Here is a 230686-nt window from a genome sequence, read left to right as displayed (position 1 = left end):
TCGGGCGCGAGCAATATCTCCTGATGCACCAGCACGATACCGTGGTTTTCCGCATCCACCGGACCGGAGAAACTCACCGGAGCGCCGTCCATCCTGATCTCGCCACGCGTCGGCTGATGATTGCCGGCAAGGATCTTCATCAAAGTGGATTTGCCGGCCCCGTTCTCGCCGATGATCGCGTGAACCTCGCCGGCGCGAACGGTCAGCGAAATATCCTTCAGGACCTCGATGATCCCGAACGTCTTCGACAGGCCGCTCGCTTCAAGCAGCGGCGGATTGATGGATGAATCAGCGGGTGCGGGGGATATAGTCATCCACCCGACCTCAAATTCACGAGCGTCGTGAAACGGCCGCCATGCGACACGCCCCCAACGCCTGCCTCCTCGCAAGCGATGTGGTGCACCTGAAATCCTCCCTGTATTTCAGGCTATCCAAAGATATGAGGTACGTAAAGCAGAATTGAACGTCAACTCTGCGTCATGATGCCGAACGTCTGAAGGTCCCGACCTTGGCCATCACCTCGCCGGGGATCTGATAATCCTTCGCGACATCGGGACCATTGCTCAAACCGCACAATTCCCGTTGGACAAAAAGCCCCCAGACGGCTTCGGCGGCGTCCTGCACCAGATCAAGGCGCTTTGCCTCAACCTTGCCGGCAGAATCAGCATCCCATTTACGAAGCTTTTCAAGGCTGGCTTCTACCTGCCGTCCGTTTCGTCCAAGTGCGCTCGCACGCTCCTCGGCAATCTCGTATTCCAGGGCGCTCAATCCGCTCTGAAGCGATGGCGAACCGAAGAATTGCGGTGCACGAACTGACATGAAGATCTCCTTATGTTTGCCGGGAGGTTCTAGCCGACCAATTGGCTCCCCGATAATGCGCCATGTCAAAATGCTGTCCGAGCCAGACTTCAACTCTACGTTATAAAAAGTTGAACGCGAAAGTTGCGCGCCATCCTTGCTCAAGCTGCCTTGATGAAATCGATAAAGGCCCTGAGCGGCGCCGGCACCAACCGGCGACCGGGATAATAGAGAAACGGCCCCGAAAATTCCGGCCACCAGTCCTCAAGCACCGGCTCCAGCGCCCCGCTGTCGATATGCGGGCGCAGCCAATCCTCGAACAGAGTTACGATACCCGCCCCCGCCTTGGCGCAATCGACAGCAAGATCGACGCCGCCGCCCGTCTGCACGATCAGCACGGCAGGCGGATCGATCAGTACCGTCTCGCCGTCCCGCTCGAATTCCCAATCCGGCATTGAACCGCTGGCGAAACGGTTGCGGATACAGGAATGCTGCATCAGATCGCGCGGATGCGCGGGCCGACCGCGCCGGTCGAGATAATCCTTCGAGGCAACCGCGGCAAAACGTTGCGTACGCGGTCCTATCGGCACCGCGATCATGTCCTGCGCCAGTCGCTCGTCGTAACGGATACCGGCATCGCAGCCGGCGGCAATCACGTCGACAAAACTATCCTCGATCATCAGTTCCAGCCGAATGTCCGGATAGGCCGCCAGAAACCGTGGCACGATCGACGGCAACACCAACCGCGCCGCACTGACCGGCACGTTCAGCTTCAGCACACCCGCAGGCCGCTCGCGAAACCCGTTGACGACATCGAGCGCCGCTTCCATTTCCGCCAGCGCCGGCGCCAGCCGATCGATGAGCCCCTGCCCCGCCTCGGTCGTCGCCACGCTGCGCGTCGTCCGATTGAGCAGGCGCACGCCGAGCTGGGTTTCCAGCCGCCGCACCGCATCGCTCAATCCCGATGCGCTGCCGCCGCTGATGCGTGCGCCCTCGCGAAATCCACCGGCCCGTGCCACGGTGAGGAATGCCTGCAGATCGCTGATTTCCACGCCCATGAAGCTTTCTTTCTATTGTCCGTTTCAGCGTACAGACTATCCGAATTGTGCAGACTTATAAAGGGAACGTCCTCGCGCTATTTCCATTTCACCGAAGATCGCAAACAACCGGCGATCAGCAAAAGGAGCATACCCATGTCCGATCAGAGCACATTCGACCTTGCAAAATCCGGCACGTTCAAGATGGGCAGCCATACGGTCAAGCGCATCGGTTATGGTGCCATGCAGCTTGCCGGCCCGGGCGTCTTCGGACCGCCGAAGGATCGCGCAGCTGCCGTCGCCGTCCTGCGCGCTGCGATCGAGGCCGGTGTCGACCATATCGACACCAGCGATTTCTACGGCCCGCATGTAACCAACCAGATCATCCGCGAAGCCCTGCATCCCTATCCGGACAATCTCACCATCGTCACCAAGGTTTCGGCAAAACGCGGCCCGAATGCCGAATGGCTGCCGGCCATGTCGAAGGAAGAGCTGACCGCCGCCGTCCACGACAATCTCCGCAATCTCGGCCTCGACGTGATCGACATCGTCAACTTCCGCTCGATGCACGGCATCCACGGCCCGGCGGAAGGATCGATCGAGGAACAGGTGACGGTTCTGGCCGATCTCCAGCGTCAAGGCCTCATCCGCCATATCGGCGTGTCGAACGTAACCCCCACCCAGATCGCCGAGGCGCGCAAGATCACCGAGATCGTCTGCGTCCAGAACCAGTACAATCTCGCCCATCGCGAAGACGACGCGTTTATCGATCAGCTGGCCAAGGAAGGCACCGCCTACGTACCCTTCTTCCCGCTGGGCGGTTTCTCACCGCTACAGTCCTCGACGCTCTCGGATGTTGCAGCACGCCTGAACGCCACCCCGATGCAGGTTGCCCTTGCCTGGCTGCTGCAGCGTTCCCCGAACATTCTCCTGATCCCCGGCACGTCCTCAATTGGCCACCTGAAGGAAAACCTCGCCGCGGGTGAGCTGAAACTGCCGGAAGACGCCCTGAGCGAACTGGATGGCATTGCCGGCAAGAAAGCTGCCTGATTAGGCGGAGGTAATCAAAACCTCCCTCATTCCTGTGCTCGTCACAGGAATCCAGCCACGGCGCGTCTACGCCGTGATTGAAGCATTTTAAGAGTCTCTCACACCCAAGGACTTGGGTGCGCTGGATCCCTGTGAAAATCCTCGGGTTTAAACCCGAGGAACAGGGATGAGGCAAGTCAGTGCAATCCGCCTCGAAGCGTAATCGCTTCGAGGCAATTTGGCCTGATCACATCAAACATACCGATTGACGACGTTTTCCAGATATTCCTGACGACCCGACTTCGGTTCCGGATTGATGTTCTCGCGCTCCACCTTGGCGGCGATCTCTTCGAGCTTCAATTCGCCGCGCAGCATCTTCTGCGCATCCGCACTGTCCCACTTGGCATAACGATCGCTGAGCGGCTTCGACAGCGCGCCGTCTTCTACCATTTTGGCAGCAGCCTTCAGGCCGCGGGCGCAGCAATCCATGCCGCCGATATGGCCGATCAACAGGTCGGCCGGATCAATCGACTGGCGACGCAGCTTGCTATCGAAGTTCGTACCGCCGGTGGTAAACCCGCCTGCGAGCAGAACCTGATAATAGGCCAGCGCCATTTCCGGAACGTTGTTGGGGAACTGGTCGGTATCCCAGCCGGACTGGTAGTCGTTGCGGTTCATGTCGATCGAACCGAAGATGCCGTGAGCGGCAGCGAGCGCCAGCTCATGTTCGAACGTATGGCCGGCAAGGATCGCGTGGCCCTGCTCGATATTCATCTTCACTTCGTTTTCCAGGCCGTACTTCTTCAGGAAGCCGTAAACGGTCGCGACGTCATAGTCATACTGGTGCTTGGTCGGCTCCTGCGGCTTCGGCTCGACCAGGATCTGGCCCTTGAAGCCGATCTTGTATTTGTATTCCACCACCATATGCAGCATCCGCGCCATCTGGTCGAATTCGCGCTTCAGGTCGGTATTGAGCAGCGTCTCGTAACCTTCGCGACCACCCCATAGAACATAGTTCTCGCCGCCGAGCTTCATCGTCGCGTCCATGCAGGTCTTGATGGTCGCAGCCGAATAGGCAAACACATCCGGATCCGGATTGGTCGAGGCACCGGCCATGAAGCGGCGGTTGGAAAACAGGTTCGCCGTGCCCCAGAGCAGTTTAACGCCGGTCTCTTCCTGCTTCTTGGCGAAGTAATCGACAATCTCGTTGAGGTTCTTGGTGTTCTCGGCAAACGTCTTGCCCTCGGGGCGAACGTCGGCATCGTGGAAGCAGTAATAGGGAGCACCGAGCAGCGAGAACATTTCGAACGCGACATCGGCCTTCAGCTTGGCCTTGCCCATCTCGTCGCCATACCACGGACGGTCGAATGTGCGTCCACCGAAGGGATCGCCGCCCTCCCAGGCAAACGAGTGCCAGTAGGCTACGGCAAAGCGCAGATGATCTTCCATCCGCTTACCCGCAACAATCTCATCGGGATTGTAGAAGCGATAGGCCAGCGGATTGGTGCTGTCCGGTCCCTCGTACTTGATCTTCGAAATATCGCCGAAAAATCCTGTGCTCATATGTGTTTCCTCCTTGGAAAGCTTCTCTAAACTTAAATTGAGGTACGTACCTCATTGTGAGCCAAAAAATGCTTATATTCCGGCTCGGTTTTTGAGGAGGGGTCTACCCCCTCCCCGATAAAATCAGCCGGCAATCGCCCGGATTGCCGGATAGGCGGCGCGGTAACGCGAATAGGCAGCCTCATAGGCATTAGACAGCGCAGAAACCGGATCGATCGTCGCCTCCGTCTTCGGTGCAGAGCAGACAGAAACCGGATCGGCCCCCGTCGCCGCAATCAGACCGAGGCGGGCTGCACCGAAGGCCGCACCGAAATCTCCGTCAGCCGGAATATCGACCGGAACACCAAGCGAGGTCGCGATCGAGGACAGCCAGTAACGCGAGCGCGAACCGCCGCCGATCGCCGTCACACGGGAAATCGAGGTTCCCGCGGATTTCAGCGCCTCGAGATTGTCGCGGATCGCAAAGGTCACGCCTTCCAGCACCGCCTGGGTCAAGACCACACGGCTCGACTCGTGTTCGAGGCCGATAAACGCGCCGCGGATAACCGCATCATTATGCGGCGTGCGCTCACCCGAAAGATAGGGCAGGAAGGTGACACCGGTCGGCGCCTTCAGCGTATCGCCGAGTTCGCCGGACAGTTCTGCCGCCGATTTCCCCATCACCTTCGCATGCCAGTTGATCGCATCTGCAGCCGAAAGGATGACGCCCATCTGGTGCCAGGTATTCGGCAAAGCGTGGCAGAAGGCATGAACGGCGCTTTCCGGCTTCGGCAGATAGGAACCGTTGGCAGCAAACAGCACGCCGGACGTGCCGAGCGAGACGAAAGCCTGCCCTTCCTTCACCGTACCCATGCCGCAGGCCGAAGCGGCATTGTCGCCTGCCCCGCCCGCCACGACCACATCGCCGGAAATACCCCATTTGGATTTCAGCTCGCCGCGCAGCTTGCCTGCCTGATCGGTCCCTTCGACCAGAGACGGCATCTGCGCCTCCGAAAGATCGGTCGCCGCAAGCAGTTCGGACGACCATTTGCGCGCGCCGGTATCGAGCCAGGAGGTACCGGCAGAATCGGACATTTCAGAAATATACTCGCCTGTCAGCCAGAGACGCAGATAGTCCTTCGGCAACAGCACCTTGGCGATCTTGGCAAAAATCTCCGGCTCGTTTTTCTTCACCCAGGCCAGCTTCGGCGCGGTAAAGCCGGGAAACACGATATTGCCGGTGATCGCCCGAAAACGCGGATCGGCATCGAGTTCCGCCGCCTCGTGGAAGGAGCGTGTGTCGTTCCACAAAATGCACGGCCGCAGAACATTGTCCTCTGCATCCAGCAATGTCGCGCCGTGCATCTGGCCGGAAAGACCGATGCCCTTCACCGCCGAAAGCTCCGCCGGATGCGCAGCCTTGAGGCCTGCAATCGCCTCTTCGCAGGCGCGAACCCAATGCGCTGGATCCTGCTCGGACCAGCCGGAATGCGGGCGCGAAACGTCGAGCGCACCGCTCGCCGAGCCGATGATCTTCTGGTCGCCATCGATCAGCATCGCTTTGACGCCGGAAGTGCCGAGATCGAGACCGAGATACATGTACTGTCCTTTCATCCTGCCCTCAGGGCATGTTGTCCTTCAGGAATATGTCGATACGAATACGCTCCTGTGCGGCAATCACCGACAGGCCCTCCACCTTGCCCTTCAGCACGCGGATGGCGCTGCGTACCTCGTGGCCGGCATCCTGATTGAGCACGGCATCGATGAGGTCTTCGGCAAGTGCCGCACGCGTCGTTCCGGTCAGTTCGTGAGCGACCACCACAGGCCGCGCCTCGCGGGCGACCTCACGCAGCGCATGCACCATGCCGCGATTGCCGGCACCCAGACTGTAAAGACCGATAATATCGGGATAACGCCTCAACGCTGCCGAAACGACCTCAGCCGTAAGAGCCGGGTTATCCCGCGCTTCCATCACCGGCAGCACGTCCAGCCGTGCAAAACTCTCGCCCATGACCGCCAGAAATCCTTCCAGCCGTTCACGATGGTCGCGCACCAGCATCGATCCGGCGATGACGGCAATCCTGCCGTTGCGCCCGCCGGTAAACCGGCCGAGAAGATTGGCCGCCGTGCGTCCCGCCGCATGATTGTCGATACCGGCGAAATGATCCCGTTCCGATCCGGGAAGATCGGAGACGAGCGTGACAACGGCAATGCCGGCATCCTTCAGCCCCGCCACCGCGGCATGCACCTCGGCGCCCTCAACGGCAACAAATGCAACGCCATCAGGCCTGTCGGGAATGATACGATTGAGCGCGTCTGCCAATGCTGCGGCATCGAAGGGCGGCACTTCCACGATACGGATCTGCGTGCGCTCCGCGCCGGACCGCGAAATTGCGGCATGCACCTCGTCGCGGATCCCGATCATGAACGAATTGTCGTAATTCGGCAGCACGAAGACGAAGGAATAGGTTCGCCCCTTGGCGAGATTGGCCGCGGCCACATCGCGCACATAACCGAGACTGGAGATTGCCTTCTCGACCCGTTCACGTGTGATATGCCGAACGCCCGGCCTGCCGTTGAGAACGCGATCGACCGTCGCAAGGCTGACGCCTGCGCTGCGCGCGATATCATGGACGGTGGGCTTCATGAATTCCTCCGTGAAGCGTCCTATCTCAGTTTTTGAGGTACGTAAATCAGAAAATCACCGCGATCGGAAAACGCGTTTGAAAAGGGGCCGTCGCCCTGCGGTAACGGCCCCTTTTCGGCGGTGGTTTCCTGAAAATTTCGCTGAACGCTCAGTGGCCGCCGCCGCTTCGCCCTGTGATCTGCGGCGAAGGTTTTTCGATCATCGCGACGCCCAGCACCATCAGCCCGAACAGCACGGTCAGGATCAGGAAGACGTCGCTGAACGACATGACGACGGCCTGCTGCGTGACGAGATTGACCATCTGCCGGATCGCGCCGGTGGCACCATCCAGTCCGGCTGCGTTGAGATTGGAAGTCATGCTGTTCAACTGGTCGACGGCGGTCGGATTGCCCCAGTCCAGATGCTCGCGCAGCCGCTCGTAATGCACGTCCTGACGGTTGGAGAGCACGGTGCTGATGATCGCCAGCCCCACCGCACCGCCGAGGTTACGCGTCAGGTTGAACAGGCCCGATGCCCCGCGGATACGGGCGGGCGGCAGCGTGCCGAGCGCGATATTGTTGATCGGCACCATGCACATCATCAGGCCGAAACCGCGCAGGATCTGCGGAATGAACAGCTCGTAGAAGTCCCAATCCACGGTGATACCGGTCATTATGTACGTACCCGCACCGAAGCTGACGAAACCCAGCACCATCATCGCTCTCAGGTCCATGATCGTCGACAGCTTGCCGGCGATCGGCGCGGTGAAGAACATCGCCAGGCCCGAGACGAACATCGTCTCGCCGATCATCAGGCTGTCATAGTCACGCACACGGCTCAGATAGACCGGGTAGATATAGGTAAGCCCGTAAAGCCCGATCCCCATCACGAAGGAGAAAATCGAGCCCAGCGCAAAGTTTCGATTGGCGAAAGCCGTCAGGTCCACCACCGGGAACTCGACCGTGAAAGCCCGATAGAAGAAAACCATGGCGCCGACAGCCGAAGCGATCGCGCCGATGACGATCAGGTGGTCGTTAAACCAGTCGTTGGAATTCCCTTCTTCCAGCACATATTCCAGCGCTCCGAGGAAGACGCCCATGGAAAAGAGACCCCACCAGTCGAACTTCTTGAGAAGCGAAAGCTCCGGCTTGTCGAAGTCGATGAAGTTCCACGCAACGATCGTGACTATGATGCCGGGAACGATATTGACGAGAAACAGCCAGTGCCAGGAGAAGGCGTGGGAAAGATAGCCGCCGACAGTCGGGCCGATGGTTGGCGCAAGTGTAGCGATAAGCCCGATGATCGGCGAGACGATGGCGCGCTTCGACGGCGGGAAGATGGTGAAGGCCGCAGCGAATACCGAGGGGATCATGCCCCCGCCGATAAAGCCCTGAATGGCGCGATAAACGATCATCTGATCGATATTCGTCGCCGTGGCGCAGAGCGCGCTTGCAACCGTAAAACCGGCAGCGGAAGCGGCGAAGAGATAGCGTGTCGAGATGATCCGCGCGAGCGTACCCGAAAGCGGGATCATGATGACCTCCGCAATAAGATAGGATGTCTGCACCCAGCCGATCTCGTCCGAACCGGCGGACAAGCCCGCCTGGATTTCAGACAACGAAGCCGAAACGATCTGGATATCGAGGATCGACATGAACATGCCGAGCACCATGGCGAAGAAAGCAATCAGCTTTCTCCGATCCATTGGCTCGTCTGCCGGCATGGAAGCGGCCGGCACTGATCCTGCAGTTGTTGTTGCGCTCCCAGCCATGGGACCACCTCCGCCCTTCGCTCAGGGCCTGTTTGACGAGGAGCCGGACAATCGGCTGTTAGTTCTTCGGCGCAGTGCGCGTATCGACATCGACCACGACACTTAAGCCAGCCCGAAGGCGACCCGTGTCGAGAGCATCCTGCGGCAGTGCGATACGAACCGGAACGCGCTGGATGATCTTGGTGAAGTTACCCGTCGCGTTTTCCGGCGGCAGCAGCGAGAAGACCGAACCGGAAGCCGGCGAGATCGAACCCACCGTGCCGGTGATCGGGTCGTCGCCATAGGCATCGACATGCACCTTCACCTTGGAGCCCGGCTCCAGATGCTGGATCTGGGTCTCCTTGAAGTTGGCATCGATATAGAGCTGGCGGGTCGGAACCAGCGCCATCAGCCGCTGGCCCGGCGAAACAAGATCGCCTTCCTGAACCGAGCGGTTACCGACAACGCCGTCATAAGGAGCCTTGAGCACCGTGAACGAGAGATCGCGGGCCGCCTTGTCACGCTGCAGTTCCAGCGTTCGGATAGAGCTTTCAGCTTCGTTGCGCTGCGCTTCGAGGATGGTGATATTGGCCTGGGCCGACTTGATCGCCGCCTCGCCACCGACAAGATTGGCATGAGCCTGATCAAGAGCCACATTGGCGCTATCGAGATCGGCAGCCGTGCCGACCGACTTGGTGGCAAGTTCCTGTTGGCGCTTCTGGGTTATCTCTGCGCCGCGAACGGCGGCTTCGAGCGCAACCTTCGAAGCCTGTGCCTGTGCAAGACTGGCTTCCGCACCTTCGACCTGCGCATCGATACGCGAGAGTGACAGCTTTTCGGTCTCGATCGCCGCGTTGGCCTGATCGAGCGCATTCTGATAGTCACCATTGTCAAGCGTGGCCAATACGTCGCCTGCCTTCACCTGTTGGTTGGCAACCACATTCACCTTGGCAACGAAAGCCGTGACCTTCGGAGAAATCGTGGCGATGTCGCCTTCGATATAGGCGTCATCGGTCGACACCATGAAACGGCCGGTGGTCCACCATTCATAGCCATACCAAGCACCACCGGCGAGAAGCGCAAGCACGACAACCGGAAGCACGAAACCGCGCTTCTTTTTCTTCGGTGCATCTGCCGTCTGGGCAGGAGCCTGCGACTGTGCCGGCGCAGCCGGACTAGCCTCAGCCGCAGCAGGGCTTGCATCGCCCTGCTCCTGCGTCTTGCTCACGTCGATGTCATCGCTTTTTACTGTGCGCAGAGCGCCGGCATTTTTAGAAGCCGTCATGGGTATAACCGTCGTTGAAGGAGGTTGAAACCAATCGAACCGATCAGTTCGGAGCGTTGACATAGAGCCTTCTTTGCCACATATCAAGTCCAGATCGAACCAACCGGTTCGAAAAAAGTTGGAAATGGAAAAAATGACGCCGAAAGGGTTAAAAAAGGTCTTGCTTAAGGAAACCGTGAAGGTATCCGGCCGCTTTGCAGCGGGCGAGGACCCCGTAAAGCGCGAGCAGATCCTCGACGGTGCCAAGCGTGTTTTCATGCGCATGGGTTTTGATGCAGCAAGCATGAATGACATTACCCGGGAGGCAGGCGTCTCAAAAGGGACGATCTATGTCTATTTTGCCAATAAGGAAGACCTGTTCGTCGCCATGGTCGAGATGGAACGCGAGGCCTTTCTCGGCTCCATGAGGACTGTGTTGGCCAAAAGCGAAAATATCGAAAAGGGCCTTTACGAATTCGGCGTCACCTTTCTCGAACACATGACCGACGAAAAGGTAGTCACCGCGATGCGCACGGTGCTCGGGGTTCGTGAACGCATGCCCGATCTCTGTTCCCGTTTTTTCCGCGGCCCACAGAATCTGAGAACGGTCCTGCACGATTATCTGGGTCAGGGCGTCGCCGCCGGCACGCTGGAGATCGACGATCTCGATCTCGCCGCCGGCCAGTTCCTTGATCTTGTCAGCGGCAGCTTCTTCAAATTCCGCCTTTTCGGTACGATGCCAAAGCCACCGTCGCGACAGGAGATTGAACGTGTTATACGCGGCGCCATCCGCGTTTTCATGGCAGCTTATGCATCGGATAACAAATCCGTGATCGCCAAGGTCGTCTGAACTAGGCAAATTGTCGCTTGATAGGCGCAACCTCCTCTTGTTTTTAGGCTGAAAGCCCCCAAATGCGGCGGGCATTTACCGCCTTTGATTGAAAACAGGAGACATGGATGGACATAGCAGCGCTCTTAGCAGACCCGGGGGCCTGGGTAGCGCTCGTAACACTCGTGGTCATGGAAGTCGTGCTCGGCATCGACAACTTGATCTTCATTTCCATCCTGACCAACAAGCTGCCGCCTGAGCATCGCGAAAAGGCACGCAAGATCGGTATCGGTCTGGCCCTTATCATGCGCCTCGGCCTGCTCGGCACGATCGCCTGGATCGTCCAGCTGACCAACCCGATTTTCGAGGTGTTCGGACAGCCCTTCTCCTGGAAGGACCTGATCCTCATCGCAGGTGGTCTCTTCCTCGTCTACAAGGCGACCAAGGAAATCCATCACTCGGTCGATACGATCGATCACAAGGAAGATCTGGTCGGCGCCGGCGCAGAAGTTGTGAAAATGAGCTTCAGCACCGCGATAGTGCAGATCCTCATCCTCGACCTCGTCTTCTCGATCGACAGCATCATCACTGCAGTCGGCATGACGCCGCACCTGCCGATCATGATCGTCGCCGTCGTCGCAGCCGTCACCGTCATGCTGCTTGCAGCCACCCCGCTCGCCAACTTCATCGAGCGCAACCCGACCATCGTCATGCTCGCACTCGGCTTCCTGCTGATGATCGGTGCGACACTGATCGCAGAAGGTTTCGGCGTCCATGTGCCGAAGGGCTACATCTACGCCGCCATGGCTTTCTCGGCTCTGGTCGAGATGCTCAACATGTGGTCCAGAAACGCCAAGGCCAAAAACAAGGCCAAAGGCGGCGGCACCAAACTGCATTGATCCAAGGAAAAGGGCGCCTAAGGCGCCCTTTTTTATTCCCGCTATTTTGCCAGTTCGTGATCGAGAGCCTCGACCAACCGGCTGTCATCGGCAGTCACATCCGGCGCAAAACGCCCAACCACCTTGCCGTCGCGGCCGATCAGGAATTTCTCGAAATTCCAGACGATCTCCGCGTCATCGGCAACCTCCATGCCATGACCTCTCAGCCGTTCCTTCATCGGGCCGTCGCCGGTCGTCGCGACGCCTGAGCCGGTGAGCGCCTTGTAGAGCGGATGCTTGTCCTCGCCCTTCACCGAAATCTTCGAAAAGATAGGGAATTTCACGTCATAGGTCAGCTGGCAGAATTCGACGATCTCGGCATCCGTGCCGGGTTCCTGACCCTTGAAATTGTTGGCCGGGAAGGCCGTGATGACAAACCCCTTGTCCTTCTTGTCCTCATAGAGCTTTTCCAGACCTTCATACTGCTTGGTCAGCCCGCATTTGGAAGCCACGTTCACGACCAGCATGACCTGCCCCTTGTAGCTGGCAAGCGTTGTCTCGCTCCCGTCAGTACGCTTGACGGGAATGGAAAGAATGTCGGTCATGGAAAACTCCTCAAGGCAATGCAGATGCCCGCCAGCTTAATACGCGCATCCGGCTTGTCCATCACTCATGCCACTTCGTCGATCAGCACCTGGATAAATCCGCGTGAACAGCGCTCGATACGGCCAGTAACCCCATAGACCTGGTTGAGAACATCGGGCGTCAGCGCCTGTTGCGGTTCACCGTCGGATACGACGCGGCCGCCGGACAGAAGAACAAGCCGCTCAGACCAGCGGCAGGCGAGACCAAGATCGTGCAGGACTGCGATAGAGATGATCCCCTGTTCCTCGGTAATCTCGCGGATTGTGCGCATGACGCGGATCTGATGGGCAACATCGAGCGCAGAGGTCGGCTCATCGAGCAGCAGCACGCGCGGCTTGCGCACCAGCGCCTGCGCAAGACTGGCAAGCTGCCGCTGGCCGCCGGAGAGCGAGTCCAGCTGCGCCATGGCAAGATTGCTGATGCCGAGCCGATCAAGAACGGCAAGCGAACGTTTGACCGCATCCTGATCGCGCGACGAAGCACGAAGTGCCCCGATTGTTGCCTCCAGCACCGTCAGCGCCACCCGCTGCGGCAGGGATTGCGGCATATAGGTGATCGCCCTTGCGCGCTGAGCCGGCGATTGCCGCGTGATGTCGACACCATCCAGCTGTAGCACGCCGCCCGCCTTGTGAAGGCCCGCCAGCGAACGCAGCAGCGTCGACTTGCCGGCGCCGTTCTGGCCAAGAAACGCGGTGATCGTCCCGGCCGGCATCGCGGAAATATCGACATCCGTCAGGACCGGCTTTTTGCCGTAACCGGCAGAGAGTTTTTCGACCGAAAGCATCAGGCCTTCCCCTTCGTGCTGAAAATCAGGGCAAGGAAGAACGGCACGCCAATCAGCGAGGTGACGATACCGACCGGGATCAGCACGCCCGGCACGATGATCTTGCTGGCGGCCGATGCGAGCGCCATGACCAGCGCGCCGCACAGCATGCTTGCCGGCAGGAAAAAACGATGATCCTCGCCGACCAGAAGCCGGGCGAGATGCGGGCCGACAAGCCCGATGAACCCGATCGTGCCGACGAAGGAGACAGAGGTGGCCGCCAGAATGCTGACACGCAGCAGCGAGAAGAAGCGCAGCCGCGTCACGTCGATGCCGAAGGAACGCGCCCGATCCTCACCGAGCCTCAACGCCGTCAGCTTCCAGCAGGCAGCCATCGAGAAAGGCACGACGCAGGCCATGACCAGCGCCATGATTTGCAGCTTCGTCCAGGTCGAGCGGGTGAGGCTCCCCATGCTCCAGAAGACGAGCTGCTGCAGCGCCTCGGCGGAAGCAACAAACTGCATAATGGCAACCAGCGCATTGAAGATGAAAACGAGCGCAATGCCGAACAGCACGAGCGTCTCGACACCCGCACCGCGCAGGCCGGAAAGCGCCTGCAGCAACAGGACCGAACCGAAGGCGAAGATGAAGGCATTGGCGGGAATGAACCACTCCGGCGGCAAGCCGGGAATACCGAGCTGCAGCACGATGGCAAGCGCCGCGCCGAAGGATGCGGCAGACGACACGCCGAGCGTGAACGGGCTTGCCAGCGGGTTGTCGAGAATGGTCTGCATCTCGGCCCCGGCAAGCGACAGGGAAGCACCGACAAGCAGAGCCATTAGCGAATAGGGTAGCCGCACATCGACGACGATTGCCCGCACGCCCCGGCTGACACTCTCCGGCTGGAAGATCGCGGCCAGCACATCACTCGGCGACAGACCGGAAGACCCGACACAGACATCGATCACTGCAGCGGCGCAAAGTGCCACGGCAAGAACGATCAGCATCATCACTTTCACGCGGATCTTGCCATGATAGGCACGCTCCGCCTCCGCCAGCAGGACTGGCGGATTGTGTTCGGCAATACTCACACGATGCTCCGATGCTTGAGAGCAATTCCAGCGGTACGAAGCACCGGTCTTTCGGTAGGAATTGCGTGGAAACAGATAGATGGAGCAGCCTCGCGTTCCGAGGAAGGCGAAGCTGCTCCAGAAAATTACTGCGTTACCGGTGCCGAGGCGCCGAGCACGACAGGTGCATCGGGAATCTTGGTGAAGGTCTTGATCAGCGTCGCATATGTTGCGGCGGGATCTAGATCCTTGAAGGCTTCCGGATACATGAAACTCGCCATGTATTCGAGGCCGACGATGTTATAGGGATGGTTGTAGAACTGGTGATAGAGACCGTAGACGCGGCCATCCTGCACCGCCTTCATCGCGGCAAAGCCGTCGCGCTGCTCCAGCTTGCCGAGTGCTGCGGAAACCTGCTGCGGCGTGACGTTGTAGCCGAACGGAGCCGCCGAATTCTCCGGGTTCGTCCACTGCGAACCGGACATGATGTAGACATCCGGCGGGTTGGAGCCGAGCAGCGCCTCGAGCGACACGGTACCCGTCTGGCCCGGCAGCAGCTTCGAGCCGATATTGTTGCCCTTCAGCGAGGTCACCAGCTTGCCGAAGCCGGTATCACCATGGGTAAAGCAGCACCCGTCGCCCTTGTTGCCGGCCTTCGCTTCGACGAAGACGTTCGGAAACACGGTCTGTTTGGCGATGACGTCGTTCAGGTGGTCGAGGTGCTGCTTGTAGAAGGACACGTATTCGCCGGCTTCCTTCTCGCGATCCATGACCTTGCCGAGCACTTCGACGCTTTCCGTCGTGTGGCCGACCGGCTCTTCCATCACGTCCAGATAGACGACCGGGATATCGAGCGCCTTCAGCTTGTCCTCGATACCGCCTTCCTTGAAGGATTTTTGCGCCCGCGTCTGAGCGACGACAACATCAGGCTTGGCCGCAATGACCGCTTCCAGATCAGTTTCACCGTCCTCGGAAAGGCTCATCACCGGCGGCGCCTTGCCGAAAGCCTGGTCCATCAGCTTGGCAGTGCCCGGATCCGACTTGACGAAATTGGAGCTCCAGCCGACGACACGCGCATAGGGGTTATCACGATCGAGCAATGCAACGGTCAGCATGTCGCGACCATCCTGCAGAATGATCCGCTCGGGCTTCTTGGCGATCGTCACGGTGCGGCCAGCGACATCGGTGATCGTTGCCGGATAGTCGGTGGCAAACGCGGTGGATGCACCAAGCGCAAGGGCAAAGGCGGAAAATACGATCGGTCTCATGGGTGTCCTCTGTGTGTCCGTTGCATCAGATCTCCTCCCGGTCGCGGACCTACGCCTATTTCCTGAGCAAAACAATCAACTTTTACTTGAAAAATGGACAGATCCTGACGACCACACCCAATTCGCAGTAGAATTGTACAAATCGGCGATATCTCGCATCCGCGTTTGAAACGATAAGGCCTCTCGGGCATTATTGCCTCACTCGAAACCACCCACCTCGCCGTACGCATACCCCCCGGAGCCGCATGACAACCCAGCAGATCCTCGCCTTCGCCGTCATCGCCGCGATGATGGCAGTGTTCATCTGGGATCGGTTTCGCTATGATGTGGTCGCCTGTTGCGCGCTGGTTCTGGCCGTGGCGCTCGGTGTTGTGCCGACCGACCAGGCATTTTCCGGCTTTTCCGACGACATCGTCATTATCGTCGGCTCGGCACTGGTCGTCTCGGCGGGCGTTGCCCGATCCGGTATCGTCGATCTGGCTATCAAGAAGTTCTTCCCGAATCTCGACACGCTGCACACCCAGCTTGCGCTGTTGATGATCGTCGTGGCGGTTCTCTCCGCCTTCATCAAGAATATCGGTGCGCTGGCCATCATGATGCCGGTCGCCTTCCAGTTCGCCAAGAAATCCGGTGCCTCGCCGTCGAAATACCTGATGCCGATGGCTTTTTCGGCGCTGCTCGGCGGGCTGATGACGCAAATCGGCACCTCGCCCAATATCGTCGTCTCACGCATCCGCGAAGAGCTGACCGGCCAGTCCTTCACCATGTTCGACTTCACCCCGATGGGTGTCATCCTCTGTCTCGTCGGCATCACCTTCCTGCTCTTTTTCCACTGGCTGGTGCCTAGCCGCACGAAGGAAAACCACTCGATCGAGGAAGCCGTCGAGATCAAGAACTACACCTCGGAAGTGATGGTGACGGCGCAATCCACCGTGCTCGAAAAACGGCTGGGCGAACTGCTGAAACTTGGCGATGGCGAAGTGATTGCCAATGCCGTGCTGCGCGGCACCGCCCGCATGGCGCCATTCCCGGACCTGAGCCTACGGGAAAACGACATCGTGATGCTCGAAGGCCCATCCAAGGCGCTGGACCGCATTGTCTCGAACGCCAAGCTGCAATTGTCCGGCAAGCCGCTGACCGGCGAACAGGCGCAGGGCGACATCATATCGGTCGAGGCGATCATCAGCCAGGAATCGCCGCTGAAGGGTCTCTCCGCCAAGGAACTGGCACTCTCCTACACACGCGGCGTCAACCTTCTGGCAATCAGCCGCCACGGCGAACGCTTGAAGGAGCGTCTCGGCAGCCTGACGCTTGCGGCCGGCGACGTGATCGTGCTGCAGGGCTCGCGAAAGACCATGCCCACCATCATGCAGGATTTCTCCCTCCTGCCCCTAGCCCAGCGGGAAGTGCTGCTCGGCACCCGGCGCCGCGCCTTCATTCCGCTCATCATCCTTGCGCTCGCTATGGCGGCTACTGCCGTCGGCCTCGCCCCGGTTCCGGTCGCCTTCTTCGCCGCAGCCCTCGGCATGGTCGTCTTCCGCTGCATACCGCTGACCGATTTCTACAAGTCCGTCGACGGGCCGATCCTCGTCATGCTGGCAGCGCTCATTCCCGTCTCCGACAGCCTGCGCACGACAGGCGGCAGTGACCTCATCGCCGGCTGGCTTGGCGAGGTCGCGGCCACCTTGCCTGCCTGGGGCGCCCTTGGCCTCATCCTCATAACCGCCATGGCCGTCACTCCCTTCCTCAACAATGCGGCAACGGTGCTGGTCATGGGGCCGATCGCGGCAAGCTTTGCCACCAGTCTCGGCTTCAAGCCCGAGGCCTTCCTGATGGCGGTTGCGATCGGCGCAGGCTGCGATTTCCTCACCCCCGTCGGCCACCAGTGCAACACGCTGGTTTTTGGTCCGGGCGGTTACAAATTCTCCGATTACCCCCGCCTCGGCCTGCCCCTGTCCTTCCTCATCATCCTCGTCAGTATTCCGGCCCTGCTCTATGTTTGGCCGGTCGCCTAGCCCCGAGGGGCGTCACATTCCCAAAAACCTTGACGCTTCGGCCTGAATATGGCCTAAGCCTGCCCCAATCCCTATTCCCGGAACAGGCTTGGCGCATCCAGTTGCGCCTCGAATTAGAGCAGCACAATGATCAACCCGACCCCACGCGTCCGCATCGCTCCCTCGCCCACCGGCGAGCCGCATGTCGGCACCGCCTATATCGCCCTTTTCAACTACCTCTTCGCCCAGAAGAATGGCGGCGAGTTCATCCTGCGCATCGAGGATACCGATGCCACCCGCTCGACGCTCGAATTCGAGGAGCGGGTTCTGGATGCGCTGAAATGGACGGGCCTGAAATGGTCGGAAGGCCCGGATGTCGGCGGTCCTTATGGTCCCTACCGCCAGTCCGAGCGCAAGGACATGTACCAGCCTTTCGCACAGGACCTGCTCGACAAGGGCCATGCCTTCCGCTGCTTCTGCACGCCCGAGAGACTTGATGAGATGCGCGAAGGCCAGCGCGCCGCCGGCAAGCCACCGAAATACGACGGTCTCTGCCTGCATCTGACGGCGGAAGAAGTCACTTCGAAAATGGCAACCGGCGAAAGCTCCGTCGTGCGCATGAAAATCCCGACCGAGGGCTCCTGCGACTTTACCGACGGCGTTTACGGCGACGTCTCGATCCCGTGGGATTCTGTTGACATGCAGGTGCTCATCAAGGGCGACGGCATGCCGACCTATCACATGGCAAACGTCATCGACGACCACCTGATGAAGATCACCCACGTGGCCCGCGGCGAGGAGTGGCTGGCATCGGTGCCGAAGCACATCCTGCTTTACCGTTATTTCGGCTGGGAAGCTCCCGTCTGGATGCACCTGTCGCTGATGCGCAATGCCGACAAGTCCAAGCTCTCCAAGCGCAAGAACCCGACCTCGATCAGCTACTACTCGGCGCTCGGCTACCTGCCGGAAGCCCTGATGAACTTCCTTGGCCTCTTCTTCGTGCAGATCGCCGAAGGCGAAGAACTGCTGACCATGGAAGAACTGGCCGGAAAATTTGATCCGGAAGCCTTGTCCAAGGCGGGCGCCATCTTCGACCTGCAAAAGCTCGAATGGCTGAACGGCCGCTGGCTGCGCGAAAAGCTGACGCCGGAGGAATTCGTCGCCCGCACGCTCGAATGGGCAATGGAAAACGATCGCCTGAAGCAGGGCCTGCTCCACTCGCAGAGCCGCATCACCAAGCTCGGCGACCTGCCGAACCTTGCAGGCTTCCTGCTCGCCGCCGATGTCAGCCTGACGCCGGCATCCTTCGCCGGCCTGAAGACCTCGCCGGAAGATACACTGCTGATCATCAACACGGTCCAGGCCGACATCGAAAAGATGGTCGAGTGGAACGTGGAAGCGATCGACGCGGAACTGCGCGCCGTTGCCGACAAGCTGGAGAAGAAACTCCGCGTCGTCACCCCGCCGCTCTTCATCGCCATGTCCGGCTCGTCCCGCTCGCTGCCGCTGTTCGATAGCATGGCCATTCTCGGCCGCTCCGTCGTTCGCCAGCGCCTGAAGATCGCAGCAACGGTCGTCGCCTCAATGGTCGGCGACGGGAAATAAATTAGGAAATAGTGCCGGCCCCTCATCCGCCTGCCGGCACCTTCTCCCCGTAAGGACGGGGAGAAGGACGCAAGAGGCAAACTCTGCAGCCACCCTCAAACGTCGAGCGTGGCACGTCCCCTCGCCCCGCCTGCGGGGAGAGGGTTAGGGTGAGGGGCAGTCACACGGCACAAGGCCACAAGCCGTCACAGGAACTAGAATATGACCGACACGACAAAGACCGAAACCGCCCTCTCCTCCGACGTCACCGAAGTGCGCGCACAAAAGCTTGCCAAGCTGCGCGAGACCATCGGCGATGTCTATCCGGCACATTTCCATCGCACCATGACCAATGCGGAACTGGCTGCGAAATACGAGGCGCTGGAGCCGGACACGGAAACTCAGGACGTCGTCACGGTCGCCGGCCGCGTCTATTCCTCGCGCAATTCCGGCATGTTCATGGATATCCATGACGCTTCTGGCAAGATCCAGATCTTCTCCCACAAGGACGTCACGCCGGAAGAAGCGCGCAACATGCTGCCGCTGATCGATCTCGGCGACATCATCGGCGTCACCGGCACCGTACGCCGCACCAAGCGCGGCGAGCTGTCGATCAACGCACAGCAGATCACCATGCTGACCAAGTCGCTTCTCCCCATGCCGGAAAAGTGGAACGGCATCGCCGATATCGAAATCCGTTATCGCAAGCGCCACCTCGACATCATGAGCAACGAAGAATCGAAGCTGCGCTTCCAGCAGCGCTCGAAGATCGTTTCCGGCATCCGCCGCTTCATGGAAAACGACGGCTTCTTGGAAGTCGAAACTCCGATGCTGCAGACGGTTTATGGCGGCGCCACTGCCGATCCGTTCAAGACCTTCCACAACACGCTGAAGATGGACATGTACCTGCGCATCGCGCCGGAACTTTTCCTGAAGCGCACGCTGGTGTCCGGCCTTTCCGACAAGGTGTTCGAGATCAACCGCAACTTCCGCAACGAAGGCGTCTCTACCCGGCACAATCCCGAATTCACCATGATGGAATGCTACTGGGCCTATGCCGATTACGAGGACGTCATGGACCTCGTCGAGCGCCTGTTCGAAACGCTCGCCGTTTCGATTCACGGCACCCCGGACGTCACCTTCGGCGACAAGCAGATCTCCTTCAAGGGCCCGTTCAAGCGCGTGCCGATGCCCGACGCGGTCAAGGAAGCGACCGGGATCGACTTCCTGTCGATCAAGACCGACGAGGAGGCCCGCGCCGCAGCAAAGGCCGCTGGTTTCGAGGTCGAGAAGGACTGGACCTGGGGCGAATGCCTTGCCTTCATCTTTGAAGAAAAGGTCGAGGGCACGCTGATCCAGCCGAGCCACGTCACCCACTTCCCGAAGGACATCTCGCCGTTTGCCAAGGAAGTTCCGGGCGAGCCGCGCCTCGTCGAACGCTTCGAGACCTATTGCAACGCCTGGGAAGTAGGCAATGCCTTCTCCGAACTGAACGACCCGGAAGAGCAGCGCAAGCGCATGGTCGAGCAGCTCGAACAGGCGCATGCCCGCGGCGAGAAGGACAAGCAGCTGGACGACGAGTTCCTCGACGCGATCGACCAGGGCATGCCCCCGGCCGGTGGCCTCGGCATCGGCGTCGACCGCCTCGTCATGCTTCTGACCAACGCCCCGTCGATCCGCGACGTCATCCTCTTCCCGGCCCGCAAGGCCAAGGCGGACTGAGGAACGAAACTCTGCCTCCTTCCGCTCTATGGGAGGGAGGCAGTCCTGATTAGACAGCTAATCAAACAAAGGCATCAGTCCTCACATCTGACTGCAGCGCAAGTGTCGGTAAAGGTGAAAGTCAGATCAACTCGGCTGGCTGATTTCACCTCCAGAACGAGATGGCCTTTACGGCCGGTCGAGCGCATCAGCGTATCAAACGCTACACTCTTGCTGTCGCAGACTATGTTCGAGATGACATAAGCTTCCCGATCAACATAGTCGATTGCCTCCACAGCCACGCAGCCATCACGAACAAAGATGTGATACTCAGAGCGGCCGTCATCACTATCCCACTCTGCTCTCCATCGCCCAAGCAAAGCCATGGGCAGGTTCAGATATGTCACGTTGGTCATTATCGCTCTTCTTTCAGAAGCGCATCTAACGCCTCGGGCAAAAGCTTGCGCGGTTGGCGCTCCACATCACGATCATATCGACGATCGTCAGGCTCCTGCCCCTTTTGCGCAGGCCCAGCGGCTTGGCGCAGATAGAGCTTTAGTTCAGCTGCTTGGCGGCTGCGCTTGTCCCGTTTTGCCATATGTCCCTCACCACAGCTGCGGCCTTAACGATCAGGCGCCAGCCGTTTGAAGGTACAGGGGGGGCCATCAATCCGCTGGCGGTGCAGCATTCGCCGCAGGCGCCGCCTGTTGCGCCCTGAATTTTTCCAGCCATGCGGCACCGGCCGTATCGGCTGCGCTTGCACCGGAAGCCGCAGACTGCGGTCCTCCCGCATGAGCTTCTGCTTGCGCCGCCTCATTAGTAGCCTTCGGCTGGCCTTTACTGTCAGCTGCAGTCCCGGAATGAACCTCGTCAGCCGCATCCGACTTCGACCAACCCTTGCCACCCTCGGCCGTTGTTCTCGGTTCCCGCGCAGGTTCTGAGGCCTGCTTGGCCTCATCCACTGCATCAGCCTTGGCTTCCTTCTGCGCCGGAGCGGCCGGCTCATCGACAGAACTGCCAAGGATCATGCTCTTTGCCTGATCGAAAAAGCTCTTTTCTTCGGCAGGCTTGTCAGTGGAGGCAGTGTCTGTCTTTGCAGCCTGCGCGCCATGGTTTTCACCGGAAGGCGCGGCTGCGGCAGGAACGGCCTTTTCCTCGCCCTGACCTGCCTCATGACCGGCAGCAGCTTCTTCCTTCGCACCGAAAACCATGCCGGTGATCGAACTGAAGAAACCACCGCCTTCAGCCGCGGCAACCTCTTCGCCCTTGGCTTCGGCCTCGGCACTGGCACCTTCCGTCGCCGGCGCGGCACCGTGGCCGGAAGGTTTCTCGCTGCCACCGGCAGGCGCTCCGTGTCCGGACGCCTTTGGTTCTGCCTTGGCTGCTTCACTGCCCTCTGGCAAAGACGGATCGATGCAGTCTGCCTTGTCGGTCAGATGCGCTTCCAGATGTTCGATATCTTCCAGCGGAAGATCGACCCGCATGCCATAGAAATGGCCGTTGGCGCTGGGCGCACCGTCGAGATAATAGCCGGAATAGTTTTCAGCCTGCCCGCCCGCCGGGATCTTGGTGGGGTTTGGAATGTAGACGACCTGCGCGGCAATCGCGCGACCGCGCATGTCGGCCGTGTCCTTGGGCCCGGCGCTGTCGATCATCGCGACCTGGACGAGGCCGGCCTTTTCCTTTTCCTGCACCGCCCGCGCCACGCGCAAGGCCGTCTTCAGCCGAGCGATGCCGTCGCCGGCCTGGTCGCTGGTCACGTATTTTCGAACCCAGATGCTGCCGTCCCGGCGCATCTTCTGCGTCTGCAGCGTCGTGCAGGCGAGACCGTTTATGTCTTTATAGGAAGGGCCGAGGATTTTATCGGTTCCGATCAGCACCGCCGCCGAACCACTTGCACCACACAGAACAATTGCGCCGCCCAGCAGGAAGACAAACTTCTTCGACAGCCGGATCTTCATTCGCCAACACCCGGCATAGTCAACTCCAGTTACGCAATACAAGTCATGGAACAATGAGGGCATATTCGCCCAATCTTATTGAAGAAACTTTAAGTGGATTTGTCAGGCCGCCGTTCCAAATCGGGATTCCGATCTTATTGCGAATGATTTGCAAGAGCATTGACAGGTGGATTTTTGTCGCTAGTTTAAATTGCGAATGATTTGCAACAGCAATAACGGATCACGAATGTCGTTTTTGAGAATTGCATGCCTCGGCACCGGCCTCCTCGCCGGCCTGCTCTCCCTGCCCTTTTCCGCTTCGGCTGAGGAAAAGCCCAAGGTCGTCACCACTTTCACCATTATCGCCGACATGGCGAAGAACGTCGCGGGCGATGCGGCCGAAGTCGAAAGCATCACCAAACCCGGCGCCGAGATCCACAATTACCAGCCGACACCGCGCGACCTCCTGCGTGCCCGTGACGCGGATCTCGTCCTGCGCAACGGCCTGAACCTCGAACTCTGGTTCGAGCGCTTCCTGAAAAATCTCGGAGATGTGAAGAGCGTCACCGTCTCCGATGGCGTTACCCCCATGTCGATTGCCGGCGGCGCCTATCAGGGCAAGCCCAACCCGCATTCCTGGATGTCACCGGAAAACGCCGTCATCTATGTCGAGAACATCCGCAAGGGCCTGACCGAGATCGACCCGGCCAATGCCGAAACCTATGCCGCAAATGCCAAGGCCTATTCCGACAAGATCCGCGCACAGGCCCAGCCGATCCGCGACGAGCTGGCAAAACTGCCGGAAAATCACCGTTGGCTCGTCACCAGCGAAGGCGCCTTCTCCTATCTGGCCCGCGATTTCGGCCTCAAGGAGCTGTATCTCTGGCCGGTCAATGCCGACAGCCAGGGCACACCGCAACAGGTTCGCGCCGTCATCGATGCCATGCGCGAGCATGACGTGAAGGTCATTTTCTCCGAAAGCACCGTCTCCGACAAGCCGGCAAAACAGGTCGCCTCCGAAACCGGCGCGACCTATGGCGGAGTTCTCTATGTAGACTCGCTCAGCGAAACAGACGGCCCGGTTCCCACCTATCTCGATCTCTTGCGCATCACCTCGGAAACCATTGCAAAAGGTCTCGCGCAATGAGGATGGGCAAGACCAAGCCAGTAGCTACCGGCATCAGGCTCGACAATGTCAGCGTCGCTTATCGCAACGGCCATACGGCGCTGAAACATGCCAGTTTCGAAGTGCCCAAGGGCACGATCACGGCACTTGTCGGCGTCAATGGCGCTGGCAAGTCTACGCTTTTCAAGGCCATCATGGGCTTCGTCAGGCTGACCGAAGGCTCGGTTGAAATCCTTGGAATGCCCGCCCGAGACGCGCTGAAAAAGAACCTCGTCGCCTATGTGCCGCAGTCCGAAGAAGTCGACTGGAATTTCCCGGTTCTGGTCGAGGACGTAGTGATGATGGGCCGCTACGGCCACATGAATTTCCTCCGCATCCCGTCGCGCCGCGACCACGACATGGTCACCGAGGCGCTCAAGCGGGTGAACATGCTGGAATACCGAAAACGCCAGATCGGCGAGCTTTCCGGCGGCCAGCGCAAGCGGGTTTTTCTTGCCCGCGCGCTGGCGCAGGAAGGTCAGGTCATCCTGCTCGACGAGCCCTTCACCGGCGTCGACGTGACGACCGAGGAGCAGATCGTCGCACTCCTCAAGGCCCTGCGCGACGAGGGCCGGGTCATGCTGGTCTCCACCCACAATCTCGGCAGCGTGCCGGATTTCTGCGACCGCACCGTCTTCGTCAAGGGCACCGTCATCGCCTATGGCAAGACGGCAGATACGTTCAACGAGGCCAATCTGGAAAAGGCATTCGGAGGCGTGCTGCGCCATTTCATCCTCGGCGGTGCCGACCTGCATGACGACGCCGATCCGCGCCGCGTCAAGGTCATTACCGATGACGAACGCCCCTTCGTCACCTATGGCAACGGCACAGAAAAAACCAAGGTGAAAAAGAAGAAGAAGGACAGCGTCGATGCTCCAGACGCTTCTTGAACCTTTCACCTATGGTTACATGCTGAACGCCATCTGGGTCTCGGCCCTGGTCGGCGGCGTTTGCGGTTTTCTCTCCGCCTACCTGATGCTGAAAGGCTGGTCGCTGATCGGCGATGCTCTCTCCCACTCGATCGTCCCCGGCGTCGCCGGCGCCTATATGCTCGGCCTGCCCTTTTCGATCGGCGCCTTCATGTCCGGCGGCCTCGCAGCGCTTGCCATGCTGTTCCTCAACCAGCGAACACGGCTGAAGGAAGACGCCATTATCGGCCTGATCTTCACCTCCTTTTTCGGGCTTGGCCTGTTCATGGTGTCGCTGTCGCCGACCTCGGTCGATATCCAGACCATCGTCATGGGCAATGTGCTCGCCATCAGCCCCGGCGATACACTGCAGCTCGTCATCATCGGCACCGTTAGCCTCATCGTTCTGACTTTGAAGTGGAAAGACCTTATGGTCGCCTTCTTCGATGAAAACCACGCCCGCACGATCGGCCTCAAGCCCGACGCGTTGAAGGTGATGTTCTTCGCCCTTCTCGCCGCCTCCACCGTCGCCGCGATGCAGACCGTCGGCGCCTTCCTCGTCATCGCCATGGTCGTCACGCCGGGCGCCACCGCCTATCTGCTCACCGACCGGTTCCAGCGCGTCATCCTGCTCGCACTCGGTATCGGCGCTGCCACCAGCTTCCTCGGTGCTTATCTCTCCTACTTCCTCGATGGCGCAACCGGCGGCATCATCGTCGTGCTGCAGACGGCCATCTTCCTTATCGCTTTCGTTTTTGCACCCAAGCACGGCATGCTCGCCGCCCGCCGCCGGGTGAAGGCCTCGTTGGAGGAAGCGATATGAGCGACACGATCGACCTCCTGCTTTTCCCCTTCCAGATCGACTTCATGCGCACCGCCTTTGCGGTGACGCTGATGATCGCTCTGCCGATGGCGATCCTCTCCTGCTTCCTCATCCTCAAGGGCTGGTCGCTGATGGGCGACGCCGTCTCCCATGCCGTGCTGCCGGGCGTCGTCATCGCCTACATGCTGGCAATCCCCTTCTCGATCGGCGCCTTCATCGCCGGCATGGTCTGCGCACTGGCAACCGGTTTCCTGAAAGAAAACAGCCGCATCAAGGAAGACACCGTCCTCGGCATTGTCTTTTCAGGCATGTTCGGCCTCGGTCTCGTGCTTTACGTCAATGTCCAGGCCGATGTGCATCTCGATCACATCCTGTTCGGCGACATGCTCGGCATCCTGCCGCAGGATCTGATCGAGACGACGCTGATTGCCATCGCCGCCACCATCTTCCTCGTCATCTTCCGCAAGGACCTGCTGGTCCACGCCTTCGACGAGCAGCATGCCAAGGCAATCGGCCTGCCCACCCGCCTGCTGCATTACGGCCTGCTTGCCGTCCTGTCGCTGACAGTCGTCGGGGCATTGAAGGCAATCGGCATCATCCTATCGGTGGCCCTCCTGATCGCTCCTGGCGCCATCGCCTTCCTGCTGACCCGCCGTTTCACCGCCATGCTGTTGACGGCGGTCGCGGTCGCACTCGGCTGCTCCCTCGGCGGCATCTATCTGAGCTTTTTCCTCGATAGCGCCCCCGCCCCCACCATCGTGCTTTTGATGACGATAACCTTCATCGCCACCTTCATTCGCACCATGCTCGCCTCCCGCGCCGCGGCCTGATCAGGTCGCGGGCATATACCCGCTTGCGCGACGCAAGATCCGGGTATATACACGCATCAAGATGTCGAACGATACATGCCACTGCATCCTGTTGCGCAAGGCGACCCGCAAGGTCTCATCCTATTATGACGAGGCACTGGCACCGCTTGGCGTCAATATCGGCCAGTTCAGCCTGCTCAGAAACATCCGGCGTATGGAGCCGGTGTCGCTGACCGATCTGGCGCACAAGGTCGAACTGGATCGCTCGACAGTGGGTCGCAATGCCAAGGTGCTGGAACGGATGGAGCTGATCGCCATCGGCCATGGCGAGGATCAGCGCGAAGCCGTGCTGACCATCGCACCGAAAGGCCGCGAAATACTGGAAAAGGGCGCCCCCCTCTGGGATGGCGTGCAGGACGACATAGAGGCCCGCCTCGGACACGAAAAAGCCCGGCAGTTGCAGGACCTGCTCGCAGAACTCTGATTTTTTGGCCAATATACGGGCATCTACCCGCAAATATGGAAGATTACTCCCAATAGGCCGCGGCACCCCGGCAGCAAAAGAAGGAAACCACGAATGATTTCGACAGGCGTTGCCGGCTGGATGGCGGCGAGAAAACTCCACTACGGATGGGTCGTTGCAGCAACCACCTTCCTGACCATGCTGGCAACCGCTGGTGCCATGGGTTCGGCCGGCGTGATGATCCAGCCGCTGCACCAGGAATTCGGCTGGGATATCGCGGATATCTCCACCGCCATGGCCGTTCGTCTCGTGCTTTTCGGCCTGCTCGGGCCTTTCGCCGCCGCCTTCATGAACCATTTCGGCGTCCGACAGGTCGTCTCGACGGCGCTCGGCATGATCATCTTCGGCATCGTCACATCCTTCTTCATGACCGAGGTCTGGCAATTGCTGCTACTCTGGGGCGTTGTCATCGGTGTCGGCACCGGCATGACGGCTCTGGTGCTTGGCGCAACCGTCGCCGCCCGCTGGTTTTCCAAGCGCCGCGGCCTTGTCATCGGCCTGATGACGGCAAGCAACGCCACCGGCCAGCTTGTCTTCCTGCCCGTGCTTGCAGCCCTTACCGAAGCCTATGGCTGGCGCACGGCGCTGACATTGACCGTCGCAGTGCTTGCCACGACTTTCGTTCTCGTCCTGCTTTTGATGCGTGACCACCCGTCCGATGTCGGCCTGCCAGCCTATGGCGAAACCACCGTCAACAAGGCTCCGAAGCAGGACCACAAGCTTCTCGCCACGCTCCTATCCCCGCTCATCACCCTGAAAAGCGTTTCCGGCAATCCGGTCTTCTGGGTTCTGTTCGGCACCTTCTTCGTCTGCGGCCTCTCCACCAACGGCCTCATCCAGACGCACTGGATCTCGATCTGCGGTGATTTCGGCATGGCGGCGGTCACCGCAGCCGGCACGCTTGCCGTCATCGGGATTTTCGATTTCATCGGCACGATCTTCGCCGGCTGGCTTTCCGACCGTTACGACAACCGCATCCTGCTTTTCTGGTTTTATGGATTGCGCGGCCTTTCGCTGATCTACCTGTCTTTTTCCGGCTTCAGCACGCTCGAACTCTCCGTCTTCGCGATCTTCTACGGTCTCGACTGGGTGGCAACCGTACCGCCGACGGTCAAGCTCGCGGCGGAAAGCTTCGGTCGCGAGAAGGCCGGCCTCGTCTTCGGCTGGATCTTCACCGGCCACCAGCTGGGAGCCGCAACCGCGGCCTTTGGTGCCGGCTGGTTCAAGAGCGACTACGACACCTACATGCCAGCCCTGCAGATTGCAGGCGTGATGTGCATGCTTGCGGCAGTCTCGGTCATGCTGCTCAGGAAGCCGGCAAGCCCTGCCCCGCTATCCCAGCCGGCCTGACCGCTCAGATACCGGGCCGGCAATCCATGCCGGCCCCACCCCGCCGAAGCGCTGTCGCTTCGACACGGCTGTCATTGGCATTCTTGAATGCCTCCAGCGTCAGGCTGACATAGAAGGCGACGATCATCGTCAGCAGCAACACCATCGCCGAAGCGCTGAGAAGGCCCGAATAGGCATGGAAGGCATCCGTCATCCGTATCTCCAATCCTGTGTTGGTGGATCGAATCTACCGATCAACATTACCCGCTGATTTCTGTTTCATTTCAAAATATGTCGGCCTTGTCGGATGACGTATCAGGCCGCCCGTTTCGCGCGAGCCTGACCAGCCTCACCCTCCGGTTCGCGGATGCGATTACGCCGGTTGAGCTTGAAGTGATTGACCAGCTCAACCAGCTGGGCGGCACCCGCCGCCAGCGACCGGCTGATCGTCGTCGTCCTCTCCACCATGACCGCATTCTGCTGCGTCATCCGGTCGAGCTGCGAGACCGTGCTGTTGATTTCCGAGAGGCCGGTCGCCTGCTCCTGCGCAGCTGTCGCCAGCGACTGCACATTGCTGTCGATCGATGCGACGAAGGTTTCGATCTCCTGCAGCGCCGAGCCGGTCTCGTCCACCAGCCGCACGCCTTCCGTCACTTCACGGCCCGACTTGTCGATCAGCGTCTTGATCTCCTTGGCAGCCGTCGCCGAGCGCTGGGCAAGTTCGCGCACTTCCTGCGCAACCACGGCAAAGCCCTTGCCTGCCTCACCGGCGCGTGCCGCCTCGACGCCGGCATTGAGAGCCAGAAGGTTGGTCTGGAAAGCGATCTCGTCGATAACACCGATGATCTTGGTGATCTCTCCCGACGCATCCTCGATCCGCTTCATCGCCGTGATGGTTTCCTGCACCACGCTGGACGAGGCGGTTGCCGCCTCAAGGGCGTTCTTCACCAGCTTGCGCGTCTCGACGGTGTTGGCAGACGAGGCGCGGACGGTCGAAGTGACCTGCTCCAGCGCAGCAGAAGCCTCTTCCAGCGATGCCGCCTGCTCCTTGGTGCGCGCAGACATCTGATCAGCCGCCTCATGCATTTCCTGGCTGGAGCCGTTCAGCATGCCGGTCTGTCTGAGCACGCCCATCAGGGTTTCCTGGAACGCGCCGATCGAGGCATTGAAATCACGCCGCAGCGGCTCGAATTCCGGACTGAAGGGAACATCGATCGTCTGACGGATATTGCAATCTGCGAGGCGCCCGAGACCGGCCCCCAGCCCTTTCACCACGGTCATACGTTCAGAAACATCCGCAGCAAACTTCACGACCTTGAACACGCGGCCGCTGTCATCGATGATCGGATTGTAGGATGCCTGGATATAGATCTGTTCGCCCTGCTTCGTGATCCGGGTAAACTGTCCGGTGGAGAATTTTCCCGCCGAAAGCTCTTGCCAGAACCGTTTGTATTCCGCCGACTGAGCATGATCCGGCTCGCAGAATATCGAATGATGCCGCCCGACGATCTCGCCCAGCTGATAGCCGAGCGCATTGAGAAAATTCTCGTTCGCCGTAATGATCTCGCCCTCCGGCGTGAATTCGATCACCGCCTGCGCTCTAGACAGCGCTTCCAGCTTGCCGCGGTTTTCCAGCGCATCCTTGCGCGATGCCGTGATATCAGTGGCGATCTTCACCACCTTGTAGGGCTTGTTGCCCTTGAAAAGCGGATTGTAGGAAGCCTCGATCCAGACCTCGCGACCACCCTTGCCGAAACGCTTGTATTTGCCCTGATCGAACTTGCCCTTCGCCAGCCCCGCCCAGAAATCCGCATAGTCCTTCGACGCGGCGTCCGTCGGATCGACAAAGATGCGGTGGTGCTTGCCAACGATCTCGGACAGCGAATAGCCGACCGTCCGGCAGAAATTCTCGTTGGCGGTCAGGATGATGCCGTTGAGGTCGAACTCGATGATCGCCTGCGAGCGATTGAGCGCCTCGACAAGGGCTGCGTTGGACTGCATGTGGCCGAAAGGTAAACCGACCATGGATATCTCCGCTTGGCTATTTTTGCCGGAAGGCTATCCACCTTTAATAAAGTTTAAGTTAATTAAGCACTTGATCGAATTCAACTTTACGGTGTCGACGCACAGCCTGCCTCCCGCAGATGGAAGCCTGCCTGAACATGAAAAAGGCCCGCCTTGCGGCGAGCCTCCCAATGCTTGGCGGTGGTTCTTGTGATCAGGCAGCAGCGAGCGTAAGCTCTTTCTTGACCATCTGGCGCAGAATTCCGAGGTCCTTGGCGAACAGGCGGATGCCGTCCGAAAGCTTTTCGGTCGCCATCTGGTCTTCGTTCAGCATCCAGCGGAAAGTCTTCTCGTCCATCTTGATCGGCGCAACGGCTTCGAACTTCTCCGGCGAGAGCTTGCGTTCCAGCGTGCCCTCGGCCTTGTCCAGCTCGTCAAGCAGGTTCGGCGCGATCGTCAGGCGGTCACAACCGGCCAGCGCTTCGATCTCGCCCACGTTGCGGAACGACGCACCCATGACGATCGTGGAGATGCCGTTGGCCTTGTAGTAATTGTAGATCGAGCGAACCGAAACGACACCCGGATCGGTTTCCGCCGTGTAATCCTGGCCGGTCGACTTCTTGTACCAGTCGAGAATACGACCGACGAAGGGCGAGATAAGGAATGCCTTGGCATCTGCGCAGGCAACGGCCTGGGCATGGCTGAACAGCAATGTCAGATTGCAATCGATACCTTCGGCCTGCAGCACTTCGGCAGCCTTGATACCTTCCCAAGTGGAAGCGAGCTTGATCAGGATGCGTTCGCGCTCGATGCCACGTGCCTTGTAGGCAGCAATGATGTCATGCGCCTTCTTGATCGAGGCTTCGGTATCGAAGGAAAGGTCGGCGTCGACTTCGGTCGAGACGCGGCCCGGGACCAGACCGGCAAGCGCGGAACCGACATCGATCGCCAGGCGGTCGGCCACGGCAGCCGCAATCGCCTCATCATTGCCGCCCTGCTTCTTGCCCCAGGCAACGGCTTCCTTGAACTTTTCGGCAAATGCATCCGAGCCGATCGCCTTCAGTACGATCGACGGGTTGGTGGTGCAATCGACCGGCTTGAGACGGGCAACGGCCTCGATGTCGCCGGTGTCGGCGACGACGGTGGTCATGGAACGAAGTTGCTCTAGTTTTGACGTCATCCGAATTGTCCTCACTGATGGCTGTCGGCGCTGGAGGCACCGATTTTGCTCCTCTGGCATGTTATTTAGATAACATCCGCGGAAGGTAAAGAAGTCAAGACATTTGTCCTTCTCAATTGACATATGTTCCAATGAAGACGATATCATGACCAGACGCGCAGGAATTGCATATTCCGCATTTCGGGAGGATTGAGCGCCTTGGCCAGATTAAGACGCGAGAGCCATACGACCTATTCCGACGCGACCTCCCAGAGGCTTCGCGCCGCATGGCTTTACTACAATCAGGGCCTGACCCAGAAGGATGTCGCGGAAAAACTCGGCGTCAGCCGCTCGACCGTGATCCGCATGCTCGATGAAGCCATGAAGCGCTCCGAAGTGCAGATCTGGATCTCTGAAGGCGTCGAAAGCTGCGTCGAACTCGCAATCCGGCTGGAAAAGGCCTACGGGCTGGATGAGGCGGTCGTCGTCCCGACCCCGCGTGATAGCAGTGCCGATGCGCTTGCAGGCGCCGTCGGCCTGGCGCTCGGGCAGTTCTTGTCAGATGTCATTCAGGACGACATGACCATCGGCGTCGGCTGGGGCCGCACCATGACCGCTTCCCTCTCCAGCTTCCGCCCCGCGCGCCATAACAACGTCAAGGTCGTCTCTCTGCTCGGCGGCATCGTCGCCGTTCACCAGACGAACCCGATCGATTTCACCTGGCGGTTTGCCGGACAGTTGGGCGCCGAATGCTACATGTTCCTCGCCCCTCTTCTCGTCGATACGGTCGCCACCAAGCGTGCCCTGATCGATAAATGCGGCCTCGACACCATCTACAACCTTGCCGAGAATCTCGATCTCGCCGTCGTCAGCTGTGGCGATATCGGCCCGCATTCTACCTCGCTCTCGGAAGGCTTCATTTCGAAGAAGGAGTTGGACCGCCTGATCGCGTCAGGCTGTGTCTGCGATACCATGTTCAACTTCCTGAACGAGGAAGGTCATTCCGTCGATCAGGCGCTGAACGAACGGGTCATGTCGGTCGATCTCGATACACTGAAAAAAGCGAGACATATCGTGCTCTCGTCAGGCGGTTCTCACCGCGCGGTCGCCATCCGCGCCACCATCCGCCGTATTGGCTGCAACACGCTGATCACCGACGAAACGGCGGCAAAGGAGCTGCTGCGACTGGCTGAAGAGGATACAGCCATGCCTGAAGCCGACTAGCCGGCACGATCCCGCAAAAACAGCTTTTCATGGGACGCGCCGGAAACAGGTCTGCCAACCGTTTGACAGACACTCGGAAAAAATGGCAGCAAATTGGAGGAGGAGATTTCTGCCATGGCAAAACGGTCTGACACCCAGGGACGGCTGGATGATGCGGCGAGGGCTGGCTGGCTCTATTACGTCGCCGGTCGCACCCAGGACGAAATAGCGGCCGCCATGGGCATTTCCCGGCAATCGGCGCAGCGTCTCGTCTCGCTCGCGGTTGCCGAACGCCTGATCAAGGTCAGGCTCGACCATCCGATCGCCGCCTGCCTGGAACTGGCCGAAAAGCTCAAGGAAAAATACGGCCTGCGTCACGCTGAAGTCGTGCCGAGCGATCCATCCGGATCGTCATCGACAATCGGCATTGCAGAGGCCGCCGCCGCGGAGATAGAGCGCTGGCTCAGACGGCCGGAGCCGATCGTGCTTGCGGTCGGCACAGGCCGCACGCTGAAGGCCGCGGTCGATCAACTCCCGCCGATGGAATGCCCGCAACACCGCATTGTGTCGCTCACCGGCAATATCGGACCTGACGGTTCCGCCGCCTTCTACAACGTCATCTTCTCGATGGCGGATGCCATCAAGGCGCGCCATTTTCCCATGCCGCTTCCCGTCCTCTGTTCCTCGGCGGAAGAGCGCGAAACTTTGCACGATCAGGCGCTTGTCCGCTCGACGCTGGCGCTTGGCTCTGAGGCCGCGGCCACCTTCGTCGGCATTGGCGAACTGGGCGTCGACGGCCCCCTCTGTGTTGATGGGTTCCTCGGCCGCGAAGAAATGCAAAGCCTTGTCGAAAGCGGTGCCGCGGGCGAAATCTGCGGCTGGGTCTACGACCAGCAGGGGCGGCTTCTGGATAACGCGGTCAACGAACGCGTCGCCAGCGTCCCTATCCCGTCCCGCTACACAAGCTCGGTCATTGGGATCGCCAAGGGACAACGCAAGATCAAGGCCATAGCAGCAGCGCTTCGCGGCAAACTGATCAACGGCATCATCACTGACGAGGCCTCGGCTGAGCAGTTGCTCCGCCTGTGAGCAAAAATTTTTACATTCAAATTCAAGTGCTTAAAACGGTTTAATCGCAGTGCAGCGACGAATCCGTGTTGACTTCCATCAAGTCCTGATAAGTAATTGCCCACGAGCAAAGCGAATGCTCGCAATCATCTTCTCGGGAGGAAGATATGACATTGAAGACTTTTTTGCTGGGCGCCTGCTCGGCCATGGCTTTTGTTGCCACCGCCGCATCGGCTGAAACCCTCACAATCGCAACCGTCAACAACGGCGACATGGTCCGCATGCAGGGTCTGACCTCGGAGTTCACCAAGGCGAACCCGGACATCCAGGTAAACTGGGTCACGCTTGAGGAAAACGTTCTTCGCGAACGCGTCACCACCGACATCGCCGCAAACGGCGGTCAGTACGACATCGTCACCATCGGCAACTACGAAGTTCCGATCTGGGCCAAGCAGAAATGGCTCCTGCCGCTCGACGGCCTCGGCGACAAGTATGACATGGACGACCTTCTGCCGGCGATCCGTGGCGGTCTGTCCGTCGACAGCAAGCTTTACGCGGCTCCGTTCTACGGCGAATCCGCCATGATCATGTACCGCAAGGACCTGTTCGAAAAGGCCGGCCTGAAAATGCCGGAAAGCCCGACCTGGGAATTCATCGCCGATGCGGCGAAGAAGATCACCGATCGTGGCAACGACGTCTCGGGCATGTGCCTTCGCGGCAAGGCCGGCTGGGGCGAAAACATGGCCTTCGTGTCTGCGCTCAACAACTCCTTCGGCGGCCGCTGGTTCGACGAGAACTGGAAACCCCAGTTCGATCAGCCGGAATGGAAAGCCTCGCTGCAGTTCTATGCCGACCTGATGAAGGAAGCCGGCCCGGCCGGTGCTTCTTCGAACGGTTTCAACGAAAACCTGACGCTGTTCCAGCAGGGCAAGTGCGGCATGTGGATCGACGCGACCGTCGCTGCATCCTTCGTATCGAACCCGAAGGACTCGAAGGTTGCCGACAAGGTCGGTTACGCGATCTTCCCGTCCAAGGAAGGCGTGAAGAACCACGGCAACTGGCTGTGGTCTTGGAACCTTGCCGTTCCGGCATCCTCGCAGAAGGCTGAAGCCGCGCAGAAGTTCATCTCCTGGGCAACGAGCAAGGAATACACGGCACTCGTCGCTTCCAAGGAAGGCTGGGCAAACGTTCCTCCGGGCACGCGCACGTCGCTCTATAAGAACGCCGACTACCAGAAGGAAGCAGCCTTCGCCGCTCCGACGCTTGCTGCCATGGACGCTGCCGACATCACCAAGCCGACCGTCAAGCCAGTGCCTTACACCGGTGGCCAGTTCGTCGCGATCCCTGAATTCCAGGCTCTCGGCACCACTGTCGGCCAGCTCTTCTCGGCTGTCATCGCCGGCCAGTCCACGGTCGACGACGCGCTTGCCGCCGCCCAGGCAACGGCAACCCGCGACATGACCCGCGCCGGCTACATCAAGTAAGGGATTTCCTCCCAAGGATAAGGGTTGTCCGGCTCCTTTGCCGGGCAGCCCGCCTCAGATGGAGACCAGAACGACCGGAAGCCGCGCCTCTCGTCGTATCCACAAGCTACCCTATAAAAACAAGATCATGCTTCCGCGCTGACGTTCCATGAGGACGCCACGACGGCAATGAGAGCCAAAGCTCCGGGGAGGTTTTTTAAGATGGCAACGCAGAACACCAGGACGTTGGCACGCCTTATGATGGCGCCCTCCGTCGTCGTTCTTCTGATCTGGATGGCCGTACCGCTCGCAATGACGCTGTACTACTCGTTCCAGAACTACAACCTGCTGACACCGACGAATGTCTCGTTCGCAGGCTTCTTCAATTACCAGTATTTCTACACCGATCCGGCCTTCTTCCAGTCGATCTGGAATACGTTGCTGCTGGTTCTCGGCGTGCTGGCGATCACCGTCATCGGTGGTACCGCGATAGCACTTCTGATCGACCAGCCGATCTTCGGCCAGGGCATCGTCCGCATCCTGGTGATCTCTCCCTTCTTCGTCATGCCGCCGGTAGCTGCATTGATCTGGAAGAACATGATCATGCATCCGGGTTATGGCGTGTTTGCCGATATCGCCAAATTCTTCGGCGTGCAGCCGATCGACTGGTTCGCCCAGTTTCCACTCTTCTCGGTCATCATCATCGTCGCCTGGCAGTGGTTGCCGTTTGCCACCCTGATCCTGCTCACCGCGCTCCAGTCGCTCGACAGCGAGCAGCGTGAAGCGGCCGAAATGGACGGTGCCAACTTCTTCAACCGCTTCATCTACCTGACGATCCCGCATCTTTCGCGTGCCGTCACGGTCGTCATCCTGATCCAGACGATCTTCCTGCTCGGCATCTATGCGGAAATCCTCGTCACCACCAATGGCGGACCGGGTTACGCATCGACCAACCTCACCTTCCTCATCTACCGCACGGCCCGTCTCGGTTATGACGTCGGCGGCGGTGCTGCAGGCGGTATCATCGCAGTCGTTCTCGCCAACATCGTTGCCATCTTCCTGATGCGCGCCGTCGGCAAGAACCTGGACAAGTAGGAGAGAAGATCATGGCTCGTTCAGTTTCCACCGGAGCTAAGATCGGCTGGAGCGTTGCCGCCTGGGTTGTGGCGCTCCTCATCTTCTTTCCAATCCTCTACGCCGTCATCACCAGCCTCAAGACGGAGCAGGAGGCCATCGCCGGTTTCTCGCTCATCCCGTCCGGCACGTTCGAGAACTACATCACCGTTCAGACGCAGCGCGATTACTTCAAGCCGTTCATGAACTCGGTCATCCTCTCGGTCGGCTCCACCATCCTGGCGTTGATCATCGCCATCCCCTCCGCCTGGGCCATGGCATTTGCCCCGACCAAGCGGACCAAGGACATCCTGATGTGGATGCTCTCGACCAAGATGATGCCCTCGGTCGCGGTTCTTCTGCCGATCTTCATCATCTTCCGCACCTTCGGCCTGCTCGACAGCCGCGTTGGCCTGACCATCATGCTGACGCTGATCAACCTGCCGATCGTCATCTGGATGCTCTACACCTATTTCCGCGAAATTCCGGGCGAGATCCTGGAAGCCGCGCGTATGGATGGTGCCAGCCTCTGGAAAGAGATCGTCTACGTCCTGACGCCGATGGCCGTACCAGGCATTGCCTCGACACTGCTCTTGAACATCATCCTTGCCTGGAACGAAGCCTTCTGGACCATCCAGCTGACGACCACCAACGCGGCGCCGCTGACGGCCTTCATCGCTTCTTTCTCGTCACCGCAAGGCCTGTTCTGGGCAAAGCTCTCGGCAGCATCGACCATGGCGATTGCGCCGATCCTCATCCTCGGCTGGTTCAGCCAGAAGCAACTCGTCCGCGGCCTCACGTTTGGCGCGGTTAAGTAAGGAATTCCGATCATGGGCAGCATTACTCTCAAGAACGTCCAGAAGCATTTCGGCGAAGCCAAGGTCATTCCTTCCGTCGATCTGGAAATCAAGGAAGGCGAATTCGTCGTCTTCGTCGGCCCCTCGGGCAGCGGCAAGTCCACGCTCCTGCGCCTGATCGCCGGCCTCGAAGACCTGACCGGCGGCACGATCACCATTGACGGCAAGGATGTGACGGAAGCCGCACCTGCTGCCCGCGGTCTCGCCATGGTCTTCCAGTCATATGCGCTCTATCCTCATATGAGCGTGCGCAAGAACATCGCCTTCCCGCTCAAGATGGCGAAGATGGAACAGTCAGCGATCGACAAGAAAGTCGAGGCTGCCGCCAAGGTGCTCAACCTCACCGACTATCTGGAACGCCGCCCCTCGCAGCTTTCCGGCGGCCAGCGCCAGCGCGTCGCAATCGGCCGCGCCATCGTCCGCGAACCGTCTGCCTTCCTCTTCGACGAACCGCTCTCCAACCTCGATGCGGCCCTGCGCGGCACGATGCGCCTCGAAATCAGCGATCTTCACAACCAGCTGAAGACGACGATGATCTACGTCACCCACGACCAGATCGAAGCCATGACCATGGCCGACAAGATTGTCGTGCTCAATCGCGGCAATATCGAGCAGGTCGGTTCCCCGATGGAACTGTATCTGACCCCGCGCAACCTGTTCGTGGCGGGCTTCATCGGCTCGCCGCGGATGAACCTGATCACCGGCGATTATGCCAGATCCAAGGGCGCAACCACCACCGGCATCCGTCCCGAACATCTGACGCTGTCGAAGGAGAGCGGCACCTGGAAGGGCCGTGTCACCGTTGCCGAACATCTGGGCGCCGACACCTTCCTGCATCTCGATGTCGAGGGCATCGGCCAGATGACCGCACGCGCCAGCGGCGAGTTCGGCGCGCATCACGGCGACACCGTCTACCTGACGCCGGATGAAACCAAACTGCACCGTTTCGACGACAAGGGCCTGGCAATTCGGGCCTGATTGATCCTACCGGCCTGACAGACAGGCCAACCGGAGTATGAGAAAATGACTGTGAAGCTTTCGTTGGCAAGCCTCAAGGATGCCGCTGCGACCGCTGGCGTGCCCAATTACGATCCGAAAAGCCTGACGCCGGGCATCATCCATTTTGGCGTCGGCAATTTCCACCGCGCCCATCAGGCCGTCTATCTCGACGACCTGTTCAACACCGGCAAGGGCCATGATTGGGCGCTGATCGGCGCCGGTGTACTGCCCTCCGACGCCGCCATGCGCGACAAGCTGAAGGCTCAGGATTACCTGACCACAGTCGTCGAGCAGGACAACAACAAGACCGGCGCTCGCGTCACCGCCCCGATGATCGACATCATCGCGCCGGACCAGAAGGATGTGCTGATCGAGAAGCTTGCCGATCCGGCGATCCGCATCGTCTCGATGACGATCACCGAGGGCGGCTATTTCATCGACGCCGCCGGCCACTTCAACCCGGCCCATCCGGCCATGGTCGAGGACGGCAAGAACCCGGCAGCGCCCAAGACAGTCTTCGGCCTCATCCTCGCCGGCCTGAAACTGCGCCGCGAGCGTGGCGTACAGCCCTTCACCATCATGTCCTGCGACAACATTCCGGGTAACGGCCACGTCACCGAAAACACCGTGATCGGCCTCGCAAAAATGTCCGACCCGGCCTTTGCCGAGTGGATCCATGAAAACGTCGCCTTCCCGAATTCGATGGTCGACCGCATCACGCCGGCAACCGGCCAGCGCGAAATCGACATCCTGAAGAACGATTTCAACATCGACGACAACTGGCCGGTCTTCTGCGAAGAATTCAAGCAGTGGGTGATGGAAGACAATTTCCCGGCCGGCCGCCCAGCGCTGGAAGAAGTCGGCGTCCAGTTCGTCCCCGACGTCGCTCCTTACGAGCTGATGAAGATCCGCATCCTGAACGGCGGCCACGCGACGATCGCCTATCCGGGAGAGCTGCTCGACATCCATTTCGTCCACGAGTCGATGGAACACCCGCTGATCCGCGCCTTCCTCGCCAAGCTGGAAAAGGAAGAGATCATTCCGATCGTGCCGCCGGTGCCGGATACCAATCTCGATGAGTATTTCGACCTGATCGAGCGCCGCTTCCTCAATCCGAAGATCGGCGACACCATTCCGCGCCTGGCGCAGGACGGCTCCAACCGTCAGCCGAAATTCATCCTGCCCTCGACCCGCGATCGCCTCGCCCAGGGCAAGGATATCGTCGGCCTTTCGCTGGTCTCGGCGCTCTGGTGCCGTTACTTCGCCGGCACGTCCGACAGCGGCCGCAAGATCGTCTTCAATGATGCCAGCGCCGAAAAGCTGCAGGCAGCAGCCATCAAGGCCAAGGACGATCCGGCTGCCTTCCTCGTCTTCGACGAAATCTTCGGCGAGGTTTCTGGCAACGAACTGTTCCGCAAGCGTTTCGCCCATGCCCTGAAGACGCTATGGAGCGAAGGAACTGCAAAGACCCTGCAGCTCTATCTCGACGACAAGCTGGTTCAGGAGTGAGGTGAAACGTGGCGGATAAGGCAAGCTTCAACAACGGCCCATTGGTGATCTTCGATTGCGACGGCGTGCTCGTCGACAGCGAACCGCTTTCGGTCCGGGTTCTGGTCGAAGCCTTGAACCGCCATGGCATCGACATGGCCGAGGAGGAAGCCTATCAGCGCTTCCTCGGCCGCAGCCTTGCCACCATGCGGCAGGTGATGGACGAGGAATACGATTTCCACACCGGCCCCGAATTTCTCGAAACCCTGCGTCTCGATCTCTACGACCTCTTCAAGACCGACCTCAAACCGATCGAAGGCATTGCCGAGACGCTCGATGCGCTTGCGCTTCTCAACCTTCCCCGCTGTGTCGCCTCCTCCAGCCAGCCGGAACGCATACGCCTATCGCTCGGCATCACCGGTATTCTCGACAGGCTGGAGCCGCATATCTTCAGCGCTTCCATGGTCAAGAACGGCAAGCCTGCACCCGACCTTTTCCTCTACGCTGCAGAGCAAATGGGCATCGCGCCGCAAAACTGCATCGTCATCGAGGACAGCCCCGCCGGCATCGAGGCGGCCCAGCGTGCCGGCATGTCGGTTTTCGCCTTTACCGGCGGATCGCATGCCTGCGTTCCGGGATATCGTGAACGGATCGACACACTTTCGCCGGATCTCATATTTGACGACATGCCGGATTTGCTCCACCTTGTAAAAAACCACATGGAGGGTCGCGGAGCGACATCGTCCCAGCGGGCAATTTGACACCGTGAGGAAGATTTTGCCGCGAGCGGTACAGGGACAGGAAACAGATCTGGATGCGTGACCATCTCGTTGCGGTCGATATCGGCACGACCAGCGCGCGTGCCGGCGTTTTCGACAGCGGTGGCCGAATGCTTGCCAAGGCCAAACATCCGATCCGGATGTTCCGCCCCAAGGAAGGCCAGGCCGAACATTCCTCCGAAGATATCTGGGCCGCCACCTGCCATGCCGTGAAAGCAGCGATGACCGAGGCCGGCATCAAGTCTTCAAGTATCGCCGCGATCGGCTTCGACGCTACCTGTTCGCTCGTCATGCGCGACCGGAACGGCAACCCGCTCTCCGTCTCCACCTCCGGTCTCCCTGAACAGGATACGATCGTCTGGCACGACCATCGCGCCATCCGCGAAGCCGACGAACTCTCCGCTTCCGGCCACCATGTTCTGGATTTCTCCGGTGGCTCGCTGTCACCCGAAATGGAAATGCCGAAACTGAAATGGCTGAAGGAGAACCGGCCGGAAAGCTGGGAAAAATCCGGTTTCGTCTTCGATCTGGCCGACTTCCTCACCTGGAAGGCGACCGGATCGACTGAGCGCTCCCGCTGCACGGTCACCGCCAAATGGAACTATCTGGCGCATGAGACGCCCGGCTGGAAAGCCGACTATCTGAAGCTTGCCGGCCTCGAAGATCTGAAAGAAAAAGCCGGCCTGCCGGAAGGCACCGCCGAGGTCGGCACAAGCCTTGGCAGGTTGTCGAAACAAGCCGCGGCCGAGCTTGGCCTCGATATCGAAGTCGAAGTATCCCCCGGCCTTATCGACGCCTATGCCGGTGCTTTCGGCGCATTGGCCGGAGCCGCCAGCGACGCAAACCTCGAAACCAGCGTCGCACTCATCGGCGGAACCTCCAGCTGCATCGTCGCCTTCTCGCGCGATCCGAAACCGGGTCGCAGCCTCTGGGGGCCTTATTACGAGGCTGTACTTCCCGAACACTGGCTGGTCGAAGGCGGCCAGTCTGCGGCCGGCGCGCTTCTCGATCATATCGTCCAGATGCATGCCGCCGGCGGCGAACCGACCACCGACCTGCATGGCCGCATCATCGCCCGCATTGCCGAGCTGCGCGCAGAGACGGAAGGCGATATCGCCCCCAACCTGCATATCCTGCCGGATTTCCACGGCAACCGCTCGCCGCTCGCCGATCCGCATGTGCGCGGCGTCATCACTGGCCTTACCCTCGACACCTCCTTCGATGGACTGTGCCGCCGCTACTGGCGCAGCTGTGTGGCGATCGCGCTCGGCATCCGCCATATCCTCGATACCATGGTCGGCTTCGGTTATCGGTTTGAAACTCTGCATGTCACCGGCGGCCATGTGAACAACCCGCTGCTCGTCGAGCTTTACGCCGATGTCACCGGCTGCCGGGTGGTGGTACCGCAGACGAATGATGCAGTCCTGCTCGGCACCGCGATGACCGCCGCCGTCGCCGGCGGCCTGCACTCATCCCTTTTTGCCGCAGGCTCGGCGATGCAGGCAGGCGGCACCGAATATCTCCCCGATCCGGCTCGCAAGGCAGCTTATGACCGCGATTACCGGCGCTTCCTCACCATGGTCCGCCATCGTGAGGAGTTGCGGGAAATGGCCTGAGCCGTCACATGGCTGAAGCAGGCCCGGTTACCTCCGCGTCTTGTCCTGCGACACATCTCCCGCGCCCGGCAGGGGATCGAAAAACAGGTAAAGCCCGCTGATCAGCCCGTCGCGTGCGATGATGAAGTCGGTCCCCGCATAGGCCGGTGGCTGGCCGGGCGCACCGGAAACCCAGCGCACTCTGCCCGCAGTTTCATGAAGCACCTCGGCGGAGCCAAGCTCGCGATACTGGAAATCCGGATGCGACGCCCGGATCACGCCCGCAATTCGGGCGATCTCTGCAGGGCCACGAAAAACTCCGTGCGGTTCGTGAAATTCTGCATCCGACGCAAAAATCTCAGCCGCAACCGCTTGGCGGCGCGCATCGTCCGCCTCACCGAAAACCTCCTGCAGATTGCGCTTCAGCAATGTCGCAATGTCGTAAGTCATCGTCAGTCTCCTTGAGAAAGCCACGCGTCCCTCAAGGACGCGCGGATGAGCTTCAACGTAGAAATCCGATCGTATTAGATCTGGACCTGACCACCATCGACGAAGAGTTCGACGCCATTGACGAAGCTTGCATCATCGGAAGCGAGGAACAACACTGCCTTGGCGATCTCTTCCGGTTGACCGACGCGACCTGCAGGGATGAGGCCGGCAAGATAATCCTTAGTACCCTGCGCCTGATCACCGCCACCGAACAGCTCGTTCAGGCCGGCCGTATCCGTGACCCCGGGGCTGACCGCATTGACGCGAATATGCCGGTCCTTCAGGTCGAGGATCCAGTTACGGGCAAAGCTGCGGATCGCAGCCTTGGTGGCGGAATAGACGCTGAAGGCCGGCGTGCCGGAAATGCTGGTGGTTGATGACGTCAGTACGATCGAGCCGCCATCACGCATCAGCGGCAGCGCCTTCTGCACGGTGAACAGCACACCCTTCACATTGCTGTCGAAAGTCGACTGGTAATGTTCCTCCGTGATCGAGCCGAGTGCCGCGAATTCACCACCACCGGCATTGGCGAAAACGACATCGATATGCCCGTGCTTCTGCTGCACGGCATCATAAAGCCGGTCGATATCGACAAGCTTGCCCATGTCGCCCCGCACGCCGGTCACCCGGCCACCGATCGCCTTCACCGCAGCATCGAGTGCTTCCTGTCGGCGGCCGGTAATGAACACCGAAGCACCCTCGCCGGCAAACGCCTTGGCAGTGGCAAGCCCGATACCGCTTGTGCCGCCGGTAACGATGACGACCTTGTTTTCAAATCTTGCAGCCATTGTCTTTCTCCTTTGATCTTGCGGTTTGTTTTCCGCTGGATGAAAGATGCATTCGGAACGCTGCGATCGAAAGTCGGCAAAATCGACACTCATCGTTCCATATGGAGAACGATGATGCGGCTTGATCTGAATGACCTTGTCTATTTCGCCGAAGTGGTAACCCATGGCGGCTTCGCTCCCGCCGGGCGCGCGCTGCGCGAACCGAAATCCAAGCTCAGCCGCCGCGTGGCAGGACTGGAGACACGGCTTGGCGTGCGCCTGATCGAACGATCGAGCCGCCGTTTTAGGGTAACCGATGTCGGGCAGGTATTTTATCAACGCTGCAAGGCGATGCTCGCCGAGGCGGAGCTTGCACAGGCGCTGGTGGCGGAAGCAAAATCGGAACCGGAAGGCCTCGTCCGCTTCAGTTGCCCGACCGGCCTGGTCGAACCGATATCAGGCCTGGTCAACACATTCCTCGACCGTCACCCGAAGGTCCAGCTGCAGCTCGTGGCTGTCGACCGGCCGGTCGATCTCATCGAGGAACGGATCGATATCGCACTGCGTGTCCGCACCACGATCGACAGCGACGCCTCGCTCACCATGCGCTCGCTCGGCAAATCGATCCGGATCCTCGTTGCAAGCCCGCAACTCGCCAGCCGGATCGCCGATATCGAACAGCTCGCCTCATTGCCGACACTGGCAACGAGCGACGACGCAAGCGAACTGGAATGGCATTTGGAAACCGAGGACGGCAGAAAGCACATTTTCCGCCACCCCCCGCGCATGGGCTGCGCCGATTTTTCAGCCGTTCGCGCCGCGGCGATTGCGGGCCTCGGCGTCGCCATCCTGCCTGATCACACCTGCCGCCAGGCGCTGGAAGATGGAACGCTTGTCCGCGTCCTGCCCGCCTGGCGCGGCATTACCGGCATCGTGCATCTGGTCTTCACCACGCGTCGCGGCCTGCCGCCGGCGGTTCGGAAATTCATCGATCACCTGGCTGCGAATTTTCCGAAAGATGCACTGGATGACCCGCGATTTCGCAACCGCCTGCCCGCTGCGTGACATCGCGTATGGCCATCAAAGCAGAGGCGACCGATGGGCCGCCTCATTCATGTTTACGGATGAAACTGCCGCCGCTCAGGCAGCGCGGCTATAGCTTCCGCGCTCGCTCGAAGTGGCCACTCCACCAAGACGGAACTGCGAAAGCAGGGTCTTCAGAGCCGTCGCTTCGGCTGCAAGGCCATGGCTGGCGGCCGTCTGTTCCTCGACCATCGCCGCGTTCTGCTGCGTGCCCTGGTCCATCGTGTTGACGGCGGTGTTGATCTCGTTCAGGCCCGTCGACTGCTCGCGGGTTGCCGTTACGATCGCCTGGATGTGACCGTTGATCTCCTGCACTTCAGCGACGATTGCCTCCAGCCTGGTGCCTGTCTCGCCAACCCGCATCACGCCCTGCTGAACCAGATTGCCGGATGCGTTGATCAGTTCCTTGATCTCCTTGGCGGCCTGGGCGGAACGCTGCGCCAGTTCGCGCACTTCCTGCGCGACGACGGCAAAGCCCTTGCCCGCTTCACCGGCACGCGCTGCCTCGACACCAGCATTCAGTGCAAGCAGGTTGGTCTGGAAGGCGATCTCGTCGATGACGCCGATGATCTTGGAGATCTCCGAAGACGACCGTTCGATGTCTTCCATGGTGCGCACCGCTTCACGCACGATGCCGCCGGAATTCTCGGCATTCGAGCGGGTGCGGTTGACGAGGCGGCCGACTTCCTCGGCGCGATGGGCACTGTCGCGCACCGTCGTGGTGATCTCTTCAAGCGCCGCAGCGGTCTCCTCGACAGAGGCGGCCTGCTGCTCCGTACGTCGGGCCAGATCGTCGGCCGCATGGCGGATCTCGGAAGCGCCGGCATCGATATTGCGAGCATTGTCGCCCACCTTCGTCAGCGCGCTGTTCAGCTTGCCGATCGAGGTGTTGAAGTCTTCGCGCAATCGGTCGAGTTCGGCCACGAAAGGCGAATTGATGCGGTATTGCAGGTCGCCATCGGAAAGATGCGACAGGCCCTTCGCCAGTTCGTCCACGGCAAAGCGCACATCTGCCGCATTGCGGGCGGCAACCCGCTCGCGTTCGCCGCGCTCGCGCTCAGAAAGCGTACGCGTCTCCTGTGCATCCCCCTCGAGGCGCAGGCGCTCGATCGCATTCGTGCGGAACACGGCAACGGCTGCGGCCATGGAGCCGATCTGGTCGCGGCGGTCCTGGCCGGGAATGGTCGTGTCGAGATTGCCGCTCGCAAGCTTTTCCATGGCAGCCGTCATCGCGGTCACCGGCGAGATAACGATCCGGCTAAGCAAGGTCGCCAAGAAAACCATCATGGCGACAACGGCAAGCAGCGTCGCAATCGCGGCAGCGAGGCGGAATTCGCGCGTCGCCGCATAGGCATTGTCCTTGTCGACAACGAAACCGAGGCTCCAGTCGGCACCCGGAAGACCACTGACCGGCACAAAGCTGACCAGCTTGCCCTTGTCGCCGATTGCGGTTTCCGCAACCTGCGAACCGATGTTCGGCGTATCTGTCGGGAAGAGGTCGGCAAGCGTCTTGTTGACGAAGGCCGCGTCGGGATGGATCAGGATCTTGCCTGCCTTGTTGACGAGGAAGGCATGGCCCCCAGGACCAGCATCGACCGACTTGATCGCCGATACCAGCGTGTCTAGCGAAAAATCGCTGGCGGCAACGCCGACAAACTTGCCATCCTTGTTCACCGGAACGGCGGCCGTGATCATCAGCTTTTTGTCGGATGCGGAAACATAGGGTTCGGTCAGCACCGCTGCCTTTGCGGCAACCGCCTGCTTGTACCAGCCGCGCTGGCGCGGGTCATAACCGGCCGGCAAGGGCAGGTTCGGCCACTGCGTCATTTCGCCATCGGCTTCACCGCCGAAATAGGTGGAGACGAACTGGTCGGCAAGGACCTCGTTCTGCAGGATGGCAGAGCGCGAGGCGACGTCCGTGCTCTTCTCCATGGCCTTGGCGACGGAGTCAGTCAACATGAAGCGGCCGTTGAGCCAGTTGGCAATGCTCTGCGATGCCTGTTTGCCGGTGGATTCTATATTGTGTGAAACGGACTGGGCAACGCCATCGCGTTGTAGGCTATCGATATAGATCGAAAAGGCGCCGAAGGCAGCCGCGACAAGCAGCGACGCGGCAAGCAGGATGCGCGTCATGAGGTTTGATCTTTTGGTCAAACGGGGTGTTCCTCTGATGAACGCCGGTGGACCCGGCTGATCGTTGGCATGGTTCTAATTGGGGGAGACATGCCGCGAGGCGAAGGCGGGACGCATCATGCGACCGTGACGCGGCCGAAACCGCAAGCATCGGCACGAATAAAACAGAAATCTAAACTTTGATTAAAAATGGATAACCCATAAAGCGCTCGCGAAGATTGCAACGAAAGAGCATACATCGCAAAATTGCTTAAAACTGCGAATGCCCGCAAGAATAGACGGCACAAACTCCGCATTTAATCATACTTTTACTTGGGTAAGCGATCTATCCCCACATGTTTTGAGACAACCATGACGTCATGCCGCGGGACTGCTTGTCGCGCCGCGCATCGCCACCTACATCTGACCGGCCAACCGCCGGAGACCATTCATGATCCTCGACGCCGCTCGCCTTGCGCTCGTCAACCTTTTCGCCTCGGAAACCCGCTCCGCCTTCTGGAAGATGCTGGGGCTCACCCTGCTCATCCTCGTCGGCCTGTGGTTCGCGCTCAGGGAGACTTTCGCCTATTACATCTGGCCGTGGTTTGCCGCCTTTCTGCCGACAATGCCGGAATGGACCGGCTGGCTGACGCTGATTGCAGCGATTGCCGCCAGCATCGGCCTAGCGCTCGGATTGGCGCTTCTGATCGCCCCGATCACCGCGCTGATCGCCGGCCTGTTTCTCGATGATGTCGCAGCCGTCGTTGAAAAACGCGATTACCCGAATGATCCACCCGGCAAGGAACTGCCGCTCGGTCAGGCGATTGCCGGTTCGATAAAGTTCCTGGGCGTCGCCATCGTCTTCAACTTTATCGCGCTTCTTCTCCTCTTTATTCCGGGCGTCAACCTGATCGCCTTCTTCATGGCCAACGGCTACCTGCTTGGCCGCGAATTCTTTGAATTTGCCGCCATGCGTTTTCGCTCACCGGAAGAGGCCCGCGCATTCCGCGCAAAACACGCTTCCACGGTTCTGCTTGCCGGCATGCTGATCGCCGGTTTCTTGGCGATCCCGTTCTTCAACCTCCTGACCCCGCTTTTTGCCGCGGGGCTGATGGTGCACCTTCACAAGGCGCTGTCCAAACGCGATCCGGGCTTCAAGGCTTAGCCGGAAGCGCCGACGCCTCATATTGGGCGGCAAACTCCGCGCTCGGCGGGATCGGCTTGATGATATCGATCAGCACCCCATTCGGATCGGCGGTAATGAAATGCCGCTGGCCGAAATCCTCGTCGCGGAGATCCAGCCTTATCGGCAGCCCCGCCGCCTTCAGCCGTTCATAGACAGCATCGACATCTTCGACTTCGAAATTCAGCAACAGGCCTGACACTTGGCCGCGCGCACCTTCCGGGATCGTGTCATGGCTGCCGTCGAGAATGGCGAGCGTCACATGCTCGCTCTCCTTCGATTGCAGGTGAACATACCAGTCTGCGGTAAACAGCGCTTCGAAGCCGAAATGCCGGGTATAGAACGCCGCCGTCCCTGTGACGTCCTTGGTCATGATGACGGGATAATAGCTGACTGCTTTCATCTCTTTTCCTCCGTTGAAATCCCAGATACATTCAGGCTGTATGTTTTTTATAAATACATTCTGTATGTATGTAAATGGAGGATAGTCGCATGCCGCGCAGCAACCGCGAACGCACCGATGCCACCCGCACCGCCCTTCTGGATGCCGCAAGGACCTTGTTCGTCGAAAAGGGCTATGCCGAAACGGCAACCCCGGACATCGTCGCCGCAGCTGAGGTCACGCGCGGCGCGCTCTACCATCACTTTGCAGACAAAAAGGCGCTATTCTGGGCCGTTATCGAACGCGAAGCCAAGGATGTAGCAGCCGATATTGACGCCCGCTCGGCGGATGCCTCGTCGGCACGCGAGGCGCTGTTGCAGGGTGCATCCGCCTATTTCGATGCGATGGCAGTGCCGGGCCGCACAAAGCTGCTCTTGAAAGAAGCCCCGGCGCAGCATGCGATCGATAGCGGTGAAGGAGAAGACCCGGCCGAAGAGGGCCTGAAGATCGGCCTGTCACACCTGCTTTCTGGATCAGAAAACCTCAAGCTCCTCGATCCGTTGACATCGCTGATCTCGTCGGCCTTCGAAAAGGCCGCGATCGCAATCAACTGTGGTGCAAACCGCACTGATTACGAAGCCGCAATCGCGGCCCTGCTGGATGGACTTACAGTGCAGCCCCGCCGATGACCTGAGGCGGCAGCTCCACCAGCGGCGCCGGTATGTCGAACGTCTTTTCCGGCGAGCGACAGAGGTCAGCGATAACGCAATGCTCGCATTCCGGCTTGCGCGCCTTGCAGGTATAGCGCCCATGCAGGATCAGCCAGTGATGAGCATGGAAGAGATATTCTTCCGGAATGACCTTGAGGAACTGCTCCTCCACCTCATCCGGTGTCTTTCCCGGTGCCATCAGGCAGCGATTACCGATACGGAAGACATGCGTATCGACCGCAAGTGTCGGAATGCCGAAGGCCATCGACATCACCACATTCGCGGTCTTGCGCCCCACACCCGGCAGTCGCACCAGCTCCTCGCGCGTCTTTGGCACTTGGCTGCCGAATTCGTCGATCAGCATGCGACAGAGCGCGATCACATTCTTCGCCTTGTTGCGATAAAGCCCGATCGTCTTGATATGGGAAATCACTCCCTCTTCGCCGAGCGCCAGCATCTTTTCCGGCGTATCGGCTATTCTGAACAGAGCTCTCGTCGCCTTGTTGACCCCGGCATCGGTCGCCTGCGCCGATAGCGCCACCGCAACTACAAGCGTGAACGGATTCACATGCTCGAGCTCGCCCTTTGGCTCCGGCCGCTGGATCGAGAAGCGGCGAAAGATCTCCACCATCTCGTCCTTCGAATAGGCGGATTTGAAGCGTTTCGTCTTCGTCGCACCCGTCTTTGCAGGCGTCCGATTTGACTTTTGCAAGGAAGCGGTGCTGGATCGGGATTTGGAAATGGCCATCAGCCTGTATAGTCACGCCCCATGACGGAAAGCAACGCGCACATAGTGGAGGAGCGGCCTGTCTTTGCCGCCGAACTCACACCCTACCGGTCGCTGGGGCGAACGGGATTCAAGCTGGTGCTTGCGCTCTCCGGCGCCGTCTGCGCCTTTTACGGCATCTTCTTCACCGTAACCGGCGCCTGGCCCATCGGCCTGTTTCTCGGAGCGGATTTCCTGCTTCTCTATTTCGCGCTGAAGATGAGCTACCGTTCAGGCCGCCAGCGCGAGGAAGTCAGCGTATCGCAAACCCATATCCTGATCCGCAAATTCTCTCCGACGGGCAGGATGATCGAGCATCGTTTCAATCCCTTCTGGGCGCGTTTCCGCATCAACCGGCACGAGGAATTCGGCATCACCTCCATGTTCGTCAGCGGCGAGGGTCGGGCGACGGATGTCGGTTCCTTTCTCAATCCGGACGACCGGGAGAGCTTTGCCAACGCCTTCCGCAATGCGCTCGCAACCGTAACCCGCCGCCTGTGAGAAAAGCTGCAAGAAACGGGTGGTATCGATGAAGCGGAGAAGGCAAATATGAGCGAAAGGAGACAGACCATGAATGCTCTCGCTCAGTTTTCAACACCCGCGATTGACGTGACGCCGGAAGGCTCTGATTACGAGACCGTGCGCCGGGTGATCGAGATGATTACCCTTGATTATCGCGACCAGCCCTCGCTGGAGACCATCGCTGCCGAGATCGGCCAGTCGCCAACGCAGTTGCAGAAACTGTTCACCCGCTGGGCCGGCCTGTCTCCAAAGGCCTTTCTGCAGGCGGTTACGATCGACCATGCCAAGCGCCTGCTCGGCACCGAAGGCTTGCCGCTTCTGGAAACTTCCTATGAGGTTGGCCTTTCCGGTCCCGGCCGCCTGCATGATCTCTTCGTTACCCATGAGGCGATGTCACCCGGCGAATGGAAGGCAAAGGGCGGTGGCCTGATGATCCGCTACGGCTTCCACCCCTCGCCCTTCGGTCTGGCGCTCGTCATGGCCACCGATCGCGGCCTGTCCGGCCTTGCCTTTGCCGATGAAGGCCGCGAACGGGAGGCGCTGGACGACATGACCCGCCGTTGGCCAAACGCAACCTATGTAGAGGACAAGGCCGCAACCGAACCCTATGTCGGCCGCGTTTTCGACCGCTCGAAATGGCTCTGCGACCGGCCCTTGCGGGTCGTGCTGATCGGCACCGACTTCCAGATGCGCGTCTGGCAGAGTCTGCTGAAGATCCCATACGGCAAGGCCGTCACCTATTCGGATGTCGCCAACGATATCGGCCAGCCGTCCGCAAGCAGGGCGGTAGGAGCAGCCGTCGGCGCCAACCCGATCTCTTTTGTCGTTCCCTGCCATCGCGCTGTCGCAAAGAATGGCGCCCTGACCGGCTATCATTGGGGCCTCACCCGCAAGCGCGCCATGCTCGGCTGGGAAACGGGCGGAGCGTAACGCCCTGATTCTGACCGGCTATCAGAAACCTCATCTGCCAATCTACCCGAAGAAGTTACGGGGTTTTTTGCAGGGTTTTCCGACATTGGCTCGGAACGCTACAGGATTTCCAATCGAACCTTGGAGATCCAGCCGGGTGCAAGAACGTAAATTTCCGCGATCGAGGGCCTTCCTCGGCGCAAAAATCCTGTTCAACGATCATCGTTCGGCTTTTGACGGCATCGTCAAGGAAATGTCGGAAGGCGGCGCGATGATCCGGACCGAAAGCGCCATGTCCGTCCCTGAAAACTTCACGCTCCAGCTTTCCGATGGACGCCAGTTCGAATGTGACGTCCGCTGGCGCCGCATCAACGCAATCGGCGTCGAGTTCCGCACCGCCTGACATCGAAGTCCCGTCTTCAGGTGACAGTCAGCTTAAAGGCAGATGCCACCGGACAACGACAGATGAAATCTGTCCTGTTCAGCAAGGTGGATCGGCGAATGGCAGTTACATTCAAGCGGAAGTGGCTTCGCAACGGAGCGGCAGCCATTGGTATCGCAGCGCTCAGCATCGGCGCCTATCTGGGCTTCCTTCAGCTTTCCGGCAACTTCCACACCGTCATCGCCGGTGAACTCTACCGGTCAGCCCAACCGACAGCCGGCCAGATCGAGGAATATGCGCGCAATTACGGTATTCGCACCATCGTTAACCTGCGCGGCCCCTCCAAAAACGCCGCATGGTATACCGATGAAGTGGCGACAACGCAGCGGCTTGGAATAAAGCATATCGACTTCCGCATGGTCTCCTCCAGAGAGCTCACAGCAGAACAGGCGGACCAGCTCGTCGCCTTGCTGAAAGATGCGCCGAAACCGATCCTGATCCACTGCCAGGCAGGTGCCGACCGCACAGGCCTCGTATCCGTCATCTACAGCCATCAGATAGCCGGCGTCCCCACCGAGAAGGCGGAACAGCAACTGTCGCTTTATTTCGGCCATGTCGGCCTGCCGCTCGTCTCAAAAGCCTATGCCATGGACAGGACATGGGAAATGCTGGAGCGCCACTACGGCCTTTCCCGGGAACCGTTCACGGCCCCCATCTGAAAAGACATCCTTCCTTTTATGCCACCTGCACGATATGCCCCTCGGAGACCTCACGGTATTGCCGCACCGGCGGCACATAATCCACCGAGCGCACGGGGCTCTTGATCTCGTCGGTCGCCATGTTGCGCTTGATCGACCGGCGTGCAGGGTCCGGCACGGGAACCGCCGACATCAGCTTTTTCGTATAAGGATGCTGCGGGTTTTCGAACACAGCAGCCCGCGGCCCTATCTCGACGATCTCGCCGAGATACATCACCGCCACCCGGTGGCTCACTCGCTCAACCACAGCCATGTCGTGGGAAATGAACAGATAGGCGAGCTTCAGGCTCTGCTGCAGGTCGAGCAGCAGATTGCACACCTGCGCTTTGATCGAGACGTCGAGCGCCGATACTGCCTCGTCCGCGACAATCACTTTCGGATCGAGCATCAGCGCACGCGCAATCGCGATACGCTGCCGCTGGCCGCCGGAAAACTCGTGCGGAAAACGCTTCATCATGTCAGCTGACAATCCGACCTTTTCAAGCAGTGCCGCCGCCTTGTCACGCGCCTGGGCCTTCGTGCCGAGGGCATGCTCGACAAACGGCTCCATCACCGCAGACCCGATGCTCATACGCGGATTGAGCGATGCGAACGGATCCTGAAAGATCATCTGAACCGACCGGCGCATGCGGCGAAGCGAAGGCTGATCGAGCTTCATCACTTCATAGCCATCAAGCACGACATTGCCGCTTGTCGGGTTGATCAACCGCGTTACCGAACGACCGGTCGTCGACTTTCCGCAACCGGATTCTCCGACAAGCGACAGCGTCTCGCCCTCCTGCAGGCTGAAAGACACGTTTTCCACTGCATGCACGGCACCGGTTTTGCGACCGAGCAGACCTGAATGGATGTCGAAACGCGTTGTCAGGTCACGAACTTCGAGGATCGGCGTCTTTCCCTTCGCCACCGTGTCGGTGACGTCGGCAAGCTTCTGCTGTTCACCGGTCTTGACGTCGATGATCGGAAACCGCAGCGGCAGTTTGCGCTCGCCCATCGACCCCAGCCGTGGCACTGCAGAGAGCAGCGCCCGCGTATACGGATGCTTGCCGCGATGAAAGATATCGGCGGTCGCACCCGTCTCCACCTGGTCGCCACGGAACATCACGATCGTCCGGTCGGCCACTTCCGCCACCACGCCCATGTCATGGGTGATGAACAGAACCGACATGCCCTCCTCGTCCTGCAACTGCTTGATCAGGTCGAGGATCTGCCCCTGGATCGTTACGTCGAGCGCCGTCGTCGGCTCGTCGGCGATCAGCAGCTTTGGCCTCGACGCCAGCGCCATGGCGATCATTACGCGCTGGCGCATGCCGCCGGAAAACTGATGCGGATATTCGTCGAACCTGCCTTTTGCGTTCGGGATACGGACTTTCTCGAGAAGTCGCAAAACTTCCGCCTTGGCCTCAGCCTTGGAAATATCCGTGTGAACCGTCAGTGCCTCGGCGATCTGCTTTCCGATCGGAAAGATCGGATTGAGCGATGTCATCGGCTCCTGGAAGATCATCGAGATATCGTTGCCGCGCACCCGCCGCATCTGCTCTTCCGGCAGGGATACCAGTTCCTTGCCCTGCAGGAACACCTGTCCCTCGATCCTGCTCGTCTTCTTCGGCAACAGCCGCATGATCGACAGCGACGTCACCGATTTGCCCGACCCGCTTTCGCCGACGATCGCCACCGTTTCCCGCGGCGCGACATCGAACGAGATGTTGCGCACTACGGTCTTCCACTCGTCGCCGACTCGAAACGAGGTCGAGAGGTTTTTCACCGAAAGGACGGGAGCGACGGAGCCGCCCCCATGTTCCATGTCATTTCCGGAAAGCAGCATCGGGTTCCCCTTTTTATCTCGATGAACTTGCCCGGATCAGGCCGCGAGCGCGGTTTCCGCCAACGTCACCCAATAGCTGACGCCATAGGGGATCGCCTCGTCATTGAAGTCATAGGCTGCATTATGCAGGCTCGCCGTATCGCCATTGCCGATGAAGATGAATGCACCGGGACGCTGTTCCAGCATGTAGGAAAAATCCTCCGCGCCCATATGCGGATTGACCTCGCCGTTGACCGCTTTCGGACCGGCTACCTTGCCGGCGATACCGATCGCAAATTCGGTTTCCGCTTCGTGGTTGAAAGTGACCGGATACCCGCGGCGATAGACAACATCGGCAGTAGCGCCATGTACGGTCGCAGTCATTTCCGCCACAGTCGTTAGGCGCTTCTGGGCAAAATCGCGTGTCTCCGGCAACAGTGTTCGCACAGTGCCAACAAGCTTTACCGTATCGGGAATGACATTGTTTGCTTCCCCGCCATGGATCGCCGCAACAGTGACAACCAGCGACTTCAACGGGTCGGTTTCGCGCGAAACGATCGACTGCAGCGCAATCACGATATGCGATGCGGCAAGCACCGGATCGATAGAGTTATGCGGCTGTGCGGCATGGCTGCCACGGCCGTTCACGGTGATCTCGAACACGTCGGCAGCCGCCATGATGCCGCCCTTGCGGATGGCGAAATTACCCACGGCAAGCCGCGGCTCGTTATGCATGCCGTAGACTTCGTTGATGCCGAACTTGTCGATGAAACCGTCTTCAATCATCGCCAGCGCTCCAGCACCGCCCTCTTCGGCCGGCTGGAAGATCACCGCAACAGATCCCTTGAAGTTGCGCGTCTCGGCCAGATACTGGGCAGCCCCAAGAAGCATGGCCGTGTGGCCGTCATGGCCGCATGAATGTGCCTTGCCCGGCGTCTTCGATGCCCACGGCTTGCCAGAGGTCTCAAAGATCGGCAGCGCATCCATGTCGGCGCGGAACCCGATCACCGGTCCATCACCGTGTTTACCCTTGATGATGCCGACGACACCGGTCTTGCCGATGCCGGTTTCGACCACGTCGCAACCGAAGGAGTTAAGCTTCTCCGCAACAAAGCGTGATGTCTCGTGAACATCGTAAAGCAGCTCCGGATTCTGGTGCAGATGGCGACGCCATTCGGCGACCTGTTCCTGCATCTCGGCTACGCGATTGATCACTGGCATTCCGGCACCTCGTTGATTTTTCTCAAGTTCCCATGCGGGTTGAAGCGGATATTGCGACGCTTATGCAAGCTTTTGCAAGCTTCAATTTTCGCTCTTGAACGAAAAATAGGCTTGTGCTTTGATGGCTCAAAATTTGGTCAAACACGCCAGACGTGAAGGAATGGACGTGTCATAAATAGACTGAACACAGAACTTGCGGGCAGCATCATTGGCACCCGTCGGGAAGGTTGACAGGCTAAAAAGCCGCAACCAGGGAGCCCCGACCGGAACCGCCCGCCACCAATCACCAAAACTCGTAAAGAGAACCACAAAGGGGAACAGCAGCATGCATAGATTGAAACTTCTGTTGGCCGGCACGGTTGCCGCCATGGCGCTTTCAAGCGCCACGGCACATGCCGAGCGCGGCACGGATGGTGACCTGAAGATCCTGTTCTGGCAGGCCGTCTCCACCATGAACCCGTTCTTGTCCGGCGGCACGAAAGAAGTCTTCGCGTCTTCGATGGTCATCGAGCCTCTGGCCCGTACCGACGAAAACGGAAAGCTGGTCGCTTATCTGGCAACCGAAATCCCGACCCTGGAAAACGGCGGCCTGGCGAAGGATCTGCTGAGCCTGACCTGGAAGCTGAAGCCTGACGTCAAATGGTCGGACGGCTCTCCCTTCACCGCCGAAGACGTGATCTTCACCTGGAAATACTGCACGGCGCCGGACGGCGGCTGCGCCCAGAAGGCACAGTATGAAGGCGTCAAGGACGTCGAAGCCATAGACCCGCACACCGTCAAGGTCACCTTCACCGAGCCGAAACCTTATCCCTATTCCGCCTTTGTCGGCTCTCAGTCGCCGATCATCCAGGCCAAGCAATTCGCCGATTGCGTCGGCGCCAAGGCTCCCGGCTGCACCGCTGCCAATTTCGGCCCGATCGGTACCGGCGCCTTCGTCGTCGCAGACTTCAAGCCCAACGACGTGATCACCTTCAAGGCCAATCCGAATTACCGGGATCCGGCCAAGCCCGCTTTCGCTTCAGTCACCCTCAAGGGTGGCGGTGATGCGGCCTCCGCCGCGCGCGCCGTGCTGGAAACTGGCGAATACGACTACGCATGGAACACCATGGTCGAGCCGGAAGTGCTGCAGACGATGTTGGCCGCAGGTAAAGGCCGGCTTGAATCGGCCTTCGGCACCAATGTCGAACGCATCAATCTCAACTGGACGAACCCTGACCCGGCTCTCGGCGACAAGCGCTCCACCACGGAAGCAGGTCCGCATCCGGCCTTGAAGGACCCGGCAGTGCGCCGCGCCCTCTCGCTCGCCATCGACCGCGATATCATCGTCGAGGCCGGTTACGGCGCTGCCGGCAAGGCCACCTGCAATATCGTTCCGGCACCGGAAGCTGTCGCTTCGACCAAGAATGACAGCTGGTGCCTCAAGCAGGACCTCGAAGCCGCCAACAAGCTGCTCGATGATGCAGGCTGGGTAAAGGGTTCGGACGGCATCCGCGCCAAGGAAGGCGTCAAGCTCAACTTCCTCTACTCCACCTCGACCAACTCGGTCCGCCAGGCAACCCAGGAACTGGTCAAGTCCATGTGGGCCGAAATCGGTGTCGGTGCGGAACTGCGCAACGCCTCCGCATCGGTCTTCTTCGGCGGTGATCCGGCGAGCCCCGACACGTTCCAGAAGTTCTACGCCGACGTCGAAATGTACACGAACAACTTCGACGGCACCGACCCGGAAAAATATCTGGCGGAATGGCTGTGCAACCAGATGCCCGGCCCGTCCAACGGCTGGCAGGGCCAGAACATTCCGCGTTATTGCAACCCGGAATATGACAAGATGGTCGGCACTCTCTCCAAGACCGCAGACCCGGCAAAGCGCGCCGAGCTTGCCAAGCAGCTGAACGACATGCTGACGGAAGAAGGCGCTCATATCCCGCTCGTTCACCGCGGCGATCTCTCCGCTTTCGCCGTTTCGCTGGATGGCGTCAGGATGAACTCCTGGGACAGCCAGCTCTGGAACGTCGCTGACTGGTATCGCAAGAAGTAATTGCAAGGCCGGGTGAGCTGAAATCCGCCCGGACTTGTCCTTCTGCGAGAAGATCAAAGCCCGCCCTGCCCTCCGGCAGGGCAGGTTTGCCAGCATAGATAATTCTGCGCCCCATAGCCCATGCAGTCGGTCGCCCGCAGCCATGGCCTAAGGATGTGCAGCCGGAGAAAATTCCAGATGTTCACATTCACATTGCGACGATTGTTCTTCGCAATACCGACCTTGCTGGTGATCAGCTTCGTCATTTTCGCGCTTCTTGATCTGGCCCCGAACGATCCGACCGGCGACCTGCCGCTGACGATCCCGCCGGAAGTGCGCGAGCAGATCCGCGCCTCGCTGGGTCTCGATCAACCCTTCTTCTTCCGTTATCTGGCCTGGCTGCATCAGTTTTTCATCAACGAGCCGCTCAACATAATTGAAAGCCTCACCGGCTGGCAGTTTGGCGATGGCGAACGCATGCGGGTGCTTTCCTGGGCAACACGCAGCCCGGTCGTCGATCTCATCGTCCAGCGCCTGCCTCAGACGCTCTGGGTCGTTGGCCTCGCTTATGTCTTCGGCATCCTGATCGCCATTCCGATCGGTGTCATTTCGGCCTACAAGCAGTATTCGATCTTCGACCAGGTCGGCACCTTCATCTCGATGGTCGGTTATTCGGTCCCGACCTTCTTCACCGGCGTGCTGCTGGTGGTCATTTTCTCTTCCTATCTGCAGTGGTTTCCTTCGGTCTACGATACCAACCTGCGGGTCACGGACTTTTCCAGCTTCGTTGCGCAGGTAAAGCAGATGGTTCTGCCGGTCGCCGTTCTGTCGCTCTATAACGCCTCGCAGATCGCCCGTTTCGTTCGCGCCTCGATGCTCGACAACCTGCATCAGGATTATGTCCGCACCGCCCGCGCCAAGGGCGTGAAGGAAAAGGCCGTGCTGCTCGTCCACGTACTGCGCAACAGCCTCATTCCGGTCGTCACCGTCATCGCCCTCGGCGTGCCGACCATCTTTTCCGGCGCCATCATTACCGAACAGATTTTTCGCGTGAATGGGCTTGGCCAGTTGCTGATAACCGCCGTTCAGGGCGCGGATATCCCGCTCGTGCAGACGCTCACCTTCATTTTCGCGGTGCTGATCGTCCTCTTCAACCTGATTGCCGACGTGCTTTACGGCATTCTTGACCCGAGGATCCGTTATGACTGACGCAACCGTGACCTCGTCTACACCGGTGACAGCCTCCACTCCGGCCCGCTCGGCATTTGCCGACATGTGGAAACAGTTTCGTGCCCACAAGGGCGGCGTTGCCGGTCTCGTCGTCTTCACCTTCATCGTGCTCGCCGTCTATGTCGGCCCCTACATCCACCGCGTCGCGCCGAACCAGATCAATATCCGCGACAAGAACCAGTGGCCGTCGCTGGCGCATCCCTTCGGCACCGACAATCTCGGCAAGGACATGCTGGCGCAGGTTCTGGCCGGCGGGCGCATCTCGCTTGCAGTCGGCATCACCGCCATGCTGCTGGCGCTTTTCCTCGGCACGCTGGTCGGTGTCCTGTCAGGATATTTCCGCCGCCTCGACGGCCCGCTGATGCGCCTGACGGACCTTTTCCTGGCGCTGCCGCTGCTGCCGCTTCTGCTGGTCATCCTGCTTCTGTTTCGCGATACGCTGCGTTCAGCCTTCGGTCCCGAGACCGGCATCTTCATCCTGATCGTGGTCGTTATCGGCATTACCAGCTGGATGCATACCGCCCGTATCGTCCGTGGCGATGTTCTGGCGGTCAAAAGCCAGGAATTCGTTCTGGCAGCAAAATCGAGCGGCATGCGTGAATACCGCATCGTGCTGAGGCACATTCTCCCGAACGTGCTCTCCTCGATCATGGTCTCGGCAACCCTCGGCATCGCCTCGGCCATCATCACGGAATCGTCGCTCTCCTTCCTTGGTCTCGGCTTCCCATCGGACTTTCCGACCTGGGGCCGGCTGCTGTTCGATGGCGCCAACTTTCTGCAGCTAACGCCCTCGCGCGTGCTCTGGCCGGGCCTTGCCATCTCCCTGACGGTTCTGAGCGTCAACTACATGGGCGACGCGATCCGCGACGCGCTGGATCCCCGCGCCGTCAAGCGTTGAGAAAGTCGATGCCTCAAACAGCAAACGGCGGCGCAAGCCGCCGTTTGCTGTTATGAAGATGCAGAATTTTTCGTGAAAAAGTTGGAACCTTCTTTTTCGTCGTCCGTTATTCGAGTGTCCGAAGGCGACCCCCCGTCCCCCGCCCTACAAAAGCTTTCGGACAAACTCTTCAATCCCCCTCGAAGAGACGAGCCGGCTCGGTTTCCCAAGGAAACCGAGCCGGATCTGTTTGGGCGACATGCCTTCGCCTACAGCATGTCTCCCGAAAGTGGTCACCGGTTTTGGGAGACATGCTTAAAAACAGAGAGCTAAAGCGCGGCAAGCGAATCTGAAAGATCGCGGCGCGCTTCAGGGCGATGCTCCCGTTTGATTACTCCCGGAAGATTTCTTGAAATTGGCCCGGCGTCACTCGCCGCCGTGATCAAGCGGAAAACGCAGCTTGTAGCTGATGCCCTGACTGGAGATCACATATTGAGCCTTGCCGTTGACGGAAGCTGGCACGACACGCTCCAGGACCGTGCTGCCGAAATGAGCCTTCAGCCCTTCCTCCGTGGCATCCCGATCGTTGGAGCCGCTCAACATCTCTTCCCAGTTGAGCTCAAGGTAATCATGTCCGTCGGCATTCACCCGCGTGGAAGTGATGTCGATCGGCTTTCCGTTGCGCAACATCGAACCGTGGCTCACGGCATTGACGACCAGCTCATGCAGCGCCAGCCCCAGATGCAGCGAGGCATTGGGCGAAAGCAGCACATTGTCGCCAGAGATTTTCACCATATGCCGGTTATCCGGCATATATTTCTCCGTCTGTTGCCGCACCAGATCGAACAGATAGGCGCCACGCCAGCTGGAATCGGTGATCAGGTCCTGGCTTTGCGAAAGCGAATAAAGCCGGCCCCGGAACTTATGGAGGAAGAGATCGAGCGAGCCGGAGTAACGCGCTGTTTGCAGCGCGATACTCTGGATGATCGCGAGCAGGTTCTTCGAGCGATGGCTCACCTCGCGCAACAACGCGCGCAACAGCCTCTCGCGATGCCGTTCTTCCGAACGATCGATGATCGTCGTCACGAGATGCAGCCCACCGGATTGGAACTCTACTGCCTGAACGCGAAATTCAAAGATCTGGTCGGAACCGACAGTAACCTCGATATGCCCTTTTTTGCCGCTTTCCGCCATGCCTTGTTTTAGGATGAGCAGCTTTGCCGCAACTTCATCACCGAAGAGCGCGGCATCAGAAGGGCTCAGAATATCTTCAGGAGCCCATACCTCGGGTAAATTGGCGAAGTAGAGATAGTCCAGCGCCTTGTTCTGAATAATGATACTCGCGCCAAGGTCGATGAGCGCGGGCATGAAAAATTCCCGCAGCTTGTCATCACTCTGACCAGCGTGCTGCCATGTCAGCGGATGCGCCAATCTTGCCACTCCATCTACCGCTTCATCCTGTGACGCCCCAATGGCAGCGCCAGATGCTCGTGTTTCTCTCTTAGGACCGCCCGGCTGCCACGGCAATCGAACATGTCCAAATGCTTCGCGTGATGAAGACGGACAGGTGCCTTTACTTCGTACGCGCTGGTCCGGTGCCTAAAGCACCGGAACCTGCAATGTCAGACCATCATTAAGAATAGGCACAGGACAACTAAAACAAGGGGTGCCATGCCGCGTGAGCCGACTTGCCACAACACTATCCTGATAATTTTGTTCCTGAAGCATAAAGATCAAAAGATCGAGCCGCTCACGCAGCCGCCTTCACCGCCTCGTTGAAGAACAGCGCCTGACTGATCAATGCTTTCACCATATCCGGATTGAACGGTTTGGTAACGAGGAAGGCAGGCTCAGGCCTTTCGCCGGTCAGCAGCCGTTCTGGGAAGGCCGTGATGAAAATGACCGGCACGCTGGACGTCTTCAGAATCTCGTTGACCGCGTCGATGCCAGAACTGCCATCGGCCAGCTGGATATCGGCAAGCACCATCTTCGGCTGCGACGACTGGAATAGCGACACCGCCTCTTTGTGGGTGCGGGCAATTCCTGTCACGCGGTGGCCGAGATCCTGGACCATCTGTTCGATGTCGAGCGCGATCAGCGGCTCGTCCTCGATGATCATGATATCGGTCGCCACCTGTCGCGAGATTTCGCGGGACGCTTCGTCGAGCAGCTTGTTGACTTCAGCTACACTGACATCCAGCACCTCTGCAGCTTCCTCAGGCGTAAAGCCTTCGACGGAAATCAGCAGGAAAGCATGACGTGCCTGGGAAGGAATGTTCGATAGATTGACAGCCGCACGCTGCTCCCACGCGAACGGGGATTCGATCGGCCTGATCTCTATGGATGTGGAACCAAAAATCGCGACGAATAGTTTATAAAGCGAAACGCGATCCTTTGAGCTTTCCGGAAAGATGGAAACATCGGCGATCAGCGCTTCAAGAACGGCGGCCACATAAGCGTCTCCTGACGTCTGCGATCCGGTTACCGCTCGGGCATACCGACGCAGGTAAGGAAGGTGTGACGCAACGCGCGTGGTGAGTGACATGCAAATTCTCCCCTGGACCCTGTTGGGCAATTGACTTGAGTTTAACGTGGCGATGCAAAATAAGTTCCGCAAGACGGAACTTTTTTTAAACTCGGGCATTTTCCACCCGACAATTTGATAGCAGGCGCCCGCGTTATGAGTGACGAGATCAGAAAAAATCATGATATGACCACAGCCGAAACCTCACAAATCAAGCCAGGAACCATAGCTCCGAATGCTTCCATCTCGCGGAAGTTGAAGGAGTTTTATGATGCCGTGCAGGAAGAAGGCATTCCGGATCGCTTTCTCGATCTCCTCGAACGGTTGGAAGCTGCTGAAAACGCTCAAAAAACAAACGCCAAGGCGGTGGATGCAAAATGAGCGCACAGGCTGAATCCACCAAGGCAGATGCGGATGACCGCGTCTTCAAGCGAGACCTGCTCGCGTCGCTACCCAACCTGCGTGCCTTTGCCGTGTCCCTGACCGGTCGCCACGACAAGGCGGACGACCTCGTTCAGGATACGATCATGAAGGCCTGGGCGAACCAGAAAAGCTTCACGGCAGGCACCAACATGCGTGCATGGCTGTTCACCATTCTTCGCAATGAATTCTACAGCCAGATGCGCAAGCGTGGCCGCGAAGTGCAGGACAGTGACGGCCTGTTTTCCGAACGTTTTTCCGTTCACCCCGAACAATATGGCCGTCTCGACCTGCAGGACTTCCGCCAGGCGCTCGACAAGCTTCCGGAAGACCAGCGCGAAGCAATCGTGCTCGTTGGCGCTGCCGGTTTTGCCTATGAGGAAGCCGCCGAAATCTGCGGCTGCGCCGTCGGCACGATCAAGAGCCGCGTCTCGCGCGCCCGCACCCGCCTGCAGGAACTGCTCGGCGTCTCCGGCGAAAGCGACTATGGCCCGGATGCGGGTGATGCCGCAATCACGGCAAGAGCGTTTGGTAGTTGATTGCACAGCCCATCACCATCGAGAAAGGCCGCCTCCGGGCGGCTTTTTATTTGACTGACTTCTCTTTTAGAGATCAACGCGCGGCCTCTCATATGCGGCCTGCCCCTCACCCTAACCCTCTCCCCGCATGCCGGGAGAGGGGACGTGCCCTGCTGGACCTTAGAGAAGAGAGGAACGGAAACGTTGCGGCTTGCGTCCTTCTCCCCCGCCCGCGGGGAGAAGGTGCCGGCAGGCGGATGAGGGGCAGGCGGCAGACTCGAAGCTTTTCCAAAAGCTGGATCACTGAACCATCACCAACAAACAAAAAAGCCGCCCGAAATTTCCGAGCGGCCTTTCATCTCACAAACCCTGCAAAAACCTTACTCCGCCGGCGGTGGTCCCTGCCTCGATCCGCCACCCTTCGTCGCAAGGAAACCAAGGCCCCCGGCAACGGCAAGCAACATCAACGGTTTCGACTTCATCAGAAACGGCAACGCCGAAACAGCCGCGGTCATTGCAAGAGCCCGCTGGCTGTTGGCAGCCGCCTCACGCCTCTTGCGCCGCTCCTCGGCAGCGTTGAGCATCATCACGATGGCAATGATGAACAGTGCCATGACGATCATGCCGCCAGCAATGACCAGCATCGCAATAGGAAGCCCCCATCGTTCACCGAGATGAATGGCGAGTGCAGCCACGAGCAAACCGTAGGCGGTCCACAAAAACGCAGCCGCGATCCCGTAAAGGATCGCGTTGCGCCTGATCTTTCGTTTCATCGCTGCCACATCCATTGCGATGAAGGATGCGACCAGCGGCCCCAGTGCTGTCAGCATCGAGGATCAGCGGCGCGAGAGGAGCGCAAACAGGAAACCGACGCCGGCCGCAATTGCAACCGACTGAAGCGGATTGGCACGGATTTGGCCTTCGAGATCACGCTCCCAGGTCAACGCCTGATTCTTTGCGGCCTCGGCGATCTGGTAGGATGCATCACTCGCGTCGGCTGCGGCACGCTTCGCCTTGCTCTTCATCTCAGAAGCCTTTTCGTTGCCGACAGCTGCAACAGTCTTGGCCAGCGCCGCGATATCTTCACGCAGCTGCTCCAGCTGCAGTTCGATATCCTTGGTCGAAGCTGCAGAACCGGTGCGCGGAAATTCGGTCGTCGTCGTCGAGGTCGATGCTGGCATGACGGTCTCCTGTTTGATCACGTTAGTTTTGGCTGCGGGCAATGCTTTGGCTTTGCGCGAGGCACGATTTGCTGTCGCCTTTTCGGGAGCATTAGCCGCACGCTTCGGCTCGGCCTTGGACGAAGTCACGGTGGCGGATGCCTCAGCCGGCTGGGCGGATAGCTTTCTACGCGATCTCGTCGCCTTTGGCTTTTCTGCAGCGTCGTTCAATCGATAACTCCCCTACCCATGGTTCAAGGCAAGACAAAACCTGCATGCCAATGACTGCACGCGAACAACGTCAGAGGTGTGGGTTTGTTCCAATCATGAACGGCAAAAACTGAGAAAGTCTCAGCCCGCGTTGGTTTTCGGATCGAGCATGTCGCGTAGCCCGTCTCCGAGCATGTTCAGGCCTAGAACGGCAACCGCGATTGCCATGCCCGGCAGGATGGCAAGCCACGGCGCCTGGCCGAAAAACGTCTGGCTGTCTGCGAGCATCCGCCCCCAGGTCGGCGCCGGCGGCGGCATGCCGAGCCCCAAAAACGAGAGCCCGGCCTCTGTCAAAATTGCCAGACCGAGCTGGATCGTCACCTGTACGATGATCTGGTTGGAAATATTCGGCAGGATATGCACGAGCGTGATCTTCGCCTTCGATCGGCCGATCCCGACCGCCGCTGTCACATAATCCCGCGCCCAAATCTGCTTCGCCCCGGCGAGTGTGAGCCGCGCAAAGACCGGCACCATGAACACCGCAATCGCAATGATCGCCGTAAACCGGCCCGATCCGAGAAAGGCGCCGAGCATCATCGCCGACAGAATGGGCGGTACCGCAAAGATGATGTCGCAGCCGCGCATCACGATCAGCTCCAGCCACCCGCGCTGCATGGCCACGATGACGCCCACGGCCGAACCGACCATCGCACCGATCGCAACGGCCAGGAACGAGGTCGAGAGCGAATTCCACGCCCCTACCATCAGCATCGAGGCGACATCGCGGCCGAACTGATCCGTACCGAGCAACCCACCCGGCCCGAGCGGTGGCTTCAACCGCTGCACGATATTCATCTTCGACGGCAAGGACGGCGTCCAGACGAGCGAAAGAAGCGCCACGCCGACAAGCGCCAGCGTCACGACAAGCCCGATCAGCAGCACGGGACGACGAAAGATCCCGGCCATCACGTCGCCACCCGCAGTCTCGGGTCGATCACCAGATATGCGAGATCGACGAGGAAATTCATCACGATCACGAGCGCGGAAAAGAATAGCACTACGTCCTGCATCACGATGATATCGCGCTGCGACAAAGCCTGCAGTGCCAGCCGCCCCAGGCCCGGCAGGTTAAAAACGTTTTCCACCAGCACCGCGCCTGCGATCAGGAAAGTGAACTGCAACCCGATCATGGTCACGACCGGGATCAGTGCATTCGGCAGCGCATGCCGCCAGACAGCCGCCTTGTCGCTCAAACCCTTGGCTCGGGCGGTACGAACGAAATCCTCGCCCATCACGTCCAGCACCGCGCTGCGCGCCACCCGCGTCAGCACACCTGCCTGCGGCAGCGCCAGCGCAATGGCCGGCATCAGCAATGCGGCAAGTCCCACCCCAAGCCCCGCATCCCAGCCCGGAAACCCGCCGGCCGGCATCCAGCCAAGCTTGGTCGAAAACGCAATGATCAGCAGCAACCCTACCCAGAAGGCCGGCACCGCGATGGAAATATAGGAAAAGGCGCCAGCAAGATAATCGAACAATCCATTATGCCGCCGCGCCGCCGCCACGCCGAGCGGCACCGCAATCGCAACCGACATCACCACTGCCATCAAGGCTAAGGGCAGCGTCACCGCCAGCCGCTCGACGATCAGCCCTGCAACGGGAACGCCATAAGTATAAGACTGCCCGAGATCACCCTGCAGCACGCCGATAAGCCAGGCGAGATAGCGAACGACAAGCGGCTCATCCAGCCCCATCTGGGTCCTGAGCGCCGCCAAAGTCTCCGGCGTCGCCGAAGTCCCAAGCATGATCGCCGCAGGGTCACCCGGCAAAAGGTTCATGACGGTGAAGATCAGCAGGGACACGACGAGCAGCGTGACGATCAGGCTGACGATACGGCGGATAAGGATGGAGATCATGGCTTACAGCAAGCTCCCGCATAGCCCATCGCGGCCCTCTGCCTAAACCAGAAAAGGCATGAGAGAGAAACGAGGCAGGCGCAACGACCTCCAACTGATCTCCCCCCTTGTGGGGGAGATGTCACGAAAGTGACAGAGGGGGGTGAAACGTCGCTGCCCGCCATGGGATAATCAGAGATGGATGAGTTTGCCGCAACAGCCCCCCTCTGCCCTACCGGGCATCCCTCCCACAAGGGGGGAGATCGGAATGCCGCCCCGTTATGCCAGACCAAACCCCTCACTCTTCCCAATGCACCTCGGTCAGCACATTCGACGGGATCGGTTCATTCTCCCAAAGCCCCTTCAGCTTCTTGTTCCAGATCCCGAGCTTGGGCATCACGAACAGAAACAGCGCCGGCACATCATTGGCGAGAATGGTCTGCGCTTCGCCATAAAGCTTGTCCTGCTCCGAGGCATCGGTGCTTGCCTCGACCTTGGCGAGGATGGCGTTGAATTCCGGGTTCTTGTAATTGAAGTAATACGGGTCGCGCGCGTAGATATCGATATCCATCGGTTCCGCATGGGCAACAATGGTCATGTCGTAATCGGCGGCCTTCAGCACATCCGCCACCCATTTCGCCGGAAACTCGGTGGTTTCGATATTCATCGTCACGCCGATTTCGGCAAACAGCGCCTGAAGGATCTGCGACGAGCGCTGCGCATAGGCCATCTGCGGCGCCTTCATGGTGAAGGAGAAACCGTTCGGGTAACCCGCTTCCGCCAGAAGCGCCTTGGCCTTTTCGACATCATAAGGATAGACGCCGGTAAGATCCTTGTAGCCACGGTCATTCGGCGTGTAATGGCTGCCGATCGGCGTGCCGAGGCCCGACCATGCACCCTCCACAACCATCGCCCGGTCGACCGCCATCATCAGCGCCTGACGGACCTTTTTGTCGGAAAACGGCTTGCGGGAATTGTTCATGCCCGCCACGACCTTGAGCTCGGTGTTACCGATCACCGTCGCCAGCTTGTCGCTGCCCTCGAAGGAGGAAACCAGTTCCGGCGCACCGAATTCAGGAAAAGCATCGACATCGCCTGCCGTCAACGCGGCCGACTGCGCCTGCGGGTCGTTGATGAAACGGAAGGAAGCCGTCTCCAGCTTCACCGAAACATCCTTGTTCCAGTAACCGGCATTCTTCTTCAGATCGACTTTCGTACCCTTGGCCCAGCTGCTGAAAACAAAAGGCCCGGTTCCGACCGGATTGGTCTTGTTATCAGCAGCAGTCGATGGCTCCACCATCACGGCCGCCGGCCAGCCGAACCAGTAGAGCAGGCTGCCGGTCGGCTGCTTGAGTTTCAGCACCAGCGTCGAGGCATCCGGCGTCTCGATCGTGTCGATCGAGGTGAAATAACGCTTCTGCGGATTGACGCTATCAGCGCCGCGGGCGCGGTCGAGCGTGAACTTGGCGACAGAACTGTCAAAGGCCACGCCATTGTGGAATTTCACGCCCTGCCGAAGCTTGAACGTATAGGTCTTTCCATCTGGCGAAACGTCCCAGCTCTCGGCAAGCTGCGGCTGCACCTTGCCCGCCTTGTCGATCGTCGTCAGGCCTTCAAAAATGTTCTGCCATGTCACCTGCCCGATCATCACCTGCGCGCCGATCGTCGGATCGAGACCACCCGGCTCAACCGTCATGCCGATCGTCGCAGCAGTCTTGGGCGCGGCCTGCGCATAGGGTGCCGCCAAGACAATGCCAGCGCCAAGCGCCAGCCCCATCACGCCACGCCGAGAGACCTGAGACCAGGAGAAGATCGTCTGCATCGTATAAGCTCCCCGTTATTCGCTGCCTGCAGCTTTGTTAAATGCAGTCTAAGGGCATTTCGCAACTGCACACAATGCTCATTCGCGACCTTCCAAGCACTTCCGACTTTGCTGAAACACGGGGTCAGACGCGGCGAAATCCTTCGCTGGCGGTCATGAGCTGCCGTGTATAGTCAGCAGAGAACGCACGGCTTTCCAGCGCATCGGCAGTAACCGTTTCAACAACCTTGCCCGACTTCATCACCGCCAGCCTTTCGCACATATGGCTGATGACACCGAGATCGTGGCTGACCATCACGAAGGTCAGCCCGCGATCTTTTCGCGCCTGTTCCAGCAGATTGAGGATTTCCGCCTGGATCGAAGCGTCGAGCGCAGAGGTCGGCTCATCAAGCAGCAGAACCTTCGGCTCCAGGATCAGCGCCCGGGCGATTGCCACGCGCTGCCGCTGTCCGCCGGAAAGCTGGTGCGAATACCGAAACCGGAAACCCGACCCCAACCCCACCTCGTCCAGCGCCCGCATGATCCGCTGGTCGACATTGTCGAACCCGTGGATCGCCAGCGGCTCCAGGAGCAGCCGGTCCACCGTCTGGCGCGGATGCAGCGATCCGTAGGGATCCTGAAATACCATCTGCACAGTGCGATAAAAATCCTTCGACCGGCTGCGGCCCGAATAGGACTGTCCGTTGATCGAAAGCGTCCCGGCGCTGAACGTATTCAAGCCCGCCACCGCGCGCAGCAGCGTCGATTTTCCAGAGCCGCTTTCGCCGACGATGCCGAAACTCTCGCCTTCAGCCACATCGACCGACACACGGTCGAGCGCGACAAACTCGTCGAACGTGACGACCATGTCTTTGACGGAAAGAACATTCGTCGTCATAGCGCCCACTCCTTCTTGCGGTCGAGCACCGGTAGCGGATGCCGGTCGGAGCCGATTGTCGGCAGGCAATTGAGCAGGCCTTGCGTATAGGGATGCTGAGCCTTGGAAAGATCCGCCGACGGCAGTTCCTCCACCACGCGCCCCGCATACATCACAAGCACCCGGTCGCAGAAGGACGAGACGAGCCGCAAGTCGTGCGACACGAAGATCAGCCCCATGCCGCGCTCGGCCACCAGCTTGTCGAGAATGCCGAGCACTTCGAGCTGCACGGTCACGTCAAGCGCCGAGGTCGGCTCGTCAGCGATCAGCAGTTCCGGCCCGCAGATCAGCATCATCGCGATCATAACCCGCTGCCCCATGCCACCGGAAACCTCGTGCGGATAAAGCGAAAACACCCGCTCCGGATCACGGATTTGCACCGCTTCCAGCATCGCAAGCGTGCGCGCCTTCGCCTCCGCAGTCGAGATCTTTTCATGCGTCTTCAGCGTCTCGATGATCTGCCTTCCGATGGTCGAGACGGGGTTCAGCGAATATTTCGGATCTTGCAGCACCATGCCGATCCGTTTCCCCCGGATCTCCCGCCGCTCGCGGTCGGAAATGCTCAGAAGATCACGTCCGGCAAAGTTCAGCGTCTTCGCGGTAATCTTGGCATGTTTCGGCGTCAGTCCCATGATCGCCCGGCCCGTCTGCGACTTGCCGGAACCGCTTTCGCCGACAATCCCAAGCCTTTCGCGCCCGAGCGTGAAGGACACGCCGCGCACCGCCTGCACTTCACCCGTCCGCGTTGGAAAACTCACCCGCAGGTCTTCGACCGTCAGCAAGGGTGCCTCACTCATTGGCCCGCCTCCTTCGGATCGAGCGCATCGCGCAATCCATCGCCGAGCAGGTTGAAACCGAGCGAGACAATCAGGATCGCCGCACCCGGCATTGCCGCGACCCACCACTGGTCGAGAATGAAGCGGCGGCCCGACGCGATCATCGCACCCCATTCCGGCAACGGCGGCTGCGCGCCGAGGCCGAGAAAGCCGAGGCCGGCGGCGGTGAGGATGATTCCCGCCATATCGAGCGTCACACGCACGATCAGGGAGGAAAGGCAAAGCGGCATGACGTGGCGAAGGACGATGCGGAACGGCGAAGCCCCCATCAGCTTCACGGCGGAAATAAATTCCGAATTGCGAAACGTCATCGTCTCGGCGCGGGCGATACGCGCATAAGGCGGCCATGAGGTGACGGCGATGGCAAGAACCGCATTCTCAATCCCTGGGCCGAGAGCCGCCACCAGCGCCAATGCCAGAACCAGCTTCGGAAAGGCGAGAAAGATGTCGGTAATCCGCATCAGCACTGCATCCACCCAGCCACCCGCATAACCGGAAACCGTGCCGATGATAAGACCGACGGGAGCTGCGATGATCGCCACCAGCACCACGACGAACAGCGTCAGCCGCGACCCGTGGATCAGGCGCGAAAGAATATCACGCCCCTGGTCATCGGTGCCGAGCAGGTAACCCGCAGAACCCGGCGGCAGAAGCCGCGAATTGCGCAGGTCGCCCTGCACCGGGTTATGCGGCGCCAGCACATCGGCGAAGATCGCAACGAGGATCAGGAGAAGAATGATGCCGAGGCCGGCCAGCGCCAGCCGGTTGGCGGAAAACCGCCGCCAGATCACATAGGCGCGCCCAAGCCTTGCCTGATGCCGCGATGTAGGTTGTTCGGACAGGAGCCATTCGCGGCTATAGGGCTTTTCACTTGCTTGAAGAACACTCATCGGCTTCTCGTCCTCGGATCAAGCGTCCGGTAGAGAAGGTCGGACAATATGTTGATGGCAATGAACACCGCGCCGATGACGATCGTGCCGCCGAGCACGGCATTCATGTCGGCATTCTGCAGCGAGTTGGTGATGTAGAGGCCAAGCCCCGGCCAGGAGAAGATCGTCTCCGTCAGCACCGATCCTTCCAGCAGCCCCGCATAGGAAAGCGCGATCACCGTCACCAGCGGCACGGCGGCATTGCGCAGCGCATGGAACCAGATGATCCGCGTCTCCGACAGGCCTTTCGCGCGGGCAGCCACGATATATTCCTGTTGCAACTCGTTGAGCATGAAGCTCCGCGTCATCCGGCTGATGTAGGCAAGCGAGAAATAGCCGAGCAGCCCGCCCGGCAGGATGATGTGGCGGAACAGATCCCATGCCACATCCCACTGCCCCTGCCAGATCGCGTCAAACAGGAAAAAGCCCGTCTGCGGCGTGAACGTATATTCGTAAACGATGTCGATACGCCCCGGATAGGCCACCCATCCGAGTTTGGCGTAAAACAGTACCAGCGCCAGCAGGCCAAGCCAGAAGATCGGCACCGAATAACCGATCAGCCCGATCACCCGCACGATCTGGTCGGCGATCGATCCGCGCTTGACGGCGGCGAGCACACCGAGCGGCACGCCGATCAGCGCTCCGATGATCGTGCCGATCGTCGCAAGCTCGATCGTTGCGGGAAACACCCGCGCGATATCCGCCATCACGGGATTGGTGGTCAGTACCGACGTGCCGAAATCACCCGTCAGCGCCTGTTTTATGTAGATCCAGAACTGCTGGTAGAGCGGCAGATTGAGGCCAAGCTCTTCCCGAACCCGCTCCACCACGTGCGCCGGCGCACGATCGCCGACGATCGCCAGCGCCGGATCGATCGGCACCACGCGGCCAATGAAGAAGGTGACGGCCAGAAGGCCGAGAAAAGTGGTGACGACCGTGACCACGAAACGGACCACCGCCATGCCAAAGGAGGAAGCACGGCGCCGGTTGCGCCGTGTCACTGCCGTCGTATCGGTAAGCGTCAAGGAGTTCTCCTTTGAGCAACGCGAAGGATTTGGGGCGTTGCGGCACGCGGCCTTCTCCCCGTGAAACGGGGAGAAGGTGCCGGCAGGCGGATGAGGGGCAAATGCCGCGAACTCAGCGCCCGCGACTGCCCCTCATTCCCTCGCTAGCGCTCCGGACCTTCTCCCCGCAGGCGGGGAGAAGGAGGCAAGCCGCACCGTCCGAATTTCAAACCCGCCAAGCCTGCTACTTCGAAACCGGATAGACGAAGTTCGTATCGAAGCTCGGCCCAAGCTTGAAGTCTTTCAGCTTCGACGAGTAACCGGCAACTTCCGTCTGCTGGAAGATGATCACGAACGGGCTCTGGGCAAGCGCCTTCTTCTGCAGGTCCTCGTAGACTGCCGCACGCTTGGCTGCATCCTTTTCAAGCAACGCCCCCTGGGCAGCCTCTTCGATGTTCTTAGGCACATCCCAGGCATTACGCCATGCCAGCGTCTTGTTCTTGCCCTCGTCGGAATTGTCGTAGTTGATGACGAAGGTTTCGGCATTCGAGTTCGGGTCGAAATAGTCCGAACCCCACTGGCCGATATAGATGTCGTGGGTGCGGGCGCGGAATTTCGTCAGCGTCTGCTTGCCGTCGCCCGGAATGATTTCGAGCTTGATGCCGGCCTGCGCCAGTGTCTGCTGCACGCTTTCGGCAATGCCCGTCACCGGCTGCGTGTTGCGCACATCCATGGTCACGGTAAAGCCGTCCTTCAGCCCCGCCTTGGCAAGCAGTTCCTTCGCCTTGGCGACATCCAGCTTGTAAGGGTTGTCGTTCAGCGCACCGAGCTGGCCCTTCGGCAGGAAGGTCTGGTGGATTTCGCCGATACCCTTGATCAGCGTCGCGCCGATCGCGTCATAATCGACCAGATACTTGAACGCTTCCGCCACTTCGGGCTTGGCCAGCTTCTCGTTTTTCTGGTTGAGGCTGAAATAGTAGATCGTGCCCTTCGGCGCAGACGTGATCGACAGGCCTTCCTTCTTGGAAACAGCCTCCACATCGTTCGGCTCGAGGTTACGGGCGATATCGATATCGCCGTTTTCCAGTGCCAGACGCTGGCCGGAGCTTTCCTTCATGTGGCGATAGATGACGCGCTTCAGCTTCGGCTTCTCGCCGTAGTAATTCGGGTTGGCTTCCATGATGACGGCCTCATTGGCGCGCCATGCCAGCACCTTGTACGGGCCGGAACCGGCAAAACCGGTCTTCATCCACTCATTGCCGAAATCACTGTCGTATTTGTAATCGGCCGAAGGCGTCATCGCCTTGGCATGTTCCATCACCACCTTCTTGTCGACAACGGAAGCGACGGTGGCGGTCAATACGTTAAGCACGAAGCTCGGCGCATAGGCCTTGTCGACCGTGAAGGTGAACGTGTCGGGCGCGGTCGCCTTGGCCTTCTCGGCAACATTGTCGCCGGTCAGCCCGAACTGGGTCAGAAGGAAGGCCGGAGATTTGTCGAGCTTGACGGCGCGTTCGAACGAGAAGGCAACGTCTTCGGCGGTCAGCGGGTTGCCGGAGGCAAATTTGAGGTCCGGCTTCAGCTTGAACGTATAGGTCATGCCGTCGTCGGAAACAGTCCAGCTGGCCGCCAGATCACCTATGACCTTGGACGTGTCGGCCGGATCCAGCATGACCAGCTTGCTATAGGTATTGGCGGTCACTTCGGCAGTGGAAAGCTCGAAGGCTTCGCCCGGATCAATGGTGATAATGTCGTCGATCGCAAAGCCTTCGACCAGCGTATCGGCCGGCGTCGCGGCGAATGCCTGCGGTGCTGCGACCAACAGCAGCGACAACGCTGCGCTCGTGGAAAGCATTCGGACGGAAGTGCGGAAAGAGTGGAGCATGATCAGTTCCCCTGTTGTCATTTGCTCATGTCCGGCCCGCTTCGGGCCGTTATTCGTGCCAGGCTTTGCCGAGAACCCTCAACCAGTTTTCGCGGGCCAGCTTGGCCAAATCCTCGCCAGCGTATCCCGCTGTTTTTAAAGCTGCAACCAGATTTTGATTGCCCGCAGCATCACGAATTTCGACCGGTACGGTGCAGCCGTCGAAGTCCGATCCGATCGCTACATGGTCGATCCCCATCCGCTCAACCATGTAGTCCACATGGCGTATCATCTCGGAGATCGGCGTGGCCGCAATGTCCAGCCCGTCGTCGCGCAGCATGGTGACCGCATAGTTCAGGCCCACGAGCCCGCCGCTCTCCTTGATCGCGTCCATCTGCCTGTCAGTCAGGTTACGGGCGACTGGCGTCAGAGAATGTGCATTTGAATGGCTTGCGATCAGCGGTTGGTCGGAAGTCTTCGCCACATCCCAGAAACCCTGTTCTGTAATGTGCGACAGGTCGATCAGGATGCCGAGCCGGTTGCAGGCCTTGATCAGCTCGAAGCCGAGATCGGTCAGCCCCGGCCCGGTATCCGTCGTCATCGGAAAGGCGAACGGCACGCCATGGCCAAAAATGTTGTGGCGGCTCCAGACCGGCCCGAGCGAGCGAAGACCGGCCGCATGGAAGACGTCGAGATTGGCGAGGTCAGCGTCGATCGGTTCGCAGCCTTCCATGTGCAGCACGGCGGCAAATACGCCGTCCTTCATCGCCTGCCGGATATCGGCGGTGGACCGGCAGAGTTTCCAAGCCCCTGCCCGTTCCAGCCGCAGCGCGATTGCCGCCTTTTCCAGCCCTATATCCAGCGAATGTGCGTATTCGAGCGGTGCGGCAAGCGGCGTCACATAACTCCCGTCCGGTTCGGGATCCTTGAGCACCAGATCGCCGGAGGGAATGTAGATCGCGCAAAGACCACCCGCGAGACCACCCGCTCGCGCCCGCGGCGCATCGATATGGCCTTCGGGGGTACCTTTGGAGAATTCCACAACGGGATCAGCTCCCGCCTTCATGTTCCGCCAGAGCCGCAACAACACATCGTTATGGCCGTCGAACACCAGTTCCATCAAAGTCTTCCTGAAAATTTCGCTTGGGTCTTGAGGTAGGATGTGGCGATCCTAGCCAGCAATCTCATGTCCGCAAGCCGAAAATGGAACTGCCTCGTCGTGGGCGAACAAGAGTCTTTTCGCCGCGCAGACGCGCGTCGGCTGGATTCCTGTCACAAGCACAGGAATGAGGATGGGAAGGTTTCCGCCACCCCCCTATCGAAACGATGCGACGTCAAAGGAAACAGCGCTTTTGCCAGTCGACACAGGGAGCACAGCGCTAGAGAGGGTTGCCAAGCGTACCCCACATCCCCTCATTCCTGTGCTTGTCGCAGGAATCCAGCCACGCGAAGTCCTTCGCGTGAAAGAACTTTCTATCTCAGTTGATCTCAGCCAATGGCAGTTACGCAGACCAAAGCCCCTCACCGGCCTTCTCCAATATCGGCGTGCGGAAACACGAAACCACCCGCCCCTTCCAATCCGGCCCGAAATCGTCGAGCTTCTGCTCCCAGCGATCCGATTGCAGCATCGCCGCACCGATCACCACCGGCTCGACCCCGATCGACGTCATCAGCGTCAGGCCGGAAATGATCGACGTCCCACTAGAAATCACGTCGTCAATCAGCGCCACCCGCTTGCCTTCGATCAGCGGCATCATCCGCGGGTCGACGTATAGCCGTTTCTGCTGTTCAGGTGTGGTGATCGAAGACAGAGGCACGGAAAGCTCCTCGTCATACCAGAATTTCTTCGAGGTCCCGAGCGGCACGTAGCGGGCAAAACCCAGCATCCGCGCCACCGCGGCCGCAAGCGTCAGGCCCAGGGTCGGCAGACCGACGATCACTTCCGGCCGAAGCGCCGCGATCTTCGGCGCCAGATCGGCGGCTAGCGCATCCTGCAAATCAAAGCTTGCCTGATTGATGATCAGCGATGCCAGTGCATGCTGTCCATCGGCAAGCGGCCGGATCGGCAGCCTGATCTGTTCGCCGCTGTCGAGCCTTGCTGGAAAGAAACCGGAAAACGGCCCGGCCTCGTCGAACGACCGGGGAGCGTGCAGCTCCTGCCAGAATTCATGCGGCTGCATCGCTTTTCCCAACCCTATATTATGCCAGAATTTCCAGTATCGGGCTGTCCATTAGCGTGCCGGTGGTCACGTCGGCAATGCCCCGGTCGGTCTGATGTGGCCCTGCATTGCAGGCCAGCGTCGCGCCGAAACAGGCCTTGAACACCAGATAGGGCGGCTCCCAATCGACAACCTTGTCCATTGCCGCACGGATCGAGCGGAACTGATCGGCAACCACCTCGACCGGCTCTTCCGACACGAGACCCGCCAGCGGCAGCGGAAGCAAGCTCACCACCTTGCCGCCGATTGCAACCGCCATGCCGCCGCCCGACGCGATCACCGCATTGGCGGCAGCCGCCATGTCGCGCGGATCAGAACCGAAAACGGTGAGGTTATGGCTGTCATGTGCCACGGTCGTCGCGAAAGCGCCCTTCCACTTGCCCCATCCGGTGAGGAAACCCAACCGGGTGCGGCTGTCGACACGGCCATGGCGATGAGTCACGGCGATCAACACCGATTCCTGCGGGGGTACCACGAACCCGTTTTCGACAACCGCATCCGCCTGCCCCCAGCGTGTGAACCGCGGCCGATCAATGGTCGCGACCCTCACCCGGGTACCTTCAGAGCGAAGTTTGAAATCATCTTCCTGCAAATTCTGCAGCTTTACCGAACGGCGCAGCGGATTGGGGTTCATCCGGCACACATCGCCCGTCATCTTTCCATCGCGCGAGACGATGTGGCCGCTCGCCACGACCGCACGTGTGCGAAAATCCTTGAGATCTTCGAAGAGAACGATATCTGCTCGGCGACCGGCCGCGATCAACCCGAGATCTGCGCGGCCGATCCTGACCGATCCGTTCAGCGTCGCCGCCTGCAGCGCCCATTCCGGCTTCATACCGTAGCGCACCAACCGGCGCACCACGTCATCGAGACCGCCGCCATCGACAAGATCGTCGGGGAACACGTCGTCGGTGCAGATCGTCACAGTCTGCGGCAGATGCCCGAGCGTGTTCAGCGCCTCGACGAATTCCGGCAGAAGATGGTCATGTGAACCGCGCATCTCGATCGTCAGGCCGGCGCGCAGCTTCTGCATCAGGTCTTCGGCGGAAGTCAGCTCGTGATCGGACGTGACGCCAGCCGTCATGAAAGCTGCAAGATCACCGCCAGCGAGGCCGCGGGCATGGCCGCTGACAAGCTTTTCCGAAACGAGTGCATTCTGCACGATATTGCTGATGCGTGGTTCGCGATCGATCACGCCGCGCATGTTCATCACTTCCGCAAGACCGGCAATCTTCGGCCACAGCAGCATTTCATCGATCACATCGGCATCGAAATCCGCGCCGGCAACCTCGTAGCCGGGGGCGGAAGGAACGCAGGACGGTGCCATGACGACGGCCCTTAGCGGCAAGGAGCGGACAGCTTCCACTGACCATGCCACGCCATCGACACCGCAGACATTACCGAACTCATGCGGATCCCACACCACCGTCGTCACGCCGCGCGGCACCACAGTCTCCGCATAGGTCGCCGGCGTCACCATAGAGCTTTCGATATGCATATGCGTATCGATCAGGCCGGGAGAGACGAACGCGCCAGTCGCATCGATCACCTGAGCCGCATCCGAGCGCGCACCGCGCTCGTGGACGCTGACGATCAGTGGCCCGACAATGCCGATATCGGCCGGGCGCAGCTCGCCGGTCACCACATCCACCAGTGTGCCGCCGGAAATCAAAATGTCGAAGGGCGCATCTCCGCGTGCGACCTTCACGGCATTGTCGCGAAAGCACGGTTCGGTAAATTCGCCAACGGTTGCGATAATGTCCTTCACCAGCTTGCCTCCGCCTTCAATGCATCGAGAATGGATTGCTTGGCCTTTTCAGCATCGATATCCGCCGCGAATTGCGCATTGAATTTTGCCTTGCCCGCTCGTGTCTCGACCACGGTGCGCCCGCGCGTGTGACTGCCCGTCAGCTCCATGTCGATCCGTGCATCCTGCCATGTCGCAAGATCCGGCTGCACGAAGGCCACCGCCGCAACAGCGTCGTAAAGCGACATCGCCTTACGCCCGCGGCTGGTAGCGATCGAAACGAAACCGGCCAGCAGATCGGCCAGCAGCGTTGCATTGCGGCCACCGGCAGAGCGCACCGGCTCGACATCTTCCGGCGCGCAAAGCACCTTGCGGCACAGATCGAGATCGACCATCCGGAACGGAATGCCGTGAGCGAGAACGATCGCCACCGCTTCCGGATCGGCAAAGGCGTTGAACTCGGCGGAGGCCGTGTGATTGCCGGCCGTCAGTCCGCCGCCCATCCATGTCAGGTCGGTGATCTTGACGGCGAGGTCCGGTCGCGCCAGCGCCACGGCGGCAATATTGGTGAGAGGCCCAAGCGCCAGAATGCGTCGCTCGCCTTCGCTGCGCTCCAACCATGAACAAAGCGCCTCGAACGCATCCTCTACGAACGTATCCGGACCGGCCGGCAGGGCTTCACCCGCAGTCGGCATGCCCGCGTCGCTCAGGATCGAAACCGCTGTCTCCAGCTTGCCGAGAACCGGCTTTGCCCGCCCGGCGTGAATGGGAAACGGCCAGACGAAGGCAGCGGCGGCGCCAGCCGCATTGCGGCGCACCTGATCCAGCGGCGCATTGCCCAGGACAAGCGAAATCCCGTCGATGGCAAGCCCGCCATGGGCGACAACCATGATGGCGGCCAGATCATCGAACCCCATATCGGTATCGATCCAAACACCCATTTCAAGCACACTCCAAAAATACAACCGGACGATCCATTGGGGCGTCCATATACACGAGAGATTGAGGAGAAAGGATAAGGATTTTCACCTACCATCCTTCCGAGCATGCGCGGCAGCAGCCACAACCGAATGCATCGTCGGACCCGTCGATTGCCGGATCACCAGCTTCATCGGCACACCATCACAATCCGGCCTCGCGGCGATCATGCTGCCGGCTGCGGCCTCACCGTTTCCAATCGCGTGACCAAGAGCCTCGACCGCACATTCCGCAATCGTCGCAAGGTCCTGCCGCAAGGTCGTGATCGGCGGCATAACGACAGATGACCAGACAAGATCATCGAAACCGCTGACACTGGCCTGAAGCGGAACGTCGATACCGTCACGCTGCAATTCGGTGAGCGCACGTAGCGCCAGAAGATCATAAACGGCAGCAAAGCCGGTAAACCCGTCGGCCACCCGGGCAGAGAGACCGAGCGCGCAACCCACTCCCTGCGAAGCCTCAAGATCTCCCACCCACAGGGTCTCGCAGCAAACATCCTTGCCGAGACCGGCCTTCAGGCCGCCGATCCGGTCATTCTGCACATTCGATTCCCGGCTATGGGCGATCAGCAACACCTTCCGGTGCCCGAGAGAGGCAAGATGACGCCCCATCTGCACGCCGCCCTCCCAATGGTCGGACGACACGGTGTTGCCGGGCGTCGAGGGGCTATCGATGATCGCCACGGGCGTGCCTATATCCGCGATCCGCGATCCACGACGGGGAACGACGATCATCCCGTCGACACCGCGTTCGATCAGGCGGCCGATTGCCGCCGTCTGCTGGGCAATCTCTCCGCGACTGTCGGCAATCAACACGCCGAACCCGGCAGAAGCCGCCGCCTGCTCGATTGCCTGCGCGATCTGCGGAAACAGTGGATTGGAGATATCCGGCAGCACCAGCCCGATAACGCCTGTCCGCCCTGTTCTGAGCGCCCGCGCCGCATGGCTCGGCACATAACCAAGCTCTTCCGCCGCCTGCCGGATTTTCGCTGAAAGCTCGGCGGAGACCCGCCCCTTACCGGAAAGCGCATTGGACACGGTTGCCGAGGACACACCAAGGGCGGCGGCAATTTCCGTCATCGTCGCTGGCGTCCGACCGACACTCATCGTCCTGCTGCGTTCCAAGATGATTAATCGTTTAACCAACTATACCCGCACACATGCCAAATGTCGAGCGCAACACAACCTTTCATATAGAGTAATGCACAGCCGTTGCTACCAGGCCACGATTTCCTGTCGATAGCGCGCCACTTCTTCCATCAGCCATGCCCGAAACGCGACAACCGGCGGAAAACCGGCCTTTGCCTGCGGCGCGACCACGTAATAGGCGCTGGGACTGACCACCTGATGCGGAAATGCTTCCACCAGCTGCCCGCTCGCCAGTTCCGTATCGATCAGAAAAAGCGGCATCAGCCCGACACCCAGGCCGGCAATACAAGCCTGCGTCACGCTGCCGAATTGTTCGAAGCGCATGCCCTCGCTCATGCTGCCGGCAATCCGAAGGCTCTCGAACCAATGCTTCCACCCGCCCGGCCGTGACGCCATATGCAGAAGCGGCAGCCGCAACAGATCTTGCGCCTGCACAACCGGATGAGAACTGAGAAATGCAGCCGAGCAGACCGGCGCCACCATCTCATCCATCAGGAAGGTGCATTCGGCACCCGGCCATTCGGGTTGACCGACATGGATCGCCATATCGATACCGTCCCGGTCGAAATCGAACACGCCGATACGGGTTGCGAAGTTGAGCGTAATCTCCGGATGACGGGCAACGAAGCCCGGAATTCGTGGCATCAGCCAACGCGTACCGAATGTCGGCAGGATCGCCAGGTTGAGCTGGTCGCTATGTCGTTTGGTCATGGCATGGAGCGATGCCGAGCGGATCTGCGAGAGGGCGCCTGCAATCGCTTTCGCAAATTCCGCACCCGCCGATGTCAACACGACGCCACGGCTGGTTCGGTCGAAAAGCAGCACGCCAAACTGCTCTTCCAGCCCGGAAACCTGCCGACTTATCGCCCCTTGCGTCAGCGACAGCTCGTCTGCCGCCAGCGAGAAGCTGCCCAGCCGAGCAACGGAATCGAAGGCGGCAAGCGCCGAGGTGGAAGGCAGGAGTTTTCGCGACAGCTCTTTCATGGCCTATTACTAACCCTCATGGCCGATTGAGTAAACGGGCCTTGCGACAAACGACCACAGGACGATAATCTGCACGGGAAATTGCTTGGCGATTGAGACACCCGTCCCGTCCAAAAACATCGGAGACCCCCTTGGCCTTTATCTGGAACGACCCCTTCCTCATCGAAGATCAGCTGACCGAAGAAGAGCGCATGATCCGCGACGCGGCGTCCGCATTTGCCAAGTCCGAACTCCTGCCGCGGGTCGAGGAAGCCTATCTTGAGGAAAAGACCGATGTCGGCCTCTTCAAGCTGATGGGTCAGACCGGCCTCCTCGGCGTCACGCTTCCGGAAGAATATGGCGCAGCCAATGCCTCCTACGTCGCCTATGGCCTCGTCGCCCGCGAGATCGAACGGATCGATTCTGGCTACCGCTCAATGATGAGCGTCCAGTCCTCGCTGGTCATCTACCCGATCTTCGCCTACGGCTCCGACGAGCAGAAAAAGAAATATCTGCCCGGCCTCGTCTCGGGCGAACTGATCGGCTGTTTCGGCCTGACCGAGCCGGATGCCGGCTCCGACCCCGGCGGCATGAAGACCCGCGCCGAAAAGATCGAGGGCGGCTATCGCCTGCGCGGCTCGAAAATGTGGATTTCCAACGCACCGATCGCCGATGTCTTCGTCGTCTGGGCAAAATCGGAAGCTCACAACAACGAGATCCGCGGCTTCGTTCTGGAAAAGGGCATGAAGGGCCTCTCTGCCCCCAAGATCGGCGGAAAACTGTCGCTGCGCGCCTCGATCACCGGCGAAATCGTCATGGATAGCGTCGAAGTCGGCGAAGACGCGCTTCTTCCAAACGTATCAGGCCTCAAAGGTCCGTTCGGCTGCCTCAACCGCGCCCGCTACGGCATCTCCTGGGGCGTCATGGGCGCAGCCGAAGATTGCTGGTTCCGCGCCCGCCAATACGGGCTGGATCGCAAGCAGTTCGGCAAGCCGCTCGCCGGCATGCAGCTCTACCAGAAGAAGCTTGCCGACATGCAGACCGAAATCACGCTTGGCCTTCAGGCCAGCTTACGCGTCGGCCAGCTGATGGACCAGCACCGCATGGCGCCGGAAATGATCTCCATCGTCAAGCGCAACAACTGCGGCAAGGCGCTGGATATCGCCCGCCAAGCCCGCGACATGCATGGCGGCAACGGCATCCAGGTCGAATATCACGTCATGCGCCATTCGCAGAATCTGGAAACGGTCAACACTTATGAAGGCACCCACGACGTCCACGCCCTCATCCTGGGCCGCGCTCAAACGGGCATTCAGGCGTTTTTCTGATCGACGCCAACGACGCAGGTAATGTCACACTGAAGCCCGGCCGCCATGCGAGCCGGGCTTTATGCGCTCGGCTCGATCTGGCCCGTTGGCGGCCGGTTCCGGCCATTCAGCACGGGCCGCCATTTCATCATCCGCCGGATTGCCGCCCTCTGCTCCGCATTAGAAATTGCGTGAACCGTCCAGTAGAAGGAATAGACGAGATAGGCAGGCAGCAGAACCGCTGCACCCTTCGCTGTCAGAGGCACGCGATATTGAATCCGGACTGTCTGCGCGTTCGACCACCGTTCCTTGTAGTCCATGCGCAGTATCCGCATGTCGAAATCCAGGCCATGCTCGAAACACCAGCGCACCGTATCCTCGATGATCAGCATGCCTGGTGAATAACGCGAATAATCGGGGTCAAAACTGGTGGTCAAAAGCTCGACGCGCGTGCGGTCGATCATGGTCAGGAACGCTGCTATCGGGTTGCCGTCCAGCGTAAGGCGAAAGAGCCCCACGCGCCCCAGCTCGCCGCGCTTCATCGAAGCCGCCAGAAAAAACGCACGCGCCTCGCCCTTTCCAAGCCATGGGCATGACTTGTCCATGCGACGGAGCCAGCGTCGCTTCTCCTCGATCACCCAATCAATCGTCTCGACGGAACTGGCATAATCTTCCGGAAGTTCGAACCGCAGCTCACCAAGTTTTTGAAGTCTCTTGCGCCCCTGCTTCAGGTTGGTGCGGAATTTGGAAGAATAGGACGGGAGCAGATCATCGAGGTTTTCCACGCCACGCCGTTCGATCATGTAACTATCCAACGGATTGGGAATTTGAAAGGCGCCCGTTCTTTCCAGCACCTGCCGCACGGCGCCATCCTGTTCAACAAACGGCACCTCGATGATATCAGCCATCGGACGCAGGAGCGCCATCAACTCCCTGCAGATTTCGGCCGCATTCATATCGGGCGCTATCAGCGGATCACCATATTCCTCATGCATGCCGCACCCCAGCGGCTCGAGACGGGTCGCAGGGCCTAGCCTGTTTCGCTGGAACGGCCAGACCGCAACCAGCCGACTATCAGACCAGATAGTCGCGCATATCAACCGGTCACCTGCAGAAGCGTCCCTCGTCTCCCACCCGAGCTTTGCCCACTCAAAGGTCTGCGTGTAGTGGCACGTCACGACTGATCGCGCGAGGGCGTTCCACTCATCTTCAAGTTGAACGAAAGCCTCCACGCCGTCGACTAAAACAGAGCGCAACATCCGACCTCCCCTTCGGATTCACCGTGGGCCTAAATAAAAACCCATCTTGATTTCATCGATAACAAACAAACACCAAATAAACAAAGCATATTTAGGCACATCACAAATACACTTTCGTGATTTACATTCATCAAACTGAAATAAAAGACAACTTACGAACTGAGAGCTAGATTTCCTCAAATAATTGGAGAAGAAGACGACAACCAGTCTCAAGGCATGGAAACTCACAGTTCGCGCCGCTATTCGTCATTGGCCAAGGCGATGCGCCGGGTGTATCAACGCGATGCAGCTCAAAGAAAGCGATAAACACGCACAGGAAAGACCTCGCAAAGCATGCACGCAACGGATGACGCGGGAAAAACCGTCGCTCAGAACGATACCGAGAACCAATTCGATGTCGGCGATCGCCTGCGCCTCGTGCGGCAGAGCTACGGTCTGTCGCAGCGGGCATTGGCGGTAAAGGCCGGCGTTACCCATTCGCTCGTATCGCTGATCGAAAAGAACAAGGTCAGCCCTTCCGTCGCGTCGTTGAAGAAGATTCTTGAGGCGATCAACTATCCGCTGACGGATTTCTTTGCGCTTTCCCTGCCGCCCGTCGACCAGATTTTCTTTCGCGCCGACGAACTGACACCCTTGTCGAAAGGCCCGCTGACGCTGCTTCAGGTCGGCGATGCGAAATCCCATAGCGTCCAGATCTTTCACGAATTCTACGAGCCAGGCGCCGATACCGGCGAAACCATGCTGGCCCACGAGGCGGAGGAAGGCGGGGTTGTCGTCGCCGGCGAACTGGAAGTGACTGTCGGCAGCCAGACCCGCATCCTGAAACGCGGTGATGCCTATTTGTTCAACAGCCGCCTGCCGCATCGTTACCGAAATATCGGCACGGAACGCTGCGAAGTCGTCAGCGCTGTTACGCCGCCCTATCTCTAATCGGCAGACCGCCAGTCGTTAATCCAATTAGTATGACTTTTTTGACCGCGCCGCCGGTTGATTGTCGGCAGTGATTGTCTTAACTCAGGCACCGGAACCCATCCGCCCCTTCTGCCCGCGGCACCCCGCCGCGCGACCTGACGTTTCAAAACGAAAGTGGACCCCCATGCAGACCTATCCCGACGTAAAGCTTTTCATCAACGGCGAATGGCGCGATGCCATCGGCGGCGAAACGATCGAAGTGACCGATCCGGCCACCGACGAAGTAATCGGCAAGATCGCCCATGCCCGCAAGGCGGACCTTGATCTCGCGCTTCAAGCCGCTGACAAGGGTTTCAAGATCTGGCGTGACACGGCTCCCTTCGACCGCTCGAAGATCATGCGCAAGGCAGCCGATATCCTGCGTGAGCGCGCTGATGCGATTGCCTTCCTGATGACCCGCGAACAGGGCAAGCCGCTGGCACAGTCCAAGATGGAAATCATGGGGGCCGCCGACACGATCGATTGGTTCGCCGAAGAGGCACGCCGCACCTACGGCCAGATCATCCCGGCCCGCTTCTCCGGCGTCGCCCAGATGACCATCAAGCAGCCTGTCGGCCCGGTCGCAGCCTTCACCCCGTGGAATTTCCCGATCAACCAGATCGTCCGCAAGCTTTCCGCCGCCGTTGCAACCGGCTGCTCGATCATCGTCAAGGCCCCGGAAGAAACTCCGGCATCGCCTGCCGAACTGATCCGCGCCTTTGCCGATGCCGGCATCCCCGCTGGCGTCATCGGCCTGGTCTACGGCATCCCGGCTGAAGTATCCGAATACCTGATCCCGCATCCGGTCATCCGCAAGATCTCGTTTACCGGCTCTACCCCGGTCGGCAAGCATCTCGCAGCACTTGCCGGCAAGCACATGAAGCGCGCCACGATGGAACTCGGCGGTCATGCTCCGGTCATGGTCTTCAATGACGCCGACCTCGACAAGGCGATCGAAATCAGCGCCATGTCGAAGTTCCGCAATGCCGGTCAGGTCTGCGTCTCCCCGACCCGCTTCCTGGTTCAGGATGGTATCGCCGACAAGTTCCTTGACGGTTTCGTCAAGGCTGCGGAAGCCATCAAGGTCGGCAATGGCCTGGAAGCGGATACCGTCATGGGCCCGCTTGCCAATGAGCGCCGCATCCCGGCCATGGAAGCGCTGATCCAGGACGCAGTCTCGAACGGCGGCGAACTGAAGACAGGCGGCAAGCGCATCGGCAACAAGGGCAACTTCTTCGAACCGACGGTTCTCGCCAACGTTCCGACCACGGCCAAGATCATGAACGACGAGCCCTTTGGCCCGATCGCCATCATCAACCGCTTCTCGACCTATGAGGACGCGATCACCGAGGCGAACCGCCTGCCCTTCGGCCTTGCATCCTACGCCTTCACCGGCTCGGTCAAGACTGCCCATGCACTCGGCCGCGAAGTCGAGGCCGGCATGCTGACCATCAACCACAACGGTCTCGCCCTGCCGGAAGTCCCCTTCGGCGGCATGAAGGATTCCGGCTACGGAACCGAAGGCGGCTCGGAAGCCGTCGCCGCCTATCTCGAAACCAAATACGTCACCCAGATGAACTGATCGATCCATCTGCGATCGCATCTAAAGAACCGGCCGGAGCCACCGCTCCGGCCGGTTTTCTTTTTGGGCCTTGCCTGCATCAACGGAGTGGAATACGAAAACAAATAGTGAACATACGGATATAATGATGGCCGAGCCGGAAATGGAAACCGCCCCTCTCCTGAAGGAAATCTTCAACCGTGACCGGCTGAGCCATTTCGCCCGCGAGATCTCCGCGATCCATCCGGCTTTCGATGGCGAGCGCTTTCTCCAACTTGCTTCCGAAGGATTGGACGGCCTGAGTATCATGCAACGGCTGCGGCAGGTCGCTGTATCCTTCCACGCGACGTTACCCGGCCCCTACGAAAAGAACATCGAGATCCTCTGGGACCTCGCGCCACGCATCAACCACGGCTTCGCCTCGATCACCCTGCCGGAATATGTGGCGCTTTACGGTCAGGACCACTTTGACCTGTCGATGAGAGCCCTCGCTTTTTTCACCCGCTTCGGCTCATCCGAATTCGCCATCCGGCATTTCCTCTTGAAAGACATGCCGCGCACGCTCGCGATGATGCAGAACTGGTCAATGGACGAAAACGAGCATGTCCGCCGCCTCTCCTCGGAAGGCTGCCGCCCGCGCCTGCCCTGGTCCTTCCAGCTGAAACAGCTGATCGCCGATCCCTCGCCGGTCACCCCGATCCTGGAAAATCTGAAAAGCGACCCGAGCCTTTATGCCCGCAAGTCCGTAGCAAACCACCTGAACGACATCACCAAGGATCATCCAGGCTGGGTTCTGGAAAAGCTGTCCCAGTGGGATCAGACCAATATCCACACCGCCTGGATCACGAAACAGGCATTGCGCACCCTGATCAAGAAGGGCGATACCCGTGCCCTGCACGTCTTCGGTGCAAGCCACAAGGCGGAGGTAAAAGTCGAAACCTTCTCGGTAACGCCGTCATCGCTAGCGCTTAGCGGTGCGGTCCAGATCACGGCGAAGCTCACCTCGACCGGCTCCACGAGTCAGAAATTAGTGATCGACTATGCCGTCCATTACGTGAAGAAGACCGGCGGCACATCGAAAAAGGTGTTCAAGTGGAAGGAACTGACGCTCGAGCCGCATGCCCGCGCCGAACTCACGATCACCCGCCCCATCCGCAACTTCACCACCCGCGTTCATTATCCGGGAACACATCTGGTGGAATTCATCGTCAATGGCGAAGTGCTGGGCGAGACCGCGTTTGACCTAGACACCTGAACAAAAAGAAAGAGCACCGCCGGGGCGATGCTCTGATCCTTACTTCCGCTTCTCAAACCCGCCCTTAGCCGCAGGCTTCTTCTTGAAAGGTTTGTCGCCGTCACCCTTGGCAAACGGCTTGTCGCCAAAAGCCTTCTTCTTGAACGTCTTGTCACCTAAAGGCTTGTCGCCGCTTTTCTTGGCGAAGTCGCCCTTCGGCTTTTCGCCCCAGACGTCGTCGTCCATGCGGCGTTCGGCGCTGGCCTTTTCGCCCTTGGGCTTCCAGTCCTTGCGCGGCGCATCACCGAACGGCTTGTCGCCATCCTTGAAAGGCTTCTTTTCACGGTAAGGCTTGTCACCAAAGGCCTTGTCGCCACGCGGGCCATCCTTGGCGAACGGCTTGTCCTTGCGGAAACCATCCTTCTTCGGACCATCCTTCCAAGGCTTGTCCATCCGCGGACCTTCGCGCTTTGTAAAGCCCTCGTCGTCCGTGCCACGGGAGAACTTCGAAAAGTCGGGAGCGGCATCCAGACGCGTCACGCGGATACCGCGATCCATCATCTTGTCCTTGCCGAGCTTGGCCATGAATTTGTCGGCATGCGCCTCGGCAATCTCGACGAAGGTCTCGTCGGCCTGCATCTTGATCGCGCCGATCTCGTTCTTGCTCAAGTCACCACTCTTGCAGATCGTCGGGATCAGCCAGCGCGGTTCGGCGCGCTGCTTGCGGCCGACAGACAGCGAAAACCATACGGCCGGGCCGAAGTCGCCGCGCGGGGTGAGCGGCCGCGAGGCCGGATCACCCTGCCCGCCTTCGCGCGGCTTGCGTGCTTCGAGAGACACGACGCTGACATCTTCCGGCGCGGAATTCTTGCCGCGATAAAGCGAGACGAAAGCGGTCGCGAGCTTTTCGGCGTCGAAACGCTCGATGAGCTTGGCGATCAGAGCCTGCTCGTCTTCATTGGTCGTCACTTCGGTGAAGATCGGATCAGCAAACAGACGCTCCTCGTCACGAACGGTCACTTCTTCGGCCGAAGGCGGGTTCGCCCATGTCGGCTCGACCTTGGCGCCGAACAGAAGGCGTTCTGCCTTGCGGCGCTGCGTGACCGGCACGATCAACGCGCTGACGCCCTTGCGGCCCGCGCGGCCGGTACGGCCCGAACGGTGCAGCAGCGTTTCCGAATTGGTCGGAAGATCCGCATGGATGACCAGTTCGAGACCCGGCAGATCGATGCCGCGGGCGGCAACGTCGGTCGCGATGCAGACGCGGGCGCGACCATCGCGCATCGCCTGCAGCGCATGGGTGCGCTCGTTCTGGGTCAGTTCACCCGAAAGCGCCACGACGGAAAAATTGCGGTTGGAAAGCCGCGCATGCAGATGATTGACGGCCGCACGCGTGGAGCAGAACACGATCGCATTCGGTGCTTCGTAATAGCGCAGCACGTTGACGATGGCATTTTCACGGTCGGACGGCGTAACCAGCAGGGCGCGATAATCGATATCGACATGCTGCTTCTGTTCGGCAGCCGTCGCGATGCGCACGGCATCACGCTGATAGCTTTTCGCCAGCTTGGCGATCGCAGCCGGAACGGTGGCCGAGAACATCAGCGTGCGGCGTTCGTCCGGAGCGGATTCAAGGATGAATTCCAGGTCTTCGCGGAAACCGAGATCGAGCATCTCGTCGGCTTCGTCGAGCACGGCCACCCGAACCTCGGACATGTCGAGCGCGTTGCGGCGGATATGGTCGCAGATACGGCCCGGCGTGCCGACGACGATATGCGCGCCACGCTCCAGCGCCCGGCGCTCGTTGCGGATATCCATGCCGCCGACGCAGGAGGTGATCACGGCACCGGCTTCGGCATAAAGCCAATCCAGTTCGCGCTTCACCTGCATGGCAAGCTCGCGGGTCGGCGCAATGACGAGTGCGAGCGGCGCGGCGGCGCGGCCGAAGCTGTCACGATCTTCGAGCAGGGTGGGCGCCATGGCGATGCCGAAGGCCACCGTCTTGCCGGACCCCGTCTGGGCGGAAACCAGCGCGTCGGACGTAGCAAGCGCCGGGTCCAGCATTGCCAGCTGCACGGGGGTCAGCGTTTCGTAACCACGCTTCTGCAAAGCCTTCGCGATCGCCGGAACGGCGCCGTTGATATCGGTCATCAATCTTGTCTTTCGGAATGTACCGCGCCTGCTGGCGCCTTGGCTGCAACGATCGCAGCCGAACGTTTGCGCCGTCCCTATAGGGTAAGCTGCAAAAAGTCAAAGCATGGGTGGTTTGCGCGGGAGAGGATGCAAGCCGCCGATCAGACGATACCGATCACAACCGCTATAGTCCGGTGCTCGATTTCCTCGGTCGCCCACCTTTCGCGCCATTCGCCCGGCTTGCAGCAACCTTCGCCTCAGAACGGGACTGGCCGCCGCGACTGCGCGCATCCATGAAGGACTTGCTGCCGAATATTCCGCTCATCAGACCGGCGATCGAATAGTCGAGGTCCAGCGCTTCCCAATGCAGACCGGTCTCGCCGAGCAAGACGACATCGGACAACTCCTCGACAGTAGCCCTTTCCAGCCCCTCGATCGAGCGAGCCGGGAAGATAAAGGAAGCACCATTGAGAAAGTCGACAACAATCCGTTCGGAAGAAACATCGAAACGAACGGATGATGGTGTGGGGCGTGCCTGACGCTCCGCCTGCCAGTTCAGTTTTGCCTGCGCGAGTTCTTCGTCACTAATCTCAGCCATGATAATTTCTCCACGTGTCGAGAAACAGTTGCCGGTTGGCCTCGATCACATCCACCGCCCGCCTGACATCCCTGTCGGACATTCCTCCCTGGGTGATGACACACAGATTGACGATATCGATCCGAGCTTCGCCATCGCCGAATACATGGGCATGCGCCGGCTCATGATCAGCCGTGTAGATGACAAATCGCATTCCATGCTGTTTCAGGACGGTGACCATCGCCGAGAATAACCCAACTACTTGGGAAACACAAATGGCGGCTCGCTGAAGCAGCGCTGTAACGCCTGTCAGCCCGCGGCAAACACCTTCGCCCTTCTCAGCGTCACGTACCCGGCCTCACCAGCCTTCACCACCCGTTCCGGCTCCACATCGAATTCCATCGCCTCGCCGGCACCCGTCGTCGCCAACACGCGCCGGCCATCTGCACGGTCAAGCACGCGGGTGATCTCCGCCGCAATCCCCGGCCCTTCCTCAGACCAGTCGATATCGCTCGGCCGCGCGTAAAGCTCGCCCCTGCCATCCGCCACTCCGGCAGCCTCAACGGACAGCCCGCCGACATGGGCGCGGCCATCCTTCACCTCGGCAGCAATCACATTCGCATCGCCGAGGAACTTCATCACGAATGCCGATTTCGGATCGCGGCACACCTCTTGCGGCGTGCCCTGCTGCACGATCTGCCCGTCCTTCAGGATCACCACCCGGTCAGCCAGATCGAGCGCCTCTTCCTGATCGTGGGTGACGAACAGCGTGGTGATCCCGAGTTCCGAATGGATCTCGCGCAACCAGCGGCGAAGGTCGCGCCGCACATTGGCGTCGAGCGCCCCGAACGGCTCGTCGAGCAACAACACTTTCGGATCGACAGAAAGCGCGCGAGCAAGCGCCACGCGCTGCCGCTGACCGCCGGAAATCTGTGCCGGGAACCGGTCGCCAAGCCCTTCCAGCCGCACCAGACGCAACAGGTCAGTGACACGGTTGTCGATCGCCGCCCGGTCGCGCTTCACCTTCGACACCTTCATGCCGAAAGCGATATTGTCGGCCACCGTCATATGCGGAAACAGCGCGTAATGCTGGAAGACGAAACCGACGCCGCGGTCGCGCACCGGAATGTCGGTCGCGTCCTGATCGCCGAAATGGATGGCGCCGCCATCGGCATATTCGAGCCCCGCCACCATGCGAAGGATCGTGGTCTTGCCCGAGCCGGATGGTCCGAGCAGCGCCACCAACTCGCCGCTTTCGATATCGAGCGACACGCCCTTGACGGCCTGAAAGCTCTCGAAGGTTTTGACGACGTTTTCGAGATGGATCTTCATGATGTTTTCTCTGCCGGATTTTCGGTTTTGCGGACGCGGCCAGCACCCTGGCGCTCAAGCGCCACCTTGGCGATGATGGTGAAGACCGCGATCAACGCCAGGATCGAGGCGGCGGCAAAAGCGCCGGTCGCATTGTAGTCGTGATAGAGCAGTTCGATATGCAGCGGCAGCGTGTTAGTCTGGCCGCGGATATTGCCGGACACGACCGAGACCGCACCGAACTCGCCCATCACGCGGGCATTGCACAGGATCACGCCGTAAAGCAGCGCCCACTTCACGTTCGGCAGCGTCACGGAAAAGAAGGTGCGCCAGCCGGAAGCACCAAGCGAGGTCGACGCCTCCTCCAGATCCCGTCCCTGCGCCTGCATCAGCGGGATCAGCTCGCGCGCCACGAAGGGAGCGGTGACGAACATCGAGGCGATGATGATACCAGGCACGGCAAACAGGATTTTTATGTCATGCGCATCCAGCCACGGCCCGAACAGGCCCTGCAGGCCGTAGACGAACAGATAGGCGACACCGGCGACGATGGGCGATACGGAGAACGGGATCTCGATCACCACGAGCAGGAACCGCTTGCCCCAGAAATCGAATTTGGTGATCGCCCAAGCGGCGGAAATGCCGAAGACAGTGTTGACCGGCACGGCGATCAGCGCCGCAAGCACGGTTAGCATCACCGCATGCAGCGTATCGGGATGGATGACCGTATCGCGGTAAAGCTGCCAGCCCTTCGAAAACGCCTCGACGCCGATAATGACCAGCGGCGCAATGATGACGAAGGCGACGAGCACGAAAACGATGCCGATCAGCGAGCGGCGAAACAGCGGGGCATCACCGACGCGCGGCGGCTTGCGGCGGGTGGAAACTGTGCTCATGGCCTCACCCCTTCACCGTATAACGCAACGCCCGCGCCTGTAGCCAGTTGGTGACGGCAAGCATGAAGAAGGCGGCAAGCAGAAGCACCGAGGCGATCGCAGCAGCAGCCTGGTAATCATATTCTTCCAGCCGGATGAAGATCAGCAATGCGGTAATCTCCGTCGACATCGGCTGGTTGCCGGCAATGAAGATGATCGCCCCGAATTCACCGAGGCAGCGGGCAAAGGACAGCGATACGCCGGCGAGAAGCGCCGGAGCCAGAAGCGGCAGGATGACCTTGCGAAAGATCGTCCAGTCCGATCCGCCGAGCGATTGCGCCGCCTCTTCCAGCGCCGGATCGAGATCCTCCAGCACCGGCTGCACCGTGCGCACGATGAACGGCAGCGAGGTAAAACACATGGCGATCATGATGCCGATCGGCGTATAGGCAACCTTGATGCCGAACCCTTCGAGCACCGAGCCGAACCAGCCGCTATTGGCAAACAGCGCGGTGAGCGCAATGCCGGCAACGGCGGTCGGCAGCGCAAACGGCAGATCCACCACCGCATCGACGATCCGCCTGCCGGGAAACCGGTAGCGTGTGATCACCCAGGCAAGCGCCAGACCGAAAAACAGATTGAAGGTGGTGGCGCCAAGCGCCGAAAGCACCGTAACGCGATAGCTCGCTATCGAGCGCGACGACGAAACGATCCGCCAGTAATCTTCGAACCCCAGGCTCGCGGCCTTGAACGCAAGCGCCGCCAGCGGCAGCACGACGATCAGGCCGACATAAAACAGGGTCACGCCCAGCGATAGCGGCAGGCCGGGCAGGACATTGCGTCGTCTCACGCGGTCGGTTCCTTAATTAGCAAAAGCCGGCGGAGGGGTGTCCGCCGGTTAGAATAATGACAGGCCCGCCCCTTACTCGTCGTCATCCTCGGCCTTGTGCCGAGGATCTGCTGAGCCCAAAATTTGGCGAAGGCAGATGCTCGGGACAAGCCCGAGCATGACGGAAGAATTTGTGGCAAAACCTCTTGGTGAGGAAAACTATCGGCTGCCGTAAAGCTTGTCGAGCGTGCCGCCGGAAGCAAAATGCTCGGACTGGATCTTGCTCCAGCCGCCGAACACGTCGTCGACCTTGACCAGGCGGACCTCGGGGAACTCGCTCTTGAAATCGGAAGCGACCTTTTCGTTATGGACGCGATGGCCGAATTCGGCGGCGATCTTCTGGCCTTCTTCCGTATAGAGGAAGTCGAGATAGCTCTTGGCGAGCGCTTCGGTGCCGTGCTTCTTGGCAACCTTGTCGACAACGGCGACCGGGAATTCAGCAAGCAGGCTGACCGACGGAATGACGCTTTCGACCTTGTCCTTGCCGAACTGCTTCTCGATACCGCGGGTTTCGGCTTCGAAGGTGATCAGCACATCGCCCTGGCCACGCTCGACAAAGGTCGTCGTTGCCGCACGACCACCGGTATCGAAGACCGGAACGTTGTCGAAGATCTTGGTGATATAGGCCTCGATCTTTTCCTGGTCGTCCTTGTACTCTTCCTTCGCCCATGCGGTGGCAGCGAGATAGGTGTAGCGCGCATTGCCCGATGTCTTCGGGTTCGGGAAGACGGCATGCACGTCGTCACGGGCAAGATCAGCCCAGCCCTTGATGTTCTTCGGGTTTCCTGCCCGCACCAGGAAGGCCGGGAAGGAATAGAAAGGCGAAGCATTGTTCGGGAATGCCTTGGTCCACTCGGTCGAAACAAAGCCCTGCTTGGCAAGGAAATCGATATCGGTCGACTGGTTGAAGGTCACCACGTCGGCCTCAAGACCTTCGACGATCGACCGCGCCTGCTTCGATGTGCCGGCATGCGACTGGTCGATGGTAACGCCCGGGTGGCCCTTCACGAAGGCTTCGTTGACGGCAACGAACAGTTCGCGGGCAACGTCATAGGAGGCGTTGAGAAGCTTCTGCTCCTGCGCGAAGGCCGGCTGGACGAAGAGTGCGGCAATCGCGGTGCCGAGAATAAGGAGGCGTTTCATCAGGTGTCTCCGGAATTTGGCCGAGAATGAGGGTGTGGGGAAACTATCGGCAGGCATAGGCAAGCGCGAGAAATCGCCCTCCTCTGCCCGCGCCCGTCTTAGAAATTCCGTCCATTTTTCGCCACATTCGGCAACGGTTGTGCCTGCACTCGATATTTTCCTGCCCGCGACAAGAAATCGGTTCCGGCTGGACATGCCGGTCTGGCGAAGCGATGCACAACCGTATAGGACCGGGATGCAGCCCTCCTGCCCTTTTCGACAGCCCGGCTCGTTTCCCTTGTCCGCATTCCTTGCCGAAGTCGTCACCCACATGAAGAACAAGAGCATTGGCTATTTCTACGTCCTGCTGGCCATAACCATTTTCGCCATTCAGGACGGATGCTCCAAATACCTTGCGGACAAATATCCGGTCATCGGCTTCACGATGATCCGCTTCTGGGCTTTTGCGGCCTTTGTTGTCGTCTTCGCTGCGTTCTCACCCGGCGGGTTACGCAAGGCGTTCGTCAGCCGCAGGCCTTTTCTGCAGATGCTGCGTGGGCCGTTGCTGGTGCTCGAAATCTTTATCGTCGTTTATGCCTATACCGGGGCAGGCTTGGCCATGACCCAGGCAATCCTTCAGGCGACGCCACTTATCATTACCATCCTCTCTGTGCCGCTCCTGGGGGAAAAAGTCGGCTGGCGGCGTGGCACCGCGATCGTGGTCGGCCTTTTCGGCGTGCTGATCATCCTCAATCCGGTCGGCGTCCGGTTTGATCTGCAGTTGCTTTGGCCGCTTGCCGGCGCGCTGGCCTTCGGTCTCTACGGCATCTCCACCCGCGCCGTCGGCCGCGAGGACTCAGCCGTCACCAGCGTGCTTTATACCGGCGTCTTCGGCGCGATCGTTGCGACTGCGATCGGCCCGTTCTACTGGGTTCCTATCGCGCCGGAACACTGGCCGGCCCTGTTTGCGCTCTGCGTCTGCGGCGCGACCAGCCACTTCTTCCTGATCAAGGCCTATTCGACGCTGACCGCCGTCGAAGTCCAGCCACTCACCTATCTGCAGATCGTGCTCAGCGTCGCTATCGCAACCATCTTCTTCGGCGAAACGATCACGATCAATATGATCGTCGGCGCCATTATCGTCGTTGCGGCCGGTTTGTTCACCGTCTTTCGGGAGCACAGGCTCGGGATCAAATAACATCGACAGCATATGCCGGCGGCAACCGGACATAGCAAAGTAATTCTATCTTAAGCGGCAAAAACTATTCTGGTTGCATGACCAGAACCGAGCTGTCCGTCGTCGTCCCCTGCTTTAACGAAGAGGCTGTACTGGAAGAGTTTTCCGGCAGAATGTCGCGGGCCTGTGCCGCGGTCACCCGGGACTATGAGATCGTCTTTGTCGATGACGGATCGTCCGACCGCACATGGCCGATGATAGAAACGCTTTCTCAAAATGATCCCCGCATCGTCGGCGTCCAGCTTTTCCGCAATCACGGACACCAGCTGGCAGCCACAGCCGGACTTTCCATTGCGGCAGGAAATCGAGTTCTCCTGATCGACGCCGACCTGCAGGACCCTCCCGAATTGCTGCCTTTAATGGCAAGGCTTATGGATGAAGGTTACGACGTCGTTTATGGGAAACGCATTGCCCGCGCCGGAGAGACCACATTCAAGCGACTGACAGCAACTGTCTTTTATCGTTTGCTGAATAGGCTCTCGTCGGTTGCCATTCCGGAAGATACGGGTGATTTCAGGCTGATGTCGCGCCCGGTCGTCGATATCCTCAACAATATGCCCGAAAGGCACCGCTTCATCCGCGGCATGGTCAGCTGGATCGGCGGGCGACAGGCCGCCTTTCCCTATGCACGGGATGCGCGTTTTGCCGGCGAAACCAAATATCCGCTGCGCAAGATGATCTCGCTTGCCATCGACGCCCTGACCAGCTTCTCCACCAAGCCGCTGCGCGCCGCCGTCTGGCTTGGCCTCATGTCGTCGCTGTTCGCCTTCGCCATCCTGTTCTACGCCGTGTTCCAGTGGTCGGTCGGCAATGTCGTACCGGGCTGGGCCAGCTCCGTAGTCGCAATTTCCTTCTTTTCCGGCACGCAGCTCTTCGTCATGGGCGTGTTCGGCGAATATCTCGGCCGCGTCGTTCAGGAGGTCAAGGGCCGCCCCCTGTTCACCATCGGCAAGATCTGCCGCAAGGACGCGATGGCGGAAATCCCGGGTGACATCCAGAGCCTCAAGAACGCCGTGGCCGAATATCCGCGATCGGAAAACCGCATTTCTCGCTAGGGAGCAAGCATGACGATGACACCGGAAACGGATGACATCGCGACAACGACGGCTGGCGAAAGGAAAGCCGCCCGCGTTTCCGATCGACGGATCGTGGCTCTCATCATTCTCGTCGCGCTCATTTCACTGATCCCGGTCCTTTCGGTACGCTTTCCGCCGATAACCGATTATGCCAACCACTATGTACGGCTCTGGCTTCTCGCCGGCGGCATCGAGCGCCCGATGATGTCGCAATTCTACCAGATCGACTGGAACGTTGCCTGGACCAATATTGCTATCGACCTTCTCGCCTTCTTACTCGGCAAGATCGCAACGATGGATTTCATCGCTCCCTTCGTCCTCGGGCTGGCCCTCCTCCTGCCGCCGATCGGCGTCACTTTGCTCAATCGCAAGCTCTTCGGCGGCTTTCACTGGTGGCAGCTGCTCTGCTTCGCACTGGCCTGGAATGCCGTTCTTCTTTTCGGCTTTCTGAGCTTTTCGATCAGCCTGGGGCTTGCTCTGGTCTTTGCCTATCTCGATGAATGCTTAAAGCATCGCGGTCTTGCCGTCGTCCTTGCGCTGCGAGCAATCTGCGCAGCGATCCTTCTAACTGCACATCCATTCGGCCTTCTGTTCTACACCGCGCTGCTGGCAGCACTGGCTTTTGGGCCATCGGCCGCCCCTCTGCGGCAGTCCGGGACATTTGCTGCCGCCACGGGCAGGGTGATGCTCGCAATCATCCCCGTTTTCCTGCCGCTGGTCATCTTTCTTCTGTTCGGCCCTTCATTGCCAGGTCAGGCAGATACGTCTCTGCTCGACAGCATGCACTGGGACAATCCGTCGGCCATACGCTCGCTGAAGGTTCTGCTCATCTATTTCAGAACCTATGATGCGCGCATCGATATGATCTACCTGGCGCTCTTTATCGTGCTTGTCAGGGAAACCATCCGGTACAGGACCATGACCGTGCATTGGGGTCTCGTACTGGTTGCGATCGTCACCGGCATTCTGTCGATGTTCATGCCGACGAGTGTCTTGTCGACCGGAGGCATGGACGTCCGCCTGCCATGCATGATGACCCTTGCTGCCGCAGCAGGGTTAAGGCCGCAGGTAAAGGGACGATTGTCATCCCTGGCATTGCCTTTGGTCCTTATTCTTGTCGTCTCCCGCACGGTCTACATCGAATATGTGTGGCTGCAGCGAAACGCGGATATCGCCGCGGTGGAACGGGCACTGCAACATGTCGAGCCCGGCAGTGCAGTTCTGCCGGCCCATGCCCAGACAGCCCCCGAAGATCTGATGAACATGCCGGTTGGGCGTATCGTCGGCAGCATGTTTCCGAGCTATATCCATTACCCCGCGCTGGTAAGCTTCGAGCGGGATGCCTTCATGCCATATCTGTTCACCGCGGCCGGCAAACAGCCCCTGCGCGTCAGAGAACCCTGGCAGGAGATTGCCGTGCCGGAAGGCATTCCAATCCCCACCGATATGCTCAACGAACCGGCACCGGACTATGCACCCTATATGGCTGACTGGAAAAGCCGCTTCGACTATGTGCTGGTCCTGAATGCGGATATGGCCAGCCCAAACCATCCGATGCCGGCAATCGACACCGTTCATCTGGTCGCCGACGAAGGTTTTGCAAGCCTCTACCGCATCGAGCATCCGAGCCAGTAACGACAATGACCGCCGGCCTATTCCGACAGCAGATCCTTCACCCGCCGCGCAAAAGCATCGCTGAGGAACGGCTTGGTCATCACATGCATGCCATGCTCCAGGTGGCCGTGGTTCAGCACAGCGTTTTCGGCATAACCGGTGACGAACAGCACCTTGAAGTCGGGCCGCTCCGCACGCACCGCATCCGCCAGCTGCCTCCCGTTCATGCCGCCAGGCAGACCGACATCCGTCACCAGGAGATCGATCGGCGGGCCTGAATTGATGATCTTCAGCGCCGTCGGCGCATCACCGGCCTCAAGTACGTGATAGCCAAGCTCTTCGAGTATCTCGACGGCCACCATGCGCACCAGCGGCTCGTCATCGACCACCAGGATAGTTTCGTGCTCGGCGGAGTGCGGTGTTGCGGTCACATCGACCACATCCTCCTCACCTACGTCATCCGCAAGGTGGCGCGGTAGATAGATGCAGATCATCGTCCCCTTGCCAGGTTCCGAATAAATCCGCGCCGTGCCACCGGATTGACCGGCAAAACCATGGACCATGGAAAGCCCGAGACCCGTACCCTGCCCGATCGGTTTGGTCGTGTAGAACGGATCGAAGGCGCGTTCGACGATTTCCGGCGACATGCCCGTCCCGGTATCACTGACGCAGAGCGACACATATTGCCCAGGCGGAAGACCGCGCTGGCGGCCAGCCCGCTCGTCGAACCAGCGATTGGATGTCTCGATCGTCAGCTTGCCACCGTCGGGCATCGCATCGCGTGCATTGATACACAGGTTGAGCAAAGCATTTTCGAGCTGCCCAACATCCACGAATGTGGTCCAGAGCCCACCTGCAAAAGCAGTCTCCACATGGATTGTCGGCCCGACGCTGCGGGTAATCAGGTCCTGCATGCCAGAAACAAGGCGGTTGAGAAGCACCGGCTTCGGATCGAGCGTCTGCCGGCGTGAAAAAGCAAGCAGTCGCTGCGTCAGGCCAGCGGCGCGTTTGGCAGCCCCCTGCGCACCAGTAAGATAACGATCAAGGTCACTGATCCGACCCTGCGCCAGCCGCGTCTGCATCAACTCAAGCGAGCCGGAAATACCGGCCAGCAGATTGTTGAAATCATGCGCCAGTCCGCCGGTCAGCTGGCCAACCGCCTCCATTTTCTGGGAGTGGCGCAACTGTTCTTCGGCACGCATCAGCTCGGCTGTGCGCTCGGCCACGCGCTGCTCCAGCGTCTCGTTCAGCGCCTTGAGGTCAGAAGTCGCCTTGTCGCGCTCTGCCTCGACCGAACGTCGCTGTTCTATGTCGATCAGCACGCCGGGAAAATTCAGGGCTTTCCCGTCCGGTCCCAGTTCAACTCGACCATTTGCTTCGAGCCAGTAATAGTTCCCGTCGTGTCGCCTCGTGCGATATTGATGGATATACGGACCACCGCGCTTCAAGGCATCGGCAATCGCCTCCAACAGCCCTGCCCTGTCGTCGGGATGGACCGTTTCCGTAACCTGGTCGAGCGTTAGATTGCTGTGGCCGAGTCCCGGATCCAGTCCGAAGGCGGTCGCCAGAGCGTCGTCTCCGGTGAAGCGGTCGGCCTGCACGTCCCAGAACCAGGTGCCGATGATAGCACCTGCGGCGAGTGCGAGCTGTACCCGCTGAACGTTTCGACGAGCCACCGCCTCGCTGGCACGCAATGCTTCCTCGGCCTGCTTGCGAGCGGTGATGTCGCGGAACATGACCGAGACCTGCCTTAGGCTCGCAGGCTCCACCCGTGAACTCGACACCTCTATGTGCCGGCCGATCGCCTCGAATTTCTGCTCGAAGCGAACCGTTTTGCCGGTCTTCAGGACATCGCCGTAAAGAGCAATCCACTTGTCCGCTGCATCGGGCTCGATCTCCCGCAGCCTTTTCCCGACGATATCGGCAATCCCCGTCTGCCGTTCATAACCGGTATTGGCTTCGATATGAACATAGTCGCTTAGCGGCCCATGCGGACCGTCGATGAATTCGATGATGCAGAAACCTTCGTCGATCGCCTCGAAAAGCGCGCGATATCGCGCTTCGCTCCGGAAAAGGGCATCGTCATCCGGAAAATGAAGCATTTCGTCAGAACTCAAGGACAGATCCTCTTAACGGCGATGGACGTGAATACCATAACGCCGAAACAAGGAAATCGGTTGCTAGCCAACAAATATCGCTACTACGCCTTCAATCCGCCCGCCATCAACGCAAAAGCTTCCACCGCCTTGGGCAGCACCTCCGCCGGGTTGTCGCTTGCTGCGACCCAGAGCGCGGCGTTGAGCGCCGCACCGTTTAGCAACCGCGACGCGGCCTCGATATCGACGGGCTTCATCACCCCGCTTTCGACCAGAGACCGCACCCCCTTGCGCGTCTCGGCAAGGCAGCTGTTCTGGCTCGGCCACTGCGACGGATCGCCAAGCACCGCCGGCCCGTCGAGCAGCACGATCCGCTGGATTTCCGGGTCGAGCGCCATCTCGATATAGGCCGCTCCTTCGGCGAGCAGCGCCTGCCAGATATCTCCCTCGTCGCCGCCTGCCTTCTTCGCTGCAATCTCTCGGGCACGGGCCGCCATCTCCCCGTCGAGCTGATCTACAACCGCCGCCAGCAGGCCACGCTTGTCGCCAAAATTATGATAGAGCGCCCCGCGCGTCAGCCCGGCCTCCGCCGTCAGATCGTCCATTGAGGCATGCGCATAACCCTTTTCCGCAAAGGCCTTACGCGCTGCAGCGATCAGTTTCGCGCGGTTCTCTTCCATCTTTTCCAGACGTTTTCCAGCCATGACGGACTCCGGATTTCAGATACGATGCGTATATGAAGTTGACATACGCCGCGTATGCGACCACTTTACATACGAGCCGTATATCAAATTCGACCCCGGCTTGTGAAGTCGCATTCCATCGGATGCGCGATTGTAGAAACCGCAACGAAAGGTCAGATCATGACAAAGCGCGAAACCATTTTCCCACCGAACCGCCACGCTCTTTATGAGCAGCACGGCTATTCCGCCGCAATTCGTTCCGGCGATCTCCTGTTCGTCTCGGGCCAGGTCGGCAGCCGCGAGGACGGCACGCCGGAACCGGATTTCAAGGCACAGGTAGAACTGGCCTTCGACAATCTCAAATCCGTCCTGAAGGCCGCCGGCGCTGGGCTCGACGACATCATCGACGTCACGACTTTCCACACCGACCCCGAAAACCAGTTCGGCACGATCATGGAGGTGAAGAGCCGGATCTTCCCTTCTGCCCCCTATCCCAACTGGACGGCCATCGGCACCACCTGGCTCTCGGGCTTCGATTTCGAAATCAAGGTCATCGCCCGCGTTCCGCAGTCGGCCTGACACGCCGCTTGCACACGGCGCGCCATGATAAAATGCCTGCGTTTGGCGGGGATGATATCACCCGGCGCCGAAATTATTCCCGTGGCGCCGAAAGAACTTGGCCCGAATGCCGGGTCCGTTTCATCCTCGCGCCGGGCGATAGCGCGACAATATCCCCGTCATCGGATAGGAACCGGGTTCGCGAACCGGCCTCCTTCGCAACGGGCCGCAACTCGGTTTCCGGTGATGGTCGTGAATGCGGTCAAACGGGAACTGACAAGTCCCGAAAAGACCAAATTAACCGACCGGGGCAGGCAGACCACGATCTACCTAATACCCAATACCCACTGCCTGCCCCATTCCCGCTTCAACCACGCAGGCGCGAGCCTGCGTGGGTATAGGTGTTCGCGGCCGTATCGTCTCGCTCGGCTCACGAAGACTAAAGCCGGTGATCGGCAAACAACGGCGCATGCCCGCCGACGAAATACCGATCCAGCTCCGCCTCCGTCACCTCGGAAAGCGTCGCAGGCTGCCATTGCGGATTGCGATCCTTGTCGATCACCGCAGCACGCACGCCCTCATAGAAATCGCGGTTGCGTAGAAGCTCCGAAGCGACGGTGAATTCCCGCTCCAGGCATTCCACCAAGCTTGAGCTTTTCCGCCCGGCACGCAGCAATCTCAGCGTCAGTTTGAGGCTTGTCGGCGAACGCTTGGCGATCACCCCCCGCGTGAACTCGGCGAAATCGCCTTCTTCCCTGTCCAATGCCGCAAGGATCTCTTCGATGGTATCGAAGGAAAAAACCCGGTCGATCAGCGCCCGCTGCCCTTCAAGCCTGCTCTCTCCCGGTGCAGTCGAAAACCTGCCGATCACCGCAGCCACATCCGCGTCCGACGCACCGGCACGAAGCGCGCTCAGCGCTTCTGTCATCGCACCGAGCTGTTCCGAAGGCACATGGTAATCCGCGAAACCTGCATAGATCGCGTCCGCGGCACCGACGACCTCGCCGGTCAGACCCATCCACGTCCCTGCCTCACCCGGCGCACGCGGCAAAAGCCAAGTCGCACCGACATCGGGCACGTAACCGATCCCGGTTTCCGGCATCGCAAGCTTCGTCCGTTCGGTAACGATCCGGTGCTTTCCATGCGACGCGACGCCGACGCCGCCACCCATGACGATGCCGTCCATCACTGCCACATAGGGTTTGGGATAACGCGCGATCGTGTAGTTGATCGGAAATTCCTCGCGCCAGAACCGGGTAACTTCCGGATCATGCGCCTTGCCGAGCTGATAGATGGCCCTGATATCACCGCCGGCGCAAAGCCCACGCTCGCCCTCGCCCATCAAGATAACGCAGGAAATCTCAGGGCTTCCGGCGAAGCGCTCCATCGCCGGCTTCATAGCATGCACCATGGCAAGGTTGAGGCTGTTCAGCGCCTTCGGCCTGTTGAGCCTGATGATCGCCGCCGACCCGATGCGGCCGAAAAGGATTTCGTCGGTCTGAACTGCGCTGTCGCTCATGCCTGCCTCAGGATGTCATTGACGGTTCCCGATCATAACGGGCGGCAAAGCGGTGAGGCCAGACAAAATATCGGACCGGATTGCCGCATCGGCGAGATAGACGGCGCGAGGGCGCCTGCCTGAACAGGCCGGCGCCCAAGCTCTTATTCCGCAGCCATCGGTAGATCCCGACGACCTTCGAACAGATCACCCTGATTGGCAGGCGGCTTCTCGTTTTCGCCCTCCTTCACCTTCGGCTCGCGGCCGAAGAACAGGGCGTAACCCGCAGGCAGGACCAGGATGGTCAGCACGGTGGCGACCATGATACCGCCCATCATCGCATAGGCGAGCGGTCCCCAGAACAGACCCCAGGAGATCGGGATCAGCGCCAGCACCGCCGTCATTGCGGTCAGCATGATCGGCCGGAAACGGCGCACGGCAGCGCCGATGATCGCCTCCTGACGATGCATGCCCGCCGCAATATCCTGGTCGATCTGGTCGATCAGGATGATCGAATTGCGGATGATGATGCCGAGCAACGCGATGACACCGAGGATCGCCACGAAGCCGAAGGGTGCGCCGGTGATCAACAGCGCCATTGCAGCGCCGATGATGCCGAGCGGACCGGTGGCCAGCACCAGCATCGCCTTGCCGAAATGCCTCAGCTGCATCATCAGGAGCAACATGATGACGAGCAGCATGATCGGCGCCTTGGCGGCAATCGATGCCTGACTTTCGGCAGCATCCTCCGCGCCACCCTGGATCTCGATCTTGTAACCGGCCGGAAGTGCGGATCTCAGGTCGGAGATGGAATTGTAGAAGTTGATCGATGCCTGGGTCGACTCGATACCATCAGGCAGCGTTGCCTTGACGGTGATCGTCGGCAGGCGGTCGCGCCGCCATTCGATCCCCTGCTCCATGACGGGCACGACTTCGGCGATCTGCGACACCGGCACGAAGCCACCGAAATCGGTCGGGACATAGACCGACTGCACGGCAGAGAGCAGGTCGCGGGTCGCATCCGGTTCGCGCAGGACGATCGAGACTGTTTCCTCGCCATCGCGGAAATCGGCAAGTGGAGCACCGGCGGTTGCAGCCTGCAGCATTTGCCGCACGCGCTGAGACGAGACGCCGAGCGCCCGGGCGCGGTCCTGATCTATCACCAGCTTCATGCCCGGCACCGGCTCCATCCAGTCGTCGTGGATCGAACCGAAAAGCGGGTTCTGGTGGTAACGCTCCTTCACCTGATCGGCGATACGGCGCACTTCCGCCTTGTCCGGACCGATGACGCGCATCTGCACAGGCCAGCCGGTCGGCGGGCCGAGGAACAGGCGGTCGACCTTGCTGCGCACGGTCGGGAAATCGTCGGCCAGTATCTGCCGCAACTTGACGATCATCCGTTCGCGCTCTTCCAGCCCCTTGGACATGATCAACAGCTGGGCATAGTTCGGGTTGCGAAGCTGCTGGTCGAGCGGCAGGAAGAAGCGCGGTGCGCCTTCACCGATAAAGGTGGCGATGAAGGTCTTGTCCTGATCGGGCATGATCTTGTCTTCGAGCGCCTTAGCCTGACGTTCCACTTCCTCGATCGCGGTCCCTTCCGGCAGCCACATGTCGACCAGGATTTCCGGCCGCGACGATTGCGGGAAGAAGCTCTGCGGAATGAACTGGAACGACCACAAGCTGCCGGCAAAGATGCCGAGCGTGGAGAGAAGGATAATCGCCTTGTGGCGGACGGCCCAGGTCACCGCATGCCGCACGCCGCGATACATCCGCGTATCATAGGCGTCGTGATGATGGCCTGTCCCCGCATGGGCGCGCTGCTTCAACAGCATGTAGCCGAGCCAAGGCGTGAAGTAGACTGCCACGAACCACGACACGACCAGCGCGATGCCGACCACATAGAACAGCGAGCGGACATATTCACCAGCGGTCGAATCCGCGAAGCCTACCGGAATGAAGCCCGCAGTGGTGATCAGCGTGCCGGTCAGCATTGGGAAGGCGGTGGAGGAATAGGCGAAGGTCGCAGCCTCGAGCCGCGGAAGCCCCTCTTCCAGCTTCCGCTCCATCATCTCGACCACGATCATCGCGTCGTCGACAAGCAGGCCTAGCGCAATGATCAGCGCGCCGAGCGAGATACGCTGCAGCTCGATGCCGAGATAATACATGATGGCGAGCGTTGCTGCGAGCACCAGCGGAATGGCGATCGCGATCACGATGCCCGAGCGCCAGCCGATCGAGATCAGCGATACGACGAGAACGATCGCCAGCGCCTCCATCAGCGCCTGGGTAAATTCGCCGACAGCTTCGGTCACCACTTCCGGCTGGTTGGAAATCTGGTGCACTTCGGCACCGATCGGCAGCGTTTCGGCAAACCGCTCGTACATTGCCTCGACGTTGTGGCCGACATCCGTCACCTTGAAGCCGTTCGCCATGACGATGCCCAGCTGCACGCTGTCATGTCCATTGAAGCGGAACTTGCGCTCATAGGGATCGACCAGCCCGTCCTTGACGGTGGCGATATCGCCAAGCCGGATGACCTGGTTGCCGGTCTTGATCCTCAGCTCGCGAATATCCTCCGGCGTCGTCACGCCGCCCTCGACAGAGATGCGCACCGAACGGTCGGCGGTCTGGACGCTGCCGGATGCATCGATATCGTTCTGGCCGGCGAGTGCCGTCTGGATGTCGGTGACGGTCAGGCCACGCTCGGCAAGCGCCTTCGAGGAAACGTCGATGAAGATCTTCTGCGGCTGGTCGCCGAGAATGGTCGCCTTTTCGACACCCGGCACGGTAAGCAGCATGTCACGCGCCTGGATGGCGAACTTCTTCAGCTCCGGATAACCGTAACCGTCGCCGGTAATTGCATGCAGGGTGATATAGGTGTCACCGAATTCGTCGTTGAAATAGGGGCCGCGCAGCCCGGTCGGCAGGTCCTGCTTGATGTCGCTGATCTTCTTACGCACCTGGTAGAAGGCGTCTGCCACGTCCTGCGCATTCGTATCGCCCTTGACCTGGATGGTCGAGATCGAAAAACCGGCGCGCGTATCGGACTTGATCCAGTCGAGATGCGGAGTTTCCTGCAGCTTGCGCTCGATCTTGTTGACCACCTGGTTCTGCATCTCGTCGACCGAGGCGCCCGGCCAGGCACTCTGCACCACCATGACGCGGAAGGTGAAGTCGGGATCTTCCTTCTGCCCCATGTTCATGATGCCGAGTGCACCCATGACGATGATGAGGCCGAACAGGAAGCGCGCGATGCTCGGATGGCCGATCGCCCAGCGCGACAGGTTGAAACCGCCCTTTTGCTGCGGATGTGCCTGATTGGAAGAACTCATTGGGGTTGTCCTTTTCAGCGCAGGGCGATTAAGGCTGTATCGAAGCAGTGGACTGGCTGGAGACGCTGCCGAAGCGTGACGCAACCGTCTCGGGCAGTTTGACCTTCAACCCGTCCCGCATGAACTGGGTACCGGCAGAGACCACGAGGTCACCCTTGGCAAGCCCTTCCGAGATGCGGGCGACACTGTCGCCATAACCGGCGACCTTGACGGCGCGGGAACTGACCTCGCCCTTGTCGCGCTCGACGATCCAGACAACCGGCTTGCCGTCCTTCTGGGCAAGCGCTGAGAGCGGCACGCCGAAGGTCGGCACCACATTGTCCTCGACCGCATCGATCGTTGCCGTCATGCCGATCAGCACACGGTCGTCGGCTGGAAGGCTGACGCGGACGGCAAAGGTACGGGACTGCGCATCGGCGCTGCCGGCAACTTCGCGAACCTTGCCCTCAAGCACCAGATCCCTTGCCGACCAGAAGCTGGCCTTGACCGCCTTGCCCGGCTTGAAATGCACGATATCCGTTTCCGGCACCGCAATCTGCACTTCCTTCTCGCCATCGACGGCAACGGCAACCACCGTCGTTCCGGCGCTGACAACCTGGCCGACATCAGCGCTGACAGTCGTCACGATGCCGTTCTGCGTTGCCTTCAGCTCGGTATAGGCAACCTGGTTCTGCGCTTCTTCGAGCGCCGATTCAGCCGATTGCAGCTGTGATTGCGCCTGATCGGCGGCAAGTTGCGCCTGTTCGAGCTGCGATTGCGAGGTCACGCTCTTTTCCGCCAGCGTTTCGGCGCGCTTGCGGGCAAGCCCGGTAATCTCAACCTGCTTGTGCGCCGAGGTAAGATCGGCATCTGCACGACGGACCGAAAGCTGGTAATCGACCGCATCAAGCCTTGCGAGAATGGTGCCGGGCTCAACCCGGTCACCCACATCGACAAGGCGCTCGGTGATCTTGCCGGCAACGCGAAAGCCGAGGTTCATCTCGGTGCGGGCACGTACGGAACCGGAATAGACGAGGCTGCGGCCGATCTCCGGTCCACCGATCTCGACGACCTTCACCGGTCGGACGGGATCAGGTGCCTCAACCTTTTTCTCTTCCGAGCAGGCCGTAAGGGCGCTGAGAGCGACTGCGACAAGCAGCCCTTTTGCGAAAACGCAAGAACGTCGAATTTGGATCACGGACATGGCCCCCACTCCCGGTGGCGATTGAAGAAGGTGCCCTCAAGACACCGGCTATTGATTTCGAGGTGTTTCTATTTCAGCGCCCTGATGGCGAAATCGACTAGATCGGCCGGCGTCGTGCGACGGTTCTCGATCAGGCATTCAGCGATGATCTGCGGGTGACAGAGGGTCACCGTACTATCACAAAGACATTCCGCGGCAGCGTCTGCATCTTGAGCGCGAAACTCACCGGCGACAATACCCTCGCGGATGATGCCGGCAACGATCGCGCGCATCTGCATGATGTGGTCCTCGATCACCGACCACTGCTCCTGAATGGCGACGATTACCATCTCGTGCACCTTGTTCTCATGCAGCAGGGTCTCCACCGTGATGGCGTGCTGCTGCAGGAAATGGTCGCGTATTCGCTCTGCGGCACTCACAGGCCGCGCGGCATTTTCAAGCGCGACCGCACGGCCGGAATTCAACAGCCTGTCAGCCAGCGCCCGGTGAATTTCAGACTTGGACGAGAAGAACCGATAGATGTTTGCCGGCGACATCCCCAGATCCTTGGCGATGTCGGCAACAGTCGTCTTCGAATAACCGTAGTGCTTGAACAGCCGCTCGGCCGCATCGAGAATCCGGGTGATGTTTTCCTGACGCACGGCTTCGGCCTGCATTTCGGCACTATCCATAAGCCCTCACAAATTACGACTGACGAATTTTAATTTTCGTCAGTCGTAATTCATAAAAGGAAAACTGTCAACATTGGCGCAGGCGGCAAAACCTCTGGCTGCAGGAGAAAGTCGGATTGAATAAGTGGAGGGCGGCCCCCCTCGCCGGCCGCCCTCCACCGCGCTCACCGGCCCGAATGCGGTCCGATGAGGCCGGTGATCTCCGTCACGCGGTCCGCAGGGAACCCGCCCTCTCTGGCGTGACGATAGATCGCCTCGGCGCTTTCGGCCTCGTGGACGCAATACATCTTGTCGCCCGTCACATAGCTGGTGATCCAGGTATAGGGCTCACCCAGCCCATCGACGACCGCGTTCGACTTGGCCGAAATTTCCTTCAGTGTCTGCTGGTCCATGTCTCCAAGACCAGGAATGTTTCGCTCGATAACGAACTGAGGCATAGGAATTCTCCTTGATGGAATAATGAGACGCCTGTCTGGCGCAATTACTGGACGTGACCGGCAGCGGTCGACAGCAGTGCCTGCCTTTTTGCCGGCCCGGGCGTCTCTGCCTGGGCATGAGCGTGCTCGCAGCTGACATTCGGATTGAAGTCGGCAAACGTGCCCTTGGGGTTTTTGCGCCAGGCCCAGACATGCAGCTCGTAGAAAGCCGGCAGTCCGTATCGATTGGGCGCTCCGGTCAGGCTGAACAACTGCCCCTCCAGATTGGCCGGACCTTTGGTCGTGATATATTCCACCGCCACCAATTCCATACGGCCATGCGTGTCCGGCTCGTACATCACGGCCTCTGGCCTGGAGAGATCGATAGCCTCGTCCTTGATCAGCTCGGCATTGACATAATGAATGCCCATCGCCCCGCCATCCACGCCACTCGTGCAGGGAATGGGCGAATAGCCTTCCTTCACCGCCTGTTTCACATCCTTGAACCGGGCATTTGCCTCCCGCACCTTGTCGGGCAGGCCGCCGCCCGCAACAGCCACCGCCGGCAAGGCGGCAGATACGAGAAGCATTGCCAACAACGTTTTTATTCGCGTCATGCGTGTCATCTCCAAAAAATGTGCTTGATGCCGGAACTCCCGTCCGGCCGGCGCAATTTCTAGGAAAGACGGCGCTCCGCGCATCTCCCGTGCGGGGGATGAACAATATTTTCCGAAACATTATCACAATTGCAGATTGTCAAGATTGACCGCCATGGCACGGCAGGCGCAGGATCATTGCATGGACCAGAAACTGTCTGAAATCATCGGCGCGATTTACGACTGCGTTGCCAGCGAGGCGTCGTGGCCCAATGCCATGCGCCTGATCAACGAAAGGATTGACGGCTTTCTGACGACCATTGCAGTCTTTGACACGCAGACCCGATCCGCAAGCCTTGCGCAAATCGCCTGCGATGACGAGGAAGCCATACGCACCCTCATTCGATATGCGAAGGATGTGCCCTTCTTCCATCTGCTGCACCGGATGGAACTCGACGAACCGGATACGCTGGAGCGGATGTTCGCACTTTACGGCCCGGACGGCGAAGACGTCTGGCAGCGCGGCGATCTCTATCGCAATTTCCATTCCCGCTACGGCGTTTTGAACTCGATCGACATGGCGATCCTGAAACGCCCGCAACGCGTCGGTACGATCAACATTTCGGTCAAATATCAACCGAAGGATCCGGCGATCTTCAATCTCCTTGGCCTGCTCGGCCCGCATATCAGGCGGGCGGTAACGATCCATGACATGTTGGAGATCGAGCGGGATAAGAGCGCCGTTCTTCGCCAGGTGATCAACGCGCTCGACCATGCGGTCTTCATCGTTGCCGATGACATGTCGATCGTTTTCGCCAACGAGACTGCTGAAGCAAGACTGCGCGAACAACATGTCCTGCGCGCCCATGCCGGCAAATTGACCTGCCTGAATGAGTATGCCTGCAACGCATTATCGACCGCTGTCTTGCTTGGTGCGCGCGATGAGATCAGGCTCGGCGCCGCCGGCATCGATGTTCCGCTTGGCTCGAGCGACAGGCCGGCAGTTGCGCATGTCCTGCCTCTCCAGCGCCGACGAGAGGGCGGTGGATACGAGCGCAATGCCGCCGCCGCAATTTTCGTAGCTGCCGCCGGAACCGTGACACAGACAGCACTGGAAGCCGTCGCGGCACTTTTTGCACTAACCCCGGCCGAACGTCGTGTCGTGGGCTATGTCGCCGAAGGCCTGACACGCAACCAGATTGCCGAAGCGCAGGGCATCTCCGATGGAACGGTCAAATCCCAGTTGGGCGCGGTCTACGATAAGACGGGCGCTTCAGATCAGCGCAGCCTTCAGCAACTGATACGGGAATTGACGCCGCCAGTACAAAGAAACGTTTAGTAATGAGTTGTTCAAGTTAATGGCCGTTTTTCTGGCAGGCTATCGGATAAAGTGGTATCAGCAAGATACAGCGTAAATTGAGAAAATCCGCGGGAACGAAATTTCGGTTTGTGCGTTGGATAGCGCCCAGCCGCGAGAGAGTGCGGCTTCGGGGGGAACATGCATGCAATGATGGAAAGTCACGACGTTTCACTGCTCGACCAGGAGCGCTATCGGCTGCTGGTGGATGCAATCTCGGACTATGCCATCTACATGCTCGATCCATCCGGCCATGTCGTAAGCTGGAATGCCGGCGCACAGCGTTTTAAGGGTTATGAGGCGGCCGAAATCCTCGGCCACCATTTCTCCCGCTTCTACACCAATGAGGACCGCCTCGACCGTCTGCCGGAGCAAGCCATTGAAGCCGCGGTAGCCCACGGTCATTACGAAAGCGAAGGCTGGCGCATTCGCAAGGACGGCACCCGCTTCTGGGCTCATGCCATCATCGATCCGATCTGGGACCGTAATGGCCACCTTCTGGGTTTCGCCAAGGTGACGCGTGACCTGACGGAGCGAAAGAAAGCGGAAGCGGAGCTGCGGCTCAGCGAGGAAAAATTCCAGCTGCTTGTCAACGGCGTCAGCGACTATGCACTTTACATGCTCGATCCCGATGGCTTCGTCACCAACTGGAATGCCGGCGCCGCGCGCATCAAGGGATATACCGCTGACGAAGCGATCGGCAGGCATTTTTCCCACTTCTATACCGACGAGGACCAGGGGAAGGGTGAGCCCGAGCGCAATCTCGATATCGCCCGCCGTGTCGGCAGGGTCGAGCGGGAGGGGCTGCGCCAACGCAATGACGGCACCACTTTCTGGGCCCATGTCGTCATTGATGCCATCCGTGATGAAAGCGGAAATCTGATCGGCTTTGCCAAGATCACCCGCGACGTGACGGAAAAGGTCGAGGCGCAAAAGGCGCTGACCAAGACCCGTGAAGACCTGTTCCAGGCGCAGAAGATGGAGGCGATCGGCCAGCTGACCGGCGGTATCGCCCACGATTTCAACAACCTGCTGATGGCGATCATGGGCAGTCTCGAAATCCTGCGCAAGCGCATGCCCGACGACCCGACCCTTCGCCCGCTGATAGACAATGCGCTTCAGGGTGCGGAACGCGGCGCGGCCCTGACGCAGCGCATGCTCGCCTTTTCCCGCCGGCAGGAATTGAACATGCGCCCGGTCGACGTACAGTCGCTGGTCGCCGGCATGATGGACTTTCTCGAACGCTCGCTGCGTTCATCGATGCGTATCGAAACCCGCTTCCCACCGAACCTGCCACATGTCCTCACCGACGGCGTGCAGCTCGAAACCGCCCTGCTCAATCTCGTGGTCAATGCCCGCGATGCGATGGGCGAAGGCGGAACGGTGACGATCAGCGCGGAACGTCACCAAATTGGCGAAGAGGGTGGAAAACTCCGCAGCGGTGACTATCTGCGTATATGCGTCCGCGATACCGGCGAGGGCATGGATCCCGAGACGGTCGCGCGCGCGACGACCCCCTTCTTCACCACAAAGGGTGTCGGCAAGGGAACAGGATTGGGATTGTCGATGGTTCAGGGACTGACGGAACAATCGGGCGGCATGCTCTCGATCGAAAGCGTCAGGCATGAAGGCACCGCCGTGTCGCTCTTCCTGCCGACGATTGATGAAGAGGATTGCCCCAAGGAAAAGGCGCAAGCCCCGGGCAACGGCGAAAAGCTCGGCGATCGCCCGCTTATCGTGCTTGCCGTCGACGACGATGCGCTCGTACTGATGAACACGACCCTGATGCTGGAAGATCTCGGCCACCAGGTGATCGAGGCCTATAGCGGCCCGGAGGCGCTGTCGGCATTGAGGCAGGAAGACAATCGCATCGATCTCGTCATTACCGACCATTCCATGCCGAAAATGACTGGCGCGCAACTCGCCGCCGAGATCGCCACAGAATGGCCGGGCCTGCCCGTCGTGCTTGCCACCGGTTATGCCGAACTGCCCGACGGCAGTGGCAGCCACCTGCCCCGACTGCCCAAACCTTTCTCGCAACAGCAGTTGAGCGAAATGATCGGCACGGTGACAGGCACCGGCGCCTGACAAATCAACGCTGAACCATTCACCACGCCATGCGTTGTCTCCCCGTTCCAACACGGGAGGCATCGACATGGTCTTTAAGCATCAGCAATTCTACGAGGCGCCGCCGGAAATCGAGGTTGAGTTTCCCGGCCGGGCAACGCTGGAAGCAGCCGTTTCCGACGCCCTCGCCTCATCCGGCGGCATCGATGCAAGCGATGTCATGGTAACCGCAAGCGGCACGGCCATCACGCTTTCAGGCTCCGTCCTCAGACAGGAAGAGCTTGCCCGCGCGGAGGAAATCGCTCGTAGTATCGAGGGTGTCACCGAGGTCAGGAATGACATCGCAGTGACCGGCCTCGATCAGGTTCAGCGCGGCATCTGATATTCACCGCCATACCTCTCGATCCTCAGTATTGAGGTGATCGCGAGGGACGGCAACGCTTTTTCTAAAATCGCCCGGTTTTTTGGAACAGGCATCGCCGCAAGCCTCATAACGGCTGTGTAAGACTCATGACAATTTCAGCAAAAACCTAAGAATTGTCATGACTTACCAAAACCCAAAAAACCTTGCCTCGATCAAGGAAATCAGCGCACGACTGGATGACCCAAACCTCGTCATCCTCGATTGCACCTCGACAGTCATCCCCGCAGATAGCGGTAGCGGCTTTGCAGTCGCCGACGGCCGCGGGGCATTCGAAGCGGGCCATATCCCCGGCGCACAATTCGTCGATCTTGAGCGCGACCTTTCCACGCCCTCCGACCATCTGCTTTTCACCCTCCCCTCGGCAGAACAATTCGGCAATGCCCTGAACAGGCTCGGGATTGGAGCAGAAAGCCGCGTCATCCTCTATTCCACCGGCCAGCCCGGCTGGGCGGCACGCGTCTGGCTGATGCTTCGTGCCTTCGGTTTCGAAAACGCCGCCGTGCTGAATGGTGGCTGGAAGGCATGGACCAATGCCGGCCTGCCGGTTGAAACCGGCGCCGCAAAGGCCCGGCCTGCAGCCTCGAAACCCTTCAGCTGGACCTATCGACCCGGTTTCTTCGTAGCAAGCGACGAGGTGGTCGCCCGCACGGAAGACGAGGCTCTGGTCAACGCCCTTGGCGCCGACTCCTTCCGCGGCGAGGCACCGATTGCCTATGGTCGACCGGGGCGCATTCCCGGCAGCGTCAATGTCCCGACATCTTCTCTCGTCGACCCCGACACCGGCCTCTACCTCTCTCAACAACAGATCGAAAAGATATTTGCCGATGCAGGTGTGAAACCAGATGCGCCGCTGATCGCCTATTGCGGCGCGGGCGTCGCAGCCAGCAACGTCGTTTTTGCCCGCACGCTGAGCGGCGCAGGCACGCGCTCCGTTGTCTACGACGGCTCGCTGCTGGACTGGTCCTCGGACCCTGATCGTCCACTCGTCACCGGCTGAACGACATTTCAAAAACAGGAAAGAATTTGATCATGAAACTCCCTTTCGGACGCCGCAGCGCGATCCTGTCCGTGCTTGGCCTCACCCTGCTGGCCGGCATTTCTTCCCCCACATTTGCCCAGGCTGAAGAACTTGCCCCGATCAGGATCGGCATAAATGCCGGGCTTTCGGCAGATGCCGTCAATCAGGCAGCCAAGGAAGCTGCCGAAAAAGGATTGAAGGTTGAGGTCATCGAGTTCACCGATTGGGTCGTTCCCAACGAGGCGCTGAAATCGAAGGAGATCGACGTCAACTATTTCCAGCACCAGCCGTTTCTCGACCAGAACGCCAAGAAGGCCGGTTACGATTTCGTCTCGGTGGGCGTCGGCACACTGACCAAGCTCGGCCTCTATTCAAAGAAATACAAGTCGATCGAAGAACTGCCGGAAGGCGCGAAAGTGGCGATCTCCGACGATCCGGTCAACGGCGGCCGGGCACTCGAACTGCTGCAGTCGATCGGCCTGATCAAGCTCAAGGATGGCCTGACATCGGCAGCCATTCCGGCCGATATCGTCGAGAACCCGAAGAAGCTGGACATTATCGAACTGCCGAACCAGCAGATCCCGCGTGCGCTCGATGATGTCGATCTCGGCCAGGGATATCCGTCCGGCATGGGACTGTTCGGTGTCGATCCGAATTCGGCTCTCGTCTTCGACGGCGTGCAGACCCGCTACGCCCTGCGTTTCTTCGTTCGAAAGGAAGATGAGGCCAACAAAAGCGTTCAGGAATTCGTCAGGACATACCAGAACTCGCCTGAGGTTCGCGCCATCCTCAAGAAGCATTTTGGCGATCTGACCGTCCCTGCCTGGGACTGATAAAAGCCCAACAAAAAAGGGTGCGACGAAAACCGCCGCACCCTTGATCCAATATCGAAATCCAACAGCCCTGCTTTCAGGCAGGGCTGAAAATGCCTCAGGCAGCAACTTCCGCGGCAGCCTCGGCATGCGACGCATTCAGGCGGCGGGCGACGATGTCGTGGTTGAGCCACTGGACCGGGCCGGTCGGCTCGGAGGATTCGGCAAAGATGAGCTTGCCGGTGGCTTCCACCACGAAGACGCTCAGCAGATCGCTGATCAGAGCCTTGCCGTCGCGGTGCATCTGGGAAATCTCGTTCGACGTCGAGATGGTGAGGTCAGCCTGTTCCTGGCTGTTGGCCATCGGCCATGCCGAGAAATCGTAGAACGGACGCATCACGGCGCTGCCCTGCATGTCGGTGATCTTCTGCAGAACATCCTTCATCGAGAACTCGTCCTTCAGAAGCTTCTCGCAGGCCTGCCACTGGCTTTCAGCCCATGCACCGCCATTTTCCTTCTTCAGCGCCAGAAGCAGCGGGATCAGCGGAAGCTCGATACCGGTAAAGACGTCGGAAGAATTGGTGCGGATTTCGGGGCAATTGTAGACGCTGGCCTTGATGCCTGCACCCCAGGCCTTTTCCGCGATGCCTTCGAGACGCATCTTGGCATAGCCCTGGGTGTAGTTCGTGTAGGTCTGCCAACGATAATCGCCGTCGATCAGCACTGCGGTGCCGTGGTAACCATAGGCCGTGTAACGAACCTGGTTGCCGGCAGCCTCGACGCGCGCACGGATCGCGGCGCTGGCATCGATCAGATGCTGGAAGGTGATGGCGGAAACTTCGTCAAAATTCTGCAGGATGAGCTTGCCCAGATCGCTTTCGATCAGCGCCTGCGAAGACATGTGACGAGCAGCTGTGCCCTTGTAGATGCGGTTGGCGATGACGAGGAAAACCTTCGCCTTCGGAATGCCGCCGGCCATCGTGTGGGCGAAGAAGACGTTGCGGCCTTCGCCGATCATGCCGTCGAGAACGGTCATGACTTCGGAAACAGCATTCTTGAACCGTGCGGTACCTGCGTCCCGGCACTTCTGGATATAATCCCAGTCGAGCTTTTCTGTCTGCCAGTTTTCCAGCGTCAGCTTGGTCAACAGCTCGGTCGGCGTCGGGCCGCCCTCGGGCGCATCGAGGTCAAAGCCTGCCATGACCGGGATGTTGATGATCTTGCCGCCCAGACGCGCTTCGGCTTCGCTAAGTTCTTCGGCGTTGAGCGGGCGAAGCGCGTTGTTCTCGTCGCGCCGTCCGACCGTCACACCGACGATCGTCATGCCGGCCCGCTTTGCTTCGTCGAGAAGGCCGGTTGCATATCCGCGACCGAACAATTCGCCGAAGAGAACGAAAACGTCGCCCTTACGAAAGACGGTGTTCTCTGCGAGGCGATTTACTGCGACTGGGTTCTTCATGCTGTCAGCTCTTTAGTCAAATTGGTCTTCGAGTCGTCACTCGGAAAGGGTGTCGACAGTCTCATGACCGGAATGGCACGGAATAGGAAGTCATATTAAGTGACTGTACATTTCAAAGCGTGAACAACGCCTAAGTTAGCGTGCGTGAAAAGGGCGATGGCTGCGACAAATCTCGCCGCAGCCACATTGGCTTATCTCGGCAGCGCATAGGCGATCACGTAATCGCCCGGTGTCGTCCCGACCGACCCGTGACCACCGGCAACGATGACGACGAACTGGCGACCGTCCTCCACCGCATAGGTCATCGGCGTCGCCTGCCCGCCTGCCGGCAACCGGGCTTCCCAAAGCTGCCGGCCATTGGTCAGGTTATAGGCCCGCAGGTAATCATCCACAGCAGCACCGAGGAAAGCGACGCCGCCCTTGGTGATCATCGGCCCGCCGATCCCCGGCACCCCCACCTTCAACGGCAGAGGCAGGGGCGTCATGTCCATGACGGTGCCGTTGCGATGCTTGTAGGCGATCTCTCCGGTGCGCAGGTCGGCACCGGCAACATAACCCCATGGCGGCGCCTGGCAGGGGATTTTCAGCGGTCCGAGGAACGGCCCCATGAACACGCCATAGGGTGCGCCGTCATTGCGGTTCAGCCCCTGCTCCGATCCCTTTTCGTCCTGCCCCTTCGGCGGAATGTCGGCACGCGGCACCAGTTTCGAAGTAAAAGCGAGATAGGTCGGCATGCCGAACATCACCATCCGCTCGGGATCGACCGCGACCGAACCCCAGTTGAACGTTCCGAAATTACCGGGATAGACGATCGTGCCGTTGAGCGACGGCGGAGTGTACTGTCCCTCATAGTTCATCTGCTCCAGCCGGATGCGGCACACCATCTGGTCGAACATGGTGACGCCCCACATGTCCCGGCCTTCCAGCGTGCGCGGCCGGAAATTCAGCGCCGAGATCGGCTGTGTCGGCGAAGCGTGATCCTCGGGGATCGTGCCGCCCGGCGCCGGCTGCTCGGTGACGGGAATGATCGGCTCGCCGCTGCGACGGTCGAGCACATAAATATCACCCTGCTTGGTGGGGCCGACCAGCGCCGGAACGACGGTATTGTCCGGCTTGGTTATATTGATCAGCACCGGCTGGGCCGGCACGTCCATGTCCCACAGATCGTGATGCACCGTCTGGCGCACCCACTTGTCTGCACCGGTATTAATGTCCAGCGCCACGATCGACGACGAGTATTTCTCGACGTTTTCCGAACGTCCCATGCCGAGCTGGTCCGGCACCTGGTTGCCGAGCGGGATGTAGACGAGACCGAGTTCCTCATCGACCGAGAAGACCGACCAGCTGTTCGGCGAGTTGGTCGTATAGGTCTGCCCTTCCGGCAACGGCTGGGTCTGGCCTGGATTGCCCGAATCCCAGTTCCAGATCAGCTGCCCGGAATTGACGTCGAAGGCACGGATGACACCCGACTGTTCCTCAGTCGAATAGTTGTCGTTGACCGCCCCGCCGATGATGATCTTGTTGCCGACGATCGCCGGCGGCGATGTCGAGTAATAATAACCGGCCGGATTGTACTTCATCCCCTTTTCGAGATGCAACGTGCCGCCGTCGGCAAAGGATGTGCAGACCTCCCCGTTCTTCGCATCGAGCGCGATCAGCCTTGCATCGGCCGTCGGCAGGTAGACGCGCTCGGCGCAAGGCGCTCCGGCGGCGGCCGCCTGATCCCTGTAATAGCTGACGCCGCGGCAGGTCTGGTGCTGCCGGTCCGGGTTCATCCCGGAATTGGCGTCATATTTCCAGATCTGTTTGCCGGTCGCGGCATCGAGCGCGATCGCCAGATTATGCGGCGTGCAGAGATAAAGCGCATTGCCGATTTTCAGCGGCGTCACCTGATAGGTGGTTTCGCCGACATCATCCGGCCGCTTCACGTCACCGGTCTGGTAACGCCAGACCTCCTGCAGTGAGCCGACATTGTCGACATTGATCTGGTCGAGCGGCGAATAACGCTGACCATAGGGCGTGCGGCCATATTGATGCCATTCGCCATCCGGCACGTTGCCGCCGAGCACAGGCGCTGCCGCAACCTTTTCTTCCGGCAGATCGCCGCTCTGGCCGAGTGGATCGAAGAACATCGAGACGACTGCAATGACGACAGCAGCCGATACCGCAAGAGCAAGCGGCTTGGCGCTTGCGCCATAACGTGCGCCCGTCGGGCTGATGAAGCCGAGCGGACGGCGGATCCACGGCGTGAGCAGCCACATGCCCAGCAGAATGATCACTCCGCCGCGCGGGCCGAGCTGCCACCAGTCGAACCCAACCTCCCATATCGCCCAGACGAGCGAGGCAACGACGATCACCGCATAGACATGCAGCGCCAGAAGCTTGCGGGCAATAAGCAGCGCCGCGACTATGAGAAAGCCAAGTCCGCAGAGAAGATAATAGGCGCTTCCGCCGAGTGAAAGCAGGTAGGCCCCGCCGCCTGCAAGCGCGATCCCCATCAGCGCGATGATGATTGCCGTGATCCGAATAGCCATGAGCACCCTCGTCATGTCTCGATAAAGCGGCAGAAGGCCTTCTGTCCGCCCGCGCCCTGGACCTGACCCTCCGGTGAATATCCGAACCGGCCCCGCGCAAAAGTTAAATTAGGAGGAACAGTTGGAAAGGACAGAGGTTGGAACACTCAATGCGAGAGGATTGTACCAATCATCGCGAACAGATCGGAACTGCCGCCTTGAAAACCTCATGGCACCCCTATGTCTTTTCTTGAAGTGAGGGAGTTTTCAGACAGCATGCCCTATGAACTTTATTATTGGGACGGCATTCAGGGACGAGGAGAATTTGTCCGTCTGGCCCTCGAGGAGGCCGGCGCCAAATATATCGACAAGTGCCGCAGCTCGACCGGCACGCAGGCGATGATGGAGTTCCTCAAGGGAAGCCACGGCCATGACCAGACGCCTTTCGCCCCACCCTTCCTGAAGGATGGCGAATTGGTCATCTCGCATGTCGCCAACATCCTCTTATATCTCGGCCCGAAGCTCGGGCTTGTTGCTGACGACGAAAAGAGCCGCCTGATCACGAACGGGCTGCAGCTGACGATCACGGATTTCATCGCAGAGGTCCATGATACGCACCATCCGATCAGCACCGGCGACTATTACGAGGATCAGAAGGCGGAAGCCAAGGCCCGCTCAATCGCCTTCATCAGGGATCGCATCCCGAAATTCCTCGGCTATTTCGAACGGATGCTTCCCACCAATCCGGCAGGCAAAGGCTTCATCGTCGGACATGGCCTCACCTATGTCGACCTGTCGCTGTTTCAGGTAATGGAAGGCCTGCACTACGCATTTCCAAAGGCGATGGGGGCTGCGGAGAACGACTATCCGCACCTATCTGCTCTTCGTGACGGGATCGCCGAACGCCCGAATATCGCATCCTATCTGAAATCCGAACGTCGCCTTCCCTTCAGCGAGTCCGGAATTTTCCGTCATTATCCCGAACTCGACCTGACGAGCTGATTCTATTCGATGACCGCGCAGGCAAGGCGCTTGCCGGCGTTGCCGGAAGGTTGGCCGGAATAATCGTCGGGTCCGGCATGGATCATCAGCGCCCTGCCCTTGATAGCACTGTCACCATCTTCCAGCGTAACACCCGTATTGAACACATGCGCCCTGAGCGTGCCGTCCGCCGGCACATACTGGTTCGGCATGTCGCCGGCATGCTGGCCGTTTGCGGCAAGATAGCCGTGTTCCTTATTCGTGGGATTGAAATGACCGCCTGCCGATTCATGGCCGGTGGTATGATCGCAGGTCCCTGTCTGATGCACGTGGAAGGCAACCCACTGACCGGCCGGCAATCCGCTGATTTCGGCGGCGATCATCACGCCGGCTTTCGTACCGGTAAGGTCCGCTTTGCCGATCTCCTTGCCATCTGCGCCGATAAATCTGGCCGTTGCCTTCGAAGCATCCTGGCTCATTGCCATGCTCGGCAGGGTGATGGCGGCAGCTGCGAAAGCTGCAGTCAGCAGATATTTCATGGTTTCCTCCTGGTTTTATGCGGCGGGCTGTCAGCCCGTCTCTTCCCCCAGTTCCTGCAGGATCTGGTGGCGAGCGCGATTGAGCCGGCTCTTGACGGTACCGACCGCGCAGTCGCAGATTACCGCCGTCGCTTCGTAGCTTTCTCCCAGGATCGCCACCAGCGTCAGCACTTCGCGGTAGTGTGGCGGAAGCTTCTGCAACGCACGCTGCACTTCACGCGCCCGCGCCGCCATTTCCTGTGAAGCCGCGATCGGCGTGTCGCCCGACACATTCTCCTCTATGCCCGGCGCCTCGCGCCCGAGAATTTTGGATCGTGTATAGAAGGTGTTACGCATGATCGTGAAAAGCCACGACTTGAGCCTGGTACCACGCTCGAACTTGTCGAGATTGGCGAGCGCCTTCATCAGGGTTTCCTGCACCAGATCATCCGCATCCGAGGGGTTGCGGCAGAAGGTGCGGGCAAATGCGCGAAGAGCCGGTATAAGCCTGACAATATCTTGACGAGCAGGGTCACCGTTCAACTGTGAGTCAGACACCGTTGCCTACCTCTCCTTACTCATCAGGGCTGAATTGACGGGTGGCAAACGCATGCATTCGCCTTTTGGTTCCGAAAACTCGGGACCTGTTTTGCCGTGGCGGAACAAAGCCCACCCGCCGCCCGTTTTTATCGTCGGGACCATTCAAGCACAGGAGACGAGATCATGGGCATGAACAACGGCTCACCGAACACGACATCGCGCGACGATAGTCAGAAGCGGGTCGAGAAATCCGCACGCGAGAAAGGAAATAGGCAGGATCTGGAGGAGCAGCTGAACGAAGGGCTGGAAGACACCTTCCCGGCAAGCGATCCGGTTGCCACCAGCACGACGTCCATTCCGGCCGGCACGCCAAAGCCGCCGAAACATTGAGACAGGGCATGCCCCGAACGGGCGGCTGGCACCGTAGGCCGCCCATTATTTTCGTTTGTATTCATCTGTGACATTTTCGGGATTTTGGGACGACCGGTCTTGCTGTATGGAAGTCTGATATAAACTTCACATCTGGATATCGGTTGCCGGGTCTGCGTGCGGCGCCTCTGAACCTAGGGGTCGGAATGGCGAAGGAAAATGCTCAGGTTGATGAGCGCGAGGCAAGAATGGGACGCCGCGTCAATGGCAAGGTCTCAAGCCTTTTGACGGAGATCGAGAAGGAAGACATTCCCGATCGACTGCTTGACCTCGCCCGACAGCTGCAGACTGCGCTTAACGACAAGCTCGCACGATAAGCCTTTTCGGACAGACCACCTCCCTCTTTGTCCGCAACCGTACAGACGCGGAACTAACGCCGTCTTCCCGCAGTTAGATCGCCGCAATGTCAATCGGACAATCGATAGGGAGAACCAAGATGGCGACGTCAAAGACGCTGGACGACCTTTTCTACGAAACCCTCAAGGACATTTATTACGCTGAGCGGCAGATCGTGAAGGCGCTGCCGAAAATGGCGCGTGGCGCTCAGGACCCTAAACTGAAGGCTGCTTTCCAGACCCACAGGGAAGAAACCGAGGGTCAGATCGAGCGGCTGAAACAGATTTTCGAAATCCTCGGCAAACGCGCCCAGGGCAAGACCTGCGATGCGATCGAAGGCATATTGTCGGAAGGCGAGGAAATTCTGGACGAATTCAAGGGCACGCCCGCTCTCGATGCCGGCCTTCTTGCCGCCGCCCAGGCGGTCGAACACTACGAGATCAGCCGATATGGCACACTTCGTGCGTGGGCTCTGCAGTTGGGCATGAAGGATGTTGCAAAGCTGCTCGATGAAACGCTGCAGGAAGAATCCAGCACTGACGAACTGCTGACCAATCTCGCCGAAGGCGCCGTCAACGCAGCAGCGAAGAAAGCCGCGTGACGAGACAAATGCTTGAAAAAGCAAAGCCCGGATCACTCCGGGCTTTGCTTGGTTCAACGATAAGCAACCGGTCCTATCCCGGTACCGGGGGGCTGCATCACGGCGGCAATGTCGATTGGCAGCATATTCCCGTTAAGGGCCTGGCATCTGAAGATACGGCCATCGCGTCTTCCGCGCGTTGCGAGGTGAGTTCGGGCCGCATCAAGCGCTAATTCGTAACTGTGATAGAATGACGCGGATTGAACGCCATCGATGACATAGACCCATCCGGTCGCATGAGGCATTATATCGCAGTAGTTGTGCATGACGATCATCTCCTTCCCGACAACGGAACCGAGCAACAGCGCAAAGGTTCCAGCATTTCGGGAAGAATTCAACTGATGGATTGCAATGTCTTCACGCGACATTGCAGTTTTTAACATTTCCTCGGAACTTTTTTGCAGTGCATGAGTTTTTCGATTTGGGCAATGGAGACGATGATGGCGGCTTCTCAGGAAAACTGGATCAAGCACAGAGCGTATCAATTGTGGGAGCAGGAGGGTTATCCTTCCGGCAAGGACATGGAGCATTGGGAGCGGGCAAAGCTGGAATATGCAACGCTCAAGCCCACAGCAGGGGAGACTGACGCGCCGAAGAAGGGCGCCGCGGTAAAGGCTCCGAAGGCAGCAGAAGCTAAACCGGCCAAGGCAGGCCCGGCAAAGACGACAGCCACGAAAACGACCAAGACTGCCGCCCCCAAAGCGGAAAAGAAGACGGACAAGCCTACGACGGCCGCTAAGGCCGACGCCAAAGCTAAGGTTCCGGCTGCCGCTGCTGCGGTAAAACCGGAGCAAACCAAGAAGCGTCCCAAGAAAGCGGACGCCGAATAGGCTCTAACGTCAGAGCCAATTTTAAACACCGGAATGATGCAGTAACCGGCGACCCTGTCGCCGGGCAATTCTTTTTGTATTTTTATGGGATGAGGATATGGGCTCGAAAACCGGCACGAATGCAACTCCCCGACATTCATGCAACCGGCCAAGCAACCGGTTTGTTCGCCAGAGCCTGGGACCGTTCGCCGGAACTATCCGGTCTCAAATGCGAAAACCGGCACATTTTGACAAATCGCAACGCGATCACGCGATCTTGCAGGACACGAGCCGATGAGTGCTTATGTTTCGATCGACACACATAATACCCTCTATCCCCGGCGGCGAAATCGAGTAGGCTTTGATTCTGTCGCGGCCCAGGGGGAAAGTGCCAAGATGAAGATATTGTCGGTCACGTCGGAGATCTATCCGCTGATCAAGACCGGCGGACTGGCAGACGTAACCGGTTCGCTTCCCAAGGCGCTTGCACCGCTCGGGATCGAAACCACATCGCTCATTCCCGGTTATCCAAAGGTGATGAAACAGCTTGGCCAATCGACCACGCTGATGGAATTCGAAGACCTTCTCGGCGAGAAGGCAACGCTTAGACACGGCTCGGTCGAAGGTCTCGATCTTCTGGTGCTCGATGCCCCTGCCCTCTACGACCGCCCCGGCGGCCCCTATGTCGATCAATTCGGCAAGGATCACGCGGACAACTGGAAGCGGTTTGCCGTCCTTTCACTCGCCGCAGCCGAGATCGCCGCAGGCGCATTGCCCGGCTGGGTTCCCGACCTCGTCCATACCCATGACTGGCAGTCGGCAATGACTTCGGTTTACATGCGCCAGAACGGCTGCAGCACCCCGGTTGTCATCACCATTCACAACATCGCTTTTCAGGGGCAATATTCCGCCGATCTGCTACCTTGGCTTGGACTGCCGCCGGAAGCCTATTCCATCGACCAGCTGGAATATTTCGGTGATATCAGCTTCCTGAAAGGTGGGCTGCAGACGGCCGATGTGATCACCACAGTCAGCCCGACCTATGCCCGCGAAATCCTGACACCGCGTTTCGGCATGGGCCTCAACGGCGTGCTCAACGAACGAGTGGAAGTGTTGCGCGGCATCGTCAACGGCATCGATCTTGATGTCTGGGATCCGGCTACCGACGAATTCCTGCCTCAGACCTTCGACATAGCCACCCTGCGCCGCAAGCGTGACAACAGGCAGCCGCTTCTCGACCGTTTCGGCCTCGATCCTGACGACAGGGGACCGATCTTTGCCGCGATCAGCCGTATGACGTGGCAGAAGGGCATCGACATGCTGGCCGAGACGGCGGACGAGGTGATCCACAACGGGGGCAGGGTCATTATCGTTGGTGAGGGCGACCACGACATCGAACAGGCACTGCTGGAAACGGCAGCACGTTATCCCGGTCGCATGGCAGTCCATATCGGTTATGACGAACCGACCGCGCATCTCGTCCAGGGCGGCGCGGACGCGATCGTCCAGCCCTCGCGTTTCGAACCTTGCGGCCTGACCCAGCTATACGCCCTGCGTTACGGCTGCGTACCCGTCGTCTCGCGCACCGGCGGACTTTCGGAAACCATCATCGATGCCAATGACGCGGCCATGTCCGCGCGCGTGGCAACCGGCTTCCAGTTCCATCCGGTAACGACCAACGGCCTGCGGCTGGCGCTCAGGCGTGCACTCCATGCTTACGAGCAGCCAAAGATGTGGGCGCGGCTGCAAAACCAGGGTATGAAGACGAAATTCTCCTGGGAGCGCAGCGGCCAGCAATATGCCGCCGTCTACCGCAGCCTCGTCCAGAAAGCCTCGCCGAACACAGGCCTGCGACGCCTGAAATTCTGGTGAGATCGGGCCGGGCGGAAAAGCTTACCGTTTCAGAAACCAGCTCATCCACCGCAAAAGATGCGGCAGGATACCGAAATACATGGTCGGAACGATCAAGACGGTGGCGATGAACATCTTCAACAGGAACGGGATGTCGGCGAGCCACGGGAAGAGGAAATACACATAGAATGATGCGGTGGGAAAGATCCCCATCCAGATGACGAAGGCCATGCGCCAGCGTGCCGGCGGCTTGGGCGGCAAGGCAAGACCCGTTGCCGAAAACCAGAGATCCTCGGTATTGAAGATGCGGTATTCTGGCTGATGGTCTGAAACCTGTTTCAGCCGCTCGTGCCATTCATGCGAAACATCGGACTGGCGCCATTCATCAAGATCCGCCTGTGTGGCGAAAACCTGGACGATATGGAATTCCTCGCCTTCGACCCGCGGCGGGATCAATGTCGAAAATCTGTAACCCTTCGACTTCGACGAAGCTTCCAGCATGCCACGCGCAAGCTCTTCATACTGCGTCTCGTAACCGACATTGGCGCGCCGATGGACGATACGCGTCACCTGGGACATCTGGCCTGATCCTTGTGTGAGAGGCCAGATCCGGGAGGGGTTACGCTCCATGGAGCGGAAAAGGGAAATGGCGCGGTAGGGTGTTCGACTGCTAGGAAAGCAGGAAGCCCTTGTCAACCGGACAAGGGCTCAACCCGTGCGCAAGGCTTCAAGGCCGCCTGAACAGGGCCAGGCTTCGACCTTCCAGTTCGAAATCCTTTTCCTTGGTGATCGTAAGCCCGCGTTTGGCGCTGTCGGATGTGGTCAGTTCCAGCACCCAGCCGCCCTCGCCGAATTGGGGGATACGGAAGGGGACGTTGCCTTCGAACGGATTGCACAAGAGAAGTACGTCGTGCCAGACGCCTTCTTCTTCCTGCAGGTCACCGCGGCCGATATAGACCCCGAGCGTTGTTCCCTCGTCCCATTGGTCCGGCTGCTGGAAACCGCCGCCGGCATTGAACCACTTGATATCCATGCCGTCGCGCCAGTTCTCGCGGCGCAGGAGCGGCTGCTCGGCCCTGAGCTTGATTACCTGGCGGGTGAACTCGCGCAATTCCTCGCAGGTTTCCGGCAGGTCGTCCCAATGGACCCAGGAAATCTCGCTGTCCTGCGCATAACCATTGTTGTTGCCCATCTGGCTGCGGCCGAACTCGTCGCCCGCAAGCAGCATCGGCGTGCCGTGGGAGAAGAACAGCGTGGCGAGAAAATTGCGCTTCTGCCGGTCGCGCACGGCATTGATGCCTTCGTCCTCGGTCGGCCCCTCGGCGCCGTAATTGTACGACCGGTTGTCGTTATGGCCGTCGTTATTGTCCTCGCCGTTGGCCTCGTTGTGCTTCTCGTTATAGGAGACGAGGTCGTTCAGCGTGAACCCGTCATGAGCCGTGATGAAGTTGACGCTCGCCCACGGCCGGCGGCCGCGCTGGTCGTATAGATCGCCCGAGCCGAGCAGGCGTGCGGCGAAATCTGTCGAGACATTGTCGCCCTTCCAGTATTCACGCACAGTGTCGCGATATTTGTCGTTCCATTCGGCCCAGCCGGGCGGAAAGCCGCCGACCTGATAACCGCCCGGACCGATGTCCCATGGCTCGCCAATCAGCTTCAGCTTGGAGAGAACCGGATCCTGCGTCATCGCGTCGAAAAAGCCGCCGCGCTGGTCGAACCCTTCCGGCTCGCGGCCCAGAATGGTGCCGAGATCGAAGCGGAAACCATCGACATGCATGTGCTCGGCCCAGTAGCGCAGGCTGTCCATCACCATCTGCAGCACGCGCGGATGGGAGGTGTTCACCGTGTTCCCGGTGCCGGTGTCGTTGATGTAATAACGGTGGTTATCCGGCAGGGTGCGGTAATAGGAGAAGTTGTCGATACCCTTGAACGACAGAGTCGGTCCAAGCTCGTTGCCTTCCGCCGTGTGGTTGTAGACCACGTCGAGAATGACCTCGATGCCGGCATCGTGGAAGGACCGCACCATATCGCGGAACCCCTGGATACCGCGCGGACCGTAATAACGTGACGCCGGCGCGAAAAAACCGAGCGAGTTATAGCCCCAGAAGTTCTTCAGCCCCTTGTCGAGCAGGTGCTGGTCGTCGGGGAACCAGTGGACCGGCAGAAGCTCGACCGAGGTAATGCCGAGGCTCTTGATATAATCGACGGAAGCCTTGTGGCCCATACCCTCAAACGTGCCGCGCAACTCGTTGGGCAACGCCGAATTGAGCTGGGTAAAACCTTTCACATGGGTCTCGTAGACAACGGCCTTCGGCCAGGGGATATTGGGACGATTCTGGTCCTGCCAGTCGAATGCGTAAGGGTCGATCACCTTGGCCTTCGGCGTGAATGGCGCGCTATCGCGCGTATCGAAGGTGAGGTCCTTGTCCTCGTGAAGGAGATCATAGGCGAAATGCGCCTCGTTCCACTCGATATCGCCGACAAGCTCGCGAGCATATGGGTCGATCAGAAGCTTGCTCGGGTTGAAACGATGGCCGGCCTCCGGCTCGAACGGACCGTGGACGCGAAACCCGTATAGCGCACCAGGCTTCAGCCCAGGCACATAACCGTGCCAGATTTCGTGCGTATATTCCGGCAGGTCGAGCTTGGCGATTTCGATCTTTCCGCTCGGATCATAAATGCACAGCTCTACCCGTGTCGCATGGGCCGAGAAGATTGCAAAATTGACGCCCTCACCATCGAAATTGGCGCCGAGCCGTGTCCAGTCGCCGGATTCGATCGTGAACTGATTGCTCTTCATGTCCATGCAACGCCCCTTCGCGGTAAGATCGCCATCGAGAAAATCTGCCCTACAATCGTGCAGCGCGGCATTTGGTTCCGCCTTCGTTTTGCGCGGAACGAGATCGTCGCCAGGATCGTTCTCCGCTTCGCGTCCCGTCTATCTTTCACGCTGCGACAGGAGGGTAAAAATATGACATCTCTGACACCACAGGAACTCGAAGGTCGGCTCAACGCTCATCGCGAACTGATGATCGAAATGCTGTCAGCCATGATCGGTGGCGAAGTGACAATCACGACATTCCTCAAGAAGCTGCGCGATGACGCGACCTTCAAGGATAACGAGGAAGATCCAGGCGTGATGCCGGACAGCGCTTTCGCGATCGAAAACGCCTCCGCCCGTGAAATTCGCGCCATACTGGAAGCCGCGCGGGCGCGGGCTTCCGCGAGCTAGATACCATGTCGGCATCGTGTTTCAGCACATTTTAATATTTGTGGCCGTCCTGCCATCTTTATGGCAATTTCATGGAACTAGAATGGCAACAGCACGTTCTTGGTCCAGAGTTCGATGGAGGCGACCATGGTCAGGGAATGGTTTGAAGTTGCAGGTTTCGCGCTGGTCATTGCCGCCTGCTATATGTTCGTTATTCCGGTTTGAAGTTTCCCGAGGAGGGGAATGAGGCCTCGACAAAAGAGGCCCCAAGCTCTCGTGGCCTAGTGGCCGCGGGAGCATTATGCTTGAGGCGAAAGGCCATCCAGAACAGCCTCGCGATCCATTGCCGGATGTAAAATTGTGGGAACGTTTCTCCGCCCGGGCTTGTTAGCCCTCGTGACAGGTCGCCACTTGTTATCGCGAGCGACTGATACGGGAGACTGCCATGCTGCACTTATTCAGAATGCTCAGGAACCGTTTTCTGACCCGGCGGGAACAGTCGACATTCCATGTCGCCCGCCCGCAAGATCTTCAGGTCGTGGTTCCGGAAGCCGTTGCGCTTCCGCTTCCCAAGACACCGCGTGAAGAAATCAGCGTGCCCGCATCAATCAACGGACGCGACCTGTCGACCGGCAGGCTCTAGAGACTGACGAGCCACCGCTCATCTCAAGAAGAACAATCCCAAAAGGAGCTTATCATGGCGAATATCGATTCCGCCAATATCCTCATCTTGGCCACCGATGGCTACGAACGTTCGGAACTGCGCGTGCCTTACGACGAGCTGAAAAAGCGCGGAGCCGAAGTGAAAATCGCCTCGATCAAATCCGGCGAGATCAGGAGCTGGGACGAGAAAGACTGGGGCGACAGTGTGACCGTCGATCTCGATGTCAAGGAAGCGAAGGTGGAGGATTTTGACGCGCTCGTTCTGCCCGGTGGCCAGATCAACCCGGATGTCCTGCGCAAGAACGAGGACGCCGTACAGCTGGTTCGCGATTTCATCAGCCGCGGCAAACCGGTAGCCGCCATCTGCCATGGTCCATGGCTGCTGGTCGAGGCCGATGCCCTGCGCGGACGCAAGGCAACCTCCTATGCATCTATCCGCACCGACCTGCGCAATGCCGGCGCCAACTGGAAGGATGAAGCCGTCGTGGTCGACAGCGGCATCATCACATCGCGCTCGCCAAAAGACCTCGCAGCCTTCGTCGACAAGATCGTCGAGGAAGTTGAAGAAGGCCTGCACCAGCGCCGCGCTGCCTGATTGCCCTACTTCGATCTGGTGGAGGCCCCTCATCCGGCTGCCGCCACCTTCTCCCCGCTTGCGGGGGGAAGGAACATGCCGCACCGGCGCCGGCTCTCCCTACCGCCTATATCAGGAACGTCATTTCGCCACGCGCGGGGAGAGAGCGAGGGGCAACTGGACGAGCGCAAGAGCTTAGCTGCAATCCAGCGCCACCTGGCCTTACTCTTCCTTCAAAAATGCCAGTAAACGCGCCTCGTTCATCCGCAATCCGCGCGGCGGAGACTTGGATGTTTTTCCGGCCTCCATGATCCGACGCAACGGCGCATCATCCTCAGCAAGATCGAGAATGCTCGGATGGATATAGCTTGAGCGGCAGACGGCGGGCGTGTTCTGCAGCACATCCGAAGCGGCTTTGGTCAGCGCCTTTATCTTCGGCCGCTTGCCCTCTTCCTCCAAGATCGTCCATGCCGTCATGAAAGCGGCCAAGCTGCCACCCCAGGTGCGAAAGGTCTTGGCCGAAACCGGAAAGCCGGCAGCCTTGGCGAGATAGGCGTTGAGCCTGCCGGAATCGACCGAACGGGCGGTGCCGTGCTCGTCTGGAAATGAAAACAGCTGGCGGCCGGGAAGATCAGCGATCTCTTCCAGAATGCGCTGCAGTCGTGGATGTTTGAGCGTGTGCTGCACGCGCTTGCCGCCCTTGGCCGTGAATTTCAAAAGCACACCGTCGCCGGACAGGATCATGTGACGTTTCAGAAGCGTCGTTGCCCCGTAGGTACGGTTTTCCTTGGCATAGGCTTTGTTGCCGACGCGCAGATGCGTCACATCCATCAGCGCCACGAGGGCGGCCAGCACGCAATCGGACTTGTCGAGACCGAGCGCAAGATCGCGCTTCACCTTGCGGCGAATGCGCGGCAAGGCCTCGCAGAACCGGGCCAACTGATCGAACTTCTGCTCGCTGCGAAAGCTCTGCCAGTCGGCATGATACCGATACTGCTTTCGCCCGCGGGAATCGTAACCCGTCGCCTGCAGATGCCCCTGCGGGTCCATGCAGATCCAGACATTGTCATAGGCCGGAGGAAGCCCCAGCGCCGAGATACGCAGCCGGTCGTCTTCATCTGTCAGAAGCAATCCGTCCGGCAGCTTGTAGCAAAAGCCCTTGCCGCGCTTTAGTCGGCGAATGCCCGGCTCCGTATCGCTGACATAGGTAAGCCCGATGGCTTTGAGCGAAGCGGCGTCGATTTCGATTGTTTTGAACGACAGATCCATGAGCGCTAAAACGACGCGAACCACGCTTCGTTCCTGCGCGAACCGATCAAATCACGTCGAACTACATTGCCAGACTGCGCCGCTCGTCGACGGCATCGTCGCGCTCCAGATTGGCGCGCGGCGCCACAAGTCTCCAGACAAGGCCTTCCGGGCGGAATTCGACATCCACCTGACCGCCAAAGGCAGCAACTGCGTGGCGCTGGATGATGGTCGTTCCAAACCCCTTGCGGGAGGGCTCGCTAACCAGCGGCCCGCCGCTTTCTTCCCAGACCAGCCTGATCTTCGGCTCGCCGTCATCGTCGGGAGCGACATCGTCCCACGAAATCCGTACACGCCCATGCGGCACCGACAGTGCGCCATATTTGACCGAATTGGTCGCCAACTCGTGCAGCACGAGGCCGAGATTCTGGACCGCCTCTGCCTTGAGCATGAAATCCTCGCCCGACACCAGAAGCCGGTCACCGGCCTCGAAGGTCGAAAGATGAATCTCGATGACGCGCATCAGCCGCACACCGGCCCATTGCTCCTTGGCCAGCGCCTCGATGGATTTTCCAAGCCCGTGCAGGCGTGTGCTGATCGCCTTCTGGAATTCCGGCATGGTCGTGTCCTGACGGCCGAGCTGGCGCATCATCGCCTGCACCAGCGTCAGGATATTCTTCGTGCGATGCACCAGTTCATGCAGGATGAGATGGATACGGTCTTCGGCCTCGCTGCGGTCGAAGGACGCATTCGACAGCGCGACCGCCACCTGATTGGCCTCGGTGATACGCGTCTCGACCGGCGAGACGATCTCACCCTTGCCGATCCTGTCCGCCATGTCGGCGATCTGCCGGATCGGCGTGCGAAGCTGACGGGCAATCGTATAGGCAAACAGAACCGCCAGCGTGAGAAAGATCACGCCCCCCGCGACCAGTTGCTTGAATGTGGTGATGATGCCTTCCTGCGCCGAGGCGATCGGCCCCCAGACGACGGCCTTCCATGTCCAGCCGGTGATCTGGGCATAGCCGTACATCTGCCTCTCATCACCTTCGACATCTTCGATCGTGCCCTTGAAGCCGGTCATCAACCTTAGCGTATCGGGATCGAACGGCTTGCCGGATGCTATTCTGTCGGCCCCACCAGAAGCCACGACCTGCCCCTGTCCGTCGATGACCGCAGCCGACCAGCCTGCAGGAAGTCCCTCGATGGAAATCAGCTTTTCCATGTCTTCGGCATTCTGCGTCATGATGATCGCAGAACCGGAATGCGAAAGCGCATCCGGCAGCGGCATGGCAACGTTGAACACCCACCTGTTGCTCGTCTTGCCGTAAAACACGCTGGAGACTTCGGTAATGCCCGACCTGAGCACCGATTCCAGTGCCGGCATGTTCGACATGCTGGGCAGCGGATCACCGAAGGGCGAACGGGTGTTGAGCCGCTGCTGGCCATCCTTGTCGACGACGATGACATAAAGCGAATTGGAGCGCAGGCTGCGCTGGGTGCGGTCGTGGAAGGCTCTCAGGTCACCGGCTTCAAGCTCCGGCGAGGTAATCAGAAGGCGAAGCGTCGTCGCCATGTCCTGCAATTCGCGATCGACGGAGCGCGCAATCAGCTGCGCATCCTCGGCGGTCTCGTTGGCTAGTCCTTCGCGTTCCTGCCCCTCGAGTTGCAGGACAAGAAAACCGACAAAAGCCAGCAACGGCAAGGCGACGACAATCACCAGCGCCATCAGATAGGCGCCGATCGAGGCTGTGGGAAAAAGACGCGAAAACTTAAACATTCCGCTATCTTAAGCCAATAATAAAGCTGCAGGCAGAAGCCCGCCCGCTGTCACTGATCATCAGTCGTCCCGCCCTACGCTAATACATCTTAGCCAAAACGGTTCTAACTGCTTTTGCAGATCGCGCCAACATGTGTTTGGAACAACTGAGCTGTGCGTTGCCCCACAATGTTGCGAAAACGTGTCTGCCGTATCGTTTCGGGACAATCGACAAATGTGTGGAACTTAGCCTGCCCGACGAAGATCAGCCAATCCGCTGCCCGCTTTGGGGATCGAAAACCACTGCCTTGTCGAGATTGAAGACGAAGCGGAATGTCTGGCCGGGTTCGACAACGGTTTCCGCGCGGGCGCGACCGGTAAACGTCGTGCCGTCGAGTTTTCCGGTTACGAACGTATCCGATCCGGTCGGTTCGACGATGGTGACCTCCGCATCGATCTGCGCACTGGCCAAGGCAGCGGCATCGGCAGAGCCTTCGTCGGAAATCGCCTCAGGGCGTAGACCGACGATGACCTCCTTCCCCTCGGCGAGCGGTGTCGTGACCGAAGGCGGAACCCTGACGGTCACGCCTTGGCCACCGGCGCCGAACAGCTGGATACCGCCTGAAACCGCCCTGCCCTTCAACATGTTCATCGCCGGCGATCCCATGAAATCCGCGACGAAGAGATTGGCCGGACGGTTGTAGATTTCCGCCGGCGTGCCGACCTGCTGGACGATACCTTCCTTCAGCACGACGATCTTGGTGGCGAGCGTCATAGCCTCGATCTGGTCGTGGGTGACATAAACGATCGTCGCATGCGTGTTCTGATGCAGCGCCTTTATCTCGGCACGCACTTCGACGCGCAGCTTGGCATCGAGGTTCGAAAGCGGCTCGTCGAACAGGAAGACGCGCGGCTTGCGCACCAGCGCACGGCCCATCGCCACACGCTGGCGCTGACCGCCGGAAAGCTGGCTCGGGCGACGGGTCAGGAGATGCTCGATCTGCAGGGTTTTCGCCACCTGCGCCACAGCCTTTGCACGCTCAGTTTTGTCGACGCCGCGCATTTCCAGCGCAAAGGCGATGTTCTCTTCGACAGTCATGTTCGGATAAAGCGCATAGGACTGGAAGACCATGGCGATATCGCGCTTCGATGGGTGCAGGTCTGTCACCACCTGGCCGTCGATGACAATGTCACCCGAGGACGGCGGCAGAAGACCGGCGATCGCATTCAGAAGCGTGGACTTGCCGCAACCGGACGGGCCGACCAGCACGAGGAAGCCGCCCTTTTCCAGCTCGATATCGATACCCTTGAGGATCTCGACGCTGCCGATCTTCTTGCGGATGTTCTTGATCTGAAGAAAGCTCATGAAGATTTATCCCTTGACGGCGCCGGCCATCAGGCCGCGCACGAAATAGCGTCCGGCGACGACATAGACGAACAATGTCGGCAGCGCGGCAAAGACGGCCGCGGCCATGTCGACATTGTATTCTTTCACGCCGGTGGAGGACGAAACGAGGTTGTTGAGCGCCACCGTCATCGGCGAGGCTTCGCCGGACGAGAAGGAGACGCCAAACAGAAAGTCGTTCCAGATATTGGTGAACTGGTAGATGACGGTGACAACGATGATCGGCCCCGAACTGGGCAGAAGAATGCGCCAGAAGATCTTGAAGAACCCTGCGCCATCGATCATCGCGGCCTTCACCAGTTCGTCCGGAAAGGCTTCGTAATAATTGCGGAAAAACAGCGTGGTGAAGCCGAGACCGTAGATCACATGGACCATAACGAGCCCGGTCGTCGAGTTCGACAGGCCCATCAGTCCCAGCAGCCGCGCCATCGGGATCAGCACCGCCTGGAACGGGATGAAGCAGGCAAACAGCATCATGCCGAAGACGAGCTTGTGGCCCGGAAAACGCCACTTGGTCAGCACATAGCCATTGAGCGCCCCGAGCAACGTCGAGATGATGACGGCCGGCACCACCATCTTGATCGAATTCCAGAAGTACCCCTTGATGCCGACGCAGGAAACGCCGATGCAGGCCTCTCCCCAGGCCTTCGTCCAGGCGGCGATCGACGGGTCGGTCGGCAGCGCCAGCATGTCACCGCCGCGGATCTCGTCGAGCGATTTCAGCGAGGTCGACAGCATCACGTAAAGCGGCAGCAAATAGACGACTGCGAGGATGATCAGCGCGGCATAGATGAAGTACCGGGTGAAACGCGCCGAGCCGGCGCTGACTGTTTCGGGTGCGGCGCTCATTGCTTCTTCTCCCGCAGTTCCGAATAAAGATAGGGAACGATGATCGCGGTAATGCCCATCAGCATCATCACGGCGCTGGCCGAACCGACATTCATCTGGTTGCGGTTGAACGTGTAGGAATACATGAAAGTGGACGGCAGCTCCGTCGCATTGCCCGGCCCGCCGCCGGTAAGCGCGATGACGAGGTCATAGGACTTGATCGCCATATGGGCGAGCACGATGAAGGCCGAGAGAAAAACCGGCCGCAGCAGCGGAATGATGATTCGGCGATAGATGGAGACCGTCGACGCGCCGTCGATCTGCGCTGCCTTGATGATCTCACCGTCTATGCCGCGAAGACCTGCGAGGAACATCGCCATGATGAAGCCCGATGCCTGCCAGACACCGGCGATGACGACGGTGTAGATCGCCATGTTCGGGTTCACCAGCCAGTCGAAGGTAAAGCTCTCCCAGCCGAGATTGCGCATCGTGTGTTCCAGCCCGAGACCGGGATTGAGGAACCATTTCCACGCCGTACCGGTGACGACGAAGGACAGCGCCATCGGATAAAGAAAGATAGGTCTGAGCACGCCCTCGGCGCGGATCCGTTGGTCCATCAGGATGGCGATGAACAGCCCGATCGCGGTGCAGAGCGCGATGTAGAGAATGCCGAAAATCGCGAGGTTCTGCATCGCCACATACCAATTCGGCTGCGACCACAGCCGGAAATAGGCATCGAACCCACCCCATTTATAGACCGGCAGGATGCGCGATGTGGTGAAGGAAAGCGTGATCGTCCAGAGGATGAAGCCATAGACGAAAATCAGGATGACGGCGAAGGACGGCGCCAGAACGAGTTTCGGCAGGCCGTTGCGCAAACTGTCTGCGAAGGATTTTCGCGGCCGTTCCGGGGTGATCACCGGCATCGGTTCGATTGTCGTCATGGGGGTCTCCGGCGACATGCGAGAATGAGATTAAGATGTAAGCGGTAGCAATTGAGGTTTGCCCCTCATCCGCCTGCCGGCACCTTCTCCCCGCTTGCGGGGAGAAGGACACGAGCCGCAAGCCTCCGTCCCTCTCCAGCATCAAGCGTGGCAAGTCCCCTCTCCCCGCAAGCGGGGAGAGAGCTAGGGTGAGGGGCAACTGCACGCTCTACGTGAGGGGCAAGCCCGATCAGCCGATCACTTCGCCGCAGCCACCGCTTCCGGCAGGCGCTTCAGCGCTGCATCCGTCGTCAGCTGACCGTTGAGATGCTGGGTGATGACGTCGAGCATGGCTTCCTTGATGGCGGCCGGCTGGGCGTAACCATGGGCGAGAGAACCCATCAGCGTGCCCTTGGACGAGGCTTCAGCCAGATCCTTCATGCCCTTCTTGGCGCAATCGTCGAATTCCGTATCCGGGATGTCGGTACGGGCCGGAACCGAACCCTTCACCTTGTTGAAGGCGATCTGGAAGGCCGGGTTTTCGACAGCCGATGCCATCTTCATCTGCGCGTCGGCGGCATCACCACCCACGTCGAACATCATGAACTGGTCAGCGTTGAACAGGACCGAGCCTTGCGTGCCGGGGAAGCGGATGCAGACGAAATCTTTGCCCGGCTCCTTCTTGGCGCGCAGCCATTCGCCCTTAGACCAGTCGCCCATTTCCTGCGCGCCAGCCTTGCCTTCGATGACGAGCGCCGTCGACAGGTTCCATTCGCGGCCGGAGAAGTTCGGGTCGAAATAGGTGCGAAGTTTCGACATGTCGTCGAAGACCTTCTTCATCGTGTCGCTGGAAAGTGCTTCCGGATCGGCTTCGAGCACCGCCTTCTTGTAGAAATCCGGGCCACCGCGGGAAAGAACCACGGCTTCCCAGAGTGTGCCGTCCTGCCACGGAACGCCGCCATGGGCGAGCGGGACAATGCCGTCAGCCTTGAATTTGTCGAGCAGCGCGAACAGCTCGTCGATATTGGTCGGAACCTTGCCGCCCGCCTTGTCGAGTGCGGCCTTGTTCAGCCACAGCCAATTGGTCGAGTGAATGTTGACCGGTGCGGCCACCCAGTGACCGTCATATTTGGAAAATTCCTGCAGAGCCGGCGGAATGACCTTGTCCCAGCCTTCCTTGGCGGCGAGATCGTCAAGGTTGGCGGCAACGCCCATTTCCGACCAGTCGCGCAGGTCGAAGCCGAGCAGCTGAACCGCAGTCGGCGGATCGCCTGCAGTGACGCGAGCGCGAAGTGCGGTCATGGCGGCGGAACCGGCACCACCGGCAACCGGCATATCCTTCCAGGTCACGCCTTCCTTGGCGAGGTTTTCCTTCAGAACGTTGAGTGCTGCAGCTTCACCGCCCGACGTCCACCAGTGCAGGACCTCGACTTCAGCGGCCTTGGCGGCACCGGCTGTCATCGCGATCAACGCGGCACCGGCAGCCAGTTTTGTAATGGCACGAATATTCATTGATGATCTCCTCCAAATCCGGGCTCCTCTCCGGATGAGCAATTTATAACGTTATAACCCGAGCAAGTGTCAACCCATGGATGAAGGTTTTCGAATTGCTCGCGATCAATTTTTTAAAGTATTGATCCGGCTCGACAAATATCGATTTTCAGAGGAATGTTCGTCCACTTGAAAGAAAATTCTGGAAATCGTCACGAAATTTGCAACGATATATATGCAGCTCCGGCAGCGGTTAAGCCGCCGGATGGAGGATGAGACATGCCGCTGGACGATGCAGAGGACGGACGCCAACCGAACACGGCTGGTTCTTCGACTTCAACTTCCGGCCCCCACCGAAAGCCGACGCTGAAGACGATTGCCGAATTGACCGGGCTTGCGGTGACCACCGTGTCGCGCGCGCTGGGCGACGATCCGCTGATTGCCCGCGAAACCCGCCAGCGTGTTCAGGCAGCAGCGGCTGAGGTCGGTTACCTGCCCGACCGGGCGGCCCAGCGCCTGCGTACCGGCCGCACCAATGTCATCAGCCTTGTTCTGGACCCGCATGAGGAAATCCTCGGCTACGGCACTTCGATGATCAGGGGCATGACGGCGACATTGCGCGGCACGCCCTATCACCTTGTCATCACCCCGCATTTTTCCGATACGCCGCAGATCGATCCCGTCCGCCATATCGTCCGCAACCGCATGGCCGACGGCATCCTCTTCAGCCGCACCGAACCTTCCGACGAGCGAGTGAAATTCCTGCTGGAGGCAGGCTTTCCCTTCGTCTGCCACGGCAGGACGGAGCTTGCGACGCCGCATCCTTATGTCGACTACGACAATTACCGCTTCACCTATGAGGCGGCGAAAAAGCTGATCGCCTCCGGCTGTCGGCGGCTGTTCATCATCCTGCCGCCCGAGCGCTTCACCTTTCACCACCACATGCGCCACGGCTTCATGACGGCGGTGCGGGAGGAAGGAGTAGGCTTCGAGATAGCCCAGGGCATCACGCTCGACAGCAAGGCCGATGCGGTTCGCGATCATGTTGCGGCAAGGCTGGCGAAATCCGATCCGCCGGACGGTTTCATCTGCGGCGGCGAAGTCTCCGCCATGGCGGTAATGTCGGCCACCCACGACCTCGGGCTTGAGATCGGCCGGGATGTGAGGTTGGTGGCAAAACAGACATCCGGCCTGTTCGATCAGGTCCGGCCGCGGATCGAGACGATCTACGAGGATTTGTCCGAGGCCGGAAGGCTGATGGCGGGGCTGCTATTGAAGCGGATGGCGGGAGCAACGCCGGTGAGTGAGTTGCAGGCGGTGCTGGAGGTCTGAAGTTACCCTCGGTGGGCGACAAAGCCCCCTCTGCCCTGCCGGGCATCTCCCCCACAAGGGGGGAGATCAGCTGGGCGCCAGCTCCTCGCCTCAAGCAAACTTCATTTTTGGCGCCGCTACCATTCTACGCTCAACAGGAAGCGAAGGTAGCGCCGTGTGTGATCTCCCCACCTGTGGGGGAGATGGCCGGCAGGCCAGAGGGGGGCCAGCACGCGCCGACGGCCCCCGTACCCTCATCTCAATCCTCTTCGACAAACACCTCTTCGCGCTTCTTCCTTACACTCGGCAGGAACACGACGATGAGAACGACAACGGCAATGAACAGCAGCGTGGCACTGATCGGCCGCGTGACGAACGTGCTCGGATCACCGCGCGACAAAATCATCGCCCGCCGCAGGTTTTCTTCGAGCAACGGTCCAAGCACGAAGCCGAGCAGAAGCGGTGCCGGCTCGCAGCGGAGCTTCAGGAGCAGGTAACCGAGCAGGCCGAAGAATGCGACAGCGTAGAGGTCGTAGACGTTCGAGTTGACGCTGTAGACGCCGATCGAGCAGAAAGCCATGATGATCGGGAAGAGCAGGTAATAGGGGATCGTCAGCAATTTCACCCACAGCCCGATCAGCGGCAGGTTGAGGATGACGAGCATCAGGTTGCCGATCCACATCGAGGCGATGATGCCCCAGAACAGCGCTGGCTGTTCGGCCGCCACATTCGGCCCCGGCACGATGCCCTGGATAATCATCGCTCCGACCATCAACGCCATCACCGGGTTGGCCGGAATACCGAGCGTCAGAAGCGGAATGAACGAGGTCTGGGCACCGGCATTGTTCGCCGATTCCGGGCCGGCGACACCGGCAACCGCGCCATGGCCGAACTCCTGCGGGTTTTTCGACACCTTCTTTTCCACCGTGTAGGAGGCGAAGGAGGCGAGGATTGCCCCACCACCCGGTAGAATGCCGAGCACCGAGCCGATCGCCGTTCCGCGCAGCACCGGTGCAATCATCGCCCGAAAATCCTCGCGGCTCGGCAGAAGGCCGGAAACCTTTGCCATCAGTACTTCCCGCGTCCGTTCGTTTTCGAGATTACGCAGGATTTCCGCGATACCGAAGACACCGACCGCAACCGCGACGAAATTCAACCCGTCGGCATATTCGCGGATACCAAGCGTAAATCGCGGCGCACCGGTATAGATGTCGGTGCCGACGAGGCCGAGCAGCAGGCCGAGCGCCACCATCGCCAGCGCCTTGATGACCGAACCATGCGCCAGCGCAATCGACGAGACGAGACCGACGACCATCAGCGAGAAATATTCGGCAGCGCCGAATTCCAGCGCAATCGCGGTGAGCGGCGGCGCGAAGATGGCGACGAGAAAGGTCGACACCGTGCCGGCAAAGAATGAGCCGATCGCAGCGATGGCGAGCGCCGCCCCGGCCTTGCCCTTGCGCGCCATCTGGTAACCGTCGATCGCAGTAACCGCCGACGAAGATTCGCCGGGCATGTTGATCAGGATCGCCGTGGTCGAGCCGCCATATTGCGCGCCGTAATAGATGCCGGCGAGCATGATCAGCGACGAAACGGGTTCGAGCTGGAAAGTGATCGGCAACAGCATGGCGATCGTCGCGGTGGCGCCGATGCCGGGAAGCACGCCGATCAGCGTGCCGAGCAGCACCCCGATCAGGCAGAAGAACAGGTTCTCGATCGATCCTGCAGTCTGGAAGCCGAGAAGAAGATTATTGAAAAGATCCATCAGTCAAATCCTAGAAGCGAACCCAGGGTCCGAAGCGCTGGAAGGGCAGCCCGAGGCCATAGCTGAAAACCAGCACGGAAAAGGCGGTCAGCAGCACAGCGAGAATAACGGCCGTCAGCGGCTTCATCTTGTGGGAGGCGAAAGAGGCGATCAGCGCGGCGAAGAACAGCGACGGCACGAAACCGAGGCCGCGCACCGTGATGCCGAAGAAGATCGGGGCGGCAAGAATGAAGATGATACCGCGCCAGGCAATAGGCCCGATCGGCTCTCCTTCCACGCGAAATGCCTGAAACAGGATGATGGCGCCGAACAGGATGAGCGCCAGCGCCAGGATGAACGGGAAATAACCCGGCCCCATGCGAAACGCCGTGCCGAGTTCGAGTTCGATCGACTGATAGGCGAAGAAGATGCCGGTCAGGATCAGCAGGATGCCGCAGATCAGATTGGCTTTGTCGAATGACTTGGAATTCATGGTGTCTCCGTTTGAGTGGGAGATGGTCTAGCGTTGATGGCTGGAGCAAGCTCGCCCCCTCTGCCCTGCCGGGCATCTCCCCCACAGGTGGGGAGATCAGCTGGGAAGAAGCTCACCAATCAACCTCGGCGTTTGCGTTCTGCGCTTTGTCTGGTCACTCAAGGTCCGCTGGACACGGTGATCATGAGGCACGTGATCTCCCCCTTGTGGGGAGATCACCGATAGGTCAGAGAGGGCGCGCTTACTCTAAGTCGTCGCTGAATACCGCACCCCATCCAGCGCAAGCACTCAGTCCGCGTACTGCCCGGCAGACTCGATGATCGGCTTCCAGCGGGCGATCTCGGTCTCCAGCTTGGTTTTCAGCGCAGCCGGCGTTGCATCAGCTTCCGGCGAGGGCTTGGTGCCGAGTTCGGCAAAACGCTTGACGATATTCTCGTCCTTCAGCGCGCCCTGGAGCGACTTCGACAGGCGCTCGTTGATCTCGGCGGGTGTGCCCTTCGGCGTGTAGATGCCGTGCCAGATGCCGACGGTCATGCTTTCAAGCCCGGCTTCCTTGACGGTCGGCAGGTCCTTGAAGATGTCGAGACGCTCGGGCGAAGTGACGGCGTAAGCCTTGATCGTGCCGCCCTGGATCTGCTTCGTCGTGTTAGTGGTCTGGTCGCACATGATATCGACCTGGCCGCCGAGAAGATCGGTCATCGCCGGGCCCGTGCCCTTGTAGGGAACGGTGACGAGCGGGGTCTGGATCGCGCTCATGAACAGCATGCCGCAAAGATGCGAGGCAGCCCCGATGCCGGCATTGGCGACGGTCACCTTGTCGGCATTCGCCTTGGCATATTCGACGAGACCCTTGAGGTCAGTTGCTTCCATGTCCTTGCGGGCGACGATCGTCATCGGCACGTCGGTGACGAGACCGACATATTCGAAGGCATTCAGCGTGTCATAGGCAAGCTTGCGGTAAAGCGTGGCGCTGGTCGCCATGCCGATATGGTGGAGCAGAACCGTGTAACCATCGGCCTCGGCTGCAGCGACACGGCCGGCACCGAGTGTTCCGCCGGCACCGCCGACATTTTCGACGACGATCTGCTGGCCGAGATCCTTCGACATGGATTCGGCAACGAGACGGGCAACCGTATCGGTCGGGCCACCGGCGGCAAACGGCACGACCATGGTGATCTGGCGCTCGGGATAGCCCTGAGCACTCGCCTGTGCGGAAAACATCGAGATGGCGGCAAGCGCCGTTGCGCCGAGAACGGCGTTAAACAGTTTCATGAATTTCCTCCTCCAAGGACAATATCCAGCCTGTAGCTGCAGATGCACATCTCCTCCGGCACCTGCTTGGGATCCATTAGCGGGCGGCGCGGAAACGCTGGCAATTGGCTAACGGCAAGCGAAGGCAGGATATTTCCTTAACCGCAGCGCAGCATGGGTGGATTTGGGAACAACGGACGTCCGGCGTGGGTGGAAATCCACCCAACCGCCTTGAGTAATAGTGACGCAGCGGCAAAATATCCGCCAATTCAACTCAGGAAAAGTCGGCGAACGCTCCCGACTCGTCTTCATCGCCAACTTGGGAGGACTTCAGCATCTTCTTGTCGAGACCGTATTTCTGCATCTTCTCGTAGAGCGTCTTGCGCGAAATGCCGAGCGTTTCATAGACCGGCTTCAGCGCCCCGCCATGGGCAGCAATCTCGGTGGCGATGAGATTGCGCTCGAAGGCGGCAACCTTTTCCGCCAGCCGGCCGCCGTTTTCCTTTGCAGCCCCGCCCGGCTCTCCCGAACCCGGATCGAGACCCAGCACCAGCCGGTCAGCGGCATTGCGCAGCTCGCGCACATTGCCCGGCCAGTCCCGCTGGGCGATCAGCGAAAGGATATCCGGAGGCACGATAATATCCTCGCGGCCGTAACGCGCCGCCGCCTCGCGCACGAGCTGGAGGAAGAGCAGCGGAATATCCGCCCGTCTTTGCGAAAGCGCCGGGACATGCACCGTCGCGACATTCAGCCGGTAGAGAAGATCGGCGCGGAAGCGACCGGCCGCCACTTCCGCCTCCAGATCCACCTTGCTGGTGGCGATGAAACGCACATCAAGCGGTACGGTCTCGTTGGATCCGAGCCGGGTAATAACCCGTTCCTGCAGCACCCGCAGGAATTTTGCCTGAAGGTCGAAGGGCATGGAGCTGATTTCGTCGAGCAGGATCGTCCCTCCCCGCGCATGCTCGAACTTGCCGTATCGCGGCCGAAGCGCGCCGGGAAAGGCACCGGCTTCGTGGCCGAAAAGCTCGCTTTCGATCAGTGTTTCGGGAAGAGCGGCGCAATTGATGGCGATCAGCGGTCGGTTGGCGCGCGGGCTGATATCGTGCAGGGCGCGAGCCACCACTTCCTTGCCGACACCGGTATCGCCGATGACCAGCGTATCGGCATCCGTCGCGCCGATCGCGCGGATGCGGTAGCGCAGATCGACCATCACCTGCGTGCGGCCCGGCATGCGGGCTTCCACATCGTCGCGTTTTCCCGCAACGGCTCTCAGGCGTCGGTTTTCCAGAATAAGCGCCCGCCGTTCCAGCGCACGACGGATGACGCCGGCAAGATGCTGCGGGGTGAACGGCTTTTCGAGAAAATCGTAGGCGCCTTCGCGCATCGCCTTGACGGCCAACTGCACATCGCCATGGCCGGTGACGAGAATGACCGGGATTTCCGCATCGAGTTCGCGCACCCGGTGCAGAAGCGTCATGCCGTCCAGCCCCGGCATGCGGATATCGCTGACAATCACGCCATCGAAGCCGAAACCGGAAAGCTCCAGCACGTTTTCCGCATTCGGAAACGTGTCGACGGTAAGGTCAAACAGTTCCAGCGCCTGCGCGGTGGAGCGGCGCAGTTCCTCCTCGTCATCGACAAGCAGCACCCGTTGCGCAAGCGTCATTCGGCGGCCTCCATTACGCTTGCATCGGCGACATCGAGTTCGATGGCAAACACCGCCCCGCCTTCCGGATGATCGGTGACCGAAAGGCTGCCGCCGAAATCCTTGACGATATTGTAGGAGATCGACAGGCCAAGCCCCAGCCCCTTGCCGACGCCTTTGGTGGTGAAGAACGGGTCGAAGATACGCTCGCGAATGGCGGCAGGAACACCTGGCCCGCGATCGCGCACGATGATCATCACCTTCTCGGCCGCACCGGAGGCAGACACATCGATACGCCTGTCCCCAAGCCCTTCGACGGCATCAGCCGCATTGGTAACGATATTGACCAGCACCTGCTGCAGCCGCACGGCGCCTGCCATCACCCGCGGCAGGCCCGGTTCGATCGTGATGGAAAGCTCCGCATCCGCCGCCTTGAGCCGCGCCGAAACGATCTCGATCGTATCGCGGATGACATCCTCGACGCTGACCGCGCCGAGTTTTTCATTCGGCTTGCGGGCGAAATTGCGCAGGTGACGGCTGATCGACGCCATTCTGTCGATCAGCGCCGAGATGCGCTTGAGATTGTCACTCGCGTCCTCCACCCGCCCCCGCTCGATCAGGAGACCGGTCGTCTCGGCATAGGTCTTCGCCGCGGCAAGCGGCTGGTTGAGTTCGTGGGAGAGCGCTGCCGACATCTGGCCGAGGCCGGCGAGTTTTCCGGCCTGAACCAGATCGGCCTGTGTCTTGCGCAACCGGCGCTCGGTCAGGCGGCGCTCGGCGATCTCCTTCTCGATACGGCTGTTGACGCGGGCAAGGGCTGCGGTGCGCTCGTCCACCCGCCGCTCCAGCTCGTTCTGCGCCTCGGCCTGTAGCTGCATGCGCTCAGTCATCCGCGCCCGGCGCTGGAAGACGATTGCCGAAACCAGCCCGGCAAGGCAGAGCGCCAGAAACACGGCGGCCATCATCGTCTGCGCCTGCCAGCGCACCGAGGCCGTGTCCATCAGCACATTCACCGTCCATCCGGCCTCCGGCATGGACTGCGAGACATAGAGGTATTCCCGCTCAGCATTGCCGTTCCGGATCAGCATCGTCTCATGGCCGGCAAAGCTGCCATAGGAGAGCGGCAGCTGGTGCAGCTTCACATCCGCATATCGGCGGGAAGTTTCCGTCCGGGCAATCCGATCCGGCGTCAGCGGCAGGATAGCGGCAAATCGCCATTCGTCGCTGCCGGTCATGAAGATGATGCCTTCCGGATCGGAGACGAAAATCCGATCGTCGCCGCCGGCCCAGGAGGCCTCGATCGTATCGAGATCGACCTTGAAGACGATCACCCCGAGGATTTTTCCATCCATCACGATCGGCGAACTGAAATAATAACCGCGCTTGGCCGATGTCGTGCCGACCGCGAAGAAACGCGACCTCTCGCCCCGCGCCGCTTCCTGGAAATAGGGCCGATAGCTGAAATTCTCGCCGACGAAACTGACGGGAGAATCGTAATTGCTGGCGGCAATCGTCGTGCCGTCCATGGTCATGATGTAGATGTCCGACGACTTCAGCAGCGCATTGACGGATTTCAGATAGCGGTTGGCGTCAAGCTGCAAAGCCTCGTTGCCGGGGTCTTCTATGAGAACCTCGATGATCTCGTCATCGGCAGTCAGCGCCGGCAGCGCCTCATAGCGCTTCAGATGCCCGTCAAGCGCCGAAACCGCCAGCCTCAGCGTCGTCCCCGCCTGCAGCTCCGCCTCGTCCATGGCGCTGCGCGCCACGAACCCATGCACCTTACATGTCAGCACAAGGCCGAGCACAAGACAGAGGACAGACACTGCCGCGATACGATATTTCACGTCCGAAGGGCTCCTCCTCCCTCGACCATAACGCGCATATCTTACGGAGCGCCGCAGAATTTTCCAATGGCTTCTCGTATGACGGGTGCGTTTGGATATTTTGGCGAAAGCGAAGGCTGCTATGTAGCACCGTCACAGGCAGCAATCCCGTGCAAGACGCTTGACTTGCGGTAGGATATCACGTCGTTGTGCAATCAATGAGGGCAGACCGCTTCGGGCGGAAATAGGGGTTCAGATGGTTTCCTTACTTGCGCTATTCATGGGCGGCGTCGCCGGCCTCAGGGCGATGATGGCCCCGGCCCTCGTCACCTGGGCGGCAGCGCTCGGTTGGCTTGATCTGTCCGGCTCATGGCTGTCCTTCCTCGCCTCCAAATGGGCGGTGCTGATCTTCACAATTCTCGCCGTGTTCGAACTGGTGACCGACCAGTTGCCCAACACGCCGAGCCGCAAGGTGCCGCAGCAATTCATCACCCGGCTGATAACCGGCGGCGTCGCCGGTGCAGCGATCGGCATCCCGTATGACCTTTGGCTGGCCGGCCTCGTTTCCGGTGTTCTCGGCGCCATCGCCGGCACCTATGGCGGGGCATGGGCGCGGGCGAAATTGGCCGAGATTTTCGGCAAGGATGCACCGGCCGCCTTCATCGAGGATGGCGTGGCCTTCGTCGTGGCCTTTATCATCATTTTGTCTCTCCCCGCGGCCGCAACGATATGAAGCGTTTCGACGCGATCATCATCGGTGCCGGCCAGGCAGGCCCCTCGCTTGCCGGCCGGTTCAATGATGCGGGAAAGACGGTCGCGATCATCGAGCGCAAACATGTCGGCGGCACCTGCGTCAACACCGGCTGCAAACCGACCAAGACGCTTGTCGCCAGCGCCTATGCCGCCCACCTTGCCCGCCGTGCCGCCGATTATGGTGTCGGCATCCGCGGCGACATTTCGGTCGACATGCAGGCGGTGATGCGCCGCTCTCACAAGGTCACGCTCGACAGCCGCCACGGGAACGAGAACTGGCTGGAGGGCATGCCGAACTGCAGCCTGATCCGCGGCCACGCCCGTTTCGAAAGCAGGGATGTCATTCGCGTCGGCGATGAATTGCTGACCGCGCCGCAGATTTTTCTGAATGTCGGTTCGCGCGCAACAATCCCGGATTTCGCCGGTGTGGGCGACGTCCCCTACATGACCAATACCGATATCGTGATGCTCGACCGGCTGCCGAAACATCTGGTGATTGTCGGCGGCAGTTATATCGGGCTGGAATACGCGCAGATCTATCGCCGTTTCGGTGCCGAGGTCACGGTCGTCGAAAAAGGCTCGCGACTGATCGGCCGCGAGGACGAGGATATTTCCGCAGCCGTGCGCGAGATCCTTGAGGCGGAAGGCATCCATATCCGCACCAATGCCGAATGTATCCGTTTCCGCAAGCACGGAGACGGTATAGCAGTCGGCGTGAATTGCGACGAAGGCGAACCCGAAGTGATCGGCTCGGATGTGCTTCTGGCAGTCGGTCGGCGGCCGAATACCGACGATCTTGGCCTCGACAGGGCCGGCATCGAACTCGATGCGCGCGGCTTCATCAAGGTGGACGAGCGGCTTGCCACCAATGTCGACGGCATCTGGGCGATGGGCGACTGCAATGGTAAAGGCGCTTTCACCCACACCGCCTATAACGACTTCGAGATCGTGGCCGCCAACCTGTTCGACGGCGAGGATCGCAAGGTTTCGCAACGACTGCTGGGCTACGCGCTGTTCATCGATCCGCCGCTTGGCCGGGTCGGTATGGGCGAGGAAGAGGCACGCAAGGCGGGCCATGATGTTCTGGTCGGCACACGGCCGATGACGAATGTCGGACGTGCGGTCGAAAAGGGCGAGACCAAGGGTTTCATGAAGATCGTCGCCGACGCAAAGACGAAAAAAATCCTCGGCGCGGCCCTGCTCGGCACCGGTGGTGACGAGGCGATCCACGGCGTGCTGGACCTGATGAATGTCGGTGCGACTTACGACGATCTGCGCTGGGCGGTGCCGATCCACCCGACAGTTTCCGAACTCTGGCCGACAGTCGTCCTATCTATGAAGCCCGCATAAGGGGATCGGCAAGCTTTTCCGCTTATCAACGGGATCGGATGATCCTGTCGGGATGGAAGAGATGTGCGGATTTGCAGGTTACGCGGGAGAAGGATTGGGGGCGGAACGCGCGCCTTCTCTTCTCTCTGCCATGGGACAGGCGATCGCCCATCGCGGCCCGGATGGGCACGGCATCTGGACCGGCTCCGGCATAGGCCTCTCGCATGTCCGTCTGTCGATCGTCGGGCTCTCCGATGGCCAGCAGCCTATGACGACACCCGACGGGCGCTACACGATCGCCTTCAACGGCGAGATCTTCAACTATGTCGAACTGCGCGATGAGCTGAAGGCGCGCGGCGCAACCTTCCGCACCGGCTCGGATACGGAAGTGCTGCTACAGCTCTACGCCCATGACGGCGAGGCCTGCCTGCAGAAACTCAACGGCGATTTCGCCTTCGCCATCTGGGACGCGACGGATAAAAAGCTGCTGCTGGCGCGGGACCGAATGGGCGTGCGGCCGCTGTTTTATACCGAGCACAAGGGCACGCTCTATTTCGCATCGGAAGTGAAGGCGCTTCTGACCGTTCCCTGTATCGAAGCCGAACTAGATCCGTTCGCGCTCGATCAGATTTTCACCCTCTGGGCTCCGATCGCGCCACGCACGGCTTTTCGCAATATTTTCGAGCTGGGACCCGGCCAGATGCTGGTCTGCGAAAATGGTGCAAACCGGCTCAGCTCTTATTGGGAACTCGACTTTCCCGATGCCGGAGATTGCGCTTCTGACGCCGATCATTCGGAAGAACTGCGCGCCCTTCTGATCGATGCCGTGCGGCTGAGAATGCGTGCAGATGTACAGGTCGGCTCCTACCTCTCGGGCGGTCTCGATTCCTCGCTGATTTCCGCATTGGCCGCCCCTATGGCGCCGAACGGGCTGAACACCTTTTCCGTCACCTTCGACAGCGCCGAACATGACGAAAGCAGCTTTCAGCAGCAGGTGGCCTCGGCACTCGGCACCCATCACCGCTCGATCGCGTCGTCGCCTCGAACGATCGCGGCGACATTCCCCGATATCATCCGTTTCACCGAGCGCCCGATCCTGCGCACCGCCCCTGCCCCGCTCTACACGCTGGCAGGGCTTGTCCGCGAAACCGGCATGAAGGTGGTGCTGACTGGTGAGGGCGCAGATGAAGTCTTTGCCGGCTACGACATTTTCCGGGAAGCGAAGGTCCGCCGTTTCTGCGCCCGCCAGCCCGGCTCGAAGATCAGGCCGCATCTCTTCCGCAAGCTCTATCCCTATCTTCCCGGGCTGAAACAGCAGTCGGCGGAATATCTTTCGGCCTTCTTCAACGTCTCCGGCACAAACCCATCCGACCCGCTTTTCTCGCATCGACCAAGAATGAAAAGCACGGCAGCGGCAAAGATCTTCTATTCTGGAGATCTGCGCGAAAAACTTGGCGATTACGATGCTGCCGAGGAACTCAGCGCCCGGCTTCCCGAGCGTTTCAACCGCTGGCACCCGCTGCATCAGGCGCAATATCTCGAAACCCGTCTTCTTCTGCCGGGCTACATCCTCTCCAGCCAGGGCGACCGGATGGCGATGGCGCATGGCATAGAAGGCCGTTTCCCCTTCCTCGATCACCGGCTGGTGGAGTTTGCCACGAAACTTTCGCCCGATGCGAAGCTCAAGGGCCTGCGTGAAAAACATATCCTGCGTGAAGCGGCGAAAGGTCTGTTGCCGGACAGCGTCATCGAACGTCAGAAACAGCCATACCGCGCGCCTGACAGCAGTTCCTTTACCGGCCCGGGCACCGATGAGCAGGCTTACCTCTCCGAGATGCTGTCCGAACGTGCCGTCTCTGCAACCGGACTGTTCGATCCGGTGGCGGTTTCAAGGCTTCACGGAAAATGCCGCAAGCAAACTGTCGCCGGTTTTCGCGATAATGCCGCGTTTGTCGGAATTCTTTCAACCCAGTTATGGGCCGAGAATTTTGCCGAAAAACAATTGGTTACAAAAATATCGGCACTGTCCAAAAGCTCGCTTTAAGGCCGAAAATACGCGGTTTCGCCTCTCACGCTCGCGTGATCGATAAAATTTTAGTATTGTCTTTATGAGGATCGGAAGAGCCTGCCTTTAAGCCTTCCAGCACGCCGCGCCACGATCGGGACCCGTGGGCACAAATCGCGACCAAGTCAGGGAGTTTCACCACCATGACCGTATCGATCATCATCAAGACACTGGATGACGAAAAGCGCATTGCCCGCACGATCGAGTGCGCGCTGAAAGCTCTGCCGGATGGCGAGGGCGAAATCATCGTCACCGACCTCGGTTCCCGTGACCGCACGATCGAGATCGCGTCGACCTATCCCGTGCGGCTGACCCAGATCGCCCGTCCCGCGCGTTTTCGCAGCGGTGCCGGCTCGCAGCTCGGTTATCAATATGCCCGCCACGACTTCATCTGCCTGATCGACGCCGACATGGAACTCGATCCGGCATTTCTGCCGGAAGCGATTTCCTTTCTGGAGCGCCACACGCGCACCGGCGGCGTGACCGGCCATATCGACACGACGGTGGTATCCGGCAACGGTTTCGCGTCCAATAACCGTATCGGTGCCGTGGACCAGCTGGCGGGTGGCGGTCTTTACCGTCGGCGGGCTATCGACGCCATCGACTACATGGCGGACCGCAATCTCCACGGCTACGAGGAATTGAACCTCGGCATTCGCCTGCGCAGTGCCGGCTGGAAACTGCATCGGCTGGATCGCCGTTTTGCCCGCCATCACGGCCATGATGCTCGCTCTCGTGACCTGCTTCTGCAACAGGTAAAAACCAAGGAGCCTTTCGGCATCGGAGAGCTCTTGCGGGCAGCAACCGGCAAGCCCTATTTCTATCGGCTGCTGCGCGCCCTGCCCGAGCTTGGCGTCCTGGCGCTCGCCTGGAGCTTCATGTTCGGCTCAATGCTGCTTGTCGCAACAATGCCCGGCGTCACCATGCCCGCCCTGATCATCGCCGCAGGCCTTGGCCTTGTCGTGGCCGTCACGTCCTTGCGCACCGGACGGCTGAAGACGGGTGTTTATACGGTGATCCTCCGCTTTCTTCAGGCTATCGCCCTGCCGGTCGGCTACATCACGCCGCGCCGCAACCCGCGTTCCTGGATCGAAAGCCGGCTTCTCGGCGAACCCGATGCGGAAGTGAGCCGCGATGCCGATCAAGCCACGGATGCTTATGATATCGCCATGGCAAAGAGCGCCCGCTGAGCCCTGATTTAAGCCCGATTGGGCAACCGGAACCCGTAATCCGACTTGCTGCAAGCCAGCCCGCAGAGCCGTGAACAGCAGATAAAATCCGGTCACCGAATCATTACTTCGATTTAACCTGACCCCGCTTGAAACGGCCACAGAAGGTAGTAATCTCACCCCATCGCTGGCTGATGTGTAGGGCGCCGGCGACTGAAAGACGACAGGTCGTCACTGAAGTTCTTTCGCCCCCATGATGGAGGCAAGACATGATACCCGCAGTAGCAACACATACGTTCGACCCTAACGAGCTTGCGTTCCTGAAGCGCGTGTTCGATGACGTTTGCATGGAACACGGCCTGCCCGGCAGCAGCGCTGCGGCAAGCAATGTGGCGGTTGAGATGATTCAGCTTTATCAGCGCGGCGTGAAGGACGAAAAGAGCCTTCATCGTCACTTCGATGGGCACAGCTTCTATGGTTGAACAAGGCTAACGCTTCGCCTGCAAATCCCGTTCATCGCGCATCAGGAAAACCCGGGTGATGGGGTCGAGATTGTCTTCCAGCCAGCTTGCCATCGACATCTCTTCCGCAAGGATGCGTTCGAACACGGCCTGGGCTTCGGTTTCTCCCAGCTCGTCGGCAGCCGCGATCAGCATGCGATAGGTCGCGATCTCCAGATGTTCGAACGCATAGGCCTGAGCAGTGAACTTCACCACCTCGTCATTCATCACCAGCGCGGGAATTCCGTGCACGGTCGCGGCGATGCGCCCGGCAATATCCTTGAGTGCGGACGGCGCACCGGAAAAATCGTTGAGAAGGCTCTGCAGCGCGTCCGCCTGGCTGCGCGTTTCCTCAAGATGTTCGAGCATGCGTGCCTTGAGGTCCGGGTAGTTTTCCAGTCGCCGCGTCTGCGCGGTCAAAGAGGTGATCGCCTGCTCCTCCATCGCATGGGCGCTTTTCAGCCAGGCAATGAAATTGTCCTTCGCATGGGTCATGCAGCTCCTCCCTCGTCTCATCCACAGATAATACACGGGCTCGTGATCGCCAATGGCAACCCCGAACCATAACGGGAAGTTCCCTGACATTGAACGCGAAATTGCCTCGAGATGCCCTCAAGGGATGCATCTGCGGCATATCAGCACTTGTTAAAAAGATGGGAACCATCACTTGCGCCCGGGGTTACCGATGCATTAATGGAGGCGCCGATGATCGAAGATCCAAGAGAGCCAACAGAGCAGCCGCCCATGCCGGCGCCAGGATGGGCTCCAGATCCACCGATCAACGAGCCGGAACCTGACAGGCTGCCCGATGAGGCGCCAGTCCCCAATCCGGATGAGACAAACAGACCGCCCGTGTACATGCCGCCAGGAAATGCGGTGTAACCGGCGGCATAGAAGAGAACGACATGACAGTATCGAGTAAGAGCATGCCGAGCAGCGTTGCAGCTCGGTCCCAGCAGCCAGCCGAGTTCAAACCGTGCCTTTGGAAGCTGCTGGTAGTGACCGCCGGTATCCTGGCCTCCGTATTCGTTGCCATGCAGATGGTCGACGACACCTATGTCGGTTCGTTCGATACCAAGGTCTCCACGCAACAGACCCAGAAGGCCGGCTAAGCCTTTTGAAGACCGCTTAGGAAGCTGGAGCGGGAACAAAAACCGAAATCGTGGCGTTCATCCGTCAGAAATGACGAGGTGGCGCAAGGTGGACGTGAGCAATTTTTCCAATTATGATCTGATTGATCCGGTGCTTCATCGCACGCGGGTGATAAAGCCCGGCAGAAATGTCTGGCGCTCGGCGAAAGCGGAACGCGTTGCGTTCCTGATAGACGGCGAAGACTATTTCCTCCGTCTCGACGACGTGTTGCGTCAGGCGAAAAGATCGATCTTCATCGTCGGCTGGGACTTTAATCCCGACATCCGCTTGCGCCCGCGGGATGAGGGTTCAGAAACGATCGGCACGCTGCTGCGCCGCATGGTCGAGGAGAAGCCGGAACTCGAAATCCGCATTCTCGTCTGGGGCATGGGACCGATCTATTCCGGCAAGAGTTTTCGGATGTTCGGCAAGATTGACTGGGCGGATCATCCGCGCATCGATCTGCGCTTCGACTTCCGCCACCCTTTAAGGGCAAGCCACCACCAGAAGATCGTCGCGATAGACGACAAGACCGCCTTTCTCGGCGGCATTGACCTGACGGCCCGACGCTGGGACGATAGACAGCACACAATCGTCAATCCTGATCGCATCTCGCCGGATGGCACCTCCTATGGCCCTGTCCACGACATGCAAACCATCGTCACCGGTGACATGGCAAAGCTGATCGGCGATGTCGCGCGCCGCCGATGGAGGAAGACTCATGGCGAGGAACTTGCATCCGTTGACGTACCCGGCCCCGCGCCCTGGCCGTCCGATCTCAAGCCAGCACTCACCTATTGCCCGACCGGCCTGGCGCTGACCGAGCCATGGAAGTGGAAAGGCCGCCGCGGTCATCGCGAGGCTATCCGCCTGACCCACGATGCGCTGAAGGCTGCCGAAAAGCATCTCTACATCGAGACACAATATCTCGCCTCCTTCGGCGTCGCCCGAACGCTCGCACGGCGCCTGCGTAAACAGAACGGCCCCGAGATCGTCGTGCTCGTCACCCGCGAATCCCACGGCTTTCTCGAAAAGCTGATGATGGGCCATAACCGCACACGGCTGATCCGCCGGCTGAAACGCGCCGACCGATATGACCGGCTGAGAGTCTTTTATGCGGTGACGCCGGACGAAAAGGGTGGCGAGCGGGAGATTATCGTCCATTCCAAGCTGATCATCGCCGACGACCATTTCGTCCGTGTCGGATCTTCCAACCTCAACAACCGCTCGGAAGGCCTCGATACCGAGAGCGATCTGGCGATGGAACCGCAGGATGCCGCCGGCCGCGCCGCCATTGCGGAACTGCGGATCGATCTGCTTGCCGAACACATGGCGGCCGATCCGGCGCTGGTGCGCCAGCATTTCGAAGAGACCGGCTCGCTGATCCGCACGATCGAGATGCTCAACGTCAACGGCCGACACCTGAAACCCTTCGACGTGGACGTCGAAAAGGGCGAGACCGAATCCATTCCCGGCACCAGCATCATCGATCCGAAACAGCCCTTCTGGCCGATCCCGCAGATTCAGGCCGGTTTCCGCCGCCTCGTCTCGCGCTGCTCACCCCATCGAATGTTTTGAAAAGCTGTCCGGGCGGCGTCGATAATAGGCCTCGCTGGCAAGAAATGTCGGCAGGCCTATCATCAGTGGCACGAAGAAATAGAGAACCCGGAAGGCGACGAGCGCACCGATGATCTTGGCGCCCGGCAGGATGCCGAGCATCGTCGCCTCCAGCACGCCGAGCCCGCCCGGAACATGGCTGATCAATGAAGCGACATTGGCCGTGACGTAAGCACCGGCAACCTCGAAATAGCTGATATCGCCGAACACTGCCATCAACTGGTGGATCGCTGCCGCGACACAGGCGAAATTCAGCGTGCCGATGCCGATCTGCGCGATCGCGAGACCGGGGGACGGCGGATCGAGACGCCATTTGCGGAACCGCACCGGGATCCTGAAGACGCAGACAAGAAGATAAGCAACCGGGCCGGCGAAGCAGGCAAGACCTGCCGCCACTCTCGTCTCCTGACCAATACCGAAAAGATCGGTATCCGGTCCCAGATCTAAAAGCAGAACGATCGCTGCGAGGCTCGAGAGCCCTAGACCGACGGTAATGCCGCAAAAGCCGATGACCTTGGCGATCTCCCCACCCGTCAGCCCCCAGCGAGAATAGAACCGGTAACGCACCGCACCGCTGCTGAGCGCCGCCATGCCGACATTATGACCAATCGACAGAGCACAGAAGGATGCAAGCGCCGCCTGCCTCCAGACGAGTGGTCTTTTGACATAGCGGACCGCAAGCGTGTCGAAGCCGGTGAGGCATAGATAGGATGCCGCGACGAAGATCAGTGCAGCGCCAAGCCTGTCGAGAGGGATCGCTTGCGCCGCATCCGCCACTTCATCGAACGTATAGCGACCAAGGCTGCGATAGACGAGAAAGGCGGCAATGCAGACAGCAGCAAGGACACCCAGTTGTAAAATATGCTTCCTGCCGATCATCATGCCTCCTGCCTTCTTACAGGTGGGGAACGAAAACGCGCGACAGGTGTTCCCAGCCCTATGCAATCACCACCCGCCAGATCGCCGGCTTTCCGTCGCCTGAAACTTCTGACCTATAATGTGCACAGTTGTATCGGCACCGATCGCCGGCTTGCGCCGGAGCGCGTTGCCGAAGTAATCGCCGCGGCGCAACCGGATATCATCGGCCTGCAGGAACTCGATGTCGGACGGAGACGAACCGGCGGTATCGATCAGGCCCACACGATCGCCGAAATCCTCAAGATGAAGCATCATTTCCACGCTGCCCTCGATGTCGAGGAAGAACGCTACGGCGATGCGATCCTGACTGCCCTGCCGGCGGAACTGGTCAAGGCAGGTCCTCTGCCTTCGGTGGGGGAACAGCGTGGCGCAATCTGGATCGAAGTCGAGGTCGGTGAAACGCGCCTGCAGGTCATCAATACCCATCTGGGCCTCAGACGCATCGACCGGATGCGTCAGGCGGAAATCCTGCTCGGTCCGGAATGGCTGGGCAGTGACCGTATGTCCGACCAGCCGGTCGTTATGCTCGGCGACTTCAACTCGATCCCCTCCAGCCCGCCCTATAAACGGCTCGCCGGTGCCTTAACGGATGTACGCACCCATATGGCCGGGCAATTGCGCCCGACCTTCCCATCACGCTTTCCGCTGCTAAGGCTCGACCACATATTTGCATCGAAGGAAGTTTCGGTGACAGGGGTAGAGGTCATTGCCAACCCTCTCGCAAGGCTCGCTTCGGACCATCTGCCGCTTCTGGCGACAATCGAAATCTAGTGCAGCAGCTTCTGAAGCCGTCGCGCCTGTTTCAGGAACTGCGTAACTGCCCGATCGTCCGGCGGCTCGCTGGTTGAAGAAACCCGGGCGACGCGGACGGAATGTGCACCAATCTCGCCGAGCCGCTTCAGCACCAACTGGAGAATGGATGCCTCAATCCCATGATCGACGATCACCACGTGTTTTCCGGCATGATCGTGGAAGGGGCCATCATTATCGCCGAGATACATGACGTGGCGGCGTTCGAGATCCGACAGCTGTCGTTGGCGCTCGGTATTGAGATAACCCGGAGGCACATGCGACGCGCGCGCCAGATCCTCATCGATCACGACCTGCGGCACCTCGAAATCGAGAACCGCGCCGATCGTCTTTTCGGGGTGACCCGGCGCAGGAATTCGCCCGACAAGCAGAAGGTCCAGCTCGCAACCGAGACGCTGCGCGGCATCAAAGGCAAGATCGACGCTTTCGGGAGAAAGTGCCACAAGCACGATATGCTCAAGAGAAAGCGCCGAAAGCTGGTCAGCCAGCTCGCGTCCCGCCAGGTTACGCCCGGTAAGACCGGATGGATGGGGCTCAGCCTGCATGAAATTCCTCCTCCCAGAGTTTTTCGTACTTTCAAGGACAAAGCAGTAACATCAGCCGATTGTTCCGACAGCATAACACGAAACGGGATCTAGCTGCGAGAAAGGACGACCAGATATCGTGCTGACAACGGGCCACGGTTCGAGAAAGCGCAATCGCTGGGAGGGCCGAGCAGAAGGCAATCGCCCGCTTTCAGTTCATGTTCGACACCGCCTTCGGAAAAATCGAGACACCCTTCGAGTATCCAGATCTGTTGCTGCTGAAAGGCGAAGGCTGAGGCCGGATAGGTGATGTAGGCACCTGCAGGTAGCCGGACTTCTATCAGCTCTGCCCGCGCACCGGCGGGTGAAATCGCTCTTCTGAGATAACCCGTCTCGGGATCCGTCCAGATCGATTGCCTTTCCGAAAGGCTCAACCTTTCAGTGACCTTTTCGGCCGATGCGATCAGAACCGACAGCGGCACGCCGAAAGCACCGGAAAGCCGGCCGAGCACTGTTGCAGTCGGGCTCGCTTCCCGGCGCTCGATCTTGCTGATCATTGCCTTTGATACGCCCGATCGCTGGGCGAGATCGGCAAGCGACCATTTGCGCGCCTCCCTCTCCCGCTTAAGCATGAAAGCTATCGCGTCCGCAGGATCACGCTCCATTTCAACAACGCTCCATGCATCTAAACCGTCTCAGATAGTAGACATTCAGTTCATATAGGAGACAAGCAATTTCCGCAACGAGAGGACAAGACCACCGAGTTGCTGCTATACGGAAATTACTCAGTCGTATAATAACGGCAGGATCGGCAGCAAGAAAAAGAGCGTGAGGACGATATGGCACCAGCCCGCCGCTCCTATACCCGCGCCAGCGAGGCTGAGCGCCGCGAAGACCTGATCCTGGCGACGCTCGATTGCATAGCGGAAGTCGGCATTCAGGGTGCCACGGTGCGCCAGATCGCCAACCGCGCCGGTGTGACGGCTGGCCTCATCCGGCATTACTTCACCGGCAAGGACCAGATGCTGGAGGCGGCATACCGCGCCGTGATGAACGGCATGACACAGACCGCGATTGAGGCCGCCCGCGAGGACGAGGCGCCAGGGGCACGGCTTCGCCGTTTCATCATCGCCAACCTGACGCCGCCTGTAACCGACAGCCGAACACTATCGCTCTGGGCCGCCTTCATCAGCCACATCCAGATAGACCCGAGTTTTGCCGCCATTCACCGAGATAACTATCTCGCGTTTTTGCGGGAAGTCGAAACACTTCTGTCGGCATTCTTCGATGAGCGAGGCACCGCGCTTTCGCCAAAACAATGCCGCAGCTTTGCGATCTCGCTAAACGCGCTGATCGATGGATTGTGGCTGGAAGGCACGCTTGCAGCCGATCTGTTTGACGAACACGAACTCGCCGATGCGGCGCTTGCCTCCGTCGAGGCGCTGTTGAGATTGACCCCGGGCGAACTGGCCTCGGAAAAGTAAGGAAGCCACGCATGCGTTATGCCTCGATCACTGACCGCCTTGCCCATCTCGGCTCCGGCCGCTGGGCCCTGCATCTCACCGCCCGGCGGATGAAGGCGGAAGGTGAGGAGATCATCGAACTGACGATCGGAGAGCCGGATGTGGCGCCCGACACCGCACTGCTGGATGAGGCCGCGCGTGCCATGTATGCCGGGCGAACGCGTTATTCCAACGGCCGCGGCGAACCGGCAGTGCTGACAGCACTGGTCGAAAAATATTCGAAGCGCCGCAAGGGCGTAACTGAAAAGAATTTCCTCTGCTTCCCCGGCACCCAGACAGCACTTTACGGCGTGATGACCGGCCTTGTGGAATCAGGCGACGGCGTGCTGGTCGGCGATCCGCTTTATGCGACCTATGAAGGCGTGATCGCCTCGACCGGCGCCCACATGATCCCGGTGCCGCTGCGGCCCGAGAAGAAATTCCACCTTCAGGCCGAGGATCTCGAACGCGCCATCACCCCGGAAGCCCGCGTGCTGCTCCTGAACACGCCGCATAACCCGACCGGCGCCGTGCTGACCAAAGCCGAGATCGCCGCGATCGGTGAAGTCTGCCGCAGCCGAGATCTCTGGATCATCTCTGACGAAGTGTATGAACAGCTGATCTTCGACGGCACCGAATTCGCCTCGCCCTTCGACTTGCCGGAACTGGCAGAGCGGACGATTGCCGTCTCCTCCATCTCGAAATCCCATGCCACACCCGGCTTCCGCTCCGGCTGGGCGGCCGGTCCGGAGGAATTCTGCGAACGGCTTCTGCCGGTCTCCGAGACCATGCTCTTCGGCGTGCAGCCCTTCATCTCCGATATGACGGCGCTGGCGCTTTCCAGGCATTTCGACACCGCCGACGTGATGCGCCAGAATTACGCCCGCCGCGCCGCAATCGTCGAAAAGGCCTTTGCCGGCAGCAATCTCGTAAAACCAATGCCTCCCGAAGGCGGCATGTTCATCCTGCTCGACGTGACGGCAACGGGCCTCAACGGCGAGGAATTCGCCTGGGAACTGCTACGCGAGGAAAAGGTCGCGGTTATGCCGGGCACTTCCTTCGGCGATCAGGCCGCAGGTTTTCTGCGCATCTCGTTGACCGTGCCGGAAGACGTGCTGGAAACCGCGATGAAGCGGATCGGCGAACTGGCCGGACGCATCGTTGCGCATAAGGAAGCGCCGCTGCATATCCGCTGATCGAAACCTGATGGCGGCGGGCGCCTCACAGTTTGCCCGCCAGCCATAAGATGCAGATGATCGCTCCGCCGATTGCCATGAATGAAGACAGGATTGTCATCAGGATCAGGGGGACGAGATAGAGCGCCGGTACATGCGGCGAGACTTCCAGCTGGAAACTCTCCCGTATCGTCTCCGGATTGACGCAGGTGATCTCTAAATCACCGGGCGTGGGGCATTCGAATGCTCCCAGCGGAAACGATTTGCGACCGCTCATATCCGTGCGCTCGGTTCGAAACAGCGAACGGCCATAGGAGCGATAGTCAAGCTCGACACCTGACGGCTGCTGCGTGATAGAAAAGCGGGCCGAAAAATAGGAAACCCCGGTGATGAACGTCATTGCCGGAATGACGACGCTGACCACGTACCGCCCGGCGATCGGCAGGTTCATGCGGTACCGCGTGCTTCCTGCCGGGAAGCGATATTTCACCTTCGGCGAAATGATCTTCCACAGTCTCGCAATGCAGCGGACGAGCAGATAAATCCCCGCCACCGCAAAAAGTGGCGAAGCAGCACCAATGAAAACCGGATTCGTCATGCGGCAAGGTTAGCGCAGTGAGGCGCACATTTCCAACAGAAGCGCCGATCTAACGCCTGTTCCGGCCATCACGTCAAACCGTGTCAGCCCGCATCACCGGCATCGGCGACACGCTCGTCGCGCTCGACAGCATCGGCCCCGACGCCGCATGCCTTGCGGGCCTTGTTGAGTTCGATACTCTCTGCGCTCGGTCTTGTCTTGAACATGGCCTCGCCGGTGCCGCAACTGCGGGCGACATTGGGCTGGCTGCTGCCGAAGCGGGTGGCTTCTTCCGATGTGCTTCCACGGGTCATCATGTCCTCCTCCAGGCTAATGCGATAACACCGCAGGCCGGCAGAGGGTTCCATTGTCGGCCGCACGGCATGCGCCAATACTCCCGCGGATGCCACGCGGGAGTTTTTGCAGACTGTCCGGCGGCTGCGGCTTGTCTTACTTCCACAAGCCATGGCGTTTCGCGAAAGTCTCGAACAGCGCCAGATGCGGAAGATCCTTGCCATTTTCGATCAGCCCATGCCCGCCGACTTCGAAGAGATGCAGTTCGGTCGGCGTCTTTTGGGCGCGCAGGGCGTTAAACAGGATCAGGCTGTTTTCCGGCGCAACGGCCGGGTCGTCACCCGCATGGGCAAGGAAGGTTGGTGGCATGTCGGCGGGAAGGTTGAATTCCAGCGAGATCTTGCGCTTCTCCTCATCCGTACCGCCCTTGGGGAACATGTTCTTGACCGAGGTCTCATGCGCATAGGGCGCCATCATGGTCATCACGGGGAAGAACATGCCGGTGACGAGCGGCTTGGTCGGGAGCTTGTCGGCCTCATCGACCGGCGCATAGGTTTCGCGGCCGAAGCTTTCCGTCAGCCAGCCGGCCAGATGCCCGCCTGCAGAGAAACCGGCAACGCCGACGCGGGCGGGATCGATGCCGAATTCCTTGGCGCGGTGGCGGATCAACCGGATTGCGCGCTGGGCATCCTGCAGCGGCGCTTCCGGGCCCGCAGCCCAACCGTCATGCGGCAGGCGGTAGGTCATGATGAAGACCGTCGAGCCCAGGCTGGCAAAGATCTTGTCGATACTGCTGCCGGAACGGGTCACCGCGACACGCGTATAGCTGCCGCCGGGAATCATCAGGATTGCCGAGCCATCCGGCTTGGCTGGCCGCTGTACCATCAGGATCGGATTGGTGACATGCATGGCGGCCGTATCGTTCGGATCACCATCCTTCGGATTGCGCAGGATCCACTCCTCCTTCGCCGCCACTCCCGCGCTGCCCGGAACCTTGCCCTCCGGCCAGATCGGAAAACTTTCGAGCTGCGGCAGAAGCGGAAGCTTCATCCCCTGCGGTATCTCACCCGGCTTTCCCGCAACAGCAACCGGCGTTGTGCCGGAATTCTGTGCAAGTGCGGCGACCGGCAAAAGCGCAGAGGCTGCGACGGCGGTGAGAAGCTGACGGCGATCCAATAAGGCTGGCATGATGATGATTACTCCCTTTCACATGACTCCTGATGTGCAGCCTAGGGAGTAGCCGGATTGTGACAAGCGGCCGACATGCCGCAGGGCCGCAGTAAAGCCCATGCCGCGACACTGTGTCGGAGGCCAAAGTGATTGCTGTCAAATATCGGGAAAGGTCTTAAGGGGCGAGCTTTCCGCCCTGCTCCGGCCTGTCGCTCTCCTCCTCCGGCGGCTCCCAGCCAAAAACGCTGCGGCCGCCCCATTCATGCGAATGGCGAAACTCGCCGGCGATGATTTCCTTGAAATCCGGACCGGTGACGTAGCGTTCGAGGCTCCGCGCCTGGTCGTCTAGGCGACGCAAAGCCTGCAGCTCTTCTTCGCGGCCGAGCCTTGCCTTGCCGACGGCGGATTTCATAACCCTGATCGTCTCGTCATAGACTTTAAGCGGCACCGGAAACGGATGCCGGTCCTTGCCGCCATGGGCGAGTGAGAAACGCGCAGGATCGGAAAAACGGCAGGGCGCGCCATGCACGACTTCCGCCACCATGGCGAGCGCCGAAACGGTGCGGGCGCCGACACCGGGCGTCATCAGCAGATCCTCGAAATCCTTCGGCCCACGATCGGCAGCGGCGGCGAGCGTACCGTGAAGGCGTCGCATGTTGACATCCTCTTCGCGGACATCGTGATGCTCCGGCATGATCAGATGCGGCAACATCGGCTGCGCTGAGGGTTTCCTCATCCGCGAGGGATCGAGCGAAATGACTTCGCGGACTATTCTGTCCGGCCCGAGCGAGGCAAGCAGATCGAGCTGGCCGCTGCGCGAGGCAAGCGCCCGGTGATCCGCCAGATTGACGATCTCGCCCTGCCCTCTGCCTTCGATGGCCGCATGGGGTGAATCGAGAAAGCTCTTCAACCCCTCCGAATGCCAGTGATAGCGCCGCGCCTGTCGCCGCGCATCGTTCATGCCCTGCTGCACAACCACCCATTTGCCGTCATCGGTGACGATGAAACCGTGCAGATAAAGATCGAACCCGTCCTGCACGGCGGCACTGTCCACCTTGGCGACGAGCTTGCTGGTCTGGGCGAGGGCTCCGCCGTCGATGCCGACGCGATTGCCGATGGCGATCAGCTCCTCCGGCGTCTGGCGCGAGTTCTTGCCGCGCCCGCCGCAGACATGGATGCCGAGTTCGCCGGATAAAGGCGTGAGCCCGCGCTTCAACGCACCGATGACGCTGGTGGTGATCCCTGACGAGTGCCAGTCCATACCCATCACGGCGCCGAAGGACTGGAACCAGAAGGGATGCGCCATCCGCGCCAGGAGTTCGTCACGGCCGTAGTGGATGACGATTGCTTCGGTGATGATAGCACCGAGCCGGGTCATGCGTTCGCCGAGCCACCGGGGAACCCGGCCGCTGTGAAGCGGAAGATCGGCACTGCCTGAACGTTGAGCCATGCCCCGTTATAGGCGCGCCGTGCCGATTACGACAGCGAAAAGTTCTTCAAACGTTCCGTCAGTCGACTGATCGTTTCGACGTCCGCATTGGCAAAAGCAAAGCGCAGATAATTCTGCTGGCCCTCGCCGAAATAGACTCCGGGAATGCAGGTGACGCCGGCACGTTTGGCCAGTTTTTCGGCAACCTCCGCAGAACCGACACCCGCGAAGGGATGACGGACGAAGGCAAAATAGGCACCGATCGCATCGAGCTTCCAATCCGGAAGCTGCTGCATGACAGCCTTCAATGCCTCGGCGCGGCGGCCGATTTCCTGCCGGTTTTCCTCACGCCATCCGGCGAGCAGCGGCAATGCTGCGGCAACGGCGCCCTGGGCAGCACGCGGCGCGCAGATCTGCAGGTTGTCCATGATCTTGGCGACCTGCCCGATCACCGCTTCGCTCGCCGTGATCGCACCGAGGCGGTGGCCGGGAATGCAGAATGATTTCGAGAAACTGTAGAGGCTGATCAGCGTCTCTTCCCAGCCTGCGAGATTGAACAGGCCGTGCGGCTTCTGGCCCGCCTCGGGAAGGAAATCGCGATAGGTTTCGTCGAGGATCAGCCAGATGCCTTTCTGCCGGCAGAGCTTGAAGATCGTCTCGAGCAGCGCCGGCGGATAGATCGCACCGGTCGGATTGTTGGGCGAAACGAGCGCGAGCGCCCTTACCTCGGGTGTAATCGCAGCCTCGATCGCAGAAACCTCCGGCAGAAACCCGTCTTCGGCCTTGCAGGCGACGAAGGCAGTCTTGATGCCCATCATCGCCAAGGTGGTTTCGTGGTTGAAATAGAAGGGTTCGGTCATCAGCACCGTATTGCCGGGACCTGCCACCGTCATCGCGGCGCAGACAAAGGCCTGGTTACAGCCGGAAGTGACATGCGTATTGGCAGCCGCGAGCGGAGCCCCATAGACATCGGCGACATGCGCACCATAGGCGTCACGCAGCGATTGGTCGCCTTCGATCGGACCATAACCGGTATAGGTGATGGACGAAGCCGTCTCGCCGAGCAGCCGCAGCATCTCGGGATGCGCCGGATAACCGGGCACGGCCTGCGAAAGATCGATCAGCGGCCCTTTCGCGCCATCATAGGCGCGGCCCCATGCGGCAACCGAAGGAACGGGCGGAAGCGAAAGCTTGTCGACGAGCGGATTGAAGCGGGAATTTGAGGCGAGCATGATGTTCCGGAGAAGATTTTAAAAGACAGGCAATTGAATTGCTCCTTTTCTTCATCAGATTATCCGATGACGCAAGCGGAACCGCATTGAACATCGCCTCCGGCACCCACGAGAGAACCGCAAATGGCCGACGACACCCCGGCACAGCAAGATTCCAAGCTGACCATCACCAAGCGCAAATGGGCCGATGAAGGAAAATTCCTCACCGGCCACCATGCCCGGCCGGAAACCGACAGGCTGCCGCCCGGCCAGCATCTGGTGAAAAACTGGCCGGTGCTTGATCTCGGTCAGCAGCCAAGCATTTCCACGGCTCAATGGAAACTTGAGGTCCACGGCTTCGTCAACAATCCTGTGACGCTCGACTGGGCCGCATTCCGGGCCCTGCCGCAGTCGGACATGCTCTCCGATATCCACTGCGTGACCACATGGTCGCGCTACGACAACAACTGGAAGGGTGTCTCCACCCGCGATTTCCTCGATCTCGTCGATCCGAGGGAGGAGGCTCATTCGGTGATGCTGACGAGCTACGACGGCTACACGACGAACCTTCTGCTTTCGGACTTTTCCTCGCCCGATGCGATCATCGTCACCGACTGGGAAGGCGCGCCGCTGACGGAAGAACACGGCGGCCCCGTGCGCCTCGTCGTGCCGCATCTCTATTTCTGGAAAAGCGCCAAATGGCTGAAAAGGATAGATTTCAACGGCATGGATCATGCCGGCTTCTGGGAGAAAAACGGCTATCACATGCGCGGTGATCCGTGGGCGGAAGAGCGGTATTCGGAGGATTGAAAGCCGGTCGCGTTATGGCATCAGAGGATGCAGTCGCGACGTCTCAGCAGATTGCAATTTTCACGAGAGCCATTACAGATCAACACCATAGATAGTTCAGTCTATTTCCAGAAAGCTATTTATGCGCCTGATTGTGGTTTTCCTCCTGAGCCTGTTTGTCGCGGGCTGCAGTCCCCTGTCCAAACGTATAGGAACCGTACTGGTCAGAACCGACGCGAATGGCAAAATGGCATCCGTATCCATGCGGGATTCAACGGGCAATCCCAAAGCCGATGCACGGTACATGCAGTATGCGCGAACGACATTTCCTTCTCGGATGCCGAATGCCAAACCCAATACGGGATACACCTATCCAGTCCACGGAGATCCCAGCGTCACTTCGGGAAATGTCATTGCCTGGCGCCAGCTAGGGAGATGAGAACCGCGGAAATCTATGCTGCCATCTACGGACTGGTTTTTCCGCCTTAAGTCGCGTGAACAAGCCCTTATTTCCTGCTCGCTCGACATATCGCATTTCACGCATGACATTCACCCTGCTTCCGGTTTAAAACGAAGAGGACTTCCAATTCGGAGGCTCCTCCATTCAAACCAGTGACTTGATGCCAAGCGTCAGGTGACGATCGCGCAGGAGCATGACTTTGGCCTCGGCCACGCCGGAAAATGCAGATCAGACACCGCCGAAACTGCGTGCGGATGCACGCCGCAATCGCGACAAGCTGATTGAAATCGCCGCTCAGGCCTTTGCCGACAATGGTGTAGAGACCTCGCTGGAACATATCGCCCGCAAGGCCGGTGTCGGCATCGGCACGCTTTACAGGCATTTTCCGACACGCGAACATTTGGTCGAGGTCGTTTATCGGCGAGAGCTGCAGAATCTGGCGGATGCGGCTGACGAACTGTCGCGCACCGAATCCGCAGACATCGCGCTCGAACAATGGATGCGCCGCTTCGTCAATTACATGGCGACCAAGCGCGGCATGGCGAGCAGCCTGAAGATCATCGCCAGCTCCAACTCCACCATGTTCGCCGAAGGTTTCGGGCGGATCCGCTCATCCTTCGACAAGCTTTTGACGGCCGCGCAGGAACAGAACCTCATTCGCAAGGATATAGGGCAGTCGGACCTGATGCACGCCATGTCCAGCATCTATTCCATCCCCGACACGCCCGAATGGCGCGACAGCGCCAATCGCCTAATCGGCCTCCTGATGGACGGATTGCGCGTTCAGCGCTGAACCATAATCGAGATACAAAAACGGCCCGGAAAACCGGGCCGCTTCTCTTTGATGGAGATCGTCGCGCCGTTATTCGGCGGCGACTTCCTTGTAGTCCCGGTAATAGGACAGGTAGTTGCTGCGCAGACGCTCCGGCGCACCCGGATCCGCATATTTGTGCAGTTCGGAAAGATCCGTCTTGTTGAGGATGACGCCGATCGTCTTCGCCGCGATCTGCGGTTCCGACTGCAGCACGCTCTGCACCGCCTTCGCCGGCGTCGCGCCCCATTCGGTGACGAACACGAAGGCATCCGCGTAAGGCTCGAACGCCTTGGCATCGATAACCGGGATAAGCGGCGCAAGGTCGACGACAATAACGTCAAACGTGTCCTTGATGCTTTCCAGGAACTGGCTCATGCCGCTGGAAGCCAGAAGCTCGCTCGTATGGGTAACCTGACGGCCACGCGTCGTCATCGGCAGGATGGTGAGGCGCGAACGGCGGTCGACACGGGCAACGCTGGTCCACGACGTCTTGTTGAGGATCACGTCGACAAGGCCGACTTCCGGTTCGCTTGCCAGCATCTTCGAAAGACCCGGATTGCGAAGGTCGGCGTCAATGACCAGTGTACGAGCGCCGCTCGATGCGATCAGGCCGGCAAAGTTTGCGGCGACCGTCGACTTACCCTCGCCCGGCAGGCAGGAAACGACACCGATGACGGCGCATTTCTTGCCCTGAAGCACGATATCGCAGGCAAGCTTGGTGTTGCGCAGCGTTTCGGCGAACTGCGAACGCGGAGCCTCGACCGCAACACGCATCATGCGGCGGAAGGAGATCGGATCGCCAACCGGTTGGTTGGCGGCTTCGCCCTGTTCCGGCACAGCGCTCGGCTTCGGCGCGTCTTCACGTGCGGCACCGGCAATGCGCGGCAGGTAGCCGAGGAAGCGCATGCCGAGCTTCTGCTGCACGTCTTCGCCGGTGCGGAAGAAGCGTTCACGCAGTTCCAGAACGGCGGCGGCGGCACAGCCGATCAAAAGACCGAGAATGACCGACAACGCTATGGTCAGCGTCTTGCGCGGGCTGGACGGCGAGACAGGCACACCGGCATCGGAAATCACGCGCGCCTTGGCGATCGGCAGGGACTGCTGTTGCGAGGCCTGTTCGAAACGCTGCAGGTAGGACTCGTAAAGCGTTCTGAGGGCCGAGGCCTTCTGTTCCAGCTCCTGCAGCTGAACCATGTTCACATTGGCATCGGAATTGTTGCCTGCGACGCGCTGGATATTTTCCCGCATCGATTCCACGCGCGACTGGGACACGTCCAGCTCGTTCTTGAAGCTGCCCGTCAGCTGCTGCAATTCGCGGAACATCTGGTTGGTCACGTCCTGCTTCTCGGCCTTCATCGCAATCGCCTGCGGATGATCGGCGCCGAACTGCTGGATGATCGCCTGTTCGCGATCGTTGATGCCGATATAGCGCTTGCGCAGATCCTGCATCACGGTGTTGTCGGTGTCGCGGTTGGAGACGACCGCATTGTGCACGGCCGCTTCCGGCCCCTTTTCGATGATTGCCTTGTACTGATTGTAGCGGGCGGCGGCGGTTGCCGCATCAGCCTGAGCCACGATCAACTGGCTGTTCAAATCGGAGAGCTGCTGCGCTGACAGAAGTTCGCCGCGCGGGGAAATCAGCCCTTTGTCGCGCTTGAACTGTTCGACGGCAAGCGACGCCTGCTGCGAACGGGTATTCAGATCGTTCAGACGTTCCTGCAGCCAGATGCTGGCGCGTTCGGTAGCGTCGAAATTGGCGTTGAGCTGTTCCGTCAGATAGGATTCGGCATAGGTCCTGGTGATCTGCGCCGAGAGAAGCTTGTCCGGCGAGCGCACGGAAACAGCGATGACCGAGCTGCGACCGACGCGTTCGACGGTCAGCCACTGCTGGATGATCGCGGCGGCCTTTTCACGGCGACCTGCTGCGATCTGCTCTTCGGTCAAGGCCGGAGCATCGGCGGAAAAGATCGATGTGACACCGCGCAGCATGCCCTTCACAAGATCGACAGGCGACTTTGGGGGGGCGACGATCAAGGCATTCTGGTCGAGCTTCGCCTTGTCAACGACGCTGAGTGCCAGTTCCTTCGACTTCAGGATTTCCACAGCACTGGACATGCGGTTGTCGAGCATCTGCGCGGACTGATTGTCCGACGCGTTTTCTTCCGCGTAACGGGACAGATTGTCGTCCATGAGAATATTCGTCATCGACGTATACATCGGCTGGGCAAAAACCAGATAAAGCCCGGCCAGAACGACCATTGCAGCAACGCAGGCACCGATCACACCCAACCGGCGCATGGCCGCAGACCACAGCTTGTCGAGGTCGATGAACGTGTCGTGGTCTTTCGGTTCCGGGGGAAATATAGTCATCGGTCGAAAGTTTGCCTGATCCATTGTGTCATCCGCTCTGGGGAAAATAGTGCAGGAAAGGCGAATGTCTCGCCTTTCCCATAATCATTATGCGTCAAGCCGCGCGTACCTTGGTCGCATGCGCATCCAGCAGTTCCTGGATCGTTACTGCCAGATCGCCGCTCATGTCGGCACGCATCATCGCGAAGGCGACGTTTGCCTCGATGAAGCCGCGCTTGGATCCGCAGTCGAATGTACGTCCCTGGTAAGGATGCGCATGGAACGGCTGAACCTTCAACAGTTTCTGCATGCTGTCGGTCAGCTGGATCTCGTTGCCGGCGCCGCGCTCCTGGCTTTCGAGAAGCTCGAAGATCTGCGGCTGCAGAATATAACGACCATTAAGGTAATAGTTCGACGGCGCATCGGCCGGCTTCGGCTTTTCCACCATGCCGGTGACCTGGAAACCATGGCGAACGTCCTGACCGATGGCCACCACGCCATAGCTCGACGTCTCTTCCGGCGCGCACTGCTCGACCGCAAACACGTTACCGCCGACTTCCTCGTAAAGGTCCATCAGGCCGGACATGCAGCCACGAGCACCATAGGAAACCATGTCGGGCAGAAGCAGCGCGAACGGTTCGTCGCCGACCAACTCACGGGCGCACCAGACCGCGTGGCCGAGACCGAGCGGCACCTGCTGGCGCGTATAGCTGACGGTACCGGCGAGCGGCAGCATCTTTTCCAACTGCGCGACCTGCACGGTCTTGCCTGAGCGGGTGAGGCTGGCGATCAGTTCGGGATTGCTGTCGAAATAGTCTTCAATGGCAGTCTTGTTGCGGCTGGTGACGAAAATGATGTTTTCGATGCCCGCCTGCATGGCTTCATCAACGGCATATTGCACGACCGGACGGTCGACGATCGTCAGCATTTCCTTCGGCATGGCCTTCGTCGCGGGCAGGAAGCGGGTTCCGTTGCCTGCGACAGGGATAACTGCCTTACGAACTGGTCTTTTCAAGTTCATTCCTAGTCCTTTCCAGGGGGCATACACGCCCGATTGATCGGATTTCAGTTGACACCGGCCGCCTTGGCGAACCGGCGCATGCGAACAGCGATAGGCATACGGAAGTGTTTTAACGCTCCCGGGGCTTTCAACGCGGTTTTGAGGAACCCACCGAGCGACTTGGCCTTGACCTCGTCGACGAGGGTGAGAAACGAGCGGGCTTCGATGATGCTGTGCGTACGGCGACGCTGCGCCGCCATCTCGGCCGGGCCGAGGGAGAAGCGCGCCATGAACCGGCGGTCGCCTTCCAGCATGTCATCAAGGTGCTGATGCTTGAGCACGCGGGAGATGGACCCCTGCATGAGATAATAGACATAACCCGGATTAGGATCCGTGGCGCAACGCCCACCGCCTGCCAGAACAGAGGCGAACAGGATGTAATCCTCGCCGATCCTCAAGCCTTCGTCGAAACCGAGATCATGCGCCAGCAGATAGGCGCGATCGAAGATCGGTTTCATATAGCCGTAGTTGAAGGTCGTCTTGAAGATCAGGTTGGAATCGATGAACTCCGCAAGCGTGATCTCCGGCTTCTCTCTCAAATGCCGCTTGTCGAACATCGTCTTGGCCTGACCGCCTTCGATCGGGACGACATCGACATTATCGACCACCATCTGTGAATCGAGCGCCGCCGCCCGCTGCAGCATCGAAAGCGAGCGTTCCGGATAAACAGCATCGTCTGAATCGAGCGTCGCGACGAAGCGGCCGGTCGCAGCGGCGATACCGGTGTTACGCGCCCTGCCCGGCCCACCATTTTGCGGCTGGCGGATCAGTCGCACGCGCGGATCGGTATAGCTTTCGGCAAGCGCCACCGTCCCGTCGGTCGAACAGTCGTCGACGACGATCACCTCGACGGTGACGCCGACCTGCGCCAGCGCGCTGTCGATCGCCCGTGCAAGCGTCTCTTCCGCATTATAGGCAGCAATGATGAAGCTGATATCGGGTATCCCGCTATCCATGTTCACGCAGCCTCCGGGGTGCCGTATTGGCGGATTTCACGAACGCCGAGCATGCCCATCACGGCGCCGACATGCAGCGCGCCACGTAGCGCATAACGGTTGCGCCTCACTGGCATAAGCGTGAAGGCGGCGGCGACCGCACCACAATAACCGGCCTTTGTGGCAGCGATGAGAGCCTTGGGAAAACGCTTCACACCACCGCTCTTCGCCGCAACGATCCGGCCATGGGTCTGGCCGGAACGGAAACGACGCTTGGCAAGCCACAGGAAGCTGGCGCGACTTGTCGGCACCGGTTCCAGCACCAAGGCATCCTCGGCGAACTCGATCCGTCCGCCGCTTTCCGTCAGCTGCGAGAAGAAATGCGTGTCCTCGCCACCGCTCTGGCCGAGCGCCAGCGCGAAACGGCGGCCGGCAACGAGCGGCGAACGCATGTCGAGCAGCGTGTTGCAGGTGTAACCGGTGATGATCCGGCCCTCGACCCAGACCGGCATGGTCGAGTGGAAATCGCCATTGCGCATCCAGGCGGCACTGTCGTCGCCATAAAGCGCACGCACCGGGCCGAGCACGGCTTCCGCGCCGGTCTGGCGTGCCTTTTCATAAAGGGCTGCCAGCCATCCCGGCGTCGCCGTCTCGTCGTCGTCGATGAAGGCGAGAAGATCCGCATCGGCCGAGGTGAGGCAGGCATTGCGGGCAATCGAGATATTCGACTTCGGGCAATGGACATAGGCGATCGGGAACGGAGAGTGCTGACGCAGGCTCTCCACCAGATCGCTCGCACTCGGCACCGCATCATTGTCGGCCACGATCAGGCGCAGCGAAACGCCTGCCGGAACGGTCAGCTTGAACAGCGATTCCAGCGTGTCCCTCAGCGCCGGACGCCGATAGGTGCAGATGCCGATGTCGATTTTTGTCACGGTGAGATCAGCCGTCATGCGACCTTCTTTCGTCGAATACGAAGCAATTCCATCCAGAATCCGGCCGACCAGGCGAGATGCATGATCATTGCGGGAATGGTGGCCAGGAGTGCGATCGAGTTTCGCTGGCCGATCGCCATGTAGGCACCGTAAGCTATGCAGGCGATCATCCAGACGGCGACCGGAACGGCAGCCCACCAGTAAAGCAAGGCGAGAACCGCACCGGCAACCACGGGCGCGACCGCAAGCGGGATCGCCTGGCGGATTTTCGGGATGGAGCGATGCTTCAAGAGGTTCTTGGCCCGGCCCCGGCCATAACCGAGATACTGGCGGAAGAGTGCAGAAGCGCTGGAACGCGGGTAATAGGTCATGAAGGTCTCGCCCGTCATCCAGATGCGGAAACCGGCATTCCTGAGCCGGAAGTCCAGCTCGGCATCCTCGTTATGGCTGAAACTCTCGTCATAACCGCCGACCTGACGGTAAGCAGCAATCCGCATCAGCGCGTGGTGACCATGATCGACCCACTCGCCGCCGCCGCCGGCACGGTGCTTGGAGCCGCCATTGCCGAGTTTTGAATTCTGCGCGATTGCGGCGGCCTGCTGGAAGGCGCCGAAACCGACCGTTTCCATGCCGACCACGACTGAATCCGCCTGGTGTACGACCGCTTCGTCGATCAGCGCCTGGCAATAATTGTCAGGATAGTCGCCATGGGCATCGATGCGGATGAGGTAATCGCGACCGTCACCGTAGGTCTGGATAGCAAGGTTCATCGCAGCGCTCTGGATGCGCTTGGGATTGTCGAGAAGCACGAGATCGGGAATTTCGCCGATCATGCGACGCACGATATCCGTCGTGCCGTCACGGCTGCCGCCATCGGCAACGACGATCAGCATGTCGGTTTCGCCGCGCTGGAGGGCAAACTTGCGCAACAGCGCCTCGATCGTCTTTGCCTCGTTGAGGCATGGGATGACGAGGAGAACACGCGGATTGGACGGGATTTCAAAATGCTGGTTCGACATGTCGGAACCGGGAACGCTACTCACTACCATATTCCACCTCACGACTGCATGGTTGACGCAGCCTGCATTTCAGCAGGAGAGCGTAAATCGGGTTTTAACGATGCCAGTTTTGCAACCAGCGCACGGCAATCGGCCGGGCCGGTAATCCATTGGCCACGCTCGACGGCGGCGATGCGGGCAAATTGCTCGGCGTAGATTTCGGGTGTCATCTGAGAGAAGATCGCTTCCAATGCATCAGGGGTTGCCGCATCGATCGTCACACCGATCTCGCGGCGGGCGAGAAAGCGGCCGGTCTCGGTCGACTTGAGGGCGATCGGCACCGCGCCATAAAGCCCGCCTTCGTAAAGACGGTTCGGCAGCAGCCATTCGGAATTCAGACCTTCCTCGAAGAAATCGATCGCCCAGTTGAACTGCACCTCGTCATAGATGCGGGCAAGATCCTCCGGGTTCCGGTAGGCACCGTGGAACGTGACAAACGGCGCATCGGCAACGAGGCGGTCGAAGTCATTAAATTCGCTATAGGCGGGCCGGCCGCGCAGCACGATCTCGACCTTGCCGTCCATGCGGCGGGCGAAATCGGTGAGGATCGAAAGCGACTTGGCGCAACGGATTGCCCCGAACCAGCCGATCCGCCACGGCTCACCTGTCTTGGGTGGCCGTGGTGTGGGCTGAAGCGGCAAGCTATCCGGATCAAGTGCAAAAACCTTATTCTCCAGCAGCAGAACCGGCAGCGAGAGCCCCGATTTCGGCTTGAAGAAATTCTCGACAAAGGCCGGGGAACTGGTGATCAGCAGCTTCGCGCGACGGCCGAAATGGCGCTGGAATGCGCGCACGAGACGCCCCTTCCAGCCTTCATCGAGCAGCAGGCGATGGATATCGAGGCATTCGTAGACGACCGGCAGATCGCGACCAAAAGACCGCGCCGCCTGCCCCGCCAGCGCCAGCGTTTCGAGATTGCGAGCGATGATGACATCCGGCCGCGCGATCCCTGCAAGCCTGCCCTTCAGCCCGGCGCTCGCCTTTATGATCGCACCGATGCGTTGTGCGAACTTTCCGTCCGAGGTCTCGCCCAGCACGACGGTGCGGACACCCGGCTCGCCCTCGAGCAGGTTGCGCCCTCTGGTAAAGCCCGCAACCGTCACGGCCGCGCCCCCGGCTTTCAGGGTCAGCACGCGCCGCCTGATGGCCGCATCGGCCAGATCATGGGCGAGATAGAGAACGTTTATGCTCAAACGGGCATGCTCCTGTGCTGAAATATTCAACGCAATATGACAAGCGACGAAATGGATACGGTTCAGTCGAGATTGCAGGCGACGGATTCGGGAAACTGGCACGCATCCCCAGGAGCCGTGAAGGAAACCCGGTCGATCACCATGGAAGATTGCCCCTGATAGGAGAAGCGGCCCATCCAGTCCTTCAGCGTGTCGGTACCCCACAGGCTGAGCATGATCTTCTGGTCATTGGTCGGAATTTTCGAAGGATCGGTCACTTCATGAACGAGCTTGCCGTTGAGGAAGTAACGCAGCCGGTCCTTTTCCCAGACGAAAGCGTAGTCGTTGAACCCCTGGTCGGCACCGCCATCAACCGGAATGAGCTTCTCGTTGCCGCCCTTGCCGTTGATATACTGGTTGACCTGAACCTGGTTGGTGTTCTTGCCGAGCACCTCGAAGTCGATCTCGTCCCAGGGCTTCTTGTCGGTCGGGCCGATATAGGTGAAGAAGGCCGAGTTGAGGCCCGAGCCCGTCGCCGCCTTCATACGCACTTCATAGGTGCCGTAAAGGTAACGCGACTTGGTCTGCACTTCGCCGCAGAGAAACTTGCGGTCCTTCGACTGGCCTTCGGAAAAATTCAGCGTCAGCGTGCCGCCCGCGGTATCGATCTGCTTTCGCGACCATGTGCAGTTCTGGTGCGAGCCGTTGGCCCAGCCATCCGCGACATACCAAAAGGACCGGTCGAAACTGTCGAAGTTTTCGACGAAGGACTTGTTGTTCAAGGTGCCCTGCGCCGAAGCCGGCATGGCGACGGACAGGATCGAGAGGCCCAGAGTGGAAATGGCGGCCGCGATTTTGCGTGCGATGGTCGTCATGGTTTCACCTGCGCTGCTGTGACAGTTTCGGTTCCATCGGGTGGGAGGACCCGACGGGACGGTTCGAAGTCGCTTTCGCGAGTTTTTCCTTGCGCCCGCGGCTACCGGTCAGAAGCTGGTAAACCGGCGGGACTATCCGCATGATGACGGCGTTGCTGATCACCAGGATGACAAGCGAGACGACAACCGAGCCGAAATAGAAGATCGGATAGGCTTCCGGCGAACCGACGCGGTTCCAGACCATCCACAGAAGCACCAGCACCGGATAGTGGGCGCAGAAGATCCAGAAGCTCAGGCTGCCGGTTGCAGCCAGCCTCTTGCCGATCCGGGTCTCGATCGCAAGCGCCGAGATCATCCAGACGCCGAAGGCGCCGACGATCGAAAGAATATTGCGGGCGAGATCGACACCCCAGGGATAAGCAGGCTGGCTGAGAAAGATCGCCAGCGACAATGCGAAGGCCGCAAGAAGCGTGGCGATAGAGCCCGGCCATGCGAAACGGTCCAGCGCCTTGAGATCTGCAGCACGCAAGCCCAGAAACATGCCGAGAGCGAAGCTGAACAGGATCGAGCGCTTGATGACGATGGCGAAGCTGAGGTCCGGAATGACGGCGAGAACGAACAGGATCGCAAGCGTCGGGATCGCCGCGCGTCGCAGCAGGAACAAAAGGACCGGCGACAGCAGGATGCAGACGAACAGATCGCGCAGGAAATAGAGCGGCACATTGGCCGGCAGGTCTTCGAGCGCAAAGGCATAGGTCAGCACGTCACGGAACGAAGCCGTGATGTCAGGGAAATAACCGACGCCGATACCGACCCGCTGCAGGCCGAGGATCGCCAGGAACAGGCCGAGGTTCCAGATCAGGAACGGCACGAGCACCGTCATCGCCTTGGAACGGACTACCTTGCCATAGTCGAAGGATGCCGCGCCTTTGCGCAGCAGAAGATAACCCGAAATCATGCTGAGGCACGGCACGCCGATACGGAACAGGCTATCGCCAAGAAACACACTCAGCCAGTTGAACCAGCCGGTCTCGGCAATCACCACGTCAGCAGCCGGATCATGCGGCACATGCACGAAGACAATGCCGCAGATCAGCAGGATACGCATCAAATTGATACGCGAGGATATGTTCTGATCAACAGTCAAACCAGTCACCCCTTTTGGGCAGCGCCTCCCGTCACCGCCATTTCAATCAGAGCAGACTTCAGCCCGCGTGAGTGAGAAGCATCACGGTAAGTTTCGGGTAAAATGTGGCAGCGCAGCAAATTTGGCAGGTGCGAAATCTAGCAGTGGCAGGGGCTTCGGCACCCGAGGCTTGTCTTTTGTCACGCTGAAAGCACTGGCAGATATGGGGTTTACAACCCTGGCTAATATAAAAATGCTGCGCCGCAACATGATATAAAATGGAAAAAACAATCACATTTTCTCGCGTGATCGTGCGCCGCGCGTGAGGCACCGACGCAAACCGTGGCAAATTGAGGCGAAAAAGTGGCGATGATGAGGCGCAGCTATTGATATGCCTGATTCGTTTTCGTCACGCTCCCCGTCGACCTTCGGCTGTTCTTAAGCTTGGTGAGGGGAATGATTGCGATACGAAAAACGGCCGGGGCATCTGCCTCCGGCCGTTTTTCTAGGAAAATTTAGAGCTTCATTTACCCTCGCGGGCGAAGCCCGGCGTCAGACGGTGGTCGCGCGGCTGAGGGCCGTGCGCTTGTCGAGAACGTCCAGCGCCTCGTCGATATTCGCCACCAGTGCCGCCCGGTCGCCATTGGCGGTCTGCCAGGCGTCGATGAAGGTGCTGGTCTTGCCGTAGCTGTTGTCGAGCACGCAGTGATCGGCATCGAGAAGCAGGCTCATGATATGCCCGTGCATGCGGTCGGTGATGACCTGCCGTGCGGAGCTCAACAGCCGAACGCCGCGGTCGAAACGCTGCTGCGCCCGCTCGCGATAGGCCAGTTCGGTCATCTTCGCCCGCCCGCCGACATCGCCGCGCAACAGGCCCTTGATGATGGCAGCACGTTTCGTGCGCTTCTGGAAATCGGCTTCCTCCTGTTCCGGCCAGTCCGCCAGGATCACCTTCGGGCGCGCCATGGCGCGTGACGTGTCATGCGCAGCACCGACTTCCTGATCCGCCCGCAGGTTGAGGAGCAGGTCGTGGCTTGGCGCGAGGCGCTTTACCGGACCGATCCAGAAGGCCATGTCCGGGCAAAGCCGGACTTCGCACTGGAACCACTTCTTGGCGAACTCGAAGCTTTTCTTGTCGCGCACGAGCAGCTTGTAATTGCCGTGCTTCTCGATCGCGCGTGCCGTGCTGCCGACGTTTTCCTGGTTCTTGAAATGGATCGTCTGCGGCATCTGGATGACCGGACGGCCCTGGTATTTGCCCAGGATATGTTCGCGGAACTCCCGGAAACCCGGCCAGATATCGCCGAAATTGCCACCGCCATGCAGCAGGATCTGGCCATCGCCGATGGCGGAAAGCATCCGCTCGTCGCTGTGGGTGGGGATTTCGCTGACGAAGCTCGGCTTCGATTTGACCCGGTCGAAATACGCGAGTTCTCCGAGCCAGATGGCGCTATCACCGATATTGTAGTGGTTCGGGAAGTCCAGAAGCGCGTAACGCCCGGACAGATCGACCAGATCGGCGAGGTTCTCGTGGATCACGCCCTGAAGCCTCTTGATGGTGGCAGCACTCGTTTCCTGCATGGGATCTCCTTGACGGTACAGTCGTAATTCCGGGTTGGTTCTACTTTTGCGCCAGCAGGCGGAAGCGTGCGGGCAGCATAGACATGATCATGGCGAGATAGGGCCGGATCATCTTAAAGGCGAAAATCAGCATGAATGCGGCATAGACGGCGCCGCCCAGCACGATACAGATACCCGTGCCGAGCCATGCGGGCGTTACCGCCGCAAGGATGAACGGCTTGGCGAACCAGACGCAGACGGCCATGACCAGCGAACCGATAAACGGCATGCCGATCGCCTTCAGCGTTCCGATGGAATCGATATGGGCAAAGCGCTTCAGCACATATTGCTGGTAGGGCATGGTCAGCCAGGCGCGCAGCGCATATCCCGCGGCGACCGCGATGATACCGTAAGGCACCAGCAGCCAGGTCAGCACGACCGTCATGGCAAGCTGCAGCGCTGCGACTGACAAGATGCTCTGCGCCTTGTTGACGGCCGCAAGCGCCGAGGAGGCAAAGACGTTCATCACGAAGGGAACGGCCATCATGACGAGCACGGTCGCGACATCGCCGGCATTGCCCCACTTGTCGCCGAACAGGAAGAGGATCAGCTGGTCCGACAGCGCGCCGAAGCCGAGCAGCAGCGGGAAAGTCCCGAGCGCCGCCAGCCCGACGATGCGGTTATAGGCGTTGCGGAAGGCGACCGGATCGGCCTGCAGCTTCGACAAGGTCACCAGCGCCACGCTGCCGATCGGCGACAGCACGGCCTGCGAGATCAGTTCGATCAGCCGCCAGGCGATCCTGTAGCGACCGACTTCCGTCGGCCCGAACCAGCGCGAGATGAAGATGTCCTGCACCCGGGCAAGCATCATCCAGAGAATCTGGCTCACCACCAGGCTGACGCTGAACAGGAAGATCGAGCGGAAGATCGTGAAGTTGAACCGCAGCTTCGGGATCCAGCGATAGGACAGCCATCCGAGGATGACGAGGACGATGCCGTTGACCGCCGTCTGCGCCACCAGCGACCAGACGCCCCAGCCGAGAAACGCGGCCGCAACCGCCGTCAGACCGGAAAGAAGGCTCGCGGCAATGCTCTGGGCGGCAAGGCTCTTGTGGCCGAAATCGCGCGCCAGCCGGGCATTGTGGATGACGGCAAGCGACGACAGAGGCAGGAAAAGCGCCAGCCATTTGAGGATTTCCGCGACATTCGGATCGCGAACGAATTCGCCATAGGCAGGCGCGGCGAAGAAAATGACGACACCGACCGAGACGCTGAAGGCGACCGAGGCCCAGAAGGCGGTATCGGCCAGCTCTTCGTCCAGTTCGAGCTGACGGGTCACGGCATCGCCAAGCCCGGCATAGGCAAGCACCCGGCCGATTTCGACGAACAGGCTGGCAAGCGCAAACGTGCCGAAATCCGCAGGCCCGAGAATACGGGCCAGGATAACGAAGATGATGAAGGTCGCGACCGTGCTCCACCCGACGCGCACGATCGACCACAGGATCGATGTCGCGGTTTTCTTTTTCAGGTCGCCACTATCGACGGCTTGAGCATCCATGAACATTCCAATCGATTAGAAGGCGGCGCAAACCGCCCCATATGCGTCTTGGCCCGCATGGCGTGGACCGTTTCCGAAAATGTCCGGATGTTTTAAGAGGTCTGGCCCGCCCGGCCGCTGCGCCAATAGGCCCAGAGTCCGGCAAAATTCTGCTTCACCGTGTTCCGATAGGTCAGCCCCAGCGCGCTATCGAGGTTCTTGCCGCCGAAATATTCCTTCAACGCCTGGCGCACGTCCCAGCGGAACATGCCGCGCATGTTGGAATCCCGCACGAACATGTATTTGGCGTAAAGCGCGCCATTGCCATAGGAATAACCGTCGAACAGCCGCTGAACCTGGTCCATGCTGCGTCGGCCGTGGAAATGCTTGACCACGAGGCTTGGAACATATTCCACGCTGAAACCTTCACGGAAAGCCCGGTGAATGTAATCCGTATCCTCGCCTGAGCGGAACGTGGCGCCAGCGCCGAAGCGCACGTCGAAAACACCGACCTTGTCCGCCAGCACCTTTGGGAAAGCCATGTTGCATCCGTGGATGAAGCCGCCCGGATGATTGTAGATGTTGAGGACCGCGTGTTCCGTGTCCGTCTTGATCGTGATCGGCAGATCGCGCTCGTCGCCCAGGTCGATGCGGCCGCCACGCATGACGGGGGCGTTATCATTGGCGAACAGAGCGGCGATGGTGGTGAAATAATCCGGCGAGACTTCGCAGTCGTCATCGGTAAAGGCAAGGATGCGGCCCTGAGCGTTCTCGATCCCGGTGTTGCGGGCATGCGACAAGCCCGGACGGCTTTCGAAGATTAGCGTCGTTTTGATCGGAGCGGTCTCGCTCCACCTGGCGACGACCTCGGAAGTTGCATCGGTCGAACCATTGTCGACGAAGATGAACTCGAGCTTGAGGTCTCGCGCTTGCAGCGCGGCATGGGAGATGGCCTGCAGGCAGCTATCGAGCCCGAAGGCGCGATTACGCGAAGAAATGATGAGGCTAATATCGACAACCTCGAACGTCATCCTGTTCCCTTCAACCGTTAAGCGAATGAAGCGACTTGCCGCCACTTCGTCACCAAGAAACTTTTTGCACTGCAACAAACCACGAAAGCAATCAGGAGTGCAATTGGGGTATTTTCATGATTGCTGCTCACAGATAGGGCAGCTTTCGTGCCGGAACATTGCCAGCGCCAGATATTTTGCATACCCGCCTTTCTTGTCGGAAAAATGATAATCGGTCGCTTCAATCCCCTGTTTTCAGGTAAAAACAGCCGATTTTGCTCATCTGAGCCTGCTGCGCCGTCACGCGAAAACAGCACGAAATTCACCCTTTCGCCGTATTCACCCTTCTAAAATTGGTGCAGTGCCCAAGATTAGGATCGCGTCTCTGCGCTTGCGCAACCACGACACCAACATGGCGTTTGCGACATCTGTCGCATCGACGGAAGCGCGAATCGCCAGGCCGAGAATCGCGTCGGACTGCAAGAATTGGGTCCGCGCCCTCATCATTTGGAAAGGTCCGCTGATCGTAAAACTGTGTCTGTTCAGGCCTGCTTGACCGTTCGTGGGCCACCCGCTGTAGCCGCCCAGGCTGCCAGCTTCGACAGATAGACCTGCGTCCGCAAGGGCGCAGATGCTTTCACCGCCATCCCTGTGTTCCGCAACGGGCAATAGCCCCTCCCCGGCCTTGCGATACGCGCCCTCTCCTCTCTCCAAGAAAGATGGACAGCCACCCAAGCTCACGTTCCAGAACTGCTAAGGAATTCAAAACATGGCTAGTTTTACTGTTGTCATTCCGTTCTACCAACGGAAAAAAGGAATTTTGTCCCGCGCGCTGAAATCGATATTCGCGCAAAGTTTCAAGGATTTCGACATCGTCATCGTCGATGACCAGTCGCCCCTCTCCGCTGAAACGGAATTGCGCGACAGCCCCGCCGAATGGAAGCCGAAGATCCGCGTCATCCGCCAGGAAAACGGCGGACCGGGTGCAGCCCGCAATACCGGCCTGGACAATGTTCCGCCAGAAACACGCTTAGTCGCTCTGCTTGATTCCGACGACATATGGCGCACCGACCACCTGAAGAACGCCCATGACTTCATGACCCGCTTCGAGGCCGAATGCTATTTCGCCTCGATGCAGGAAAGCGAGGAATTCTATTACCATTTCGGCATGGCCAAGCTGGCGGAGACGGAGGAAGGCAAGACGCTGGTTGAGGATCCGCTCGTGCTGGAGATCCCCGAACTTGCCAGCGTCATGCTCAAGGACTGGGCCTTCCTGCACCTGAGCTGCATGGTGATCGCGCGGCCGCTGTTTGAAACGATAAGGTTTGATCCGGCGCTGCGGCTTGCCGCCGAGGACGTGCTGTTCTTTGCCGATTGCATCCTGAATGCGAGGCGAACCGTCTTGTGCGACACGCCCGGCGCTGCCCGTGGCATGGGCGTCAACATCTTCCACGGCATAGACAACCAGTCGCCGGAATTTCTGCAGCAGCAGTTCAACACGCTGGTGGCGCTCGATACGCTCGAAACGCGTTTCGAGGACAGGCCGGAGGATGTCGCGTCGATCACCTCCTATAAAAACATCGCAAGACGACAGGCGCTCTGGAGTCAGGCTGGACGGCTGAAGCGCCGTCAGTCGCCCGATTTCGGAATGCTGGCACGCTGGGTCATGCACGACCCGGCCATTCTTGGCGCAGCCGTCAAGCTTGGCGCAGGCAAGCTCGATCGCGGGCGCGGATAATCCGGCCTGCGACAACGGACACTGTTTGGCGACGAAAACGACAGGGCGGATGACAACTCATCCGCCTTATGCCCTTTTGGTATCAGCCCTGCCCTGCTACCGGCACGCCGGCCAGCAGATAGCGCGGGGTCGTCGGCAATGACGCCGCCGACGTGTTGTTGCGCCGAAGCGCATCGTACTTATCGAAGAAAATGCCGGTGACCACAGGCACAAGGGCATCCGGACGCGACAGGATATGCCTGATCGCACCGCCCTTGCCCGATTGCCGTTTCACATCGAGAAACTCGCGCAATTCATACCGCGCCTTGATGTGGTCGCGGTGATGGGTAATCACCGAACGCGCATCAGCAGACAGTTGCATGGCGGCAAGCACTGCGTTGTCGGCCTCATAAAGCCGCCTCAGGTCCTCGGTGCGATGACGGCTGCTGAGAGAATCGCCGCGCACCACGGCACCGTAACCGCAATGTTCGATCACCTTGTAACGGGCGCCGAGCGCAAGCGCCCGCACATAGAAATCGTAATCCTCGCCGAGCCGCAGCCCCTTGTCGTAGGTTAAGCCATTCGCAACGATGAAGGATCGGCGCATGACCGGCTTCAGGAAACCGGTCTCGCCGCGCGGTTTGCCACGCTGCGAAATATTGCCCTCGACGAACTGGACGAGCGAAAGCTCGCGCGCCCGCGACTGAAACTGCGCTGGTGCAGAAAGGGCAGCCGGATCGGCGACGAAGGCGATGTTGTCGGCGATAAAATCCCATCCGCTTTCTGCAAGCATCGGCGCGAACCGGCCTGGAAAGAAAAAATCGTCCGCGTCAAGAATTGCGATCAGCGGCGCGCTCGACTGCGCAATCGCCGCATTTCTGGCCGCCGAAGGTCCTTGGTTCTTCTCGAAGGAAATGATCTTCAGGCGACCACTTCCATCATTCGCCGCAAGTGCCGCCTGATCCGTTCCGTCGCTGGAGCCATCATCGACGACGACGACTTCAGATACGGCAGCCTCGCGAAGCGCAGAAGCCACTGCCAGACCGATCGTATCGGATGCGTTCTTGGCTGCGATGATTACACAGATCGTTTCGTCAACGGCTTGCGCCATAAGCTTCTCCATCGTCCGTTTCACCGCTCATTGGTGCAGACTTATGAACTTAGGAAAATGGCAGCGATGTGAAAGGGCTAATTTTAGGGGCCAGAAATGCCCGTCAAAGGCTCAATGATCCTGAATGTGAACCCGAGCTGGCGCTTCGGCTGTCAGGCTGTCGCGGACGCCTGCCTCTGCTCTCGACTTTGCCTTGAGGCCATCACTCGACCGGTCGGCATCCATCTGCGCCTTCTCCCGACGCACCATGTAAACGATTCCGATGAAATAACCGATCTGAAGTATTAGCGCGCAGAAAATAGTCTCGATGAGCGCCGTCCAGAAGGAACCTGACATGACGTAAGCGGCAATAGCAAACACGGCGAGTGTGCCCAACATGCTCACGAATACACGCGGTGCGTACATCATCATTCCTCCCGAGGGACTTTTCTTATGAATTTTTAAATTTCATCAGTCCTCTCACATGCCCTTTACATTACTGTGCAGTGAGAGAGTTTTCAAGATTTTCGCCGGCTCATAAATTTTGACCAGTGAATCTTTCGTAAGGTTCCGTCATCGCCCGCTAGGTGCCTTTCAAACGGGTCAACACCCTGTTACCACATATCTCCACCACACTTTCGCCACAATTAAGCCTGATTTGGCGCCTCTTGGAACAAATAGACGCCGCCGGGTGCCGAGCGCCCGCGATATCCGTTCACTTATTGTTACAAAGGTCACAAGGCGCCATCATGCGCCTTTTTGCGCCGCACCATTGTATTGCAGTGCAGCAGGCCTAGGCCTTTGGTCCTAAGGGCAAGCTACTTAGGGCCTGAACCTCAAGAAGCGGTGAATGATCAGACCGCGTAAAATCACTGGTAATACATCCGGATCAAGTTTCGATTACGATTAATAGTCGACATCGATTCAATTTTACAGGCTTGCGGTAGTATTTGTGTAAGCCTTTATATTTACGATCACGACCTGCAGCTGTGACAATCTCTCGCCTTTTGGCCTCCCACCGGCCCTTCCCGTCACATCGCAGAAATTTTTGTCTGGCATCAAATTACGAACACAGACTTATTATCACATACCAGCTCAATGAAGCGCCGCTTAAGGCACCGACTATCGCCAAACCTAAATGGAGCCCCCTCTATGAAGTCAGCGACACGTTCGGCAGATACGCCGCTATCAGACCTGGACCATGCCGCCATGACACTCCCGATCGGCGGCCTGGCCAAAAGAACGTTTGACGTAACCGCAGCAGGCATGGCTCTGATCGTTTTCAGCCCGCTGTTTTTGATGATCATGGCTTTGGTAAAGCTGACCGACAAAGGCCCCGCCTTTTACGGACACAGCCGCATCGGCCACAGGGGCCGTGTGTTCAAATGCTTGAAGTTCCGCACCATGGCGGTGAATGGCGATGAACTGCTTCGGAAGCATCTTCGGGAAAACCCCGAGGCTGCGGAAGAATGGCGCCAGACCCGCAAACTGAAGGACGACCCGCGCATCACGGCCGTTGGTCGTGTCCTGCGTAAGCTCAGCCTTGACGAACTGCCGCAGCTCCTCAACATCGTCCGCGGTGAGATGAGTGTCGTCGGTCCGCGCCCGGTCGTTGACGACGAGCTGAAGGTCTATGACAGCTCTGCCGTCTATTACCTGCAGACCCGCCCCGGCCTGACCGGCCTATGGCAGATCAGCGGACGCAATGACGTGTCTTACGAGACCCGCATCGCATTCGATACGCAGTATGTGCAGAACTGGTCGCTGATAAAGGACGTCTCGATCATCTTGAAGACGATCCCTGCCGTCTGCATGGCCCGCGGTAGCTACTGACGGGCATCATAGCCGCACCGCGCGTTATCCGCCGGTGCGGAAATCACCACGAAATACGAAATGCAATAAACCAAGGAGATCTGATGGGTATCCGAATGGTCTTTCCGCGACGCATCCCGACGCTGGCAATAGCGGCGGGAACATTTGTTTTGTCGCTGACCACATCAGCAGGCGCGCAGACTTCTGCCCAGCCTCAGTCCCAGACACCCCAGTCCCAAGCCCAACCTCAGGCAGCAGCTGCGGCCCAGCCTGCGACAAAGACCAGCAAACCGGCGCAAGCGACGGCAACGGTCAGCGCAAAGAGCCAGGAGGGTGCCTATCGCCTTGGCGTAATGGACAAGCTTCGCATTCGCGTTGCGGAATGGCAGCCGGCAGACGGCAGCGTCCGCACCTGGGATGCCGTCAGCGGCGACTATGCGGTCGGCCCGTCCGGAGCACTATCGCTGCCCTTCATCGGTGATCTCGATGCCGCCGGCAAGACGACGGCAGAGGTCGGCAAGGCGATCGGCGAGAGGTTGCAGAGCGAATTCGCCCTGCGCAATCTCCCCTCGGCTTCCGTGGAAATCGCGGAATTCCGGCCGCTCTTCTTGGCGGGCGATGTCGATAAGCCGGGCGAATATCCCTATTCCCCCAATCTGACCGTTCTGAAAGCCGTCAGCCTCGCCGGTGGCCTCAAGCGTTCCGACGCCGGCCAGCGCTTTGCCCGCGATTTCATCCGGGCGCGCGGCGATGCCCAGGTCAGTGATTCGGAACGCGGGCGCCTGATCGCTCGCAGAGCGCGCCTCATGGCCGAAATCGCCAATGCCAAGGAACTGGCCATGCCGCCGGAACTGAAGGATGTGCCGAACGCCAAGGAACTGATGGCGAGCGAGGCCTCGCTTATGAAGTCGCGTCGCGAACGTTACGAGCTTCAATTGAAGGCGTTGGCCGACCTCAAAACCCTGCTTGATACCGAAGTCCAGTCTCTGGCGCAGAAATCGGGAACACAGCAGCGGCAGCTCGCGCTCTATAACGACGACCGCGATCGCATGGCCAAGCTCAGCGAACAGGGTCTTGCCACATCCAGCCGCCGTCTCTCGGCGGAAGAACGTGCAGCGGATCTCGAATCCAACATGCTCGATACGGATACGGCTTCGCTGCGCGCCAAACAGGATATCAACAAGGCGAACCAGGACGAGATCAACCTTCGCAACGACTGGGATGCCCAGCGCGCCCAGGAACTGCAGGACACCGAGGCGCAGCTGGAAAAGCTCGGCCTTGAACTCTCGACCAGCCGCGAGCTGATGCAGGAAGCCCTGGCGCAGTCGGCCGAAGCCCTGAAGTTCGACCCGTCCAACAAGGACGCGACGATCAAATACGTCATCGTCCGGGATAATGGCGACGGTCCGAAACAGATCACCGTCGATGAAAACGCCATGCTGCGCCCCGGTGACGTGATCAAGGTATCATCAGACCTTCTGATGCAGTGATAGGTGGCGAATGAAAATCGCTCGGTCGATGTTGGTCGACCCTGACAGGAATCAGGTCTATGGGATAGCGGCAGTGGCGCTATCCTTCTTCGTCTTCGCCTATTCCAGCCTTTTCGGGCAGGTGTCGATCCTGGTCTATTACGGGCTCTGGTTTCCACTGATCCTGGTTGATTACAAACGGGTGCTGGGCAACTATTTCAGATATTTCTGGATAATCGCCTTCCCGCTTCTCTGTTTCCTGTCGGCCTTCTGGTCGCCGGCGCCATCGGTGTCGTTGAGGACGGCAATCCAGCTGCTTACCCATCTGATCTGCGCCCTGATCGCAATGCGCACGATCAGCGTGCTGACGCTGACACGCGGTTCGATCGTCGGCACGGTCGTGGTCATGCTCTATTCGATCGTCTTCGGTCACTACAGCTATGATGCGATGGATGGCAGCTACAGCTTCGTCGGATCCTTCGCTTCCAAGAACCAGCTCGGGCTTTACGCCTCGCTCGGCATTGTTTTCTCAGTTCTCTACGCCATCGTCTTCCGGCGCCGGGATATATGGCTGGCTGGCGCCGGTGCCGCGGCACTTCTCTGCGCCTACTGCCTGATGGCGTCCCAATCGGCAACGTCCGTTATCACCACGGCGGGGCTGATTGCCGCCTGTATCGCCTATCTGCCATTCGGTCTCTTGGCGCCAGGAAGCCGAAAGCTGCTATTCGTCGGCATTCTCGTGATCGGCCTGGCGATCGTCGTGGCCGGCCTGCAAATGGGCGCAGTCGATGCGATCCTCGGCCTGTTCGGCAAGGATTCGACGCTGACGGGCAGAACCTATCTCTGGCAACAGGGTATCGAGGCAGCACATCTCAACCCGGTCCTCGGCATGGGTTATCAGGGTTTCTGGGTCCAGGGTTTTGCCAAGCCGGAACAGCTTTGGGACGAGTTTTTCATCGCCACCCGTACAGGCTTCCACTTCCACAACACCTATATCGAGGTGGCCGTGGAGAACGGCTTGGTCGGTCTTGCGCTGCTTGTCTTCATGTTGCTGCGAAACGTTTTCGGCCATCTGAGCGCCATGCTGAACCGGCACAATGATCCGTCATCCATCGTCCTGTTCGCCGTCAGCCTGTTGCTGCTGATGCGATCCTTCGTCGAGATCGACGTGATCTTCCCCTATCAGATCGGTTCTTTCCTGATGTTCTATGCCGCTGGAAAACTGACCCTCCGGCGGCCCGTGCCCCAGCTTCCGCAGCAGCGATACAGGCACCACCCGATCGCGGCCTGACCCACCAAAAAGCAAACCGCCCGGAGCAGAAGCCCCGGGCCGTTTTCATTTCAAGTCTTGGGAGACTTAGGCTGCCCTTGCGGCATCGAGCGGAATCTCGACATCGATCTCGAGGATCGAGACATTCTCGTCGCGATCGACCTTCACCGTGACACGGTCAGTGTCGAGCTGGACGTGCTTGGCGATGACGGCAAGGATTTCCTCGCGCAGGATCGCGGTCAGGTCGGAGCCGGTGGATGCCCGCTCGTGAGCCAGAAGAACCTGCAGGCGTTCCCGCGCAGCAGGCGCCGAGCGCCGAGGCGAACGGGTGAAAAGACGCAGTATGCTCATGCGGCCTTCCTTCCGAAGAGTTTTCCGAAGATGCCGCGCTTTTCGCCCGGCACCGTCACAGGTACGATTTCGCCGGCCAGACGGCGGGCAGCTTCAAAATAGGCCTGTGCCGGCGCACTGCGTGCATCCGACAGCGTGACCGGAGCACCGAGGTTCGATGCCTTCAGAACATCCGTGCTTTCCGGGATGATGCCGAGAAGCGGGATGGAGAGGATTTCCAGAACGTCGTCGACCTTCAGCATGTCGCCGCGTTCTGCACGGACGGAATCGTAGCGGGTCAGAAGCAGATGCTTTTCCATCCGCTCGCCGTTCTCGGCCTTCAGCGTCTTGGAATCGAGCATGCCGATGATGCGATCCGAATCGCGAACCGAGGAGACTTCCGGGTTGGTGACGACGACGGCAACGTCGGCATGGCGCATGGCAAGCGTCGCGCCCTTTTCGATGCCGGCCGGGCTGTCGCAGATGACCCAGTCGAAATACTTCTTCAATTCGCCGATGACGCGCTCGACGCCCTCTTCCGTCAGCGCGTCCTTGTCGCGCGTCTGGGAAGCGGGCAGCAGGAACAGCGTGTCGAGCCGCTTGTCGCGGATCAGCGCCTGCGGCAGCTTTGCGTCGCCGTTGATGACGTTGACGAGGTCGTAGACCACGCGGCGCTCTGCACCCATCACGAGGTCGAGGTTGCGAAGCCCAACATCGAAATCGACGACGGCGACCTTTTCATTGCGCTGTGCCAGCGCTGCTCCGAGTGCGGCCGTCGATGTTGTCTTGCCAACCCCGCCCTTGCCGGACGTCACGACTATGACTTTCCCCATCTTGATCTCCTGTATTGAACCTTGTTCCGGTTCAGAAAAGTACGTCTGCCATGATCGTTTCGCCCTCAAGCGAAAGCTGCACGGCGTGCCCGCGAAGGCTTGAATCCATGTCTTCCGCCATCTTGTAGATACCGTCGATGGCGATCAGTTCCGCCTCTAGGCGGCGGCAGAAAATGCGTGCATTGCTATTGCCGATCGACCCTGCCATCGCCCGGCCGCGCAGCGTGCCGTAGATGTGGATCGAACCGCCGGCGATAACCTCGGCACCCGATGCAACGGAGCCGACGATCGTGATGTCGCCTTCCGGAAAGATGATCGACTGACCGGAACGGACCGGCTCGTCGATTGTAAGCGACTGCGGGATCGCCCGAACCTGCGGCGCTTCGTGGCGCTGCGGCGCCGGTGAGACAACCGCGGCGACATCCGCCTCGGCCTCGGCCTCGGCCTCGGCCTCGGTTTCCGGCTCCTGTGCCGTTACCTCGACGTCGGAGGCAGGCTTGCCGCCCTTCATCGCAGGTGGCATTTCGGGCGTGAGCTGCGACGGGCGCGCGCCCTCGATGCCCATGATCCGGACCTTGCGCGCGGCAAGGTCGTCGATCAGTTGTTTCAGTTCGGCCTTCTTGATCGAAAGCTCCGAGACGTCGAGGACGACGGGCCTGTCGAGAAAGAAACCGGCAGATCGGGCAGCCAGATCGTCGAGGCGTTCAAGCCATTGATCCAGCGGAAGATCCGGTGAAAGAACGACCGCCAGGAACGAACGGCCCTTGATGCGAATGGAGCGAGCGTCTGTTAGCACTTTGGTCATCTACGTTAATAAATCGTTGCCCGATGTCTACCGCTGACGTGGTTAACAAATGGTTAACGCGACCCGCCCAAATCTTAAGAAGCGGTAACCAACTCGGGTGAAACAGGGTCGCGATAGGTGATACGGAAGACCCTGAACCTGCAGCCTTGATCGAGGCTTATGCGAGTTTTCTTTTGCAAGCGACGAGCCGGGCACGCCTTGTTTCCGCATAGAAAAAAGTGGCGCGAGGAGAAACGGAAAGAGGCGAGCCATGGGCCCGCCTCCGGTAAATCATCGTTCTTGAGCTTAAACGGCCAAGCCGGCGAGAATCAGTCTTCCTTGATATGGCTGTGATGCTTGGTGTCGCGCATCTTCACATAGACCATAAGCGAGATGGCGATCATGATCGTCACATACCAGAAAAACCACTCTTCATGGCCGATCTGCTTGAACTTCAGCGCCACGAATTCAGCCGTGCCGCCGAAGATCGTGTTGGCGAGCGCGTAAGGCAGAGCGACGCCGAGCGCACGGATATGCGCCGGGAAAAGCTCGGCCTTCACCACAGCGTTGATCGACGTGTAGCCGGTCACAATCAGCAGGCCGACCAGCGATAGCAGGAACGCATTGAACGCGTTCGTCGTGGCCGCAAGCGAGGTGAAGATCAGGTAGGTGAACAGCGTGCCGAGGACGCCGAAGCCAACCATCAGCGGTTTGCGCCCGATCTTGTCGGAAAGCGCTCCGGCAATCGGCTGGCACAGCATGAAGACGAACAAGGCCGCCGTGGTGATCTCCGTCGCCGTCTCCTTGCTGAAGCCCGACGTGTTGACCAGGAACTTCTGCAGGTAGGTCGTATAGGCGTAGAAGGCGAGCGTACCGCCCGACGTCAGCGCGATGACGAGGAAGGCTTCTTTCGGGTAATGCCTAAAGAGCGCCCAGCCGCCGGAAGCCTTTTTCGCATCCTTGTCGGCATTCTTGAACGACTGCGTCTCGACGAGGCCGCGGCGAATGTAAAAGACCACGATCGCCAGCAATCCGCCGATGAAGAACGGAATACGCCAACCCCAGGACTGCAGCTGTTCCGCAGTGAGCAAAGCCTGCAGCACGAGCAGCACCGCAAGGGCTACAAGCTGACCGGAAATCAGCGTCACATACTGGAAGCTGGAGAAGAAACCACGACGGTTGCGACCGGCCATTTCGCTGAGATAGGTGGCGCTGGCGCCATATTCGCCGCCGACACTGATACCCTGGAGCAAACGCGCAAACACGAGGATCGCTGGCGCAGCAAGGCCGATAGACTCGTAACCTGGTGCAATCGCGATCAGGAAGGAACCGAGACACATCAGCGTGACGGAAAGCGTCAGGCCGGCCTTGCGTCCCTTGCGGTCGGCATAGATGCCCATGAACCAGGCGCCGATCGGCCGCATCAGGAAGCCCACGGCAAAGACGGCCGCAGCACTCAGCAGTTCCGCCGTCTGGTCGCCCGAGGGAAAGAAGATGGGAGCAAAATAGAGGGTGAAGGCGGAATAGACATACCAGTCGTACCATTCGACCAGATTGCCGGCAGAGCCGCCAATGATAGATTTCAGCCTGACCTTTTCGTCGATAGGCGACGAGGCCACGTCTTTTGCCAAGGTGTTATCCAAGAGCGCAGATCCATTTCTGAACAGCGCGGCGACGTAAGGGTGCCAGGGGGTGCCACGCATCGCAATCGCGGGCCGCGCCGGGGTTGGGGTGTCCTGAAAGGACTTGGGGTGTCCGACCGTGTTACGCCCGAAAGCCCGTCGAGGCCAGCCCTAATCGACCCGTCAATAAGACATATTATCGCAGTGCAGCATTTTTCGCGAGCGAATGGCAGCAACGCCGCCATTCCCGATCTCACCTGCCTGTTTGCCGTCAGGACTTGGGGTTGATGTTTTCGAAATGAAGCAAAAGGCCGCTATGATCCTTTTCTCCGCCACCTTCGAAAACGAAGTCGGAAAATTCACCGGTCACCGTTTGCGTCAACGGCAGCTGCAGCGAAAGTTCCTTGGCGAGCGCCATGACCGTATTCAGGTCCTTCAGCTGGTTGTTCGACGAACCACCGGGATCGAAATTCCGTTCCACCATGCGCGCGCCGTGCAGCTCCAGAATACGGCTCTCCGCAAAGCCGCCGCGGATCGCATTGCGGAAGGCTTCACGCGATGCGCCGCCGGCCTGAACAAGGATCATCGCCTCAGCGACGGCACCGATGGTGACCGCCACGATCTGCTGGTTGGCGAGCTTGCACACCTGCCCTGCCCCGCTCGACCCCACATGCGTGACGCGACCGAGAACGGCGAAGACATCTGCCAGATCCGCAACCACATCGACATCACCACCGGCCATGATCGCCAGCGTTCCCGCATCGGCGCCGACGACACCACCGGAAACCGGGGCATCGAGATGCCTGATGCCGATGGCAGCAAGTCTGGCGGAATGATCGCGGGCAATCGACGGCGCAATCGAACTGGTGTCGATCAGCACGGCATCCTTCTTCATCGCAGCAGCAACCCCGCTATCGAACAGGACCGTACCGACGACATCGCCATTGGTCATCATGGTGAAGACGATATCGGCATCGCGAACCGCGTCCGTGGCCGAAGCGGCGACCACTGCCCCCTCGGCTTCAAGCGGCTTCGCCTTTGCAGCGTCACGGTTCCATACCGTCAGAGGATAACCGGCGCGGGCAAGCCGGCGCGCCATGGGCAGCCCCATCAGGCCAAGCCCGAGAAAGGCTATCTTCTTCTTTTGCGTCTCGCCGGTCACAGCTTGCCTCCCAGCTCATCCTCGATGTGGACCTGGATGATCTCGTCGAAATTCTTCTCAGACGTGAAGCCGAGTTCGGTGGCACGCTTGGCCTCAAAACCTGGTGCCCAGCCGGCGACCATATTCATGATCATTTCGTCCGGCTGACGACGGATCAGTTTCACTGCGTCTTCGCCCGCCGCCCGCCGCAGGGCCTCTATCTGCTCACCGACCGTCGCGCTGACACCCGGCATGGAAAGGCTGCGGCGCCAGCCGAGTTTCGAAAGGTCGAGACCGGCGCCATGAATGAGGAACCCAACGGCCGAGCGCGGCGAGGTGTGCCAATGACGCACGTCCTCGGAGACAGGCAGGATTGCTTCCTGTCCGACAAGCGGCTCGCGCAGGATGCCGGAGAAGAAGCCGGAGGCAGCCTTGTTCGGCTTTCCCGGGCGGATGCAGACCGTCGGCAGACGGATGCCGATACCATCGAAGAAACCGCGCCGGCTGTAATCGGCCAGCAGCAGCTCGCTCATCGCCTTCTGCGTGCCGTAACTGGTGAGCGGCGTCAGATGGAAATCATCGGGGATCGGATAGGGCAAGGGCGCACCGACGACCGCGATCGACGAGGTGAAGACGACGCGCGGGAAATAACCATCCTTCTGGTTTTCAAGCCGGATGGCATCGAACAGATAGCGGGTACCGTCGAGATTGATGCGATAACCCTTGTCGAAATCGAGTTCCGCTTCGCCCGAAACGATTGCCGCCAGATGGAAAATCACGTCCGGCCGCGTTGCGATCAACTTTTCCGCTTCACCGGGCAGGCTGAAATCAGACGCCAGCGTCGTCACCTTGCCGGCATAACCGGCAGGCGCCTCCGGCTCGATGACGTCGACAAGCGTCAACGCATCAACGGGCTTGCCGTGCAGCACCCCTTCCGAAACGAGACGCTGGGTGAGCTTGCGACCGACCATGCCGGCAGCACCGATAACAAGAATATGCATGTTTCCTCCCATACACCCGTGGATGCCCCACGAATTTCCTCTTGTAAGGTTGTCTGATAACCCTGTATGCTCCGTTTGGAAATAGAAGAGTTCGTCATCAGGCAAAAAAGCAGCCGGTGAAAACTGACGTGAGGCTTTGGACTGCCGGAGACATTTCCGGGCACTCCTGGGGAGGAGAGACTACATGACGGACCTTTCAGGCTCGATCGCCGAGCAGCGTCTTTCGCTATGCGCAATTCTTGGCGAAGATCTTGTCCTCACCAACTCGGCTGACATGCTGCAATATTGCCGCGACTGGCACGGCGACGTGACCAGCGCTGCTGTTGCCGTCATCCGCCCCCGCTCGACTGAGGATGTGCAGGCGGCCGTCAAGGCATGTCGCGATCTCGGCCTGAAGATCGTGCCGCAGGGCGGCAACACAGGCCTCGTTCTCGGCGGCATTCCGGATGAACCGGAACGTCAGGTCGTGCTTTCGCTGGAACGCATGAACAGGATCCGTAACATCGACAGCGACGATTTTTCCGCCGTGGTCGAGGCCGGATGCGTGCTGGCCGAACTGAAGGATGCGATTGCCGAAAAGGGCATGTTCTTTCCGCTCGCGCTCGGCGCGCAGGGCAGCTGCCGCATCGGCGGCAACGTCTCCACCAATGCCGGCGGCATCAACGTTTTGCGCTACGGCATGACCCGCGAACTGGTTCTCGGCCTCGAAGTCGTGCTTCCCGATGGCAGCGTCTTCGACGGCCTGTCGACGCTGCGCAAGGACAATCGTGGGCTGGACCTGAAACAGCTCTTCATTGGCGCAGAAGGCACACTCGGCATCATCACCGCCGTATCGGTGAAGTTGACGCCCTACCCCGACAATGTCGCGACCGCCCTTCTGGCGCTGAATTCGCTGGACGATGCGATCACCCTCTACCGCCGCGCAAGACGTGATTGCTGCGATCTGATGTCGGCCTTCGAATTCATGCCTCCGCTCGCATTCACACTAGCGCGCGAAGCCATGCCGGACCTGCCGATCCCGCTTTCAGGTGATTACCCTGCCTACGTGCTGATGGAGATTTCCGGCTCCGGCCTCGTTGATATCGATGACCTGATGCACCGTTTCCTGGAGGGCGTGATGGGGGACGAACTGGTGGTCGACGGCACGATCGCCACATCGCAGGCGCAGGCTCGCAATCTCTGGCTCATCCGTGAAGGCATGAACGAGGGACAGGCCAAGCGCGGAGCCCATATGCGCACCGACATCTCGGTATCGCTGTCGCAGCTTGCCGCTTTCGTCGTCGATGCCGAAGCGGCGGTTGCGCAAGCACTGCCCGACTGCATCAGTGTGTCCTACGGCCATGTGGGCGACGGCAACGTACACCTCAACGTGCTTCCGCCGGACGGCTCGACCATCGAGGAACGCCACGAGAAGATCTACAAGGCCAAGAAGGTCGTCAATGTCGTGGTCGACAAATATAACGGAAGCATCAGCGCCGAACACGGCATCGGCCGCCTGAAGCGGGACGATTTCGAGGAGCGCCTGTCGGATACCAAGCGCAGCCTGCTGGTTGCGATCAAGAAGGCGATTGACCCCGAGCTTCTGCTCAACCCCCATTGCCAAATCGATCTCGGCGCGGATATTCGCTAGCCATCACAAGGAGCACTATCCGCCATGGCCGATTTCACCCAGATCAGACGAAGTGAGCATCTGCCGACGCGCATTGCCGCCGAGATCGGCCGGGAAATTGCCGATGGCAGCATCGCTCCGGGCCAGAAACTGCCGACCGAACATATTCTGGCACAAACCTTCGGCGTCAGCCGTTCGGTCGTCCGCGAGGCGATCGCCCACCTGCGCAATGAAGGCCTTGTCGAAACCCGGCAGGGCGTCGGCGCCTTCGCCACGGAACTGGCGCAGCGCCAGTCGCTGCGCATCGAGGCAGGCCCACCGGAAGACAAGGAAGCTTTCCGCGACCTGTTCCAGGTGCGCTTCGCATTGGAGACGGAAGCTGCTGGCCTGGCAGCCCTCCACCATTCACGCGAGGATCTTGCCAGGCTCGACGAGATTTTAGCGCAGATGACCGGCGCGGAAAAATGGGGTGAACACGGCGTCGTCGCCGATCTCGCCTTCCATCGTGCCGTCGCTGCCGCCACTCACAATGAATATTTCCAGCAATTCGTCGGCTTCATCACCGAGCGAACCCATGTCGCGATCAACGCGGCTCGCGCCGCAGCGATTTTGGAGGAAATCGTCGAAGTGACCATCGCCGAACATGTCGCCATTCGTGATGCGATTGCAACCGGCGAGCCGGCTGCCGCAAAGACCGCAATGAAGCGGCACCTGAATGGCGCTGCCCGGCGCCTGAACCTTGAGCTGGAAATGAGCTGACGGCAGGTCAGGGTTGGTTTTCCACCCCCACGTCCTCCTGCCGTTATAGACAAAACGCAAAAGTCATATTAAAACGTCTCTAACGTTGTCGGACATCTGACAACGTCGGGAAAGGTGGAGGCCTTTTCCTGAACATGGGAGGATTTTCTTGGCATATCTGCATGCCCTGTCGTCGGATATCGTCTTGCCGGTGGATGCGCGACATGCGCTTCTGGTTGGACGTGTATGGTCGAGCGCAGCAGCCGGCCCTAGCCCGGTACTTTTCTCGAACGGACATCTTCTAGACCTCTCTTCACTGGCGCCGACCCTGTCCGCGCTGCTGGAGATTGAGGATCTTGTTGCGAGGCTGTCCGCAACCTCATCATTCACCGATCTTGGAAGCCTCGATGACTTCCTGAACGGCAAGGCAGGAACGCTTCTTGCGCCGGCCGACCTTCAGGCGATCAAGGCCGCCGGCGTCACCTTCGCAGACAGCATGCTGGAGCGGGTGATAGAGGAACAGGCCAAAGGCGATCCTCTGCGCGCCCAAGAAATTCGCGGCCGCCTGGCCCCGGTTCTCGGCGATAACCTCAAGGGCCTCGTTGCGGGATCGGAAAAGGCTGCCGAAGTAAAGAAACTGCTGCAGGATATGGGCCTCTGGTCGCAATATCTCGAAGTCGGCATCGGCCCGGACGCGGAAATCTTCACCAAGGCCCAGCCCATGTCATCCGTCGGCTGTGGCGCCGATGTCGGCATCCATCCGAAATCCGACTGGAACAATCCTGAGCCGGAAGTCGTGCTCGCCATCACTTCCAAGGGTGAGATCATCGGCGCAACGCTCGGCAACGACGTCAACCTGCGTGATTTCGAAGGCCGCTCGGCGCTGCTCCTGAGCAAGGCGAAGGATAACAACGCCTCCTGCTCGATCGGCCCGTTCATCCGCCTGTTCGACGGCAAATTCACCATCGACGACGTCAAGTCGGCTGAGATCAGCCTGTCCGTGAAGGGCGAAGACGGTTTCGAGATGACCGGTGTCAGCCCGCTGAAGGCGATCAGCCGTACGCCGGAAAATCTGACCTCACAGCTTTTGAACCGCAACCATCAATATCCTGATGGCGCGCTGTTCTTCCTCGGCACCATGTTCGCCCCGGTCAAGGATCGCCGCGGCAAGGGCCTCGGCTTCACCCACGAGATCGGCGACATCGTCGAGATCTCGAGCCCCAAACTCGGGCGGCTGGTCAACCGGGTGGAACACAGCGACACCTGCCCCGAATGGACATTCGGGATAACCGCGCTGATGAAAAATCTGGCCAAGCGCGGTCTTTTGTAAGGGCATCAGGGAGGAGCAAATGCAAAAGATTATCGACCTATTCTACAAGTTCCTTGAGATCCTGCTGATCCTGCTTCTGGCGGGCATGGCCCTGATGGTGTTCGGCAATGTCGTGCTGCGCTACGGCTTCAATTCGGGCCTCAACGTCTCCGACGAACTGTCGCGTTACTTCTTCGTCTGGCTTACCTTTATCGGCGCCGTCGTCGCATTTCGCGAACACGCCCATCTGGGCGTTGAATCCCTGGTGGCGATGCTTGGCCGCAAGGGCCGCATCGCCTGCATGATCCTCAGCAACCTCGTGATCATCGGCTGTTCCGCCATATTCTTCTGGGGCACCTGGGTCCAGTTGCCGATCAACACCAGCATGGCGGCTCCCGTCACCGGCCTTTCGATGGGCTGGGTCTATGGTGTCGGCTTCTTTACCGGCGCTGGCTGTATCCTGATTTCACTGGACCGCCTTTTCCGCCTCCTGACCGGCCGCGTCACCGAGGAAGAGATCGCCGCCTTTACCGGCGAAAACCTGACGATCGAGCAGATGGCGGAGCGCACCTGATATGACACTATTCGTATTTGTCGGCTCCCTGCTTGGAGCCATGGCGATCGGTGTACCCGTCGCCTTCTCGCTGATGTTCTGCGGCGTCGTGCTCATGTGGCACATGGACATGTTCAACAGCCAGATCATCGCCCAGAACATGATCGCGGGTGCGGACACCTTCACCCTGCTCGCCATTCCCTTCTTCATTCTCGCCGGCGAGCTGATGAACTCCGGCGGCCTGTCGAAGCGCATCATCGATTTCGCCATCGCCTGCGTCGGCCATATCCGCGGCGGCCTCGGCATCGTGGCGATCGTCGCAGCCCTTATCATGGCCTCGATCTCCGGCTCGGCAGCGGCCGATACCGCGGCGCTTGCCGCGATCCTCATCCCGATGATGGCGAAGGCCGGCTACAACATTCCGCGCTCGGGCGGCCTGATCGCCGCCGGCGGCATCATCGCCCCGGTCATCCCGCCATCCATGGCCTTCATCGTCTTCGGCGTCGCCGCAAACGTCTCGATCACCCAGCTCTTCATGGCCGGTATTTTCCCCGGCATCCTGATGGGCCTGTCGCTGGTCATCACCTGGCTCATCGTTGCCCGCAAGGACAACGTGCAGGCGCTGCCCAAGACCACCTACAAGGAACGCCTCAACGCGACGGGGCGCGCACTCTGGGCGCTCGGCATGCCGGTGATCATTCTCGGCGGCATCAAGGCCGGCGTGGTGACCCCGACGGAAGCCGCAGTCGTGGCTGCGGCCTATGCGATGTTTGTCGGCATGGTGATCTACCGCGAACTGAAACCGAGCGACCTGCCCCGCGTCATCCTGCAGGCAGCCAAGACCACCGCGGTCATCATGTTCTTGGTTTGCGCCGCACTCGTATCGGCATGGCTGATTACCGCTGCCAATATTCCGGCCGAAATCGCCGGCTATATCGAGCCGCTGATCGACCGGCCGATGCTGCTGATGTTCGTCATCATGATCCTCGTGCTCGTCGTCGGCACCGCCCTCGACCTGACGCCGACCATCCTGATCCTGACCCCTGTCCTGATGCCGATCATCAAGCAGGCGGGCATCGATCCGGTCTATTTCGGCGTGCTATTCATCATCAACAACTCGATCGGCCTGATTACGCCGCCAGTCGGGATTGTTCTCAACGTTGTCAGCGGTGTCGGGAGGATACCGCTTGGCAAGGTGACGGCCGGGGTTTGGCCGTTCCTGCTGGCACAGACGATCGTGCTCTTCCTGCTCGTGCTGTTTCCCGATCTCGTGATGGTACCTGCACGATGGTTGCATTGACGGCCTGACAAACAACCTTTTCTATTCAAAGTTCAACTGGGAGGACTAACCATGAAGAAACTTCTTTTCGCAACGACCGCACTCGCCATGGCGATTTCGGGTTCGGCTCCGGCTTTCGCCGAATTCAATAGCCGCAACATCCGCGTCTCGAACGGCATCAATGCCGATCACCCGGTCGGCAACGGCATCAAGGCGATGCAGGAATGCCTTGACCAGAAGTCGGGCGGCAAGCTGAAGCTCACCGCGTTTTGGGGCGGCGCGCTTGGCGGTGACCTTCAGGCAACTCAGGCGCTGCGTTCAGGCGTCCAGGAAGCCGTCGTCACCTCGTCCTCGCCGCTCGTCGGCATCATCCCGGCGCTCGGCGTGTTCGACCTGCCGTTCCTGTTTGCGAGCCCTGCAGAAGCCTACAAGGTTCTCGACGGCAAGTTCGGCGACTCGATGAACCAGAAGCTCGACGCAGCTGGCCTCGTCAACCTCGCCTACTGGGAAAACGGTTTCCGCAACCTGTCTAACTCGCAGCATCCGGTAACCAAGTGGGAAGACTTCTCGGGCCTCAAGGTCCGCGTCATGCAGAACAACATCTTCCTCGACACGTTCCAGAACCTCGGCGCCAACGCCACTCCGATGGCCTTCGGTGAAGTCTATTCGGCGCTGGAAACCAAGGCGATCGACGCGCAGGAAAACCCCTATGTGACGATCGACACATCGAAGTTCTTCGAAGTGCAGAAATACATCACCGAGACGAACCACGCCTACACGCCGTTCCTCTTCCTCTTCTCCAAGGCGATTTTCAACACCTACACGCCGGAAGAACAGGCAGCGCTGCGCGAATGTGCGGTCGTCGGCCGTGATGTCGAGCGTCAGGTCATTGCCGACCTGAACAAGAAGTCGCTGGAAAAGATCAAGGCCGCAGGTCTCGAAGTGAACCAGCTTTCGCCGGAAGAGCAGACCCGCATCCGCGAAAAGTCCATGATCGTTTATGAAAAGCACAAGGCTCAGATTGGCGCCGACGTTGTCGACGGCATTCTCGCCGAGCTGAAAACCATCCGCGGCAACTGATCCGGATACACTCCCCGGAAAAGATGTCGTGAGTGAAGCCCGCACCCCGCCGGTGCGGGCTTCTTTTTATTCGGGCACAGCCGGAAGCACGCTATCCCGCTTCTTCAGCATCTGTTCGCGGATGAAGATGAACAGGCCGGAAGCGACGATGAGGGCTGCACCGACAAGCATGGTCAACCGCGGCACGTCGCCGAAGAACAGGAAGCCGAAGATCACCGCCCAGAGAAGAAGCGTATATTGAAGTGGCGCGACCGTTGCCGCATCCGAGATTTTCAGCGCCCGATTGACTAGCATATGCGCCGCCATCGCTACGATGCCGAGCAGGCCTAAAAGGCCGAGATCGAAGCCGGACTGGATCGGCGACCAGTCGAAGGGGGCAAACGCCAGCCCCGCGAGCCCCGCCCCCATCACCTGAAAGAAGACCAGCGTTGTGTCCGGCGTTCCGCGCAGAAAGCGTCCGGAAATCATCATGAAAGCGAAGGCGGCACTGCCGATGATCGAGATTACCGCAGGCGCGGTGAACATCGCAGCAGACGGTTCCAGCGTGATGATGACCCCGACAAAACCGATGGCGATCGCCGTCCAGCGCCGCCATCCGACATGATCGCCCAGAAGAAGCGGCGAAAGCGCCGCGACATAGATCGGCGCCGCCAGCCAATAGGTCATCACATCGGCAAGCGGCAGATACATGACGGCGTAATAGAAGCAGAACACTTCCGCCGTCGAGCAGACCACACGGGCAAGCTGCATCCACGGCCGCTCGGCCTTTTTCAGCGCCGGCAATCCCGCCACCCAGACCATCGGCACAAGGATGACGAGTGCGGCAAGACTTCGAAGAAGTACGACCTGCCCGAGCCCGTAGCTGGCAACCAGCCATTTGCCCATTGTGTCATTCAGCGCGAACATCAGCATGCCGAGCAGCATGATCGCAGGACCGGCCACCGATGCGCCGCGCAAGGCTGCCGTCGAGGAGATTTGCATGGCTGGTCTCCTCAGATGGACGAAGCGTCGGAGAACTGGCGGCTAACGGTGAAGGCCTTGTCGAGTTCCGGGTTGAGCTCCATACCAAGACCCGGACCGGGCGGCACAGTGATCATGCCGTTATTCACCTCAGGCAACGCCGTCACCAGATCGCGATACCAAGTATTGTAGAAGACGCGCACGCTTTCCTGCACCAGTGCATTCGGCGCGTTGAGCGACAGATGCGTCGAGGCGCAGAGCACGACTGGGCCGGTGCAATCATGCGGGGCGACCGGCAGATGCCAGGCTTCCGCCATCGAGGCGATCTTGCGCGATTCCGAAAGCCCGCCACACCAGGAAATATCGAGCATGACGATGCCGGCAGCCCCGGTTTCCAGATAATCGCGAAAGCCCCAGCGCGTGGCGAGCGTCTCGGACGCCGAGATCGGCGCGGGCGAGACTTCAGCATAGCGTTTCAGGCTGGACAGGCTGTCCATCTTGATCGGGTCTTCGTGCCAGAACGTGTTGTAGGGCTTCAAAGCCTTGGCGATCTGCATCGCCGGCAACAGCTGCCACATCGAATGGAACTCGACCATGATATCGATTTTGTCGCCAACGGCCTTGCGGATCTTCTCGAAGGGTTCGAGCGCCGCCTTCAGATCGGCAGACGAGATATACTGACCCTTGGTCTTTTCCGCCGCTTGGTCGAATGGCCAGATCTTCATCGCCGTGATGCCTTCGGAAAGCAGCGATTCCGCCAGTTCGTCGGCGCGGTGCAGGAAGCCGTTCAGGTCGTCATAGTCCTTGCCGGTCGAAAGCCCGTAATTGGCCGTCGTCTGCCCCGTCGCCTTCTTGATATATTCGGTGCCCGCGCAGGTATTGTAGGTGCGGATTTCCTTGCGCGAAAAACCGCCGAGCAGCTGCGCGATCGGCTGGCCGGTCACTTTGCCGAAAATGTCCCACAGCGCGATGTCGAAGGCGGAATTGCCGCGCACTTCGGCACCCGACGAACGGAAGCCGACATAACCGACCAGTTCCTGCGCCAGAAGATCGATCGCCAGCGGATCGCGGCCGATGACACGCGGGGCGACATATTCGTGGATATAGCTCTCCACCGTTTCGGCCCCGAAAAAGGTCTCCCCCAATCCGGTAATGCCCTCATCGGTGTGAACCAGAACCCAGAGCAGGTTGCTCCGCTCGGCGACACGCACCGTCTCCAGCTTGGTGATCTTCATGTTTCCTCCCAGAATTTCCCAAGAGCCTGTAATCTTAAGGGAATTGCGCCGGGATCGAAAGCCGTTTGTGGCCTCTAAAGTACGCTACGCTAATAAAATTACCGCGTATTTCACGCCTCCGCTGCTCCGCTTTCAAACTCCACTACCGCTTTCGTAAAATTACCGCGCAAATCCTTTGACATGAGGCGAGAAGGGCTCTTTCATGGGCAACAACAAACGTCGCCATGCTCCGAGGAAAGGGCTGGACGACACATAAAGCAAGAAAGAGGAACATCATGAACGTCGCTTCCCGTCCGAACGACATCCAGGCCGTCATCGAGGCCGATCGCGCCCATGTCTGGCATCATCTCTCGCAGCACAAGCAATATGAGAGCGTCGATCCGAAAATCTATGTCGAGGGCAAGGGTACGCGCGTGTGGGATGCGACCGGCAAGGAATATCTCGATGCCGTGGCCGGTGCGGTGTGGACCGTCAATGTCGGTTACGGCCGCACGACGATTGCAGACGCGGTGCGCGACCAGCTGGTAAAACTCAACTATTTCGCCGGAGCCGCCGGCAACGTCCCGGCAGCGCTGTTTGCCGAAAAACTGATCGAAAAGATGCCGGGCATGACCCGCGTCTATTATTCGAATTCCGGTTCGGAAGCGAACGAGAAGGTGTTCAAGATGGTGCGCCAGATCGCGCATCGCAAACACAATGGCGGCAAGTACAAGATCCTCTACCGCGACCGCGATTATCACGGCACGACGCTCGGCACGCTGGCCGCCGCCGGCCAGAAGGAGCGCCGCGAGCAATACGGCCCGATGCCGGAAGGTTTTGTCGAGGTGCCACACTGCCTCGAATATCGCAGCCAGTGGGGTGACGTGGACGATTACGGCATCCGCGCCGCCAACGCGATCGAAGAAGTCATCCTGCGCGAAGGCCCGGAAACCGTTGGTCTTCTGTGCCTAGAACCGGTCACTGCCGGCGGCGGCGTCATCACCCCGCCGAAGGGCTATTGGGAACGCGTGCAGGAAATCTGCCGCAAATACGATGTCCTGCTGCATATCGACGAAGTCGTCTGCGGCATGGGCCGAACCGGCAAATGGTTCGGTTACCAGCACTACGGTATCGAGCCCGATTTCGTCACCATGGCGAAGGGCGTCGCCTCCGGTTATGCGGCAATCTCCTGCACGGTAACGACCGAAAAGGTCTTCGAACTGTTCAAGGACGATCCGACCGACCCCATGTCCTATTTCCGCGACATTTCCACCTTCGGCGGCTGCACGTCCGGACCTGCGGCAGCGCTCGAAAACATGCGGATCATCGAGGACGAAGGCCTGCTCGAAAACACTCTGAAAATGGGCGAGCGGCTGATGAACAACCTGCGCGAATTGCAGAGCCGCCATCAGGTAATCGGCGATGTCCGTGGCCTCGGCCTGTTCTGCGGCGCGGAGCTGGTGATGGATCGCGCGACCAAGGAACCGGCACCGGAAAAGATGGTCCAGGCCGTCACCGCCGACTGCCTGGCGCAGGGCGTCATAATCGGCGCCACCAACCGCTCAGTCCCCGGCCTCAACAACACGCTCTGCATGAGCCCGCCGCTGATCATTAATGCCAGCGAAATCGACCAGATCACCGGTGCCATCGACAAGGCCCTGACCAAGGTATTCGGCTGAATGCCACGAAAAGCGGGCCGGAGTTTCGAGACGCGGCCCGCATCATTTCGCACGAGATGAGCGGCAAAGCCGCCGGGGAACTCAATGACCAATCCCGACTTCCGCCCAATCTCGGGCGTTGATCTGCCGCGCTTTGCCGGTATCGCAACCTTCATGCGCCTGCCGCATATTGCATTGGACGACGAACGTTTGAGCAAGGTCGATATCGGCCTGATCGGGGTGCCATGGGATGGCGGCACGACCAACCGCCCCGGACCCCGCCATGCACCGCGCCAGTTGCGCGATCTCTCCAGCATGGTCCGGCACGAGAATGGTGCAACGCGGATCAGGCCTTATGATCTCGCAAACTGCGCCGATCTGGGCGATGTCGGGCCGAACCCGGCCGATGTCGAGGATTCGATGAAGCGCATCACCGCCTTCTACGATCGGGTGAAAGCAGCCGGCATCATGCCGTTGACCGCCGGCGGCGATCATCTTTCGTCATTACCTATCCTGCGCTCGCTTGGTCGCGACAGGCCGCTCGGCATGATCCATTTCGACAGCCACACCGATCTCTTCCACTCCTATTTCGGCGGCTTCAAATATACCCACGGCACGCCCTTCCGCCGGGCCGTCGAGGAAGAATTGCTCGATCCCAAGCGCGTCTGCATGATCGGCATCCGCGGCCCGGCCTATGATTTCGAGGACCGTGACTTCGCCGATGCGGTCGGCATTCGCGTCATCCCGATCGAGGAATTTCATGCCCGCGGTGTCGAGGACGTCATGGTTGAGGCCAGGGAAATTGCCGGTTCGGGCGAGACCTATGTCAGCTATGACATCGATTTCATCGATCCAGCCTTTGCGCCCGGAACCGGCACACCGGAGATCGGCGGCCCGAACAGTTTTCAGGCACTTCAGGTCGTGCGGGCCTTGCGCGGTCTCAATATCGTCGGCGCCGACATGGTGGAGGTCTCGCCGCCATTCGACACGAGCGGCGCAACGGCCTTCCTCGGCATAACCGTGATGTTCGAATTGCTCTGCGTCATGGCCGAAATCATTGGCAAGCGTCGCGGCACCAACTAGCGCCGATCACACCGCATTCGCCATTGCGGCATCGTTGAGAAGCCCGCTGATAGCGGAGATCAACTGTGCCGGCACGAAGGGTTTCTGGATCAGCACGCTGTTTGGTACGCCATGCGACGTCCATTCAGCCGCGCTATCAGCCGTCACATAGACGACGGGAATGTTCGACTGACACTGCCGCGCATGGCGGCCGACCTGCCAGCCGTTCGCACCTTTGCCAAGGCGGATATCGGTGATAACGCCGGAAAACTGGGCAGCATCCGCATCGAGCGCGGCAATTGCCTCTTCTGCGGAAGCGAAGGACGCAACCTCGAAGCCGTTTTCGATCAACAACTCCTCGGCATCGAGCCGCAGAAGATGGTCGTCTTCGACCAGAAGCAATTGAATTGATGCGTCATCCGCCATGGTCCGTCCTATCGGATGCGGCGGTAAGACAAGAAGCCCGCATCCCAGTTTCAGGCTCCGACTTCACCGTCGTCACCATCCCGTCCGGCCGCCTAACGCGATCAAGGGCAAGTAGTTCCCCATTCTGATACAATCTTCGAAAATGCTAAGCCACCGTGATATCCTTGCATCATCGGTCGCTTCAGATCGAGACGCTGCAGGCCTGAGGGGGCCGCCTGCAGCGCCTCAACACGGCACGCGTGCAGTCGCCTATTGCAGCGCGACGGCACGGTCCGGACGGGAGAAATAACGACGCCAGGCGCTGGGCGTGGTGCCGGTGACGCGCCGGAATACGCGGGATAGATGAGACTGGTCGGCCAGTCCGCAATCGAGGGCGATCTCGCAGAGCGGCGCATTGGTGGTCAACATACGCTGCTTGGCATACTCCACCCGGCAAGACACGACATAGCTGTGCGGAGGAACGCCGAAGGTTGCCTTGAATGCCGCGGAAAAATAACTTGTGCTGAGACGAACCTGCTGCGCCAGTTCATCGAGCGGAATGCCATGTCCGATACGCGCTTCGATATATAGCTTCACCTTCTTGACCTGCCAGGGAGCAAGGCCACCGGTCGTGCCCTGCTTTTCAGGCCTGACAGATGCAACCGACTCCACAAGCCGCAATTGAGCAGGCTGGCGTTCGGTGATTTTGGCGTCGATGGAAAAGGGATTTTCTGGATATAGGCCTGTGAGATCGGCATAGATGGTGCTCATATCGAGCGGGTTGATCTGACGGGCGACAACAGCTGCGGTGGCGGACATCTGCGCTCTCCTGTGGGTCTGTTGAATTTTCACCAGTCCATATTGAGATGACCGCCGCCAATCGGATATTCTACAGTCAGTCAGTTTTCGCACACATGGGTTTTAGTCTCATATACTCGGGTATGATTGCCCTTGGCGGAAGCTGCCGCGTAGGGTCGGTTAGAGCTTGAATCACGGCAATTTCAATGAATTGAGGATATGACGGAAAGCCCAATCATTCTGGTTGTCGATGACGAGCCGCTGATCCGGCAGGCACTCGACACTCTGCTTCGCTCCGTCGGTTACCGCGTGCGGACATTTGCGACCGCGCTCGACCTCTATGAGGATGATTGCCTTCCCGAGGCCAGCTGCCTGATCCTCGATATCCGGCTTCCCTTCACCAGCGGACTGGATTTCCAGCAGAAACTCACCGATCGCGGCATCGTCGTTCCGATCATATTCGTTACCGCCCATGGCGATATCCCGATGACGGTGCGCGCCATGAAGGCTGGAGCCGCAGACTTTCTTTCCAAGCCGTTCCGGGATCAGGACATTCTCGATTCCGTCGCCTCGGCCGTGTTGAAGCATCAGGAATTCCTGGGCTCCAGCAAAACCGAGGCTGACCTGAAATCCCGCTATACCCAGCTTTCTCCGCGCGAACAGCAGATCATGGCCATGGCAACGGCCGGTCTGATGAATAAGCAGATCGCCGGCGAACTGGGCCTAAGCGAGATCACCGTGAAAATCCATCGCGGCAAGGTAAGTCGCAAGATGAGCGCGAAAACCTTCGCTGATCTTGTGAAGATGGCAGAGTTGCTCGGCCTGTCGCACCGTTAAGCATTTGGCGCAAAAGTGCGAAGCGATTTTGCGTCAAAGAAATGCGATGAAGCAAACATCAAAGCGTTTGGAACATACCCGAAAGATCGCGGCACGCTTTGGAATGAGCCGAATAAACCCCCGTATAATTTAAACCTTTGGCTCAGAGGCGCATATTACAGGGAAAGAGAAAGACCGGGTTTCCCGGAGATTGGTTCATACCCGTTGAAAGCGCCTGTCATCATTGCCATCATCGACGACGAAGAGAACATCCGTCGCGGGATGAGCGGCCTTTTGCGATCACTCGGTTACGAAGCGCGCAGCTTTGAATCCGCAGAAGCGTTCCTCGCCACCACCGCAGCAGCCGACTGTTCGTGCATCGTCTCCGATGTGCATATGGATGGCATGAGCGGCATCGACCTCTTCCAGACGCTTTCAGCGCGCGGAAGCGAGGTTCCGTTCATTTTCGTCACCGCCTTTGCCGAAGAGGTCGGGCGGCTTAGTCTGGGCAAGGACACTTGCGTCCTCCCAAAACCTTTCAAGGTCGATATTCTCATCGACTGCATCGAAAAGGCAACGCAGCCGGCAACCTGAACACTCAAGGAAGCAGCGCATGTGCACGCATCATAACTTCATCAGAAAAGTGACCCCGAAGACCCGCGGTTGCGAGGAATGTCTGGAGCTTGGCATGACCTGGGTTCATCTTAGGGTATGCCGCGAATGCGGTCATGTGGGCTGCTGTGACCAATCGGAAGGCAAGCATGCGACAGCCCATTTCAGGCACACGCGCCACCCGATCATCGAAGGCTACGATCCGCCGGAAGGCTGGGGATGGTGCTATATCGACGAAGAGATCGTCGACTTGCCCGACCAGACACCGCAAGTCGGCCCGATCCCTCATTACGTGTAAAAGTTCAAGAGAAATGGAAACGGTTCAATGAGCCGCTGCGAGGTACTGATGGATCGCGGCGACGACAACCGATCCCTCACCCACGGCTGATGCTACCCGCTTGACGGACCCGGCCCGCACGTCGCCTACGGCAAAGATGCCCGGCTTGCTGGCGGCATAGGGATGCCGTGTCATATCGTCGGAGGAAAGGCCGGTACAGACGAAGCCTTGCCGGTCGAGTTCCAGGCATCCGTCGAGCCAGTCGGTATTGGGGTCCGCCCCGATCATCACGAACAGGTTGGAGGCATTGCAGCGTGACGTCTCCCCGCTCGTGCGATCGATCCAGGTCACGGTTTCCAGCCCGTGTTCTCCGCCAAGCTCGGTAATCTCGCATCCTTCGCAAAGGGTGATATGCGGCGAGCTCTTGATACGCTGGACAAGATAGTCGGACATGGTCGCGGAAATCTTGCTGCGCACCAGCATATGCACGTGACGCGCGGTCCGGGAAAGAAACACCGCTGCCTGCCCTGCCGAATTGCCGCCACCGACAATGACGACTTCCTGACCCGAACAGATCTGGCCTTCCATCGCGGTTGCCGCATACTGGATGCCGCGACCTTCAAACCTTGCATAATCGGGAATATCGAGCTTGCGATAACGCGCGCCGGTCGCAACCACGACAGTCTTCGTGCTGACCGAACGGCCATCGCTCAGGCCCACCGCATAAGGCGAGTTTGAGCAATCGAGGGATGCGGCACTTCGTGACACGCAAAGCCGTGCGCCAAATTTCTGTGCCTGGATATGGGCGCGCCCCGCAAGCGCCAGCCCGGAAATACCGGTCGGGAACCCGAGATAATTCTCGATCTTCGACGACGTGCCGGCCTGGCCGCCCGGCGCCATGGTTTCGATGACGAGTGTCTTCAGCCCTTCCGAGGCGGCATAGACCGCCGATGCAAGCCCGGCCGGTCCCGCGCCAAGCACCACGACGTCATAAAGCGCATCGTCTTCCGGCGGTTCGAAAAGCCCCAGTTCGTCGGCCAGTATCTCATTCGTCGGCTGCTTGAGAACGCCGTGATCCGGCGTAATCAGGGCCGGAAGATCATCCGTACCGATCCCGAACCTCTGCATCACGGCAGGTGCGTCCGTATCGTTCACGCCCATGATCGTGACGGGATAGAGATTGCGGATGAGAAACCGCTGGATACCCAACAGGTCGCCGCTTTCCCTATGGCCGATGAGAATGCCGCCACCGGTCGCGTGGCGCACGAAGCCGGCGCGGCGAAGGATGTAAGAGCGGATGATCGTCTCGCCGATATCCGGCTCTCCGGTAATCAGCGCACGGAACTTCTCGTGGCAGACCCGAATGACCCGCGAACCGGCAAGGCAGAGGCCGGACAGCAGAATGCTGCGATGGGTGAACATGTTCTGCTCACCGCTGAATTGGCCCCGTTTATAACTGTAGAGATGATGCCGTCCCTGGATGGGATCGTCGGCGAACATCTGCAGCTCGCCGTCCAGAACCAGAAGAAAATCGATCGAATGATCGCCTCGACGGAACACAAAGGTGTCCTCCTCGATCTGCTCCTCCGTCCCGTATGGGCGGATGCGTTCGATCATCTCGTCTGTCAGTGCGGGAAAGGTCTGGGCCGGGCGTATCCACGGATCGGTGGGATCGACAGGAAGATCAGGCATGCAAAGCTCCCGTCACGACATCACCGATAATCGCGGATTTTATCAACGAAAAGCCGGCATCCGCAATACGGATGCCGGCGAAGGGCATATTACTTGTTGGTATCGCGCAGGATCTCGAACAGGAACCAGGCACGCTTTTCAGACTCGTCGATCCAGTTTTCGAGCAGGCTGGCTGTGCCGACATCGTTATGCTCGTCGCAGACATCATGCAGTTCGCGCATGCTGGCGATGAGGGAAGCATTGTCTTCACGCAATTCCGCCAGCATTTCATGCGGATGGACGAAGTCGGCGTCGTTATCCTCGATGCGCTGCTTGCGGGAAATGTCCCCGATCGAGCGCAGCGTGTTGCCGCCGATCTTCCGGACGCGCTCGGCCAGCGGGTCGGTCATCGCCAGCAGCTCGTCGCCGTGATCGTCCAGCATCAGATGGAAATCGCGGAAATGCACACCGGACATATGCCAGTGGAAATTCTTGGTCTTGAGATAAAGCGCAAAGACATCGGCGAGCAGCGCATTGGCGCCGCCGGAAATGTCCTTGGTTGCCTCGGCGCCAAGACCTGTCGGGGTCTTGAGATCTGCCGAGCGGCGAGATTTGGCGGTCTGTTCCATGATCATATCCTTCATTGAGATTTGAATTACGCGGTTCTGAACGACGCCGGCGGATCGCTTGCGGGAAACGTCTCGCGCAACGCCTCGTCGACATCCTCATCGGTCTCGACATGGGCCGCGGGCGCTCTCGCAACGACGAGATCGAGCGGTTCGGGCAGGCTTTCGAGACCGTCACGTAGAACGTCTTCCGCGTCTTGACGCTTGTTCGTCATGTCATGCCTCCAATTTTGCTGCGAACACCCACGCCGCCACTCTGACAAATGAGGTTACGATGTTTGTGTTCCACGGGTGAGACAATATCGCCCTGCCCTGCGTGCGACTTGGACAAATCCATCTGCGCGAGCAGTGCAGCCTGCATTTCGACAGCAACCCAAACGAGCCGGTTGCGTAATTTTGGACAATTCAGGATTATTTCAGAGAAGCATATCACGCAATTCTCCGATAGTCTGTCGCAAGAATGGGGCAACAGCGATCCGGCATGAATTGTCGATCAAGGGGACTGGTCTTGCAGGGCGACATGACGAATTGGATGCGGCGATCCGGGAACCGGCCGGGTATAGCAGCCAGCAACAGATATCGCGTAGCTTTCGGTATTGCTTCCGGGCTCGCCATCTTCGCCATAGACACGTTCACGACGCTGGCAAGCGCGGTTGCCGTGCTCTACGTGCTTGTTATCGTGCTGGCGGGTGACCTTGGCAGCAAAAAAGCCATTCGCAGGACTTCCGCAATCTGCGCAATTCTCACCCTCATCAGCTTCGCAACTTCACATGCGCATAATCTGGAATCCCAGGCGACATTGCGGCTTCTCTTCAGCCTCGCCGCGAACATCGTGACGACGCTTCTCCTTCTGCGCCGCGTTGGAGACGAGGCAGCCCTTAAGGAAAGCGAGCACCGCTACCGGACGATTTTCGAGACGCTGGCCGTTGCAATCTGGGAGAACGATTTCCGCTTCGTGAAGGCCGAACTCGACAAGCTGCGCCAACGTGGCATCGTCGATATACGACCGTATCTTGCAGACAATCACGATTTTGTCGTCAGAATGCGCAGGGCCGTTCGGATCACCGACGTCAACCAGACCGCGCTGAAGCTGATGGGCGTTCCGTCCAAGGATGAGTTCTTCCGCACGCTCGACGATTTTCTTCCTGACAACGATGGCGGTTTCGCCCATTTCCTCGCTGGCATTTTCGAAGGCCAGACCGAGTTTCAGTCGGAAACCACCGTGCGCAGCCGGGATGGCAGACTGATCCCGATCCTTGTTGCATTGAGCTTTCCGAAAGATGGCTCCGGCCTCGACCGCATACAGGCCAGCATCATCGACATGACCGAGCGGCACCAGTTCCAGGAAGCGCTGGAAACGTCGCGGCAGGAACTGGAACAGGCGTCTCGCGCCGCGATGATCGGCGAAATCTCGGCCTCGATTGCCCATGAAGTCAACCAGCCGCTTTCGGCGATCATGACTTTCGTGCAGGCCGGCACACGCTGGCTGAATCGGCAACCACCGGATATCGATGAGGCGAAGCTCGCCCTGCAGGATGCCGTTGCAGCGACTGAACATGCAGCGCAGGTCGTCAAGCGCGTGCGGATGCTGCTCGGCAAGTCGAAATCAGAAAATGCGGAAGTCACGGTCGATGCCGCAATCGCCGATGCGGTGCAGCTGAAGCAGAAGGAACTTGTAGCCGACGGCGTGCAGGTAAACCTGTCGCTGATGGCCCAAGGGGGGACGGTTCGTGGGGATCGGGTTTTGCTGCAGCAGGTTTTCCTCAACATCATATCCAACGCCATGCATGCGATGGAGACGGCGGACACGCGCGCACTCACGATCCAGAGCAGTCTCACCGACGAAGGTATCGCAATCCGCTTTACCGACAGTGGTGCTGGGCTGGGTTCGATGGCGCCGGAAACCCTATTCAAGCCGTTCAACACGACCAAGCCGAATGGCATGGGCCTCGGTCTTGCCATGTGCCGCTCGATCATGATGGCGCATAGCGGCACGATCTCGATCCGCGACCGGATGGACGGACAAGGCGCGGTCGTCGAGGTCAGGCTGCCGCTCGCGGTGGATGAGGAAGAAGCGGTGACGCTGACCGCCTGACAAAAATGCTAGACGTTCGAAGGCGGCAGCTTTGCCACGGCCGCTTTCAACGCCACGCCGCTGACGCGGGTCTTCATCATATCCTTGACCAGCGCGGCAATGACCTCGGCAGCCTCACGGATCGGCAGACCACCATCGCGGATATTGGAGACGCAGTTGCGGCCGGAATCCGGGTTCCCCGACTTCGGACCATAAGTAATGTAGGCTCCGAGACTGTCTGCGGCGGAAAGGCCCGGACGTTCCCCGACAAGCACGATCGTCAGTTTTACGCCAAGCGCTTCACCTGCGGGATCACCGAGCGCCACCCTTGCCTGATTGGCCATCACGATCGGCGCGGCCGAAAGGTTGAGCGTGGTGAGTTTCGGAGAGAGCGCCTCGATCAGCGGCACGGCATTGAGATCGACCGCACTGGACGACAAACCGTCCGCGACGACAATCGCCACGTCGTAGCCCTTGCCCGTCCCCGCCTGTTTCAGTCGCTCAGTCGATTCCGGCGCGAGCAACCGGCCAAGATCCGGTCGCCGAACATAGATGCTGCGATCAGGAGCCATGCTGTCGACCCCGATCACAGACAAGCCGATGCGGTTCAGCCGGTCGGTGAGCGAGGCTCGGTCGACACTCGTCCACACCGCTTCGCGTGCTCGCGCATGATCGAGCAGAAAGGAAAGCTGCGCCTGCGTCGGAAGACCCGCACCATGGCGGCCGAGCGAAACGCGCGCATCGGTCATCTCCCTGAGATCCAGTGTCTTTTCGGCAGCGGATGGTTCGATCACCTTTGCCATGTCAGGCTCCGATCAATGCGCTGCTGCGGACATAGTTGGAAAGTGCTGCCGGCTCGCCGATCAATGCACCATCACGATCCGTCAGCCCGATCTCGGAAAGCCACTGTTCGAACTCAGGTGCAGGCGGCCGCTTCAGCGTCTCGCGGCAATAGACGGCGTCGTGATGCGACAGCGACTGATAGTTCAGCATGATGTCGTCGGCACCCGGAACAGTGATGACGAAATTGACATTGGCCGCGCAGAGAAGCGTCAGCAGCGTATCCATGTCTTCCTGATCGGCATCGGCATGGTTGGTGTAGCAGACGTCGACGCCCATCGGCAGACCCAGGAGCTTGCCGCAGAAATGATCCTCGATGCCGGCGCGGATGATCTGCTTGCCGTTGAACAGGTATTCCGGCCCGATGAAGCCGACGACGGTGTTGACGAGCAGCGGATCGAATTCGCGCGCGACCGCATAGGCGCGCACCTCCATCGTCTGCTGGTCGACGCCGAAATGCGCGTCCGCCGAGAGGGCGGCGCCCTGCCCCGTCTCGAAATACATCACGTTGGCGCCCGGCATGCCGCGGTTCAGCGACCGTCCAGCCTCATGCGCTTCCTTCAGCAGCGCCAGATCGACGCCGAAGCCGCGATTGGCCTTTTCCGATCCGGCCACCGACTGGAAAACAAGATCGACCGGCGCGCCGCGTTCGATCGCATGGATCGCAGTCGTCACATGACCGAGACAGCAAGTCTGGGTCGGGATCGCCAGCTTCTCGCGTAACTCGTCGAGCAACGAGACGATACGGATATAGTCCTCGGTACTGTCGGTCGCCGGATTGACGCCGATCACGGCATCGCCCGATCCCATCAGCAGCCCGTCGATGGCGGATGCGATGATGCCGCGGCTGTCGTCGGTCGGATGGTTGGGCTGGTTGCGGGTGGAAAGCCGCCCCGCAAGCCCGATCGTGTTGCGGAAACGGGTGACGACGCGGCGCTTGGCGGAAACGGCAATCATGTCCTGCAGCCGCATGATCTTCGATACGGCTGCCACCATTTCGGGCGTCAGTCCCCAGGTGACGGCTTCGAGCCGATCATGCGTCGTCTCGGGCTTGAGCAGCCATTCGCGGAATTCTCCGACGGTAAGAGAGGAGACTGCAGAAAAGGCCGCCGGATCGTGCCGCTCCGCGATCAACCGGGAAACCTCGTCATCATCCGCTGAAATCAGTTCCTCGCCGAGAAACGCCTTCAACGGCAGATCGGCAAGTGCCATCTGCGCCGCCAGCCGCTCGACCGGACCTTCCGCGGCAATGCCCGCCAGCTGGTCACCGGAACGTTCCGGCGTCGCCTTCGCCAGCAGCGTTTTCAGGTCATCGAAGCGAAAGACAGTCTGCTCGATCGTCGTCTTGTAGGCCATGAAAAATCAACCCATTGAAAAAGCGCGCGCAGTCGGCCTCCCTGGAGAATACCGCTTCCTCCAAAGCACTATCTTCCAACCCGATTAAGCACGACAAACACTTCGCTTTTCAAGGTCAAACTTGATCCATCGCAACGGAGACGTGCTTGACCTGCGAGCGCGGTCCAATATCTACGCCGCATGGAATCTCACGGCGCCCCGAACACATCCCGTTTCGATATCAATTCGCTGCGGGAAACCATCCGCCGCATAGCCAGGGGCCGCGATGCCTGGGCCTTGCGCTGGCAGGCTCTGCTTGCCTTCATCGACATCTGCATACTCGCCTTCTTTCTGCTCGGCCCATACCTGCGTGACGGGCCGTCATATCTGATCATCGACTATATGATCGCCGTCTGGGTCGGTTTCGAGCTGGCAGCCCGTTCGCTTGCCGCCCCATCCTTTGGCCGCTTCCTGAAGATGCCGATGACCTGGGTCGACCTTTTCATCCTCGCGACCTTGCTGTTTCCCGACACGCTCTTCAACTTCGCCTTCCTGCGCGTCATGCGGATCTGGGCGATCGGCAGAAGCCCGCTTCTGAAAGAGGTCATGCGGCGCTTCGGCTGCCTGCATCTGGAAGACGTCACACGCGCCTGCCTGAATTTCATCGTCTTTCTCTTCGTGGTGACGGGCTTCGTCTACACGAGCTTCTTCTATGACCGCCCCGGCGGAGAAGGTTTCGTCGATGCGCTTTATTTCACCGTCGCAACCATCACCACTACCGGCTTCGGCGACATCACGCTTCCCGGCACGCTCGGCAAGCTGACCTCCGTCTTCACCATGATCATCGGCATCTCGCTGTTTGTGCGGCTGGCGCAGGCGATTATCCGGCCGCCCAAGGTGCGCTTCCCCTGCCCCGAATGCGGGCTGCAGCGGCACGATACCGATGCCGTGCATTGCAAGGCCTGTGGTCACCTTCTGAACATTCCCGATGAAGGTGATTGATCGGCATGAAGCGCTTTGATCCGATGGCGTGATGATCATCCTTCCGTGTCGTATATCGACTGGGCCGGGCCGCGAACTGTCGCTAATCTCCCCCGCAGAGTCAGGAGACGGCAATGGCAGAATTTCCATCAAAGGCAAAAGTGGTCATCATCGGTCTGGGCGGCATCGTCGGCGCTTCGATCGCCCACCATCTGGTGGAACGCGGATGGGACGACATTGTCGGCATCGACAAGTCCGGCATCCCGACCGATATCGGCTCGACCGCCCACGCCTCGGATTTCTGCTACACGACCAGCCATGATTATCTCTCGGTCTGGACCACCCAGTACTCCATCGATTTCTACGAGAAGATGGGCCATTACGCCCGCATCGGCGGGCTGGAAGTCGCCCGAACCGGCGATGACCTGTGGATGGAAGAGATCAAGCGCAAGCTGACGTCCGCAAAGGCTTTCGGCACCCGCGCCCATTACGTCTCACCCGCCGAGATCAAGGAAAAATTCCCGCTGATCGAGGAGGATCAGGTTCAGGGCGGCATGTTCGATCCCGATGCAGGCCTCGTCATTCCCCGAAGCCAAACCGTGGCCGGCAAGCTGGTCGATGCCGCCGAAAAGGCCGGCAAGCTGAAAGTCTTCGGCAATACGCCGGCGACATCGCTGATCGTCGAGAACGGCCGCATCAAGGGCGTCGTTACCCATCGCGGCACGATCATGGCCGATCACGTCATCGTCTGCGCCGGCATCTGGGGCCGCCTGATCGCCGAAATGGTGGGCGAGGACCTGCCGGTGATGCCGGTCGATCATCCACTGACCTTCTTCGGCCCGTTCAACGAATTCGCCGGTACTGGCAAGGAGATCGGCTATCCGCTGCTGCGCGACCAGGGCAATTCCGCCTATATGCGCGACACCGGCGATCCGAACACGACCGAGGGCGGCCAGATCGAATGGGGTTATTACGAGACCGACAATCCGCGCCTCTGCCACCCGCGCGACATTCTCGAAAAGCATGAGGCCCGCCTGTCGCCCTCGCAGCGCGACCTCGACATGGAGCAGATCCTGACACCGCTCGAGCGTGCGATGGAACTGACCCCGATCCTCGGCGAACTCGGTTACAACGAAGGCCATTCCTTCAACGGCCTGTTGCAGGTCTCCGCCGCCGGCGGCCCGTCCTGCGGCGAAAGCCAGAAGGTGCGCGGCCTCTGGTATTGCGTCGCTATCTGGGTCAAGGACGGCCCGGCCTATGGCAAGCTGATCGCCGACTGGATGACCGACGGCCGAACAGAGGTCGACCACAACTCGATCGACTATTCGCGCTTCTACCCGCACCAGTTGACCGAAGACTTTATCGAGGGCCGCACCCGCGAGGCCGCACAAAAAATCTATTTCCCGGCAGTTCATCCGCGCGAACCCTATGCGACCGGCCGCGGCGCCAAGAAGTCACCCTTTTACGAGCGCGAGAAGGAGCTTGGCGGTTACTTCATGGAGCTTGGCGGCTGGGAACGTGCGCATGGCTACGCCGCCAATGACCATCTTCTGGAAAAATACGCCAATCAGGTTCCGGTACGCGAAAACGAATGGGACAAACGCCATTTCTGGCGCGTGTCGAATGCCGAACATCTAGCGATGAGCGAGGATTGCGGCATCGTCAACCTTTCGCATTTTCATATGGTCGATATCGAAGGCCCGGACCATGTCGAGCTGCTGGAATGGCTCTGCGCCGCAAAGATCGGCGGCGATGCCAATATCGGCAAGGGCATCTACACTCACTTCCTCGACGAAGAAGGCATGGTGCGCGCCGACTTCACCGTGTTCCGCTTGAGCGACCGTTGCCGTCTTGTGAACGGCGCCGATGCAGGCCCGCGCGATTTTCATTACATGAAACGCGCGGCTGAAGATCGCGGCCTCGACGTCACCATTACCGATGTTTCGGAAAAATTCATCACCATCGGCATCTGGGGACCGAACGCCCGCGAAACGCTGAAGAAGGTCGTCGCCGATCCGTCGGGCCTCGACATCGAAAACTTCGCCTTCGCCGCAATCAAGCCGATCGAGATCGCCGGCAAGCCCGTTACCGCCTTCCGCATTTCCTATGTCGGCGAACAGGGCTGGGAACTGCATATGAAATACGAGGACGGCCTTGCCGTCTGGGATGCGCTGCGGGCAACCGGCGTCATGGCCTTCGGCGTCGAGACCTATGCCAATTCCCGCCGCATGGAAAAGTCACTGCGGCTGCAGAACGGCGATCTTCTGACCCAGTACAACCTGATCGAGGCCGATCTTGCCCGTCCCAAGGTCAAGGAAGCGGATTTCCGCGGCAAGGCGAAACATCTGGAATACAAGGCTAGGCACCACCAGCCAGCGATGCTGTGCACACTGGTGATGACCGACAATACCGATGCGAGCGGCGTCAAGCGCTACCCGGTCGGCTCCATGCCGGTGATCGACCCGGATACCGGCAAGACGCTGGTGGATGAACTCGGCCGCATCTCCTACACGACCTCCGTCGCCTATGGCCCGACGATCGGCAAGAACATCGCGCTTGCCTATCTGCCGTGGGATTACTGTGAGGTCGGCCGCAAGCTCACGGTCAACTATTTCAACGAGGATTTCCCGGTGGAAGTGGCGGCGGTGGGTTACAAGCCGCTCTATGACCCGGAGAATTTGAAGCCGCGGACGTAACCTGAAACTCCCTCATTCCTGTCCTTGTTACAGGAATCCAGCCGACGCGCGTCGGCGCGGCGAAACGAGTCTTCTCAGCCCAAGGACTTGGGCTGGCTGGATCTCTGTGACAATCCTCGGGTTCAACCCGAGGAACAGAGATGAGGGAAGAGAGCGTTGCCCGCTCATCAAAAAACCTCAAGCGCTCTGCCGCCGCCCTATCTCGGCATCACCCGCCAGCTCCCCGGCAATCTCCTCCGCCACCCGCTTCGCCTGGTTGCGAATATCCGGCACGGCGGTGATTTCCCAGAACTGCCCCGCTGTCAACGCACCGACGGCATAAAGCCTCTGTCGCACGGTTCCATCCGGGCAACAGATACGCGAGCGGGCATCGACGCTCACACCAAGCCCCAGCCGGTCCATGCCGATCACGGATGTCTCGCACATCTGCTGCAACAGCGGTGAATGAGCGATGCCGGCGCGTTCCATGCCGGTACAATTGACGATCCAGTCGACGGCAATCTCCTGCATCTCGGATGTCCCGCGTTTGCGGAAGCGGATGCCGATCCGGCCATCGGTCTCCCTGATCTCGCGAATGAAACCGGCATGGACCGTCACCGTGCCATTATCGATCAACGGGCTGAAACGCGACCAGACCGGCGGGGCAAGCCGGTGCCGGTGAATATTCCACCAGGCAAGCGCATGCCGCATGAAACGGGATCTCTGCGCGTCATTAAGTTCCTGCCAGAGCTGCTGCGTGCGATGCCTCAACCCGTCCATCAGCCCGCGCCAGTCAGCCCCTTCGCGCACCTGCGCCCGAAAGCCGGCGAGAATGTCGCTGATCTCGCGGCCTGTCGCAGGCAGGCGAGGTTCGACCGGCTCCGGCTTGATCGTGCTGTGGGGGTGCGGAACGAGGCCCCGACGCGAAATCACATGGATTTTGCCACGATGTCCGTGCGAGCGTAGCGACAGGACTTGATCGACCATCGTCAGGCCGGAACCCAGAATGCAGATATCGTCATCTGGTTTGACGGACGAGAGCCAGCCGAGCCGCCAGGGGTTCTGAACGATACGGCGCTGCATCTTTTCCGGAACAAGATCAGACGCGATCGGCATTTCTGCATTACCGACACCAAGGCAGAGCGCAACATTTCGTGCTCGCAGCACCGCGTCATTGTCGAGATGGAATTCGACATCCGTATCACCGGGCATCATGCAGGCTGTCGCCTTGGCCTTGATGAAATCGACGGCAACGCGGTCATCCCGGCGGCGCAACAGCGAGGCCAGCCTGTCCCTGAGATAAAGCCCGTAATCTCCACGCGCGGCAAAATAATCACCGACCGGTTTGCGTCCTTTTTCCTTCAGCCAATCGAGGAAATCGTTCGGCTCATCCGGAAACGCACTCATCCGTGCCGCCGGTACATTGAGCCGGTGGAGATAGAATTCGCTGCGATAGGCAGTGCCGCGGCCGAACCCCGGATCATCGCCGATAATGGCAATCGACCGCTCCGGCCCAAGCTGGCGCAGAAGATTGATAGTCAGCGCAATGGCTGAAAAACCGGAACCGACAACAGCGACGTCATAGATCAAGGGCCAACTCCTGCTCTATTTCGGAAAGCCGGTCGCCGTCCCCACGGCGTCCGATATCACTACCAACCTAGTCGGGATTGAACGTCTGTAAAGCCCTCGTTTATGTCAGCCACAGCTGATGCTAAAGTGCGGCGTGATCTTTCAGATTCGCTTGCCGCGCTTTAGCTCCTTGTTTTGCCGCATGTCTCTTGCGTAAAAGCCTGCACACTTTTGCACGACATGCTTTAGGCAGCATAAACGAAAAAAGCCGCGACATGTTTCCATGCCGCGGCTCCAATTTCGATGCAGTTCGGACCGATCAATCCGGCAAAGCGTAGGCGATCACGTAGTCGCCACGGTCGGGCGACTGGCGCGCGCCGCCGGCCGAGATGACGATATACTGCTTGCCCGTCTTCGGCGACTTGTAGGTCATCGGCGTGCCCTGGCTGCCAACCGGCATGCGGGCCTTCCAGATTTCCTTGCCGGTCGCACTGTCGAAGGCGCGCAGATAATAATCCTGCGTGGCTGCGAAGAAGACGAGGCCGCCCTGTGTGGCAAGCGAGCCGCCGATGGTCGGCATGCCGATCGGGATGGGGACGCCCATCTTGATACCGAACGGACCGGTATCTTCGACGGTACCGAGCGGAACCTGCCACTTGATCTTCTGGCTATCCATGTCGATCGCCGTCAGCGTGCCGAAAGGAGGTTCCTGGCAGGGAATGCCCAGCGCCGACAGGAAGCGGTTCTTGTCGACGGCGTAAGGTGTACCCTTCATCGGCACGACACCCATGACGGTGTTGGTGGCTTCCGAACCGCTTGAAACGGCGGTGGTCGGTGCGGCTTCCTTCATCTGGATCCACAGGCCGAGACGCATGTCGTTGACGAAGATGGTGTTCGTCACCGGGTCGGTGGAGAAACCGCCCCAGTTCATGCCGCCGAGCGAACCCGGGAAGTTGAGCGCCAGATCCGTGCCCGGAACCGTGTAGACGCCATCATAACGCATGCCCTTGAAGGCGATACGGCACAACAGCTGGTCGAACGGAGTTGCACCCCACATGTCGCTTTCGGTCAGCGTCTGCGCGCCGATCTGCGGCATGCCGACCGACAGTTTCTGCGTCGGTGCATAGGGTTCGTTGGGGATTTTGCCCGGCTTGACCGGCACGTCCGCGACTTCCGTCAGCGGCTGGCCGGTGGCGCGGTCGAGAACCCAGATCTGGCCGGCCTTGGTGCCGAAGGTCAGCGCCGGAACCGTCGAGCCGTCCTTCTTCTTGAAATCGAAGAAAGAGGGCTGCATCGGCACGTCGAAGTCCCAGAGGTCGTTGTGAACCGTCTGGTAGACCCACTTTTCGCGGCCCGTCGTGGCGTCGAGCGCCAGCATGGAAGCGCCGTACTTGTGGTCGAGATCGGTGCGGGTAGCACCATAGAGATCGACCGACGGGCTGCCGACCGGCAGGAACACGGTGTTGGAAGCCTCGTCATAGGACATGGCTGCCCAGACGTTCGGCGTCGAGCGCGTATAAGTCTGGCCCTCCGGCGGCAGCTTGGTGATTTCCGGATTGCCAGGGTCGAAGGCCCAGCGCAACTCGCCGGTGATCACGTCGAAACCGCGCATGACACCGCCAGGCATATCCACCTGCACGTTGTCGGCGATACGGCCGCCGACGACGACGGTGGTGCCGGCAAGCGTCGGAGCGGAGGTGAGCACGTACTGCGGATCAGGCGCATTGCCCATGCCGACCTTCAGATCGACGCGACCATTGGTGCCGAAATCCGGGCAAAATGCGCCGGTATCGGCATCAAGCGCGATCAGCTCGGCATTGATCGTGTTCATCAGCAGGCGGCGCTGGCACAGCGCGCCTTCGGCAACCGTCACCGGGGCCACCGGCGTCGAGCCATCGACGGTCGGCTGAGCGAGCGGACGAGCGGCGTCGAAATAGGCGAGACCGCGGCAACGCATCCAGACGGAAGATTTCGAGTTGATCTCGTTCTTCCAGATCTCCTTGCCGGTATCGGCATCGACCGCGATGACGTTATTATGCGGGGTGCACAGGAATACGCGGTCGCCGACCTGCAGAGGCGTCTGCTGGTCTTCGGCACCGCCGCCGCCGGGGCTGATCGGGGTGTCGCCGGTATGGTAGGTCCAGGCAACCGTGAGGTCCTTGACGTTGTCGCGGGTAATCTGGTCGAGCGCGGCGAAACGCGAGCCGCCGGCCGAATTGCCATAAGCTTCCCAGTTTTTCTGCTCCTTGGCCGGATCGACCGGAGTGAGCGGTGCAGGCGTGCCGGAAAAGGCGACGGTCGGATGCGGCACCATCATGCCGGCAAAACCGGCGACGGAAGCAACAGCAAGAATAGCGGCAACCAGGAAGGACGGCAGATAGGCCGGCGTCCTGCCGGCGGCCTTGCGCAGCAGCGGGAAGCTCAGCGCGATCACCGTTGCACCGACGCCGAAGGCGAGCAGGCGCGAGATCAGCGGCCAGAAATCGAGACCCGCATCCCAAATCGCCCAGACGACGGTGGCGATGTTAACGAGGCCGAACAGCAGCGCACCTGCGGGCTTGCGAAGAATGACAAGCGCACCGGCGATAACGATCGCAATGCCGGCAAGCAGGAAGTACCAGCTGCCGCCGAGCATGGCGAGCTTGCCGCCGGCAACGGCGAAAAACAGGCCCGCGAGGGCGAGAACGGCACCGAGCACGAAAAGCCAGGTCTTGGCTATCGCGGACAGGGCGCCCTTTGAGGTTTCCATTTGTGTCTCTAGCTCCAGTTGTGGATTCGACAGTGTCGACAGTCAAAGGCCACAGCGGTGCCGTCAGGAGCGGGGAACAGGATCAAATGCAGTACCGTGCTTCTGTCGAAGAAACGCAAACGGCAGGCCGAACGATATGCAATCGGCTGGTCGGAGGCGTCCCTTTCGAGGACTTCGAGGTCGCTTGCCACGCCCTCCCCGCGCGCCAGCGGCAGGCATGCATGCCCGCATCTGCGGTATAACGCCGCCTGCGGCAAAATGGCAAGAAAATGTATGTACTATTCCGTACATAATCTGTTCGACGATTTTGAACGGTCCTCAAGCTATTGATAAACCTGAATTTCGAGCACGATTAAGGATGAGCGTCACGATCGAAAGCCGGTAGATATCCGGCCATCCCGGTATCATCTAAGGATGTTCCACGACGTAAAAGCTGCGCAGTGTCCGCGCTTCCCGCTTCACGATGCGCAACGGCCCGCCCATTTCGACAAGCGCATTCAGCTCTCTCAGCGCCAGAGCATGGGCAACCCCGAGAAGCCGGGCAAAAGAACGACTGTCAACGGCAATACCTTGTTCGGCAGCAACGATGAGCGCCGCTTGCAGCGATGTCAGCCGCAGATCCTTCGCCTGATGCTCCGCGACAAGGGCGAGAAACCGCTCGGATTGATCGCGATCCTCGTTCACGCCGCCTCGCGCTTGCGGAACGACACCATGATCGACTTGGAGGTCGGCGTGTCGCTTTCCTCGCCCGCACTGCCCAAGGGCACGAGTACATTCAGCTCCGGATAATAACCGGCAATGCTGCCGCGCGGGATGTCATAGGGCACGAAGCGGAAATCCTGCGCCACGCGGGAGATCCCGTCATCGTAATCGGTCACGACATCCATCCGGTCACCGGCTTCAGCGCCGATATCCTTCAGGTCTTCGGGATGGATGAAGATCACCTGGCGCTCGCCATAGACACCGCGATAACGGTCATCGAGACCGTAGACGGTGGTATTGTACTGGTCATGCGATCGGAAGGTCTGCAAGGCGAAACGTCCGACGCCATTGCGGGCACGCTGGTGCACCGTCTCCTGCGGCAGCGTGACGGCGGAAAAGCACGCCTTGCCCGCCGGCGTGGTCCATTCGCGATGGGACGCGGTATTGCGCAGATGGAAGCCGCGCGGCTTGCGGACACGGGCGTTGAAATTCTCGAAGCCCGGAATGGTCGCTTCGATATGATCGCGGATGAGGTCGTAATCGTCCGCGAGCGCTGCCCAGCGCACGACATCCGTGCCGACCGTGGCTTCGGCAATGCCGGCAATGATGCCGACTTCGGACAGAAGATGAGGCGAGGCGGGACGATTGATACCGGCCGAGCCATGCACCATGCTCATCGAATCCTCGACGGTGACGAGCTGGGAATTGCCGAGCGAATTCAGGTCCATCTCGGTGCGCCCGAGGCAGGGCAGGATATAGGAAACCTCGCCGGGCATCAGATGCGAATGGTTCGGCTTGGTGGCGATGTTGACCGTGAGTTTCATCCGCCGCATCGCCGTCTCGACCAGCGTGCTATCGGGCGTTGCGCGGGCAAAATTGCCGCCAAGTCCGATAAAGGCCTGCGCAGAGCCATCCAGCATCGCGCCGATCGCGGCCAGTACATTGTGCCCGTCGGCACGCGGAACGTTGAAAGCGAAGTGCTTTTCCAGCGCATCGAGGAAAGCGGCAGGCGGCTTTTCGTTGATGCCGACCGTGCGGTCTCCCTGCACATTGGAATGGCCACGCACCGGGCATAGCCCCGCACCTTGCCTGCCGACATTGCCACGCAGGAACATGAAATTGGAAATCTCACGGATCGTCGCCACCGAATGGGCATGCTGGGTCACGCCCATCGCCCAGGTACAGATCACCTTGCCGGCCTTCATGTAGACGGCCGCGGCACGCTCGATCTCGGCGCGGGAAAGCCCCGACTGATCCTCGATCTCGGCCCAGCCGGTAGCATCGATCGCGGCGCGGTATTCAGCAAACCCGGCGCAATGTTCGGCGATGAAGGCATGGTCGAGGACCGAAGGCTCACCTGCGGCAATCGCTTCATCTTCTGCTGCAAACACGGCCTTGGCCATGCCGCGCACCGCCGCCATGTCGCCGCCGAGGCGCGGCTGGTAATATTGGCTGGCAATTTCGGTAGAGCCTCCGCGCAGCATCTCGATCTTGTCCTGCGGATCGGAAAAACGCTCCAGCCCCTTTTCGCGCACCGGATTGAACACGACAACATCGGCGCCACGCATGGCGGCACGGCGCAGGTCGCCCAGCATGCGCGGATGATTGGTGCCGGGGTTCTGGCCGATGACGAAAATCGCATCCGCCTTTTCGAAATCCTCAAGCAGAACCGTCCCCTTGCCGACGCCGATCGCCTGTTTCAGCGCGACACCGCTTGCTTCGTGGCACATGTTGGAGCAATCGGGAAAATTGTTGGTGCCGTAGACCCGCACGAACAGCTGATAGAGATAGGCCGTCTCATTGCTGGCACGACCGGACGTGTAGAATTCCGCCCGGTCGGGGCTATCGAGGCCCTTGAGAATGCCGCCGATCTCGGCAAAGGCGTCCTCCCAGGCGACAGGAAGATACCGGTCGCTCGCCGCGTCATACCGCATGGGATGGGTCAGCCGACCGTTGAGCTCCAGCTCGTAATCGCTCAACTTGCGCAGTTCAGAGACAGTATTGGCTGCGAAGAATGCAGGCGTCGCGCACTTTTCCGTCGCCTCCCAGGAAATGGCCTTCACCCCGTTTTCGCAGAATTCGAATGACGATCCATGTTCGGGATCACCCCAGGCGCAACCCGGACAATCGAAGCCATCCGGCTGGTTTGCCTTCAACATGGTGCGGGCGCCAGCGAGCGGCGATCCGCTTTCAAGCAGCCGCTTGCCGCAGCTCTTCAACGCACCCCAACCGCCGGCGGCCGAGGACTTCTTGCCAATAAACGATCCAGTCATGACAGATGCTATTGACGATCGTCAAAAGCGTTTCAAGCTGACTGTTCGTATGGCTCGATAGACAAAACCTATCAACTTTGGTTGTTACCGCACCCGTGGAATGGTACAGGCCTCTCCACCACCGAAAATGCGCGAGCGGCTGAGAAACCGCTTTTCCCTGCCGTTATCGAGCGAGAACATTCCCCCCCTGCCCGGCACGACATCGATGATCAGCTGCGTGTGCTTCCACGCCTCGAACTGGCTGCCGCTGATATAGACCGGCACGCCGCCGATCTCGCCCAGCTTCACGTCATGGTCACCGATAATGAAATCATCAGCCGGGTAACACATCGGCGATGACCCGTCGCAGCAGCCGCCGGACTGGTGGAAAAGGATTTCCGGATAGTCCTGCCTTATCTCGGCGATGAGATCGAGTGCCGCATCGGTGGCGGTGACGCGCGGCTCCCCGTTGACATGAGTATTCATGATCTCTCCTCCCAAAGAGCTTTTGATGCTCAGGTGATGAGCTGAACGAAGTCTATCACGATCGCCATGAAAACACCCGAGACAGTCATCGCCAGGCCGCAGAGAAACACTTTGCTTGCCTTGTCATATACCCGCCGCTGCAGTGAATCGTGCCGCAGAAAGATCACGAGAGAGCTCCCCTGCGTGATGATCCCGGCGGAGAGCAGAAGCATCGTCGGCAGGTCGATAAGGGTCCATGGGATCGGGTTTTGAGCCCATTGGCTGAGAAATGTCAGAGAGAACGAGAGAATGATCCCCACAACGGTCAGCGTGCCATTGCGGAAAAGCATTTCGACCAGCGGTTCATTTTCATTCGACATCGCGGAATATCTCGGCTGCCGGATTATGACTGCCTATCGAATAGTCCTTTCGCGAGAATTTCAAGGCCGGTTGATAGGCACGAAAGCCGGGCAGAAGAGTTCTTCCCCTGCCCGGCTTCGGCTTGGATCAGAAGAAACCGAGCTTCTTCGGGCTGTAGCTCACCAGCATGTTCTTGGTCTGCTGGTAGTGGTCGAGCATCATCTTGTGCGTCTCGCGACCGATGCCGGACTGCTTGTAGCCGCCGAAGGCCGCATGCGCCGGATAGGCGTGATAGCAATTGGTCCACACTCTGCCTGCCTGGATCTCGCGGCCGAAGCGATAGGCGCGGTTGCCGTCACGCGTCCATACCCCGGCACCAAGACCGTAAAGCGTGTCGTTGGCGATCGAGAGCGCCTCGTCCTCATCCTTGAACGTGGTGACCGAAACCACCGGGCCGAAGATTTCCTCCTGGAACACACGCATCTTGTTGTGGCCCTTGAAGATCGTCGGCTTGATGTAATAGCCGTTCGCCAACTCTCCGCCGAGATCGTTACGATCGCCGCCGGTCAACACTTCAGCACCTTCCTGCTTGCCGATATCGAGATAGGAGAGGATCTTCTCCATCTGCTCGCTGGATGCCTGCGCACCTATCATCGTGACGCTGTCGAGCGGGTTACCCTGCACGATCGCTTCCACCCTCTTGACGGCTCGTTCCATGAACCGATCGTAAATGCTCTCATGCACCAGCGCGCGGCTCGGGCATGTGCAGACCTCGCCCTGGTTGAGCGCGAACATTGCGAACCCTTCCAGCGCCTTGTCGAGGAAGTCGTCGTCTTCGTTCGCCACATCGGCGAAGAAGATGTTCGGCGACTTGCCGCCGAGTTCCAGCGTCACCGGAATGAGGTTCTGGCTGGCATATTGCATGATAAGCCGGCCTGTCGTCGTCTCGCCGGTAAAGGCGATCTTGGCGATGCGCGGGCTCGATGCCAGCGGCTTGCCAGCTTCGAGACCGAAACCGTTGACGATGTTCAGGACGCCGGGCGGCAAAAGATCGCCGATGATTTCCGCCCAGACAAGCAGCGAGGCGGGCGTCTGTTCGGCCGGCTTGATGACAACACAATTGCCGGCGGCAAGCGCGGGTGCCAGCTTCCAGGCAGCCATCAGGATCGGGAAGTTCCACGGAATAATCTGGCCAACGACGCCAAGCGGCTCATGAAAATGATAGGCGACAGTGTCGTTGTCGATCTGGCCGATCGATCCTTCCTGGGCTCGGATACAGGACGCGAAATAGCGGAAATGGTCGATGGCGAGCGGAATGTCGGCTGCCATGGTTTCGCGGATAGGCTTGCCATTGTCCCAGGTTTCGGCCTGGGCCAGCACTTCCAGCTTGTCCTCCATCCGCTGGGCGATCTTCATCAGGATGTTGGAGCGCTCGGCCGGTGCGGTGCGGCCCCACTTGTCCTTTGCGGCATGCGCGGCATCAAGTGCGGCGTTGATGTCCTTCTCGTCCGAACGCGGAATTTCACACAACTTGCCGCCGGTGACCGGCGTGATGTTGTCGAAATACTTGCCGCCGATCGGCTCCCTCCACTCGCCGCCGATGTAATTGCCGTATTTCAGTTTGAACGGCGATTCGACGATTTTCTGGTGCAGCATGTCATCCTCCCATGATGAGCTGGCTTCCCGGTTCGGGACCGGGCTGGAAGGAAATCTGCGTCGTCCCAGTCTTGACGAAAAGCAGGGCGCGACCATATGGCGGCGCACACTGTCGCACCCTTGCTACAGTGGAACGCCGCAAACCATGCGGCACCGCAACAGAATTCGATTTACGTCAATGAAGACCGAAACGGTTCATCTTGCGGTGAAGCGTTGCCCGGCTCATGCCGAGCGCAATCGCTGCCTGCGAGACATTGCCGTTAGCGCGCGACAGGGCGCGCATCAGTGCCGCCCGCTCTGCTTCGACCAGATCCTGACGATCACCCGCCCGGTTCTCATCGAGAGCATCCGCAGCCGGAATGCCGGCGGCGATACGGCTGTCGTCCAGCGCAAGAGCCAGGCGCGCCGCACGCGTCGCGCCGATGACCAGATCGTTGCGATCGACCGCAAGAAGTGCCGCCGCCGCATGTGCGGCCTGCGGCACCATCAGGAAACGGGCGCCTGGAAAGGCGGATCGGAACAGGTTGAGCTCAATCCTGAGCGCCGCATCGCGCACCGTCTGGGAAAGAATCGAGAGCATCATTTCATTGACGTCGTCCCGACACGTGGAAATATCGAGCGCCGCCGCCACTTCGCCGCGATGATCGCGGATAGGGGCGGTAGTGCAGCTCAATCCCGTATTGGACGAAAAGAAATGCTGGTCGCGAAAGATCGAAACCGCTCGTTCGTCCGCCAGTGCCGTACCGATACCGTTGGTTCCGATACTCGCCTCGGTCCAGATGGCCGCCGTCCAAAGGCCAAGATCGTGAAAGGCCCGGTCATCCCCCGCCGTGCCGCGCCGTTCCAGCGCAACACCGTTTCGGTCGGTCAGCAGCAGGCAGCAACCCGACCTGCCGACGGTCGAAAAGAGCTTGTCCATTTCCTCGCGCGCCTCGACGATCAGGCGCTCCGAGGCCTGCCGCGTCTGGCGAAATTCGCTATCCGTCAGGCGTTCGGGTGCGCGTTCCTGCTCGGGCGCAAGATGGTGCATAACCATGCAGCGCCGCCACGAAGCAACAACAGGTGAGCTTGCGGCAGCGGACTGGGCCGAGGCGTAGACCTCGTCCGCATGCAGGGAAACGGGATGCATGGGCTCCTCCCGGGCCAATTCTTGCATCAAGTTTCGCTAAAAAGCCGGTGCTTTGCAATCGTCAAGCAGGCGGCCCCACGAACTATTTATCGAAATACCATACGCGGCCTCGATGCGGCCGATCACGCAGCCTCTCGCGTCGACGGCTCGCATCTGGCAAAAGGCGCGAAGGCATGCCGTACGCGCAGGATCGTTTCCGGTTCGGCAGCCACCAGTGGCAAGCGGACATCAGCCGGTGACTGGTGCAGGAAGAACTGCGCCTCCTTGAGCGCGGCAACGTCATCCCCACCAACAGCCGCCGCAGCAACGGACATGGCCTGCAGCAGAGGATCGCAGCCGCTGCTACGCTCCGCCATCGCCACCATGGTCTGCACCGGAGATGGGATGATATTGGCCAACGCCGACAAGGCGCCGTGCCCACCCAGATCCAGGAATTCCATCAGCTTTCTGTCATCTCTCGAAAGATGCATGAACCGATCTCTGAGCGATGCCGGCAAGGCCGCGAAATGTTCGAGACGCCCTGCGCCATGACATATGCCGGCGATAGGATCGATTTCGGCAAGCGCATCCACTAGCGCCGGGCCATAGTCCTTTGCAGTGCGCCGCGGATCATCATCCACAACAACCGGGATATCGACGGCAGCAGTGATTTCGCGAAAGTGATTGATCACTCCCTTGAGCGTCGGTTTCGAATAATACGGCACCGTCACCAGCAAGGCGTCGGCACCGAGTTCTTCGGCGCGGCGGCATCGCTCCACGGTCTTTACAGTGCAGTTTGTGCCGGTCGCAGCTATCACGCTCAGATGTGGTCGGCCCCGCGAAACAGCGGTTTTCAGCAGGCTCTGGTATTCATCCGAGCCAAGCACCGGACCCTCGCCGACAACGTCGCAAACCACAATTCCATCCACTCCGGCGATGACCTGCCGATCGATCGCCGCCTCGAACTCCAAAAGATCGATCCGGCCTTCGTTGAAGGGGCTCAAAAGGGGTGTGTAAGTTTGACGCCTTGCGCGAAGGAAGGGTGTCATGGTTTGGCTCCTGTTTTACAGAAACCAACATTGCTCTCACCGCATAGGATTTCGATATGTGGGGCGAGACTATGACATCAAAGTCTTATATGCATCCATTTGCCTTGACCGCGGCGATGCACCATATTCCGCGCCAGACATATACATCGAACGACACCTTGGCCCTGCGCCTGGAGACTTTATGACCGCATCGCATGCCGCCGCTTCCGATACCACTTCGGAAACCCGCAAATTTCTTGTGCTGCTGCTAGGGTCGATCGGGGTCGTATATGGCGACATCGGCACCAGCCCTCTCTATGCGTTCCGCGAGGCGTTGCGTCCGTTTGCGGCCAACGGCATCCGCGACGAGCACGTGATCGGCCTGATCTCGCTGATGGTCTGGACACTGACCATCATCGTAACCTTCAAATACGTTCTGTTTCTTCTGCGTGCAGACAATGACGGCGAAGGCGGCACGCTTTCGCTTCTGGCACTTCTGATGAAGAAGACCGGAAGCTACATGCCGGTGCTTTTCTTTGCAGGCCTGATCGGTTCGGCGCTGTTCATCGGCGACGCGATGATTACCCCGGCGCTATCGGTCATGTCGGCGCTCGAAGGCATGAAGCTTATCACGCCTGCTTTCTCCGGTTACGTTCTGCCGCTCTCCGCTGCCATCATGATCTGTCTGTTCATGGTCCAGTCCAAGGGCACCGCGGCCGTCATGAAATTCTTCGGGCCGATCACCGTCGTGTGGTTCCTTGCCATGGCTTGGGGCGGCCTCATCCATATCGGCGACGACTTGACGATCCTGCAGGCCCTCAACCCGATCAACGCTCTCTGGTTCATCACCCATGCTGGCTGGGCCGGGCTGATCGTGCTCGGCGCCGTCTTCCTGACCGTCACCGGTGCCGAAGCGCTTTATGCGGACCTGGGGCATTTCGGCAGGAAGCCGATCAGTGTCGCCTGGTTCATCCTCGTCTTCCCGGCGCTTGCCCTCAACTATCTCGGCCAGGGCGCGCTCGTGCTTGCCGATCCGACAAAGATTTCCAACCCGTTCTATCTGCTTTATCCCGATTGGGCGCTGTTGCCGATGGTGATCCTTGCTACCATGGCGACAATCATCGCCAGCCAAGCCGTCATCACCGGGGCCTTTTCGCTGGCCCGCCAGGCAGTCCACCTGGGCTTCCTGCCGCGTCTTGCGATCAAGTTCACCTCCGAGACCAATACCGGGCAGATCTATGTACCGGCCGTCAACATGGTCCTGTTCATCGGCGTCATCGTACTCATCTTCTCCTTCGGGGATTCGGAATCGCTTGCCACCGCCTACGGTATCTCGGTCACCGGCGCGATGGTGGTCACGACGCTGATGTCCTTCCAGTTCCTGCGCGCCGTATGGGGTTACAAGGCCATAACGGCTGCGATCATTCTGGGACCGCTTTTCGTCATTGAGACGATCTTCCTCGCCGCCAACCTTCTCAAGGTCCATGACGGCGGCTGGGTGCCGGTCATGCTCGCGCTGGTCATCATGCTGACCATGTGGACATGGACGAAGGGATCGAAATACCTGAAGGAAAAGACGGCCAAGAACGACATTCCGCTGGAAACCTTCATCACCTCGATCGAAAGCTCCATCGAACGGGAAACCGCCAGCGCACCCGTGACCGTACCCGGAACCGCGGTCTTCCTGACCAGCGTGCCGGATCGCACCCCCGCCGTTCTGTTGCACAATCTGAAGCACAACCACGTCCTGCACGAACAGAACGTCATCCTGACCATCTGGACCCAGGACAAGCCCTATGTGCCTCAGCAGGAACGTGTCGAGATGACGAGACTGTCGAAGCGCTTCATCCGCCTCGACATCACCTTCGGCTACATGGATGAACCCAACGTCGCCAAGGCTCTGACCGTTTGCAAGAAAAAGGGCTTCAAGTTCGAAATCATGCAGACCTCTTTCTATCTCGGTCGCCGCAACCTGATCGAAACGCCCAATACCGGCCTGCCGCGCTGGCAGGAAAAGCTCTACATCATCCTCGCCGATTTCGGCATCGATCCTTCAGCCTATTTCAAGCTGCCGCCGAACCGCGTGGTGGAACTGGGTGAGCAGGTCGCGATTTAAAGCAATTCCAGCAAAAGTGGACACCAGTGTTGCGGCCGGAATTGCGTTTAAACAAAGAGATAGAGCGCCATGACTGTCGTCGCCTCCTATGTATACACGAACGGAAAGCGCGGGCGCCCTCTCCCGATAGACGAACCGTGCCCGGCGCTGACTGGTGACGAATTCGCCTGGATCGGCCTGCACGAGCCGACAGCCGACGAGCTGAAAACGCTTGCAAAGACCTATAGCCTGCATGAACTTGCTGTTGAAGATGCGCTCAACGCACATCAGATCCCCAAGGTCGAGGCCTATGGCGACCAGCTTTTTGTCGTGGCCAAGACCGCCCATCTCGACGGCGACAAGATCAAATACGGCGAGACGGCAATCTTCGTCGGGCAGCGCCATATCATCACCGTCCGGCACGGCTCGATGCGCAGCCACAGCGAAGTGCGCTCCCAGCTCGAAGCCTCGCCGAAACTGCTGTCGCAAGGCCCCGACTATGTGCTGCACGGCATTATCGATTTCATTGTTGATGGT

213 protein-coding genes (2 of these 213 cut by a window edge) are annotated in these 230686 nt (G+C 59.7%); 89 read left to right on the top strand and 124 right to left on the bottom strand.

What is annotated here, in order from left to right; translation table 11 throughout:
- The 3 genes from GGE33_RS01730 to GGE33_RS01720 form a co-directional block, all read right to left on the bottom strand.
- Nucleotides 1-314, bottom strand: the start of a protein-coding gene (locus GGE33_RS01730; protein WP_183821020.1) for a sugar ABC transporter ATP-binding protein. The gene continues 1222 nt to the left of window position 1, outside the view; 314 of the gene's 1536 nt are visible here — the first part of the coding sequence; the start codon lies at nucleotides 312-314; the stop codon falls past the left edge of the window.
- Between the two features lie 163 nt (nucleotides 315-477).
- On the bottom strand, nucleotides 478-819 hold the full coding sequence (locus GGE33_RS01725) for a DUF6665 family protein (protein ID WP_183821019.1): 342 nt from the start codon (nucleotides 817-819) through the stop codon (nucleotides 478-480).
- A gap of 140 nt (nucleotides 820-959) precedes the next feature.
- Nucleotides 960-1856, bottom strand: a complete 897-nt coding sequence (locus tag GGE33_RS01720) for a LysR family transcriptional regulator (protein ID WP_183821018.1) — start codon at nucleotides 1854-1856, stop codon at nucleotides 960-962.
- A gap of 135 nt (nucleotides 1857-1991) precedes the next feature.
- Between GGE33_RS01720 and GGE33_RS01715 the strand changes: the two genes are divergently transcribed.
- A complete protein-coding gene (locus tag GGE33_RS01715) occupies nucleotides 1992-2885 on the top strand; it encodes an aldo/keto reductase family oxidoreductase (protein WP_183821017.1) in 894 nt (297 codons plus the stop codon).
- A gap of 231 nt (nucleotides 2886-3116) precedes the next feature.
- Here GGE33_RS01715 and xylA read toward each other — a convergent pair whose 3' ends face one another.
- The 5 genes from xylA to GGE33_RS01690 all read right to left on the bottom strand — a co-directional run bounded on the left by xylA (nucleotide 3117) and on the right by GGE33_RS01690 (nucleotide 10067).
- Complete coding sequence (xylA, locus tag GGE33_RS01710; RefSeq protein WP_183821016.1) at nucleotides 3117-4427, bottom strand: xylose isomerase; 1311 nt, start codon at nucleotides 4425-4427, stop codon at nucleotides 3117-3119.
- A 123-nt stretch (nucleotides 4428-4550) separates the two neighbouring features.
- Nucleotides 4551-6005, bottom strand: coding sequence for a xylulokinase (xylB, locus tag GGE33_RS01705; RefSeq protein WP_183822243.1), 1455 nt, complete (start codon nucleotides 6003-6005; stop codon nucleotides 4551-4553).
- A 22-nt stretch (nucleotides 6006-6027) separates the two neighbouring features.
- Nucleotides 6028-7053 (bottom strand): LacI family DNA-binding transcriptional regulator, encoded by a 1026-nt coding sequence (locus GGE33_RS01700; protein ID WP_183821015.1) that lies wholly within the window; start codon nucleotides 7051-7053, stop codon nucleotides 6028-6030.
- Nucleotides 7054-7201: 148 nt separating this feature from the next.
- A complete protein-coding gene (locus GGE33_RS01695) occupies nucleotides 7202-8803 on the bottom strand; it encodes a DHA2 family efflux MFS transporter permease subunit (RefSeq protein ID WP_183821014.1) in 1602 nt (533 codons plus the stop codon).
- Nucleotides 8804-8861: 58 nt separating this feature from the next.
- Nucleotides 8862-10067, bottom strand: a complete 1206-nt coding sequence (locus GGE33_RS01690) for an HlyD family secretion protein (protein WP_183821013.1) — start codon at nucleotides 10065-10067, stop codon at nucleotides 8862-8864.
- Between the two features lie 133 nt (nucleotides 10068-10200).
- Here GGE33_RS01690 and GGE33_RS01685 point away from each other — a divergent pair, with 133 nt between their 5' ends.
- Both GGE33_RS01685 and GGE33_RS01680 read left to right on the top strand, forming a co-directional pair.
- Nucleotides 10201-10896 carry a TetR/AcrR family transcriptional regulator gene (locus GGE33_RS01685; protein ID WP_183821012.1) on the top strand — a complete coding sequence of 232 codons (696 nt, stop codon included), beginning with the start codon at nucleotides 10201-10203 and terminating at the stop codon, nucleotides 10894-10896.
- Between the two features lie 107 nt (nucleotides 10897-11003).
- Nucleotides 11004-11774, top strand: a complete 771-nt coding sequence (locus GGE33_RS01680) for a TerC family protein (RefSeq protein ID WP_183821011.1) — start codon at nucleotides 11004-11006, stop codon at nucleotides 11772-11774.
- Between the two features lie 41 nt (nucleotides 11775-11815).
- Here GGE33_RS01680 and GGE33_RS01675 read toward each other — a convergent pair whose 3' ends face one another.
- The 4 genes from GGE33_RS01675 to GGE33_RS01660 all read right to left on the bottom strand — a co-directional run bounded on the left by GGE33_RS01675 (nucleotide 11816) and on the right by GGE33_RS01660 (nucleotide 15499).
- A complete protein-coding gene (locus GGE33_RS01675; protein ID WP_183821010.1) occupies nucleotides 11816-12358 on the bottom strand; it encodes a glutathione peroxidase in 543 nt (180 codons plus the stop codon).
- A 65-nt stretch (nucleotides 12359-12423) separates the two neighbouring features.
- Nucleotides 12424-13182 (bottom strand): ABC transporter ATP-binding protein, encoded by a 759-nt coding sequence (locus tag GGE33_RS01670; protein ID WP_183821009.1) that lies wholly within the window; start codon nucleotides 13180-13182, stop codon nucleotides 12424-12426.
- Nucleotides 13182-14171, bottom strand: a complete 990-nt coding sequence (locus tag GGE33_RS01665; protein WP_183822241.1) for a FecCD family ABC transporter permease — start codon at nucleotides 14169-14171, stop codon at nucleotides 13182-13184. Before GGE33_RS01665 ends, GGE33_RS01670 begins: the two co-directional genes overlap by 1 nt.
- Before the next feature lie 206 nt (nucleotides 14172-14377).
- A complete protein-coding gene (locus tag GGE33_RS01660; protein WP_183821008.1) occupies nucleotides 14378-15499 on the bottom strand; it encodes an ABC transporter substrate-binding protein in 1122 nt (373 codons plus the stop codon).
- A gap of 245 nt (nucleotides 15500-15744) precedes the next feature.
- Here GGE33_RS01660 and GGE33_RS01655 point away from each other — a divergent pair, with 245 nt between their 5' ends.
- From GGE33_RS01655 to lysS, 3 genes are all read left to right on the top strand, one after another.
- Complete coding sequence (locus GGE33_RS01655; protein ID WP_183821007.1) at nucleotides 15745-17514, top strand: SLC13 family permease; 1770 nt, start codon at nucleotides 15745-15747, stop codon at nucleotides 17512-17514.
- Between the two features lie 126 nt (nucleotides 17515-17640).
- The gene (gene gltX, locus GGE33_RS01650) at nucleotides 17641-19098 is read left to right on the top strand and encodes a glutamate--tRNA ligase (RefSeq protein WP_183821006.1); all 1458 of its coding nucleotides are present in this window, start codon (nucleotides 17641-17643) and stop codon (nucleotides 19096-19098) included.
- A gap of 201 nt (nucleotides 19099-19299) precedes the next feature.
- Nucleotides 19300-20799: a lysine--tRNA ligase gene (gene lysS / locus GGE33_RS01645; RefSeq protein WP_183821005.1), complete on the top strand. Its 1500-nt coding sequence runs from the start codon at nucleotides 19300-19302 to the stop codon at nucleotides 20797-20799.
- Between the two features lie 74 nt (nucleotides 20800-20873).
- Here the strand turns inward: lysS and GGE33_RS01640 are convergent, their stop codons facing one another.
- The 3 genes from GGE33_RS01640 to GGE33_RS01630 form a co-directional block, all read right to left on the bottom strand.
- Nucleotides 20874-21194, bottom strand: a complete 321-nt coding sequence (locus GGE33_RS01640; protein ID WP_183821004.1) for a hypothetical protein — start codon at nucleotides 21192-21194, stop codon at nucleotides 20874-20876.
- Nucleotides 21194-21376, bottom strand: coding sequence for a hypothetical protein (locus GGE33_RS01635; protein WP_183822473.1), 183 nt, complete (start codon nucleotides 21374-21376; stop codon nucleotides 21194-21196). Before GGE33_RS01635 ends, GGE33_RS01640 begins: the two co-directional genes overlap by 1 nt.
- Before the next feature lie 67 nt (nucleotides 21377-21443).
- Nucleotides 21444-22739 (bottom strand): ICP22 family protein, encoded by a 1296-nt coding sequence (locus GGE33_RS01630; protein ID WP_183821003.1) that lies wholly within the window; start codon nucleotides 22737-22739, stop codon nucleotides 21444-21446.
- A gap of 226 nt (nucleotides 22740-22965) precedes the next feature.
- Between GGE33_RS01630 and GGE33_RS01625 the strand changes: the two genes are divergently transcribed.
- The 6 genes from GGE33_RS01625 to GGE33_RS01600 all read left to right on the top strand — a co-directional run bounded on the left by GGE33_RS01625 (nucleotide 22966) and on the right by GGE33_RS01600 (nucleotide 28296).
- Nucleotides 22966-23865: a metal ABC transporter substrate-binding protein gene (locus GGE33_RS01625; protein ID WP_183821002.1), complete on the top strand. Its 900-nt coding sequence runs from the start codon at nucleotides 22966-22968 to the stop codon at nucleotides 23863-23865.
- Nucleotides 23862-24773: a manganese/iron ABC transporter ATP-binding protein gene (locus tag GGE33_RS01620; RefSeq protein WP_183821001.1), complete on the top strand. Its 912-nt coding sequence runs from the start codon at nucleotides 23862-23864 to the stop codon at nucleotides 24771-24773. The genes GGE33_RS01625 and GGE33_RS01620 overlap by 4 nt, the downstream gene beginning before the upstream one ends.
- Nucleotides 24754-25614 (top strand): metal ABC transporter permease, encoded by an 861-nt coding sequence (locus GGE33_RS01615; RefSeq protein WP_183821000.1) that lies wholly within the window; start codon nucleotides 24754-24756, stop codon nucleotides 25612-25614. The genes GGE33_RS01620 and GGE33_RS01615 overlap by 20 nt, the downstream gene beginning before the upstream one ends.
- Nucleotides 25611-26444 (top strand): metal ABC transporter permease, encoded by an 834-nt coding sequence (locus GGE33_RS01610; protein WP_183820999.1) that lies wholly within the window; start codon nucleotides 25611-25613, stop codon nucleotides 26442-26444. Before GGE33_RS01615 ends, GGE33_RS01610 begins: the two co-directional genes overlap by 4 nt.
- A gap of 61 nt (nucleotides 26445-26505) precedes the next feature.
- Nucleotides 26506-26907, top strand: a complete 402-nt coding sequence (locus GGE33_RS01605; RefSeq protein ID WP_183820998.1) for a MarR family winged helix-turn-helix transcriptional regulator — start codon at nucleotides 26506-26508, stop codon at nucleotides 26905-26907.
- A gap of 93 nt (nucleotides 26908-27000) precedes the next feature.
- Nucleotides 27001-28296 carry an MFS transporter gene (locus GGE33_RS01600; protein ID WP_183820997.1) on the top strand — a complete coding sequence of 432 codons (1296 nt, stop codon included), beginning with the start codon at nucleotides 27001-27003 and terminating at the stop codon, nucleotides 28294-28296.
- Between the two features lie 4 nt (nucleotides 28297-28300).
- Here the strand turns inward: GGE33_RS01600 and GGE33_RS01595 are convergent, their stop codons facing one another.
- From GGE33_RS01595 to tal, 3 genes are all read right to left on the bottom strand, one after another.
- Nucleotides 28301-28489 (bottom strand): hypothetical protein, encoded by a 189-nt coding sequence (locus tag GGE33_RS01595; RefSeq protein WP_183820996.1) that lies wholly within the window; start codon nucleotides 28487-28489, stop codon nucleotides 28301-28303.
- A 101-nt stretch (nucleotides 28490-28590) separates the two neighbouring features.
- On the bottom strand, nucleotides 28591-30300 hold the full coding sequence (locus tag GGE33_RS01590; RefSeq protein WP_183820995.1) for a methyl-accepting chemotaxis protein: 1710 nt from the start codon (nucleotides 30298-30300) through the stop codon (nucleotides 28591-28593).
- A gap of 193 nt (nucleotides 30301-30493) precedes the next feature.
- Nucleotides 30494-31459: a transaldolase gene (tal, locus tag GGE33_RS01585; protein ID WP_183820994.1), complete on the bottom strand. Its 966-nt coding sequence runs from the start codon at nucleotides 31457-31459 to the stop codon at nucleotides 30494-30496.
- Between the two features lie 198 nt (nucleotides 31460-31657).
- Here tal and GGE33_RS01580 point away from each other — a divergent pair, with 198 nt between their 5' ends.
- From GGE33_RS01580 to GGE33_RS01540, 9 genes are all read left to right on the top strand, one after another.
- Nucleotides 31658-32662 carry a sugar-binding transcriptional regulator gene (locus GGE33_RS01580; RefSeq protein WP_183820993.1) on the top strand — a complete coding sequence of 335 codons (1005 nt, stop codon included), beginning with the start codon at nucleotides 31658-31660 and terminating at the stop codon, nucleotides 32660-32662.
- Between the two features lie 114 nt (nucleotides 32663-32776).
- The gene (locus GGE33_RS01575; RefSeq protein ID WP_183820992.1) at nucleotides 32777-33730 is read left to right on the top strand and encodes a sugar-binding transcriptional regulator; all 954 of its coding nucleotides are present in this window, start codon (nucleotides 32777-32779) and stop codon (nucleotides 33728-33730) included.
- Nucleotides 33731-33876: 146 nt separating this feature from the next.
- Complete coding sequence (locus GGE33_RS01570) at nucleotides 33877-35193, top strand: ABC transporter substrate-binding protein (protein WP_183820991.1); 1317 nt, start codon at nucleotides 33877-33879, stop codon at nucleotides 35191-35193.
- Between the two features lie 201 nt (nucleotides 35194-35394).
- Complete coding sequence (locus GGE33_RS01565; protein WP_183820990.1) at nucleotides 35395-36267, top strand: carbohydrate ABC transporter permease; 873 nt, start codon at nucleotides 35395-35397, stop codon at nucleotides 36265-36267.
- An 11-nt stretch (nucleotides 36268-36278) separates the two neighbouring features.
- Nucleotides 36279-37103, top strand: coding sequence for a carbohydrate ABC transporter permease (locus tag GGE33_RS01560; protein WP_183820989.1), 825 nt, complete (start codon nucleotides 36279-36281; stop codon nucleotides 37101-37103).
- Nucleotides 37104-37115: 12 nt separating this feature from the next.
- Nucleotides 37116-38120, top strand: coding sequence for an ABC transporter ATP-binding protein (locus GGE33_RS01555; RefSeq protein WP_183820988.1), 1005 nt, complete (start codon nucleotides 37116-37118; stop codon nucleotides 38118-38120).
- A gap of 45 nt (nucleotides 38121-38165) precedes the next feature.
- Complete coding sequence (locus GGE33_RS01550) at nucleotides 38166-39650, top strand: mannitol dehydrogenase family protein (RefSeq protein WP_183820987.1); 1485 nt, start codon at nucleotides 38166-38168, stop codon at nucleotides 39648-39650.
- An 8-nt stretch (nucleotides 39651-39658) separates the two neighbouring features.
- A complete protein-coding gene (locus tag GGE33_RS01545; RefSeq protein ID WP_343062182.1) occupies nucleotides 39659-40390 on the top strand; it encodes an HAD family hydrolase in 732 nt (243 codons plus the stop codon).
- A 53-nt stretch (nucleotides 40391-40443) separates the two neighbouring features.
- On the top strand, nucleotides 40444-42024 hold the full coding sequence (locus GGE33_RS01540; RefSeq protein ID WP_183820986.1) for an FGGY-family carbohydrate kinase: 1581 nt from the start codon (nucleotides 40444-40446) through the stop codon (nucleotides 42022-42024).
- A 27-nt stretch (nucleotides 42025-42051) separates the two neighbouring features.
- Here GGE33_RS01540 and GGE33_RS01535 read toward each other — a convergent pair whose 3' ends face one another.
- Nucleotides 42052-42453, bottom strand: a complete 402-nt coding sequence (locus tag GGE33_RS01535) for a nuclear transport factor 2 family protein (RefSeq protein ID WP_183820985.1) — start codon at nucleotides 42451-42453, stop codon at nucleotides 42052-42054.
- Between the two features lie 74 nt (nucleotides 42454-42527).
- Entirely contained in the window at nucleotides 42528-43280 is a 753-nt protein-coding gene (locus GGE33_RS01530) for an SDR family NAD(P)-dependent oxidoreductase (protein ID WP_183820984.1), read from the bottom strand.
- 111 nt (nucleotides 43281-43391) lie between these two features.
- On the opposite strand from GGE33_RS01530, the gene GGE33_RS01525 reads away from it, so the two are divergent.
- Nucleotides 43392-44324 (top strand): LysR substrate-binding domain-containing protein, encoded by a 933-nt coding sequence (locus tag GGE33_RS01525; RefSeq protein WP_246435686.1) that lies wholly within the window; start codon nucleotides 43392-43394, stop codon nucleotides 44322-44324.
- Nucleotides 44325-44399: 75 nt separating this feature from the next.
- Here GGE33_RS01525 and mcpU read toward each other — a convergent pair whose 3' ends face one another.
- Nucleotides 44400-46496: a methyl-accepting chemotaxis protein McpU gene (gene mcpU, locus GGE33_RS01520; RefSeq protein ID WP_183820982.1), complete on the bottom strand. Its 2097-nt coding sequence runs from the start codon at nucleotides 46494-46496 to the stop codon at nucleotides 44400-44402.
- A gap of 409 nt (nucleotides 46497-46905) precedes the next feature.
- Between mcpU and GGE33_RS01515 the strand changes: the two genes are divergently transcribed.
- Complete coding sequence (locus tag GGE33_RS01515) at nucleotides 46906-47619, top strand: sulfate transporter family protein (RefSeq protein ID WP_183820981.1); 714 nt, start codon at nucleotides 46906-46908, stop codon at nucleotides 47617-47619.
- Here the strand turns inward: GGE33_RS01515 and GGE33_RS01510 are convergent.
- The gene (locus tag GGE33_RS01510) at nucleotides 47609-48040 is read right to left on the bottom strand and encodes a VOC family protein (RefSeq protein WP_183820980.1); all 432 of its coding nucleotides are present in this window, start codon (nucleotides 48038-48040) and stop codon (nucleotides 47609-47611) included. The two genes, GGE33_RS01515 and GGE33_RS01510, sit on opposite strands and share 11 nt — an antisense overlap.
- 89 nt (nucleotides 48041-48129) lie before the next feature.
- Here GGE33_RS01510 and GGE33_RS01505 point away from each other — a divergent pair, with 89 nt between their 5' ends.
- On the top strand, nucleotides 48130-48708 hold the full coding sequence (locus GGE33_RS01505) for a TetR/AcrR family transcriptional regulator (protein WP_183820979.1): 579 nt from the start codon (nucleotides 48130-48132) through the stop codon (nucleotides 48706-48708).
- Here GGE33_RS01505 and nth read toward each other — a convergent pair.
- On the bottom strand, nucleotides 48686-49477 hold the full coding sequence (gene nth, locus GGE33_RS01500; protein WP_183820978.1) for an endonuclease III: 792 nt from the start codon (nucleotides 49475-49477) through the stop codon (nucleotides 48686-48688). The two genes, GGE33_RS01505 and nth, sit on opposite strands and share 23 nt — an antisense overlap.
- A gap of 21 nt (nucleotides 49478-49498) precedes the next feature.
- On the opposite strand from nth, the gene GGE33_RS01495 reads away from it, so the two are divergent.
- From GGE33_RS01495 to GGE33_RS01480, 4 genes are all read left to right on the top strand, one after another.
- Nucleotides 49499-49996, top strand: a complete 498-nt coding sequence (locus GGE33_RS01495; protein WP_148143192.1) for a DUF2244 domain-containing protein — start codon at nucleotides 49499-49501, stop codon at nucleotides 49994-49996.
- 69 nt (nucleotides 49997-50065) lie between these two features.
- Nucleotides 50066-50947: a methylated-DNA--[protein]-cysteine S-methyltransferase gene (locus tag GGE33_RS01490; RefSeq protein ID WP_183820977.1), complete on the top strand. Its 882-nt coding sequence runs from the start codon at nucleotides 50066-50068 to the stop codon at nucleotides 50945-50947.
- Nucleotides 50948-51083: 136 nt separating this feature from the next.
- Nucleotides 51084-51329: a PilZ domain-containing protein gene (locus GGE33_RS01485; protein WP_148143188.1), complete on the top strand. Its 246-nt coding sequence runs from the start codon at nucleotides 51084-51086 to the stop codon at nucleotides 51327-51329.
- Between the two features lie 98 nt (nucleotides 51330-51427).
- Nucleotides 51428-52027, top strand: coding sequence for a dual specificity protein phosphatase family protein (locus GGE33_RS01480; protein WP_148143187.1), 600 nt, complete (start codon nucleotides 51428-51430; stop codon nucleotides 52025-52027).
- A 16-nt stretch (nucleotides 52028-52043) separates the two neighbouring features.
- On the opposite strand, the gene GGE33_RS01475 is transcribed toward GGE33_RS01480, so the two are convergent.
- Together GGE33_RS01475 and GGE33_RS01470 are read right to left on the bottom strand one after the other, a co-directional pair.
- The gene (locus GGE33_RS01475) at nucleotides 52044-53891 is read right to left on the bottom strand and encodes an ABC transporter ATP-binding protein (RefSeq protein WP_183820976.1); all 1848 of its coding nucleotides are present in this window, start codon (nucleotides 53889-53891) and stop codon (nucleotides 52044-52046) included.
- Between the two features lie 36 nt (nucleotides 53892-53927).
- Nucleotides 53928-55091, bottom strand: a complete 1164-nt coding sequence (locus tag GGE33_RS01470) for a M20 aminoacylase family protein (RefSeq protein WP_183820975.1) — start codon at nucleotides 55089-55091, stop codon at nucleotides 53928-53930.
- 325 nt (nucleotides 55092-55416) lie between these two features.
- Here GGE33_RS01470 and GGE33_RS01465 point away from each other — a divergent pair, with 325 nt between their 5' ends.
- From GGE33_RS01465 to GGE33_RS01455, 3 genes are all read left to right on the top strand, one after another.
- Complete coding sequence (locus GGE33_RS01465; protein ID WP_183820974.1) at nucleotides 55417-57126, top strand: peptide ABC transporter substrate-binding protein; 1710 nt, start codon at nucleotides 55417-55419, stop codon at nucleotides 57124-57126.
- 177 nt (nucleotides 57127-57303) lie between these two features.
- Nucleotides 57304-58314 carry an ABC transporter permease gene (locus GGE33_RS01460; RefSeq protein WP_183820973.1) on the top strand — a complete coding sequence of 337 codons (1011 nt, stop codon included), beginning with the start codon at nucleotides 57304-57306 and terminating at the stop codon, nucleotides 58312-58314.
- On the top strand, nucleotides 58307-59233 hold the full coding sequence (locus GGE33_RS01455) for an ABC transporter permease (RefSeq protein ID WP_183820972.1): 927 nt from the start codon (nucleotides 58307-58309) through the stop codon (nucleotides 59231-59233). The genes GGE33_RS01460 and GGE33_RS01455 overlap by 8 nt, the downstream gene beginning before the upstream one ends.
- Nucleotides 59234-59638: 405 nt before the next feature.
- Here GGE33_RS01455 and GGE33_RS01450 read toward each other — a convergent pair whose 3' ends face one another.
- A complete protein-coding gene (locus GGE33_RS01450; protein ID WP_183820971.1) occupies nucleotides 59639-60580 on the bottom strand; it encodes a sensor histidine kinase in 942 nt (313 codons plus the stop codon).
- A gap of 382 nt (nucleotides 60581-60962) precedes the next feature.
- Nucleotides 60963-61757: a response regulator gene (locus GGE33_RS01445; protein ID WP_148143644.1), complete on the bottom strand. Its 795-nt coding sequence runs from the start codon at nucleotides 61755-61757 to the stop codon at nucleotides 60963-60965.
- 165 nt (nucleotides 61758-61922) lie between these two features.
- Here GGE33_RS01445 and GGE33_RS01440 point away from each other — a divergent pair, with 165 nt between their 5' ends.
- On the top strand, nucleotides 61923-62117 hold the full coding sequence (locus GGE33_RS01440; RefSeq protein WP_148143174.1) for a NepR family anti-sigma factor: 195 nt from the start codon (nucleotides 61923-61925) through the stop codon (nucleotides 62115-62117).
- Entirely contained in the window at nucleotides 62114-62695 is a 582-nt protein-coding gene (locus tag GGE33_RS01435; protein ID WP_148143172.1) for an RNA polymerase sigma factor, read from the top strand. The genes GGE33_RS01440 and GGE33_RS01435 overlap by 4 nt, the downstream gene beginning before the upstream one ends.
- 359 nt (nucleotides 62696-63054) lie before the next feature.
- On the opposite strand, the gene GGE33_RS01430 is transcribed toward GGE33_RS01435, so the two are convergent.
- Together GGE33_RS01430 and GGE33_RS01425 are read right to left on the bottom strand one after the other, a co-directional pair.
- A complete protein-coding gene (locus GGE33_RS01430; protein WP_148143171.1) occupies nucleotides 63055-63504 on the bottom strand; it encodes a hypothetical protein in 450 nt (149 codons plus the stop codon).
- Between the two features lie 6 nt (nucleotides 63505-63510).
- Nucleotides 63511-63855 (bottom strand): ElaB/YgaM/YqjD family protein, encoded by a 345-nt coding sequence (locus GGE33_RS01425; RefSeq protein ID WP_148143168.1) that lies wholly within the window; start codon nucleotides 63853-63855, stop codon nucleotides 63511-63513.
- On the opposite strand from GGE33_RS01425, the gene GGE33_RS01420 reads away from it, so the two are divergent.
- On the top strand, nucleotides 63854-64072 hold the full coding sequence (locus tag GGE33_RS01420; protein ID WP_183820970.1) for a hypothetical protein: 219 nt from the start codon (nucleotides 63854-63856) through the stop codon (nucleotides 64070-64072). The genes GGE33_RS01425 and GGE33_RS01420 overlap by 2 nt on opposite strands.
- A 113-nt stretch (nucleotides 64073-64185) precedes the next feature.
- Here GGE33_RS01420 and GGE33_RS01415 read toward each other — a convergent pair whose 3' ends face one another.
- The 14 genes from GGE33_RS01415 to GGE33_RS01350 form a co-directional block, all read right to left on the bottom strand.
- Entirely contained in the window at nucleotides 64186-65010 is an 825-nt protein-coding gene (locus tag GGE33_RS01415) for an ABC transporter permease (RefSeq protein WP_183820969.1), read from the bottom strand.
- Complete coding sequence (locus GGE33_RS01410; protein WP_183820968.1) at nucleotides 65010-65957, bottom strand: ABC transporter permease; 948 nt, start codon at nucleotides 65955-65957, stop codon at nucleotides 65010-65012. Before GGE33_RS01410 ends, GGE33_RS01415 begins: the two co-directional genes overlap by 1 nt.
- A gap of 277 nt (nucleotides 65958-66234) precedes the next feature.
- Entirely contained in the window at nucleotides 66235-67758 is a 1524-nt protein-coding gene (locus tag GGE33_RS01405) for an ABC transporter substrate-binding protein (RefSeq protein WP_183820967.1), read from the bottom strand.
- 124 nt (nucleotides 67759-67882) lie between these two features.
- Entirely contained in the window at nucleotides 67883-68635 is a 753-nt protein-coding gene (locus tag GGE33_RS01400; RefSeq protein ID WP_246435684.1) for an ABC transporter ATP-binding protein, read from the bottom strand.
- Complete coding sequence (locus tag GGE33_RS01395; RefSeq protein ID WP_183820966.1) at nucleotides 68632-69471, bottom strand: ABC transporter ATP-binding protein; 840 nt, start codon at nucleotides 69469-69471, stop codon at nucleotides 68632-68634. Before GGE33_RS01395 ends, GGE33_RS01400 begins: the two co-directional genes overlap by 4 nt.
- On the bottom strand, nucleotides 69468-70400 hold the full coding sequence (locus tag GGE33_RS01390; RefSeq protein ID WP_183820965.1) for an ABC transporter permease: 933 nt from the start codon (nucleotides 70398-70400) through the stop codon (nucleotides 69468-69470). Before GGE33_RS01390 ends, GGE33_RS01395 begins: the two co-directional genes overlap by 4 nt.
- Nucleotides 70397-71401, bottom strand: a complete 1005-nt coding sequence (locus GGE33_RS01385) for an ABC transporter permease (RefSeq protein ID WP_394353635.1) — start codon at nucleotides 71399-71401, stop codon at nucleotides 70397-70399. The genes GGE33_RS01390 and GGE33_RS01385 overlap by 4 nt, the downstream gene beginning before the upstream one ends.
- Before the next feature lie 286 nt (nucleotides 71402-71687).
- Entirely contained in the window at nucleotides 71688-73328 is a 1641-nt protein-coding gene (locus GGE33_RS01380; protein ID WP_183822236.1) for an ABC transporter substrate-binding protein, read from the bottom strand.
- A 49-nt stretch (nucleotides 73329-73377) separates the two neighbouring features.
- On the bottom strand, nucleotides 73378-74427 hold the full coding sequence (locus GGE33_RS01375) for a dipeptidase (RefSeq protein WP_183820963.1): 1050 nt from the start codon (nucleotides 74425-74427) through the stop codon (nucleotides 73378-73380).
- A 382-nt stretch (nucleotides 74428-74809) separates the two neighbouring features.
- Nucleotides 74810-75487, bottom strand: a complete 678-nt coding sequence (locus GGE33_RS01370) for a phosphoribosyltransferase (protein ID WP_183820962.1) — start codon at nucleotides 75485-75487, stop codon at nucleotides 74810-74812.
- Between the two features lie 19 nt (nucleotides 75488-75506).
- On the bottom strand, nucleotides 75507-77294 hold the full coding sequence (locus GGE33_RS01365) for an adenine deaminase (RefSeq protein WP_394353622.1): 1788 nt from the start codon (nucleotides 77292-77294) through the stop codon (nucleotides 75507-75509).
- Nucleotides 77291-78214, bottom strand: coding sequence for a nucleoside hydrolase (locus tag GGE33_RS01360; RefSeq protein ID WP_183820961.1), 924 nt, complete (start codon nucleotides 78212-78214; stop codon nucleotides 77291-77293). Before GGE33_RS01360 ends, GGE33_RS01365 begins: the two co-directional genes overlap by 4 nt.
- A gap of 84 nt (nucleotides 78215-78298) precedes the next feature.
- Nucleotides 78299-79360, bottom strand: a complete 1062-nt coding sequence (locus GGE33_RS01355; protein WP_246712515.1) for a LacI family DNA-binding transcriptional regulator — start codon at nucleotides 79358-79360, stop codon at nucleotides 78299-78301.
- A gap of 108 nt (nucleotides 79361-79468) precedes the next feature.
- Nucleotides 79469-80386 (bottom strand): LysR family transcriptional regulator, encoded by a 918-nt coding sequence (locus GGE33_RS01350; RefSeq protein WP_183820960.1) that lies wholly within the window; start codon nucleotides 80384-80386, stop codon nucleotides 79469-79471.
- A gap of 131 nt (nucleotides 80387-80517) precedes the next feature.
- Here GGE33_RS01350 and GGE33_RS01345 point away from each other — a divergent pair, with 131 nt between their 5' ends.
- Nucleotides 80518-81693 carry an acyl-CoA dehydrogenase gene (locus tag GGE33_RS01345; RefSeq protein ID WP_183820959.1) on the top strand — a complete coding sequence of 392 codons (1176 nt, stop codon included), beginning with the start codon at nucleotides 80518-80520 and terminating at the stop codon, nucleotides 81691-81693.
- Between the two features lie 59 nt (nucleotides 81694-81752).
- On the opposite strand, the gene GGE33_RS01340 is transcribed toward GGE33_RS01345, so the two are convergent.
- Nucleotides 81753-82931: a GNAT family N-acetyltransferase gene (locus GGE33_RS01340; protein ID WP_183820958.1), complete on the bottom strand. Its 1179-nt coding sequence runs from the start codon at nucleotides 82929-82931 to the stop codon at nucleotides 81753-81755.
- Between the two features lie 333 nt (nucleotides 82932-83264).
- Here GGE33_RS01340 and GGE33_RS01335 point away from each other — a divergent pair, with 333 nt between their 5' ends.
- The 3 genes from GGE33_RS01335 to GGE33_RS01325 all read left to right on the top strand — a co-directional run bounded on the left by GGE33_RS01335 (nucleotide 83265) and on the right by GGE33_RS01325 (nucleotide 86698).
- On the top strand, nucleotides 83265-83861 hold the full coding sequence (locus GGE33_RS01335; RefSeq protein WP_183820957.1) for a cupin domain-containing protein: 597 nt from the start codon (nucleotides 83265-83267) through the stop codon (nucleotides 83859-83861).
- Between the two features lie 166 nt (nucleotides 83862-84027).
- Entirely contained in the window at nucleotides 84028-85464 is a 1437-nt protein-coding gene (locus GGE33_RS01330; protein WP_183820956.1) for an NAD-dependent succinate-semialdehyde dehydrogenase, read from the top strand.
- A 127-nt stretch (nucleotides 85465-85591) separates the two neighbouring features.
- The gene (locus tag GGE33_RS01325; protein ID WP_183820955.1) at nucleotides 85592-86698 is read left to right on the top strand and encodes a DNA alkylation repair protein; all 1107 of its coding nucleotides are present in this window, start codon (nucleotides 85592-85594) and stop codon (nucleotides 86696-86698) included.
- 39 nt (nucleotides 86699-86737) lie between these two features.
- On the opposite strand, the gene GGE33_RS01320 is transcribed toward GGE33_RS01325, so the two are convergent.
- The 7 genes from GGE33_RS01320 to cysP form a co-directional block, all read right to left on the bottom strand.
- On the bottom strand, nucleotides 86738-88828 hold the full coding sequence (locus tag GGE33_RS01320; protein ID WP_183820954.1) for a DEAD/DEAH box helicase: 2091 nt from the start codon (nucleotides 88826-88828) through the stop codon (nucleotides 86738-86740).
- 166 nt (nucleotides 88829-88994) lie between these two features.
- Entirely contained in the window at nucleotides 88995-89408 is a 414-nt protein-coding gene (locus GGE33_RS01315) for a DUF2442 domain-containing protein (RefSeq protein ID WP_183820953.1), read from the bottom strand.
- Nucleotides 89401-89601 (bottom strand): DUF4160 domain-containing protein, encoded by a 201-nt coding sequence (locus tag GGE33_RS01310; RefSeq protein WP_246435682.1) that lies wholly within the window; start codon nucleotides 89599-89601, stop codon nucleotides 89401-89403. The genes GGE33_RS01315 and GGE33_RS01310 overlap by 8 nt, the downstream gene beginning before the upstream one ends.
- A 95-nt stretch (nucleotides 89602-89696) precedes the next feature.
- Nucleotides 89697-90719, bottom strand: coding sequence for a sulfate/molybdate ABC transporter ATP-binding protein (locus GGE33_RS01305; protein ID WP_183820951.1), 1023 nt, complete (start codon nucleotides 90717-90719; stop codon nucleotides 89697-89699).
- On the bottom strand, nucleotides 90716-91594 hold the full coding sequence (gene cysW, locus GGE33_RS01300; RefSeq protein ID WP_183820950.1) for a sulfate ABC transporter permease subunit CysW: 879 nt from the start codon (nucleotides 91592-91594) through the stop codon (nucleotides 90716-90718). The genes GGE33_RS01305 and cysW overlap by 4 nt, the downstream gene beginning before the upstream one ends.
- Nucleotides 91595-91598: 4 nt before the next feature.
- Nucleotides 91599-92423, bottom strand: a complete 825-nt coding sequence (gene cysT / locus GGE33_RS01295; protein ID WP_183820949.1) for a sulfate ABC transporter permease subunit CysT — start codon at nucleotides 92421-92423, stop codon at nucleotides 91599-91601.
- Nucleotides 92424-92621: 198 nt separating this feature from the next.
- Complete coding sequence (gene cysP, locus GGE33_RS01290; RefSeq protein WP_148143125.1) at nucleotides 92622-93605, bottom strand: thiosulfate ABC transporter substrate-binding protein CysP; 984 nt, start codon at nucleotides 93603-93605, stop codon at nucleotides 92622-92624.
- A gap of 277 nt (nucleotides 93606-93882) precedes the next feature.
- Here cysP and GGE33_RS01285 point away from each other — a divergent pair, with 277 nt between their 5' ends.
- From GGE33_RS01285 to GGE33_RS01275, 3 genes are all read left to right on the top strand, one after another.
- Nucleotides 93883-94782: a DMT family transporter gene (locus GGE33_RS01285; protein ID WP_343062177.1), complete on the top strand. Its 900-nt coding sequence runs from the start codon at nucleotides 93883-93885 to the stop codon at nucleotides 94780-94782.
- Between the two features lie 77 nt (nucleotides 94783-94859).
- Nucleotides 94860-95876, top strand: coding sequence for a glycosyltransferase family 2 protein (locus GGE33_RS01280; RefSeq protein ID WP_183820948.1), 1017 nt, complete (start codon nucleotides 94860-94862; stop codon nucleotides 95874-95876).
- Nucleotides 95877-95885: 9 nt separating this feature from the next.
- The gene (locus GGE33_RS01275) at nucleotides 95886-97532 is read left to right on the top strand and encodes a hypothetical protein (protein ID WP_183820947.1); all 1647 of its coding nucleotides are present in this window, start codon (nucleotides 95886-95888) and stop codon (nucleotides 97530-97532) included.
- Between the two features lie 17 nt (nucleotides 97533-97549).
- Here GGE33_RS01275 and GGE33_RS01270 read toward each other — a convergent pair whose 3' ends face one another.
- Entirely contained in the window at nucleotides 97550-99613 is a 2064-nt protein-coding gene (locus GGE33_RS01270; protein WP_183822230.1) for an ATP-binding protein, read from the bottom strand.
- A 98-nt stretch (nucleotides 99614-99711) separates the two neighbouring features.
- A complete protein-coding gene (locus GGE33_RS01265; RefSeq protein ID WP_183820946.1) occupies nucleotides 99712-100311 on the bottom strand; it encodes a TetR/AcrR family transcriptional regulator in 600 nt (199 codons plus the stop codon).
- 159 nt (nucleotides 100312-100470) lie between these two features.
- Here GGE33_RS01265 and GGE33_RS01260 point away from each other — a divergent pair, with 159 nt between their 5' ends.
- Nucleotides 100471-100869, top strand: a complete 399-nt coding sequence (locus GGE33_RS01260) for a RidA family protein (RefSeq protein WP_183820945.1) — start codon at nucleotides 100471-100473, stop codon at nucleotides 100867-100869.
- Between the two features lie 418 nt (nucleotides 100870-101287).
- On the opposite strand, the gene GGE33_RS01255 is transcribed toward GGE33_RS01260, so the two are convergent.
- The 6 genes from GGE33_RS01255 to GGE33_RS01230 form a co-directional block, all read right to left on the bottom strand.
- Nucleotides 101288-102367 carry an enoyl-CoA hydratase/isomerase family protein gene (locus tag GGE33_RS01255; RefSeq protein ID WP_183820944.1) on the bottom strand — a complete coding sequence of 360 codons (1080 nt, stop codon included), beginning with the start codon at nucleotides 102365-102367 and terminating at the stop codon, nucleotides 101288-101290.
- 143 nt (nucleotides 102368-102510) lie between these two features.
- Nucleotides 102511-105678 carry an efflux RND transporter permease subunit gene (locus tag GGE33_RS01250; protein WP_183820943.1) on the bottom strand — a complete coding sequence of 1056 codons (3168 nt, stop codon included), beginning with the start codon at nucleotides 105676-105678 and terminating at the stop codon, nucleotides 102511-102513.
- A 28-nt stretch (nucleotides 105679-105706) separates the two neighbouring features.
- On the bottom strand, nucleotides 105707-106870 hold the full coding sequence (locus GGE33_RS01245) for an efflux RND transporter periplasmic adaptor subunit (protein ID WP_394353623.1): 1164 nt from the start codon (nucleotides 106868-106870) through the stop codon (nucleotides 105707-105709).
- Nucleotides 106871-106929: 59 nt separating this feature from the next.
- A complete protein-coding gene (locus GGE33_RS01240; RefSeq protein ID WP_183820941.1) occupies nucleotides 106930-107532 on the bottom strand; it encodes a TetR/AcrR family transcriptional regulator in 603 nt (200 codons plus the stop codon).
- A gap of 164 nt (nucleotides 107533-107696) precedes the next feature.
- Nucleotides 107697-107969 (bottom strand): DUF4242 domain-containing protein, encoded by a 273-nt coding sequence (locus GGE33_RS01235; RefSeq protein WP_148143109.1) that lies wholly within the window; start codon nucleotides 107967-107969, stop codon nucleotides 107697-107699.
- Nucleotides 107970-108013: 44 nt separating this feature from the next.
- Complete coding sequence (locus GGE33_RS01230; RefSeq protein ID WP_246435680.1) at nucleotides 108014-108565, bottom strand: hypothetical protein; 552 nt, start codon at nucleotides 108563-108565, stop codon at nucleotides 108014-108016.
- A 181-nt stretch (nucleotides 108566-108746) separates the two neighbouring features.
- On the opposite strand from GGE33_RS01230, the gene GGE33_RS01225 reads away from it, so the two are divergent.
- From GGE33_RS01225 to GGE33_RS01205, 5 genes are all read left to right on the top strand, one after another.
- Nucleotides 108747-109883: a helix-turn-helix transcriptional regulator gene (locus tag GGE33_RS01225; protein ID WP_183820940.1), complete on the top strand. Its 1137-nt coding sequence runs from the start codon at nucleotides 108747-108749 to the stop codon at nucleotides 109881-109883.
- Between the two features lie 168 nt (nucleotides 109884-110051).
- Complete coding sequence (locus GGE33_RS01220; RefSeq protein ID WP_394353624.1) at nucleotides 110052-111989, top strand: hybrid sensor histidine kinase/response regulator; 1938 nt, start codon at nucleotides 110052-110054, stop codon at nucleotides 111987-111989.
- 67 nt (nucleotides 111990-112056) lie between these two features.
- Nucleotides 112057-112350 (top strand): BON domain-containing protein, encoded by a 294-nt coding sequence (locus GGE33_RS01215; RefSeq protein ID WP_183820939.1) that lies wholly within the window; start codon nucleotides 112057-112059, stop codon nucleotides 112348-112350.
- A 160-nt stretch (nucleotides 112351-112510) separates the two neighbouring features.
- Nucleotides 112511-113389, top strand: a complete 879-nt coding sequence (locus GGE33_RS01210; protein ID WP_183820938.1) for a sulfurtransferase — start codon at nucleotides 112511-112513, stop codon at nucleotides 113387-113389.
- 32 nt (nucleotides 113390-113421) lie between these two features.
- Nucleotides 113422-114243, top strand: a complete 822-nt coding sequence (locus tag GGE33_RS01205) for a MetQ/NlpA family ABC transporter substrate-binding protein (protein WP_183820937.1) — start codon at nucleotides 113422-113424, stop codon at nucleotides 114241-114243.
- Between the two features lie 97 nt (nucleotides 114244-114340).
- Here the strand turns inward: GGE33_RS01205 and GGE33_RS01200 are convergent, their stop codons facing one another.
- Both GGE33_RS01200 and GGE33_RS01195 read right to left on the bottom strand, forming a co-directional pair.
- Nucleotides 114341-115681 (bottom strand): enoyl ACP reductase FabMG family protein, encoded by a 1341-nt coding sequence (locus tag GGE33_RS01200; RefSeq protein ID WP_183820936.1) that lies wholly within the window; start codon nucleotides 115679-115681, stop codon nucleotides 114341-114343.
- A gap of 191 nt (nucleotides 115682-115872) precedes the next feature.
- Nucleotides 115873-118215, bottom strand: a complete 2343-nt coding sequence (locus tag GGE33_RS01195; protein WP_183820935.1) for a glucose/quinate/shikimate family membrane-bound PQQ-dependent dehydrogenase — start codon at nucleotides 118213-118215, stop codon at nucleotides 115873-115875.
- A gap of 255 nt (nucleotides 118216-118470) precedes the next feature.
- On the opposite strand from GGE33_RS01195, the gene GGE33_RS01190 reads away from it, so the two are divergent.
- Nucleotides 118471-119196, top strand: a complete 726-nt coding sequence (locus GGE33_RS01190; protein WP_183820934.1) for a glutathione S-transferase — start codon at nucleotides 118471-118473, stop codon at nucleotides 119194-119196.
- A 2-nt stretch (nucleotides 119197-119198) separates the two neighbouring features.
- On the opposite strand, the gene GGE33_RS01185 is transcribed toward GGE33_RS01190, so the two are convergent.
- A complete protein-coding gene (locus GGE33_RS01185) occupies nucleotides 119199-119714 on the bottom strand; it encodes a superoxide dismutase family protein (protein WP_148143099.1) in 516 nt (171 codons plus the stop codon).
- A gap of 30 nt (nucleotides 119715-119744) precedes the next feature.
- Nucleotides 119745-120251: a sigma-70 family RNA polymerase sigma factor gene (locus GGE33_RS01180; RefSeq protein ID WP_343062176.1), complete on the bottom strand. Its 507-nt coding sequence runs from the start codon at nucleotides 120249-120251 to the stop codon at nucleotides 119745-119747.
- A gap of 165 nt (nucleotides 120252-120416) precedes the next feature.
- On the opposite strand from GGE33_RS01180, the gene GGE33_RS01175 reads away from it, so the two are divergent.
- The 3 genes from GGE33_RS01175 (at nucleotide 120417) to GGE33_RS01165 (ending at nucleotide 121599) form a co-directional block, all read left to right on the top strand.
- Entirely contained in the window at nucleotides 120417-120623 is a 207-nt protein-coding gene (locus GGE33_RS01175; RefSeq protein ID WP_183820933.1) for a hypothetical protein, read from the top strand.
- A 185-nt stretch (nucleotides 120624-120808) separates the two neighbouring features.
- Nucleotides 120809-120979 carry a hypothetical protein gene (locus tag GGE33_RS01170; RefSeq protein ID WP_183685317.1) on the top strand — a complete coding sequence of 57 codons (171 nt, stop codon included), beginning with the start codon at nucleotides 120809-120811 and terminating at the stop codon, nucleotides 120977-120979.
- Nucleotides 120980-121098: 119 nt separating this feature from the next.
- Nucleotides 121099-121599: a YciE/YciF ferroxidase family protein gene (locus tag GGE33_RS01165; protein WP_183820932.1), complete on the top strand. Its 501-nt coding sequence runs from the start codon at nucleotides 121099-121101 to the stop codon at nucleotides 121597-121599.
- 53 nt (nucleotides 121600-121652) lie between these two features.
- Here the strand turns inward: GGE33_RS01165 and GGE33_RS01160 are convergent, their stop codons facing one another.
- Nucleotides 121653-122006 carry a hypothetical protein gene (locus GGE33_RS01160; protein ID WP_183820931.1) on the bottom strand — a complete coding sequence of 118 codons (354 nt, stop codon included), beginning with the start codon at nucleotides 122004-122006 and terminating at the stop codon, nucleotides 121653-121655.
- Nucleotides 122007-122045: 39 nt separating this feature from the next.
- On the opposite strand from GGE33_RS01160, the gene GGE33_RS01155 reads away from it, so the two are divergent.
- Together GGE33_RS01155 and glgA are read left to right on the top strand one after the other, a co-directional pair.
- On the top strand, nucleotides 122046-122468 hold the full coding sequence (locus GGE33_RS01155; protein WP_246435678.1) for a DUF2934 domain-containing protein: 423 nt from the start codon (nucleotides 122046-122048) through the stop codon (nucleotides 122466-122468).
- 375 nt (nucleotides 122469-122843) lie between these two features.
- Complete coding sequence (gene glgA, locus GGE33_RS01150) at nucleotides 122844-124319, top strand: glycogen synthase GlgA (RefSeq protein ID WP_183820930.1); 1476 nt, start codon at nucleotides 122844-122846, stop codon at nucleotides 124317-124319.
- A 21-nt stretch (nucleotides 124320-124340) separates the two neighbouring features.
- Here glgA and GGE33_RS01145 read toward each other — a convergent pair whose 3' ends face one another.
- Complete coding sequence (locus GGE33_RS01145) at nucleotides 124341-124877, bottom strand: antibiotic biosynthesis monooxygenase (RefSeq protein WP_183820929.1); 537 nt, start codon at nucleotides 124875-124877, stop codon at nucleotides 124341-124343.
- A 148-nt stretch (nucleotides 124878-125025) separates the two neighbouring features.
- Nucleotides 125026-127104, bottom strand: coding sequence for a glycogen debranching protein GlgX (gene glgX, locus GGE33_RS01140; protein WP_210303557.1), 2079 nt, complete (start codon nucleotides 127102-127104; stop codon nucleotides 125026-125028).
- A gap of 165 nt (nucleotides 127105-127269) precedes the next feature.
- Here glgX and GGE33_RS01135 point away from each other — a divergent pair, with 165 nt between their 5' ends.
- The 3 genes from GGE33_RS01135 to GGE33_RS01125 all read left to right on the top strand — a co-directional run bounded on the left by GGE33_RS01135 (nucleotide 127270) and on the right by GGE33_RS01125 (nucleotide 128767).
- Nucleotides 127270-127530, top strand: coding sequence for a hypothetical protein (locus tag GGE33_RS01135; protein WP_183820928.1), 261 nt, complete (start codon nucleotides 127270-127272; stop codon nucleotides 127528-127530).
- 424 nt (nucleotides 127531-127954) lie between these two features.
- A complete protein-coding gene (locus GGE33_RS01130; protein WP_148143091.1) occupies nucleotides 127955-128152 on the top strand; it encodes a hypothetical protein in 198 nt (65 codons plus the stop codon).
- Between the two features lie 54 nt (nucleotides 128153-128206).
- The gene (locus GGE33_RS01125) at nucleotides 128207-128767 is read left to right on the top strand and encodes a type 1 glutamine amidotransferase domain-containing protein (protein ID WP_183820927.1); all 561 of its coding nucleotides are present in this window, start codon (nucleotides 128207-128209) and stop codon (nucleotides 128765-128767) included.
- Nucleotides 128768-128968: 201 nt separating this feature from the next.
- Here GGE33_RS01125 and GGE33_RS01120 read toward each other — a convergent pair whose 3' ends face one another.
- The 6 genes from GGE33_RS01120 to GGE33_RS01095 all read right to left on the bottom strand — a co-directional run bounded on the left by GGE33_RS01120 (nucleotide 128969) and on the right by GGE33_RS01095 (nucleotide 136415).
- Nucleotides 128969-129988, bottom strand: coding sequence for a DNA topoisomerase IB (locus tag GGE33_RS01120; RefSeq protein ID WP_183822224.1), 1020 nt, complete (start codon nucleotides 129986-129988; stop codon nucleotides 128969-128971).
- Nucleotides 129989-130076: 88 nt separating this feature from the next.
- Nucleotides 130077-131774 carry a sensor histidine kinase gene (locus GGE33_RS01115; protein ID WP_183820926.1) on the bottom strand — a complete coding sequence of 566 codons (1698 nt, stop codon included), beginning with the start codon at nucleotides 131772-131774 and terminating at the stop codon, nucleotides 130077-130079.
- Nucleotides 131775-132018: 244 nt separating this feature from the next.
- On the bottom strand, nucleotides 132019-133119 hold the full coding sequence (locus GGE33_RS01110; protein ID WP_183820925.1) for an ABC transporter ATP-binding protein: 1101 nt from the start codon (nucleotides 133117-133119) through the stop codon (nucleotides 132019-132021).
- A 6-nt stretch (nucleotides 133120-133125) separates the two neighbouring features.
- Nucleotides 133126-134007, bottom strand: a complete 882-nt coding sequence (locus GGE33_RS01105; RefSeq protein ID WP_183820924.1) for a carbohydrate ABC transporter permease — start codon at nucleotides 134005-134007, stop codon at nucleotides 133126-133128.
- Nucleotides 134004-134930, bottom strand: coding sequence for a carbohydrate ABC transporter permease (locus tag GGE33_RS01100; RefSeq protein ID WP_183820923.1), 927 nt, complete (start codon nucleotides 134928-134930; stop codon nucleotides 134004-134006). Before GGE33_RS01100 ends, GGE33_RS01105 begins: the two co-directional genes overlap by 4 nt.
- A gap of 237 nt (nucleotides 134931-135167) precedes the next feature.
- Nucleotides 135168-136415: an extracellular solute-binding protein gene (locus GGE33_RS01095; RefSeq protein ID WP_183822222.1), complete on the bottom strand. Its 1248-nt coding sequence runs from the start codon at nucleotides 136413-136415 to the stop codon at nucleotides 135168-135170.
- Between the two features lie 264 nt (nucleotides 136416-136679).
- On the opposite strand from GGE33_RS01095, the gene GGE33_RS01090 reads away from it, so the two are divergent.
- Complete coding sequence (locus GGE33_RS01090) at nucleotides 136680-137732, top strand: LacI family transcriptional regulator (protein ID WP_183820922.1); 1053 nt, start codon at nucleotides 136680-136682, stop codon at nucleotides 137730-137732.
- Between the two features lie 238 nt (nucleotides 137733-137970).
- Here the strand turns inward: GGE33_RS01090 and GGE33_RS01085 are convergent, their stop codons facing one another.
- The 5 genes from GGE33_RS01085 to GGE33_RS01065 form a co-directional block, all read right to left on the bottom strand.
- Nucleotides 137971-139476: a tripartite tricarboxylate transporter permease gene (locus GGE33_RS01085; RefSeq protein ID WP_183820921.1), complete on the bottom strand. Its 1506-nt coding sequence runs from the start codon at nucleotides 139474-139476 to the stop codon at nucleotides 137971-137973.
- 10 nt (nucleotides 139477-139486) lie between these two features.
- Nucleotides 139487-139948: a tripartite tricarboxylate transporter TctB family protein gene (locus GGE33_RS01080; RefSeq protein WP_148143082.1), complete on the bottom strand. Its 462-nt coding sequence runs from the start codon at nucleotides 139946-139948 to the stop codon at nucleotides 139487-139489.
- 288 nt (nucleotides 139949-140236) lie between these two features.
- Nucleotides 140237-141220 (bottom strand): tripartite tricarboxylate transporter substrate-binding protein, encoded by a 984-nt coding sequence (locus tag GGE33_RS01075; protein WP_183820920.1) that lies wholly within the window; start codon nucleotides 141218-141220, stop codon nucleotides 140237-140239.
- 253 nt (nucleotides 141221-141473) lie between these two features.
- The gene (locus GGE33_RS01070) at nucleotides 141474-142868 is read right to left on the bottom strand and encodes a sigma-54-dependent transcriptional regulator (RefSeq protein ID WP_183820919.1); all 1395 of its coding nucleotides are present in this window, start codon (nucleotides 142866-142868) and stop codon (nucleotides 141474-141476) included.
- On the bottom strand, nucleotides 142865-144691 hold the full coding sequence (locus GGE33_RS01065; RefSeq protein ID WP_394353625.1) for a sensor histidine kinase: 1827 nt from the start codon (nucleotides 144689-144691) through the stop codon (nucleotides 142865-142867). The genes GGE33_RS01070 and GGE33_RS01065 overlap by 4 nt, the downstream gene beginning before the upstream one ends.
- Nucleotides 144692-144926: 235 nt before the next feature.
- Here GGE33_RS01065 and GGE33_RS01060 point away from each other — a divergent pair, with 235 nt between their 5' ends.
- The 5 genes from GGE33_RS01060 to GGE33_RS01040 all read left to right on the top strand — a co-directional run bounded on the left by GGE33_RS01060 (nucleotide 144927) and on the right by GGE33_RS01040 (nucleotide 150468).
- A complete protein-coding gene (locus GGE33_RS01060) occupies nucleotides 144927-145403 on the top strand; it encodes a DUF4126 family protein (RefSeq protein WP_183820918.1) in 477 nt (158 codons plus the stop codon).
- Nucleotides 145400-146773 (top strand): FAD-containing oxidoreductase, encoded by a 1374-nt coding sequence (locus GGE33_RS01055; RefSeq protein ID WP_183820917.1) that lies wholly within the window; start codon nucleotides 145400-145402, stop codon nucleotides 146771-146773. Before GGE33_RS01060 ends, GGE33_RS01055 begins: the two co-directional genes overlap by 4 nt.
- A 61-nt stretch (nucleotides 146774-146834) precedes the next feature.
- The gene (asnB, locus tag GGE33_RS01050; RefSeq protein WP_183820916.1) at nucleotides 146835-148796 is read left to right on the top strand and encodes an asparagine synthase (glutamine-hydrolyzing); all 1962 of its coding nucleotides are present in this window, start codon (nucleotides 146835-146837) and stop codon (nucleotides 148794-148796) included.
- Between the two features lie 164 nt (nucleotides 148797-148960).
- Nucleotides 148961-150007 (top strand): glycosyltransferase family 2 protein, encoded by a 1047-nt coding sequence (locus GGE33_RS01045; protein ID WP_183820915.1) that lies wholly within the window; start codon nucleotides 148961-148963, stop codon nucleotides 150005-150007.
- 248 nt (nucleotides 150008-150255) lie between these two features.
- Nucleotides 150256-150468: a hypothetical protein gene (locus GGE33_RS01040; RefSeq protein ID WP_148143075.1), complete on the top strand. Its 213-nt coding sequence runs from the start codon at nucleotides 150256-150258 to the stop codon at nucleotides 150466-150468.
- 6 nt (nucleotides 150469-150474) lie between these two features.
- Here GGE33_RS01040 and GGE33_RS01035 read toward each other — a convergent pair whose 3' ends face one another.
- Nucleotides 150475-150981, bottom strand: a complete 507-nt coding sequence (locus GGE33_RS01035; RefSeq protein WP_148143074.1) for a ferritin-like domain-containing protein — start codon at nucleotides 150979-150981, stop codon at nucleotides 150475-150477.
- A gap of 410 nt (nucleotides 150982-151391) precedes the next feature.
- Here GGE33_RS01035 and GGE33_RS01030 point away from each other — a divergent pair, with 410 nt between their 5' ends.
- Together GGE33_RS01030 and GGE33_RS01025 are read left to right on the top strand one after the other, a co-directional pair.
- The gene (locus GGE33_RS01030; protein ID WP_183820914.1) at nucleotides 151392-151598 is read left to right on the top strand and encodes a hypothetical protein; all 207 of its coding nucleotides are present in this window, start codon (nucleotides 151392-151394) and stop codon (nucleotides 151596-151598) included.
- Nucleotides 151599-151686: 88 nt separating this feature from the next.
- Nucleotides 151687-153195: a phospholipase D-like domain-containing protein gene (locus tag GGE33_RS01025; protein ID WP_343062174.1), complete on the top strand. Its 1509-nt coding sequence runs from the start codon at nucleotides 151687-151689 to the stop codon at nucleotides 153193-153195.
- Here the strand turns inward: GGE33_RS01025 and GGE33_RS01020 are convergent.
- Nucleotides 153175-154116, bottom strand: coding sequence for a putative bifunctional lysylphosphatidylglycerol flippase/synthetase (locus GGE33_RS01020; protein WP_246435673.1), 942 nt, complete (start codon nucleotides 154114-154116; stop codon nucleotides 153175-153177). The genes GGE33_RS01025 and GGE33_RS01020 overlap by 21 nt on opposite strands.
- Nucleotides 154117-154173: 57 nt before the next feature.
- On the opposite strand from GGE33_RS01020, the gene GGE33_RS01015 reads away from it, so the two are divergent.
- Nucleotides 154174-154923 carry an endonuclease/exonuclease/phosphatase family protein gene (locus GGE33_RS01015; protein ID WP_183820911.1) on the top strand — a complete coding sequence of 250 codons (750 nt, stop codon included), beginning with the start codon at nucleotides 154174-154176 and terminating at the stop codon, nucleotides 154921-154923.
- On the opposite strand, the gene GGE33_RS01010 is transcribed toward GGE33_RS01015, so the two are convergent.
- Together GGE33_RS01010 and GGE33_RS01005 are read right to left on the bottom strand one after the other, a co-directional pair.
- A complete protein-coding gene (locus tag GGE33_RS01010; protein ID WP_183820910.1) occupies nucleotides 154920-155507 on the bottom strand; it encodes a phosphoribosyltransferase in 588 nt (195 codons plus the stop codon). The genes GGE33_RS01015 and GGE33_RS01010 overlap by 4 nt on opposite strands.
- Before the next feature lie 89 nt (nucleotides 155508-155596).
- Nucleotides 155597-156151 (bottom strand): helix-turn-helix domain-containing protein, encoded by a 555-nt coding sequence (locus GGE33_RS01005; RefSeq protein WP_183820909.1) that lies wholly within the window; start codon nucleotides 156149-156151, stop codon nucleotides 155597-155599.
- Nucleotides 156152-156325: 174 nt separating this feature from the next.
- Here GGE33_RS01005 and GGE33_RS01000 point away from each other — a divergent pair, with 174 nt between their 5' ends.
- Complete coding sequence (locus GGE33_RS01000; protein WP_183820908.1) at nucleotides 156326-156970, top strand: TetR family transcriptional regulator C-terminal domain-containing protein; 645 nt, start codon at nucleotides 156326-156328, stop codon at nucleotides 156968-156970.
- A gap of 11 nt (nucleotides 156971-156981) precedes the next feature.
- Entirely contained in the window at nucleotides 156982-158184 is a 1203-nt protein-coding gene (locus GGE33_RS00995) for a pyridoxal phosphate-dependent aminotransferase (RefSeq protein ID WP_183820907.1), read from the top strand.
- A 25-nt stretch (nucleotides 158185-158209) separates the two neighbouring features.
- On the opposite strand, the gene GGE33_RS00990 is transcribed toward GGE33_RS00995, so the two are convergent.
- From GGE33_RS00990 to GGE33_RS00970, 5 genes are all read right to left on the bottom strand, one after another.
- On the bottom strand, nucleotides 158210-158761 hold the full coding sequence (locus tag GGE33_RS00990; RefSeq protein WP_183820906.1) for a hypothetical protein: 552 nt from the start codon (nucleotides 158759-158761) through the stop codon (nucleotides 158210-158212).
- An 83-nt stretch (nucleotides 158762-158844) separates the two neighbouring features.
- Nucleotides 158845-159057, bottom strand: coding sequence for a hypothetical protein (locus tag GGE33_RS00985; protein ID WP_183833732.1), 213 nt, complete (start codon nucleotides 159055-159057; stop codon nucleotides 158845-158847).
- A 133-nt stretch (nucleotides 159058-159190) separates the two neighbouring features.
- A complete protein-coding gene (locus GGE33_RS00980; protein ID WP_183820904.1) occupies nucleotides 159191-160222 on the bottom strand; it encodes an alpha/beta hydrolase in 1032 nt (343 codons plus the stop codon).
- Between the two features lie 157 nt (nucleotides 160223-160379).
- Nucleotides 160380-161654, bottom strand: coding sequence for a DUF763 domain-containing protein (locus tag GGE33_RS00975; RefSeq protein ID WP_183820903.1), 1275 nt, complete (start codon nucleotides 161652-161654; stop codon nucleotides 160380-160382).
- Nucleotides 161655-161680: 26 nt separating this feature from the next.
- On the bottom strand, nucleotides 161681-162865 hold the full coding sequence (locus tag GGE33_RS00970) for an aminotransferase (protein ID WP_183820902.1): 1185 nt from the start codon (nucleotides 162863-162865) through the stop codon (nucleotides 161681-161683).
- Between the two features lie 123 nt (nucleotides 162866-162988).
- Here GGE33_RS00970 and GGE33_RS00965 point away from each other — a divergent pair, with 123 nt between their 5' ends.
- Both GGE33_RS00965 and GGE33_RS00960 read left to right on the top strand, forming a co-directional pair.
- A complete protein-coding gene (locus GGE33_RS00965) occupies nucleotides 162989-163654 on the top strand; it encodes a sulfite oxidase-like oxidoreductase (RefSeq protein WP_183820901.1) in 666 nt (221 codons plus the stop codon).
- Between the two features lie 638 nt (nucleotides 163655-164292).
- Nucleotides 164293-164886 (top strand): TetR/AcrR family transcriptional regulator, encoded by a 594-nt coding sequence (locus GGE33_RS00960; protein ID WP_394353636.1) that lies wholly within the window; start codon nucleotides 164293-164295, stop codon nucleotides 164884-164886.
- A gap of 69 nt (nucleotides 164887-164955) precedes the next feature.
- On the opposite strand, the gene GGE33_RS00955 is transcribed toward GGE33_RS00960, so the two are convergent.
- The 12 genes from GGE33_RS00955 to GGE33_RS00900 form a co-directional block, all read right to left on the bottom strand.
- Entirely contained in the window at nucleotides 164956-167301 is a 2346-nt protein-coding gene (locus GGE33_RS00955) for a polysaccharide biosynthesis tyrosine autokinase (RefSeq protein WP_183820900.1), read from the bottom strand.
- A 70-nt stretch (nucleotides 167302-167371) separates the two neighbouring features.
- The gene (locus GGE33_RS00950) at nucleotides 167372-168277 is read right to left on the bottom strand and encodes a UTP--glucose-1-phosphate uridylyltransferase (RefSeq protein WP_148143057.1); all 906 of its coding nucleotides are present in this window, start codon (nucleotides 168275-168277) and stop codon (nucleotides 167372-167374) included.
- A gap of 44 nt (nucleotides 168278-168321) precedes the next feature.
- A complete protein-coding gene (locus tag GGE33_RS00945) occupies nucleotides 168322-169272 on the bottom strand; it encodes a glycosyltransferase family 2 protein (RefSeq protein ID WP_183822218.1) in 951 nt (316 codons plus the stop codon).
- Between the two features lie 2 nt (nucleotides 169273-169274).
- On the bottom strand, nucleotides 169275-170204 hold the full coding sequence (locus GGE33_RS00940; protein ID WP_183820899.1) for a glycosyltransferase family 2 protein: 930 nt from the start codon (nucleotides 170202-170204) through the stop codon (nucleotides 169275-169277).
- Entirely contained in the window at nucleotides 170201-171205 is a 1005-nt protein-coding gene (locus GGE33_RS00935) for a glycosyltransferase family 2 protein (RefSeq protein WP_183822216.1), read from the bottom strand. The genes GGE33_RS00940 and GGE33_RS00935 overlap by 4 nt, the downstream gene beginning before the upstream one ends.
- A 38-nt stretch (nucleotides 171206-171243) precedes the next feature.
- Nucleotides 171244-172437 carry a glycosyltransferase gene (locus GGE33_RS00930; protein WP_183820898.1) on the bottom strand — a complete coding sequence of 398 codons (1194 nt, stop codon included), beginning with the start codon at nucleotides 172435-172437 and terminating at the stop codon, nucleotides 171244-171246.
- Between the two features lie 62 nt (nucleotides 172438-172499).
- Nucleotides 172500-173291: an endo-1,3-1,4-beta-glycanase ExoK gene (gene exoK, locus GGE33_RS00925; RefSeq protein ID WP_183820897.1), complete on the bottom strand. Its 792-nt coding sequence runs from the start codon at nucleotides 173289-173291 to the stop codon at nucleotides 172500-172502.
- Between the two features lie 4 nt (nucleotides 173292-173295).
- Nucleotides 173296-174447, bottom strand: a complete 1152-nt coding sequence (locus GGE33_RS00920) for an acyltransferase family protein (protein ID WP_343062173.1) — start codon at nucleotides 174445-174447, stop codon at nucleotides 173296-173298.
- Nucleotides 174448-174969: 522 nt separating this feature from the next.
- On the bottom strand, nucleotides 174970-175998 hold the full coding sequence (locus tag GGE33_RS00915) for a polysaccharide pyruvyl transferase family protein (RefSeq protein ID WP_183820896.1): 1029 nt from the start codon (nucleotides 175996-175998) through the stop codon (nucleotides 174970-174972).
- A 40-nt stretch (nucleotides 175999-176038) separates the two neighbouring features.
- Nucleotides 176039-177535, bottom strand: a complete 1497-nt coding sequence (locus tag GGE33_RS00910) for a lipopolysaccharide biosynthesis protein (protein WP_183820895.1) — start codon at nucleotides 177533-177535, stop codon at nucleotides 176039-176041.
- A 92-nt stretch (nucleotides 177536-177627) separates the two neighbouring features.
- A complete protein-coding gene (locus GGE33_RS00905; RefSeq protein WP_183820894.1) occupies nucleotides 177628-178545 on the bottom strand; it encodes a glycosyltransferase family 2 protein in 918 nt (305 codons plus the stop codon).
- A 17-nt stretch (nucleotides 178546-178562) separates the two neighbouring features.
- Entirely contained in the window at nucleotides 178563-178841 is a 279-nt protein-coding gene (locus GGE33_RS00900) for a hypothetical protein (protein ID WP_183820893.1), read from the bottom strand.
- Nucleotides 178842-179293: 452 nt separating this feature from the next.
- Between GGE33_RS00900 and GGE33_RS00895 the strand changes: the two genes are divergently transcribed.
- A complete protein-coding gene (locus GGE33_RS00895; RefSeq protein ID WP_183820892.1) occupies nucleotides 179294-180262 on the top strand; it encodes a glycosyltransferase family A protein in 969 nt (322 codons plus the stop codon).
- Nucleotides 180263-180344: 82 nt separating this feature from the next.
- On the opposite strand, the gene GGE33_RS00890 is transcribed toward GGE33_RS00895, so the two are convergent.
- On the bottom strand, nucleotides 180345-181352 hold the full coding sequence (locus GGE33_RS00890) for a glycosyltransferase family 2 protein (RefSeq protein WP_183820891.1): 1008 nt from the start codon (nucleotides 181350-181352) through the stop codon (nucleotides 180345-180347).
- 111 nt (nucleotides 181353-181463) lie between these two features.
- Nucleotides 181464-181760, bottom strand: coding sequence for an exopolysaccharide production repressor protein (locus tag GGE33_RS00885; protein ID WP_246435668.1), 297 nt, complete (start codon nucleotides 181758-181760; stop codon nucleotides 181464-181466).
- A gap of 723 nt (nucleotides 181761-182483) precedes the next feature.
- Here GGE33_RS00885 and GGE33_RS00880 point away from each other — a divergent pair.
- The 3 genes from GGE33_RS00880 to GGE33_RS00870 all read left to right on the top strand — a co-directional run bounded on the left by GGE33_RS00880 (nucleotide 182484) and on the right by GGE33_RS00870 (nucleotide 185903).
- Nucleotides 182484-183164 carry a sugar transferase gene (locus GGE33_RS00880; protein WP_183820890.1) on the top strand — a complete coding sequence of 227 codons (681 nt, stop codon included), beginning with the start codon at nucleotides 182484-182486 and terminating at the stop codon, nucleotides 183162-183164.
- Between the two features lie 83 nt (nucleotides 183165-183247).
- The gene (locus GGE33_RS00875) at nucleotides 183248-184633 is read left to right on the top strand and encodes a polysaccharide biosynthesis/export family protein (RefSeq protein WP_246435665.1); all 1386 of its coding nucleotides are present in this window, start codon (nucleotides 183248-183250) and stop codon (nucleotides 184631-184633) included.
- 10 nt (nucleotides 184634-184643) lie between these two features.
- Complete coding sequence (locus GGE33_RS00870) at nucleotides 184644-185903, top strand: O-antigen ligase family protein (RefSeq protein ID WP_148143047.1); 1260 nt, start codon at nucleotides 184644-184646, stop codon at nucleotides 185901-185903.
- Nucleotides 185904-185969: 66 nt separating this feature from the next.
- Here GGE33_RS00870 and minE read toward each other — a convergent pair whose 3' ends face one another.
- From minE to denD, 6 genes are all read right to left on the bottom strand, one after another.
- Nucleotides 185970-186233 carry a cell division topological specificity factor MinE gene (gene minE, locus GGE33_RS00865; protein WP_183820889.1) on the bottom strand — a complete coding sequence of 88 codons (264 nt, stop codon included), beginning with the start codon at nucleotides 186231-186233 and terminating at the stop codon, nucleotides 185970-185972.
- Complete coding sequence (minD, locus tag GGE33_RS00860) at nucleotides 186230-187045, bottom strand: septum site-determining protein MinD (protein WP_148143045.1); 816 nt, start codon at nucleotides 187043-187045, stop codon at nucleotides 186230-186232. The genes minE and minD overlap by 4 nt, the downstream gene beginning before the upstream one ends.
- Nucleotides 187046-187076: 31 nt before the next feature.
- Entirely contained in the window at nucleotides 187077-187850 is a 774-nt protein-coding gene (gene minC, locus GGE33_RS00855; protein WP_183820888.1) for a septum site-determining protein MinC, read from the bottom strand.
- 308 nt (nucleotides 187851-188158) lie between these two features.
- Nucleotides 188159-189460 (bottom strand): MFS transporter, encoded by a 1302-nt coding sequence (locus GGE33_RS00850; RefSeq protein ID WP_246435663.1) that lies wholly within the window; start codon nucleotides 189458-189460, stop codon nucleotides 188159-188161.
- A 262-nt stretch (nucleotides 189461-189722) separates the two neighbouring features.
- Entirely contained in the window at nucleotides 189723-190562 is an 840-nt protein-coding gene (locus tag GGE33_RS00845; RefSeq protein WP_246435777.1) for an NAD(P)-dependent oxidoreductase, read from the bottom strand.
- A gap of 47 nt (nucleotides 190563-190609) precedes the next feature.
- The gene (gene denD, locus GGE33_RS00840) at nucleotides 190610-191593 is read right to left on the bottom strand and encodes a D-erythronate dehydrogenase (protein ID WP_183820885.1); all 984 of its coding nucleotides are present in this window, start codon (nucleotides 191591-191593) and stop codon (nucleotides 190610-190612) included.
- 184 nt (nucleotides 191594-191777) lie between these two features.
- Here denD and GGE33_RS00835 point away from each other — a divergent pair, with 184 nt between their 5' ends.
- The 6 genes from GGE33_RS00835 (at nucleotide 191778) to GGE33_RS00810 (ending at nucleotide 198161) form a co-directional block, all read left to right on the top strand.
- Complete coding sequence (locus GGE33_RS00835) at nucleotides 191778-193223, top strand: FAD-binding oxidoreductase (protein WP_183820884.1); 1446 nt, start codon at nucleotides 191778-191780, stop codon at nucleotides 193221-193223.
- 24 nt (nucleotides 193224-193247) lie between these two features.
- The gene (locus GGE33_RS00830; protein WP_183820883.1) at nucleotides 193248-193961 is read left to right on the top strand and encodes a FadR/GntR family transcriptional regulator; all 714 of its coding nucleotides are present in this window, start codon (nucleotides 193248-193250) and stop codon (nucleotides 193959-193961) included.
- Nucleotides 193962-194109: 148 nt separating this feature from the next.
- Entirely contained in the window at nucleotides 194110-195270 is a 1161-nt protein-coding gene (locus GGE33_RS00825; RefSeq protein ID WP_183820882.1) for a fumarylacetoacetate hydrolase family protein, read from the top strand.
- A 19-nt stretch (nucleotides 195271-195289) separates the two neighbouring features.
- Nucleotides 195290-195823 carry a TRAP transporter small permease gene (locus GGE33_RS00820; RefSeq protein WP_183820881.1) on the top strand — a complete coding sequence of 178 codons (534 nt, stop codon included), beginning with the start codon at nucleotides 195290-195292 and terminating at the stop codon, nucleotides 195821-195823.
- Between the two features lies 1 nt (nucleotide 195824).
- Nucleotides 195825-197102: a TRAP transporter large permease gene (locus GGE33_RS00815; protein ID WP_148143037.1), complete on the top strand. Its 1278-nt coding sequence runs from the start codon at nucleotides 195825-195827 to the stop codon at nucleotides 197100-197102.
- Nucleotides 197103-197153: 51 nt separating this feature from the next.
- Entirely contained in the window at nucleotides 197154-198161 is a 1008-nt protein-coding gene (locus GGE33_RS00810) for a TRAP transporter substrate-binding protein (protein WP_183820880.1), read from the top strand.
- A gap of 66 nt (nucleotides 198162-198227) precedes the next feature.
- On the opposite strand, the gene GGE33_RS00805 is transcribed toward GGE33_RS00810, so the two are convergent.
- Together GGE33_RS00805 and GGE33_RS00800 are read right to left on the bottom strand one after the other, a co-directional pair.
- A complete protein-coding gene (locus tag GGE33_RS00805) occupies nucleotides 198228-199142 on the bottom strand; it encodes a DMT family transporter (RefSeq protein ID WP_246435660.1) in 915 nt (304 codons plus the stop codon).
- Between the two features lie 11 nt (nucleotides 199143-199153).
- Entirely contained in the window at nucleotides 199154-200356 is a 1203-nt protein-coding gene (locus GGE33_RS00800; protein WP_183820879.1) for a mandelate racemase/muconate lactonizing enzyme family protein, read from the bottom strand.
- Nucleotides 200357-200631: 275 nt separating this feature from the next.
- Between GGE33_RS00800 and GGE33_RS00795 the strand changes: the two genes are divergently transcribed.
- Nucleotides 200632-202014, top strand: a complete 1383-nt coding sequence (locus tag GGE33_RS00795) for an aminotransferase family protein (protein WP_183820878.1) — start codon at nucleotides 200632-200634, stop codon at nucleotides 202012-202014.
- Nucleotides 202015-202098: 84 nt separating this feature from the next.
- Nucleotides 202099-203076, top strand: coding sequence for an agmatinase (locus GGE33_RS00790; RefSeq protein ID WP_183820877.1), 978 nt, complete (start codon nucleotides 202099-202101; stop codon nucleotides 203074-203076).
- Between the two features lie 6 nt (nucleotides 203077-203082).
- Here the strand turns inward: GGE33_RS00790 and GGE33_RS00785 are convergent, their stop codons facing one another.
- Together GGE33_RS00785 and GGE33_RS00780 are read right to left on the bottom strand one after the other, a co-directional pair.
- On the bottom strand, nucleotides 203083-203481 hold the full coding sequence (locus tag GGE33_RS00785) for a response regulator (protein ID WP_148143032.1): 399 nt from the start codon (nucleotides 203479-203481) through the stop codon (nucleotides 203083-203085).
- A 249-nt stretch (nucleotides 203482-203730) separates the two neighbouring features.
- Complete coding sequence (locus GGE33_RS00780; protein WP_183820876.1) at nucleotides 203731-204279, bottom strand: helix-turn-helix domain-containing protein; 549 nt, start codon at nucleotides 204277-204279, stop codon at nucleotides 203731-203733.
- A 198-nt stretch (nucleotides 204280-204477) separates the two neighbouring features.
- Between GGE33_RS00780 and GGE33_RS00775 the strand changes: the two genes are divergently transcribed.
- From GGE33_RS00775 to GGE33_RS00765, 3 genes are read left to right on the top strand one after another with little or no spacing between them, the layout of a single operon-like run.
- Nucleotides 204478-205095, top strand: coding sequence for a response regulator transcription factor (locus GGE33_RS00775; RefSeq protein ID WP_148143030.1), 618 nt, complete (start codon nucleotides 204478-204480; stop codon nucleotides 205093-205095).
- A 15-nt stretch (nucleotides 205096-205110) separates the two neighbouring features.
- Nucleotides 205111-205668, top strand: a complete 558-nt coding sequence (locus GGE33_RS27435) for a response regulator (RefSeq protein WP_183820875.1) — start codon at nucleotides 205111-205113, stop codon at nucleotides 205666-205668.
- A 19-nt stretch (nucleotides 205669-205687) separates the two neighbouring features.
- The gene (locus GGE33_RS00765; RefSeq protein ID WP_183820874.1) at nucleotides 205688-205984 is read left to right on the top strand and encodes a UBP-type zinc finger domain-containing protein; all 297 of its coding nucleotides are present in this window, start codon (nucleotides 205688-205690) and stop codon (nucleotides 205982-205984) included.
- A gap of 24 nt (nucleotides 205985-206008) precedes the next feature.
- Here the strand turns inward: GGE33_RS00765 and GGE33_RS00760 are convergent, their stop codons facing one another.
- The 3 genes from GGE33_RS00760 to GGE33_RS00750 all read right to left on the bottom strand — a co-directional run bounded on the left by GGE33_RS00760 (nucleotide 206009) and on the right by GGE33_RS00750 (nucleotide 208475).
- Nucleotides 206009-207655 (bottom strand): FAD-dependent oxidoreductase, encoded by a 1647-nt coding sequence (locus tag GGE33_RS00760; protein ID WP_183820873.1) that lies wholly within the window; start codon nucleotides 207653-207655, stop codon nucleotides 206009-206011.
- Between the two features lie 89 nt (nucleotides 207656-207744).
- Complete coding sequence (locus tag GGE33_RS00755; protein ID WP_183820872.1) at nucleotides 207745-208263, bottom strand: Dps family protein; 519 nt, start codon at nucleotides 208261-208263, stop codon at nucleotides 207745-207747.
- Nucleotides 208264-208289: 26 nt separating this feature from the next.
- Nucleotides 208290-208475: a hypothetical protein gene (locus GGE33_RS00750; RefSeq protein WP_148143025.1), complete on the bottom strand. Its 186-nt coding sequence runs from the start codon at nucleotides 208473-208475 to the stop codon at nucleotides 208290-208292.
- Nucleotides 208476-208780: 305 nt separating this feature from the next.
- Between GGE33_RS00750 and GGE33_RS00745 the strand changes: the two genes are divergently transcribed.
- A complete protein-coding gene (locus GGE33_RS00745; protein ID WP_183820871.1) occupies nucleotides 208781-210355 on the top strand; it encodes a sensor histidine kinase in 1575 nt (524 codons plus the stop codon).
- An 8-nt stretch (nucleotides 210356-210363) separates the two neighbouring features.
- On the opposite strand, the gene eutC is transcribed toward GGE33_RS00745, so the two are convergent.
- Both eutC and GGE33_RS00735 read right to left on the bottom strand, forming a co-directional pair.
- On the bottom strand, nucleotides 210364-211137 hold the full coding sequence (gene eutC / locus GGE33_RS00740; protein WP_183820870.1) for an ethanolamine ammonia-lyase subunit EutC: 774 nt from the start codon (nucleotides 211135-211137) through the stop codon (nucleotides 210364-210366).
- A gap of 1 nt (nucleotide 211138) precedes the next feature.
- Nucleotides 211139-212530: an ethanolamine ammonia-lyase subunit EutB gene (locus GGE33_RS00735; RefSeq protein WP_183820869.1), complete on the bottom strand. Its 1392-nt coding sequence runs from the start codon at nucleotides 212528-212530 to the stop codon at nucleotides 211139-211141.
- A gap of 180 nt (nucleotides 212531-212710) precedes the next feature.
- Here GGE33_RS00735 and GGE33_RS00730 point away from each other — a divergent pair, with 180 nt between their 5' ends.
- Nucleotides 212711-213511 (top strand): potassium channel family protein, encoded by an 801-nt coding sequence (locus GGE33_RS00730; RefSeq protein ID WP_183820868.1) that lies wholly within the window; start codon nucleotides 212711-212713, stop codon nucleotides 213509-213511.
- A gap of 113 nt (nucleotides 213512-213624) precedes the next feature.
- Nucleotides 213625-216186: a GcvT family protein gene (locus tag GGE33_RS00725; RefSeq protein ID WP_183820867.1), complete on the top strand. Its 2562-nt coding sequence runs from the start codon at nucleotides 213625-213627 to the stop codon at nucleotides 216184-216186.
- Nucleotides 216187-216363: 177 nt separating this feature from the next.
- Here the strand turns inward: GGE33_RS00725 and GGE33_RS00720 are convergent, their stop codons facing one another.
- The 9 genes from GGE33_RS00720 to GGE33_RS00680 form a co-directional block, all read right to left on the bottom strand.
- Entirely contained in the window at nucleotides 216364-217755 is a 1392-nt protein-coding gene (locus GGE33_RS00720; protein WP_183820866.1) for an FAD/NAD(P)-binding protein, read from the bottom strand.
- A 298-nt stretch (nucleotides 217756-218053) separates the two neighbouring features.
- A complete protein-coding gene (locus GGE33_RS00715) occupies nucleotides 218054-220483 on the bottom strand; it encodes a glucose/quinate/shikimate family membrane-bound PQQ-dependent dehydrogenase (RefSeq protein ID WP_183820865.1) in 2430 nt (809 codons plus the stop codon).
- A gap of 408 nt (nucleotides 220484-220891) precedes the next feature.
- Entirely contained in the window at nucleotides 220892-221167 is a 276-nt protein-coding gene (locus tag GGE33_RS00710) for a hypothetical protein (RefSeq protein ID WP_148143018.1), read from the bottom strand.
- Complete coding sequence (locus GGE33_RS00705; RefSeq protein ID WP_183820864.1) at nucleotides 221164-223458, bottom strand: FdhF/YdeP family oxidoreductase; 2295 nt, start codon at nucleotides 223456-223458, stop codon at nucleotides 221164-221166. The genes GGE33_RS00710 and GGE33_RS00705 overlap by 4 nt, the downstream gene beginning before the upstream one ends.
- Nucleotides 223459-223542: 84 nt before the next feature.
- Complete coding sequence (locus tag GGE33_RS00700; protein WP_148143016.1) at nucleotides 223543-223923, bottom strand: DUF779 domain-containing protein; 381 nt, start codon at nucleotides 223921-223923, stop codon at nucleotides 223543-223545.
- 29 nt (nucleotides 223924-223952) lie between these two features.
- Nucleotides 223953-224282: a hypothetical protein gene (locus tag GGE33_RS00695; RefSeq protein WP_148143015.1), complete on the bottom strand. Its 330-nt coding sequence runs from the start codon at nucleotides 224280-224282 to the stop codon at nucleotides 223953-223955.
- Between the two features lie 127 nt (nucleotides 224283-224409).
- A complete protein-coding gene (adh, locus tag GGE33_RS00690) occupies nucleotides 224410-225918 on the bottom strand; it encodes an aldehyde dehydrogenase (RefSeq protein WP_183820863.1) in 1509 nt (502 codons plus the stop codon).
- A 175-nt stretch (nucleotides 225919-226093) separates the two neighbouring features.
- Entirely contained in the window at nucleotides 226094-227047 is a 954-nt protein-coding gene (locus GGE33_RS00685) for a helix-turn-helix domain-containing protein (protein ID WP_148143013.1), read from the bottom strand.
- A 122-nt stretch (nucleotides 227048-227169) separates the two neighbouring features.
- Nucleotides 227170-228075, bottom strand: a complete 906-nt coding sequence (locus GGE33_RS00680) for a dihydrodipicolinate synthase family protein (RefSeq protein WP_183820862.1) — start codon at nucleotides 228073-228075, stop codon at nucleotides 227170-227172.
- A gap of 181 nt (nucleotides 228076-228256) precedes the next feature.
- On the opposite strand from GGE33_RS00680, the gene GGE33_RS00675 reads away from it, so the two are divergent.
- A complete protein-coding gene (locus tag GGE33_RS00675; RefSeq protein ID WP_148143011.1) occupies nucleotides 228257-230170 on the top strand; it encodes a potassium transporter Kup in 1914 nt (637 codons plus the stop codon).
- 69 nt (nucleotides 230171-230239) lie between these two features.
- Nucleotides 230240-230686: the 5' portion of a magnesium and cobalt transport protein CorA gene (locus GGE33_RS00670; protein WP_148143010.1), read on the top strand. Its footprint extends 519 nt past the window's final position; 447 of the gene's 966 nt are visible here — the first part of the coding sequence; it begins with the start codon at nucleotides 230240-230242; its stop codon lies off the right edge, out of view.

Source organism: Aliirhizobium cellulosilyticum, from assembly GCF_014198105.1.
Taxonomy (GTDB): domain Bacteria; phylum Pseudomonadota; class Alphaproteobacteria; order Rhizobiales; family Rhizobiaceae; genus Neorhizobium; species Neorhizobium cellulosilyticum.
This window is presented reverse-complemented; position numbering and strand designations above follow the sequence as displayed.

Bases quoted from the DNA above. Each gene is read 5' to 3' on its own strand.
- GGE33_RS01725 (WP_183821019.1), bottom strand. From the start codon at position 819: ATGTCAGTTCGTGCACCGCAATTCTTCGGTTCGCCATCGCTTCAGAGC.
- GGE33_RS01720 (WP_183821018.1), bottom strand. From the start codon at position 1,856: ATGGGCGTGGAAATCAGCGATCTGCAGGCATTCCTCACCGTGGCACGG.
- GGE33_RS01715 (WP_183821017.1), top strand. From the start codon at position 1,992: ATGTCCGATCAGAGCACATTCGACCTTGCAAAATCCGGCACGTTCAAG.
- xylA (WP_183821016.1), bottom strand. From the start codon at position 4,427: ATGAGCACAGGATTTTTCGGCGATATTTCGAAGATCAAGTACGAGGGA.
- xylB (WP_183822243.1), bottom strand. From the start codon at position 6,005: ATGTATCTCGGTCTCGATCTCGGCACTTCCGGCGTCAAAGCGATGCTG.
- GGE33_RS01700 (WP_183821015.1), bottom strand. From the start codon at position 7,053: ATGAAGCCCACCGTCCATGATATCGCGCGCAGCGCAGGCGTCAGCCTT.
- GGE33_RS01695 (WP_183821014.1), bottom strand. From the start codon at position 8,803: ATGGCTGGGAGCGCAACAACAACTGCAGGATCAGTGCCGGCCGCTTCC.
- GGE33_RS01690 (WP_183821013.1), bottom strand. From the start codon at position 10,067: ATGACGGCTTCTAAAAATGCCGGCGCTCTGCGCACAGTAAAAAGCGAT.
- GGE33_RS01685 (WP_183821012.1), top strand. From the start codon at position 10,201: ATGACGCCGAAAGGGTTAAAAAAGGTCTTGCTTAAGGAAACCGTGAAG.
- GGE33_RS01680 (WP_183821011.1), top strand. From the start codon at position 11,004: ATGGACATAGCAGCGCTCTTAGCAGACCCGGGGGCCTGGGTAGCGCTC.
- GGE33_RS01675 (WP_183821010.1), bottom strand. From the start codon at position 12,358: ATGACCGACATTCTTTCCATTCCCGTCAAGCGTACTGACGGGAGCGAG.
- GGE33_RS01670 (WP_183821009.1), bottom strand. From the start codon at position 13,182: ATGCTTTCGGTCGAAAAACTCTCTGCCGGTTACGGCAAAAAGCCGGTC.
- GGE33_RS01665 (WP_183822241.1), bottom strand. From the start codon at position 14,171: ATGATGCTGATCGTTCTTGCCGTGGCACTTTGCGCCGCTGCAGTGATC.
- GGE33_RS01660 (WP_183821008.1), bottom strand. From the start codon at position 15,499: ATGAGACCGATCGTATTTTCCGCCTTTGCCCTTGCGCTTGGTGCATCC.
- GGE33_RS01655 (WP_183821007.1), top strand. From the start codon at position 15,745: ATGACAACCCAGCAGATCCTCGCCTTCGCCGTCATCGCCGCGATGATG.
- gltX (WP_183821006.1), top strand. From the start codon at position 17,641: ATGATCAACCCGACCCCACGCGTCCGCATCGCTCCCTCGCCCACCGGC.
- lysS (WP_183821005.1), top strand. From the start codon at position 19,300: ATGACCGACACGACAAAGACCGAAACCGCCCTCTCCTCCGACGTCACC.
- GGE33_RS01640 (WP_183821004.1), bottom strand. From the start codon at position 21,194: ATGACCAACGTGACATATCTGAACCTGCCCATGGCTTTGCTTGGGCGA.
- GGE33_RS01635 (WP_183822473.1), bottom strand. From the start codon at position 21,376: ATGGCAAAACGGGACAAGCGCAGCCGCCAAGCAGCTGAACTAAAGCTC.
- GGE33_RS01630 (WP_183821003.1), bottom strand. From the start codon at position 22,739: ATGAAGATCCGGCTGTCGAAGAAGTTTGTCTTCCTGCTGGGCGGCGCA.
- GGE33_RS01625 (WP_183821002.1), top strand. From the start codon at position 22,966: ATGTCGTTTTTGAGAATTGCATGCCTCGGCACCGGCCTCCTCGCCGGC.
- GGE33_RS01620 (WP_183821001.1), top strand. From the start codon at position 23,862: ATGAGGATGGGCAAGACCAAGCCAGTAGCTACCGGCATCAGGCTCGAC.
- GGE33_RS01615 (WP_183821000.1), top strand. From the start codon at position 24,754: ATGCTCCAGACGCTTCTTGAACCTTTCACCTATGGTTACATGCTGAAC.
- GGE33_RS01610 (WP_183820999.1), top strand. From the start codon at position 25,611: ATGAGCGACACGATCGACCTCCTGCTTTTCCCCTTCCAGATCGACTTC.
- GGE33_RS01605 (WP_183820998.1), top strand. From the start codon at position 26,506: ATGTCGAACGATACATGCCACTGCATCCTGTTGCGCAAGGCGACCCGC.
- GGE33_RS01600 (WP_183820997.1), top strand. From the start codon at position 27,001: ATGATTTCGACAGGCGTTGCCGGCTGGATGGCGGCGAGAAAACTCCAC.
- GGE33_RS01595 (WP_183820996.1), bottom strand. From the start codon at position 28,489: ATGACGGATGCCTTCCATGCCTATTCGGGCCTTCTCAGCGCTTCGGCG.
- GGE33_RS01590 (WP_183820995.1), bottom strand. From the start codon at position 30,300: ATGGTCGGTTTACCTTTCGGCCACATGCAGTCCAACGCAGCCCTTGTC.
- tal (WP_183820994.1), bottom strand. From the start codon at position 31,459: ATGACGTCAAAACTAGAGCAACTTCGTTCCATGACCACCGTCGTCGCC.
- GGE33_RS01575 (WP_183820992.1), top strand. From the start codon at position 32,777: ATGGCAAAACGGTCTGACACCCAGGGACGGCTGGATGATGCGGCGAGG.
- GGE33_RS01570 (WP_183820991.1), top strand. From the start codon at position 33,877: ATGACATTGAAGACTTTTTTGCTGGGCGCCTGCTCGGCCATGGCTTTT.
- GGE33_RS01565 (WP_183820990.1), top strand. From the start codon at position 35,395: ATGGCAACGCAGAACACCAGGACGTTGGCACGCCTTATGATGGCGCCC.
- GGE33_RS01560 (WP_183820989.1), top strand. From the start codon at position 36,279: ATGGCTCGTTCAGTTTCCACCGGAGCTAAGATCGGCTGGAGCGTTGCC.
- GGE33_RS01555 (WP_183820988.1), top strand. From the start codon at position 37,116: ATGGGCAGCATTACTCTCAAGAACGTCCAGAAGCATTTCGGCGAAGCC.
- GGE33_RS01550 (WP_183820987.1), top strand. From the start codon at position 38,166: ATGACTGTGAAGCTTTCGTTGGCAAGCCTCAAGGATGCCGCTGCGACC.
- GGE33_RS01540 (WP_183820986.1), top strand. From the start codon at position 40,444: ATGCGTGACCATCTCGTTGCGGTCGATATCGGCACGACCAGCGCGCGT.
- GGE33_RS01535 (WP_183820985.1), bottom strand. From the start codon at position 42,453: ATGACTTACGACATTGCGACATTGCTGAAGCGCAATCTGCAGGAGGTT.
- GGE33_RS01530 (WP_183820984.1), bottom strand. From the start codon at position 43,280: ATGGCTGCAAGATTTGAAAACAAGGTCGTCATCGTTACCGGCGGCACA.
- GGE33_RS01525 (WP_246435686.1), top strand. From the start codon at position 43,392: ATGATGCGGCTTGATCTGAATGACCTTGTCTATTTCGCCGAAGTGGTA.
- GGE33_RS01515 (WP_183820981.1), top strand. From the start codon at position 46,906: ATGATCCTCGACGCCGCTCGCCTTGCGCTCGTCAACCTTTTCGCCTCG.
- GGE33_RS01510 (WP_183820980.1), bottom strand. From the start codon at position 48,040: ATGAAAGCAGTCAGCTATTATCCCGTCATCATGACCAAGGACGTCACA.
- GGE33_RS01505 (WP_183820979.1), top strand. From the start codon at position 48,130: ATGCCGCGCAGCAACCGCGAACGCACCGATGCCACCCGCACCGCCCTT.
- nth (WP_183820978.1), bottom strand. From the start codon at position 49,477: ATGGCCATTTCCAAATCCCGATCCAGCACCGCTTCCTTGCAAAAGTCA.
- GGE33_RS01495 (WP_148143192.1), top strand. From the start codon at position 49,499: ATGACGGAAAGCAACGCGCACATAGTGGAGGAGCGGCCTGTCTTTGCC.
- GGE33_RS01490 (WP_183820977.1), top strand. From the start codon at position 50,066: ATGAATGCTCTCGCTCAGTTTTCAACACCCGCGATTGACGTGACGCCG.
- GGE33_RS01480 (WP_148143187.1), top strand. From the start codon at position 51,428: ATGGCAGTTACATTCAAGCGGAAGTGGCTTCGCAACGGAGCGGCAGCC.
- GGE33_RS01475 (WP_183820976.1), bottom strand. From the start codon at position 53,891: ATGCTGCTTTCCGGAAATGACATGGAACATGGGGGCGGCTCCGTCGCT.
- GGE33_RS01470 (WP_183820975.1), bottom strand. From the start codon at position 55,091: ATGCCAGTGATCAATCGCGTAGCCGAGATGCAGGAACAGGTCGCCGAA.
- GGE33_RS01465 (WP_183820974.1), top strand. From the start codon at position 55,417: ATGCATAGATTGAAACTTCTGTTGGCCGGCACGGTTGCCGCCATGGCG.
- GGE33_RS01460 (WP_183820973.1), top strand. From the start codon at position 57,304: ATGTTCACATTCACATTGCGACGATTGTTCTTCGCAATACCGACCTTG.
- GGE33_RS01455 (WP_183820972.1), top strand. From the start codon at position 58,307: ATGACTGACGCAACCGTGACCTCGTCTACACCGGTGACAGCCTCCACT.
- GGE33_RS01450 (WP_183820971.1), bottom strand. From the start codon at position 60,580: ATGCCCGCGCTCATCGACCTTGGCGCGAGTATCATTATTCAGAACAAG.
- GGE33_RS01445 (WP_148143644.1), bottom strand. From the start codon at position 61,757: ATGTCACTCACCACGCGCGTTGCGTCACACCTTCCTTACCTGCGTCGG.
- GGE33_RS01440 (WP_148143174.1), top strand. From the start codon at position 61,923: ATGACCACAGCCGAAACCTCACAAATCAAGCCAGGAACCATAGCTCCG.
- GGE33_RS01435 (WP_148143172.1), top strand. From the start codon at position 62,114: ATGAGCGCACAGGCTGAATCCACCAAGGCAGATGCGGATGACCGCGTC.
- GGE33_RS01430 (WP_148143171.1), bottom strand. From the start codon at position 63,504: ATGCTGACAGCACTGGGGCCGCTGGTCGCATCCTTCATCGCAATGGAT.
- GGE33_RS01420 (WP_183820970.1), top strand. From the start codon at position 63,854: ATGACGGTCTCCTGTTTGATCACGTTAGTTTTGGCTGCGGGCAATGCT.
- GGE33_RS01425 (WP_148143168.1), bottom strand. From the start codon at position 63,855: ATGCCAGCATCGACCTCGACGACGACGACCGAATTTCCGCGCACCGGT.
- GGE33_RS01415 (WP_183820969.1), bottom strand. From the start codon at position 65,010: ATGGCCGGGATCTTTCGTCGTCCCGTGCTGCTGATCGGGCTTGTCGTG.
- GGE33_RS01410 (WP_183820968.1), bottom strand. From the start codon at position 65,957: ATGATCTCCATCCTTATCCGCCGTATCGTCAGCCTGATCGTCACGCTG.
- GGE33_RS01405 (WP_183820967.1), bottom strand. From the start codon at position 67,758: ATGCAGACGATCTTCTCCTGGTCTCAGGTCTCTCGGCGTGGCGTGATG.
- GGE33_RS01400 (WP_246435684.1), bottom strand. From the start codon at position 68,635: ATGACGACGAATGTTCTTTCCGTCAAAGACATGGTCGTCACGTTCGAC.
- GGE33_RS01395 (WP_183820966.1), bottom strand. From the start codon at position 69,471: ATGAGTGAGGCACCCTTGCTGACGGTCGAAGACCTGCGGGTGAGTTTT.
- GGE33_RS01390 (WP_183820965.1), bottom strand. From the start codon at position 70,400: ATGAGTGTTCTTCAAGCAAGTGAAAAGCCCTATAGCCGCGAATGGCTC.
- GGE33_RS01385 (WP_394353635.1), bottom strand. From the start codon at position 71,401: ATGGCGGTGGTCCGTTTCGTGGTCACGGTCGTCACCACTTTTCTCGGC.
- GGE33_RS01380 (WP_183822236.1), bottom strand. From the start codon at position 73,328: ATGCTCCACTCTTTCCGCACTTCCGTCCGAATGCTTTCCACGAGCGCA.
- GGE33_RS01375 (WP_183820963.1), bottom strand. From the start codon at position 74,427: ATGGAACTGGTGTTCGACGGCCATAACGATGTGTTGTTGCGGCTCTGG.
- GGE33_RS01370 (WP_183820962.1), bottom strand. From the start codon at position 75,487: ATGCAGCCGCATGAATTCTGGCAGGAGCTGCACGCTCCCCGGTCGTTC.
- GGE33_RS01360 (WP_183820961.1), bottom strand. From the start codon at position 78,214: ATGGGTGTTTGGATCGATACCGATATGGGGTTCGATGATCTGGCCGCC.
- GGE33_RS01355 (WP_246712515.1), bottom strand. From the start codon at position 79,360: ATGAGTGTCGGTCGGACGCCAGCGACGATGACGGAAATTGCCGCCGCC.
- GGE33_RS01350 (WP_183820960.1), bottom strand. From the start codon at position 80,386: ATGAAAGAGCTGTCGCGAAAACTCCTGCCTTCCACCTCGGCGCTTGCC.
- GGE33_RS01340 (WP_183820958.1), bottom strand. From the start codon at position 82,931: ATGTTGCGCTCTGTTTTAGTCGACGGCGTGGAGGCTTTCGTTCAACTT.
- GGE33_RS01335 (WP_183820957.1), top strand. From the start codon at position 83,265: ATGCACGCAACGGATGACGCGGGAAAAACCGTCGCTCAGAACGATACC.
- GGE33_RS01330 (WP_183820956.1), top strand. From the start codon at position 84,028: ATGCAGACCTATCCCGACGTAAAGCTTTTCATCAACGGCGAATGGCGC.
- GGE33_RS01325 (WP_183820955.1), top strand. From the start codon at position 85,592: ATGGCCGAGCCGGAAATGGAAACCGCCCCTCTCCTGAAGGAAATCTTC.
- GGE33_RS01320 (WP_183820954.1), bottom strand. From the start codon at position 88,828: ATGACCGATATCAACGGCGCCGTTCCGGCGATCGCGAAGGCTTTGCAG.
- GGE33_RS01315 (WP_183820953.1), bottom strand. From the start codon at position 89,408: ATGGCTGAGATTAGTGACGAAGAACTCGCGCAGGCAAAACTGAACTGG.
- GGE33_RS01310 (WP_246435682.1), bottom strand. From the start codon at position 89,601: ATGCGATTTGTCATCTACACGGCTGATCATGAGCCGGCGCATGCCCAT.
- GGE33_RS01305 (WP_183820951.1), bottom strand. From the start codon at position 90,719: ATGAAGATCCATCTCGAAAACGTCGTCAAAACCTTCGAGAGCTTTCAG.
- cysW (WP_183820950.1), bottom strand. From the start codon at position 91,594: ATGAGCACAGTTTCCACCCGCCGCAAGCCGCCGCGCGTCGGTGATGCC.
- cysP (WP_148143125.1), bottom strand. From the start codon at position 93,605: ATGAAACGCCTCCTTATTCTCGGCACCGCGATTGCCGCACTCTTCGTC.
- GGE33_RS01280 (WP_183820948.1), top strand. From the start codon at position 94,860: ATGACCAGAACCGAGCTGTCCGTCGTCGTCCCCTGCTTTAACGAAGAG.
- GGE33_RS01275 (WP_183820947.1), top strand. From the start codon at position 95,886: ATGACGATGACACCGGAAACGGATGACATCGCGACAACGACGGCTGGC.
- GGE33_RS01270 (WP_183822230.1), bottom strand. From the start codon at position 99,613: ATGCTTCATTTTCCGGATGACGATGCCCTTTTCCGGAGCGAAGCGCGA.
- GGE33_RS01265 (WP_183820946.1), bottom strand. From the start codon at position 100,311: ATGGCTGGAAAACGTCTGGAAAAGATGGAAGAGAACCGCGCGAAACTG.
- GGE33_RS01260 (WP_183820945.1), top strand. From the start codon at position 100,471: ATGACAAAGCGCGAAACCATTTTCCCACCGAACCGCCACGCTCTTTAT.
- GGE33_RS01255 (WP_183820944.1), bottom strand. From the start codon at position 102,367: ATGAGCGACAGCGCAGTTCAGACCGACGAAATCCTTTTCGGCCGCATC.
- GGE33_RS01250 (WP_183820943.1), bottom strand. From the start codon at position 105,678: ATGAGTTCTTCCAATCAGGCACATCCGCAGCAAAAGGGCGGTTTCAAC.
- GGE33_RS01240 (WP_183820941.1), bottom strand. From the start codon at position 107,532: ATGGATAGTGCCGAAATGCAGGCCGAAGCCGTGCGTCAGGAAAACATC.
- GGE33_RS01235 (WP_148143109.1), bottom strand. From the start codon at position 107,969: ATGCCTCAGTTCGTTATCGAGCGAAACATTCCTGGTCTTGGAGACATG.
- GGE33_RS01230 (WP_246435680.1), bottom strand. From the start codon at position 108,565: ATGACGCGAATAAAAACGTTGTTGGCAATGCTTCTCGTATCTGCCGCC.
- GGE33_RS01225 (WP_183820940.1), top strand. From the start codon at position 108,747: ATGGACCAGAAACTGTCTGAAATCATCGGCGCGATTTACGACTGCGTT.
- GGE33_RS01220 (WP_394353624.1), top strand. From the start codon at position 110,052: ATGATGGAAAGTCACGACGTTTCACTGCTCGACCAGGAGCGCTATCGG.
- GGE33_RS01215 (WP_183820939.1), top strand. From the start codon at position 112,057: ATGGTCTTTAAGCATCAGCAATTCTACGAGGCGCCGCCGGAAATCGAG.
- GGE33_RS01210 (WP_183820938.1), top strand. From the start codon at position 112,511: ATGACTTACCAAAACCCAAAAAACCTTGCCTCGATCAAGGAAATCAGC.
- GGE33_RS01205 (WP_183820937.1), top strand. From the start codon at position 113,422: ATGAAACTCCCTTTCGGACGCCGCAGCGCGATCCTGTCCGTGCTTGGC.
- GGE33_RS01200 (WP_183820936.1), bottom strand. From the start codon at position 115,681: ATGAAGAACCCAGTCGCAGTAAATCGCCTCGCAGAGAACACCGTCTTT.
- GGE33_RS01195 (WP_183820935.1), bottom strand. From the start codon at position 118,215: ATGGCTATTCGGATCACGGCAATCATCATCGCGCTGATGGGGATCGCG.
- GGE33_RS01190 (WP_183820934.1), top strand. From the start codon at position 118,471: ATGCCCTATGAACTTTATTATTGGGACGGCATTCAGGGACGAGGAGAA.
- GGE33_RS01185 (WP_148143099.1), bottom strand. From the start codon at position 119,714: ATGAAATATCTGCTGACTGCAGCTTTCGCAGCTGCCGCCATCACCCTG.
- GGE33_RS01175 (WP_183820933.1), top strand. From the start codon at position 120,417: ATGGGCATGAACAACGGCTCACCGAACACGACATCGCGCGACGATAGT.
- GGE33_RS01170 (WP_183685317.1), top strand. From the start codon at position 120,809: ATGGCGAAGGAAAATGCTCAGGTTGATGAGCGCGAGGCAAGAATGGGA.
- GGE33_RS01165 (WP_183820932.1), top strand. From the start codon at position 121,099: ATGGCGACGTCAAAGACGCTGGACGACCTTTTCTACGAAACCCTCAAG.
- GGE33_RS01160 (WP_183820931.1), bottom strand. From the start codon at position 122,006: ATGTCGCGTGAAGACATTGCAATCCATCAGTTGAATTCTTCCCGAAAT.
- GGE33_RS01155 (WP_246435678.1), top strand. From the start codon at position 122,046: ATGAGTTTTTCGATTTGGGCAATGGAGACGATGATGGCGGCTTCTCAG.
- glgA (WP_183820930.1), top strand. From the start codon at position 122,844: ATGAAGATATTGTCGGTCACGTCGGAGATCTATCCGCTGATCAAGACC.
- GGE33_RS01145 (WP_183820929.1), bottom strand. From the start codon at position 124,877: ATGTCCCAGGTGACGCGTATCGTCCATCGGCGCGCCAATGTCGGTTAC.
- glgX (WP_210303557.1), bottom strand. From the start codon at position 127,104: ATGGACATGAAGAGCAATCAGTTCACGATCGAATCCGGCGACTGGACA.
- GGE33_RS01135 (WP_183820928.1), top strand. From the start codon at position 127,270: ATGACATCTCTGACACCACAGGAACTCGAAGGTCGGCTCAACGCTCAT.
- GGE33_RS01130 (WP_148143091.1), top strand. From the start codon at position 127,955: ATGCTGCACTTATTCAGAATGCTCAGGAACCGTTTTCTGACCCGGCGG.
- GGE33_RS01125 (WP_183820927.1), top strand. From the start codon at position 128,207: ATGGCGAATATCGATTCCGCCAATATCCTCATCTTGGCCACCGATGGC.
- GGE33_RS01115 (WP_183820926.1), bottom strand. From the start codon at position 131,774: ATGTTTAAGTTTTCGCGTCTTTTTCCCACAGCCTCGATCGGCGCCTAT.
- GGE33_RS01110 (WP_183820925.1), bottom strand. From the start codon at position 133,119: ATGAGCTTTCTTCAGATCAAGAACATCCGCAAGAAGATCGGCAGCGTC.
- GGE33_RS01105 (WP_183820924.1), bottom strand. From the start codon at position 134,007: ATGAGCGCCGCACCCGAAACAGTCAGCGCCGGCTCGGCGCGTTTCACC.
- GGE33_RS01100 (WP_183820923.1), bottom strand. From the start codon at position 134,930: ATGACGACAATCGAACCGATGCCGGTGATCACCCCGGAACGGCCGCGA.
- GGE33_RS01090 (WP_183820922.1), top strand. From the start codon at position 136,680: ATGCCGCTGGACGATGCAGAGGACGGACGCCAACCGAACACGGCTGGT.
- GGE33_RS01085 (WP_183820921.1), bottom strand. From the start codon at position 139,476: ATGGATCTTTTCAATAATCTTCTTCTCGGCTTCCAGACTGCAGGATCG.
- GGE33_RS01080 (WP_148143082.1), bottom strand. From the start codon at position 139,948: ATGAATTCCAAGTCATTCGACAAAGCCAATCTGATCTGCGGCATCCTG.
- GGE33_RS01075 (WP_183820920.1), bottom strand. From the start codon at position 141,220: ATGAAACTGTTTAACGCCGTTCTCGGCGCAACGGCGCTTGCCGCCATC.
- GGE33_RS01070 (WP_183820919.1), bottom strand. From the start codon at position 142,868: ATGACGCTTGCGCAACGGGTGCTGCTTGTCGATGACGAGGAGGAACTG.
- GGE33_RS01060 (WP_183820918.1), top strand. From the start codon at position 144,927: ATGGTTTCCTTACTTGCGCTATTCATGGGCGGCGTCGCCGGCCTCAGG.
- GGE33_RS01055 (WP_183820917.1), top strand. From the start codon at position 145,400: ATGAAGCGTTTCGACGCGATCATCATCGGTGCCGGCCAGGCAGGCCCC.
- asnB (WP_183820916.1), top strand. From the start codon at position 146,835: ATGTGCGGATTTGCAGGTTACGCGGGAGAAGGATTGGGGGCGGAACGC.
- GGE33_RS01045 (WP_183820915.1), top strand. From the start codon at position 148,961: ATGACCGTATCGATCATCATCAAGACACTGGATGACGAAAAGCGCATT.
- GGE33_RS01040 (WP_148143075.1), top strand. From the start codon at position 150,256: ATGATACCCGCAGTAGCAACACATACGTTCGACCCTAACGAGCTTGCG.
- GGE33_RS01035 (WP_148143074.1), bottom strand. From the start codon at position 150,981: ATGACCCATGCGAAGGACAATTTCATTGCCTGGCTGAAAAGCGCCCAT.
- GGE33_RS01030 (WP_183820914.1), top strand. From the start codon at position 151,392: ATGACAGTATCGAGTAAGAGCATGCCGAGCAGCGTTGCAGCTCGGTCC.
- GGE33_RS01020 (WP_246435673.1), bottom strand. From the start codon at position 154,116: ATGATGATCGGCAGGAAGCATATTTTACAACTGGGTGTCCTTGCTGCT.
- GGE33_RS01015 (WP_183820911.1), top strand. From the start codon at position 154,174: ATGCAATCACCACCCGCCAGATCGCCGGCTTTCCGTCGCCTGAAACTT.
- GGE33_RS01010 (WP_183820910.1), bottom strand. From the start codon at position 155,507: ATGCAGGCTGAGCCCCATCCATCCGGTCTTACCGGGCGTAACCTGGCG.
- GGE33_RS01005 (WP_183820909.1), bottom strand. From the start codon at position 156,151: ATGGAGCGTGATCCTGCGGACGCGATAGCTTTCATGCTTAAGCGGGAG.
- GGE33_RS01000 (WP_183820908.1), top strand. From the start codon at position 156,326: ATGGCACCAGCCCGCCGCTCCTATACCCGCGCCAGCGAGGCTGAGCGC.
- GGE33_RS00995 (WP_183820907.1), top strand. From the start codon at position 156,982: ATGCGTTATGCCTCGATCACTGACCGCCTTGCCCATCTCGGCTCCGGC.
- GGE33_RS00990 (WP_183820906.1), bottom strand. From the start codon at position 158,761: ATGACGAATCCGGTTTTCATTGGTGCTGCTTCGCCACTTTTTGCGGTG.
- GGE33_RS00985 (WP_183833732.1), bottom strand. From the start codon at position 159,057: ATGATGACCCGTGGAAGCACATCGGAAGAAGCCACCCGCTTCGGCAGC.
- GGE33_RS00980 (WP_183820904.1), bottom strand. From the start codon at position 160,222: ATGCCAGCCTTATTGGATCGCCGTCAGCTTCTCACCGCCGTCGCAGCC.
- GGE33_RS00975 (WP_183820903.1), bottom strand. From the start codon at position 161,654: ATGGCTCAACGTTCAGGCAGTGCCGATCTTCCGCTTCACAGCGGCCGG.
- GGE33_RS00970 (WP_183820902.1), bottom strand. From the start codon at position 162,865: ATGCTCGCCTCAAATTCCCGCTTCAATCCGCTCGTCGACAAGCTTTCG.
- GGE33_RS00965 (WP_183820901.1), top strand. From the start codon at position 162,989: ATGGCCGACGACACCCCGGCACAGCAAGATTCCAAGCTGACCATCACC.
- GGE33_RS00955 (WP_183820900.1), bottom strand. From the start codon at position 167,301: ATGGATCAGGCAAACTTTCGACCGATGACTATATTTCCCCCGGAACCG.
- GGE33_RS00950 (WP_148143057.1), bottom strand. From the start codon at position 168,277: ATGAACTTGAAAAGACCAGTTCGTAAGGCAGTTATCCCTGTCGCAGGC.
- GGE33_RS00945 (WP_183822218.1), bottom strand. From the start codon at position 169,272: ATGGATAGCGGGATACCCGATATCAGCTTCATCATTGCTGCCTATAAT.
- GGE33_RS00940 (WP_183820899.1), bottom strand. From the start codon at position 170,204: ATGACGGCTGATCTCACCGTGACAAAAATCGACATCGGCATCTGCACC.
- GGE33_RS00935 (WP_183822216.1), bottom strand. From the start codon at position 171,205: ATGTCGAACCAGCATTTTGAAATCCCGTCCAATCCGCGTGTTCTCCTC.
- exoK (WP_183820897.1), bottom strand. From the start codon at position 173,291: ATGACGACCATCGCACGCAAAATCGCGGCCGCCATTTCCACTCTGGGC.
- GGE33_RS00915 (WP_183820896.1), bottom strand. From the start codon at position 175,998: ATGCAGGAAACGAGTGCTGCCACCATCAAGAGGCTTCAGGGCGTGATC.
- GGE33_RS00910 (WP_183820895.1), bottom strand. From the start codon at position 177,535: ATGGATGCTCAAGCCGTCGATAGTGGCGACCTGAAAAAGAAAACCGCG.
- GGE33_RS00905 (WP_183820894.1), bottom strand. From the start codon at position 178,545: ATGACGTTCGAGGTTGTCGATATTAGCCTCATCATTTCTTCGCGTAAT.
- GGE33_RS00895 (WP_183820892.1), top strand. From the start codon at position 179,294: ATGGCTAGTTTTACTGTTGTCATTCCGTTCTACCAACGGAAAAAAGGA.
- GGE33_RS00890 (WP_183820891.1), bottom strand. From the start codon at position 181,352: ATGGCGCAAGCCGTTGACGAAACGATCTGTGTAATCATCGCAGCCAAG.
- GGE33_RS00885 (WP_246435668.1), bottom strand. From the start codon at position 181,760: ATGATGTACGCACCGCGTGTATTCGTGAGCATGTTGGGCACACTCGCC.
- GGE33_RS00880 (WP_183820890.1), top strand. From the start codon at position 182,484: ATGAAGTCAGCGACACGTTCGGCAGATACGCCGCTATCAGACCTGGAC.
- GGE33_RS00875 (WP_246435665.1), top strand. From the start codon at position 183,248: ATGGGTATCCGAATGGTCTTTCCGCGACGCATCCCGACGCTGGCAATA.
- GGE33_RS00870 (WP_148143047.1), top strand. From the start codon at position 184,644: ATGAAAATCGCTCGGTCGATGTTGGTCGACCCTGACAGGAATCAGGTC.
- minE (WP_183820889.1), bottom strand. From the start codon at position 186,233: ATGAGCATACTGCGTCTTTTCACCCGTTCGCCTCGGCGCTCGGCGCCT.
- minD (WP_148143045.1), bottom strand. From the start codon at position 187,045: ATGGGGAAAGTCATAGTCGTGACGTCCGGCAAGGGCGGGGTTGGCAAG.
- minC (WP_183820888.1), bottom strand. From the start codon at position 187,850: ATGACCAAAGTGCTAACAGACGCTCGCTCCATTCGCATCAAGGGCCGT.
- GGE33_RS00845 (WP_246435777.1), bottom strand. From the start codon at position 190,562: ATGGGGCTGCCCATGGCGCGCCGGCTTGCCCGCGCCGGTTATCCTCTG.
- denD (WP_183820885.1), bottom strand. From the start codon at position 191,593: ATGCATATTCTTGTTATCGGTGCTGCCGGCATGGTCGGTCGCAAGCTC.
- GGE33_RS00835 (WP_183820884.1), top strand. From the start codon at position 191,778: ATGACGGACCTTTCAGGCTCGATCGCCGAGCAGCGTCTTTCGCTATGC.
- GGE33_RS00830 (WP_183820883.1), top strand. From the start codon at position 193,248: ATGGCCGATTTCACCCAGATCAGACGAAGTGAGCATCTGCCGACGCGC.
- GGE33_RS00820 (WP_183820881.1), top strand. From the start codon at position 195,290: ATGCAAAAGATTATCGACCTATTCTACAAGTTCCTTGAGATCCTGCTG.
- GGE33_RS00815 (WP_148143037.1), top strand. From the start codon at position 195,825: ATGACACTATTCGTATTTGTCGGCTCCCTGCTTGGAGCCATGGCGATC.
- GGE33_RS00810 (WP_183820880.1), top strand. From the start codon at position 197,154: ATGAAGAAACTTCTTTTCGCAACGACCGCACTCGCCATGGCGATTTCG.
- GGE33_RS00805 (WP_246435660.1), bottom strand. From the start codon at position 199,142: ATGCAAATCTCCTCGACGGCAGCCTTGCGCGGCGCATCGGTGGCCGGT.
- GGE33_RS00800 (WP_183820879.1), bottom strand. From the start codon at position 200,356: ATGAAGATCACCAAGCTGGAGACGGTGCGTGTCGCCGAGCGGAGCAAC.
- GGE33_RS00795 (WP_183820878.1), top strand. From the start codon at position 200,632: ATGAACGTCGCTTCCCGTCCGAACGACATCCAGGCCGTCATCGAGGCC.
- GGE33_RS00790 (WP_183820877.1), top strand. From the start codon at position 202,099: ATGACCAATCCCGACTTCCGCCCAATCTCGGGCGTTGATCTGCCGCGC.
- GGE33_RS00785 (WP_148143032.1), bottom strand. From the start codon at position 203,481: ATGGCGGATGACGCATCAATTCAATTGCTTCTGGTCGAAGACGACCAT.
- GGE33_RS00780 (WP_183820876.1), bottom strand. From the start codon at position 204,279: ATGTCCGCCACCGCAGCTGTTGTCGCCCGTCAGATCAACCCGCTCGAT.
- GGE33_RS00775 (WP_148143030.1), top strand. From the start codon at position 204,478: ATGACGGAAAGCCCAATCATTCTGGTTGTCGATGACGAGCCGCTGATC.
- GGE33_RS00765 (WP_183820874.1), top strand. From the start codon at position 205,688: ATGTGCACGCATCATAACTTCATCAGAAAAGTGACCCCGAAGACCCGC.
- GGE33_RS00760 (WP_183820873.1), bottom strand. From the start codon at position 207,655: ATGCCTGATCTTCCTGTCGATCCCACCGATCCGTGGATACGCCCGGCC.
- GGE33_RS00755 (WP_183820872.1), bottom strand. From the start codon at position 208,263: ATGGAACAGACCGCCAAATCTCGCCGCTCGGCAGATCTCAAGACCCCG.
- GGE33_RS00750 (WP_148143025.1), bottom strand. From the start codon at position 208,475: ATGACGAACAAGCGTCAAGACGCGGAAGACGTTCTACGTGACGGTCTC.
- GGE33_RS00745 (WP_183820871.1), top strand. From the start codon at position 208,781: ATGACGAATTGGATGCGGCGATCCGGGAACCGGCCGGGTATAGCAGCC.
- eutC (WP_183820870.1), bottom strand. From the start codon at position 211,137: ATGGCAAAGGTGATCGAACCATCCGCTGCCGAAAAGACACTGGATCTC.
- GGE33_RS00735 (WP_183820869.1), bottom strand. From the start codon at position 212,530: ATGGCCTACAAGACGACGATCGAGCAGACTGTCTTTCGCTTCGATGAC.
- GGE33_RS00730 (WP_183820868.1), top strand. From the start codon at position 212,711: ATGGAATCTCACGGCGCCCCGAACACATCCCGTTTCGATATCAATTCG.
- GGE33_RS00725 (WP_183820867.1), top strand. From the start codon at position 213,625: ATGGCAGAATTTCCATCAAAGGCAAAAGTGGTCATCATCGGTCTGGGC.
- GGE33_RS00715 (WP_183820865.1), bottom strand. From the start codon at position 220,483: ATGGAAACCTCAAAGGGCGCCCTGTCCGCGATAGCCAAGACCTGGCTT.
- GGE33_RS00705 (WP_183820864.1), bottom strand. From the start codon at position 223,458: ATGACTGGATCGTTTATTGGCAAGAAGTCCTCGGCCGCCGGCGGTTGG.
- GGE33_RS00700 (WP_148143016.1), bottom strand. From the start codon at position 223,923: ATGAATACTCATGTCAACGGGGAGCCGCGCGTCACCGCCACCGATGCG.
- GGE33_RS00695 (WP_148143015.1), bottom strand. From the start codon at position 224,282: ATGTCGAATGAAAATGAACCGCTGGTCGAAATGCTTTTCCGCAATGGC.
- adh (WP_183820863.1), bottom strand. From the start codon at position 225,918: ATGCTGCACCAGAAAATCGTCGAATCGCCGTTCAAACTGAAATACGGC.
- GGE33_RS00685 (WP_148143013.1), bottom strand. From the start codon at position 227,047: ATGCATCCCGTTTCCCTGCATGCGGACGAGGTCTACGCCTCGGCCCAG.
- GGE33_RS00680 (WP_183820862.1), bottom strand. From the start codon at position 228,075: ATGACACCCTTCCTTCGCGCAAGGCGTCAAACTTACACACCCCTTTTG.
- GGE33_RS00675 (WP_148143011.1), top strand. From the start codon at position 228,257: ATGACCGCATCGCATGCCGCCGCTTCCGATACCACTTCGGAAACCCGC.